Source organism: Vibrio cyclitrophicus (assembly GCF_024347435.1).
GTDB classification, from domain to species: Bacteria; Pseudomonadota; Gammaproteobacteria; order Enterobacterales; family Vibrionaceae; genus Vibrio; species Vibrio cyclitrophicus.
This window is the reverse complement of record NZ_AP025480.1, coordinates 1,611,515-1,842,200: the sequence shown is the minus strand read 5'-3', so window position 1 is coordinate 1,842,200 and position 230,686 is coordinate 1,611,515. Positions and strand designations below refer to the sequence as shown.

The following is a 230,686-nucleotide window of genomic DNA, read 5'->3' as shown; positions in this document are numbered from 1 at the left end:
AAGGAGTTATCGAACAGGTTATTTTATTACCTAAAAATATCCATTACTCGACTTCAATTCCGACAGTGCTTCTTGTTCTCAATTCAGGGTTAGAAAATCGTAACAACAGAAGCGTCAAGTTTGTCGATGCTTCGTTGTTTTATGAACCGGCTCGAGGCCGAAATGTTCTCTCAGCCGACAATATAAATGCGATTGTTGAGGCTTGTGACAATGACGGCCGATTTAGTGTTAGCTTGCCCCCTCGGCAGATAGCAGAAAGACAATTTAACCTAGACCCTTCTCTTTACGTACGAAAAGACCTCAAAGTTAGCGAAGTCACTGTCAGCAACTTTAGGGGATACACGGATTTTAAAGTGCCAATGCATTCTTCTCTGAACGTATTGGTTGGAGAAAATGGTGCAGGGAAAACTTCAATTTTAGAAGCGGTGGCCTGCGGACTTGGGCCTTTTCTTACAGCTATGCCTGATGCAAAGGGAAAACTGATAAAAAAGTCGGATATACATGTTAGTTCTAACGGGGTTGCACGTTACGCACGTATAGCGATTGAAACAACATCAAGCTTAAGTTGGGATCTTGTAGCAAAAGGGGCGGGAACATCAGAACCTCCTAAGATCGGTACGGCAGCGTTAACTGGCTATGCCAGTCAACTGGTTGATAGTCAGTCTGAGTTTCCATTAATTGCCTACTATGGAACAAGCCGCGCACTCACTCCAACAAGTTCTAAGGTAGCAATAAACCCATTCGAAAAAGAAATACGTGGTGAAGGTTACGACTCCGCTCTAGATGCTAAGGTGAACTACGGCATTATAAAAAACTGGTTTTCGAAAATTGAAGTAGATGAACTTCGAAAGCGTGATGAACTAAAAGACCACAAATTTATCCATCCGGCTAAGAGGCTTGTTTCTGAAGCTGTCTATCAGATAGTGGATCGAGCAACTAGCCTAGAGTTTGATAAAAATAGCAATGATGTTGTGGTGTATTGGAAAAACGAAAAGAATGAGTGCGTAAAACTTACCTTGGAGCAACTTAGTGAAGGGTATAGGAATATGGTGGCGCTAACAATTGACTTAGTACGCCGTGCCTATTTGCTTAATCCTACTAGCAATAACCCACTGACAGTGAATGGGATCGTTCTAATCGATGAAATTGAGCTTCACCTGCATCCGAGATGGCAGCAGAGAGTTCTAAGCGATCTTATAAGTTTATTTGAGAACGTCCAATTTATTGTTACGACGCATAGCCCCCAAATACTAACAACCGTTAATGTTGATTCTATTCGCATAGTGGCCGCAGACGCCCTAAAAGCAAAGCTATTAACAGGTACTAGCACTTATGGTTCTGAAAGTTCACGAATGTTAGAAGATGTGTAGGGCGGAACAGCTCGACCTCAGCATCTTGAAATTGTCCAGAAGCTAAATCGCTATACCGAATTAGTGGAATCTGACCAATGGGACATTGAAGAAGCGTTAAAGCTAAAAGAGGTGCTATATAAATGGGGCGGACAAACAGAAGCAGAGCTTCAAAAATTGGAAACAGATATTCGTATTCGTGAGTTCGAGCGAGATAATGAAAACAATCAATAAAGGAGCAGTGCCAAACCGACTAGGTGTATTCAGATCTGCAAACCCCGATGCTTTATGGGAAAAGGATAAGAAAAATAAAGAAATAATTGGAGAAACTTTCCGTTGTTGTGGTGCAAGATATCAGGAGACACAGCAACAATTACGGACAGATCAAGGCAATGTATGCGCATATTGTGAACAGGATTTATTGTCTGGAACAAATGGAGCATTGGATGACTGTCGCATTGAGCATTTTCACCCAAAATCTAAACGCGAACTGGGGGAGCCAAATTGGGGATTGGAATGGTCTAACTTACTAGCAGTTTGCTGTGGTGGAAATCAAAGTAAAGTGGTTGAACCTGAACATAGATTTAATACTGAAAAAAAAGCTATTCTTGTGATGTACCAAAAGATGACAAAATCCTTGATGCGATTATCTTCAATCCACTAGATTTACCTTACCCTAACATTTGGAGGTTTTATCGCTCTACAGGCCAAATGGATGTAAGTACAAATGTCTGTGAAACTCAGGGAGTAGACATCGAAATGGCACGTCAAACTATTGAAGAGTTAAATCTGAACTCTCCACGACTAATGCGAGCTCGAAAAATGATTCTTGAAGACATCAATAGTCGAATCACAGAAAGGGTGGGACGTGGGCTAACGATAGAGCAAGCTCGTAGTTCGTTAGCCGCATCTGTACTTAGGAAAAATAGATCAGGGGACTGGCCATCGTTTTTTAGTGCGACTCGATTTTACTTAGGGCAGCAGGCTGAGGCTGTTTTAGTCCAACCTCTTTAAACAACCTTCAACTGCTTTGCCCCAGCAACATGAAACCCGTCTGTTTTGTTACATCGGCTTTAAATTCAATGGATTTCTCTAAGTAAAACCCACAATAATACCTTATCGAACTTGATGTGTTTAACTGTTTAAGCTTGATGTCTCACTCGTACCATGTTTAAGCTCAATGAAATATCAGGTATCTCGAACTGGAAAATCATAGGGTAAGTGTGTAGTGGTCAACTTGATGGCAGGAGTAACTTAGGTTAGTTTTTCTGAAGTAACACCAGAGGTAACACCCTTAAATTCTACTTTTATAATGAATATTATAATCAATTAGATAGTGTCGATAGTAGAGTCCAGTAGCGACACGAAAGAGCCCACCTAGCGTGGGCTTTTTTGTGCCTGTCGTATTTAGCTAGAACTAGCCGTCATAGCTAAATACCTAGAGGGATTTAGCCTCGAATGATCATTTGCTCGCGCTCAGGACCTACCGATACCATCACGATTGGTACGCCCATCAACTCTTCGATGCGAGTTACGTAATCTTGTGCCGCTTGAGGAAGGCTTTCAAACGTGCGGCAGCCAGTGATGTCTTCATCCCAGCCTGCCATGTCTTCATACACGGGCTTTAGCTCAGCTGTCTGTGGCCAAATTGGATTCTCAGTGTGCTCACCTGAGTAAGCAGTACAGATCTTAAGTTCGGATAAACCAGATAGGCAATCAATCTTAGTTAGTGCGATTTCAGTCGCGGCTTGTAGGTCAACACCGTTGCGAGTAGCTACTGCATCAAAGTACCCCATATCACGTGGGCGACCCGTAGTTGCACCATATTCGTTGGAGCTTTCGCGGAAGCTGTCTTGCTCTTCCATTGCAGTTACTAGCGTACCAGTACCAACAGACGAGCTGAACGATTTAGCAACAGCAATAACACGCTCAGGGCGAAGGGCAGGTAAGCCACTACCGATACCCGCGTAAGCTGCGGTTACATTAGAAGACGTCGTCCAAGGGTATTCACCGTAGACAAGGTCACGGCCTGCACCAAGTTGAGCTTCAAAAAGTAGGTTTGCGTCTTGTGATTGCAGTGCTTTAAGAGGCTCAGTCACGTTGCAGATGAATGGGCGCCAAGCCTTAGTCACTTCAAGTAGCCATTCTGTCATTTCAGAAGCTGTCTGAGTGAAATCACATTGAGGGTATAGCGCTTTAAGTTGAGGCATCTTCCAATCAAGCAGGAATTGAATGCGTTGCTCTAAAATCTCAGGTTGATTCAACCAGCCCACAAGAATGCCTTTTTTCATTACACGATCGCCGTACGCTGGTGCAATACCTTGACGTGTTGAACCGTAAGCGCCGTCGCCCAAACGCTCTTCTTCAAGCGTATCTTCAAGGGCGTGTAAAGGCAGGCACAGTGTCGCACGATCTGAGATCGCCATTTTCACTTTGATGCCAGCCTCTTGAACTTCTGCAATCTCTTGAGTCAGCGCAGCAGGGCTGATCACCATGCCTGGGCCAAGAACCGCTGTACAATCAGGATTAAAAATACCACTAGGTAGTTGGTGCAGTTTGAATGTACCGAAGTCATTTACCACAGTATGACCTGCATTGTTTCCGCCTTGAAAACGAATGCTAGCAGAAGCTTGGTCTGCTAAAAAATCGACGATGCGGCCTTTGCCTTCATCACCCCAGTTTGCGCCCACAACAACGATAGATGGCATAATTTTTCTCCTAACTGATTGAGAAATCATGTTAGGCCTACAAAGTGGATAAGAGAAATTAATTATCTTTATTATCTTGATAAGGATTTCATATATCCTTAAAGTCTTAAGCTACAAACGAGATTCCCTATCACGTTCGTTCCTCACTGTAGGGAATGACGATACTTAGTAGAGAAACTTCAAAATAACCGTCATTCCTGAATCGAGGAACGAGGTATCAGGAATCTCAAACCACAAGCGAGATTTCCTATTGCGTTCGTCTCTCATTATAGGGGGTGATGTAAGGAATACAGGACAGGTATAATGCTCGATATTAATTTGTTAAAGACGTTTGTAACGCTTGCGGAGTACAAGCATTTTGGGAAAGCAGCCAATGCACTACACATGACACAACCCAATGTGAGTTTGCACCTAAAACAACTAGAACAACAAACACGCATAAAGTTGATAGACAGAAGCCCATTTCAATTGACTCAAGCGGGTGAACGGCTATTGGAAACGAGCCAAAGAACGTTACTCGAACTACAGATTTGCCAGGCAGATCTCAATGCTATTAACGATCTCAAAATTGGCACTTTGACTATTGCTGTCAGCGACATCATTTCTCGATTCTTGTTGATTCGTCCTTTCCAGAAGTTCAAAGCGCAGTATCCGGGTATAGACCTAACATTGTTGAATACCACATCATCTCAAGCATCGAGCCTAATCAAAAACGCTCAAGCGGATCTTGGTTTTGTTATCGCTAAAGAACAACACAATGAGTCGTTATATTTCACTAAGCTGCAGGATCTTTCTTGGTGTGCGCTAGGCGATGGGTTTGATATTCAAGGGGCTGAAAGAAATATAGAGAATGAGGTTAAAGGCGCAGAAGAAGATTCTGAGCTCACCTTAATTCTACTTGGCCACGATACGAGAACGCGTGATTTCATTGATGAAGGTTTACCAAACCTGAATCTACCAAATTACAGGGTGATGGAAGTAGGGAGTGTCGATGCTCAAATCGATTGGGCGGAATCGGGGTTTGGTGTGGCGATTGTTCCAGAATTCGCGGTATCCACCAAGCAGCATCTGCATTCGAAAGTGACACCATTAACGAACTTTTCTAGTACGAGCCTTGGCTATATTGTTCGCCAGAACCAAGTATTGTCGAAAGCGACCAAGCAATTGTTAGGTTGGGTGAATGATGAGATTAGTCTGCTGCAAAACAAATAAGCGCCATCATTGACTTTGACTTACCTAAGCCTGCCTAGTGTGGGCTTTTTTGTGTTTAACAAGCGCAGTTCTTTTGCAACCAATGGGCTATAGGGCTAATTGGAGCGCACATCAATTATTACTTTCGCAAACCAGAGCTTTGAAATTCGTCGTTGACAAAGTTTGGCAATCAAACTAAATTTCAATCAATTGATTTGATAATCAAATTACTTGTGAGTCAAAGGGAATTTGTCAGCACCATGCCCTAATGACAGATAGCCCTAACCACAATACCAACTAAGGACGCTATTTTGAGTTTTCCAACACGTCACCAACACAACTTTTCTTCACATAACAGCCAAGGTGAGAAACGCACATTCTATGTCTTGTTATTGACCGTCGTTACTATGATTGTCGAAATTATTGCGGGTACCATTTACGGCTCTATGGCATTACTCGCCGATGGTTGGCACATGGGGACGCATGCTGCAGCGTTTGGCATCACCTTATTTGCATACCGTTATGCGAAGAAACATGCCGAGAGCGAACGTTTCTCTTTTGGTACAGGTAAAGTTAGCGTGTTAGGGGGCTACACCAGTGCGATTGCATTGGGGATAGTGGCACTATTGATGCTGGTGGAATCGGTGCATCGTTTGTTTAACCCACAAGTAATTCAGTTCAATGAAGCGATCATCGTTGCCTGTATTGGCTTAACCGTGAATGTGGTGAGTATGTTTTTACTCGGCGATCACCATCATGACCACGGACACGAGCATGGCCACAATCATAGTAAGAATCATGATCATTCACATAGCCATGATCACGACAGCGACCATAGTCATAAGCATGGTGAGCACCATCATGACCATAACCTACGCGCAGCCTACATGCATGTGTTGGCGGATACTCTGACGTCTCTGCTTGCGATTGTTGCACTGTTATTTGGTAAGTTCTACGGTTGGAACTGGTTGGATGCCGCAATGGGTATGATTGGCGCACTAGTAATTGCAAAGTGGACGATGAACCTGATGAAGCAGACCAGTCCAATCCTACTGGATGAGAATATTGGTGACGACTACCGTCAAAGCATCACTGAAGCTTTGGCTTCTTACGCCATTGTAACAGATTTGCACATGTGGAAGGTGAGCGGGCATCACTACTCAGCGGCGATTACTCTTGAATCAAACAGTGATAAAACCATCTCTGAATATAAACAAATGCTCGCCAAGTTTGATAAGATTAACCATCTTACTCTTGAAGTGCACTCAAACGGCCATGCGAAATATAGAACAGCTTAATCAAATACTAACCGAGTTCTACGATAAAATGTCTTCGTGGGAGCAATCTGTTGTCAAAAAAACGGGTTACTCCTTAGCGCAAGTTCATACCATCGAAGTGCTTGGTATGCATGGCGCGTTGAGAATGAAAGAACTCGCAGAAAAGCTCGGCATCACTACAGGCACACTCACTGTTCAAATCGAAAAGCTAGTGAAAGCCGAATTGATAGAGCGCCATGAACACCCAACCGACCGACGTGCGATAGTCGTAGCGTTGACCGATGAAGGGCAGAAGATCCACCTTCATCACAATCAGCTTCACTTGAATTTGGTCAATGAACTCACACAAGAATTCGAAGAAGACGAAAAAGTCGTATTGCTGAAATGTCTGACAAAAATGGTAAAAGCATTTTAGTTCGAGTGAGTATAAAGCTGAGAACGAATAGCGACAACTAACCGCTAGCAAGAACATAGATAAGTGGATCGTACCCGAGTAGGGGCGGTCCACTTTTTTATGAATCGAAGAAATTGAGCATAATTTTGGTTCCTCTGATGAGCCCAAATAATGTCATTATAGCAACCGAGGTCAATGCAGTATGAAAGTTATTTGATTCAAAGCCTTACGTAGCCTGCTGTTTAAGCCTTGTTCGACCCGTCAAATAGCTGCCTCCCAAATCTATAATTCAACTAATGTACATGTTAGAAATTTGTGTTATTGATATTTCTAACTTTAGGTGCGCTCTCATTGGTAGCTCAAATCCAATTGAGAACAGTACGAGTTAATCACTATATAAATAACCTAGGTTATGCAAACGACTAGAGCTAGATAGATAATTGAAGCTAGATAAACATAAAAATAAGATAACAAAAGTTACACAAAAACTTAGATACCTATTATTAGATTAGTAAAGACGAGTCACATACATGAACATAAAGAACAAGCTCTATTCATTGGGAATATTTTCCATTTTCGGCATGATTGCATTGTTGTTTACCACTTCACAATTTGCAGATACCACGGCTCAAATGAGCCAAGCTAAACAAATCACCAAGGAACTTGAAGTACGATTGCTTAACCTTCGCCGCAACGAAAAAGATTTTTTGTTACGTAGCGATTTAAAATATCTCGATAAATTCGATGTTAACTACAACCAATTTTTAGAATCTGAATCTCAGCTCAATACGGTACTTAGCGATTTGGGTTTGGCCAACAGAGCACGGTTACGTGATGACATTGAAGCCTACCAGGTAAGCTTCGTTGAATTGGCGAAAGCTTATGAAGTCTACGGATTAGCACGAGATAAAGGCTTACTCGGTCGATTTCATGAAGAACTAGACAGCATCGGTGCAACAGTCAAAGCAGAGCAACAAGTCGAACTGTACTTGTTTAATGATCTGATTGAAAAGGGCATATTCGATCCAAGTGGTCTTTCAGTTAGTTCAAGCAAGTTGTTAGATACCGCTAAACAAGTGGTCGCACAGAAGCAAGTCATTGGCTTGAAGCACAACGAAGGTCTGTTAGGACAAGCACGCTCCGGTTCTCATGCTATAGAAACTCAGTTTAAAGAGTTCTCAGCGGTGTTAGAGCAACAAACGCAACAAGAGATGGACAAGCTATCGCTGATTAACAATATCCTTTGCGTCACATTGCTTGTGTCGATCATTCTGTTCAGCTGGTTAATTGTCCGCTCTATCATCGGTAAAATTGAATCTCTACTTTCGGTGATTCGTAACATTGTCGATTCTAACGATGTGTCCATTCGTTCACACATTGATGGCAAAGATGAACTCAGCACGCTAGGCCAATATTTCAATCAATTGCTTGATCAGTTGGAAGGCTTAATCGCGGCATCTCAATCTAAGTCACTGCAACTGACGCAAAGCACGTCGAACATGCATGATGAGCTTGAATCGGTCATCAAACAGTTTGAAGTGCAAGCTGACCATACTTCAACCATGACCACTTCAGTGCAAGAAATGGTGCTCACCATCGGTGAAATCTCAGAAAGTACATCTGTGGCTGCGGAGGGTGTCCAGCAAGCCAAAGTGAATGCTGATAAAGGTCGTGAAGTGGTTGTAGACACTATAAACAATATTACCCAGCTGTCTGAACGTCTTTCAAGCAGCCAAGACTCGATCAGTTCATTGAACCATCATGTTGATCAAATTGGCGACGCGGTCAATATCATTCAAGGGATTGCAGAGCAAACCAATCTGCTAGCATTGAATGCAGCCATTGAAGCCGCGCGAGCAGGTGAACAAGGCCGTGGCTTCGCTGTGGTTGCGGATGAAGTACGAGCGCTGGCGAGTAGAACGCACCAGTCAACCACTGAAATCACCAGTGTAGTCACCGCAATCCAAAGTCAAATGAACGCTTCGATGACCGAGATTGGCGAATGTAATCAACAAGGGCAACTAACACTCAAAGATTCAGAAGAACTGGATGCAAGTTTGCAGCTTATCTTGAGCGACATGGAAAGTATTCAAGGCAACTCTGAACGTATTGCATCTGCGATTGAAGAGCAGGGCGCAGTGATGGCGCAAGTGAGTGATTCAATCACGGAGCTTAACACCATTTCGAACGACAACAACGCATCGGCTCAACACTGCTTAATGGAGGTAGATAAAGTGGCAGAACAAGCTCATGATATGGATAGAGCGGTAGCGCAGTTTAAAACGTCATAGTGGGTTTGATTTCATTCGGTAGGTAAGAAAAAATCGCCGCGAGGTATTAATCAGACTTAGTAATCTGAGGGCGCAGTTAATCTGCGCTTTTTTGTTTGCCCAGCGAAGCTGGCAAACCCGTCAGGTTGAAAGAAACCTGAATCATCCCGACTGAGGGGAAGATAATCCGAATCGCAAGGGCGTTGTTGGCTAACGGCAGGGTCTGAAGGAAGCGATAGGAAGTTAGCAGTACACAACGCAAGTAAACCTGCTTCGGCAGTATAGGTGGGTAAGCGTCCGAAATAGCGCGAAGCCCTATACTCAGTCAGACCTATGCTGTGCTTGAGGGTGGCATTGTTAACAGGGAGCCAGTGCAGTAACTGGGGAAGCCTGACACCACATCCAGACAGTCTGGAAGCACAAACTCGAAGCGAAAGCTAAGAGGTGTGTTGGTGCGAGGTGGCAGATGAATCCGTAGTAGTGAGTAAGGCTAAGCCAGAGAAGCCCAGTAATGGTGTGGAGGAGAAAACTTAGCTGACCAGCAGCATCAAGTCTGATGGAGCACTGAAATGCCAAAAGCACTCAGTGTTGCGAAGGGAGGAAGTACACTTTAAGTCTGTGATGAACAGATGTTTTTTTTTTCAGTGATACCCAAACCGAATCGCTATCGGGGTATTCCTAGTTTGGTTGATTGTGGAAGCAAGATACTGCGCTAAGAAACCGTATAGGGGAGTAACTCTGACTCACTTCAGTAAATTGCCACTGAGCTAGAAGGCTGAACAGCAGAGAGAAATAACACCCACGCTGAAGATGAAACACCTGTCCCCACACAGCACACAATCCAAGGAGAGAAAGTGCGAGTTTATTACAGCTTATATGGTCATCTACTCAACAAAGAGAGGCTGTATAAAGGGTTTAAAAAGGTAAAGAAAGCGAAAGGCGCGGCTGGAATAGATGAGCAGAGCCTGAGCAACTACGCCGAAAATCTGAGTGATAACCTCGATCAACTCCTCTCTGAACTTAAAACCAAGCAATACAAACCTCAGCCAGTCAAACGGGTAGAGATACCCAAAGAAGACGGAGGGGTGCGATTGCTCGGGATCCCAACAGTTAGGGATAGAGTTGTCCAACAAGCGCTCAACGATATCCTCACCCCCATCTTCGAAGAGCAATTTCACCCATCAAGTTTTGGGTATAGGCCGAATCGAAGCTGTCACGATGCAATCAACAAATCCACGATGTTCATCCGGCGTTACGGGTTACAACACGTTGTAGATATGGACTTGTCGAAGTGCTTTGACAAACTCGACCACGAGTTGATTATCAAAAGCATCAGAAAACGAGTCACAGATAGCAGTGTATTAGAGCTGATAAAACAGTTTCTAAAAAGTGGGGTGATGATAGACGGTAGTTGGCAGGAGACAGAGCTAGGAAGTCCACAAGGTGGTGTTATCAGTCCTTTGATAGCCAATATCTACCTTGATGCGTTCGATCAGGAAATGCGAAAGCGCGGCCATAGGATCGTTCGTTATGCGGATGACATACTCATCTTCTGTCGTAGCAAGGCAGGGGCAGAGAATGCCCTTGCACAAGCGACGAAGATCTTAGAAGGAGAGCTTAAACTCACAGTGAACCAGACGAAATCACATATAGCGCACAGCAGTGATGGCGTGAAGTTTTTAGGTGTAGAAATCGGGAGTCAATTTACCCGCATTCAAACTAAAAAACTGAAAGTGTTCAAAAGCAAGTTAAAGCGAATGACGAAGCGAGGGTGCGGTAAGCCACTTGAGCAAGTCATAAAAGATCTAAACCCAGTGTTAAGAGGGTTCAGCCAATACTTCAGGATCACCAATAGCAGCAGGGAGTTCTCAAGACTAGCAGGATGGCTACGAAGAAGACTGCGTAGTATCCAGTTGAAACTTTGGAAGAAGCCTCAACGCTTACATCGAAAGTTAAAACAGTTAGGGTATAAGCCGCCGTTCCAGCATATCTCAATGACAAGTTGGGTCAGTGCAGCGAGTCCACTATCAAGCTATGCGATGCCAAATCAATGGTTTAATGACCAAGGATTGGTAAATCTTGGGACAATAAGGACAGGGTATGTGTTCAGCCAATATGCTGAATGGAAGTGTGCATGAGCCGTATACGAGGTCCGTACGTACGGTTCTGTGAGAGGGATGAGGCGGTAACGCCTCACCCTACTCGATGTGTCTGAAATAATTAGATAATTACAAACAAATTAAAGCGAAAAATGAATGGAAAGGGAAGAACGTTGTTAGATAAGAAAAAAACGACCCTATAGGGGGGGAGGAGCAGGGTCGTTTAATCGTAGTAATTGATTGATTGAAGCGGGAAGTCGTGGGGTTACTTATTTCGACCTTCTAGCACGTCTAGTGCTAGTTCAACCGCCTTATCAATGTTGTCGCATCCCGCTAATTTACCTGAGCTAATTGGCCCAAGTACGTTAGCGTATAACGAGAGCTGCTTGTTAAATGGCAGGCTCAACTGCTCATATAAACGCTGGCGAATCTCGGCGTGCTGCTCAGGAGCGTGAGCAGCAAGGCTTTTCAAAGTGTCATAAACAAGAGTGGTTGTAGTGTTCATTCGTCTCTATATCGTCAAGTGGGAGGCGCTTATTTTATAATCTTTTGACCCTAGCTTGCTGTGATATATGTCCTACAATAGTGCAAATGATATTTGCTTTTGGAAAATCTAATGTTTGTAGATGTATCTCTTGAACCTGATGAGAATAAGGCATTCCAAAATAGACTTAACTATCTGTGAAATAAACCTAAAATGATGACAGACTGTAAAAGGCAGCTACATTATCGATTTTATTAGCTTATTTGACTGACGTTTAGAGCTTAAAGGAAGAGGAACAAAATGCACTACGACGTATTTAATGGAGACGCAGACGGCATCATCGCGTTGTTACAACTTCGCCTAAGTCAGCCTAAAGAGAGTGTACTCGTTACTGGTGTGAAGCGCGATATCAAGTTGGTATCTCAAGTCGTTAATCAGATGATGGGGCAAGGTAAACAAGGTGATAGTTCATCTGTTACGGTCTTAGATGTATCTATGGAGAAAAATCTATCCGCACTCCATTCACTACTAGACGCAAGTATCGACGTTTTCTATTGCGATCACCATCGTACGGGAGAAGTGCCGAAATCTAGATATCTTGAAACTTTGATTGATACTGCACCTGAATGCTGCACTAGTTTGTTGATAAATCGAAAGTTAAAGGGTGAGCATGTGGCATGGGCAATTGCTGCCGCCTTTGGTGATAACCTAAAAGCTGTCGCTGTTCAGTTAGCTGTTGAGAATGGATTGGATCAAGCTGAAATTGATTTCTTAGAGGAGTTAGGGACTTTAGTTAACTACAACGGATATGGCAGTTCGTTGAGTGATTTACATTTCACGCCAATTGAACTTTACCAAGCTCTTTACCAGTACCCCAACCCATTTGATCTTCTAGCAGATCAAGATTCTGTGTTTTACCAATTACGCAATGCTTATAAAAATGACCACCAAAAACTCATGAGCATTACACCTGTCCATGAGAGTGAATTTGCTCGAGTGTTTGAGCTACCCGGTGAGACTTGGGCGCGTCGCATTAGTGGTGTCTTTGGCAATGAAATCGTGAATCAAGATCCAAGTCGAGCACAAGCCGTTTTAACGAAGAATCAAGATGATAAATCTTACACCGTAAGCTTACGTGCTCCATTATCAAATCGAACAGGTGCAGATGAAATTTGCGCGAGCTTTGATACGGGGGGTGGTAGAAAAGCAGCTGCGGGAATAAATCAACTGCCAGAAACGGATAAGCAACGTTTTATCAACACTCTAACCAGTTACTATTCAAATAAACCCTAGTGGTGAAATAAATTAGGGCTTTATAACGCCCAGTTTATTTCCATTTCATACCGAAGGGGTAAAACTTTTAACGCGTGCTGTGTGACGAATGGAACTTTAATTGAGCTTCTATGTTGGCATATGAGAACGATCTATATTTAACAGCTCGGTTACGGTAAGGCCAAACAGTAATTGGATAATTTCGAGTGGGTCTTCGGTCGGGAACCTATCTGAGATATATTTTGCTAGGCCAAGTACCCCTAATCGACCTGAACCTTCAGAACCTTTTTTGTGAGCCTGCATTACAAACATGCGCATGATCATTTTAAATTGATTAACTTTCATGGCTTTCTTCCAAGACTCAAGAAGGAGGGTCTTTGACGTGAAATCAAGGTGCTGCAAAATAATAGGGAATACCTTTCCTTTGATTGCAACTTCGAAATCGGCATTACTTGGGTAGTAGCCTTGCAAGGTACTTTTTCTAAGGCCGGTTTCTTTGCTTAGTCGGTCATAAGTGACGTGATCCCAACCCTCGTTGAGGAAAATATCGAGAATAAGAGCGTTGTAAGAAGCGAAATTGTCCTCGCGTTGGTTTTTGGTGATTCGTCCCATACATATCTCCAGAAATTTGAGACGAAAGGTTAACACAACAGTTATTAAAACTGATGGATAGGTATGATGGTTAACTAATGTTTGACAGAGACTTGTCATTGGCCATTTGGAAGCCTTAACAACGGCATGTTTAAAAGTCTATATGCAACTTTGAATTGACCCATGATTCTAACTTTTGAATAATTATCGATGTGAATTAAGTCCATTTAACCATTTCTTCTATCAATATTAAATGCATGAAATTCAGCATTTTAGCGTTATATTTCCAATGAAAAGTCAAAATCAAATTGATTTTGTTATTCAATCTGTGACTTAAAATCACAAGTTAAATCAAAGCCTCAATTTTTATAAAAATTCCATTACTGATCCATAAATATTCATGACTAAAATGAATTGGTTTGGTTGTGATTGGCACAACTGTTGGTTAGGAAGTGGGATAAATGTTGAAACGTAAAGCTCTGCAATTAGCAGTATCGGTCGGCATGGCCGCAATGTCTGGCGCTGTTTATGCGAATGGATCGGACATGACAAATCCAGATTCGGGCGTTGTGGTTGGTTACTGGCACAATTGGTGTGATGGTGCGGGTTACCAAGGTGGTAATGCGCCTTGCGTAACATTGGATGAAGTGAACCCAATGTACAACATTGTGAATGTGTCATTCATGAAAGTGTACGATGTGGCTGATGGTCGAATTCCTACTTTCAAACTGGACCCAATTATTGGGGTTTCAGAACAACAATTTATCGATCAAATTTCTGAACTTAACAAACAAGGCCGCTCTGTACTGTTAGCTCTGGGTGGTGCGGATGCACACATAGAATTAAAAACAGGTGATGAAAGAGCGTTTGCTGACGAGATTATTCGTCTAACTGAACACTACGGTTTTGATGGCCTAGACATCGACTTAGAACAAGCGGCAGTGACGGCAGCCAACAACCAAACCGTGATTCCAGACGCGCTTAAGCTTGTGAAAGACCACTACCGCACTGAAGATAAAAACTTCCTAATTACGATGGCTCCAGAGTTTCCCTATTTAACGTCAGGTGGCAAATATGTCCCTTACATCGATAATCTAGAAGGTTACTACGACTGGATTAACCCGCAGTTTTACAATCAAGGTGGCGATGGTATCTGGGTTGAAGGTGTAGGTTGGATTGCTCAGAACAACGATGCGTTAAAAGAAGAGTTTATCTACTACATATCTGACTCTCTTATCAACGGAACACGCGGTTTCGACAAGATTCCACACGACAAACTTGTGTTTGGTATTCCTTCAAGCATTGACGCAGCAGCGACGGGTTTTGTAAAAGACCCTCAAGATTTATACGCCGCGTTCGAAACCTTAACAGCTCAAGGTCAACCTTTGCGAGGCGTGATGACCTGGTCTATCAACTGGGACATGGGCACCAACAAGAACGGTCACGAGTATAGCGAACAGTTTATTAAAGATTATGGCCCGTTTGTTCATGGTCAAGTGACGCCACCACCCGTTGAAGGCGAACCAGTACTGAAAGGTATCGAGAATGCACGAGTTCTGCACGGTGTTGTCTTTGAACCAATGGAAGGTGTGACTGCAACAGATAAAGAAGACGGTGATCTAACGCCATCAATCGACGTAGAGGGCTATGTTGAAACAGCAGTTATTGGCACTTATGTTCTGACTTACCGTGTAAAAGACAGCGACAATAACGAAACGGCTAATGCAAGAATGGTTGAAGTGTACAGCCAAAAGCCTACGTTTGGCGGCGTATCTGATACCACGGTCATGCTAGGCGTATCGTTTGATGCTATGGCAGGAGTGACGGCGAATGATGCTGAAGATGGCGATCTAACAAGTACCATCTCACATTCTGGCAGTGTCGATGTGAATGAAATAGGCAGCTACTCGCTTGTATATAGTGTGACAGACAGTGCTCACCAAACCGTCACTGCTGAACGTAAAGTGTCTGTGACTGATGGGTCTAACTGTGCTACGGCATGGGATACTGACACCGTTTATGTTGAAGGTGACCAAGTTTCGCATGACGGCTCAACGTGGGCTGCGGGTTGGTATACTCGTGGCGAAGAGCCAGGGACGACAGGTGAGTGGGGCGTTTGGAAAAAGGTTTCAGAAAGTTCATGTGGTGGTGAAAATCCAGATCCAGGCGGTGACTTAGAACTTCAAGTAGCGGGCCTACAATCTGAATACGCACCGGACAACGGCCATGTACATTTAGAGGTGACACTGACTTCAAGCGAAGCACTTGATGTTACAACAATGGTGATAAATAGCGCAGGTACTGTTGTTGAACAGGAGAAAGTGAACATGGTTGATAGCCGTACTATTACAATGGATCTCTATGATGTAGCCGAGGGCCAATACTCATTTGAAGCGGTTGGTAAGGCAGCCGACGGTGAAATAGTGATGGTAAACAATTTATTCTCTGTAAAGGCAAACGGCGGCACAACACCACCTCCAGGCAATTATCCTCCATATGTTGCGGGTACAAGTTACGCAGCGGGTGACATTGTAATGGGTAGCGACAATGCCTTATACGAATGTAAGCCTTGGCCATACACTGCATGGTGTGCAAGCCCAGCTTACGCCCCTGCAGTCAGCCAATACTGGCAAGATGCTTGGACAAAGCTGTAAGCTCGTTAGAAGTTAGTGATAAGATAACAAACAACGATAGAAGAGAGGCATTTTGCCTCTCTTTTTTTATCTGTAGTTCTTAATACAGTTGGTAGATGTGGAAGGCCGAAAGTTAATGAGACTAGACATTGCTAAAGTCGTTTTTAAGCTCAAATCAAGTAAATCATGTTTGCTTTAGATCAAAATAAGAGTGATTATCAATTGTATTATTTATTGAGAAAATGCACTATGCGTACACTGAATTTTATTTGATCTAATTATTTAAAAAATGAATCTTGCACAAGTCGACCTCAATTTATTAGTCATCCTCAAACACCTGTTAGAAGAGAAGCATGTTTCTAACACGGCATTAGCTCTTGATATGAGCCAACCAACAGTGAGTCGTTCACTGCAAAAACTGCGAACGGTATTTAACGATGACTTGTTGGTGAGAGCGGCATATGGCTATGAATTGACGCCAAAAGCAGAAGCGATTAAGCAAGATTTGAATTCGGTACTGACTCGGTTAGAAAAGTTGGTGCATGGCGATGTGTTCGAACCTCACAACAGTGACACAACGGTTCGATTTTTCGGCCTTGTTCCTCAAGTGGCACACTTGCTTCCTAAAGTGGTCGCGGAGATACGTAAGCAAGCACCGAACATGATTGTCGATATTGATTCTATTCCTAAAAGACACTTCGACCCTTTGTTGTCTGGGGATGCACACTTTGTATTGTCGACTCATGAACCATTGAGTTCAGAACAGAACCTGTATCGAATGTTCGTGATCAGTCGCGATTACCGCTTATTGATGAATAAAGACCATCCCTTGGCTGATAAAGAAATTACGGTCGATGATTTGCTCAACAGTCATCTTGGTCAAATTTCTTTGCAAGGAGACAAGAAGCTCTCAATTGAGAGTCGATTTAAAGATCTCGGTTTGATTGATAAGCAACGTCAGCTCTCGATTCCCATCCAGTTGTCGAATTTTAACGTAGCGCCTGACATGGCGGAAGCGACCGACATCATCTTCCACTTGCCTACGCCTTTTGCACTGCAAGCTGCAAAGCAGAGGAACCTCATTTGTAAACGCGTTCCTAAAGCACTTCGCCACCCATCTGAAGATGTGTATTTATACTGGCATAAACGTTTTCACAACGACCCAATGTGTCGCTGGGTAAGGGACCTCTTTAAAGAGGTTTATGCTTAGCGAGCGGCTTTCAGCGCAAGTTATTAACCTTACTATGGCTTTAAATCTGATATTAATAGGTATGTAAAATGTGAGCTTGGTTATTGAAAGATATTGAATATGCTTATTTTTATGTATGTGAATATTGAATAGCGAAAATCAATTTTTGGTATGAAACTTTCATTGATAACAATGGTAAGTGAATGTCTAATGCAAACCATTATCATTACCAATCACATATAAGAATGCATATCATGTCTGAGAGATCTCTTTTAACTCGCACACCTTTATCGATCGCAATTGCTGTTCTTTGTTCGTCACTTTCGGCTAACGTGTTAGCGGAAGCAAAAGTGACTGACACGGATGAACAGATGGTTGTTACGGCGACTCGTACTGAAATGGCTTTGAAAAAAGCACCAGCCTCAATGTCGGTTATCACTGCCCAAGACATAGAAGACAGCCCCGGTATTACTTTGGCTGACATCGTTGCTGAGTCAACCAGTGTGGAGTCTGATTTTGACAGCACTCGTGCTGGTCGTCAGATGATCTCGATTCGTGGTATGGATTCTGATTATACGCTTATCATGGTTAATGGCCGTCGTCTAAGTTCAGCAAGCGCGATTATCCGCGGTAACGATTTTGACTTATCTACTATTCCAGCTGACTCAATTGAACGTGTTGAGATTATTCGTGGCCCAATGTCGGCGCTTTACGGCTCTGATGGTATGGGCGGTACAATCAACATCATTACTAAAGCACCAGAAAATGACTGGAGCTCTACAGTAAGCATGGATAACTCATCCCCTATAGATGGCAACGGGGGACAAGAATACTCAGTTGGCTTAACCACTTCAGGTGCGCTGATTGAAGATGAGTTATTTGCTCGAGTGTCTGTTAACCAAACGAGCCGTAATGCATGGCAACCATACTCAGGTACGCATAATTCAGGTTACGATCGTGAAGATGTAACAGCATTAGAAGGCCGAGATACGCTGAGCATGTTAGCAAGCCTGACATGGCATGCAACAGACAACCAAACTCTCGATTTCGACTTTGGTTACAGTGATGACGAGCGTGAATCTGCCGCTGAAAGTTCTAGCTCAGTGATTGAGTCCAATACTCACGTGGTTCGTCATAGCCAAGCTATTACACACAGCGGTTACTGGAGTTGGGGCGATACTCAAGTACGTTATTCTCGCGAGAACGTAACGGATAACAATGCAGCCGATTTAGGAAACAACTTCAGCAGCGATATCGAAGAACTGACTCAAATTGTTGAAGCGTCTGCAACGACTTATCTTGGCGATAGTCACACACTAACGTTTGGTATGGATTACCAACTGAGTGAGTTGACCAATAAAGAAAACCTAGTGAGCGGCACGTCCGAAGCGTATCAAGGTGCATTATTTATTCAAGACCAATGGCTAATGACAGAGCAACTGACAGCAACGATCGGTGGTCGCTTAGATAAACATGAACTTTACGGCGAAGAGTTTAGCCCGCGTGTGTACCTTGTTCACCAAACTACCAATGACTTAATCATTAAGGGTGGTGTCGGTAAAGCGTTTAAAGCACCATCATTGACTCAAAACCAACCTGATTATCAAGTATCAAGTTGCAAGGGAGGCTGTGCTCTGGTTGGTAATGAAGATCTAAAACCTGAGACAAGTTTGAACTACGAGTTGGCAGCCGTGTACACGCAACCACGTTGGAATGTAGAAGCTGCGTTATTCCGTAACGAAATCAATGATCTGATCGACAGAACAGAAGGTTATTGCCCACAAGGTGGTGATTGGAACGAAAGCGCTCGTCAGTGTGAAAATCCTGATGGTTCATCAACGGGTGAACTCGGCGCAAAAACATACGAGAACGTAGCCGAAGCGATCATTCAAGGTGTTGAAATTGCGGGTCAGTACCAAATTTCAGACGAGTGGGGCGTATCGGGTAACTACACATATCTAGATACGGAAGATAAATCTACGGGTGATGAACTTCTTGAGCGTTACAAGCATTCAGGTTTAGTTAAATTGAGCTGGAATCCTACGTATGACCTCAACACATTCGTGAGTGCGCGGTACCGTGGCGAGCGCCAAATCGAAGCCGATCTAATTCAAGATGCTTACACGACGCTAAATATTGGTACCGTTTATAATGTGAACGATTCAGTACGTCTGCGTGCGGGTATCTCGAATTTAACTGACGAATCAGTATCAAACGAACTAGAATACTTAGGTTATGTTGAACAGCCACGTACTTACTATGTTGGTATGACCGCTGATTTCTAATCCGTCTGTTTGTAACTCGATAAATAGAGCCTGATAAAATAACGAACCCACACGACTTAACATCGTGTGGGTTCTTTAGATCTAATGCTCATACATTACTTAGTTAAATAATGTCGGTAATGTAAGCTAATAAGCTATATAGCTAGGAATCCATTAGGCTTTGACACAAGTTATCAGCGCGTTGCCTGAAATTAGATCCCAAGGCAAAAGTTTGTCGTAATCGTGTTCGAAAGTATGAACCTCAAAATAGGGCTTCAATATTTCGAACAGCGCTTTGAAGTTGAACGCCACCATTGGGTGTTCATCATTCCATATTTGCGTTTCACCTGCGGTCGTTTTTTCAATGCTGAGTTTCAGCGCTTGCTTATCACCTTCGCCAGAGTAATACCAACCTGAACGGAACGTAAAATCGTCTTGCGCTTGGTTTGTGGTATGTCGAACAAACAGATCGTTGCTGATCTTATCTTTATCTACCACGTTAAAGCAGAATACACCGCCAGGTTTAAGCGCTTTATGAACGCTTGTAATGCACGCTTTCAAATTCTCGATGCCATCGTTGTAATGGATGGAGTATAAGAAACAAGTGATCAGATCTAGTGGCTCAGATACTTCAAAATTACTCATGTTCTGCACTGAAAAGCTGGCTTCTGGGCAGCGAGCTTGAGCGATGTCTAACATTGGTTTGTTCAGATCAAGCCCACTACTTTGGTAGCCATAGTTAATGAAGTGACGAACGTGTGGGCCGGTGCCACAACCAAGGTCTAGGTGAGTTTTTCCATCATTTCCGAAAATTTGATGTAGCCTACGAACGCAGTTACTTTGCGCTTGGTAGTCAATATCGACACACATTAAATCATAATAACCCGATAGGTCGGTGTAGAGTGCGTTGGCGGACATAGTGGCCTACAGCATTTGCTGAAATAATTGGGGTGGCGCATAGTAAACTAGAACCTAAAAATAACAAGCAAATCTTCGATAAATTCATGTGCATTCAGTACTGTTCTTGATGACTAGCCAAGCACTTAATGACCATGCCACCAACAGTGTGAGCATCGGTATCGTTAGTCAACTTAAAAATCGTCAATATCTAACATTTACTAGTTGGGATGTCAGTGTACAACTTTCCTTTTGTAAGCCTACCCTGATAGCGTCTAGATAACGCTTTTTACTCGGTCTTGGTAACCGAAGATATGAGCGTTCTGATTGTCGACATCGATTCTTCGGTGATTTTGAAGTGTCATACGCCCTTGTGAAGAATCGAAATTCCGACAAGGTATTACGGCGGTTAAATCTAGTTAGATACCCATATCGACCTGACTGCTTATTTTTCATTGAAAACAGGTGCTTTAAGCAAAAGCTAATGTCGTGCTCGTGCTAAGACTTGTCTTGTTGTCATGTATGTGTCAAAAAGGGTACACGAGAAATACAGCGACACTCCATCGTTACAGTGTGTTATTCGCTAGGTATTAGGATAGAGTAATTTTACGGTATCGAAAGTTGATTAATAATTTATTAAGGAAAATGAATCAGTTATGGAAATAAAAATTGACGACTTGTCGGGTGGAGAAGTGATTGCATTGCTTGAAGAGCATTTGGCGGATATGTATGCGACATCTCCACCAGAAAGTGTACACGCACTGGATATTAAGGGTTTAAAGTCGCCAGATGTTACCTTTTTCAGTGCTTGGAAAGAGAACCAGTTACTTGGTTGTGTGGCAATCAAAGAACTTGATACCCAACACGCCGAACTTAAATCGATGAGAACGAGTCAGTTTGCAAGGAAATCCGGTGTCGCAAGCAAACTATTGCAACACGTTTTGGAAACCGCAACGGCCCGCCAGTATCAACGTATTAGCCTAGAAACCGGTTCAGAAGTGTACTTTCAACCTGCTCGTAGTTTGTATGAGAAGTTTGGCTTTGATTACTGCCAACCCTTTTCGGATTATTCGCTTGATCCTCACAGCCAATTTATGACTATTGAGCTCAATTAATGCCAACTGATCTTTCAAGACAACAATTAGTGCTAAAACCGTTGTTACTTTCAACTCATTCAAACTTAAAGATTTAGTTTAATGTCGACTTACTTTGCTGGTTTCACTCTCGGGCTTTCGTTGATCCTCGCGATCGGCTCTCAAAATGCTTTTGTTCTTAAACAAGGTCTGAAGAATCAACATGTGTTTGCCATTTGTTTGGTCTGCGCTATTTCAGATGCCCTTTTGATTAGCTTCGGTGTGACAGGCTTCGGCGCGATTGTGAAGCAGTTTCCACAAATCGAGCAATTTGCTCGTTACGGTGGGGCAGTATTTTTAGGCGTGTATGCGTTCTTGAGTTTACGTTCGTCTTTCACCGAGACTCATGCGCTTGAGGGAGTTGGAGATACCAAGGAATCACTAATAAAGGCGATGGCGATGTGTTTAGCGTTTACATGGCTGAACCCGCACGTTTATTTGGATACTGTAGTCTTGCTAGGGTCGATCTCTACACAATATCAACCTAACCACATGCTATTTGGTGCGGGCGCGATCACCGGATCATTTGTGTTCTTTTTCTCTCTTGGCTATGGCGCTCGCTTTTTAGCTCCGCTGTTTAAGAATCCAAGAGCGTGGAAAGTGTTGGAGTTTGTGATTGGTATGATCATGGCGTCGATTGCGGTTTCTTTAGTTATTTAGTTCTTGCGTATCGAACTGTGAGGCCGTTTAGTTTACGGCCTTCTAATTTTTGTTGTCTAACTTTCTGTCTTTAAACATCCCGTCTTCTAACTTTCTGTTCCACATGACATTTCATGCCTGTTTAACTTATTTCTAATTTGTTTATTTTTGCCTTTTTCGAGTGTTATTTGAACAGTGACGCTCTGAATATTAACCATGGTGAGGGCGAAGTCTCACTTTTGAGACTGATAAAATATGGCTACAGGTTCGCTTGATAGCACTAAAATGTTGTGCTAGTTTCCCATTCGCTTTATAAATGAACACTGTTTTATTATTCATGGGAGGCTTTATTTTTCATTTTTTTAAACAGTAGCGCAACAGTTGGATTGGTGTCGGAATACATCCAAAGACAGTGACAGCGCTATTGTAGGACAGACTAAAAAGGGTATTTACATGCTTAAATCAACATTTCTATTAGGCCTAGTTGGCTTGGTTTCACTTCCTACTTACGCTGCTGGTATCGAAGGCGGTCCATACATTGGTGCAGGCCTTGGTGTCTACCAAGATTCAGACACTGACGGGGCTGGTAGTTTAGATGCTGAAAGCATGGGTTATAACCTTTACGGCGGTTACCAATTTAACCGTATTGTAGGTATCGAACTTGGTTACACGGATTACGCTGACTACGAAAAATTTGGTACTAAAGTGTTGTCGCCGACCTCTTTTTCTGTTGCTGCAAATGTAGGTTACACATTTGATAACTCAATCCGACCTTTCGTGTTGGCTGGCCTGAGCTATGTTGACCTAAACGCTCATGGTTCGAGCTACATTGATGACGATTCTGGTGCTGGTTTTCACTTCGGTGTTGGTGTTGAATATACCCCGGTTGAGAACCTTACACTGCGTCTAATTTCACAGGCAGATGCCGTAAACATCGAACTCTTTAATAACAATGGCAATAGAATCGCGAGCAGAGATGTGGCGTTCAGCAGCGTTACTTTAGGTGCTTCGTACAACTTCTAACAGCTTCATATTTTGGGTCATAAAATAGCTTAAATTTTAGTCGTCAGTTGATTCAATCATCAGATAATTTAATGATTAGTTAAGTGAATTGAATGAGTGACTAACTAATTGGTTTACAAAGTGACCCGTTAGTTTTGAGCCCACGTTATCAAGCGATACCGTGGGCTTTTTTGTAGCTCAGTAGATTCATAAAGAAGGTATAATGTGTAGAATCTTATCTTTGACAAAACCGAGAATGCTAGATGTCTGAACTAATCCAACAACAAATTGGAAATATCGCACTAGTCGTCGAAAACTATGACGATGCAATCGAATTTTATACTAAGAAACTTCAGTTTACTTTGGTTGAAGACACTGATTTAGGTGGTGGTAAGCGTTGGGTTCAGGTGTCGCCACCCAACTCGAACGGTACTAACTTGCTAATAGCTCAGGCGAGCAATGAGGAACAGAAAAAAGCGATCGGCAACCAAACTGGCGGCCGTGTATTCTTGTTTTTGCAGACCAATGATTTTTGGCGTGATTATGAGCTAATGAAAGCGAAAGGTGTTGTGTTTAATGAAGAGCCACGAGAAGAAGCGTACGGAACGGTCGTGGTTTTCCAAGATCTGTATGGTACTAAGTGGGACTTGCTACAGTTGAATCGTCCCAACCATTAAGTTCTAAGTTAACTCGATTTACACATCAAAACCGCTCTAACTTTGAGCGGTTTTTTCATATGAAAAGTATCGATTGATGGTACGTTGAAAACAAAGCCTATAAAGCCTGAATTTTATTGTTTTTCACAAGCTTATAAAAGGAAAATAATGCTAACCCATTTGGTAGTTGATCGGTATTTTGATAAATTAAAGCTATTATAGACATCCAGTGAGCCGCAATGAAAATTCTTCACACGTCAGATTGGCATCTTGGCCAAAACTTCTACAATAAAAGCCGCAAAAACGAACATGAACGGTTTTTACAATGGTTGCTAGAGCAAGTTACTGATCACGATATCGACGCAATTATCGTGGCTGGTGACATCTTCGATACCAGCACACCGCCAAGTTATGCCCGTGAGATGTACAACAAGTTTGTTGTCGACTCGAATAAAATTGGTTGCCAGTTAGTGCTATTGGGCGGTAACCATGATTCTGTGTCGGTACTTAAAGAAACACAGCAATTGTTGAAGTATATGGGCGCGGACGTGATTCCAAATACCAATGAAGATCATGCGACTCAGGTTGTCGAGCTGAAAGGTAAGGGCGGCGAGGTTGAAGCGCTAGTTTGTGCGATCCCTTTCATCCGCCCTCGTGATGTTTTAACCAGCCAAGCAGGCGTGTCGGGTGTTGAGCGTCAGAAACAGTTGGGCGACGCGATTAAGCAGCATTATAAAGATGTCTACGATGCAGCAGTCGAAAAACGCGATACTTTTGCTAACCGCGACACAATGCCGATCATTGCGACAGGGCACTTAACCGCAATGGGTGTGAAGCAATCTGACTCGGTGCGTGATATATACGTTGGTAATTTGGATGGTTTTGCTGCCGACGGTTTTCCAAATGCCGATTACATCGCGCTTGGACATATTCACCGACCTCAAGTTGTTGCTAAGCGAGAACACATTCGTTACTGCGGCTCACCAATCCCGCTCAGTTTTGATGAATTGAAATCTCAAAAGCAAGTGTGTGTGGTTGAGTTTGTTGAAGGCGAACGCACCATTTCTCAATTGTCTGTCCCGACATTCCAACTGTTGGCCGAAATCAAAGGTGATTTGAGCGAGATTGAATCTCAACTGAATCAATATATTGGTTTGGAAGAAGGCCAAAGCGTGTGGTTGTCGATTGAAGTTCGAGCACAAGACTATCTATCGGATTTACAAGAACGCATGCGTGCCTTAACCGAAGACTTAAACGTTGAAGTACTTCAGTTAAGAAGAGCAAGAGAGCGCCGAAACCAATCGTTAGAGCAAGAATCAGCAGAGACATTAGCGGAACTCACGCCAATAGATGTGTTTGAGAAACGTATCGCACTCGAGGAGTTTGAAAGCGATACAGAGAAAGCGCGCTTAGAAAGAATGACGGTGAAGTTCAAGCAAGTAATTGTCGAAGTGTCTCATGGAACTGATGATTTAAACGGTACAGAAGAGTAATCAAGAATGAAAATCTTAAGCTTAGAATTTGAAAACTTAAACTCTTTGAAAGGGCGTTGGAAGCTCGATTTCACACAGTCGCCTTTTGCCGAAAACGGCTTGTTTGCGATCACCGGCCCTACCGGGGCCGGTAAGACGACGATTCTTGATGCGATTTGTTTGGCATTGTTTCATCGTACACCACGGTTAAGAAGTATCGCCAAAGGCACTAATGAGCTGATGACGCGCGGCACTGGCGAATGTTTTGCTGAGATTGAATTTGAAGTAAAAGGAAAAACTTACCGTTCGAACTTTCATCATAAAAGAGCTCGTGGTAAGCACGATGGCGCGCTGCAAACGCCAACTTGTGAGTTTGCAGATGCAGACAGCGATGTGGTTTTAGAAACGCAGCTGACTAAGAAAATTAAGATGGTTGAAACCGTAACGGGTTTGGACTTTTCTCGCTTCACTAAATCGATCATGCTTTCACAAGGTGAGTTTGCAGCGTTCCTAAATGCCAATGCAAATGATCGAGCAGAACTCCTTGAAGAGCTGACTGGTACAGAAGTCTACAGCCTGATTTCAGAGCGTATTTATGATCACTTCAAATCGAGCGAAGAGTCACTTAATCACCTTAAAGCGAAAGCAGAAGGCGTGAGTTTACTGTCTGAAGAGCAAATCCAAGAACTGACTGGCGAGCGAGAGGCTCTCGAAGCTGAACAGAAGCGTTTAGCCGATCAGCTGAAAGAGTGGCAAGCACATCTCAGTTGGTGGAAAGAAGTGACCAAAGCTGAGCAAACTATCACGACCAGTGAGCACGATCTTAAAACGGCTCAAGATGAACTAGATCGCAACCAAACATCATTAGTTCGTTTAGCAAACAGTGAACCTGCTGAAAAACTGCGTCCAATGCACAAAGATCTAAAGCGTTGCGAGCAAGAGGTCAACACCACTCAAGCTAACTTAGGCAATAGTACCAAGTTACTTGCTGTCCGTGATGCAGAAAAACAAGACGCACAGACTAAACTGACTCAAAGCAGTGTGATTGTCGAACAAGTCAAATCCGAGCAGCAAGATCAGGAGAAGATCATTGAGCAAGTTCGCCCACTCGATAACCAAATTGCAGTGCTCAAAGATAAACAGACAGTGGCCGTTAACGCAGCGAACACGCTAAACGACCAACAAATGCAACAGCGTAATCAACAGCTCGTTTTAGTTCAAAAAACTGATGAGCTGAAACAACAAGAGCAACTCAGCACTGATTACCTAAATACTCATCAAGCTGACCAACATCTAGAAAAATACTTAGGTCAGTGGCAAGCCAAAGTAGAGCAAGTTCGCACCCTTGAGCGTCAGCATTCAGAGCAGTTGAACTTAGCGAAGCAAGCCTTGTCTGCGGTTGATGCTCAGCAATCAGTGATCAAGTCAGCTCAAGAAGAAAAAGCATCGCAAGACAAAGCATTAGCTGAACTGGTTGTAAAGGAAAGCAATGCAGAGCAACAATGGGAAGCATTGCAAGGCAACACCAGTGAACAAGTGTTGAATGCACAAAAAAACCTGTTGGAGTTTTGGAATCGCAATACGCACTCATTGCTTGAGGTTAATCGTGGCTTCTTAAATGCCCAGCAACAGCTGCACGCTAAAACTCAGGGTCATCGAACTAACACTCAGTTGGTCGACAAGCTTTCGAAAGAGCGTGCAGTGCTGGTGGAGCGATACAAAGAAAAAGAGACTTCACTTGAGCGATTAACGCGCTTGATTGATCAAGAAGGCGAACTGGCAAAATATCGTGCAGCATTAGAATCTGGATCTGAATGCCCACTGTGTGGTTCAACAGACCATTATATTGAGCAGTCACAAGATATTGCCAACTTAGTTGCTCAACAAGAACGTGAAAAGCATGAGCTAGCGGTTATTAAAAAGGACGGCCAAGAGCACCGTCAACAGTTAGATTCTCTAGCACCAATGATTACGGGGCTTAACGATGACATTCAACGTGCGCAAGAGGATATTCAGCAAGCTCAACTTAACTGGCAAGGCATTGTTGGTAAGCTTCAGCAGAGCTTATCGGATTTCGTTGGCACGGCTCCAGAATTAGCATTGTTGACGGTAAGCGATTTAGGCAATGAAGCTTCAGTTGCGACTTTCGCTCAGCAGTGTGAACTTCTACTAAGTCAGATCTCGCAGCAACTCAAAGAGCTAGGTGATGCTAAAGCTCACTATGCCGAAGCTGAGAAACAACGCTTATCTGTAAGTGTTATGGCTGACAAGGCGCAATCTAACCTTGAGTTGGCCGAGCAACGCTTAGCTGACTTGAATAAGCAAAACCACAGCACAATTAAACAAGTGGCTCAGATCGCTCAAACGAAAGAGCAGCAATGGAACTCTTTGAAAGAGAGTATTGTTCAAACTTCTATTGAAGCACCTGAACTTGAGCATATTGATGATTGGTTTACTGCAAAATCGCAAGCATCAAACACATGGCAGCAAACTAAACAGCAACAGGCCGATATTGAGAAGCAGCTACTCACTCAAAATGCTGAATTGAAAACGCTAGATGACAAGTTGAGCAGCCTTGAGAAAGAGCTTGCGACATTGACGCAAGAGAGTGAGTCTTTAGTGTCAGAGCTCACTCGTGTAACTGCTGAAAGGACAGAGTTATTTGGTGATAAAGACATTCAAACCACCAGCAATGCGATGAAGCAAAAAGTCACTGAAGCGGTGAGTACATTTGATGCCGCTCAGTTGGTGCTTAACCGTTGCGAACTTGAACATCGAACCGAACAAACCAAACACACAAGCTTCTCTGAAGAGTTGATGAGCAAGCAATCAGCTCATACGCAAGCGCAGCGTGCTTGGTTAGAAGCAATGAAAGCTAGCCCATTTGAAAGTGAGGCTGATTTTGAAGCTGCGTTGCTAGACGAAGAGGTTAGAACTCAACTTCAAAGCTTGAAGAAGACACTTGAAGAAGCAATCGTAAGCGCACAGGCGAGATTGAACAGTGCTAAAGCGAATAGAGTTGAACTGCAAGCTCACGAGAAAGCCGAAACATGGAGCGCCTTACCGCAAAATGAAGTAGAGCTAGCGACGGCTCAATGTCAAAATGAACAGCAACAACATGCTACTCAAATAGGTGCAATTTCTGCGAATCTAGAGACCGACCGTCAGAATCGCAGCAACCAACAAGACTTGTTCAAACAGATAGAAGAACAGCAATTGGAGTTTGATGACATATCACGTTTGAATTCTTTGATTGGCTCAAGAAATGGTGACAAGTTCCGTAAGTTCGCTCAGGGCTTAACACTTGAGAACTTGGTGTACTTAGCCAATAAACAGCTACAACGTTTGCATGGGCGCTATGAATTGAAACGTAAGGTTGATGATGCTTTAGAGTTGCAAGTGCTAGATACTTGGCAGGGCGATGTGATGCGAGATACCAAAACGCTCTCGGGTGGTGAAAGCTTCTTGGTGAGTTTGGCACTAGCGTTAGCGCTATCTGATCTTGTAAGCCACAAAACCAGTATTGATTCGTTGTTCCTCGATGAGGGTTTCGGAACGCTAGACAGTGATACCTTGGATATAGCGCTTAACGCATTAGATAACTTGAACGCTTCAGGCAAGATGATTGGTGTGATAAGCCACGTAGAAGCATTGAAAGAGCGCGTGCCTGTGCAGCTCAAGGTGACCAAACACTCAGGCCTTGGCTTCAGTGAAATGGAAGAACAATACAAGGTTGTTGTTTAGTTAAACTTTTCTCTGTGTGTACAAATACATGCAGGCATAGATAAAGATAAAACAGCTCATCGGCTCTGTCGCTCTCCCTTCTGGAGGTTGACGGCGTTGGGCTGTTATCTTTCACCGCCGTCATTCATCGAAGCGAGGGGCGAGCGTAATGGGGAATCTCTAGTAAACGAAGAAAGTTCATTCAGCGATAAGGAAGCATCAATGCACAAGAAACCATATCTACCCACGAAGATATGTCCGGTTTGCCAAAAACCATTTGCATGGCGCAAGAAGTGGGAGCGTTGCTGGGAAAATGTCATCTATTGTTCAGAACGCTGTCGTCGCAACAAATCCTAATTTAGATCGATATGATCCAACCAGTGACACTTAAAGTGTTAGACTTAAAAGCCTACCGATCTACAAACACAGCCATTACTCCAATCAAGTGACATCAACACCAAATCGCTGTTTAAAAAAACAATCACCCCAATTCTTAATGGTTTTAAGAACCAATTGATAATCACTTCTTCATTTCTTAAGTTAATATTTCTATCTGTAAGATAACTGCTGTATAAAGGCGGCATGAAGATACCAAAAAGAATACAGCCTTTAGTTGACGATGGTTTAGTCGACGAGGTAACAAGCCAACTGATGAGTGGCAAAGAAGCGTCAGTGTATATAGTACGCTGCGGCGATACGATCCGTTGTGCCAAGGTTTATAAAGAAATAAGCCAACGTAGCTTCAAGAAAGCGACAGCATATCGAGAAGGGCGCAAAGTCCGTAATAGCCGTCGAGCTAGAGCCATGGAAAAGGGCTCGGGTTTCGGTCGTGAGCAACAAGAAAAAGTATGGCAAAGCGCTGAAGTTGATGCTTTATATAAATTGGCAGAGGCAGGCGTTCGTGTACCCATTCCTTATGGCTGTTTCGACGGCGTGCTTCTTATGGAGCTAGTCACTGATGATGACGGTTATGTCGCGCCAAGACTAAACGATGTCGTGATGCCAGCTGAACAAGCGATTGAAGATCACCAAGTTATGATGACCTACGTGGTCAAAATGCTGTGTGTTGGTTTGATTCATGGCGACTTGTCTGAGTTCAACGTGCTTGTGGATGAATATGGTCCAGTGATCATTGATTTACCACAAGCGGTTGATGCATCTGCCAATAATAATGCAGAGTGGATGTTGACTCGCGACGTAAATAATATTCGTGATTATTACGCTCAGTTTGCACCAGAGTTATCAACGACAGAGTATGCTAAGGAAATATGGGCTCTGTACGAGAAGGGCGACCTTAAGCCAGATACTAAGCTAACCGGTGAGTTTACAGAAACCGATGAATTAGCGGATATCGAAGCTATCATGCAAGAGATAGATGCGGCAAGAGTTGAAGAACAACACCGTCGTGAACGTGTTAAAGAAGAAAAAGAAGGTGTCGACGACAGCAAATTTAATTGGTCTGAGTCTTAGTAAAGACCAATTAAATCAAAGCTGAACCTAAGCTATGCCTCTTTTGATAAGACAACGTTAACTGTAACGAACTGCTTCTTCCAGACGACTAAACCCAATAGAGCCAAAACTCTGTTGGGTTTTCTGTTTTTATACCAATCACAGTAAGTGATTTAACAACGATAGCTTAGAAACGGTAGAGAACGAAGCCGTGTTTTTCGATAAGTAATGATTCTAGAATCAAAAGTTCAGACGAGGTTATCGGATTTTTTAACGATCTATGGTCAGAATTATTTACCACGATCGGTAGTCCTTATCACCAAGTCAATTGCTCACCATCATACGCGTAAAAGTTGCCACTGTTTTCCGGTATTGCACTGCTGATTATGTCGACCAGTTGGTGGGCGACGTAGCTCGATTCAAACAGCTTTCCTTCAGGCACATTCGCTTGAAATGGCTTTGACAACGCGGTATCGGTTGTACCTGGATGCAGTACTAACACGGTTCCTTTCTTAACCGTTCGTTGCCATTCAATCGACATGGTTTTGATAAACATGTTTAACGCTGCTTTTGATGAGCGATAGCTGTACCAACCGCCTAATCTGTTATCTGAAATACTGCCTACCTTAGCTGAGACGACCGCGAATTTTGGATTGTCACTGAATCTTAGAACAGGTGTGAAATGTTTAGCCAACAGTAAGCTTGGTAGTGTATTAACAGAGATGTTTTTCAGAAAAAATTCAGGGTCGATAGACGATAAGTTCTTTTCCGGCCCAAGGTTTGGTGTGTGAAGCATCCCTACGCAGTTGATTAACCAATCAAGTTTATTGAACCTCGCGCTTAGTTGTGCGACTTCTGTTTCGTTGGTTGCATCGAGTTGATGCCAGTGAAGTCGCGTGTCTTCAAGAGTGGGGCATTGCGAGTGGTAAGTTGCATCAACCTGAACATCGAGAAAATCAAAATGAGACAGCTCAGACAGTAGGTGTTGAACCACTGCGAAACCAATTCCGCCGCTGCCACCAATGACTAATATTTGTAATCTGAGTTGTTCCACCATTATAAGTTCTCCAAGTTAGTCAGTCGTTGTTCTGCAGTATCGAGAATTGCTTGTTGGTCTTGCTGATCCATATTGTCCCAAGATCGATATAACATGCCCATGCGCGGGTTACGGTTTAACGCATCGCGATGTTGATTCATGAAGCGCCAGTACAAGCTATTGAATGGGCAAGAGGATTCACCGCTGCGCTCTTTTATCTGATAGTGGCATCCTTTACAGTAATCACTCATACGGTTGATGTACGAACCGCTGGCAGAGTATGGTTTGGTTCCTACGATGCCGCCATCCGCAAACAGTGCCATACCTCGCGTATTTGGCATTTCGACCCATTCAATCGCATCTACGTAAATGCCAAGGTACCAACTGTCGACTTGGTCAGGTGCTATGGCAGTTATCAAGCAGAAGTTGCCAGTGATCATCAGCCTCTGAATGTGATGTGCATAAGCAAACTCAAGGGATTGACCAATCGCGTGCTTCATGCAATTCATTTTGGTTTGACCATCCCAAAAGTAATGAGGTAATTGTCGGTCGGCTGAATAATAGTTTTTATTGGCATAAGCGGGCATGTTGGCCCAATACACGCCTCGAATGTACTCACGCCAACCAAGTATTTGGCGTACGAAACCTTCGACCTGAGCGATATCGATGCTTGGTTTATCTTGAGCCTTTGACGCTTCAAAAGCCGAGAGTGCCGCATCAATGACTTCGCGAGGGCTAAGCAACTTGCTGTTCAAAGAAAAAGAGAGACGACAATGATACAAGCTCCACTTTGAATCGTGTTCTGTAGTCATTGCATCTTGAAATTGACCAAACAGTGGCAAGCAAACTTGGCAAAAATGAGCGAGTAGAGACAAGCTTTGAGCTCGGTTTACTGGCCATAAGAGTTGCTCACCAACTTCGCCAATGGTTTGTACATGATGACGCTCGATGCGCTTCAAAAGGTCCGAGATATCGTTAGAGAACATCAAAGGCTGCGGTAAGTTGGCGATGTCTTGCTTCTTAAGCTTTTTACGATTGTTGGCATCGTAGTTCCACTTACCACCAACCGGTTTGTCATCCTCCAACAAAATGTCGAAACGTTTTCTCATCCGACGATAGAAGTGTTCCATCATAATGTGTTTGTCTTTCGGAAACTGCGTTTCAATTTCCTCAAACGGAAATAAGAAGTGCTCAGTATCACAACATCCTTTGGTAACATTGGTTAGTTTGAGTTTTGCCATTTGCTGAAGTAAGCGATATTCATCCGGTCTTTGGTATTCAAATTTTTCGGCGTCGAACTCGCTTACATAATGTTGAAGCAGGGCATCCAGGTTTTCGAATTGCGCTGTGTCATCCAATGTTAAATGCAGTACCTGATGACCTTGTTGAGTGAGTTCGTTGGCGAAATAGGACATGGCAGAGAAAAATGCAGCGACTTTCTGAATGTGAGACGCGACATAATCCGTTTCTTGTTTGAGCTCAGCGATCATATAAATCACACTGTCGTCGACTTGCTGAAACCAAGAGTGTTCAATGTTGAGTTGATCACCAAAAATAAGGCGTACAGTTTTGAATTTCATAGCTTGTCCTGCTTAGAGGCGGAGGTTGTATGCTGGCCCGTCTCTTTCCATTGATTAATAAAGACGTGGTCTGGATCGTACATCTCTGTCTGTTTTGCTAGATCAAAGTGGCGTGATTTAGGCTGTGATTGGTTTATACTTTGATCCTTGTGGATTGATTGGTTGTTATGGATTGATTGGTTGTTATGGATTGATTGGTTGTTATGGCTTGATTGAGTGTTGTGGACTGGTTGATTAAGATCCCCAGCGATATACGCCCAATTTCCCCAGTTCGATGCCACGTCATAGTCAACGAGTTGGCTTTCGAAATAAGCGGCGCCGTTTCGCCAATCCACTCCTAATTCATAAATCAAACAACTTGCGGCCAATTGTCGGCCACGATTAGACACGTACCCCGTAGTATTAAGTTGGCGCATGCAGGCGTCGACAATCGGATAGCCCGTATTGCCGCATTTCCAATTAGCGAAGTTTTGTTGAGTCGTGTTGGTTGCCAGGACCGAATCGATGCTTGGGTTGTCTGTGCCGTTTTGAAACAGGGATGACCCTAAAGATAAGCACTTCCAATAAAAATACTCACGCCAAAGTAGCTCAAAGAAAATCCAATAGGTTGAATCGTTTGAGCCATGTTTCGCTTCAAATTGGACAAGGTTGCGGTAGATCGTCTTTGGTGAGACACAGCCGAGCGCTAACCATGGTGAGAACTTGGTTGAATTTTCTTTGCCATCGAACGCGTTTCTGGTCTGTTTATATTGGTGAGCATAGGGATGTGAAAAATAGTCGTGCAAATGCGCTAGGCCGGCTTGCTCTCCGCCAAAGAAGCTGCTGTTGTGTAAACCGTTTACGTTTGTGTTGCTGATGTTTAGGCAGTGTTCATCGAACTTTGAATTAGAGGCCTGTTTCGAGTGACAGTGTGACAAAGCTTTAGGCATTGGTGGTAGTGTGGTGATGCTTAGGCTTTGTGTATCAATAGGTAAGTGCTCGACTAATTTTCTAAACTTGGTGAACGAGCGAGGTAACTTAGATAACTCAAAGGGAAGCTGCTCCAGCTCTAACAGAGTTGAATGATGCTGCTGCATTAAAATTAATTTTGGAAAGTTAAACTGTATCGATTGCACAAGATGTCGCTCGTCAAAGCCACAATGATGACTCACAAACAAGTGTGTGGCTTGCTGTGATTTGATAATTTCACTCAGTGCGAAGTCTCTACTCATTTCCTCATCAGTTAATGTTGAAGATCGCAGAACGATGAGCTCTTGCCCTAGGTTAGCTAGGCGGCTTTCTAAATCAGTAATAGACTGAGAAATGAATTTTGCTCGCTCTGCCCCATATTGTTGCTCTTTCGCAAACTTGCGAGAGAATACGGACAAATTCGGCTCGATCACTACACATATCAGTTCATCAACGAGCCGAGACGCTTTACCAAGCAACTCGTTATCGTCGGCTCTTAAATCGTTGGTGAAAAGATAGAGGCCAATCTTCTTCATTGTTTACACTCTGTTTTGTTAATTATTAGACGCTTACGAGTTGATCGGGCGCTAAGATCACAAATGAATGCTGGACGTCGATGATAGTAGTGGGCGATTTAAAGTGGACACGAGAACGAGGTTAAAGAGTACATAACCGAAAGAAGATAGAAGCGAAAGAGCGCACAAGCCAACCAATAACACGGAGAGAGGTTGGCTAATCGTGTTTGGCTTCAACGTCCTTTCTCTTAGGCATCGTATATTTTAAAATCAGCCTACTCCATTGGGACGACTAAGATATCGACTGGAGAGGTGTCGATAATTTGTTTCGAATGGGAGATGATCTTATGCCAAAAATCATGGTGGTGACCACATAGCAACAGGTCGACTTTGTTTGCCTCGATGGTATTTTTGAGCTTGTTGTTCAAATCACCAGTACCCACAAAGATATGGTTGATTGGATGTTTGGCGTAAGTCTCGAACTCTTTCAATTTTGCTAAGGTATCTTCATTGAAAGGTAGATCACTGCTATTTCCCTGAATATCAACGAGTTCTGGATAAATTTCTCCGTGTGTACCATCGATATAAACAAACGAAATACTAGCCTCTAGTTTGTTCGCAAAGAAGGTCGCTCTATCAATGAGAATTTTAGTGTCTTCAGACAGTTCAAGTGCGACCAGAATATGTCGGTATTCCATAATTAAAGCCTCTTATTGTGATTTCTTTTACAAGCATAGTTTTTGTTGGCGTAAATTATATCGAAGAGGTCCCATATTGCGCAAAAACGTCATTCAAAGATCTTCTAAGCATTGTGATATTTATATCGCTTTGATTGATAAGAAATTTACAAAAGGTTGTTATAGTGAAGCGCGCTCGATGTTCTACGCGATTCAACAAACTAATGCGCTAATAACTAAGAGGCACTAATGACAGCATTACTTACCATTCCTACTCGAACATTAGGCTTTGATTATGACATTGAAATCAGTGACTGGTCTCAAAAGCTGGCCGGCTTTCATGTGTTTGAAGGTGGTAGGCGGCCACTTGATGGTGGCATTGGTTTAAGCTTAAATCTTGTCGAGCAATTTGATGTTGACGGTCGTTGGTTAAACTCATTGCCGGTTCGCTATCGTGAGATCACAGACGATTTCCCAGAGTACCAATATCAAATGCTGTGGTTGGCTGCGAATACCTATGAGGCTGGGCAATTATTGGAGTTGCGTCCGGTCATCTTGGCGTTGATTTGCATGAAATACAGCGTTGATAACCAAAAGGCGTTGGCGCTTAGCCGTTTAGGGCAAAAGAAGATCCTTGAGAAATTGGGCTTAGATAGCAGTAAGGCCACCCTCAAATTCATCGATAAATTAGAGCTTCACTACAATGTGGGTGATGAGCTTGACCATATAATGCGTATTCTTGAACCTCTGCAAAGACGCGTATTGAAGTTTAAGCATTATTCCAAAGTAGGCTACACAGCGTTGCGTTTGGATCAGGTTCATCCGTTTTTAACTGGCAGCCGATTAGGTATTGCTATGGTTAAAGAAGGCAGACTTAATGCACCATCGAAAATGGCGATGTTCCAAGATGCGATATTGCTAGGGCAAGATTTGGAGATAGGAGATCCGCTTCGTGCCATTACCAGTCAGAACTCTTTTGCGATGTTTGAACAACTTCACGACCGTTGGACGGAACAGCGTCAATTACGTCGCTTAGAAGGTAACCGACCAATGGATAAAGACATTCCTTATCCCGTTCCTTTGCTAGGGAACGACAATATTCATCCCCTCACTGATTATTACGATTTGGAACGCGAAGGCATTGAGCAGAAGCACTGTATTGGTGTCTATCACAACCGAATCATGAGCGATCGTTATGTGGTATTCCGCATGCTTAAACCCCAAAGACTAACTATAGGTTTGCGCCGTGTTCCGAGCAAAGCATTTCCGTTTGAAATTGACCAAATCTGCGGAAAAAGAAATGTACAACCATCGAAATCCGCACGGCAAGTGATTCACGACTGGTTAGAAGAAAGTAAACACAAGTACATGAAGTAAAGGGACCGCTTATATGTATCAACAAGGCGATCTATGCCCACATTGTGGTTTGATTATTGTGATGCCTACGGATCTACAAGGCGAATGCCTAGGGTGTGGGGAAGAGATAAATCAAGACCCAGCAGACGAATACGACGAAGAAGAGTAGCTTTACCTACACTTAGATTAAACAAGGCTAGGATGGCCAAATTACTCCCTTTCAAAGGACGGAAAAAATGCAGAAAGTAATATTTAGAAATTGTGATGAAAGCTCACCTTATTGGAGTGTGTTAGAAGGCTTATTTCAAAGTGAATGGTCTGATTTTAATTTTAAAGACACCTATAAAGAAAACATACAACTCCCTCCTGTTATAACAGCACTTCGCGATAATGTGGTCATTGGTGGCTTGGCGTACTCCCACTTTCAGGAACCTCATCAAGTGAATGATGTGGTTTGGATTAATGCGGTTTATGTTGATGAGAAATGGCGTGGTCAAGGTATTGCCAGTGAATTGATTAAGCGAGCACTCGCACAAATGCCAGACTATTATCAATCTCAACCCGAGACTGACTCAACTTCTAAGTTGTACGCCTACACTAATACTGCACCGTTATATCTTTCACTCGACTGGTCAATTGTTGATATAGAATCCGACCCCGCGCACCATGTAGTAAGCGTCTTATTTTAGAATCTTTATAGCACAGCAGCTACTTGTCATGTGAGTAGTAGCAAAAGGTTAAAAAGGCTTTGTGCGATTCTAAGTACCAGTATTCGCAGCTTATTTCCTTCAATGCGCTATTTCTCAGATTAACGCTTTCACTTATCCCAAACTCCATTGCATTTTGGGTTATTTGCTTCAATTTCGCATCTTTAAAATTCAAATCTCGCGTAGAGAACTTAACGAGTGCTTTGTATATCGACTCTTTAGCTGAAAAGAGCAGTGTGATGGCTTGCTCTTTGGTTAACCCTGCACTCATTGCTAAATCGACTTCTTGTCCCTCTACAATCATGCTTCCAATTTCGTTGCAAACATCACTCGAAATGATCTTTTGCACATCGATACCAAGATTCTCTCGATCTGAATGATAGGAGGGGGTAACTGCAACGCATGCCAAGCTTTCGCAGTGCGAAATGGATCCAATAGTGCCAACAGGGAATTGAGGGCTACGGTCGATGTTCGGCTCAAGAGTGCAATGTTCGAAGCCTAATTCCTCTAGCTTGCTCGCCACTAAATAGCGACCAACAAAATACTCAGCTTTTCTCTTGTTAATGGAGCGGATGATAGCTTCAGGGCAATAAATATTGGTTTGTTCAAACATACTGTCGCAAAAGCGCGTGTAGTCGAACTGTGTTAGCTGGATGTCGACACCGTCGCTTCGCGCCGTTGTATTGTTCACCCCTGTGTTGGCGTATCCAAAAGGCCATAGCGCTGTTTCAGTATCAAGGGCTAGTTCATTGCTCATAAAGCCAAAATTTCCAGGAAGCGGACGAAAGGGGTTGTTCATCATTGAGTTTACCATTTTGCAACACGGTGAATAATTGACTCTAAGCTTTATATTCTAAAGCTAAGCTTCTAACCCTTTAAATTATAGGGGAAAAGCTAGTATGGTATATAGTTTAATCTAAATGAAAATCGTTTGCATTTGAATTTTTGCAAGTGTATAAAAGCGTGTCTGTTAATGATTTTATGAATATGTTCATATTTCATTAATTTTTTAGTGAATGGTGTGTTTTAAGGTTGAAGATATGCTCGAAGCAAAAGGGCTCGGTTTTAGCGTCGGGGATAAACAGCTACTCAAGGCGTTCAATGTATCGTTTGAGCAAGGAAAAATTTACGCTTTGGTTGGGCACAATGGTTCGGGGAAATCGACGTTATTGAAGTTGTTGGCAAAGCAACAGAACGCCACATCTGGCGACATCATTCTAAAAGACAAATCGATCGCTAAGTGGTCGGATAAAGATTTCGCCAAGCAGATCGCATACTTACCACAACATTTACCAGCCACTGACAGCTTGTCTGGACAAGACTTAGTCAGCTTTGGTCGTTATCCATGGCATGGCTTATTAGGGCGCCTTTCGAGTAAAGACAAACAGTACGTTCAAGAGGCGATGCAACTAACTGATACGGCTAAGTACGCCGATCGTTTGGTTGACACTTTATCTGGTGGTGAACGCCAGCGTGTTTGGCTAGCTATGTTGTTAGCACAGCGAACCAAGTATCTATTACTTGATGAGCCATTGTCTGCACTCGATATCGGCCACCAGATTGAGATGCTGACCTTGATTAAACGCCTGAGTAGCACTTTGAATATTGGCGTGATCATCGTAATACACGACATCAACATGGCAGCACGTTTCTGCAACCATATCATTGCCTTACATAGTGGGGAGTTACTGATTGAAGGTGAGGTTGACGAGGTATTTAGAGAGCCGGTATTACAAGATATCTACGGCGTTCCGATGCACATTACCCAGCATGCAGCAGGCTACCCTGTCGCGATGCCAGGTGATTTGGAGCCAGCATGATGTGTCCGTTTAGCTCTCGTACATTCAACAATCACTGCTTATTAAGTTACGTCGGTCTGCGGAGATCAAGCCGCATTAAGACGGTGACACTTTTATCTATCTTGATGACGTTATCTCCCTTTTCAATGGCCGAGCAAGAATCGCTTAATGCCAATAATCACCATGCACCGCGGATGGTTTCGATTGATTGGACCCATACTGAAACGCTATTAGCGCTTGGTGTTACGCCTGTTGCTGTCGCGCAAATTCCAGACTATAACTCTTGGGTTAAATCGCCAGAAATCCCTCATGCTGTTGCTGATGTTGGGCTAAGAACCCAACCAAATCTTGAGCGTATTCATGAGCTCAAGCCAGACAAAATATTACTCTCTCCGATGTTTTCAACATTGGAGCCCCAACTAAGCAAAATCGCACCTGTTACCACTATTGGTTTGTACCGAAGTGGAGATGTGGATTGGTCAGCGCTAGAGCGAGTGACTCGTCTATTGGCCCAGGTCACTGAGGTCAGTCAACAAGCTGAGATCCTAATCGAAAAAGCCAATCGCGAAATGGACCGCTTGGCTTCCTCATTGCCACAAGACGTACCTGCGTTATTAATGGTTCAGTTCATGGATACCAACCACGTTCGCGTTTTTGGTGACAACAGTTTGTATAAAGCGTCGATAAATAAGATTGGCCTTCAAGCGGCTTGGAAAGGGCAGACTAATGGGTGGGGCTATAGCTTAGTTGGTGTCGATCAACTGATTGGTGTTGAAGGGCAGATTGTAATTATTTCTCCTATGCCAGCGGGCACAAAAGCGCACCTTAAAAAGAATCAGTTTTGGCAATATATAGTGAAAGAGTCGGGTTATCCGGCACTGCAGATTCCTGCGGTATGGAGCTTTGGGTCTATCCCTTCAGCCACTCGCTTTGCAAGGTTCATTGTTTCTGAGCTGAATGACGGGAAGGTGTTATGAGAGTTCTCTCGTTCGGAGTCTTGACTCTGTTGATGGTTTCTACATTGATGCTCATTGGGTTGCATTTATCCGTACCTCAGTTCGGGTTAGATCGAATATCGAGCCTGTGGGTGGCCGATTTTGCTTCACCTGAGTCGGTTAAGCTGCATTTGGCTTGGTGGCCTAGGTTATTTACCACTTTATTGTCAGGAGCAGCTCTGGCAGTTGCTGGTGTGTTGATGCAACAAGTGCTCAGAAACCCATTAGCTTCGCCATCGACCTTAGGTGTTGCAAGCGGTTCAAGCTTTGCGTTGATGCTCGCAACACTTTATGCCCCTTGGCTTTTAGAGTGGTCATACTCCTTCGTGGCACTTATCGGTGGCGTTGCGACCATTGGCTTGGTGTTTGCGCTATCGTGGCGACGTGCCTTGTCTCCAACTGTGGTGATTGTTTCTGGTTTAGTTGTAAATCTCTATTTTGGCGCAGTAAGCACAGTCCTTCTGATGATCAACCAGGACAAACTCAATGGTTTGATGATCTGGGGCGCAGGTTCCTTGGTCCAAACTGGGTGGGAGGATGTTCAATATCTTGCACCGCGTTTGGTTATCGCAACACTTATAGCGTTTCTGTTCGTAAAGCCTTTAAGTTTGCTCCAGTTATCAGAGCAGGGTGCTAAAAGCTTAGGTGTGTCACTGGCGAAGTTGAGAGTCGTCTGCTTAGGGCTGGCAGTATTGCTGACTGCTTGGGTTGTGAGCGCAGTTGGTGTGATTGGTTTTGTTGGCTTGGCGGCTCCGGCTTTGACACGTTTAATGGGCATTCACCGCTTAGTACCTAAGTTGCTGGTGTCGATGATGTTAGGCGGTTTGCTATTGAGCCTAACCGATCTCCTGATTCAACAACTGCCAGGCATTATGTCGATGTTTATTCCGACAGGGGCAGCGACAGCGGCTTTGGGCGCGCCGCTTCTGTTGTGGTTACTGCCGAAACTGTCGATGAAAAGCCAGTCACAAACACAAACAGTATTGACGCGTCATAATGAAATTGCTTCTCGCCTGAATAAAAGCTCTGTGTTGTTGGCGACAGTGTTGATTGTTCTTTCGCTCATCGTGTTCAGTCTGTTTTCAGTCCAGAGTGAAGGTTGGCGTTGGTTGTTTCAAACGCGCGATTGGGCATTGCTTGAGTGGCGTTTACCTCGATTAATGGCGGGTGCACTAGCTGGAGGAATGTTAGCGGTCGCAGGAACTATTGTTCAGCGTTTGAGTGGCAACCCAATGGCGAGCCCAGAAGTGATTGGTATAAGCTCTGGTACAGCTCTTGGTTTGATCATTGCCATTTTTTCCGGTCTAGGAAGTAGCGTTGTTGGTCTTTACACCGGTGGTTTTATTGGTGCGGCCTGTACGTTAGGCATCATAGTTGTACTCAATCAAAAGTCGGGCTTTCAACCTGAAAGAGTGTTGCTTACCGGCGTCGCGATAACGGCTCTGATGAATGCAGTACAAAGCTTCGTGTTGGCAGGGGGCGATCCGAGAAGCTATCAAGTGTTGGCGTGGTTAGCTGGCTCTACTTATTACGTGACTGAAGTAACGTTAATGCCATTGCTTTTGTCTTCGGTTGTATTTATTTCGCTCGGTTTTGTGTGCGCTCGTTGGTTAGATGTTTTACCACTAGGGCAGGCTAGTGCGCAGTCACTTGGCGTGAACGTGTCTCGATCTCGAATCCTATTGTTGGTGCTGGTGGCATGTTTAACCGTGAGTGCGACATTGGTGGTTGGCCCGTTGAGCTTCGTTGGTTTAATGGCACCGCACATGGCGAGATTGTTTGGTTATAGCCGTGCTAAAGAGCACCTCATTTGTTCATCGTTGATCGGTATGGCACTGATGTTGTTTTCTGATTGGCTCGGTAGACAATGGCTTTATCCGCAAGAAATCCCAGTAGGGCTGGTGGCTTCTATCATCGGTGGCATGTACCTGATGTGGGGCTTAAGAAGGCTTTAGCAGCGCCATTAGAGCCGTGTCGCAATAGGCTCTATGGTTCAGTGTTTGCATGATTCAACGTAAACGAGGTTATCTTTCAATGTTGTTGATAATGATAATCACAATAATAATTAATTAACTGGTGTGTATGAAATGGGATTGATCCTACTGCTAGCGGAAAAACAGAAAAAATCACTGTGTCTGGTGATCTTGTTGAGTATCGCGAGTGCATTTCTGAGCGTGGGCGTTATCGCGTTTATCCAACACAAACTACTGGAAAACAGTGGTGTGCTTTCTGATACCTTGATTCAGTTTTCGTTGTTGCTGATTGGCCTTTTAGTTACGGCGACCGTCGCACAAGTGGCACTCCATAAGCTTGGACACCAATTCGTGTACAACAAGCGGTGTGAGTTGGTTTCTCAACTGTTAAATACCGATATTGAGCAAGTGGAGAAGGTAGGGAGTGCCGGCGTCCTAGCTTCGCTTAACACCGATATTCGAAATATCACGATCGCATTTGTCCATTTGCCTGAATTGATTTATGGCTTGGTGCTTACCTTTGTTGCTCTAGCTTATTTAGCTTTCTTATCTATGCCCTTGTTTGGTATCAGCGTTTTAATGCTCTCTTTAACCGGTGTCATAGGTTACATGCTCGTTACGCGTATCACCAAACACGTTAAACAGGTCCGTGAGTACGACGATAACTTGTATCACGACTATCAGTCTTTGATTGATGGTCGAAAAGAGCTGTCGTTGAACCCGTTCAGAGCCAAACGTTATTTCGACGAAACCTTTTCGATTAATGCTGAAGGCTATCGAAAGGAAGTGACGCAGGCCGATATCTTAAATGGTTTTGCGGCAAACATGGCGAACACGGTAGTGCTAGCTTTGATTGGCTTAAATTTTTACCTCGCAATTGGGCTAGGTTGGGCGACAGTCGAAGTCGCGTCGACCTTCGCTTTAGTCGTGCTGTTTATGAGAACTCCATTAATGTCGGCGGTCGGTTCAATTCCAACGCTAATCACCGCAAATATTTCAATGCGAAAGCTGTCGTCTTTGGATTTGAGTCCTAATCGAACGCTCAATCCTAAATCTGCACAAACGAAAGTCTTTAAGTCGTTGTCGTTGGTCGAAGCGAGCTATCGATACCGTTCAGATTCAGATGGTGACTCATTCGGAGTCGGTCCAATTAACTTCAAAATCGAACGTGGCGAACACATCTTCGTTATTGGTGGCAATGGTAGTGGTAAATCAACTTTTGCTCGCTTGCTGACCGGTCTTTACCGACCCCATGCCGGGCAAGTGTATGTTGATGGCAATGAGGTAACACAGCAGCATTGGCAGGATTACAGACAGCAATTCTCTGCTGTGTTCAGTGATTTTCATCTGTTTCATCAAATTGTCGATGGAGAAGGTCAAGACATTGATAGCAAGGACATAGACGAGTGGATGGTTAGGTTAGAAATGGCTCATAAAGTCGACCACAAGCAGGGCACCTTGAGTGATGTTCGTTACTCACAAGGGCAACGAAAGCGCCTAGCACTCATGATGTCTGTTCTAGAGAAACGCGGCTGTATTTTGCTTGATGAGTGGGCCGCTGATCAGGACCCACGTTTTAGAAAGCTCTTTTATCGCCAGTTGCTGCCTCTATTAAAAGAACGTGGCGTAACGGTTATCGCCATTACTCATGATGATGCTTATTTTGATGCCGCAGACCGTATTTTCAAAATGGATAGCGGCATTCTTATTGAGTTGAGTAAAGGGAATTTGGCTCAAGCACACCAAGCACTAGAAAGTGTTGTGGCTTGAGTATTTAAGAACCGGTTTAGGTTCAGAAAACACAATAAATAAAGTTAGTTGAGGAAAACATGAGTATTGATAGCCCAAATACAGAATTCACCGTTGTTATTAACGCGCAAGAACAATACAGCATTTGGCCGACGTACCACTTAGTACCAAATGGTTGGACTGAAGTAGGCGTAAAGGGCAATAAAGAACACTGCCTTGAACATATCCGCGAAGTCTGGACCGATATGCGTCCGAAAAGTCTGCGTGACGCGATAGATGCTCTAGAAAACTAAACCCGTTTAACCTTTAGTCAGTACCTGTACTTTTCGCCTGTAGCGAGCGAATTGTGGATTTCTGCAACCAAATTTCATGTTTAGGTAATAAAATGTCAGTGGATGATGAACAAATTTTGGACTCCGTAAGCCCTTGGAGCCCGCTCTCATACTCTCAACAACGTTTGTGGTTATTTCAACAATTGCAACCAATGAGTTTGGCTTACAACCTGGGGGGCTTACTTTGGTTTGAAGGTGAAGAGGTTACCCTCGATAAGCTTCAGCACTCACTTAACGAAATGGTATCGGCGTTTCCTTCATTACGCAGCCAGTTTGCAGAAGTCGAAGGTAAGGCCGTTCAGCGTGTCCTGCCGCTTCGTCGTATTGAATTTGATACAGTCGATCTGCGCAATGACACCAACTCGATTAATATCATCAATCAAGATGCTCGTAGACGTTGGCAGCAGCCTTTCAATTTAATGGAAGGTCAGTTAGCACGATGCTGTATTTATCAAGTCACTGAACATCGTTTTGGCGTGCTACTTTCGACTCACCATATTGTGACTGATGCTTGGTCATTCCAGCTCACGATTAAGATGCTAGTTAACTCGGTGGCAGGCAAAGCGTATCAAACTAGAGAGGCTCAAAGTTACGTCGATTATGCCACAGAGCAAGTCAGTGAAGAAAAGTCAGAACGCTATTCAAAACAAAAGTCATTCTGGCAACAGCTTCAGTTCCTTAATGAAGAATCCGTTTCGATATCAAACCTAAACGCGCAATCGCAAGATACCTATGGGGCTAGACATGAGCTTGTTGAATTGCCAAGTGACATAGACGAATCAATAAAGCAGTTAGGTAAAGAATTAGGTGTAACCAAGTTTGAGATCTTTGCGTCTGCGATGATGCTCACGTTGCGCCAGTACTCGTCTAATGTGCATCCATCGATTTGTGTCCCTGCGTTAAACCGTAATGCAAAAAACCGTAGAACTGTCGGGTTTTATGTGAATAGTACGGTGATGGGTTATCGAATTGATGCAGAAATGACGCTGTCTCAGTTAGTCAGCCAAACACGTGACTCAATGAAAGCATCTCTCGCGTTTGAAAGTACACCGTTAGAAGCGCTCGTCGGCGATTTACCGTTACCCACAACGGCTCTGAATTTTAGAAACCACGGTGACAAACTATCAATTAACACCAATGGAGTGTCTGCACAATTTGAAGAGTTTCCAGTATTGGAAACCCCGTTTGAGTTAGTGTTGGATGTGATCAACAAGAGCAGTGCGCCACTTAGGTTTGTTTACGGGAAAGAGAAGTTCACTCGCCCTTTTATTACTAAATTTATCGAGAGCTTTAAGGTGAATCTTGAGGCTATCGTGCAGTCACCATATACAGCTGTGGCGTCAGTGAATGCGATTTCTAGCAAGGATATGCGTTTAATCGACCAGTATGGTTCGGGCGAGCATGAATGGCATTACCGACCGTTTACAGATTTGGTTACTGAACAGGCGAAGAGTAGTCCAGACAGCATCGCGTTGAAACACCAAGACGAATCGATGAGCTATTTAGAGTTGGAAACTCGCTCTAATCAGTTGGCTCACTCCATTTTGTCTAAGCGCGTAACGTCACAATCACCTATTGGTGTGATGATGGAACGTGGTGTCGATATGATCGTGTCGATGATTGCCGTGCTCAAATCAGGTTCGCCATTCTTACCACTAGACCCTGATTATCCAACAGAAAGATTGAGCTTCATGCTTGAAGATAGTGGGGCTGAACTGTTATTAACGCATCCTAAATCTCAAGACCGATGTTCTGACATTCTTGAATCTAGTGACGGTGTCACTCCGTTCTGTGTTGAGAGGGCAGCGCTTGCAGACTTTCCATCTGATAACTCTTTTACACAACCGTTGGCTGAAGAACTGGCCTACATAATCTATACCTCTGGTTCAACGGGAAAACCCAAAGGGGTCACCATTTCGCATGAAGGTTTGAGTATGCATGTTCAAACCATTGGCCAGCGATATGGAATGACGGCACAAGATATTGAATTACATTTCGCTTCAATCAGCTTTGATGGTGCCGTTGAGCGCTGGGCTGTTCCATTGGCATTCGGTTCACGCTTAGTTATTCGCGACCAAGAGTTGTGGACCGCAGAACAGACATGCGAAGCGTTACAGAAAGAAAAAATCACCATTGCTTGTTTTCCACCTAGCTACATTGGCCCATTGCTTGATTGGGTCGAACAAACCAAACCATCACTCTCTCTACGTTCTATCACCTTAGGCGGTGAAGCCTTTACTCGCGAGACTTTTGACCGTATTCAGGCAGTGTTGGCCCCCCCTAGAATCATTAATGGTTACGGGCCAACAGAAACGGTGATTACACCGATGATCTGGGAAGCGTATACCAATGACACTATGAATAGTGCTTATGCACCAATTGGAACTCGAGTTGGTGATAGGAAATTGTACGTATTGGATTCTGAGTTAAGTCCAGTACCTCTGGGTAGCAGCGGTGAGTTATATATAGGTTCTGAAGTCGGTTTAGCGCAAGGCTATTTGAGACAACCTAATCTAACCGCAGAGCGTTTTCTGCCTGATCCATTCTTAGCTAACGGCGAAAGAATGTACCGAACGGGTGACTTAGTTCGGTGGCGTGATGATGGCGTTATGGAGTATCTAGGTCGTGTCGATCAACAGGTTAAGATCCGTGGTTTCCGCGTTGAGCTAGGAGAAATTGAATCTCAGTTACAAACCCTGTCCGGCGCTGAATTCTGTTCTGTGGTCGCTCACGAATCGCAAACAGGTAAAAAACTTGTTGGTTATGTGCAGTTAAGGGACACATCATCACTCGATAATAAAAATATTCAAGAAACGCGTTGGCTAGATGAGTTAGCAAAGGCGCTTCCAGATTACATGGTACCTGTTTGCATTATTGTGCAAGATGAAATGCCACTGACGCCAGCCGGGAAAGTAGATAGAAAGCAGTTGCTTGCCCCTGACTGGTCAGAAAATCTGAGTAACCAAGGAACGCTTGAAACCAAACGTCAGCAAATACTTGCCACGGTATGGTGTGAATTGTTGAAGTTAGAGGGCGTTGGGGCTGATAGTCACTTTTTCGCTCTAGGTGGCGATTCGATTATGGCTCTTCAACTTGTAGGGAAGCTTCGCCAACAAGGTTTCATGCTATCGCCTAAACAAGTTTTCGATTTTCCAAAGCTTCAAGACATGGCGGAGCTCTTAGAAGAGAGTCAACGGGTTCTAGCCGATCAAAGTAAGCTACAAGGTCGTGTTGCATTGTTACCTATCCAGCAACGGTTTATTGAACAATTTGAGTTGAGTCGATGTAATCAATATATTCAGTTTACATGGCGTCACGCTCTTAATATTGAGCGTTTAAGTCATGCGTTAAACCAACTTGCTGATCATCATGATGCGCTTAGACTTAATTTCTCAAACTCGTTGAGCCATAACGCTTCGTTTGGAGTCACTGCTGAGTATCAAGAAGAGGCTCGGTTTGCGATTCACCCATTCGATGACGAAATAAACATCGAGCAGGTGCAATCAAGCATCGACCTTGAAAAGGCTATTACCGGCGCGGTTGGTATACGCAATTTGAAAGGCTCAACAGAAGGCAGTGAAGTTCTTATAGCGATTCATCACTTGGTGGTTGATGCGTTGTCATGGCCAATGATTATTGAAGACCTTAGTAAGCTTTATGAAGCGTTACCAGAAAACGATGAAGCTACCAATACGCTTTCACCAAAGACCCACAATCAAGGGAATTGGGTAAATAACTTAAATACTCTGCTAATAACCGAGCAACGACAAGCTTATTGGCTCGATCAAATGCAAGCACCTATCTATTCTACAGAGCGTGCTCTGCCGATCTCGACACAGTGGTTGACGCCACTGTCTAAAATAGAGTCGTTGACCAAAGCTGGGCAGAGCTTTGCCCGACTCACACAAGAACAAGTGGTCTTTATTGTCTGTGCGTTAACAGTCAGCACGCAGAACCAAGGTCAGGCGCTAACCATTCATCGTGAGTCTCATGGTCGTTTTACTGACAATATGGGCTTAGATCTAAGTCGTACCATCGGTTGGTACACCTCTCTTTATCCACAAGCTATACCAGAACTCGGAACGTTAATGGAGTGGGTCAAGTCTCTAAAAGATAGCTTCGATAGCGACCACGTAGGCGGTATCACTTTCCACGCGGGAGTGGCGCAAAACTTATGGCCAAATGTTGGCAATATGGATGTATTGTTCAACTACCTTGGCAATGCTACACAGCAAACAAATGGAAAAGTCGATATAACGGGCTCGGGGCTATGGCGAGATAAATCCAACGTTGCAGACGCTGCTGTTGTTATCAATGCTTCCGTTGTTAATGATCATTTGCAGTGGGATGTCGAGTTCGACAGTGGTTGCTTCAATGAAACTGAAATTGAGGTGTTACACGCGGCACTTAACAACTCTATTGAACGCTTACACGATCTGTTTATTGAAGTGGATCCTATCTTAACGAAAACCGATGCGCCTTTGGTGGAATTGACCCAATCTCAGTTGAATCAATTGTGTCAAGGGATAAAGCAACCAGAGTCGCTACCAAATACGATCCTACCATTATCTACCTTGCAGCAGGGGCTGTATTTCCACGCAAAACTCTCAGATAGTGACAGTACCTATGTAAACCAAATTACGTTGCCGTTAAATCACGTTGAACTGCCGAGAATGATTGAAGCTTGGCAAGGTGTAATGCAACGACATCAAATGTTGCGTTCGACATTGTTCTCGTTGGATGGCAACGCGTATTTAGCTGAATGGCAACAACTGGATCTGAGTTACGCTGTGTTAGATGTGCGTCTACGCAGCCAATTCGATATGGCTGAATATAAACAACAAATCATTGAACAAGGCTTCCAGCTTGAGCAGCGTTTAGAACGCTCGCAGGTCAACCCCTTATGGCGTGTTGACTTCGTGCAAACGGAAGATCATCAAATTCAATGCGTATTTACGATTCATCATATCTTAATGGATGGATGGAGCACTGGGGTGCTGCTCAGTGACCTGTTTGCTATTTATCAAAGACGCACGATTACACCGGTTAAAGGTCAGTTTTCAGATTACCTCGCTTGGGCGTGTCAACAAGATCACCAGCAGTCGAACGCATACTGGCAACGTTACTTGCAAAATATGGAATCTCCAACGCGTTTGGTGGAGTCTTTCGGCAGTTCGGATTCTCTGGAGTCTAAATATAATCGATTCAATGATGATTACTCACAAGAGACTGTCGGTGAATGGTTGCCAAAACTCAGCGCAGCGGGTGTGACGTTGAATACCTTGACGCAAGCGGCGTGGTTGCTGACATTACACCGATTCACGGGGCAACAGACACCTGTGTTTGGTAATACCGTAGCGGGGCGACCAACGGATCTAGCACACAGTGATTCTATGGTTGGTCTATTTATTAATACGCTGCCAATCGCACACCAAGTCGACCTTTCCAAATCAGTTTCGCAATGGCTGTTGGATATTCAAAACTCATCAAGTGAACAGCGTGAGTTCAGCTATTCATCTCTGTCTGATATCCAAGCGCAAACAGGTTGGACTGGCGATAACTTATTTGACACCTTGGTCGTATTTGAAAATTACCCACTGGACGAGGCGCTTCTTAAAAGTAATCGCGAAGGGGAACTGAGCATCGGGGAACCTGAAAGCTACGAGTTTACCCACTACCCACTGACGTTGGCGATTCTGCCGAGCGAATCACTTCGTATCGTTTTTGCCTACGATGAAAGCAAATTCTCTCAACAGCAAATTGAAACGCTGTGTGCGACAAATCGACATTACTTAAATAAGTTGGTTGAGCACCTATCGAAAGAGTTAGGTTCTATCCCTGTGTTAGCGAAAGGTCAGCTTAATGAATTGGCGAAGTTCGACCGTGTATCAGAACCTTGGACGTTTGAACCTTTTACCGATTTAGTTTCTAAGCAGATGTTATTGCGTCCTGATAATGTGGCATTGGTTTCTAATGTTGAGCATGAACTTGGTGTTCATAAAGCGTCGCTAACGTTTAAGCAGTTGGTTGAACAAAGTGATGCCGTCGCTGCTCGATTGATTAGCGAAGGTATAACACGTGACGATATCGTCGGCGTGTTATTTGAACGTGATTGCAACATGTTGGTTACGATGATGGGGGTAATGAAAGCAGGAGGGGCATTCTTACCTTTGGATCCGGCTTATCCGCAAGAGCGTCTTGAGTTCATGGTTAAAGATAGTCGAGCACGGATACTGGTGCACGATGCACTTAGCGGGGTCCTAGCAAATGAGATTTGTAATCAAGCCAAGGCTGTAAGCTTCAACGCGTTGGATCTCAACGCCAAGTTAATCGATAAGCCTGCGATTTTATCTGATCAGCTGGCGTATATGATTTACACATCTGGTTCTACAGGTAAGCCCAAAGGCGTGTGTGTATCACAGCAAGGTTTGAGCATGCATGTTCAGACTATTGGTCAACGTTACGGAATGACGCCTGACGACGTCGAGCTTCATTTTGCTTCGATCAGCTTTGATGGTGCGATAGAGCGCTGGACTGTGCCGTTGGCATTTGGTTCTCGCCTCGTGATTCGAGACCAATCGCTATGGAGTGCTCAACAAACGTGTGATGTATTGGCACGGGAGCGAGTGACCATCGCATGTTTCCCTCCGAGTTACGTGCTCCCATTGCTAGAGTGGATTGAAGGAACTCAACCAGAGTTATCGGTTCGTTCATGGACATTAGGAGGTGAAGCCTTTACTCGAGATACTTATTTCAAACTGCAACAAGTATTGAAACCGCAAAGAATAATCAATGGTTACGGCCCGACCGAAACCGTTGTAACGCCAATGATTTGGGAAGCGTATCTCGATACCGGCTTAGACAGTGCGTATGCCCCGATAGGTAAAACTGTCGGCTGTAGAACCTTGTATGTATTGGATAGCGCGCTGAATAGGTTACCAGCAGGCGTTGCGGGTGAACTCTATGTTGGCGAAGAGGTAGGGTTAGCGAGAGGTTACTTTGAGCGACCTGACCTAACTTCAGAGCGTTTCTTACCAGATCCATTCGCGAGTAACGGGGAGCGAATGTATCGAACTGGCGATGTTGTGAAATGGCGCTCAGATGGTGTGATGGAGTACCTCGGGCGTAGTGATGAACAAGTTAAGATTCGTGGCTTCCGTGTAGAGCTTGGTGAAATTGAATCTAGACTTCAGAAGTTAACTAACTCAGAACTGTGTGCGGTTGTCGCTTGTGATAGCCCGAGTGGCAAACAGCTTGTCGCGTATCTACAGAGTGATAGTTCACTATCAATGTCAGATATGCGAAGTGATCTAGCAAAAGATCTTCCAGAATACATGGTCCCAAGCCAATTCATAAAGTTAGATAAAATACCACTTACGCCTGCGAGTAAAGTTGATAAGAAACGTTTACCCGCTCCGGATTGGTTAGCAACTAATAAAAGTGACTACATCGAACCAGTTGGCAAGATAGAGCAAGCGTTAGCTAAGCAATGGTGTGCGCTGTTTGAAAAAGACCAAATAGGCAGAGAGGACGATTTCTTTGCTTTAGGTGGTCAATCACTATTAGCGACTCAGTTAGTTGGCAGATTAAAGCAGCAAGACAGCATCAGGTTATCGCTACAAGCGGTGTTCGATACGCCTGTACTCAAAGATCTTGCGTCTCAATGTATCTCTGAACTTTCTTCGTCGTCGGCTCATGGAACGCAAGACCTCGCTGTTTTCGCTCGAGCTCCTCGATTACCGAATATGCCTACGTCAGCGGTACAGCAGCGGCTATGGTTTGTTCAACAACTACTACCAACCAGTGCTGCTTATCACATGCCACTGGGCTTGAAGTTTACTGGGCGTGTTAACGTTGCGGTACTTAAACAAGCTATTAATACCTTGGTTTCTCGCCACGAAATATTGAGAACCAATTTTGCGCAGGTCGACGGAGAATTGATGCAACAGGTGCGTCCTGAGCGTTACATTGAACTTGGCATCCATGAAGCTGCTGTTAATGATCAAGATCGCTTGTCTCATTACAAAGATTTAATAGCCAAACCGTTCAACTTCGCTGATGGGGCGCTTATTCGATTTGATTGGATGCCGCAAACTTCTGACCTCGATGAGTTTTGTAAGCTAGGCGAGCAAGACGAGAAGGCTGAATTGCTTATTGTAGTGCACCATATTATCTCTGATGGTATCTCTATGCAGTTGCTCCTAAAGGAGTTGTCGGGCTGTTATCAATCGCTAGTTGATCCAACTTATAAAGGAAGCGAAACGCCAAGCGAGCTCCAATATATCGATTACGCACAGTGGCAAAAACAGTGGCTTGAATCAGAAGATGCAAGTAGGCAAAAAGGCTGGTGGTTAGATGCGTTGAAATACGATATTGAACCATTAGTGCTACACAGCGATGTACCAAGAGAGCAAACCGAAACGAGCGGCAACCGTCTTCATTTTGAACTGTCTTGCGAGCAGATTGCGAGTATCAGCCAACTGGCAAAATCGCACAGCACTACGCCATTCAATGTGATGCTGACATTGTGGCATTTGTTGATGCACAAGTATTCTGGCCAAGAGCAAATACGCGTCGGTGTGCCAGTCGCAGGGCGGACTCAAGCAGAAACACAAGTGATGCAGGGTTGTTTTATCAATAGCTTGGTGATCCCCGCACAATTTAGCGAATCACAAACGTTTTCTGATTTGCTAATGCAAGTGAAGTCCTTCAGCGAAAAAGCATTGGAAAGACAAGACTTCCCATTTGAAATGTTGGTCGAGTCATTGGGTATCAAAGGTAATTTACAGTATCACCCCGTGTTCCAAACCAGTTTCAACTTCCAACGTTTTGATGAGAACGCGATTTTCGATTGGAATGATATTGATGTCGAGCCCTTTGACCCCGGCGTAGTGAATGCTCAGCTCGAAATTGGGTTAGATATTCAGCAAATGTCGGAACATAAATGGCTTGGATTCATAAGCTATGCCTCACCTATATTTACCACAGACTTTGCTCAGGCACTTCTTGATCATTGGCAACTTCTTCTCGAGAAGGTTTCGCGAGATAATCGTTGCTCAATCAACCAGCTTCACTTAACAGACAACACCGCGAAGCAACAATGCATTGCGTTTAACAACACTGAACTTGAGTGGGGCAGTTTAGTGACGCCGTCACAAAGAATTCAACAACAAGCTCAGACTGCACCTGACTCGATAGCGCTATCAATGCAAGATCAGGCCCTGACTTATCAAGAGTTTGACCTGCGTGTAAATCAAATGGCGAATTGGCTACGTGGAAAAGGAGTGAACTCTGAAACACGTGTCGGTTTAGGTCTTGAACGTTCATTCGATTTAGTGATTGGATTGCATGCTATCACTCGTGCTGGTGGCGCATACGTGCCATTAGATCCGAGTTATCCAGAGGATCGACTGCAGTATATTTTGCGATCAGCTAATATCGACTTGTTATTGACTGACTCCAATTCAATGCACTTGTGGCCAGAGACTGAGGGTTGTGAGTATATTGATTTGACTAAGCTTGATGTGTCCAACCAACCATTCCAAGCACCTCACGTCGATTGGCAGCCTGATCAGGCGTTGTATGTGATATTTACTTCTGGATCTACAGGTTTGCCGAAAGGCGTGGTGAATACTCAAGTTGCGTTGCAAAACCGTTTGAATTGGATGCAACAAGAATATGCGCTGAACGAGTCCGATTGTGTACTCCAGAAAACGCCTTTTAGTTTTGATGTCTCGGTATGGGAGTTCTTCTGGCCATTAATGACAGGAGCTCGCCTTGCTATTGCTCCTCCTGAAGCACACCGCCAGCCTCGTCTACTTTCTGAGGTTCTCCAAAAAGAGAAAGTGACAACCATTCACTTTGTTCCTTCGATGCTGAATGCCTTTTCAATAGAAACGACGATATCTGAATGTACTTCGCTAAGACGCATTATCTGTAGTGGTGAGGCGCTTCCTGCGGATCTTGTAGAACAAGTACTGAGTCATGCGCCTGTTGAGCTACATAACCTTTACGGGCCAACAGAGGCTGCGATCGACGTAACGTACTGGCCTTGTGAATTACCTGTATCGAAGCGAATCCCTATCGGCTATGCAATCAGCAATACGCAACTACATGTTCTGGATGATAACTGGAACCCAGTGCCTGTTGGTGTGCCTGGCGAGTTGTATTTAGCTGGTGTCGGTTTAGCGCGTGAGTATTTGTCACGACCTGACCTGACTGCAGACCGTTTCGTGCCTAACCCGTTCGGAGGTCCGGGCTCTCGCATGTATCGGACGGGCGACCAAGTCGTTCAATATGCAGACGGACGTTTAGAGTATCTCGGTCGCTTGGATAACCAAGTGAAAATCCGTGGCTTGAGGATTGAACTAGAAGAAATTGAGAATGTGATTAACCAGCTCGATTGGGTTGAAGAGTCGGCGGTTGTTGCGTTTAAACATCAAATGGGTGACCAACTCATTGGTTATGTCGTCGACCCTATGTGGAATGAGCTCAAGCAAGACAACGAACTCAAGTTAGAAATAGTAAAACAACATCTGTCGGAACAACTGCCCGATTATATGGTGCCAACTATATTGCTAGGTTTGAGTGAAATGCCGCTTTCTCCAAACGGTAAACGAGACAGAAAGGCACTGCCTGCGCCTGAGTGGCAATCAATTGAGTATCGCGCTCCGGAAACGGAGTTGGAACGTTGGTTCGCTGCAAATTGGGCCGAAGTTTTAGAAATATCCCAAGTAGGCTTGGACGACAACTTCTTTGCCTTAGGTGGCCACTCTTTATTGGCGACTCGCGTAGTCGCAAAAGCGCACCAAGAGTTGGGGCTAGAAGTGGCTCTAAAAGATTTTTTCGAAGCCAAGAGCCTACAAGCTTTATCAGACAGCTTACAAGCTCAATATCAAACACAAAACCAACATGAACAAGACGAATTCGATGCCATGGCAGCATTGATGGACGAATTGGAGCTGCTATGAGTGATTTAAACGAGTTAAACCAACCAACATCTGCAGTCCAAGCAGAGGCGACTGCGAAATCGAATGTTGTTAGCAAGAAGAACGATACCGAGAAACAAAGTGCGAACAGTGCAGGAAAAATTGATAAGCATGCGTTAGCAAAACGGTTTCTTCAATTAGGTAAGCCGGAGCAGGTCAAGTTCATCGAGCTACTGAGTAATAAAGGATTAGATTTTGAAAAGCTACCGATTGTGTCCGTCGGTGCTGAACAGAAAGTGGGGCTCTCTCCAGCGCAGCAGCGACTGTGGGATATTTATTGTTTAGATAAAGGAAACAGTGCCTACCATATGTCAGGTACGTTCGATGTTAAAGGCAAGTTAGACACAACACAGCTAGGTAACCTAGTAAATAAAGTATTGGATCGGCATGAGGTATTAAGAACGCGTTTTGTTCATGAGTCCGACAGTGCCGTAGTTCAGTTTGTCGACCGATCGGCAGTCATGTTTCCGGTGATTGTAGATGCTCAAGGTTGGAGTCAACAGCAAATTCAAGATACACAGCGAGATTTTATAGGAAACGCATTTGATCTCGAAACTGAACTGCCGATTCGGATGCTATGCTTGAAGCTCAACAATGGTTCATGGAAGTTGCAGCTCGTAATGCATCATATCGTATCAGATGGATGGTCGATTGGCGTGTTCGTGAGTGAGCTTGTTTCACTCTATCAGCAAGGTGATTTGCCGAAATTACCGATTCAGTATCGTGATTACTCCCAGTGGCAAACGGCTTTGCTTGACGCTGGTAAAGGTGCTCACCACATTGATTATTGGAAGCGAGAACTAAAAGATTCTAACTCGGAGCTATTATTCCCTTGGTGTTGCGAAATCGCACCAAATCAAAGGCGTGCTGCCGATTCGATCAGCTATGAGCTGAGTAAAACTCAATCTAACAAGATCAACCAAGTGGCTCGCCAATTATCGGTAACGAATTCGAGTTTGTGGTTAGGCGTTTGGCAAGCGGCTTTAGCCACGGTGACACATCGCTCTGACATATCAGTCGGCGTCCCTATGGCAAATAGAACCCGACACGAAGTGTCGAACCTGATTGGCTTCTTTGTTAATACCATGGTGATTCAACAAACTATTTCACCTAAATGTTCGATCGCGAAAGCAATTGCAGGTGCTCATGACAAAGTACTCGAAGCACAAGAACATCAACTGCTGCCATTTGATCAGCTTGTCACGGCATTGTCCGATGAGCATAAGTTGATAGAAAGAAAGGCTGGGCAGACGCCGTTGTTTCAAGTGTTGTTTAATCATCAAAACACTTTGTCTGGGGATATCCACTTAGATAACGAACTGATTTTGTCTGCTCAAGACCAAAAGGGAGAGTTCGCACTATTCGACGTTGCATTAGATGTACGTGAAAGCCAGAGCAAAACACGTGTCGTATTAACTTATTCGAAAGACCGAATAGACGAAGACAAGATGGCCGAATTGAATGCAGTTCTTGAAAACCTAATACGAGACTTAGACGTTAATTTAGGTTGTAGCCTGGCTCAGATGAAGCATTTATCACCGCATGATGAAGCTGTCCTTGAAAATCTATCGCAACCAGAAGGCAATTGGCATTTTCAGTCAATTATCGAGTTACTGGAAAATCAAGCACGAGTAAGGCCCGATGCGATTGCCTTAAAGCATCATGATCAACAGCTTACTTTTGCAGGGTTAGCGCATTCATCATCCGATCTTGCATCCAAACTCAAAGCTCAAGGTGTAAGACGTGACCAAGCGGTTGGTGTGCTCTTTGAGAGAGGGGTACAGATGATCGTCGCAATGGTAGCGGTCATGAAAGCGGGTGGGGCGTTCTTGCCGTTAGATCCTGATTATCCAACCGAGCGCTTGGCTTACATGATACAGGACTCTCAAGCTCGCTTTGTGGTTACACAGCATAGGTTGGGATCTCGTTGGCATAGCATTCAATCAACATTTAAGGCTTCATTATCACAACCGAATCCTCTGTTTTATGGGGTAGGGGAGAGTGTTGATGAGTGTGAGCTACGATCTTCAAACGGAGAGTTGTTGCTTGTGAGATCAAAAAAGCAACAACGTGAAGAGGAACAAACAACAGCAGCAAAACTTCATCCTGAACAATTGGCCTATATTATCTATACATCGGGTTCGACAGGGAAACCAAAAGGAGTCGCGGTTAATCATGTTGGATTATCGATGCATGTTCAAACCATTGGTCATCAGTATGGCATGACGCCAGAGGACATAGAGCTGCATTTCGCTTCGATTAGCTTTGATGGCGCCGTTGAACGTTGGGCGGTACCTTTGGCATTTGGCAGTAAGTTGGTTATTCGAGATCAGGAATTATGGAGCGCTGAACAAACTTGCGATGTGCTCAGCAAAGAAAAAGTCACGATTGCGTGCTTCCCGCCGAGCTATGTTGGCCCATTATTGGATTGGATTGATTATCAAAAGCCTCCCCTCAGTGTCAGATCTTGGACACTAGGAGGTGAAGCATTTACCGCAGAAACCTATCAGCGTTTGCAAAAGTTTGTTAACCCGCCACGCATAATTAATGGTTATGGACCGACAGAAACCGTTGTTACCCCAATGATTTGGCGAGCATATCCACAAGATAAATTAACCAGTGCGTACGCTCCGATTGGGCAACCTGTCGGTGAGCGTCGCTTGTACGTCTTAGATGCTCAATTGAATAAAGTCGCGTTTGGCAAAGTCGGCGAATTGTACATTGGCGCCGAGGTCGGGTTGGCTAGAGGCTATCTCGATCAACCAGACCTAACGTCCGAACGTTTTCTACCAGACCCGTTTCGCGAACATGTAGGTGAGCGAATGTATCGTACAGGGGACTTGGTGCGGTGGAACGATGATGGAGTGATGGAATACATAGGTCGGGTAGATCAGCAGATCAAGATTCGAGGCTTTCGTGTCGAGTTGGGAGAAATAGAAAGTCGACTTCAATCTATATCAAAAGTTGAACACTGTGTCGTCGCCCTTCAAGAGGTTGGGGCACAGAAGCAATTGTTTGGTTACCTCCAAAGCAGTGAGCCTGAACGATTCGATCTTGATGACATTCTCGACCAATTATCCACAGTGCTGCCAGATTACATGGTACCAAGCCAATTATTAGTATTGGAAAAGCTTCCGCTCACCCCTGCAGGAAAAGTTGATAGAGCGTCTCTCCCTTTTCTTGGAAGTAAATTCGAATCTGAAGCAACGTTTGTTACACCTGAAACGGAACAAGAAGCCTTGTTGGTGGACACATGGCAGCAACTTCTTGGTGCTGAGCAGGTGAGTTGCTCCGATAACTTTTTCGCATTGGGCGGTGATTCCATCCTTTGTTTGCAAATGGTCAGCAAAGTCCGTGTTACGGGTTACAACTTAACACCACAACAAGTGTTTGAAGCCAAGACATTACGTGATTTGGCGAGTGTGCTTAGCATTCATAAAACAGCCAAAGAGCGTGAGCTTAGTGATTTACCTTTTGAATTAATGCCGATACAGGCGCATTTCTTTGCCCAAGAGTTTCCAGAGCCAAATCATTGGAACCAACATATTTGCGTTGAGCTTAAACAAGATATGGAAATTGGTTACTTAGAGTCGGCTATTCAAGCCTTGGTGAAACAGCATCCAAGCCTCAGGCTGTCATTCAGCCAGGAATCAGGTAAATGGAAGCAGCAATTTCAACTTTACCAAAAACGTCAATATCTTTGGGTCAGTAACGTCGATTCTGAACAGGCTTTTTCAGCGTTCACGCAAGAAATCCAACAAAGCATGGATATTAGTTCTGGACGCTTGATTCAAGCGGGCATTGCCAAATTTTCCGACGCGCCTAACCGCTTGATGATCGCAATCCACCACCTGGCTGTAGATGGTGTGTCTTGGAGAATTCTATTAGATGATCTATGGAAAGCTTATCAGCAGTTAGTCGCGGGCCAAGATATAGATTTGATGCCGAACTCAAGTTCGTTAGATGAAGCGGTCAATGCTGTTGAGAGGTGGTCATCGAGCGAAAAAGGTAAATTGATGCGGGAGGCTTGGCATTTTTTGTCGGAAATAACCGACGACTTGGGGAGTACTGAACTAGGCCTCAAGTTGCCTCTTTACCGAGATAAGCAAAGTCAAAAAACCGAGTTATCTAATGATCTCACTCAAGCATTATTGCGAATCTCAGGCTCGGAGTTGGGTGCTAATATCCAAAGCGCTTTGATAACTGCGCTTGTATCAGCCTTAGCAAGTGAAGAGCATCCGAATGTACCTATCTATCTTGAGGGGCATGGACGCGAACCATCTGTTTTTGCAAATACCGACCTATCGCGAATGGTTGGGTGGACGACTAGCTTGTATCCAATTATTGGGCAATATCATCCAGACATTATTAGTATGGTTGATAAAACACATGATGCTCTCGAACGTATTAAGGAAGATGGTGGTATTGGTTACGGACTGAGGTACCTAGAACAACGAGAACAAGGAACACTGGAGGAGCAAAGCATGGTCGCTACCTTTAACTATCTTGGTCAGTATTCTAGTCACGGATTCGCGCAGTGGTGTTCACCGATAGAAGAAGGTAGCTCACCTCAATCCGAATTAAACCAGATGTTGACCCCACTTGTTGTCAACGCCCAAATTGTATCAGGCAAGTTGAGCCTTGCGTGGGAGTATGCGACTACGCATTACTCGCACCAAAAGATAGAAGAAATCGCTACACGATATGTAGAGTGTTTAACTGAGTTTGTGTCTGTGATGCGAATCGTTAAAGAGAAACCAACGGTCAAGCCGGACAAACGACTTATCGAAAAACTTAACACTACATCTAATGAGCATGAGCCCGTTTTTTGTATTCATCCGGTTACTGGGCGTGTTACTGGTTATCAACGCTTGGCGCAATCATTGGAAGGGAAGCGATCAGTTTATGGGATAAAGTCGAAGAGCTTTGTTTTAGATAATGCTTTTGATACCTCACTAACCGATATGGCAGACACCTATTTTCAAACAATCAAGCAGTTACAACCACGTGGTCCATATCGCTTAGTTGGTTGGTCACTCGGTGGTGCACTTACTCAAGAAATCGCGAGCCGCCTCGAGAAAAATGGAGACGAAATTAGGTTTGCCGGCTTGCTAGATTGTTATGTCCCAGGTACAGAAATAGCGAGTGATCAGTGGGATTCCTCATCATCAAAAGCGAAATTATTAGAGCATATTTCCTTGTTGCTAGGGACGGTTACCGTACAGCAAGGGGCACGATGTATAGACTTACTCGATTCAGTATCTCCACCAATGTGGCCAGAGGTATTTAATACATGGCTAGCGGAAAATCACTTTGATCCACATATGGCAGATAACGCGAAACAAATGCTCTACAGCTGGTCTGTAGAACAACATATGCGTTCTTTATGCCGTGGATATCAATTACCAAGCATAAAAACCAAGTTGCATTGTTGGTGGGCAGGGCAACCAAATGGTCGCTCCGACCTGTTATCCAAAGGGTTGAATAAGCTCAACGCGCAGAGATATTCCGTCACTGTGGACACGGATCATTTAGGTATTGTTCAGAACAACACAGTAATCAAAGACTTATACAGACATTTGTATTGTGAATAATTTTATAAATATCCATTACTAAGATGTTTTATTTTGAAAATTACGTGGTACACTTCGCCTTATAATTAATCGCAATGATAACTATTATCGTTATTGTTTGTGTTTTTATTGCAATTGGTTCATAGCCGTATTGAAGGAGAAATATATGAATCGGCACTTTATGCGCACCCCAACAGCACTTGCGGTCGCTTTAGTTATATCGTCAGGAATGGTTCAGGCCAACGAAGATGAAACCGTTGTTGTTCTTGGGCAGCAGCTTGAAGACAGCTCAGTAGGTCCAGATTTTAGCTACGTAGGATTAAGTAGTCGCACGGCAACAAAAACCGACGTTGCGATAGGTGAAACACCTCGTGCTATTTCCATTGTGACGCGTGAGCAAATGGACGACAGAGCGTCGATCAGTATTGCCGATGCATTGCAATACACACCGAGTATCCAAGCAAATTACTTCGGTGAAGATAACAAGCAAGATTGGTTTGTGATTCGTGGCTTTAAGCAAGCAAACAGCGGCTTGTATCAAGACGGAACGCGTTTGTACTCATCAGGCTTTTACAGCTGGCAAATCGACCCATTTGGGTTGGAGCGAGTAGAAATTTTACGTGGTCCTGGTTCTGCATTGTACGGCCAAACTCCTCCAGGTGGCGTCATAAATGTCGTGAGCAAGCGCCCTCAATTTGACGGTGGTTCTGGTCAGTTTGCTATTGAATACGGCACTGACGATCGTAAGCAAATTAGCTTAGATGTGAACTCTGAAGTTAACGAAAAAATGGCATTCCGCCTACAAGCGCTTGGTCGCAAAAATGGCAGCCGTGTTGATGGAGTAGAAGCTGAACGTATTTTCATCGCCCCTTCTCTGGCTTATAAATTCACAGACGACACCAAATTAACATTGTTAACCAGTTACCAAAAAGATGATTCCGACCCGTATCTGCAATTTTTGCCAATGGAAGGAACGTTAACATCGAATCCAAACGGGAAAATCAGTGATAGCACTGCGGTAGGCAATACCGATTGGGAAACGTTCGAGCGTGAACAACTGTCAGTAGGCTATGAATTTGAACATCATTTCAATGACAGTACTTACTTCATGCAGAATACGCGTTACAGCAAGATGGACATTAACCTCCGTCAAATGTATTCGCTTGGCTATGCGACAGATTATGGTTTAGGTGTTTATGACCCAACAAACAGCAAGGTTCTACGCGGGGCTTCCACAGAGGAAGGCACGTCTGACGCGTTTAATATAGACAACCGCGTTGTACACACCTTTAAAACTGGCGTTGTAGAACATACTTTGCTAGCTGGTATCGATTATCAAAGTATCGATATTGACAGTAAAGATTATGCTTCAGACCCATTTGTTGCCGATGGTAATAGCTCGATTATTGTTCCAGCTGGAGGGACTTTCGTTTCGATCGCAAACCCATTGTTTGATGTTTTCAACCCGTCCTATAGTAACAATGTCACTTTGCTGGATTCTAACTTTAGTGTTGTTGATGAATCTGACCGCCAAACCACTAAAACTAAAAACAATCAACTAGGCCTGTATTTACAAGACCAAATGATGATTGCGGACAAGTGGGCAGTGCAAATAGGTGTTCGTTACGACGATTCCCAAAATAAGACACATAACACGACAACGGGCGCAAAAACTAAGGTCGACAACGAAGAGTGGACAACTAACTTCGGTGTTGCTTATTTGATGGATAGCGGCTTTACACCTTATGCGAGCTACGCTCAGTCGTTTGACCCAATAATTCAACTTGACGCCAATGGTGACCCTGCGAAGCCAGAACGTGGCGAACAGTACGAACTTGGCTTGAAATACCAACCGCGTAGCTTTGACGGTTACTTCAACATTGCTGCGTTTGAAGTATCGAAAGAAAACTTAGCGCGTCAGGTCGCTGGCCAACTAACGCAAATTGGTGAGGTTCGTAACCGTGGTTTAGAGCTAGAAGCTGTTGCAAACGTGACTGAAGCATTAACCTTGATTGGTAACGTTTCATTCATTGATTCTGAAATAATAGCAGATTCGACAAGCAGTAATGTAGGCAACACGCCATCACAAATTGCTGACCAACTCGCTTCAGCTTGGGCAAATTACCGCTTCCTAAATGGTCCATTAGATGGCTTAACGATTGGTGCGGGTGCTCGTTACGTTGGTGATTCATATGCCGATAATACCGAAACAAACGTTGTTCCTTCATATACATTGTTTGACGCTACGTTAAGCTACCGTATTGAAGATTATAAGTTCCAAGTTGCAGCGAAAAACCTAGCAGATAAAGAGTACGTTGCTACATGTGATTACTACTGTTTCTACGGTGACCGTCGTAACGTGATTGCGAGCGTAACCTATGACTGGTAGCCACCAGCCTGCGAACACTCTGCCCGATGGGCAGAGTGTTTCTTTAACTGAAGGGCTAGATAGATATAGTGTTGAAGTGAGTAGCGGTTCTCTCGAAGTAGTACGAGAAACGGATCATTTTTGGCGACTTACAGAGATGACGGCTACCGAACAAGAAGCTCTCTCAGCGTTTGCGCTTTTGTTTTCCGCTAACTCAGATATTCGAACTATTGAACTCGGACAATTTAAAAGCGAAGTGTTGGATTCTTTGTCCTTTGAAACTGCCGAAGGCTTAAAAGTGCTATGGCGTGAAGCCGTTATGCAAACTCCGGAGTTATGGCTTAAGAATCGAAATCACGCCCTTTACCCACATAAGCAAGTTCTTGACGCTGCAGGGTATCATCCGGCAAGGCCAAAGCCTTTGTATGGGGAGCTATATCGTCGCTACATTCCAGAGCTAAACGCTGTACTTACATTAGAAGGGTTAGACGTTGATAAACATCTAACGTTGTTCAATAAATGGCAGAACACAAAGCGTGTTGCCAATTTCTGGGAACAGACTGGTTCGTTAGAAGAGCACAAGTTTTATTTAGAAGAATCCTGCAAAAACCATAAAAATCAACTGCTAATTGTATGTTTAGACAACCAGCCTTTTGCTTATATCGAAGTGTATTGGACAAAAGAAGATCGTATCGCGCCTTACTATGCAGCTGGCGACTACGATCGTGGGATACATATGTTGGTAGGCGAAGAGTCTCACCGCGGAGCACATAAAGTTGCTGCTTGGTTGCCTTCTGTTTGTCACTTCATCTATCTATCGGATCCTCGCACAGAAAAGATTGTTAGCGAGCCAAGAGCCGATAACAACAAAATGATTGGGTATCTACAAAAATACGGCTTTGCCAAAGTTAAAGAATTTGAATTTCCGCATAAGCGTGCGGCTTTAATGTGTCAGTTAAAAGACAGCTTTTTCAGTAACGAGTTCTAATCGAGAGCAGTTTGTACTGAAACAAGGAGTCGGAATAGGGCGCTTGTTTGCGCCTGCAAAATTTTCATGAGGTTATACATGACGAAACAAATTAAGGAATATGATGTTCTCGGAGTGGGCTTTGGTCCTGCTAATTTATCGATAGCTATTGCTTTGGAAGAGCAAGCTAAAGATAAAGGCTTAAGTTATTGCTTCTTGGAGCAAAAGCCTCATTTTGAATGGCACGGTGGTATGTTGTTAGATGGAACAAGAATGCAAATATCTTGTTTGAAAGATCTGGTGACACTACGAAATCCAACCAGTCCTTATTCATTCGTTAATTATTTGCACACCAAAGATAGGCTTAATGCGTTTATTAACTTAGGTAGTATGAACCCTTCTCGTGTTGAGTTTAACGACTATCTGACTTGGGTTGCTAATCAATTTTCAGAACGTGTAAATTACGGCCAGCGAGTCATTGATATTGAAGCGATTGATGAAAATGGTCAAAGCTCAAAAGTAAAAGTTACCTCTACCGATATACACGGCAACCAGACGGTTCGAATCGCTAAGAACCTTATTGTCGGTATGGGCGGGATGCCGAAACTTCCAAAACTGTTTGAAGGCCATGATAACGAACAAATCATCCACTCCTCGAAGTACAAAGCGTGGCGTGAAACCTTTAAGCCAAACTCAGAGCCAAAAATCGCGATCGTGGGTGCTGGGCAAAGTGCTGCTGAAATATTCGTTGATCTCACCAATCGTTATGCTGATGGTGAAGTTCACATGGTTAACCGCCGCTTTGCATTGCACCCGGCTGATGACAGTCCGTTTGTAAACGAGGTGTTTGATCCTGAGTTTACCGATCACATGTATGAAAGCACGCAAGAGCAGCGTGACCACATCCTTTCTCGATTTAGCGCGACTAACTATTCAGTTGTGGATACAGAAGAACTTAACGCCATTTACGAGCTGCTTTATTTGCAAAAAGTAACTGGTGAGGGTAACCATCAACATCTACGTTGTCATGACATCCAAGAAGTTGCTATGAAAGATGACAAAGTAGCGTTGCGTCTGAATGACACGATAAACAAAACACAGTTATGGAAGGAATACGATGCGATCATTCTTGCTACGGGCTATCGTTACGATGAGTTCAACCAAATGCTCAGCTCGATTGAACCCTTGATTGATAGTAAATCGGTAGCGCGTTCATACCAATTAGACATGAAGCCAAGTTGTGAAGTTAAGATCTTCCTGCAGGGGTGTTGTGAATCTTCTCATGGCCTGAGTGATACGCTTCTTTCTGTGTTGGCTGTTCGTTCTCAAGAGATCGTAGATGCGCTTCTCGAAAACTCACAGAACGAGCTAGAAAAAGCTTAGATTCTGTATGTGAACAATGTTGTGGTATTTGTTCGCAGCATATTTGTTTATCACGTGTTTCGAAGCACATATAGCCAAAACGCAAACGCCAATATTATATTGGCGTTTTTGTTCTTAAATATTAATTCAATCCATAGAGTCGCCAGTTGTGTGCTATCCCATTTATCGGCCTAGCTGCCTAGGTTAGAGAATTATGGCTTGCCGCAAATTTGTTAATGTATCGATGAAATTTGTGTTGATATCGCCTTTAAATCAAACAACTAGCTGTTGATTAAAACGATCACTACGATTTATTGCAGCAGTTGTTGAGCACAAAGCCTATATTGACTAGAATGACGCACTTTTTTTATTTACGTACATACAGGTAATGAACATGAGCGATACTAATTCAAGACCAGCTTTACCAGATCATCTTGCAGGTAACCCACGCAGCCCACACCACGTTGCTGAGTGTTTCGAATACCCAATCGGCATTCGTCTAAATGGTAAAGAGCGTACTGATGTTGAAGAATACTGCATCAGCGAAGGTTGGGTTAAGATCCCTTCACCTAAAGCGCTAGATCGCTTTGGTCAACCAATGCTTATTACTCTAAAAGGCACTGTAGAAGCTTTTTACATCGAAGAATAATTGTTGGAGTAACTCGCTAATCCTTGGTGTCACTTGCCAATACTGAGTTACCAAGCGTTATTACTAGAAAAGGCCTAGAAAAATCTAGGCCTTTTTTGTTTTTCTGTGTTGACCATTATTCCAAAAACTTCGCTTACCATGCGATACCTGCACCAATTGAAAACTCCAAGTCTTCACCTTCTGCTTTGTCGAAACCGGCCGTTACCACAAAACCACTGTCCATAATGTAGGTTGCATCTAAGCCGCCAACTTGTTTGGTTGAACTGTCTGAGAACTTGTTCCTATCAAATGTGACATCAGTATGGGTGCGTTTAATGCCGTAGCCCGGTGTTATGTAAAGGTTTTCGGTTATACCAATAGGGACGTGAAACTGGTATTCATTGTCGCGTTGTTTGTATTCATAAGAAGAGGTGTCATCATTGTATGCAGAGCGTGTAAATTCAAAGCCATACCCCAGAGAACCAACACCACGGTATTTGATGTAAGAAGCAGACCAATCACGCCAACCACGTTCAGCAGATAGACCAAATGTAATCGCGGTTTCATCTTGATTTTGCTCATAAGCGTGAACATTGGTAATAGATAACAACAATAAAGCGGTTAGAGCCAATAGAGGAAGGTTTTTGATGGTCATTTGATCACTCGCTTATGTTTACAGAATATTGGCGATCTCGGTATAAACCTAGACAACCATTAAATTGGTCACGTAATTCGAATCATCCTTGAAAGATTGAAGCATTTTACTGAAAGAGCTACGTAGAAATATTGGTAGGAAAAGAAGGGCACCAAACGTACTGTTTGAATGCCCGGCAGTTCTGTTTTATTAAGAATGATTACTTCAGCGTACGAAGCTTGTTTGCCTGTATCTTTGCTCGAACTTTGGTAACGGCTGCTTGCGAAGGTAAGTTATCTTTTACCTTGCTCTTTATCTCTGCTACTGGGATGAAGTTCCATTGGCCGTTGTGATACTTCACCACAAATGTTTCTCTGCTCATCTCCTCACGGAATACCCAAACACCGTCATCGAGACGTTTAAAGTCACCAACTACATTTCCACTTGTATCTCGCACAGTCCAGAAGGTGTAATCATTGTCGGCATAAGTGATGGAATCTTTTCTGCCTGAGATCATCTTGTCTCCAGAGCTAATCGTGACATAGTTATCACGAATGATGATTTCACCAACACGCTTGTCATCCACATAGATGCTATAGAGGGTTTCTTCTTCACTAGAGCGCTCTTTTACTGCCCCGATGTGCGCTTCATCAGTATCCTTATTAAAAAATGGAAGATCACCCAACTCAGGGATATGTACGAAACCCAAATCAGCTTGTGCAATCTTGTCTTTTAGACCGGGTGCATCAACACCATATTCAGGGTCTACGTTCTCATAACCGCCATCGTTATCGATATCATCTTGCCCGAAACCGGGATCGATATTTTCAAAACCGTAGTCACCATCAAATTCAGGTTGTGTCGGTTCAGATGTACCACCTGATGAACAGCCAGCTAAAACAGTAGCAAGTACAAGAGCGATAAGTGATTTGTTCATGATATTTCCTATCGTTTAATTAATTAGTAAGAAGCTGATGACTGCACACCATACCCAAAATATTGGGCGAACAAATAAAGTTGTTTTGGGCATTGCTGCATCACTTGAGGTTGTACGATACGCAATCACCAGCGTTCAATAAATAAACGGAAGCATAGGTTTGACATCACGATTGGTTATGTATTTAAGATTCAAAAGAAAGTCATAGAATATAAGTGCGATTGTAGGTTGGTGGGTTGGTGGGTTGGTGGAGTTTCTACACCTTGATTTGTTTTTAATGAATAACCTGTTCGATATTTGCTCATTCGAACAAAATGTACCCACTTAATGTTTCCTGAAGTTAGATATACAAAAACGAAAATATGAAGCGCAGTCTAATTAAATGAAACTAATATGCTGTATTTAAAGTTATTTATTGTTAATAGATAGCTATATCACAGAAAATAATCCTGAAGCACATACAATTCCCTTGATTTCGAATGAGCGTTTAATTTTTTCGTTCGAGCATTTTAAATTTCTATCGCCCAATAATTATGAGGTTCCTATGTTTGGAATATTCAAACCTATGGCGCATATCGATCGTTTATCGTCAGATAAGATTGATAGCACCTACACACGTTTACGATGGCAGCTTTTTCTCGGCATCTTTGTTGGTTATGCAGGGTACTACTTAGTACGCAAAAACTTCAGTTTGGCGATGCCATACCTTATTGAACAAGGGTATAGCCGAGGCGAACTAGGGGTTGCTTTAGCCGCAGTATCCATCGCTTACGGTTTATCTAAGTTTTTAATGGGGAGCGTGTCGGACCGCTCTAACCCTCGTTATTTCCTCAGTGGCGGCTTGTTGATGTCGGCATTGGTGATGTTCTGCTTTGGTTTTATGCCATGGGCGACAGGTAGTATTACTGCGATGTTTATCCTGTTGTTTCTAAATGGTTGGTTTCAAGGTATGGGTTGGCCGGCCTGTGGGCGAACCATGGTTCACTGGTGGTCACGAAAAGAACGCGGCGAGATAGTCTCCGTATGGAACGTGGCACACAATGTCGGTGGCGGCTTGATCGGCCCAATGTTCCTATTGGGGCTTTGGGCTTTTAATGACGACTGGCGAACCGCTTTTTATGTTCCTGCATTTTTTGCCACTCTCGTTGCTATTTTTGTTTGGTTCACTGTAAGAGATACACCTCAGTCTTGTGGCTTACCACCAATTGAAGAACACAAAGACGATTACCCAGACGACTACGATAAATCCCATGAGAAAGAAATGACGGCGAAAGAGATTTTCTTTAAGTACGTTTTCTCTAACAAGTTGTTGTGGTCAATCGCGATTGCTAATGCGTTTGTTTACCTTATTCGTTATGGTGTACTTGATTGGGCTCCGGTCTACTTGAAAGAAGCAAAAGACTTCTCAGTAGATAAATCTTCTTGGGCTTACTTCTTGTATGAGTGGGCGGGTATACCTGGCACGCTACTGTGTGGTTGGATTTCAGATAAATTGTTTAAAGGCCGACGCGCACCTGCAGGTATCTTGTTCATGGTTTTGGTTACTATCGCTGTATTAGTTTATTGGCTAAACCCAGCAGGTAACCCAACAATTGACATGTTGGCGCTGATTGCAATTGGTTTCCTTATCTATGGTCCGGTAATGCTCATCGGCTTATACGCACTAGAGCTTGCTCCTAAAAAAGCTGCAGGTACAGCGGCAGGCTTAACAGGTCTGTTTGGTTACTTAGGTGGTGCGGTTGCTGCAAACGCAGTGCTTGGGTTTATGGTTGACCACTACGGTTGGGATGGTGGTTTCATTATTTTGGTGGGCGCTTGTATTGCATCATTAATTTGTTTGCTTTATGCCTTCATGGGTGAGCGAGCACATCATAAACAAAAAAATCTTGAAAAAGAGAAAGAAGCGTTAGCTTAACGGCTCTTTAACCTAATAAAACAACGTCAATAAATCAAAGAGGCAGGATATTCCTGCCTCTTTTCTATCAAAGGAATGGAAATAATGAAAACAACGTCAATGTGTATGACTCTTTTGGCATTGAGCTTATCAGCAAACGCATTTGCTGAACCTTTAGTGATTGCGCATCGCGGTGCATCAGGTTATTTACCTGAACATACGTTGCCTGCCAAAGCACTTGCCTATGCAATGAAACCTGACTATATCGAACAAGACGTGGTGATGACCAAAGACGATCAATTGGTGGTGTTACATGATCACTATTTAGATAGAGTCACCGATGTTGCTGACCGCTTTCCAACACGAGCACGCGCTGATGGCCGCTACTATGCCATTGATTTTACGCTTGCCGAGATCAAATCATTAAAAGTGACTGAAGGCTTTAACCTCGATGAACAAGGCAACAGAGTGGCAGGGTACCCAACACGTTTCCCTATGTGGCAGTCTGATTTCCGGGTCGCTACTTTTGCAGAAGAAATCGAGCTGATCCAAGGCCTAAACAAGACCTTAGGTTATGACGTAGGTATCTATCCTGAGATTAAAGCACCTTGGTTCCATCGTCACGAAGGCAAAGATATTTCTAAAGCAGTGCTTGCGACTTTACATCAATATGGTTACCTATCGAAAGGCGACAAAGTGTATTTACAGTGTTTTGATGCCAATGAACTTCAGCGTATCAATGATGAACTTATGCCGGCCATGGAAATGGATCTCAAGCTCGTTCAGTTGATGGCTTATACCGATTGGAACGAAACCATGACTTATAAAGGTGAGAAAGCGACGCCGTACAGCTACGACTGGATGTTTGAGAAAGGCGGCATGGCAAAAGTCGCTAGCTATGCTGACGGCATTGGTCCTTGGAAACCTATGTTGGTAGACGATGCATCGACCGAAGATAACATCATTATTAAACCATTGATGAAGTCAGCAAAAGACGCGGGCTTAGACGTTCACCCGTATACGTTCCGTGCCGATCCAGGAAGAATCCCAGCCTATGCTGATAACTTTGATGGTATGTTGGATGTCTTTTACAACCAAGTTAAAGTCGATGGCGTGTTTACCGACTTCCCAGACAAAGCGGTAGAGTTCCTTAACCGTTAATTCCCTTCCAGTTACGAAGCACTAATAACGAGATACGAAGAGCTAAAAGTAAAACTTAAAAATGCTTTTAGTTCTTCCTTGTGAGCCTCGTTCTCACTGTAATTACCATTTTGAAATTCCTAGGTTTACACCAATCTCTCCCCTTGATAGCTTACCAACATTACAGTCTGTTATTTCTCACTACAGTCTGTTATTTCTCACTGACTGAACCTTATATTCAAACTGGAAAAATCATGGAAGAAAGAAGCAAAGATTATCTCGATAGTTACCTCAATACGTTGCCAACCGAAGTGGCTTCTCAATATACGTCTTTTAGTTCCGACTATTACTGCGCTGATGAATACAACGCCAATCTCTGCGCTCAGTTGATTCTCAAAGGCGAAAAACAGGCGTCTTGCAGCCTTGAATATTGGTACAGCCATGAAGGGGAAGCGATGCCTGTCGTAGGGCATTTGCAAGTCGTCACTGATTGGGATGGCAAGCCAGTTTGTATTGTAGAGATTACTTCAGTCTCACAGTGCAAATACAACGAAGTCACTGCTGAATTTGCTGCCGCGGAAGGTGAGGGTGATAAAACACTCGAATGGTGGAAAGAAGCGCACTGGAACTTCTTCTCGCGTGAATGTGAAGAGCTCAAAATATCGCCAGCTGAAGACATGTTACTCGTATTAGAGCGCTTCAAAGTGGTTTATCAATAAAGGGTATTTTGTTGATTCACAATACGTGAAATTTTGTGTTTAGGAGATCGTGCTCAATAAACAGCAACAAGGTTGACCACAATGAGCCTAACTGTTCGAGAAGTTCTTATAAGCTCGCTTGAGGGCTAGATAATTCATCGCATGCAGGAGGCAAGATGAACAATATTACAAAGCAAATCGATCTAACAAAAATCGTGTTATTCGACTGGGGCAATACGCTGATGGTCGATTTCCCAGATGCACAAGGGAAGATGTGTGACTGGGAGAGAGTTAAAGTGGTCGAGTGTGCTCGGGAAATACTTTGTGAACTATCTAAAACCCACCAGCTTTATGTTGCGACTAACGCATTAGACTCAAGCGAGCAAGACATCATCAAAGCTTTTGAACGAGTAGGGCTCACTCGGTATTTATCGGGTTATTTTTGCAAAGCTACCCTTGGCTTATCTAAATACGACTCGGATTTTTATCCCGCCATCATTTCTAAGCTTGGTGTTGAGCCTCAAGATATCACCATGGTAGGTGATACATTAGAGAAAGACATTTACCCAGCACTTGAAGCGGGTTTGCAAGCGGTGTGGTTGAACACTAGTCGAGTTGATTTTAAGTCAGAGCCCCCCCGTATCGTGCAAATTAAAAACTTAAGCGAACTGTTGGAGAAGCGCGATTAACTCTCTGAAATTCAGCCTAGATAAAGCACTTGTCTGTTTTGACGTCAATCTCCCATCTCTTTGTTGTTTAATCCTTTAAGCTAACTCTAGTTTCCACTATGAGGGCTAGATTATGAGTATCGAACGTCACGGAATATCGGTTGGAATTGAACGTGTTAACGGTGAAACCATTGTTGTGTTTAAAGCGAAAGGAAAACTCACACACAATGATTACCAAGCAATGATACCAATTCTAAATACAACATTAGAAGAACTCGATTCATCTGAACTTAAGATGCTGGTCGATATATCATCTTTAACAGGTTGGGAGTTGCGGGCTGCTTGGGACGATTTCAAATTGGGATTAGAGCTCAATTCGAAGATAGACAAAATTGCTATTTACGGCGATAAAAGTTGGCAAGAAATGGCATCAAAAGTCGGCAGTTGGTTTGTGTCGGGTGAGATTAAGTCATTTGAAGATCACGACTCTGCACTTAAGTGGCTAGTCGATTGATCCTATTCGCAGACAGTTATAGATCAATCTGTAAACAACACTAATGACAGTTGACGCTCATTGTCTCGAAAGCTGTCATTTTTCATTTTGGCTATGATAATTCCTATTCGACTCCATAGAGTATATTCATTCCAGCGTGTAACATACCCAGGCTTTGTTTGGTCGAGAGTAATAGTGTGACCAGATTCAGTAAAACGATAACTAAAACAAAAATAAGGTCTAACGACATGCATAAGGTAATTGATAAGCTGGCTTGGATATTCATCAAAGACGGCAAGTTGTTGATGGTGAGATCAAAAGGCAAAGAACTATTCTATCTACCGGGTGGTAAGCGTGAAGCTGGCGAAAGTGATGAGCAAGCACTAGTTCGCGAAATCAAAGAAGAGATCTCTGTCGATTTAGTGTCAGACTCCATTAAATACGTTGAGACCTTTACAGGCCAAGCTGATGGCAAAGCGGAAGGCGTATCGGTGCAATTGACTTGTTATCTTGCTGATTATACTGGCGAACTGTCTCCAGATGCTGAAATCGAAGAGCTTAAGTTTGTTGATGGTAACGACAGAGCGGTATGCTCATTGGCAGCACTGGTTGCGCTTGATTGGTTAGAAGCTAACCAGTATTTGGCTTAAGGTTTTAGCATCTATCAGCTGTATTAGTGCATATTAGCTAATGTTGCAGACTGATCTTTAAAAGATCATCACTTAAGAATAGCTTGAAGGGCGGCTGTCTTTCATCAATAGATCGAGTTTCCTTTGAGCTTTCTTCGTGTCTTGTAAATCCACTACCTCAATCATTTCACACTCATCTCGCACCATCTCATTAATCAGGCTTGGATAATGTCTGCAATCTTCTGGTCGGTCTAAATAGATGCTACAGGTGTACTTGGCTTGAGCCTTGGTATCTTTCGTCGGAACCAGTTCCAGAAAAGGGCAACGGCTTAAACGTTCACCAGATTCAGGGTCGAACCAGATCTCGCTTCCACGAACATATTCAAAGATGTCTGGATTGAACAACTCCCACAAATCAATCTCTTCTTGCGTTGCGGCAAGGTCGCCATCTCCGTATTTGATACAGCATTTCCCGCATTGATTACAATTTTTCATTAGTGACTTCATTGGTTGGTGAGCTTTTGTCATTTTACCACTGATAGGCGTGGCACGTTGCCTTAGTTGTTCATGCTTATACCGTTAAGGGGCGCGAACTTGGAATAGCGACACTTAAAATTAATTTATCTATGCACGACCACTCCAATCAAAGCTGTAAACAGTGATACAATTTGTGCCTCTCACGTTATTCAAGCAAAGGCATCAAAATGAGAACGGTATACACTACCGAAGGCAACATCAACGCAAAGAAACAAAAAGACGCTTACCCAAAGCTCGCTTTATGTGACAAGTGCATAGGTGATTATGTGGTTATCGAGCAAGGTGAACGAACTTATAAGCCTTGTGCTAAATGTGGTGCCGACGATTAATGCGCCTTGATAAATACCTATGTAAAAGCACTGACCTAACCAAGCCTGAAGCGATTGAACGCATCCGTAATAGCGAGGTGAATGTAAACAGTGAGACTGTCACCGATGAATCGACTCAGGTTCACGAAAGCAACACCATCTTGTTAAACAGCACGCCGCTTCATTTACGTGAATTTCGTTACCTCTTAATGCACAAGCCTGCGGGTACTATTTGCTCCAATATCGACGAAGTCTATCCCTCGCTGTTCAACTACATCGAGATAGGCAAAGTATCAGAATTGCACATAGCAGGGCGCTTAGATGCTGACACCACAGGCTTAGTTTTGATTACCGATGATGGGCGATGGTCATTCAATATTACGCTGCCAACCAAGTCATGTAAGAAGGTATACCGCGTGACATTGTCACGAGATATCAAAGGTGATGTCGCTGATAAGTTCAAAGCGGGCATTAAATTGCAGGGCGAACAAAAACCGACGCGTCCGGCAGAGCTTGAAGTGATTACCAGTAAAGAAGTGCTGTTGACTATTACAGAAGGTAAGTTTCATCAAGTAAAACGAATGTTTTCTGCGGTAGGGAATCGAGTTGTTGGTCTTCACCGTGAACAGATTGGTGATGTTCGTTTAGATGTTGAAGTCGGTCAGTGGCGTTATCTAACCAAAGCCGAAGTCGGCTCATTTCAGCAGGGCTCGGAATAAATGTTTTAATCTCTTAAAGCGAGTTAGCATCAGAATATCAATACTATAAGGATGTAGGATGTAGGATGTAGGATGTAGGATGTAGGATGGAAAACCTCAAAGTCTCAGAAATTAAGTCTTTCGTACCCGTGAAAGACTTCAATTTATCTAAGCGTTTTTACCAGTCAATCGGCTTTTAAGTTATGTCTGAATTTCACGATATTTCATATCTACGACACGGCAGTTGTGCCTTCCTTCTGCAAAACTTTTATGAACCTGCGCATTGTCACAATTACATGATGCACTTGCTGGTTGAAGACGTAAAAAGTTGGTCTCAACACATCCAAAACTCTAATGTAGTGTCGGAATTTGAAGTTACCGTTTCCGAGGTTGTTGAGCAGCCTTGGGGAATGCTTGAGTTTTGTATCACTGACCCAAGTAGTGTCCCATTTATTTGTTTATAACGACAGTATCAACGCTCAACAGTTTTACGAAAAGCTGGGCTGGTTTCCACGTGACTAAGTTCGAATGTATTCATTTAATAGTTCTAGTAACAGCAACGTTTAACATTATGAATATATTTAACTGATTCAATATGCGTGGCATTTTTGGCCCAATTCAGTGTTCGTTCATGGCCTAATGAGTTAGGCTAGGTCACAACGTTACCCATATATTACACGGGTGAATTAGGGACTTTCAGTTAAGGAGATCAAATGTACCAGGGAAGTTGTTTGTGCGGTTCAATACCGTTGTCATTAAAAGGCGTCCTGGTTTATTGGTTTCAAGGTAAGGATTATTTATGCAGAAAATGGAGTTTGTAAGAGTCCTACTGGTAGAAAAGGGCGTGAAACCTCAATTAACGAATCCATACTTTTACCTATGGTGGAAGTTACTTCGTATTGAAGCGAAGCCTCGGGTATTTGAAAGCCCGTTTAAGTTGTTTTTTCTTCAAGCTATATTTGGCTCTGTTTTTTGGGGTGGATTTATGTGGTTGTTATTTTGGCAGTTTGAAGGTTTCACAACATTCCAAGTGTATTGCTCTTTGTTCTTCGGTTTATTTACCGGGTTATGCTCTGCTCTTGAGGTGGCTAGAGCACGACGGAAGTTTGGGCTCAGCATACTAGAACGGTGGCTTGAACAGAATAAACTCACAGAGAACTAACAATACACTGAGGTATAAAATTTTGAAGAAGTTAATAGCGTTTATTGCCTGTTCCAATCTAGTCACGTTTGGATCGATTTATGTGCTTGAGTGGCAGTTTGGTTATCTCTCTATTCACTTTTTAAGTGACTACGCATTTTATACGATGCTGGTTCTCCTTGGGTTAGGAACGTTGTTTTCATTTACTGGACATACCGTTGGATATAGTGATCCAAGTAATGTGGCAGGAGTGACTGCGAGTAGTCTGATCGATAATGATTCAGCCAAAACGACGGTGGTGAATAAGTTGGAAAACACGAACTTAGGAAGCCGTTTCTTGATCGCCAGCTTAGTACCTCTGGTTTTTTGTGTGTTTGCATAACTTTATTGTTCCGCTGCCTATTAACGGGAGTTGAGCTAATAATATCGCTAGGCTCATTCTGTATTTTTTAAATGAATCCAATTGACATGTTACTTCCAATATATGAAAGTGGCTGTATGAAAACTAGTCAAAAGCACGTTAATTACCGAATTATCATCATTCCATAGAATGGTGGGATTCGATACGCTCTAGACCAATCAACCCACCCGTAAAGGTGGGTTTTGTGTATCTATCTTTCGGGGAAATAGACTCTTGGAGAAGTTTACATGAAAAAAGTAGCCGTTTTTGGTAAGCCAGGCAGTGGAAAATCGACAGTAAGCAAAGCACTTGCTTCTGCTACCAATTTGCCACTTCATCAATTAGATTCCTTGGTATACAAACCAAGTGGTGAATTAGTCGATAAAGAAGTATTTAAAGACATTCACGATAAGATAATCAATTCAGAAACTTGGATCATGGATGGGTTAGGGCCGATCAGTTTGTTCTATCAACGTTTAGAAGAAGCCGACACGCTTGTGTATATCGACCTTCCGTATTCAGTCAGTTATTGGTTCGTCGCCAAGCGTTTGCTAAAAGGGTTATTCGTCAAACCAGAAGGTTGGCCTGATGGAAGCTCTATTTTTAAAGGCACATTACAAAGCTACAAAATACTAAAATTGTGTCCAAAATTTTGGAACGATGACTTTATGTTAAAGCTACTTGAAAAGTCGCCTGAGAAAGAAGTTCATGTAATCAAAACTGTTGCGGAGTTAAATGATTTTGTATTGAAGTGCATGATTAAGGAACATCGATGAGAGTGCCGTTTCAAGTATCTAATGAACCTCGGCCATCGAATGAGCATACAGAACTTCGTTGGTTCTGCTACCAAGAGGTTTGCCAGCTCTTAGAGTATGATTCTAATCGCATCGCCTTATGGGAAGCTTATGAAAGGATTAAAAACGAGGTCAACTAAGTAATTATCGGTTTTGAGTCCGAATTAGCACATTTTTGCTATGCATCACTATTCGTTCTTAATTATTTATAAGATGTTAGGGGTAGGATTCATAAGTTGATAATATAAAATCTACACTATATTGTTGATTGACTTATATAAATGCTTGATAACAAATACATTAAACACTCGTACAACTGCGAGAAGTGCAACGCTTTGACGCCTCACTTCCCAATAACCAAACCTGACGATTCTGCATCAGAAATGAAGCAATTTAAGTTTGGTATGTTGATCGAGTTCTTGATGACGACACTGTTTAAATCAGACTCTCATTCTAGCAGTTTCTTTGTTGAAGAAGAGCAACAATACGAATGTGAAAATTGCAACACAACATCGTGGCATTAATGTGTCGATGAGGCTTGTGGTTTTTATGATTGAAGGGTTTAGACGGGGCTGAGTGATGAACAAGAAAGGTGAGCCTCTGGGCAAATTGAGTATTGAAACGTGTCTATACTGGTATTGGTTGTGCTACTTACCTTAAAGTGGCGTTAGAAATGATGTGTTTAACTAGGCTAACTCTCAGAGGTAACAATGAAAAAATTACTATCACTAGGCGCCGTTTTACTTGCGGCATCATTTTCAGTCGCCGCTTCTGACGGTTTGATTAAGTACCAAAGTAATTACTCGGTAAAAGAAACCGCTGACCGTTTTGAAAGTATCGCTAAAAGCAAAGGCTTAACGTTGTTCGCAAGAATCGACCATCAGAAAAACGCGAGCAGTGTTGATCTTGAATTGAGACCAACCGAAGTTATTATTTTTGGAAACCCTAAGGTTGGTACGCCATTGATGCAGTGCCAGCAAGATGTGGCGATTGATTTACCACAGAAAGTGCTTGTAACCGAAGATTCGAATAAGAAAGTCTGGTTGTCTTACAACGATCCTAATTACTTGATGGAACGTCATGCTATTAACGGCTGTGATGAGGTGATTAAGAAAATATCAGGTGTGCTGAGTAAATTATCGGAAGCGACAATCGCTAAGTAATGATGATTTCGAGCCTGAAACCTTGTTTAACGCCATTCAGTTAAACTGCTTAGACAAGAAGTGAACGATGAAGCCCACCCAATATGGTGGGTTTCTTATAGAGTGTAGGTTTTACTTTGCACGTCATCAGGAATAACGAAATAGGGACATCATGACATTACGAGTAGTACCTGAACTTTATTGTTTAGATATAGAGGTGAGTAAGTCATTCTTTGTGGAAGTGTTGGGTTTTTCGGTTAAATACGAACGTCCAGAAGAAGCCTTTGCTTATCTGACTCTGGATGGTGTCGATGTCATGCTCGAAGGGCTTAATGGCGATAGTCGTAAGTGGATTACAGATAAGCTAGAAGTACCGTTTGGGCGAGGGGTAAACTTTCAATGGGATGTGTCGGACATCGATACCTTGTATCAACAAGTTAGTGACCAGTCTAAAGCGTCTATTTACTTAACATTAGAGTCTAAATCGTACTCATGCGATGACCGTGTCGCGATTCAAAAGCAATTCATTGTTCAAACGCCAGATGGCTACTTATTTCGATTTTGTCAGGACCGCCATTGAATTGATGCCTTTGGCATAGATCTTCGGCCAACATTCACAATGCGATTAAAACAACATAAGTAAACGATTAAAGGAATACTCCGACATGTACGGGAGTGAAGAAACCAGAGCATTTTGCTGTAATTGCAAAGTACTGACTCGTCATAAATACACCATGTTTAGTAACCAAGTTCAAAAAGCACCTCAAGAAGCAAAGAAACCTGGATTGCTTGGACTGATTTTATCGTCGTTAGCCTCAAGTGGTGGAACTGGTGACTACAAATGCACAAAGTGTGGTACTAATTTACGTACTCCCGATAACCTTGATTAACGTCTTTTGATGGCTAGTTTCTTGGTTACTCAGTTTAGAGTTCTAGACAAATGTTGTGCCAAAGTCGAACAATAAACAAAGTGTTTATTATAAAAAGGACATAAAAAAACAGGCAGATCTTGTGATCTACCCGTCTTTTAATCGCTAATCTCAATCATAGTCTTGGTTATTGAAATTCAGAACGCTTAAGCACAGCACTTCTTGTATTTCTTGCCGCTACCACATGAACATGGATCGTTACGATTAGGTGTTTTTTCAAACGTCATCGTTTTTGGCTTGTTTAATAGCGTATCTAGTTCAAGCGTGTTTTCTTCTTTGTTTGCATCTACTGTAATGTTTACAAAGATAGCGCTGTTTGCTGCAAGAGCTTCAACTTCTGCTTTACGAGCTTCAGTTTGAACCATTACTGCGATTGGTGACTCTTCAGTACCCGCTTTAACATCGCGGTTTACGTTGTAGCCAGCAAGAACGTGATTTTGTCTTGTCTCGATACGGCCTTTGAAAAATAGTTTCGACATTGGGTACTCATTACAAATTGGGATGACGCTATTCCAACGGGAGAGCGTTATAGAGCGGGGGATTATACTGATATATTGAAATTGATAAAGCAGTGATGTGAATGTTCTTTTAGCGGTCAGAGCGGAAGTGCGTGTAATCATCATATTGAGATACTTCGCTACATTGAGCTAATTAAGGAAGAGCAATGAAACCAAAGCAAGTGGTACTTGGTTTTTGGGACGCAATGAGGACCAATGATTTTGCAAAGGCGAGTGAATGGTTGGCAGACGATTTTCAAGGACATTGGCCTCAGTCGTCTGAGTTGACGACTGGTCGAAGCAACTTTACAGCAATCAATTCTGAATACCCAGCTAACGGAGTTTGGGAGTTCGAGCTCAACTCGATTGTCTGTGAAGGTGATACGGTGGTGACGGATGTCTCGGTCACTGACAGCGTATTGAAAGATCGCGTGATTACTTTTCACACGGTTGTCGATGGCTTGATTCAAAAGCAAACGGAGTTTTGGCCAGATCCATTTGAAGCGCCAGCGTGGCGATCACAGTGGGTTCAGATTGTGACGAACAATCAGGCTATATCGAACAATCAGCTTGCATCGAATAATAAAGTTGCGTTGAATAATAAAGGCGCGTCGAATAAGTAAGCATTAGGAGATTTCATTGAACAAGGTAGTAATAGTAACGGGCGGGAGCCGAGGCATTGGCGCAGCGACGTCGAAACTGTTGGCCAGTAAAGGCTATGCGGTATGTGTTAACTTTATTCACAACGAAACAAGAGCCGAAGATCTGGTTAATGAAATTCGTGAACAGGGTGGAACTGCTATCAGCGTACGTGCGGATGTGTCTGTTGAATCAGACGTCAAATCCTTGTTTGAGATCGCTCGTAATAAACTAGGCCCTGTAACTCATTTGGTTAATAACGCCGGGATTTTATTTACCCAATCAGCATTGGTTGATATCGAATTAGACCGCTTTGAAAAGGTCATGAAGTCGAATGTATCGAGCTGCTTTTTATGTAGTAAAGCCTTTATCAAACAAGCTGGAGACGCAGGTTCGATTGTGAATGTATCCTCTGCAGCATCTCGAACCGGTGCACCATTTGAATATGTCGATTATGCTGCTTCGAAAGGTGCGATGGATTCATTGACCAAAGGTCTGTCGCTTGAGCTAGCGTCCCGTAATATCCGAGTTAATGGTGTAAGGCCGGGGTGTATTTATACCGAAATGCATGCAGACGGTGGAGAACCTGATCGCGTTGACCGATTAGCGGCACAATTGCCATTACAACGTGGTGGTACGCCAGAAGAAGTTGCGAACTCAATAGCGTGGTTATTATCAGACGAAGCTTCCTATGTGACAGGTTCGTTTATAGATATTGCAGGTGGGCGATAGAGGCCAGCGTCCATAACATTCAGAGAACTCAGTTAACCATCAATAGGCCATTAAAAGTACCAAACTAAAAGAATGAAACTAAGAGTACAAACATGAAAAACTATTTTGAAAGTCCGTTTGTTGGTAAATCACTGAAAGAGCAAGTGACCAACCCGAATATCATCGTCGGTGAGCACAGTTACTATTCAGGCTATTACCATAATCACAGTTTTGATGACTGTGCACGTTACTTGTTGCCTGATAGAACTGATATCGACAAGCTAATTATTGGTCGTTACTGTTCAATTGGCTCTGGTGCTGTATTTATGATGGCGGGCAACCAAGGCCACCAAAATCAATGGGTGAGTACCTTCCCATTCTTCTATCAAGACGATGAAAAGTTCGAACGTGCGGTTGATGGTTTTGAACGTTCTGGCGACACCGTGATAGGTAATGACGTTTGGATTGGCACAGAAGCTATGATCATGAGTGGCATTAAAGTCGGTGACGGTGCCATTATCGCAAGTAGAGCTGTTGTTACGAAAGACGTCGCACCTTATTCCATTGTCGGTTCAAACCCAGCACGTCATATTCGCTATCGTTTCAATGAGACTGAAATGGCTCAGTTGTTAGAAATGAAATGGTGGGAATGGAGCGAAGAACAAATCAAAGGCGCAATGTCGCTAATGTGTTCTTCAGACATTGGTGGTTTGTACCATTATTGGAAAGGATTCTTGAAGCCTTAAATTGTCGTTCACAGATGAAATGTGAATGGTGAGAACGAGATTAAATTTAACAAATTACTCAATAATCTGATGATGGCAATGCGATTGTGATACGAGTAACTTATTGATTGTAAAGATATTGAATAGTATGGCATGTCGCATTAGCGTGGTGGATGAATTGGAAGGGTATTATGATTAGTTGCAACGATTACGATTATATTGAGATTGTGTGTATGCACCGATACCCAATCAAATTAACGCTGAAATCTGGCGAGCAGATTGAATGTGTCGGATTAGATACTCAACGCAATGATAGCCGTGAAGAGTGCATTAAGGTCAGTATTCAAGGTGTAGAACAACTTGTCATACTCACAGACCTTTCCACACTAGAAGTTTGTGTCGACAACCCTCATTTTCAGCAGATTTCATTCAAAACGTCATAGGCTTTCAAATGAATAACACCATAGAACAATGCTATTGCACCGCATGCCGAGAAGATACACAGCACGTTGTGGTGTTGGTCAGAAAGACGAGTGCGTTTGCAGAGAAACCTAACCAAAAGCGAAGCGAGTTTTGGGCAGGCATGATAAAAGGTTGGTTTCTTGGCCCATTTATCGCATCTATGGACGAATTTTCTCGTCATATAGTGTGTGAGAAGTGTGGTCACAAAGAGATTGAAGATTAGGTATCGATTCAATATGCTCAAACCATCGTTGGCTTAGGAATAAAACGAATGAAAGTAGAAACGATTGAAGCCGTAAAGGCGTATGGGTTTTCAGTAAGAACCACTAATCAGGATGAGGTTGACCCAACTAAAGCGAAGATAGGTCAATTGTGGCAGGACTTTTTTGATCAGGCTTTTCCCAAACTGACGCCGGATTCAAAAGTATACGGTGTCTACACTAATTACGAGTCTGATTTTACGGGTGAGTTTGATGTTATCGCGTGTGCTAATGCGTTAACGGATCAAGACTTAAATAATCTTATTGAAACCAAGATTGAAGCAGGCAAATATCTGACGTTTTCTGCTGAAGGTGAACTTCCTCAAGCGGTCATCGATCTATGGGGAGAAGTGTGGACGTATTTCAATTCACCTGATTGTTCACATGTTCGAACTTACACGACAGATTTTGAATGTTACAAAGGCGAAACTGAAGTCGAGATTTCGATAGCGATTCAGTGATCAGTTTAAAATAAACAAAAGGCTTAACTTAGACTCTAACATCCGGTTAAAGGACTGCAGTATCCAGTTAAGAGACAGTAGTTACCGGTAAAGAGACAGCTAAGCCTTTGAATATCTGTTCATTACAAAGAAGGTACAGTGTCACGTAATTATCTTAATACTTACGCTTTATCTAACCCTGAATTCCCCTAGAGCACCCCAAATCCCCTTAAGTCACCCAAAAACACAATCTTGCTTGGTTTCATTCCACAAAGGGTATTGCTTCATGACTTGGGTGTAGAGCTTACTTTCCAAGTGCGCTCTTAACCAACGTCCTACGTTTTTGTATTCAGATTGTACAAACCACTTCTTTTCGACCCGCACAAACTGGCTGACAAAAGGCATTACCGCAAAATCGGCCAAGCTTGGGGTTACTCCAAAAAAGTAGGGCCGATCGGTAAGTAGCACTTCTAATTGATTAATGAACGCTTCGCAGGCTTGTCGACGTTGTTCAACATCGATGTTTCGATAACGAACCGACGCGCGATACTTTTCTAAGTGGCCAATAAAATCTTCATCGTTGGTTTTGATGAGCTGGTGGACTTGTTCGCTCAGTGTTGGATTACTTGAACGAAGAAGATCTTGAGGATCGTTTTGTTGAAGAGCCCAGTTCATGACATCTATGCTTTGTTCAATGATGTGTCCATTTGGCAACACCAAGACCGGAACGGTACCTTTTGGCGAACTGGTTAATAGTTCGCTAGGCTTGTCTTTGGTAATGATTTCCCTGAGTAACACTTTTTGCTGTGATAGTGCGATGCCCATTCGTCCGCGCATTGCGTAAGGGCAGCGACGTAAAGAATAAAGGATAGGTAAATCGGATTCGTTTGGCATTATTGAGGTCATTTAGTTTGAAAAGTGTTGTTAGGTGGTAAAGAGATCGTGATGTAGGTAGAATACGCGGCTTAAAAATTATAAGTAAGTGAGCGACTTCAAAAATGAGCAGAAAGATTGAGTTATTAGCCCCTGGTGGCGATGTAGAGGCGATTAAAGCAGCTATCGTGGCCGGTGCCAATGCAGTTTATTGCGGTTTAGACACCTTCAACGCTCGTAACAGAGCCTCTAACCTGTCGTTAGATGAGTTGAATGGTGTGATTCGCCTTGCTCATGAATATGGCTGTGAAGTGTTTCTGACTCTTAACGTTGTGCTGCTGGAACATGAAATTAAGAGCATCACTAAACTGCTAAATCAATTAGTGAACACCAAACTAGACGGCATCATCGTTCAAGATCTTGGTTTGTTCGATTTGGTGAAAAAGCATTTCCCATCATTAGATGTTCACGCGTCGACTCAGTTAACAACGCACAACGAAGGCCAGATTAAGTTCTTGTCTAAAATTGGCGCAACACGCGTTAACTTGTCTCGAGAGTTGAACCTACCTGAAATCAAGATGCTGACAGAAGTAGCACATGATCACGATGTACTAACCGAAGTGTTCGTACACGGTGCTTTGTGTATCGCATTCTCTGGTCAATGTTACTCAAGCTCTGTAAGTGTGGGTAACTCAGGTAACCGTGGCCGTTGTAGCCAAGCGTGTCGTGATGAATACGAAATCACCAATGCGGGCAACAAGTTCCCACTTAACTTGAAAGATAACTCCGCTTACTACGACCTACCTGAACTGGTTGACGCAAAAGTTGACTCGTTGAAAGTAGAAGGCCGTATTAAAGGCGCACACTACGTATACACAGTAGTAGATACGTGGCGCAAACAGATTGATAGCTTTGTAGAAAGTGGTTTGTTGATCGAAGATGATTCGAACCTGCACAAAGTATTCAACCGTGATTTCACCAACTCTTTCCTTAAGGGGAACCTAACGAAAGACATGTTCATCGATAACCCGCGTGACAACAGCATGAACTACGCCGTTGATAAAGCGACGAAAGAGAACAATGAAATCTCTGTTGTGCAAATTCAAGAAGTGACCAGCGATCTTTACGAAGCTAAGAATGCGCTAGGCAGCGAAATGCGCGACAAGATCGAGTTCCTTGATATTCGTAAAACACCCGTGTCATTGTCGTTTAGCGCGAAGCTTGGTCAACCATTCACGGTGACAGTGAACACATCAAAAGAGAACTTTACGGTTCAATCTAAATCGTTATTGATAGCGGCAAGTGAGAAGGCGATCGATCAAGAGCTACTTGAGAAGCGTTTTAAAACTGTGAAGAGTGCGGTTCATACACTAGAAAGCTACAACTTCGATAACCTTGATGCTGGCCTGATTGTTCCTTTGAAAGAAGTGTCCAATCTTAAAGATGAAATCGACTTTATTCTGAACGGTTCTGTAGAAGTAATTAAGCACGTTGAAGTGCCAGCACTGCCTCAGCACCCTAAAGTGAATGAGAAGCCGACTATGTCGATGCTTATCGCGGATGTGGAAGACTTGCACCTATGTGATGTGACTGACGCAGATGTTTACTTCAAACTGCCGGAAAGCTTCAAGAAGCGTTGCAACAAGTACATCGATATCTTGGCCGAAAACCCACGTTTGATCCCTTGGTTCCCTGCAGTATTGATCGGTAAAGACTACGACGAAGCTGTTCGTATTCTTGAAGAGATCAAGCCAGCTCGCATCGTGACCAACAACACGGGTATTGCTTACAAAGCTTACGAGATGGGTATTGAGTGGGTTGCCGGCCCGTTCATGAACACAACCAACTCTCACGCACTGGTTACTCTGAAAGAAGAGCTTAACTGTGCAGGCGCATTCATTTCGAACGAGATCAACAAAGGTCAGATTCGTCATATTCGCCGCCCAGAGAACTTCAAACTGTTCTACAGCATCTACCACCCAATCTTGATGATGACTAGCCGTCAGTGTTTCTTCCAAAGAACCGTCGGTTGTAACAAGCCAAGCATCGAAGCGGGTTGCATGTTGAAATGTGAGAAAGCGACCACGATTACTAACGTTAAAGGCATCTCTTTCGCGGTTGATAAGCAGAAGGGTGGCTACCCAAGCATTTACAACCACGAGCAGTTCTTAAACCATGACGCTGTAACGGATTTCTCGGGCCTGTTCGACGAGTTCTTCATCGACCTAACCAACATCGGTGCAGGTTCTAAAGAAGTACAAGACAAAGTAGAGCTGATTAAACACTTCCAAGGTTTGATTGATGGCGTTGATGGTTCACAACAGAACCTAGAGCAGCTAGTCGAAATTCGTACTAACGCTCAATACATTCAAGGTCTATAGCGTTCAAGGTCTATACGGTCGAAGGTCTATACGGTCGAAGGTCTATATGGTTAAAGGTCTATAAGCTCCAACGTTTATAGCTAAAAGCTTATAAGTCCAGAAGACCAAACAAAAAGTCACTCAATCGAGTGGCTTTTTTGTATCTGAGTATTCTTAATCGGCGAATGCGTTATTCCGTCACCGTTTCCTGTTTAAAGCATGGACTCTTTAATGTGTTCATCTTCTCGATTTCATTGGTTAAGCGCAACGAGAGCAGGGCTTTTTGGTTTGAAGCAAAATCAAACATCACGATGGTCGCAGTACCAACTGTCGTCAGTTTCTGTTGAGCCTTACTGACAATCGCGTATTCCATGGTGAATCGGTCGTCTTGAATGTCTGTAACACGAGAACCAATCATCAGCGTGTCTGGATAAGTGACCGGGCGGAAATATTTACAATAAGTGTCGCCAAGAACAGGGCCAACTTTGGTAATCGCCATCTCTTCCATCAGCTCGACGTGCTTGAAAAAGTCTAAGCGAGCGGTTTCGAAATAGCGAAAGTATACGGCGTTATTAACGTGATTGAGTGCGTCCATTTCTCCCCAAGCGACAGGGATTTCTGTTACTACCGGGTAGTCAGATAATAGTGCTTCCATGCGAACTCTCTTATTGTTATTTACTTACCCTTCATCGGGGTAAGTTGTTATTGGAATAAAAACCCTACCGTTAAATTAACAAAACTGCAACACGTGTGATTTAAGTTTTTGAAGCTTGAAACCACATAATGTCAGGGACTTAGTCTTCCATGACTTAATGACTAGCCCCTAGTTTACTTAATGATTTAAGCGTCTTTGATCTATAACTTATCGACTAAGGTGTTTGAATTGCAGCTCAACCAAGCGTTGGTACAATTCGCAGCTATTGATGAGCGACTGGTGGTCGCCGATGTCTACTAGCTGTCCTTTATCGAGTACTGCAATTTGGTCGGCGTGTTTAATTGTTGATAAACGGTGCGCGATAATGATGGTCGTTCTGCCACGCATTAATTCTTCCAAAGCTTGTTGAACATGATGTTCACTTTCGCTGTCTAGCGCACTGGTTGCTTCATCCAATAATAGAATATTCGGATCTTTTAAGATGGCTCGTGCGATGGCAATACGCTGACGCTGACCGCCAGACAATCTCACGCCACGTTCACCAAGAAAGCTGTGATAGCCTTCAGGTAAGTTCTGAATGAACTCGTGCGCATGCGCTTTTTTCGCCGCCTCGATAACTTGCTCGTCCGTTGCTTCTGGGTTTCCGTATCGGATGTTATGGAACACATCGTTACTGAACAGGGCGGGTTGCTGAGGAACTAACGCCATCTGCTTTCTTAATTCGTTCGGATCAAACTGATTCAGTTCAATACCGCCTAACGTCACTTTACCTACTTGTGGGTCGTAGAAACGTTGCAACAGTTCGAATAGGGTGGTTTTACCTGCGCCAGACGGGCCAACCAATGCCAATACTCTGCCTTCATGGGCAGTAAGCGTGAGGTTGCTTGTTGCGGGCTGGTCCGGCCTTGATGGGTAACAGAAGGTCACATCATCAAAAGCGACTTCTGGTGTCACGTTATCCAGTGACGTTGGGTTTTCTACAGGCGCAACAATGTGGCTTTCAACTTGTAGAATCTCGATCAAACGCTCTGTTGCGCCTGCCGCACGTTGCAATTCACCCATCACTTCAGAAATCGTACCTAGCGATGAAGCAACCATGATCGCATAGAAGACAAATGCAGCCAGATCACCCGCCGACATAGTGCCGTTGATAACGTCACTGCCGCCAACCCAAAGCATGCCTGCAATCGCACTGAACACGATAACAATCACACCAGAGATAAGAATCGCACGCTGCTTTACGCGTTGGCGACCAATTTCGTAAGCCTTTTCTACTTCAATTGCGAATGATGCTTTCTCCTGTGCTTCTCGGCTGTAGCTTTGCACTGTTTTGATGTGTTCAATCGCTTCGCCAGCATAAGAGCCTACATCAGACATCGAATCCTGGCTTTGGCGAGAGAGAGCTCTCACACGTCGTCCGTATACCAAAATCGGGATCAAGATAAACGGAACAGAGGCCAACACGATCAGCGTTAGCTTAATGTTGGTCGCAAACAACATGATGATTGCGCCAATACACATTAGCGCGCTTCGCATCGCCATAGAAAATGACGAACCAATGATGCTTTGAAGCAGAGTTGTGTCGGTTGTGATACGCGACATGATGTCGCCACTGCCATTGGTTTCGAAGTAACTCGGGTGCAGCGTCACAACGTGGTTGAAAACCGATAGGCGAATATCCGCACTCACACGCTCCCCAACAGAAGAGACCAAATAAAAGCGGAAAAAGGTACCAATCGAGATTAATACCACGACCACCATGATGAATTGAATCGCACTGCCTAAATCTTCTAATGAACGTTGGCTAAACCCCTGATCGATAAGCAGACGAATACCGTGGCCAACAGACAGCGTTAAGCTTGCCGTAAAGATCAACGCGAGCAGAGCGGTGATCACTCTCCCTTTATAGGGTTGAATGAACTTACTTAGCTCAAACAAAATGCTGAGGCTTTTCTTCTCAGGTTTGGGTTCTGGTGCTTGTTGAGTCGATCGCTGAGTCTGTTGTTGGTTTGAGTCGAACGTAGAAGAGACATCGTTTTGCATATGACGGCCTTAGTGTGTTGTCGCTTTAAGAATGATGACTTGTCGCTGGTGCTTATCTGTTGCTAACAAATACTCGTTATTCGTTAGTACTTGTTCTGGGCAAATATCTTTTGTAGATAACGATTCGTTGTTGGTAAGTACGAGCCATTAAAGCATTTATTGCCGCGTGACGCTCCCTAGGAAACTCAATTTCCAATATTTCATATACGTGAAGTGAATAGGAGCGAGGAAACTAAAAGAAAAATTAAGCATTACCTAGTACTTAGGTTAGGCATCCCAACTGGTTATTTATCCCTGATTTTTATGCAGGCAAATTGACGCGAATACAAGAGTGTATTCATAGAGTTGATACTGAACTGTGATTTATAGAACATGAGTAAAACGTTTGCTATTTGTCCCGTTCTTCACCTTAATCAACGAGTTGCGATTTATAGATGTATGACCAGTCATTGAGACTGTTTTTTGCGCAATATTTGTTACATAAATTCAACAAAGTAGTTTTTTATACATTTATCTTGCATAAAACTTCAGTTTGAATAGAATAACCAACAAATGACAATTAATGCAGTATTGTGGCATGAGTATTCAAGTAAAGAGCATCAACAAATCATACGGTGATACCCAAGTTCTTCACGACATCAGTTTTAACTGTGAAAGCGGCGAAACCTTGGTACTGCTTGGCCCAAGTGGTGCAGGCAAGAGTTCATTACTGCGTGTTTTGAACCTACTGGAAATCGCGGACAACGGCGAATTAGACATTGCGAACGAGCAATTCGATTTTGCAGGTCAGATCCAAGAAAAACAGGGTCTAAAATTACGTCGTAAAGTCGGCATGGTGTTCCAGCAATACAACTTATGGCCACACATGACGGTAATGGAGAACTTAATTGAAGCCCCGACCAAGGTTGCAGGCTTAGACAAACAAGAAGCCATTAAACAAGCGAAAACGGTATTAACCACGTTACAGCTTGCAGACAAAGCAGACGCTTGGCCACTTCAACTCTCTGGCGGCCAACAACAGCGTGTCGCGATTGCACGTGCATTGATGATGAAGCCAGACGTGCTGCTGTTTGATGAACCAACGGCAGCGCTTGATCCTGAGATTACTAACCAAGTCGTGAGCATTATTAAAGAATTGAGTGGAACGGGCATTACCCAAGTTGTCGTGACGCATGAAGTCGATTTCGCGAAGAAGATTGCTAGCCACGTTCTGTACCTAGAGAAAGGGTACATCGTCGAACACGGCACCAGCGATTCATTCGTTAATCCGCAGACACCTGAGTTTGCCGAGTATTTAACTCATTAGATTCAGCTAAAACAAGATGATTTCGTTCAAAAATAACATTTAGAAAAAACAATCAAATTATAAGAATGGCCACAGGCCACTATCTAACAGTATTCGGAGTAACAAAATGAAAAAGATTCTACTAGCTTCACTTATCGGCCTTGCTTCTTTCAACGCAGCGGCGCAAGAAGAAATCAAATTCGCAATGGAAGCAACTTACGCACCATTCGAGTACATGGATGAGAACAACCAAATTCAAGGTTTTGACGTAGACCTAGCAAACGCACTTTGTGAAGAATTGAAAGCAACCTGTACTTTCCACAACCAAGCATTCGATAGCTTGATCCCGGCTCTTAAGTTCAAACGTTACGATGCAGCTATCTCAGCAATGGACATCACTGAAGCGCGTCTTCAACAAGTGAACTTCTCTGATGCGTACTACGACAACTCTGCAGCGTTCATCTCTATCGAAGGCAAAGTAGCAGACCAAGCGGCATTAGAAGGTAAGCGTGTTGGTGTTCAAAACGGTTCTACTCACCAGAGCTTCCTACTTGAGCAAATGACGGGTGTAACAGCGGTACCTTACTCAAGCTACCAAGATGCATTCATCGACATGAAAAATGGTCGTATCGATTCTGTATTCGGTGACACAGCCGTTGTAGCAGAATGGTTCAAGAAGCAAGACAACCTAACGTACGTTGGCGACCAAGTAACAAACCAAGAGTACTTCGGTAACGGCTTTGGTATCGCAGTAAACAAGAGCAATCAAGAACTTGTAGACCAGCTGAACACAGCACTTGCAGCCGTGAAAGCGAACGGCGAATACGACAAGATCTTCAACAAGTACTTCGGTAAGTAATATGCAGTTAACGGGTTACTCTTTAGGGCTCGTCGAAGCAAGCTGGATGACAGTTCAGCTTGCGTTCGTAAGTCTATTGGTCGGATTAGTTTTAGCGGTACTGTTTGCTGGCGGTGAAATGTCTCGTCGTATTGCAATCAAATGGCCGACAACCGCGTTCGTGACTATCGTACGTGGTCTACCAGAAATTTTGGTGGTTCTGTTTATCTACTTTGGCTCAACACAAGTGCTTTTTATGATCACTGGTGACTTTGTTGAAGTTAGCCCGTTCTTATCTGGAGTTGTTGCACTGTCACTTATCTTCGCTTCTTACGCTTCACAAACCATTCGTGGTGCATTGAAAGCAGTAAGTAAAGGGCAGAGAGAAGCGGCGAGTGCATTGGGTATTCCTCAATCTCGCGCCTTCTTCAGAGTTGTATTGCCACAAGCAGTAAGACACGCACTACCAGGTTTAACGAACCAATGGTTGGTTCTATTAAAAGACACCGCATTGGTTTCACTGATTGGCGTAACCGATCTATTGAAACAAGCACAATTAACATCTGCAGCAACGCACGAAGCATTCACTTGGTACGCGACAGCAGCAGCAATCTACTTGGTCATCACTTTAATCACACAAAGATTAGTAAAAGTGATTGATGGTAAGTTCTCTATTCAAGGTTTGGGTAGCAAAGGGGCAATGGCATGAATCAACAATACCTCTCTCAAATGCTTGAAGGCTTGGCGACCAGTCTTCAACTGACAGGTGCTTCATTGCTTGTTGGTTGTATTTTGTCATTGCTGATGACAGTAACGTTAATCTTAAGAATACCTGCGATTCACTGGTTAACTCGTGGCATCATTACGCTGTTCACCGGCACACCATTATTGGTTCAAATCTTCTTGGTGTATTACGGCCCGGGTCAATTCGATTGGATTCGTGAAAGCTTCCTGTGGACATGGTTAAGCCAACCTTGGTTCTGCGCGATGTTAGCATTAGCTTTGAACACCGCAGCGTACAGCACGCTACTATTCAGAGGCGCATTCAACGCGATTCCTGCTGGGCAATGGGAAGCATGTCGTGCGCTAGGTATGGACAAAATCGCAACGCTTAAAGTGTTACTGCCATACGCACTGCGCCGCGCGGTTCCTGCTTATTCAAACGAAGTGATTTTAGTCTTCAAAGGCACCTCACTGGCAAGCACCATCACCATCATGGATTTGATGGGCTACGCTCAGCGTATCAACGGCCAAACCTACGACACGCTCACCGTGTTCGGTATTGCTGGCGCATTCTACTTAGCCGTGAACGGTGTATTAACGCTGATCTTTCGCCAAGTAGAGAAGAAAGCCCTCGCATTCGAAGCGGTATAAGCTAACTACTCACAAGCTTAACTAACGTATAAAGCCTGCCATTTATGTTCACATAGATGGCAGGCTTTTTTGTGTTTGGGGTAGGTGTAGGGGTACTGCGATTATATACAGTTTAGTGCGGTTTTCGCTAAAATCATACTATATAGAAATATTCTGCATTTTATCATTCAATGAGTTTATCTATGTTTTAAGTCACTGAAATGCGGTGATTAATCATGGTAGAGTTCTGACCATATGAAACTAGATAGAATGAATCTGTATTTAAGTGCAGAATTTTTCTGTCTAATAGCTGTTATAGCTTTGGGGAAATATGAAGACAATAATTGATACATTTCAAAATAAAATAAACAATAATTTTTCTGAATTTACTCTTGCTACATCATGTGCTGAAGCTGGCTTAAATTTGATTTCTCAAAGTAGGAGTGACTCGACGGTAAGTTTGTATCTCGGTGATGATCTCCACACTGAACCTGTTCAGTTTACGGAATTACTCGATATTTCCACTGATTTTATATCAAATACAGTCTCTCTATACCAAAACATGATGGTAGCAGCTTGGAGTGACTTACTAGATGATTTATTTAATTATTATCTGGAGTTGTATTTTAGTGGGAATTTTTCTTTTTCAGCTTTAAAAAAACAAAATGTAAAAATAGACTTTGCATCGGAGGTTAGTTTGGATTCTCAAATTAAGGATGCACTTAAGCGAGATTTTGCATTCAAAAATTATAATGAAAAAATCAAACTTATCGTGGAAATTTTAGGGAAAAAGTCTAGCAATACAGGCGAGTTAAATATAATAAGAAAGCATGTGCTCATACGAAATGCAGTTCAGCACCATAGCGGTGTTGCATATTCTGATATGTTTAAGCTGTTAGGTTCATCTTCAATGGAGATTATGGATCGTCATGGTAAAGCTCAAACAGTATCATCTGGCGAAAAAATCTTAATTTCAGTTCCTGAATTTGATTTACTAAAAAGATCTTTGCAGTTAGTCACTCAAACTTGGAGAAGTTCTAATGCCTAAAATTCAACTTTCAATTATACCTGAACCTAAAACTAATACAGCGTCGGTATTAATAAGACAGCCAAATTACGCCGAAATGGAGCCGTACTTGGTGATTTCTGGAGGTGGAGATACAGATTATTTGTGTGGTGGGTGCAGAGTAGTGCTAGCCTCTCAGATTTCACAAGGTCAGGTTAAGTCATTAGTCTTTAAGTGTGGCAAATGTCATTCTTACAATGCGGTGCGTGGAACAAAGCTATAACAAGTAATTCAAGCTGACAGCCAACGCGCGGCATTTTCAGTTCCAATTGATTTGGGTGTAATCGGTGCGTTACTTTAGGTTCAGGTTTGCGTTGGTCTGCAACTTAATTGGGCTACATGGACTCCCTCTTTTGTCAACAATAACTCCCGCTGACAACAGTGGATCGGACAGCAGCTCTACATTCGGTGTTTAATCGGATTCGTTCCGTCACCTTGATGATATTCGCTTGATGCCTGCCTCATTCGTTAAACAGTATTTATTACTTCCCAATTAAACAGGTTTAGGCATCTCGGTCTGGTCGTATTGTCATCATTTGCTATTGCTTTGACTCGGTGAGTGTTAACCGTTTACATAGTTAATCTTGTACTCTTTTCCTGTTGTTAATAATGCCCATATTATACGAGCGTTTTTTGCTGCTAGGGCGACAGCTGCTCGTTTATAACCTCGTCGTTCAACGAGTTGATTTAACCAAATACTGTTGCGATCGGTTTTCTCTTTACATCGTGCAATAACGGCTCTTGCGCCATGAATAAGTAGAGTGCGAATATGTTTTTCGCCTCTTTTGCTGATGCGACCAAGATGAACATGACCACCTGTTGAGTATTGTCTTGGCACCAACCCTATCCAAGCGGCAAATTGGCGGCTAGAGCCAAATTGTTTTGCGTCATTGACGGTCGCGACAATGGCACTTGCACTGTGTTCACCGACACCTGGAATATCCATGAGGGCTTTGGCTGAAGCCATCTCACGAACTAAAGCAGAGACTCTGCGATCATAGTGCAATACTTCTAGGTTAAGGTTTTGAATCTTGTTCGATAGATCTTGAAGTAGCTCTCGAGCGAGTATAGGCAAACCATTTTCTGCATCTTCAAGAACGCTACCAATGGTGTTTTGAGCCGAGTAGCGACCCTGCGGCATCACAATGCCAAATTCGGAAAGCAAACCTCTGAGTTGGTTAATGGTCGCTGTTCTTGTTTTAATTAGCCCCTGCCGAATACGATGCAGGCAAAGCATAGCTTGTTGCTCTTCACTTTTGATAGAGACAAATCGTGTTTTGGGTCTAGATACCGCTTCACAGATAGCCTCTGCGTCATTGGCATCATTCTTCTCATTTTGTCTATATGGAATAACGAATTTGGACGCCATAATTTTTGGGTTATGACCGAGTTTCAGTAGCTCTCTCGCCCAGTGGTGTGCGCCAGAGCACGCCTCCATACCGATGAGGCAGGGCGGTAACTTCGCGAATGTTTCTAAGAGTTTGTTTCTTTTGACAGTTTTGCGTAGGACGCACTTGCCATATGCATCAACGCCGTGAATACTGAACACATTCTTGGCGAGGTCAACGCCAATAGTTTGAATGGTGGACATAGTAACCTCCAGTTCTTCAGTGTGTACTTAGTAAGTATGGCACGCAGAGTGTCAGGTAGAGGGAGTCCATATCATTCGTTATACGCTCAGGAGAGTTATGCCAAATCCACCAACATTTGAGGTTCAATCATCTACTCAATTCTTCGATTTGATCGTTAAGCCTCAATATGAAGACTTTATTGAAAATAACTTCCCTCAGTACGTCGAACATATATCGCTGCATTATACAAAAACCTAGTCCTATCAAGTACTCACCTTTGTCACACAAACAGCTAACATCCCATACATCGGATTTGGAAATCTCATGGTTGAGTTCAGAAAGTGAAGTGTCGATGGGCTTTAACACCTCTGCGACATAAGAAAATTCTACATCTGCAAACTCTACCTCATTTCCTTTTTTAGAAACTACGAACATCGATGCCCCTTAAAATGTATAACGCCCGCTTAAGCGGAACCTAACCAACTGTTGTTGTCCGTTTAAAGCGCTTGTTGAACGAAGCCGCTGCGCGGCAGAGTAAAGTGAGCGCAAGCCATACTCTTGTAACACCATCACCCTGATGGTCATTCACAGGAGTTACCCCATGAAACCCGCCGACTTAAAACGCTACAACGCCCTTTATGAACAACACCTTACCAATCTAAAGCTGCAAGGTAAACGACCCGCGACCATTGATGCCTATTCTCGTGCTGTTCGTCGGATCACTGCCCATTTTGATCGAGTTCCTGATACGTTAACCACCAATGACCTTAAACAGTTTTTCGCCTCTCTCATCCAAACCCACTCGTGGAGCACCATTAAACTCGATCGTAATGGCTTGCAATTTTTCTACCGATACACGCTGGGTAAACAATGGGAATGGCTCAATATTGTCAAACCGCCACAAGTCAAACGACTGCCTGACATACTCACACCGCAGCAAGTCAGTTCGCTCATCACTCACACACGACAAGCCCGCTACCAAGTCTTCTTCTTAACACTTTATAGTATGGGGTTGCGCCTTGGTGAAGGGCTGAATCTTATGGTTCACGATATCGACAGCCAAACGATGCGCGTTCATATACGGGAAGGAAAAGGCGGGAAAGACCGAATGGTGCCGCTTCCAATGCGAACACTCAGTGCCCTTCGCGCACATTGGCTCACTCATAAGCACCCTCAATTACTGTTCCCTGGCCTTGGGCAAGGTTGCGATGCGCCCATGGATAGAGGCGGTATTCAAAAAACCATGAAGCTTGTGCTCAAAGAGTGTGGCATCCAAAAGCACGCGAGCCCTCATTCACTGAGACACTGCTTTGCAACGCATTTACTTGAGCAAGGGCTCGACCTGCGCTCACTGCAAACGCTATTGGGTCACGCAAGCCTGAATACCACGGCGCGTTACACCCGAATGACTCAGATAAAGCAACGTGATGCGGCAATTGCCATCAACCAATTGACCAATGCATTGGATTTAAAGTGGAACATAAAATGAGCACTTTTATTGAACTGCTCCGCCAAAACCATCATGCACTTAAACGTCACCATCATGCGCAGATGAATGGCGATATGCACCGTGCCATTGGAGCTATGCTGCGCTGTAAAACGGAGCAACAAGGTCGGTCACAATGGTTTTGTCACCACTGCCATCATGATGACCGATTGCCCCTTTCTTGTGGTCATCGTCATTGCCCTCAATGCCAACAACGCACCACCACTGATTGGCTTCAGCGTCAGCAACAAAAACGGTTACCTGTTCACTACTTCATGGTGACGTTCACGTTACCGTATCAATTAAGAGTGTTAGCGAGACATCAACCGAAAGCGATATATAACGGTATGTTTAAGGTGGCATCGGGGGTTTTAAAGGATTTTGCCAACAGGCAGCAGCAAGGTGACATTGGGTTCACTGCCGTGCTTCATACTCATAGTCGACAACGAAACTTGCACCCACATCTGCACATTATTGTGGCGGCAGGCCAATACGATGCCTCAAGGCAAGAGTGGCATAAAGGTAACAAGCATTACCTTTTTAACGCGTTTGCTTTAGCCAAAGTATGGCGGGCAAGAATGCTAGAAACCATCAAGCAACACCCGAGGTTGTGGCTGCCCAATGGCATACCCAAGCAATGGGTGGTCGATTGCAGACAAGTAGGATACGGCCAGTCTGCCCTGAGCTATTTGTCGCGTTATCTCTATCGCGGTGTACTGCCTGATGAAGATATCATCAAAGTCACCGATGACACGGTCACCTTCCGCTATAAAGAGAGCAAGACCAACGCATGGCGAATGCGCACCTTACCCACCCTCAAGTTCTTGCTGCTCATTTTGCAGCACGTGCTGCCCAAAGGGTTACAACGAGTACGAGACTACGGTTTTCTACGTGGTCAGGCACACGCCTTACGGGTTCGCATTCAGTTGCTGCTATTGAACTTACTCTATCTCATGCCGCCGTTAACAGCGCCAATAAGGACTAAAGCAATACGAGTATGCCCTTGCTGTCAGCATCAGATGGCGTGTGTTGGAGTGAGCCGACCCACGTAGCCGAAAGGCATTTGATAATAAGGATAATGGCAAAAGTAAATAAGAGGAGGAGTAACGGCAGACACCATAAAAATAGCTAACTGGTTGATAAGGTTGCTATCGCAACCTTATCTTGACCTCGCTCGCCTTGAGAAAAGTATCAAGGCGATGTGCCCTTCAAATCCAATCGTACAATTTACTTAATAAAGAGACTTCGGGCTTGTTCAACACTCGGGATTTAACGTTGGCTGCGCAACGCTTAATCCTTATTAGTTATACGCGCGCTACAACGCATTATTCTCTTTTTGTTTTTGCCAGAAATCAATTAGTGGTCTCAAGAATCTGTCTGCAGAAACACTAACACCATTGTCATATGTAATATTCAATGGCCTTGCAAAACCATCACTAAATGCAGAAGAAAATCCACTTTGTGTGGAGGTTGTAATACTCCTAGTTAAGCAATGCTTGGTTCCATTTGTAATGTGCCTAGCCACATCAAACTCACTGGCTAACTCAACATAATCAGGGTATTTAGCCTTAAACTTGCTCTCAGTAAATTTTTCTCTGTGTACCCATTCGTATAAATGATACGCAGAAATTATTGTGAGTAGAGCATGTCTACTAGAAGAGTTGCTCTTAAACCCGTTGAAGCTCGAAAGTTAGGACCTTGCAGTTCTTTTGGTGAACCTGTTGCGGAGTTAATTCATACAGCAGCGAACTACTGGAAACATGAACCGGAGTGGCATATTTGGTTAGAAAAGCTGAGTAAACAATCGCAAGAAACTGTTGATAAGGTTTTACATCATAGGGACTCAGCCCAGTATCCGCTCTCTGATTTGCTGGCAGATTTGAATGGTAGCTCAGATTTAACCCTCATTGGTTGTTTACCATATCTAATTGACTGGCGAAAAGCTCTGTTTGAGCACACCAAAAGAAATGTATAACAAGGCGCTTAAGATGGACTATTGTAGTGGTCAACTAAAATTGGCCACGGTTTTAGAGTTTTCCCAATATAATCGTTCTGATTCATTGGGAGTTAGACCACCGTTATACTGATGTGGTCTGAGTTGGCAGTAGTATCCGATAATGTAACGGGTAATCTCTTGTTGAGCCTCAGCGAAGCTACGATAACCCACAGTTGGCACACATTCCGTTTTCAGACTTCTAAAGAAACGCTCCATCGGCGCATTATCCCAACAATTTCCTCGGCGAGATAAACTCTGTTTTATTTGAAAACGCCACAGCAATTGACGGTATTTACGGCTAGTATAATGACTGCCTTGATCGCTATGGAACATAACACCTTTAGGCTTACCACGTGACTCATAAGCCATCGAAAGAGCTTTGCCTGTTAGTCTAGAATCAGGTGATAGAGACATCGACCAACCAATCACTTTTCGGGCAAAAAGATCGATAACAACGGCTAAATACATCCACCGATTACCTGTCCAAATATACGTCACATCACCAGCCCATACCTCATTTGGGGCGGTAACCGCAAACTGACGACCTAAGTGATTTGGAACGTCAATATGTTCTTGTGAAGCCTTTCGGTAACGATGTTTTGGCACTTGGCAACTCACTAAACCAAGCGTTCTCATAAGTTTTGTTGCTCGGTATCGGCTCAGCTTTCCCCCCTGATTTGTGACTATATCTGCAATGGTTCTCGCTCCCGCAGAGCCATTGCTTGCAGCGTGAGCCTCACTGACCAAGCTGCGCAATTTTACTGTTTCAGCGTTAATTACCGTTGGGCGTTTAAGCCAATAGTGATAACTACTTCGATGAACATTGAAGACTTCGCATAATGTTTTTACGCTGTAGCTCTGCTTGAGTTTCTTGATTATCAAGAATTGTTCAGTGAGTCCGACATCAACAGAGCCGTGGCTTTTTTTAATATTTCATTATGCTCTTCAAGGCGAGCCAACTTCTTTTTTAATTCCCGAATTTCTATTTGTTCAGGGGTCATCGGTGAAGCTTTCGGTGTTTTTCCTTGGCGCTCTTCTCTAAGCTGGCGAACCCACTTATCCATCGTGGACTTGCCCACATTCATGGCTTGGGCTGCTTCAGTCACTGAGTAATTTTGGTCTAGGACTAACTGAGCTGCTTCTAACTTAAATTCTGCGCTAAATAGTCGTCTTGTACGTTTTGTCATAGTGTCACCTGTTAACTTATGAGGTGATGATATCACCTCTAACTAAGTGACCAAATTCACCGTACCACTACATATGTAGTTGACCCGATCTAATGGACACCTTCAATTGTAATTGGAGGTGATTATGCCAGCTTATAAATCAGGTAAAAAAACTCAACAATATCTTACGGAATTTAAGGTAACTGCTGTCCGACTTTCGCTTCGAGAAGGAGCTACAGTTAAAAGCGTGGCGCTATCATTAGATATCCACCCTTATATGCTTTCTAAATGGCGAAAGGACTATAGAGAAGGGGTTATTATGGAAGATAAACGTAAGAAAAGGACTCAGATCCCGAGCCAGAAAACTGAGTCTAGTCGGATTGCAGAGCTCGAACGTCAGAACGAACAACTTAAGCTCGAGAATGACTTGCTAAAAAAGTGGCAACGATTCGTTGCCCAAGAAAATCGACAAAATTCCGATTCATAGCCCATTACAAAACGCGTTATTCCATTGTATTGATGTGCCGTTTTCTATCTGTTTCGAAGTCGGGTTACTACGCATGGCTTGATAGAGAACCAAGCCGCTACGATCAAGAAGAGCAGGCTTTGAAGAAGCGTATAATTAAAGTGTTTACCCAGAGTCGAGAGACCTACGGTAGCCCACGAGTTCATGCAGAACTGAGGCGCCAAGGAGTTTTGGTTAGCCGCAAGCGTGTGGCTCGGATCATGAGAGAGCAAGGGCTAAGAGCACGAAGTTATCGCATTTACATGAAAATGGCCAAGCTACATCGGTTCTATCAATCGATTAAGAATATTAAAAAAGACACACCAAAACCAACGGCAGTTAATCAACAGTGGTCTGGAGATCTAACGTATATCAGGCAAGGCAAACGTTGGATGTATCTAGCGGTCGTTATTGATCTTTACTCGCGTAAAGTCGTCGGTTGGTCGCTTGGTAGTAAGAAGAGTACACAACTAACGATGAGTTCGCTGAGAATGGCCATTAGAAATCGAAAGCCACAAGAGCGCCTGTTATTTCATACTGACAGAGGCTCTGAATATCGAGCCCATGAAGTTCAAGCTTTACTATCAAAAAATGGAATTGTCCCAAGCATGAATCGCCCAGGTCATTGTACTGATAATGCAGAGGTGGAGTCGTTCTTCCATACGCTCAAAGGCGACATAATTAGGAAAAATAGCTTTAAAAGTGAGAAGCAGCTTAGAGATAAACTTGTCGGTTATATCCAGCATTTTTATAACCGTTATAGACTGCACTCAAGTCTTGGATATCGAAGCCCGCATGAATATGAAGTCATGACGGGTTAAAGAAGATAGGGTGTCCATTTTATCGGGTGAAGATCACTAACAAGCGTTTGGCATTTTCAGTTCGGTTTAGTTGCGTGTTTAAGGTGTTAAATTGGGTGAAGTGACTGGTTTGTTAGCCATTTAGCTAGTCGTTAGGGCTCACGGAGAGTGTAATGAGGAAAGGTTACAAGGTTCAAGCAATTAGAGGTTTGACCGAAAAGGGTATATTCAATAAGCATGAGTGGCTGAAGGAAGCCCAAAAACACATGTATTCGTCCAGTGTCCTTAATGAGCATGCTCAGAAAGTTAGGCAGGAACTACAAGCAATAACAGCGGAAGCTAATGCTTCTGGGAACCGATGCCAATCGAGCAAGGTAGTTGAGTCAATCACTCAGTTCGATGCAAGTTCAAAGTCAAGTTTATTGTTACTGAGCTATTCAGTCGAGGTGTTAATTAAATCTGCTTTAGTTTGCTTACATCAATACACTGCAAGGCAAGATTTCAATCGGCTACTTAAATCAAAATACCGTCATAACTTATCTGAATCCGCTCAACTCTTATCCATTCCGTTGACAAAGTGTGAGTTCAAAGTCTTAGAAAGAATGAAAGCTATGATGCTAGATGAAGCCCGTTATCCAGTAACCCCAATAGATACAGAGTCGTACTATCAACAGGCAAATAAAATCAACAAAGAAGTGTGGTCTGAGACTCTATATTTAAAATGGTCCAAGGTTGCGAATAAAATTCAAGATTATGTAAAAAAAATTGATTCGGACTCATCAAACAGCTCAAGTGTTACTCATTATACGTTTGGTGAGGGAGGGTACTGTGTTTTTCGGTTTGGGGGTAATCTTCCGCCATTCTTAATTGTGAACTTTACGAATGAGCAGATGGAAAACAAGGAAAACAACAAAAAAGATTTACTCGATTTGCTCGAAAATCATGCACCAGACTCTGGAGCCAAACGATATATGCTAAAGATAAAGTCTTCGCTTATATATCTTGACTTGCGGGAAAGTAAGCCCTAACAAATTGCTTAAGAGTGATTCGTAACGCGTGGTATTTTTACTTTGCGGTGGCTTATGTGATTAAGGCGCTGTGCGGTAGCTTTTGTATTGCGTTACTCACACCTTAGCAAGGCGTTATAAGCCCTAGGAGTACTATGGAAATCACAGAGTTACAAGTAATCGATACAGCCATCAAAATTGGGTTAGGCAGTCTCATTACATTAGTTGGTACGTTTTTAGTTACATGGTTAAATCACCGAAATGAACGCAAAAAAGAAAGTCGAAAAAGATTCTATGATTCACTGGAATCAGTGAGCTCGAATATTGAAGAAGTCACGCACGTTTCACTACGATATTGGGCATTGATAATTGAATGGGTTCGAAATAATGCTCAAGACATGGATTTAACTGAAAAGCGCTATGAAGAGTTAGAGCGCACCAAGTCGGAACTTTTCGATCAGTTTAAGAACTTAACCGTAGCGGAATCTAAGTTAATGCTATTGGGGTTAACCAACATTTCTTCGCAAGTTCGTGACTATGGCGAATTCTTAAAAGAGTTGCGTAGAAAATACTATGACGGTAAGCAGTCTCTTAAAGAGAGTGACATGGACGACGTGAGAGAAGAGTTGTTAAACAAGAGAAAGGTAATTTTCGAAGAGTTAGCCAAGTCATATAAAAAGGGCTTATAACAAGAGACTATGGCGTCAATAGCTAATTTTTGGCGCTATTGTTATCCCACATAACACCGTCTCTTAGCATCGAATTTAGTATTACAACCATCTTTCTCATACAGGCAACTATCGCTACTTTTTTTGGTTTTCCTGCCGCAAGTAATCGTTCATAAGTGGCCTTAAATACTGGGTTGCATTGTATGGCGGACATCATTGCCATGTATAAGACTGTGCGAACTTGGGCACGTCCCCCCTGGATCATCCGCTTACCTTTGAGGCGTCCACTTTCTCTTGTTATTGGGGCGACACCGATAAGAGAAGACGCTTGCTTATTGGTGATGAAACCGAGTTCAGGAACATTACTGATGATAGAAGCTGATGCTATTTTTCCTATTCCTGGCATGCTTTGTAGTATCTCATTTTTAGCTTGGTATTCAGGGCAGGTATCAATGAGTTTTGATATCTTTTCTTCTACCTTGACGATCTGATTTTTCAGAGCAGTTAAGATCGGTTTGATTGAGGATGCTAAGCTCTGAGGTAAAATTTGTTGTCGGTTTTTTTCCATTGTTTGCATGGACAGTAACTGGTTACGCCTTGTGACTAAGTCACTCATTAGCCTTATGTTTTCGCTCTTTAGCTTGGTCAATTTAGGTTGGATAGCTTCCCCAAAGTGAGCAATAAGAGCTGCATCTAGGCGGTCATTTTTAGCTCTTCGTCCAATGGCTCCAGCAAATTTTTTTACGTGCAAAGGGTTAGCAATGACGTATGGAAGTTTTGCTTTGTCGCAGGCAAATATGAAAGGCATTTCCAATCGACCAGTCGCTTCGATAACCACGCGGCTAGGGCGGTGCTTAGCGATAGTTTTTACCGCTTCGTTGATGCCTTTTTCATTGTTGGGGACAGTGAAGTAAATATTGAGAGGACGGATGTAAATGTCTAATTGTGATTTGCCGGTATCAACGCCGACATTAATGTTTTGAAGTGTGTTTGTATTCATAATAAGCTAACTCTTGCTTGCAAATGCGGGCTCGAGACCCAGAAGACTATTCGAGTGTGGTGCTTGGAGCTCTATCTGGCGTTCGTACTTGTTATCGGTCTCTCGATAGAGGAACCAGCATTTAATCGAACTACCAGATAGAAGAACTTTAGTTGCAGCTAAAGTCTGGGTCTCACCTTACCCGATTGGAGCGCTTATTATCCATACAAAGTATTTAAGAGTGATTCGCAACGCTTGGCAGTTTCGCTTCGCTCAAGTATAGCCAAGCGCCGCTCACACCTTAATGCGGCTACATGGATTCCCCCGGTTGTCAAACATCCGCTAAACTTATGTTGATGGGTTTTGGACTGCCGCTCTACATTCGGCCTACTTATCGACGATTCGCATACGTCGTGGCCCTGATGACTTTACGCGACTGCGGTGCCTTATTCGTTAGATGACATCTAGTGTGTCCGCCGCATTAACAGGCTCTCCGCAAGTGGTCTTAACCTATCTCCATCATTAGCGTCTGCAATGACCCGGTGGGTTTAACTCTTTATGCTGCTTCGATTTTTACTTAAGCAGCATAGTTTTCATATTCTGTTTGATTGTGTAAAAGTGACCATATAATTCGTGCGTTCTTCGCGGCCAGTGCCACTATTGCTCGGTTCATTCCTCTTCGTTCTAGAACGCCGCGACACCACTGACTTAATTTATCTTGCTTGTCGCCAAGGTTGGCAATCACGGTCCTTGCGCCATGAACTAATAGTGTTCGTAAGTATTTATCACCGTGTTTGGTTATTCGGCCTAAGCGAGGTTTTCCTCCTGTGGAATATTGCTTTGGTACGAGTCCTAGCCAAGCAGAGAAATCACGGCTTTTATCAAATTGAGAGCCATTGCCTATCGAAGCGAGTATCGCAGTAGCGGTTTGAGGACCAATGCCTCGAACCTTCATCACTCGTTGAACATTAGTGCTGACCTTAGCAAAAGAATCAAAGACTTGTTCAGTATCGGCGATACGTTGATTCAATTCACCAAGGTGGTGATAAGCATCGGCTATTACTGTTCTAGCGAGATGTGGCCGTTCATTTTCTGCATCTTCGAGCATTAAGGGAATCTGTTTCATCAATGAAGAGCGACCAACGGGAATGATCAACCCGAACTCAGAAAGTAGGGCGCGCATGCGATTCATAAGCGCGGTGCGTTCACGAACCCAATGCTCTCTCATTCTATGTACCGATAGGATGGCTTGTTGCTCTGGTGATTTTACGGGCACAAAGCGAGTGGATGGTCGCTGAACAGCTTCGCAGATAGCTACTGCATCATTAAGGTCGTTCTTCCCTTTAGTTCGATAAGGAACCACGTATTTAACGGCCATAATGCGGGCGTCATGACCCAGTTTATTGAGTGTTCTTGCCCAATAATGTGCACCACCACACGCTTCAACGCCTATACGCATGAGTGGCATATTTGCTATTGTAGTCAGTAGTTTAGAGCGGGTTACTGACTTATGAAATATGACCTTACCATTTTGGTCTACGGCATGAAGACTAAAGTGGTTTTTGGCTAGGTCGATACCGCAGAAATAAGAATAATCAGACATGGTGCCTCCGATGCATTTAAGTACCACATAAGTGTGGCAGATCCACTCCTGTAGGGCGAATCCATGTCATTCGTTATGTGAATGGAGGTTAAAATGTCTTCTGTACCAAGAAATAAGGATGAATTAGAGCTAACTATAAACTCGATATTTTCTAAACTCATGGCTGATTATCGTTCAACTCCAGAAAGGAAAGTTCGTACATTTGGAGTAGAGGGGAACGTCAAAGGTACAACCATTAGCGTTAGTGATACAGTGGCTTACTTGATTGGTTGGGGTAAGCTCGTTCTTAAATGGCATCACCAAAGATCTCAGCATCAACAGGTAGATTTCCCGGAAACTGGTTACAAATGGAACCAATTAGGCCCACTCGCCGAAAGCTTCCACGAGGAGTATCGTGATTGGAAATACGATGATTTACTCATTGAACTTGAGTCGACGGTTAACGAGATACTTTTACTCATTTCAAGCTTAAGTGACCATGATTTGTATGGTGTTGCGTGGTATGAACAATGGACTTTGGGGCGCATGATTCAGTTTAATACGTCATCACCTATGAAAAACATACGTACTAAAGTTCGGCGTTTCAACCGAGAATTCACATAACAAGTAGTAAAGCAGAACGTCAATGCTTGGTATTTTACGATACGTTGGGTTTTGTGTTTACAATGGTAGGTTTAGGAGTATTGAAAATGTTTTTTTCTAGTTCATATCAACCCTTAGTTAATGGCACTCATTTGTGTGAAGAGTTGGCTAGGTTTTTATCCAAAAACAAAAGTAACTTTGAACAGAAACTAGTTCCAGATCTGTCTCACATAGATCATATGGCTCACAATGTTAATGGTATTGAAGTTGTAAAGATTTCTTACGTGAGTTCCAATCAATATCAACTCGACTATTCATACGATTGGGAAGTCTATCGTGGTTGCTCTGACATGAATGACGCTGGTATCGAGCATGGAAGGGTACTGTTTGTCCTCAATGATAACGGTTCCATTGAAATTGATTTCCCTGAATATGAAGAGCGTGCTACATGTGATGAATTTTAGTACTGACAAACGGTTTATAAGCACTTGTTAACATCGGAGTTTAGATGGAAAGTGAAAGATTAAAATTGGAACCTCCTTCCTTAAATTATATCGATGCTATGTATGAAGTCATTGAGGAATGTAAGCAAGATCTCTCCCAGTTTTTGCCTTGGGTTTCAGGCTTATTATCTAAACAAACTTTAGAAGATAACACTAAAGGAGCAATGGTGAATTTTGCCAGCTGTACTGGTGAATTTTGGTTTAATATCATTGAAAAGAAAACAGGGTTGTTTATCGGCGTTGTAGGTTTTATTGTCAGAGATAAATCCGTACCATATTTTGAAATTGGCTATTGGTTACAAACTTCAAAAACTGGTTTTGGCTACATAACTGAAGCTGTTGGTTTGGTTGAACAATACGCTTTTCATGACTTATTAGCACTACGATTAGAAATTAGAATGGCAGCGTCAAACCTTAAGAGTCAGGCTGTTGCAAAGCGTTGTGGTTATGAGGCTGAAGCAACACTAATTAACTCTAGGCGACTGCCGTCAGGTGAGATCGATAGCACGATGATTTATGCTAAAACGCGATGCTAACAAGCCATTTGATCAATCCAAGCAGACAGCCAACACGTGGTATTTTAAATTCCAAATTTGTTCAGAACTCACATTGAATTTCAAAACAAGGCGTTATATCGTTTTCTAAGTTCATCGTTTTAAAGGATTAGACATGATTAAGCTCAGACCAATGACCTCAAGTGAATATCCAGCTTATTGTGATTATTTTATTGATGATTACAGTCGTGAAATTGTTGAAAACTATGGTCATTCATTGGATAGGGCGATTGAATTGGCTAATCAGGATCTTCTTCGTAGTTTTCCAAATGGTTTAGAAACTAACGATCATGCGTTGTTGTGCGTTGAATCGGGTTCAGAATTGGTTGGTTATTTGTGGCATTCAATTAATGCAGCTGACAAATCCACGTTTATTTATGACTTCTTTATTTTTCCAAACTTCCGTAATAATGGTTACGGAAAATTGGCAATCTCTGTTCTTGAATCGCAATTGAAATCGGTTGGTATTGAACAGATAAAGCTGAGAGTCGCTTACCAAAATCAGAGAGCGTTAAAGCTGTATCAAAAAATTGGCTTTGCTATTTCTGGCTACAATATGTCAAAGAAAATAGTCACTTAACATTCTCGAGATAGCACACCCACCCAATTTGCGACCTTCGCCACTCTAGGCTACTTTTGGTTTACCGCGTTGAGTGGTAAGTTTGGACTTAATCGCATAGCAGAGAACGTGTTATGCAGCTATTAGGCTTACGGAGTAGGAATGGATATTTCCCTCAGACAGGCAAGTGAAAAAGATATTCCTTTTTTACTTTCACTGCGCGATAAAACGATGAACCAATATTTGGAAGATGTTGGTATATCAACAACTAACGAAGAGCATGAAAAGCGAATACGCTATGAATTTGCGCATGCGAAAATCGTTGAGTTGGACAATGAACCCATTGGATTATTCAAGGCTACCTACAATAAAGATCTTAACTACTGGCATTTGGTGCAAATTCAAATTGATCCCGAATACCAAGGTTTAAAGATTGGTAGGACGTTGATTAATGGATTGATCGAGAAAGCTGCAATAACGAGCTCTAAAATAGGCTTAAGTGTCATTAAAACCAATCCAGCTCAACAGTTGTATTTGCAGATGGGTTTTGTGATTGTGAAAAAAGCGGATGATGAATACTTGATGGAGCTGCAAGCGTAACAAACACTTAAGTAGAACTGTCTCTTGAATAAGCATAGAGCCATTGATGCACCAGGTCTAAGTACAACAGTTGAACGATGGTCACGACAAAGAAACCAAGGGATCAACATGAAACAACGAATATTCAGAAATATGCAGTTAGCTGTAAGTATTGGATCTGGTTTTGCGATCTATCAGTACTTTTTTATGACAGACGGTGCGTTTGATTTTTATGGGCCAATTGTGGTGTCTGCTTTTACGTTTGTAGTTAGCAGTATTGGTACCGTTCTAAAAGAAATAATCATGCGCAAAAAGGAGACTGCGTGAGAATAGTGGAAGCAAGTCGGTCTGATCTAGAGTATTTCTTCGAGTATATAGGAGCGCTGCTTCTTGAAAATGTGGTTTGGGTTCAACAGGACACTTAGCAGCTATATAGCCAAGCATCGTTTGAGTTAGCAGCGCCTTTATATCGCAACAAGTGAATCGGAGGTTCAATGGACAAAGCAATCAAAACACATTTCGACGAGTATCCTGATGATGTTCGGGGCCGGCTTGAAGAGTTACGTTCATTAATCTTTGAGCTTTCCTCTGATTTGGGTTTAGGTGACGTCGAAGAGTCTCTGAAATGGGGTGAGCCGAGTTACAGCGTTAAGACAGGCAGCCCAATTCGAATCGACTGGAAATTGAAATCGCCAAACAACTATTTCTTGTTTTTTAACTGTCAAACAAAGCTAGTCGACACATTCAGAGAGTTACACGATGGTACGTTGGCATTTCAAGGTAATCGGTCAATCATCTTGAACCTAACTGAACCACTTCCAAAGGCGCCTATTAAGCAGTGCTTAGAGCTCGCCTTAACTTATCAGCAACGTAAACATCTACCGCTTCTTGGCGCATAATTCTCACGCGCTGTCATGTGCTTAACTGAATGTGATTCGAATTTGAAAAGTACGCTTGCAACTGATTTACAAGGCTTGGCACTTCTCGTTTAATGCTAGGTTAGTGTTTAACGTCTTATGGTTTAGGTTAGTGGCGTTGCTCGGACCGTAAAGTGGTATATGAACAAGGACAGTTTATGAGTCAACAAGAAATCTTTATAGGGTTTATTGCTTATGGGCTTATCAGTAGCGTTATTGGATTTTTTACATTTTTTGTCATCAAAAACGCTAAGTTCAAACAAGCGTTGTGGACTTTCCAGAATGTTACTTTTGGTATTTTCTTAATTGGATATATTTATTTATCGGGCGGTGGAGGAGCAAAATTGTTGGTCTGGGTTCCATTGGTCACTTTAGTTTCTATTTACAATGTCCACTCTGTAAAATTTTGTAGTTCATGTGGAAAAGCTAACACAAGAAAAAGCGGATTCTCGGCCACAAAATCATGTGGCGATTGTGGTAATACTTTATAGTGAAGCATCGACATAACAAGACGTTAGTGTCATCTTGAGTTTCAGCTTAAAAAGGAAGTGGTATGAATTTAGATAAAGCGAAGAAACGGATCGCTAAACAGGTTAAGAAAGGCGACAACGGCTACCCTAAAATTACGTTAGCGTACTTTGGCCCAACAAAAGAGGTTGCAACTCAAGTAGCCGTCCAATTTGTAATGGGCGAGGGAGACAGTGTTCAAGAAGAGCGTTTTTCTTGTGAAACTGAAATTAGAGATAATGAGCTCATTCAAACAACCTTACTCAAGGTAATCGAACGCGCTAATGTTAACTCAGTGATTGAAGTTGAAGGCGTAACTGTTCTCTAGCTTTCAATATCTAGTTTTTATTTTGAGCCTCGATCCTAAGGTGGCTCTATATTTCTGCTAGCTTGATTGGTTAGCCGATAAGGTATTTTGTGATTGAATTTAAAACAGTAGGTCTTTTTGTATTAACTGCGATAGCGGAAATCGTCGGCTGTTATTTACCTTACCTTTGGCTTAGGCAAGATAAGAGTATTCTGCTTTTAATTCCGGCTGCAATTAGTCTTGCTGCGTTTGCTTGGTTACTCACTCTACATCCGACAGCGACAGGTCGGGTTTATGCGGCATATGGCGGTGTGTATATCTCGGTTGCATTGATATGGCTGTGGTTGGTTGATGGTGAAAAACCGACAACGTGGGATATGGTAGGTGGTTCAATCGCTCTACTTGGTATGGCGATTATCATGTTTGGTCCTCGAAACGCGTGATTCATGTATTGAGCGAATAGAAGAGGTTAAAGCCATGGAAAAGGTTGATTGGCATAAGAATAAAATTGACGACAGTACCGTTATTACAGATAGCTACAAAACGACTCAGAATGTTCGCCGATATTTCAAATCCCAATTTGGTGAGCAGTTTAAATTCAACCGTGATTTTATACTTTGGATGAAAAGTGCGACTGGGTTGACAATGGGTGATGCCTTGAAAGAATGGGCTAAGCGACATCCAGACAGTTGAGTTTTATATAATGACAAAAATACCGCTGATCGAGTCAGCGGTATTTTTTATTGAGAGCATTGGTTTGAAGAGTCGCGTATAGCTTCTCTAGTTTGCAGAAGCTAATTCGACACTTTGTATTTCACTAGCAACTTGCCAATCTCCACCTAACGCTTTATATACCGCAATCGTGGTGTTGATTATTTGAAGCTTTTCGGCCACTTGGCGCTCTCGTATCACTTTTGTTGCTTTGTGCGTCGAACAAAGGCAAATAATCGACTAGGCCCGCTTTATATAATGACTTCGCTTTGCTTACGGCGTTATCCACGGCGTCTGTTGCTTCATCTATGCGTTTGGGTTTCTAGATTAGTCACGGTCAAACGCAGTGAATGCGTAGTCTTGCTGTAGGTTTGCTTGATATTTACCACTTTCGATTTGTTCAACTGATACATTTGATTCACCTAGGTGTACGTTACGTACAAAGTGATGTTGATTCGTTGGTAACGTTGCTTTTAGCTCTTGATGGCTCATTGTATTTAGTGAAGAAGCAAACTCTTCAGCAGCGTTTTGTGCCTGTTTCTGAGTGGCAAAAACACCCACATTTAGATCGGCTTCACGATCAATTTGAACCCAAGAAGATGAAGCGAAAGAAGCTGAAGTAAATGCAATAGTTGCTGCAAGAGTAATAATGCGTTTCATAATGTAATCCTCAAATAATTTTATTTTCTTGAGGCGCTTTGCCTCGGTACAACGCTATTATTATGCAGAATTTAAGTGTGATAAATATCACATTCTTCTTTTCACTGATGTCAAAAATGCACGAATAAAGGCTTGGTTTTCCATTTTTGACCCAGGTGTGGTGACATTTTTAACGTTGGAGGTGTTTTTATACAGTTTGTGAAGCTTATAGAAACTATTAAATGAAGAGATCATCTAGTGACAATGCTGCTAAAGGTATAGCTACGTAATAATTTTATATTTTCGATTTTTTCTTTGAGAGGTTTATGTTTTTATTGAACGTGAACGTGAACGTGAACGTGAACGTGAAAGTGGCGGGTGTTTGATAGGTAAAAAAAGCAGCAATAAATTGCTGCTAGAATATTTCGTAGTTAATAAGTAACTTTCAAAGGCAGTGGGGAAAGTCAACGAGGTAAATAATATTTTAAATATAGTGATTTGTCTCGATAATAAATAACCATACATTGTGGTAATACTTGCATCAAGCTATCTTTAGATATAAAAAAAGCCCACTATAAGTTAACACTGATCATTTAAGCATTTTCCTGATCAGTTGAACGATCCTGCAGATGGTTGACAATACCCTTAAGCACTTCTGTTTAAGGGTATTTTTTATGCTGTCACACTGGTTAATCGATGTTGACGATTTTGCTAATCCAGAATCTCTTTCTTTGTTCCAAAAAGACCTTCCGCTAGATTGGATAAACCAAGCTTTATCTGAAACGAACAAAGCGAGTATGCGTCGTAGAAAGTTACCTGCCGAACTTGTTGTATGGTTAGTCGTTGGTATTGGTCTCTATCGAGATAGACCGATTACCGATGTACTCGATAAACTCGACCTCAAATTGTCTAACTCATTGGGTGAGTCTATTGCACCTAGTGCGATTCCCCAGGCGAGAAAGCGCCTCACCGCTAAACCTTTAGAGTCATTATTCTCAATCACAGCAAAGCACTGGACACAGTCGGAAGATGCGGGTGATAAATGGAATGGTTTGAGCCTATTTTCAATTGATGGCACACAGTTTAGAACGCACGATAACCCAAGCTTAGCTGAGCATTATCAATATGTTTACTACCGAAAAGACAGGCACACTGAATATCCAATCGTTCGAATGTGCGCACTCACATCCCTACGGAGTCGACTTATTCATGATGTGGCTTTTGGGGAAAGTTCTAAAGGTGAAATTAGCTATGCAAAAGATTTAATTTCATCAGCTGTCCCGAATTCATTGACCATTTTTGACCGTTGCTACCTGAGCGCAGAGCTTATGCTTAACTGGCAACGAGAGCATGGGACAAGTCACTGGATGACGCCCATAAAGTCGAATGTGAAGTATGAAACCATCGAGCAACTCGATGATGATGGGCGAGATCTGATTGTAGAGATGAAAGTCTCTCCACAAGCTAGAAAGCAAGACCCGAGCCTCCCGGAAACGTGGAAAGCGAGGCTGGCTCTATACCCCGATGATGGTGAACAACAACCCAATCATATACAAGGGCTGCTGACTTCTCTAACAGATAGAAAATACAGTTTAAAATCATTATTAGACGTGTACTTCGAAAGGTGGGAAATCGAGAAGAGTTATGGCGAGATTAAGCATGACATGCTTGAAGATGAAATTCTGCTCCGCAGTCAATCTGTAGAGGGTGTAAAGCAAGAGGTATGGGGTATCCTTATCGCGTATAACTTAATCCGTCTGGAGATTAGCCGAATAGCAAAAGAGGCAGAAGTCTCACCACTTAGGATAAGCTTTACGATGGCACTTCGAGATATTCAAGATGAGCTAATGTGGTGTGCTATCGCTTCTCCAGGTTCTATTCCCAAAAAGCTGCGAGCTATGAGAGAGCGAGTGAAACGTTATATTTTGCCCGAAAAACAAAAACGGCCCAAAGGTAGGACCGTTCGTTTTAGTAAGACTCGCTACACTGTGCGATCTAAACACCTTAAATGATAGGTGTTGCACTATAAGTGGGCTTATTCTTGACTAATATTAGAACGAGTAGCGAAGTGCTAACGCTAAAATATCATCTTCACCGTCTACGTCGGTGATCTTGTATTCAGCAAGTGTTTTGAAGTTAGGAGTTAGGTTGTATTCACCACCTAGTGAGTAGTAATCAACTGTATCTACACCGTCTTTCTCTAGGTTGTTATAACCGATTAGAGCGTTAAGCTCTTTAGTTACCTGGTAAGTAACGACTGCTTCAATACCTTCGTAGTCAATATCGTTATCCGTACCATCTTTTTCCCAGTTCTCGCCATCGCTGAACACTACTGCAGCGTACAGATCTTCGTAGGTGTATGAAACTGCTGCCGTTAGAAGTTCAGAATCTGCGCCAGCAGCTGCACCTTCACCTTCGTTGTAACCTAGTGCTACTTTCATGCCAAACGGCAGTGCATAGTCTGCTGCAATGCCGTATGAAGAGGCATCTGTTGAAACTTGGTCATTCTCGCCTTGGTAGCTTACGTGTACATTAAGAGCATCGTAAGAACCCGTTGCTTTGAATACAGAATCTGAACGGCCAGTACCAAATAGATCAGCACTTACACCTGCAGCTTCGTTACCAAACTCTGGGAAGATATCTGTGTAATCAGACACTAGTGTTACTGCACCAAATTGGCGACCGTAGCTAACCGTCCAAAGCTCAGAACCCACACCTACGTAACCTTTACGTACGTCAAATTCGTCTTCGTTTTCGTTGCCGCTATTAGATTTAAATTGCAGCTCGTACAAACCGAATGCATATAAATCATCATTAATTTGAGATTTTCCGTCTAAGCCAACACGGATGTAGCTTTGGTCTCCATCGATATTTTTATCACTAGAAAAATAGTAAGCACCTTGAGCTCTACCGTGAATATTCAGTTCAGTTTCTGAATCAGAGTAAACTTGTGCTGCATTAACTGCAGAGCCAAAGATTGCGGCACCAATTGCCAGCGAAATGATTTTCTTGTCCATATTTTAATTACCACTACATTGTGTTTTAAGTCGAAGTAATTATCTATACACATGGATTATTTAAAAGTGAGTAATTATCAATTAACTATGGTAAATAATAAGCACAAGTATTTGGTATAAAATATTCTATCTTATTGTTTTTCGATCTTTTATCAAAAATGATAGGAACTTGGTTATCTTTTTTCTCTTATTAAGATAATTCCAGAGAGAAGGAAAGAGTAACCGAAGAATTCTAGTCCTTCTTCAACTAGTGTTTTTATATCTCTGTTGTAGCCATCACCTAAAAAATCCATCCAGAAGCCTTTGTAGCCGGCAATGCGAGAAAATATAAAGAACATAAAGAAACCGATGACCCAGATAAGAAAACTATCTGTAGTGAAAAATCGGTTTGCTCCAGCAATGATGCTTTTTTGATTGGAGAGCAGTTTATAGAAGAAGATTATTGCTGATATGACACTAGCGGGGACCTTCCAAAAGCCATGAAAAAAGAACAACTCAAACACTTGGTCAAGTTCTCTCGAAACGAGCAGTAACATGATCAGAGAATGAATTTTTAATATCGATGAAAAGGCATGACTCTCTCGCGCTTTGAAGTAACTGATTAGTGCAGTGCCTAGAAGGATAACAACCTGGCTGATCTCAAGTACAGAGCTCTCTTTGGTATGAGAGTCAAAGTGAATACTAATGTAAGCAATGACTAATGTGAGTACGAAGCTATGTAAAATAATGAACGTATCAAAAATGCGGTTGCCGCGTCATTCGTCATAAATTGGGCTGATATATTGCATTATATGAATCCAGAAAGTGGTAAAACGATAGAGTAAAACGGGAGCCTTGTTACAAGTAGGTTTCCCAAATCGGCGTTGTACCAATTTCATTCTGTATTGAGTCGATAAACAGCTTGGCGAGAGGTTGTTGATTACGGTGTGAGTACATAGCAAATATATCGCTGTGAGTTGATAGTTGGTATTCAGGTAGAAGTTGTACAAGTCCTTGTTTTTCTAGTTCTTCCTGTAGCATGAATTGCCCAATAACAGCATAGCCAAGGCCGTCTTTCACTGCGTCCATGATGAGATCAGTTTCGTTTACCTTGTACTTGGCATTCATATTGAAGGTTTTGATTTCACCAGCTTGTTCGTCATCGACAATTCTAATCTTGTCCGATATGAAAGATTCACTTGAGTAAACCACCGCTGGTAGCTCTATCAACTTTTCCAGTGTTTGCGGATTACCGTGTCTTGCTAAGAAACCTTCTGAAGCAATGATGGCTAATTTATTGGTCGCAAGTTTGCGCACAATCATGTTCGACTCGCGAATTGGGCCGATGCGAAATACAACGTCGTAACCTTCACTGATCACGTCAACTTTATGATCAGAGAGTAAAACTTCTACCGTAATGTAGGGGTACTTGTGCATGAAGCTTTTGACGGCTTTTTTAAGGTATGTACGACCAAAGAACGACGAACTCGAGATCTTTAAATGACCCCGCGGCTCAGCGTGAAAAGTGTCTGCAAGCTTTTTGGTCTCAGTCAGCAGCTCACGTATTTTCTTCGCCTGTTGGACCATCTCTTCGCCAGCATTGGTGAGTGATAGCGATCGGGTCGAGCGGTTGAGCAGTCTTAGCCCTAGGCTGTCTTCTAATTTTTTTATCTGTTTAGACAGTGCGGAACGGTCAATGTGGTTCCTATCGGCCGCCTTTGCAAAGGTGCCGTATTCAGATACGTCGAGCAGTAGTTCCAGTTGAGTAGCTAAGTCCATACTCAAACTCCTAGTAATATTTTTGCAATTAGATGTGATGAAGTGCGCATTCTACAAAACCTATTCGCAAAAATTATGGTTTTATTTGCACTTTACTAGTGTGTTTTGTGCACCAATATCGAGATACTTCGATAACTCTTCCGTTAGGCCATGAAAGTGTACAAAGAGTATGCAAATGTCCTCTAGTTAGACGTAATGGTTATTTTGTAGATGAAAATACAATAACGGTAATAGCTTGCTGGTAAAGAGGCTGAAAAGTGCGTTGAACCCGTGATAACACGGGTTCAACGATCAAGTCGGGTTTTCAATCGTGCAAATTAGGCATTACTAAATGTTTGAATTGGGGGCTTTTCTGCATCACCGCACCTTCTTAGAATAGCCGCCGCAAATAGGTGAGGTTATTTATGTATAAAAAAATGATTGCTGCTAGCGTGTTGTTAGCAGTGCTTAATGGGTGCAGTGGCGAAGAGGCAAAGGCCTTAGCACCATCGAAGGTTCTTCCTGAACTCGATATTGCACAAGTGGCGCAAGAGCCAGTACAACAGTGGTTTACTTACACCACACGCATAGAAGCGCCTAAAGAAGTGTCTTTAATGCCCCGAGTGTCGGGAATGATCGAGACGATTGAGTTTCAGGATGGACAACGAGTGGAAAAAGGCGATCTGTTAGTGACACTAGATGCTCGTCCATTTGCTGCTCGTGTTGAACAGCTTAAGGCTCAGAAGTCGAGTGCACTAGCCGCACTTTCTCAAGCCAAGAGTGAACTTAAGCGTGCGGACGAGTTGATTAAACGCAAAGCTATATCTGCAGAGCAGGCTGAAACGCGTTCTACAGCGGTGAAGCAACGTGCGGCGGAGCTGTCAGCGATTGTGGCTCAATTGAAATTAGCTCAACTAGACTTGGATTTTACACGTATCTATGCGCCCATCAGTGGCACAATTTCTCATGCTTTTATCACTGAAGGTAACAACGTTAATCCCAACCAGAGTGTGCTTACAGACATCGTCTCTAATGGAAAGGTATATGCGTACTTTAATGTGGATGAACGTACTTGGAACCGATACTTTTCTAGAACGACTGTAGAGTCTGAATTACCAGCTCGTCTTACTCTGTCTGGGCTATCTGATACATCGGTCACGGGGAGAGTTGACTTCGTTGATAACGCCATTGACATTAATACGGGTACGTTGACTGTGCGCGCCGTTTTCGATTCAAACAAACATCCTTTGTTGGTAGGTTCGTTTGGCCGTGTGCAAATCACAACCAGTGATGAGCAAGATGTTTTATTGGTTCCAGAGCGAGCAATAGGTACAGACCTAGAAAACCGTTTTGTTTTAACGATGAATGAAGCAAATGTCTTAGAATACCGACCTATAGAGCTGGGCGAGCGCTACGGTAAGTATCGAGCTGTTATTAGTGGCCTAGAGAGCAGTGATTACATTGCGGTAAATGGTCCAGCAAAGGTTGGGCCAAATACTGAGATTATTCCACGTCCTGTGGATCTTGATCTTTCAAGTACGCGATTGACATTGGCGAAGCTAGAAACGCAAGAGCAAAGTGTCTCTTCGATGCAAGGTCAATAGGAGTAGAGAATTATGAAATTTGCGCACTTCTTTATTCAGAGACCCATTTTCGCATCTATGCTTTCACTACTCATTCTTATTGCCGGTGGTATTTCTCTGTTTCAATTGCCGGTCAGTGAGTATCCTGAAGTAGTTCCTCCAACCGTAGTGGTGACAGCCAATTATCCAGGTGCCAACCCGAAAGTGATTGCTGAAACGGTTGCTACACCATTAGAGCAGGAGATCACCGGCACCGAGAATATGCTGTACATGTTTTCTCAAGCGACGAGTGACGGTCGTATGACACTAACGGTTACTTTTGCTCTAGGGACTGATCTGGATAAGGCTCAAGTACAGGTACAAAACCGTGTGAATAGTGCGCTTCCGCGTCTACCGCAAGCGGTTCAACGCCTAGGTGTTATCGCAGAGAAAGCGTCACCCGACTTAACGATGGTGGTTCATATCTACTCGCCAGATGAGAGTCGAGAAATCAGTTACCTGTCTAACTACACAAATCTCTACATCAAGGATGAAGTCGCAAGATTAGGTGGTGTGGGTGACGTGCGGCTATTCGGCGGCGGTGAATACTCGATGCGCCTCTGGCTTAACCCAGATGAACTCGCTTCTCGTAACCTAACCGCGATGGATGTGGTTAATGCTGTACGTGCCCAAAACCAGCAAGTTGCAGCAGGCTCGTTGGGTGCGCAACCTGCTAGTATCGATAACCAATTTCAGATTCTGTTAAATGTAAAAGGCCGTTTGGCAGACCTTGATGAATTTCGAGATATCGTAGTCAAAGTTGGCAAAAACGGTGGAATAACACGTCTTCGCGATGTCGCTGAGGTCGAGTTAGGTCAGAATACATATGCGTTGAGAGCAATGCTGAATGGCAAACCTGCAGTGGCGATGCCGATTTTCCAGCGACCGGGTTCTAATGCAATTCAATTGTCTGATGATGTACGTTCTGTTATGGCGAATTTATCTGAGAAGTTTCCACAAGGTGTCTCTTATGAGATCGCGTATGACCCTACCGTCTTCGTACGAGAGTCTATTGATGCAGTCATTCACACGTTGTTGGAAGCGATCATTCTCGTTGTGATTGTGGTGATATTGTTTCTGCAAACATGGCGAGCATCAATCATACCGATTATTGCAGTCCCAGTGTCTTTGGTCGGGACATTTGCAGTCATGCAGTGGTTAGGCGTGTCTATTAATACCTTGTCTCTTTTTGGTTTAGTGCTCGCAATAGGCATTGTTGTCGATGATGCGATTGTGGTGGTTGAGAATGTTGAGCGGAATATTCATAACGGTCTCTCTCCATTGGATGCGACAAAACAGGCAATGTCGGAAGTTACAGGGCCAATCATCGCGATCGCTTTGGTCTTGTGTGCGGTATTTGTACCAACGACCTTTATTACTGGTTTATCTGGCCAGTTCTACAAACAGTTCGCATTGACGATTACGATCTCGACCATCATCTCTGCGTTCAACTCTTTGACGCTGTCGCCTGCGCTTTCTGCTCTTCTGCTTAAAGAGAAGGACGCCAAGCCAGATTGGTTGACACGTGTATTGGATACCATCTTTGGGCGTTTTTTATTTGCACCGTTCAATAGACTGTTTGATGCAAGCTCAAATCAATACCAAAGCTTGGTTAAAAAGCTCATTCGAATGAGTGCGATTGTTGTCGTGATCTACTTTGGTTTACTCGGTAGCACAGCGACCTTGTTTAACGCAGTGCCAGGAGGCTTCATCCCGCAGCAAGATAAACAATACTTGGTTGCAATAGCTCAATTACCTGATGCAGCGAGCTTAGACAGAACCGATGCAGTAATCCGTGAAATGGAGCAAATGGCGCTCGAAATTCCGGGGGTGGCGCAGACAATCTCTTTCCCTGGGCTTTCAGTGAATGGTTTCACTAACAGCCCAAATAGCGGCATTGTTTTTGTTAGTTTGGAGTCTTTTGATAAGCGTACGACGCCGGATCTCTATGCTAATGCTATTGTGGCTGAGCTCAATAAGCGTTTTTCTGCTATTGATGAAGCGTTTGTTGGGATTTTCCCACCCCCTCCAATTCAAGGCCTGGGCTCTACAGGTGGATTTAAATTGCAGATTGAAGACCGTTCGAATAAAGGATTCGAAGAGCTATTCAATCAGTTAAACCAAGTGATTCTGGAAGCGCGCTCTCGCCCTGAGCTCATAGGTTTGTATTCGACCTTTAGGGTTCAAGTTCCGCAAATGGAGATCAACATTGACCGCGAGCAGGCTATGTTACAAGGCATTCCGCTTGAGCAAGTGTTTGATGCATTACAGGTTTACCTTGGCTCTTTATATGTCAATGATTTCAATTTGTTTGGTCGCACTTATCAAGTGAACGCACAAGCGGACGCGAATTTTAGGGTCGATCCGAAACAGATTTTGAAATATGAAGTGAGAAACGCTCGCGGTGACATGGTGCCTTTAGGAGCTGTGCTGGAAGTCGTTCCATCAATTGGTCCAGACCGAGTGATGCACTACAACGGATACCCAAGTGCAGAGCTTAACGGTAGCCCAGCATTTGGTTACAGCTCTGACCAGGCTCAAAGTGCTATTGAAGAGGTACTGGCGCAAACCCTATCTGAAGGTATGGCTTATGAATGGACGGAGGTGACATACCAACAGATCATTGCGGGTAATACCATGGTCTATATCTTCCCATTGGTCGTGCTACTGGTGTTTATGGTTCTGGCGTCTCAGTATGAGAGTTTAACTTTGCCATTCTCTATTATTTTGATTGTGCCTATGACCATCTTATCGGCGTTGGCTGGGGTTTGGTATGTTGGGGGAGATAACAACATTTTCACTCAAATCGCCTTGATTGTGTTGGTAGCCTTGGCAAGTAAGAACGCGATCTTAATGGTTGAGTTTGCAAAAGAGCTAAAAGATCAGGGACAAAGCCCACTAGATGCTATTGTGGACGCGTGTCGGTTGCGTTTACGTCCAATCTTAATGACTTCCATTGCTTTCACTGCGGGTGTTATTCCGTTAATGCTTGCCACTGGTGCTGGTGCAGAAATGCGTCAAGCGATGGGAACCGCGGTTTTCTATGGCATGCTTGGCGTAACCGTATTTGGGTTATTGTTAACGCCAGTCTTTTATATGTTGGTGAATAGAAAGCGGAATTGAATCTAATTCTAATTGAAGATTAGGCCTAAATTGAAAAGCCCTCTAACGTTTGTCGTAAGGGGCTTTGTTTTTGATATCTGTTGTCTGTCGAATAAAGGGGTTACCTTTCTCGGGAAAGCATACCATTAATAGTTTTCTGCGTTAGCTCACTGACTTGATTGATGTTTTTCTGTTTATATCTTTCTAATTTTGCTTGTTGGTGATCTTTTTAGTTGTCTTGTGTGGGGTTAGCAGACTGTATTGCTTTTTCCTTGCGTATGAACTCATTTTGTTGTGGTACATGAAAAACGACCGATCGCCTCATGGCTTGGGCTTGAAGATTAACTACATAGTACTTATTACTGTATTAGGCGCTGTCTAATAATTTTATAAATTTAAGTGACACTTCATGTGCAGTAATATCTTGTACAAAGTGTCAAAGTTGGACGAAACAATGGACTTAGCAACACGATTAGAACTGCTTCTTGAAGTTTCCAAAGCAGGATCTTTTGCCAAAGCTGCAGATAGGCTGAACGTTGATCGCTCTGTTTTATCAAAGCAGGTAAAACAACTAGAGGAGCACTTGGGTGTAAGGTTGATCAATCGCACAACCCGCTCACTTTCGTTCACTCATGTAGGAAAACAGATCGTAGAGCAAGCAGTGAAGGTGAGTGAGTTGCTTGAAGATACGGAAAATATAGCCGCGTGTTTCTATAAAGAACCTATCGGCAATCTCCGTATATCGAGCACGACTCTGTTCGGTCGTCGGTTTCTGCAAAAAGCAGTTGAGGAGTTTCTAACTCGTTACCCAAGAGCGTCGATTGAATTGATACTAGATGATAGCCGTGTTGATTTGGTGGGCGAGGGGTTTGATATTGTCTTTCGTATTGGCCCAATGAGAGATTCGTCGATGATTGCCAAGAAGCTTGCCGACAACAAAACGGTCATAGTTGCCTCAGAAGCATTTATTGATAAGCACGGTATGCCACGTAGCCCAGAAGAGCTGACGATGTTACCAAGCATTATCTACTCACATGCAGGTTTTGTTGCGGACAAAGTTCAGTTCTATCTAGAGAGTAACACTGGGGAGCTTGAAACTTACGCCCTAAAAGGCAACTACCGAGTGAACGAGCCTGAGTTAATTGTCGAAAGTATAAAAGCCTCGCTCGGTTTTGGTCAGATAGGCCAATTCATGCTGAATGAAGGTTTGGCTGAGCAAGGTTTGGTGCAATTGTTGCCAGAGCGCGAAATTCCGTCTTTTGGTGATATCTATGCTATGTACACTCATCGAAAGCAGTCGCCGCTGGTGTTGGCCTTTATTGAAATCGTTCAAGAGATCATTGGTACACCACCAAGCTGGGAGAAGCACTTCGCTTAAAGAGAAAGATATATCAATCAGCTACTTGGTAGGCCTAGTTATTAATTATGCATTCAGTACAGCATGGTTTTTTTGTACGGATTGGTGTTGCCTGAGGTTACAGGCCCGTTGACATCCGGAATTACGGATAGTTTTCAGAGATTGAAACCTGCATCTTCATGTTGAGCAGGTAAAGATAGTTGAGTTTTATATAATGACAAAAATACCGCTGATCGAGTCAGCGGTATTTTTATTGAGATCATTGGTTTGAAGGGGTGTGTATAGATTTCCTAGTTTGCAGAAGCTAATTCGACACTTTGTGTTTCACTAGCAACTTTCCAATCTCCACCTAACGCTTTATATACCGCAATCGTGGTGTTGGCCGTTTGAAGCTTGGCGGCTACTTGACGATCTTGCATCGCTTTTTTTTGTCTTTGTGCGTCGAGTACCGACAAGTAATCAACTAGACCCGCTTTGTATAATGACTTCGCTTTGCTTACGGCGTTGTCCACGGCGGCTGTTGCTTCATCTATCCGCTTTTGGTTTTCTTGGCTTCTGCCATAAGCGAACAATGTTGAGTCTACTTCTGCAAACGCGCTGTCTACCGAGTGTTGGTAGTTAAGCGCAGCAGAACGGAATCTAGCTTCGTTCATTTCCACCATGGCTTCACCCCTGCCACCATCGAATACATTCCAACTGATGCCTGCAGATGCAGCCCAACCGAACGAGTCGCTACTGAACAGATCATCAAAGCTACCTGCGGTGATACCTGGTGTGCCCGTTAGGAAGAACTTCGGATAGCGATTAGCAATGCTGGCGCCGAGTTCTTCGTTAATCGCCGCCATTTCACGTTCTGCGATTCGGATGTCCGGGCGTTGTTCCAACAAGTCAGAAGGTAACCCCGTAGGGATAATGTCTGTCATTCTTGGCAAGGTAAATTCGACAGCTAAACGCTGATTCACGCTTATGAGTGATTGACCTAACAATACTGCCATACGCTGCTTGTGAACTTGCTCTGCTATCTCCAGTTGCGGCACGATAGACTCTGTTCCGGCAAGCATTGCTTTGGCTTGAGCAAGGTCTAGTTCAGAACCATAACCACTTCTTACAACCTTGGTGACCAGTTCCAGTGTTTGCTTTTGATCTTGAATGTTCTCAAGGGCAATCGCTTTACGTTCTTGAGCGCCACGGTATTGCAGATAGTTGTGAATCACATCTGCGGTGATCAGTGTGTTCAAACCTGATTGGAATATTTCAGCTTGTTCAATACGAATCGTTGCGGCGTTGGATTGTTTGTCAATTCGACCAAACAAGTCCATTTCCCATGCGATGCTCGCACCTAAGAAACTACCATCGTGTTGCGCTTCCAATAACGACATGCCTGTTGCAGATTCAACTGCGTCTGACGCCCCAAAGACTGGGCCGAGTAGGGAGTCGTTCTCACTCAGTTGATAGTTGTAGTAACCGCCGCCAACGTTCACTGTGGGTACTTTGAACGATTCAACGACACTCTTGTACGAGTTAGCGATCTTGATGCGTTCTGCCGCCAATTTAAGAGGGATGTTTTGGTTTTGAACGTCGGTCACTAATTGGTTTAGCGTAGGATCATTAAATTGCGTCCACCAGTGACGGTGTTGTTGGTTTGTCTCGCTGTGGTTCTCGCTATTCTGGCTGTAGAGAAAAGTTTCAGCCATTGTTGTTTGTGGTTCTTCGTAATCAGGTCCAACCGCACAACCTGTAAGCAGTAGTGCTAGGGCAATAGGAGCCACTTTAAACTGAGGTAATAGATACATGTTTATGCTCCTTATTTGTTAATGTTTGGTTGGTTATCATTTGGAGTTCCACTGACTGTACAATTGGGTGTTGCTTCAAGGGTGACAATTGCATCTTGAATGGCTTCGTTGACCGTAGTCGCACTCTCTTCTGAACGATAGAAGAGCTTATATAACGCAGGCATTACGAATAGTGACAATACGGTTGCAGCGGCAAGACCACCGATAATGGTTGCGGCCATTTGATCAAATAGCAGGTCGGTTAACAGTGGAATCATGCCAAGAGCAGTGGTTAACGCCCCCATTGAAATTGCCATGGTTCGGTTTACGGTAGCTTCTTTAATCGCGTCTGATAATGAACGACCATTGGTACGCTCAAGCTCAATTTGATCCATCAACACGATGCCGTTTTTGATGATCATCCCCGTGAGTGTTACTGCACCAATCAATGCCATAAATCCGAACGGTTTATCTAACAGCAATAAGCTGAACGTTGCGCCAGTTGCAGCTAATGGCAAGGTAGTGAATATGATAACGGGCTGTTTGAAACCATTGAACATCGCGACCAAGATAATCACCATCAACAAGATTGCTTTTGGAAGTTGCTTGAGAATATCGCTTACGGCTTTGTGTTCGTCATAATATTCGCCACCCCATTCAAGGCTGTAACCATGAGGTAGGTGAATCGCTTCGATTTGATCTTTGATGGAGTTTCTGACTGCCGCTGGCGTGGTGTAACGACCCACACCTGCTTGTGCTGTGATAGTTTTCACACGGTCACGACGCCAAATCATAGTTTCTTCACTGGTGAGTTCGAACCCATCAATAACTTGACCTAGAGGCACGCTGTGCACACCAAATAGTGAACGCACAGGCAGTGTTTCTAGTGATTCAATTGAGCTTTCAGTTCCACGTAGTTGGATCGTCACCAACTCATCGTTTAGGTTCATGCGGCCAAGAGGCATGCCTTCAGACGCACGCTTCATTGCAAAGGCGATATCTGCTCTATTAATACCCGCTAGGCGGATTTTGTCTTGGTTGATGATAGGTTCAAGCACTTTACTTTTCTGGCGCCAGTCATCACGAACGTACTTGGTATCGGGGTGCTCCGCTAGAATCGCTTGAGCTTGTTCAGATAGGTTGTGTAGAACGTTAACATCAGGGCCTGAGAAACGAGCTTCAACGCTGAATTTATCTGAGGTTGCGAGTTTTAAGCTTCTAAAGCGTGGGTCGGCGTTTGGAAATTCCTCAGTTAACCATTTGTCACCACGAGCAATTAATGGACTCAATGAAGGGAAGTCAGTCGCGTTGATTAAAATTTGGCCGTACGCAGGGTCAAACGGTTCTGGTTCAATGGTTACGGAGAAACGTGGGGCACCGGCACCGACATAGGTTGAAATGCTGGTCACTTCCGGTTGTTCTAATAACCAAGCTTCGATACGCTTCATGTCTTCCGATGTTTGCTCCACCTTTGCGCCATTCGGTAGCCAATAATCCAAAAACAGGATAGGTCGGTCGGCTTGTGGAATAAAGTTAACAGCAATACTTGGAATTGCGAGCGCCGTTACTAATATCAATGGAACCAGAGCGCTCAATGCTTTTAGCGGGTTATCTACGGTCCAATTAACACTCTTACGGTATAAGCTGATTTTAGTATTTTCTTTTTGCTTCGTTGGCTTGATGAAGATCCAACACATCAGTGCAGTGAAGGTCATCGCGACAAACCAAGATAACAACAGAGATGAAGCGATGATTAGGAATACTGAGCTAGAAAACTCGGCGGCATCTGTTTTTGAGAAGATAACTGGGCTTGCACCCATGATAGCGATGACGGTTGCACCAAACAGCGGTGTAGCCGTTTCTTTTACTGAATCTATTGCCGCTTTAGTACGGTCAATCCCTTTGTTGATTTTAACAATCATCATATCGGTTATAACAATCGCGTTATCGACCAACATACCTAACGCCAAGATGAACGTGCCTAACGAAACCCTATGCAAATCAATAGAAGTTAAGTTCATGTAGATTAGGGTCAGTAGGATAGTCAGGATCAAGCTAGTACCAACGATCGTGGCACTCTTTAGTCCCATGAAAACGGCAAGTACGATAAATACAATCGCGACACTTTCAACTAAGTTGTTGACGAAATTATCAATCGATTTTTGCACTTCATCTGGTTGATTGGCAACGGTTGCGATATCAACACCGAGTGGAAGAGTCGCTTGGAAATCATTCACGATACGGTTGATGTCATCGCCTAACGAAACAACGTTAACGCCAGTAACAGGGCTCATCGCTAAGGTCACCGCGGGTGAGCCGTTATAGCGATTTTCAGTCATCATTGGTTCTTGGTAACCCATGGTGACTTCAGCAATATCACCCAGGCGAATTAGGCCTGTGCCAAATTCACTTACACCGCCTTTAAGCATTAAGTTTTTGATGTCTTCCAGAGACGAAAACTCACTGGATTGTTGAACCCGGATTCTTTCGCTACCCGCGGAAAACTTACCCGCTTCAAATGTTGTGTTTTGCGTGTTCAGTTGACTCCAAACTTGTGCCATCGATAGACCGTATTGAGCCAGCCGTTCGTCTGGGATATCAATATGCACGACGCGAGGTTGAACGCTGTGTAGCTCGACTTTTTTAATGCCATCAACGGTTTTGATGCGTCGTTGTAATTCTTCTGCGTAACGGCGCAATTCGACAGGTGATGCATCTTCACTGTGTATTGAGAAAAGCATGCCATACACTTCAGAGAATTCGTCTTGTACAACGCTGATTTGGGCGGTACTGGGCAGAAGTATCTTCATATCAGACACTTTACGACGCAATAGATCCCACTCTTGTGGTAATTGGTCTGATTGTAGTGACTCCCTCAAGTCTACAAATACCATCGACATACCAGGGCGAGACAGCGAACGAAGTCGGTTTAATGTCGCCATTTCTTGAAGCTTAGTTTCGACGGTGTCAGTGACTTGTTGTTCAACTTCTTCAGCTGAAGCGCCAGGGTATAGAGTGACGACCACAGCGGTTTTGATGGTGAAGCTTGGATCTTCAAGCTTGCCTAAATCGAAATAAGAGAATAGGCCTGCGATCACACTCAATGCAGTGAAAAACAGGATGAAGGTGCGTTGTTTGATCGCAAAATCAGCTAGATTCATCATGGTCTACCTACAGGCTCTTGACTTGGATATTTGAGAAATGCTGACCTTCGATCACGTACTGAGAGCCGCTAACGATCACGTAGTCGCCATCTTTCAATGTCGATTCAACACATGCTGAGTCTTTGTTAAGCGATACAACATTAACCATTACACCTTGTGCTTGTTCGTTTTCGATCGTGAACACTTGCTCGATACCCGATTGATTCACGATGGCTGAATAAGGTAGACAGAAGTTGTTAGAGATTTCACCTAGCTGAGTCGACAAGGTTACTGCTTTGCCCGGTAAGAGTTGTCCAGATACTTGTTCATCAGTGAGTAACGCTAAACGGTAAGTCACTGAGTAGGTTTGCTTGATTGGATGTGGCTGAGTCGAGATCTCACTGGCGTAAGCCGTTAGTTGATGTTTTGACCCATACCAACTGATTTGCGATTGTTGATCTGAGCTGAATTTATGAATGAGATTTTCAGGGACATCAATTTTAACTTCAAGTTGGTCCGGGTTGTGAATCGTAAACACAGAGATGCCCGGTAGAACTTGCTCGTACTGATCGAAGTTGGAAGAAGCAACGATTCCATCGAAAGGCGCGAGCAGTTGAGTATAACGAATGGTGTCTTTGGCACGGCGAATGTTTTGCTCAACGACTTTAACGGCTGCTTCGCTACGCTCGTAACCACTAATTGCTCTGTCTAGGTTAACGTTAGCAATGGCGTTGTCATCAATCGCTTGTTTTACGCGTGCGAGTTCTGCCTTGGCAAGTTTGTGTGCTGATTTCGCCTCTAATGCGCGAGCTTGTAACTCCTCTAACGCAACTTGGTAGTCGTGCGGGTCAAGTTCTGCTAAAGGTTGACCTTTAACTACGGTATCACCGGTCGACACTAGGAACTTTTGGATGGTGCCGGGAACACGAAATGCCACGCCTGCGGTTTCAGAAGATTGCAGTTTACCTGTAAACGATTTGTGAGTTTGATTTGCTAGTGGTTCTAGCTGAACGACTTGAATCGGGCGATCTTGTTTTTTCTTCTGACCCATGCCAGATGGTGTGGTTACAACGGATTGGTTACAACCGATAAGAGACAGAAGAGTCGCTGCAAGTAGGGAATAGCGATAGATTGGCATCATGAATTGCTCCTAAATATTGATAGAGCAATTGTATCTAGATGTAAGTCAGAGATAATCAGTGTTAACGGTATAACACTGTCATGCTAATCATGACAATAACTAAAGATTTGGCAGTTCTTGTAACAAGAAATCAATCAATAATTGGCTAGCATGACTCAATGCCTTGCGTTGTGGATACAACAACCAAGCCTCATCTTTTCGCATAGTATCGGTCGGGAAAAGGTTAATCAGTGAACCGTCTTTGAGCTCTTGCCTCACCATGAGTTCTGGTAATAGAGCGATACCTCGATGACGTGTTGATGCGCCTTTTACGAAACCGATACTGTCGCTGACGATAGAAGGTTCGACCTTAACTACTTGGCCTGATATCTCCCATTCTTTGTCTATATCGCCGCTTGGCCAGCGAAAACAAACACACGGAAAACGAGAGAGTTCTTCAATCGTTGAGGGTTTGCCATATTTCTCAATGTATTCTGGACTAGCAACAAAAATACGTTGTAAATCCATCACCTTACGCGCCACCACGTTGGAGTCACTTAAGCGGCCACCATGCATGGCGAGATCTAGTCCTTGGCGGTACATGTCAAGAAAGCCGTTACTGATACTTCTTATATCGAGCTCAACCTCAGGGTATAAATCTTGGAATTTAAAGAGCGTAGATTGAACGATATCGCCTGTCTCTGGAAGCAAACCAATTTTCACACGACCGTGTGGAACTTCTAAAAGGTTAGATGCCATGTGGTTGGCTTTTTCAAGTGCACTTAATGCTTTCAATAACTCGTTATAATAAAGCTCACCTGACTTAGTGACCGATAAACTTCGAGTGGTACGAAAGAACAATTGGATATTGAGTGTTTTCTCTAAATCGTTGATCCGTCGACTGACATTCGCACGTGGTAGATCTAATGCGTTAGCTGCAGCGGTAAAGCTACCAAGTTCAACAACGGTCGTGAATAGTTTAAGGTCTTCGATTTTCATAATGATGGACGTGTTCGAATGCTGACTTGGGATAATTGGTTGGTATCGTATATCAAATGGTATATAAAATCGAAAAAACCGATGAGTAATTATGTACTCATCGGTTTTAGTTAAATTAGAATCGAGCAATGGTAAGCAACAAAATCCAAAGTTTAGCGACCGCGTCCGTCCAACATAACAACAATTGTTTTAGTAATGATGCTTAGATCTGCTGCAATCCAAGATTTAACAGAGCATAGACTCAGAGCGTAACTGTGATCAAAACCGACTTTACGACGAACATCATCTATGCACGTGTCATAACCTTGATTAACTTGAGCTAGCCCCGTGATACCAGGCATTACGCCGTATGTGCGGTCAGCGAAGTATGGAATTTCATTTTCCAATTTGTTGTAAAAGGTTGGACGCTCAGGGCGAGGGCCGATCAGCGACATCTCACCTTTTAATACATTAAATAGTTGTGGAAGTTCATCAAGACGCGTCTTTCTCAGAAACCGCCCAACAGGGGTGATGCGAGGATCGTTCTGAGTCGCCCAAACCGCACCAGAACGTGTTTCTGCATCTTCGTACATGCTGCGAAACTTCATGATTTCAAATATTTCCATCTTCTCAGGTGTTGATTTACCAACGCGCAATTGACGATAGAAGATCGGCCCGCGTGAGGTTAGCACAATAGCCAGTGCTATAAATGGGAACACCGGAGATAAGATAACTAACGCGAATAAAGAGCTTACAAAATCAAAAGTACGTTTCGCGCGAGCAATTTTATTTTGGTATAAGTTTTGGTTAGATAGTTGGTCAATGTTCATCATGGTCAGTCCTTAACGATTAGCTCGAGTCCAAGCGGCGTTTTCGAGTCCTAGTAGGTAACGTATGCCACCAATGAAGTTGGCATAATGACCAACGATTAAATATGAAATTAAAGAAATCGGTTTATTAGTGAGATTCTTAGGCATGATGTAACCCAGTACACCGATGCTATAAACAGCAATTTGCGCCCAAAGCATGACTTCGAATACTAAATAATCTCTAAGAAGAACTGAGCACACTAAGCAAACAATCATTAAATAGGGTGTTAACAGTCTTAATCCTTTTCCGGAGAAGAACGCAAACGCGATACCTTTAAATTTGGGGTTGAATAGGCCAACTAATCGAATTGCTTGCTGCATATTGCCTGCAGAAATCCTTAATCGACGTTTAAAGTCAGTTCTCAAGTTGGATGCTTCAAGCTCTAATGCCACCATCTGTGCTTCGTATACCGCGATGAAGCCTTGTTTTACGATTTGCATAGGTAAAATGAAGTCATCATTGATGGTATTTAGAGGCAGTGGCTCAAACAAGCTCGTTCTAATTAAATAGAAAGCACCGTGAGAACCTAAACTAGAGCCCATCGACGCTTCGCACTCTTTAACAACGGTTTGATACTTCCAGTAAGTGTTTTCACCTTCGTTTCCAGTAGGGCATAGTTGATAAGTCGCATTAACAACACCAACCTTGTCACTTTCAAAATGCGCACTTGCGATTAACAGTGCATCCAATGATATCAACGCTGAAACGTCACTCAATGCTGTGATGTCACTTGTTATGCTCGTCACTTCTTCGTTGATAACAGAAACTTTTCCTCTGTTTTGTACATGGTCATGTATTTCAAAGTAAATATCGCTGCACATCGCTTCTTGAATGGTCATCTGCGCGATTTCGACCGTGTTGTCAGTACATCCGTCGCAGGCAATAATCACTTGCAATTTCTTTTTAGGGTAATCAAGAGCGGATAGGTTACGAATCTTGTCTGCTATCCATTGTTCTTCATTAAATGCAGGCACAAGGATAGTGATAGTTGGAAGTGTGCAGTCTTGCTCTACATCTTTATAGCAACGAGAGTTTTCGCTTACAGTACGAGCTGGATGGTGTCGTGCATACCAACGTAACAGTATTGGATATGCTGCGTGGTGATAAACAATCAAAGCGCTAGAAAACAAAAATAAGCCAGCGAGTATCCAATCGTTCATGCGAAAGCTCCTTCAGAAATGTCGTTGTAAGAGGCGACCATTTTTACAATGTCGAAATGTTCAAGTACGTAACTCCGTGGGGATAAAAAGCATTCATTTTGGTTTTCTAACAATGCGTTGGCGAGCCCAGTAATGCTGCCACTTTTAACAAGTGTGCCACTCACTGGGCATAAAGTTTCATCAACTGCTCCAACGTTCATTGCGACCGTCGGGATGTTGCAGGCTTGAGCTTCAAGCGTTGAAAGCGGTAAACCTTCATATCGGGATGGAAGGCAGAATACGTTTAATGCACCATAGAAGGTTGCCATGTCTTCAACTAAACCAAGAAATATTACGCGCTCATTTAATTGCAGTTTGTTGGTTAATGCTGCCAATTGTTCACGCTTAGAACCGACTCCAGCAAATGCCACTATGGTATTGGCTGGTAGTAGGGCAAGCGCTTTGATGAGTTGGTCTTGGCCCTTAACTTGTTCTAGTCGACCTGCGCAACCAATAATATGTTTGTCGAGTGGCAGATTGAGTTTCGCTCTGGCCTCTGTTATTAGCTGCGGTCTAAATTTGTCACAATCGACGCCATTTTTAATAGTAATGATGTTTTTGTAAGAGAAGGCGCGGCAAAGTTGTTTGTAAACACGAGTAGCATCAGCAACGAGAGTGGGCTGAGCGGCTTTCAATGCAAGAGCTTGCAGGCGACGACGTTTAGTGTTGTTTAGGTGCCATGCGTCGTGCTCGGTGTGAATTCGTGTTGGCACTCCTGTTATGCGTGCAGCATAGCCGGCGTACAGCAATGGGCCAATGTGATGAGTGTGAACCACATCTGGGCGGATAGCTTTGAACGCTTTAATTAGCTTGAGAATGACATTGAATTGAACGCCTGGCTCTTTGTCTAGAAATACGATTTGGTTGTGGTAAGACTCTAGTTTCGGCCAATTATCGATAGATTCTTGCTTTGTTCCCTCTAAGCTTACAATCAGCACCTGGTCATACGGTTTAGCAAAGCGAAGCAAATCTAAGGTAAGTGTCTCTAGACCTCCGGGTGCAAGGTGCTGAACAACATGTATTACCTTCTTTCCATGTGTAGCGAGTTGGTTTCCCATAATTTTCTCCCTGCAATAAAATGGTCTAAGTTTGTTCGATTTTATTCTCTCATTAGACAATTGCACGAGTTATGCCAACTTATTAATCCTTATTTATCATGGCCTTATGTTTTTACTTATGTTGTTGCTTTGTCATTCTCAATATAGGAATCAAAACACAATGATGGAATGAGTGAGTGAAAGCGAAGGTAAAGTACATGCTTAAACTGGCAGATGCTCAAAGATCAGGAATAAATAATAGTCGAAGAGTGAATACGTTTAGAAAGAGAAACACCAGCACTGAGCTGGTGTCTTGGTTAAAAATTAAATCGGCGTAGCTGGTTTTTGAACTAGCTCATTCTCGGAATAACAGTGATCACTGGCACACCTAAAATGTCTTCGATTTCTTCCTTACGTTTAATGGAAGAGTCGAACAATTCGAATAACACTGCCAAACCTATACCTAAACCAATTCCAGCTACTAGTCCTGCTAGGACAAACACGAAGGTTGGCATGTTTGACTTTACGCTCGGAGTGAACGGTAAATCGATGATTTTAACTCGTTTGTTCTGTTCGAATACACCTAACGACCCGGTTAGCTGCGCCATTTCATAACGTTCCGTCAACTCATCGTACAGTTGACGTTTGATATTCACATCACGTTGAAGTCGATACATCTCTTTGGCGTTTTCACCGAAATTGTTAGCCTTGTTTTCTAACTCAAAGATCATTGTTTTCAGGCTCTTGGTCTCTTCGGTTAATGATTCAAATTGAGCTCGAACTAATTGCAAGCTGTGTAATTGGGTCACAAGAAGTGGTTGAGTATCTGATAACTTGTTCAATGTGGTGCTACTGGCAATGTCCCATAACTGATCACTGTTCATACTCGGTTGTTTTAGATCGAGTAGCATTTTTCTTTCGTTCTCAAGGCGCTCTAATTCACGAACTTTTGCTTGCACGGCACTGTGTCTGTCGGTGTATTTGGCTTGTAGCAAAGTGAGTTCACTACGAATATCAATAATCTGATCTTCTAAGCGCCCAATCACGGGGTTGGTTTTTGATAATTGTTGATCAATCGAACCTAAACTTTTTTTAACACCAGATAATTCCGCTTCTTTTTCTGCAAGTGTTTGTTTGAGTGAAGCTAAACGATTCAAGCTCTGACTTTGCACTTCTGGTGTTGAGTGTACGTTTTCATTCACATAGAGCGCTAATGCTTCTTCTGCATCAGCGAGTTCGGCACTGCGTTCATCAATATGAATTTTCAAAAAGTCACTAGAATCTTGAATGGATGAACGTTCCGGGGCTAACAACTGCTCAATAAAGTGTTCGCTGACAGACTGAAGGGTCGCTTCCATACCAATCGATGTGTTTGAGCTTAGGCTGATTTTGAGAAAATCTTTGCCTAGCTGAGTCACGGATAAACGTTTAGACAAATCAGATATAATTTCCTCACGGTCCAAACTCGACATCTCTGGAGTAATCAGTTCAGGCTCTTCTGCTACCGAATAGAGGACATGACGGCTATGAAGCAGTGTTCTAAGTGCACTGATGCGATCTTTAAGCATAGTTGAAACGGCAATGTCCTCTAAAAAAGGGTTCATCTTCGCCGTTTCTTGAATCAACATACTGGTATGAGCATCATATTTTGTCGGCGCTAGCTTACTCACGCCGAAACCAACGAAAGGAAGGATAAGAATCGGTACCATAATTACGTAACGCTGGCGCCACGCCGCGTTCAAAAGAACTAATAGTCGCAATTTAAGATTATTCATAATAGCTCCAACATCCAATGTACGAAGTTACCACGGTTCTGCCAGCTGTCTTTTTCAACGATTGATATCGGTGAATTTGAAAGTTGGCGAGCTCTATCGAGTGCCTTTATCATTTGTTGTGCGTTGTTAACGGTTGTAACGTGTTCTTGATAAGGCAAGAGAGCAGGGAATGGCGTTGTAACAATAGGCGTTCCTGCTGCTAGGTATTCCATGAGTTTTAATGGACTACATGCGCGAATTTGTTCGTTATCAACGAAAGGCAGCAGACTCACATCCCAGTGCTGGGAATAACTTGGTAACGTATGATGTGGTCGTGGTCCAAGGTAATGCACGTTATTAAGTGTCGGCAGCGCTAAGTTATCTAATTCGTTTGGGCCAATAAAGACGAAATCCCATTCCGGCATTGCGCTAGCAACATGTCCAATCATTTCATAATCTAACCACTTAGATAAGCTGCCATAAAAGCCCGCGATTGGTCGATGATTACTCGGCAAATCGTCCGCTCTAACGGTTGGTGTTGAGAAGAGACCAACATCGACTCCGTGTGGCAATAGTTGAGATTTATCTTCAGGAAATTTAGTCATGAGCTTCTTGCTTGCTGCAAAGATTAGATCTGACTTTTCGATGAGTTCAGATTCATGCTCAGTAATGGTTTGATGGTCAACACCGGCTAAGGCGCTGAAATCGTCTCCACAATAATAAACCACTGCAGATTCGCCAAGGTGACCACACAGGTCAACAGCCGTGGGAAGTGATGTCCAAAGAATTGGAGCGTAAAGGTTGAGCTCTGCAATAATCGGCTTAAGTTGTTTCAACATCATTCGTTGCGCCAGCTTTCTTGATAATTTAGACGCTGGTGCCGGTATCGTCTTTAAATTGACGACTGTAATGTTGCTTTGCCCATTTGAGTCGAGCATATTCTGTGTTACTGCGTTTGTCTTACCCAATAGTTTGTTGAACGCACGAGAGACATCTTTTACTGAAAGTTTAGGCTGTCTCAAACCAATTGAATTTACCCAAAGCACTTTGTGTGTTTTAGCAAGATGACGAACAAGATGTTGAGTCGACGACGGAAGATCGCCAAAGTCTTCACCGAATACGATTAAATCACGCATGATCACCTCCACGAGTTTCAAATGAATCAAATGCATCAGATTTCGTCACTTCTTCGGACTTAATTTGACCAACGACTCGAGCAGGATTACCTGCGGCGATTGAAAACGAAGGGATGTTTTTCGTAACCACACTACCAGCTGCAACAACAGCGCCTTCGCCAATGGTCACGCCACCTTTTATAGTGACGTTAGTACCTAACCACACGTCTTGCTCAAGAACAATGTCGCCGATTTGTTGAGGGTCGTCACCTTCACCTGCAGCTCGACGTTTTGCATCAAGCGGGTGGCCAGAGTACCCAAACAAGAATGCACCGCCAGCGATGCGAACATTGTCTGAAATGATGACTTTACCTCCCACGGCAATCGTTGACTGCCAACCAATATCGACATTACTACCAATGGAAAGAAGAGGGTGCTCTAAGCCCTCTAATGGCTGAGTACAGCCTGAAAATGTACTGTGGCCAGAGATACGACAGTTATCGCCAATTGAAATCTGTAGTGGACCGCTCACAAATGGCAAGCCACCGTATAGATACAAATGCTTTCCACATTGAGCGATTCTGCCTTTGAATGTGGGCGTCCAGTAGAAGAATCGGGTAAAGCCAGAAACCATATTTGCAACCAACTTGTGTGCTTGGTATAGGCAGCGATTAAGTATTTGTGGGGTAGGTAGCTCGGCGCTTCTTAGGTCTTTCAAAATGAAAAATACATTTCTAATTCGAGAATTAGGATGAAATTTAAGCCAATGTTTGAATTGATGTATGGATGCTGACGTCATAATGAAGTTCCTTCTATGTTGTTATATAGATGTACTTTCACATTACGTGCCACTAAATTTATTTATTTATTTCAGTCAGTTAGAGTTTTTCTTTTAGGTTTTCTCATTTTGACAAGCAGTATGAGACACGTTTGATACGCAAACTGTGAGTGCAGCTAGAATGTAAATTGGCCAGTTGAAGCCTTGTGTGAGGAAGGTGCCAGATACTATGGTACCGACTAAACCGGCATACACGGCATAAGCGACGGCATTAAGTTCGGGTGCGACAGACGTACCGGCTTGAGATAACCGTGCTAGCGTGGCTCTTGAGGTTCTGATTAACGAGATAATCAAAGTGACAAAAATGACTAAGCCAATAAAGCCTGTTTCTGCCAGAACGCCAAACCATGTGCTGTGAACTGCGTGATTCAAGCCGTCCCAATAGGAGCTATAGAAGAAGTAGTTTGAGTAGAAGTTATTTAAACCAACACCTGTCAATGGATTTTCTACGGCCATTTTAAAGGCCGCCTCCCAAGCGTAAATTCTCCCCATGGCAGATTCATCAATACCTTGTTCCGCTGCCCCTCCAGATGATCTATCGCCTATACCTGCGACAAAATAGAGTACTATCGCGCCGACCGCCCCCAATGATATTAATAGCACTTTTGAACGAATGAGTTTCAGAGCAAAGATACCAACAACCGCAATCGAGCCAAGTAATCCACCTCGGCTTTGAGTAGCGATAATCGCAACTAACAATAAGACACAAACTAATGCACTAATTATCCGCTTGAAATTGGAAATACCGGGTGTAATGGTTTGGCTAATGGCGAATGCGAGCGGGAAAAGCAACACCAAGGCGAGATCGTTCGGGTCACCGAGCATCGAGCCTAAATCTCGTCCAATAGTCACCCTAGAACCTTCGACAATACCAATACCGTTTACTGAATTATAAACAGCGATGATACTCACCAAAGCCCCTGCATAGATAATAGTCATCGCTGTCTTTGTGAGGTTTTCCGTCGTATTAACCAACCAAGTAATGGCGAGCGTCATGACGATGATCTTCCAATAAATGCTTTTAAATTCTGCAAATGCGATTGAACGGCTAGATGCGAACACAAGGCCAACAATGGTCAGCAACCAAAAGATGGCCAGCCAGCTCAGTGAATGGTGCCAGAATATCTTAAGCTCTCTACTGATTAACGAATGCCATAGCAGTGCCGATAATGCTCCCAAAGATAACAGTAGAGGTATCTTTAATGGGTAAAGTTGAGGTAGTGCCTCATGAATTCTGAAGAATGAAAATACGACGAACAAAAGCACAAACCAAAACGCTTTATTGATAACGAATAAAGCGCCCAGCGGTATAAAGGCAAGCACGATAACCACCGCAGGATGAGGAACTAAATACCAAGCAGCACCAATTATTAGACTCATGGTTGAAAGCCCAATAATGAGTGGTGTTCTGTTGGCTTGGTAGTTCATCGCATCTCCTTGCGGCTTGCACATCAACGGATTCAGGTAGTCGAACTTTCTGAAAACTATCATGATTAAAATTTACGAAATATCGGCTTCTAAACTCAATAGAAAAATTTTGCGCGTATTAATAGATAGCAAGGTGAGTGCCACATGTGAATTGTAATTAAATCATTGAATTTAATGATTATTTACCTGGCAAGTTTCGATGGGTTTTGAGGTTGTTTCAAATTGAGAATCAGATTGAATAGAAGCGTTACAGAGATCGAATTGGTTAACTAGACAGAATCTATCAACGAAAAGCGTTGATTCGATGAAAATTAGCAATCATAGCAATCCAATATTTGGGGAATAACCGCTTGTGGAGAGTACCTTTCGACGATCGTGTTTCTTGCTTTATGACTCATCGCTGTTTTTCCTTTAAGTGAAAGTCGCAACCAATTTTCTAAGCAAGTGTTGAGTTCAGTTTCATTTTTGGCAATGTAACCACTGGTTTGATGTTCAATCAATTGTGGTAAATTACCAACCGCAGCCGCGATTACTGGAATACCACGTACCATTGCTTCGAGTGCCGCCATCGGTAATCCTTCATATCGAGAAGGTATCACCAACACATCGATGATTTGCCAAGCATAATCCATACATGATTGGTGTCCATGGAAAGTAAGATTGGTAGGCGGGTTGTTCTCTAATATTTGCCTTTCTGGGCCATCTCCGAAAATATGAAATCGATGACTTGGGTGTGAGTTGGCCAGCGTCACGAACCTATCGGCTGCTTTTTCGTGACTCAAACGCCCAACAAAACCTATATCATAGATAGTTGTCGTATCTTCTTTAACATCTTTAACGAAACCAGAAGCAAAAAGGGACGATGGGCTTTCTGGAATTGAAATGAAATTATTGAGCAGTGTCGTTTGAGAGGGGATCTTATCCTTTATTTTGTCGCTCACTACTAAAGAGTGATTTGAGATAAAACCACTGTATCGATCTAAAAAATCGTACAACCACACTTTTCCTGTTGGCGTTTCACCGGCATGGTAAGTGGATACCTGATACAACTTGTTGGGCTTGACCAAGGATAACTTTGTCACCTTACTCATGATACTCGCTTTATAGCCGTGAGCATGAATGAGACATGGTCTATGTTGGTCAACAGCTTGTCTGATCTGCGACAACACATTCGAACCATTCGGTGCAAGATCGCAAAGGTTACAAAAGGGGATTTGTAATTGAGTTAAGCGTTGAATGATTGGAGGTTCTTGGGTGAACTTGGTGAGAAGGACGACTCTTACTTGTTTTTGGTGCTCAATTAAACCGAGGGCTAATTCAATAACATGAGTTTCGATTCCTCCAAAGGTTTGGCTGTCGATCAACAACCAAATCTCGTTTGACTTAATTTTATTTGGATCAAGAGCCAATTGTTCTTGATCCGATGTAAGGTGTGTTAGGACCGTATGACTAGGCTTGATTGTACTCATCTTCCGATTCCCAAGCCTGTTTCTTACGATAAACAGTAGAAGGGCTTAGCTCTAGCAATACTGCTGCATTTAGTACATTACCATCACAATGATTAATCGCGTGTTGAATGGCTTCGCGTTCAATTTGCCACATCGGACGAATTGCACCGTCGGTGGTCATTAATGGCGGTGTCATTGGTGCCTGTTGCGCTGGTATTTGATGATGTTGAGTTGCAGAGTTGAGTTCGAGTTCCTCTGGTGTCAAGGGTGGTAACTTGGTTTCAGGGGTCGCTGAATGTTGGGGGACTGCTACTGGCGACATATTTCGTATCGGATTGACACTTTTGGACGTTCTGATGTCCGTTTTATTAATTGGTGGCGGCACCATATCTTTAGTCACACTGGTTTCATTGTTCAACACCACGATATTTCTAATGACATTCTGCAATTGACGAACATTGCCTGGCCAAGGATAACGCTTCAACAACGCTTGCGTCTCTTTGTCTATCGATCTGAATTTTTTCTTATCTTGCTTGGCATATAACTTCAAGAAGTGGTTCGCCAAGGTGACAATGTCACTCCCGCGTTCTCTTAGTGGTGGCATCTCGATAGGCACAACGTGCACACGGTAGTATAGATCTTCACGGAACCGGCCTTCTTCCACTTCAACCAGTGGATCGCGGTTGGTTGCGCAGATGATTCGAACGTCGACTTTAATCTCGCGGTTACCACCGAGTGGTGTGAAAGTACCTGTTTGTAAGAACCTGAGGAGTTTTTTCTGCATCTCCAGTTCCATTTCACAAAGCTCATCGAGAAATAAGGTGCCGCCATGAGCTTGCATGGCTGAACCTTTTCGATCGGTTGTCGCACCAGTAAAAGCACCTTTGATATGACCGAAGATTTCACTTTCCATTAGGTCTCGAGGTATAGCGCCACAGTTAATCGCAACGAACGGTTTATCGCTACGTTGACTTTCTTGGTGTATCGCTTCCGCACAGACTTCTTTACCTGTACCACTCTCACCATTGATAAAAACACTGGCTGTAGTTGGCGCAACTGAGTCAATGATTTTGTAAACGGCTTGCATCGGTAGGCAAGAGCCTATGAAATTATGGAATCGGTCACGATCGAATTTGGTTTGAATATCGTCGACCAAGTTTTCGAGCTTCGCTCTGCGCAAGTGAAGATTAACCGATGTTTTTAAGCGATCTGCTTGAATGGGTTTTTCCAAGAAATCTTCTGCACCTCGTTGAATGAGGTCAACGGCGATATTCACAGAGCCGTGCGCTGTTGCAATGATAACCGCAGTCGGAACCTCGTTCTCACTGATCCAATCTAAGACCTCTTCGCCTGGCATATCCGGTAGTTTTAAATCGAGGATGACGAGCTGTGGTGCATGTCTCTTTATAAATGTTTTGGCTTCAGCGCCAGTTTCGACATGAAATATGTCGTATGGCTCATCTTTAACGTACTGTTTATAAAGTACGGCAAGGGAGGTGGAGTCTTCAACCAACAATACTTTAGGGCGCATTGTATAATTCCTTTTGAAACTTTATCCTAACCAATCAATAACATAGTGATATGTGACCATCAATACGAAACTAGTGTAATTGTTACCTACCGCATGCAATATTCTAATAAACAATTGGCTTTAGCGATCGCTGACACTGACTATGCTTAAGCTTGTCTTTACAAGAGTGATGTTATAGCGGCAACTAGCCAACATTGATATTCAAATAGGTTTAACCAAAGCCTTGGTCTTTTCTTTTTAGTAGGGCTTTAATCGAACGTTCTGCAAGCTCTAACAGTTCATCAACTCTAAGAAATACTTCATCATGCTTTTGTTCTAAACATTGTTTTTCTAACGTTCGAGCGAGCACAGACAGAGGGCGGTTACCTAACGCGAGTGCAGTGCTGCCGACGGTATGAACTTCAAACTCTAGAGCTTGAATATCGTTATTTTTGGCTGCTTGTCTTACTGCGGCCAAACGGATTTGTGATTCTTCTACGTAATGATCGATTAAAATTGGAATAATCTCTGCACTCGTATCACGAATCATTTGTTCTAAGATACTTTCATCTACAAGCTCTGTATCGGCCAGTTGTGCATTCGCTTGTTCATTCAAACCAGCAGATGTCTCTGAAGCTAAAGTCGAATTATTCACACTAAATCCTTTCATTGTGTGTTGAGGAAATACGTTAGCTTGAGGCTAATATCCATGAGTATTATTAAGTTTTAGTCATTTTCTAGAATAATTTCAACTGCTTGGCTTAAAAACCATGGCATGAATCAGTTAATATGGAAGTGTGTATCTAGTAAAGTTATAGAAGTAATACTCTGATTTTTCTAATATTTACTCAAGAAATATGAACTTAGATGATTAGTAAACGAATTTGCATTAGATTGAGTCAGAATGACAAGCAAAGAGACGCACGCTGAAAGCTAAGAAAAGAAAAAGGCCACTGGATTTATTCATACAGTGGCCTAGGCTATTGCAGTTAGTTAAGTGCCAACTAACATAAACTCCGAAGCTTAAAAGCTTAAGAGCTTAAGAGCGAACAAATTAAGCTAAGAAGCCTTATCAATATCAATCTTTGGTTTCGGCTTTGGCGCTGGCTCTACTTCTTCCTCGCTATTCTCAGTGAATATTTCAGCAACAGCACTTCGTTCTAGTTCGCCTTTAAGATTACCATCTTCATCAACAACAGGTAGGGAGTAATCACATGACATTGTATCAGGCAATATTTCTTCGATAACAGCATCAGGAAGTACCGCTGGTACTTCCTCATATATCTCTTCACTGAAGTCGTGTACTGACACATCTTCCACGGCGTCTTGCAGGCTTTCTTGAGTGACTAAGCCTTGATAGCCCTCATCTGTTACGTGGTAAGCGTAATCGTTTTTCAGCATCTTCATTTGAGCAAGCGCACCTTCAATCGTTTCTGAAGTGATGCGGTAAAGAGGAGGCTGCATCACCGTCTCAACCGTTAATGCACGCGCGCGGTTCACGTCTTTTACAAATGCTTCAACATAATCATCCGCAGGGTTAAGCAGAATTTCGTGAGGCGTACCTTGTTGGACCAACTCACCATCTTTCAAAATTGCAATTCGGTCACCTAAACGTAGTGCCTCGTCGAGATCGTGGGTGATGAAGATAATCGTTTTATGAAGTTTCTCTTGTAGCTCGATCAGTTGATCTTGCATTTCACTTCGAATCAACGGATCGAGCGCCGAGAAGGCTTCATCCATCAGTAGAATTTCAGCGTCAGTACATAAAGCACGCGATAAGCCGACACGTTGTTGTTGACCGCCAGAGAGTTGAGCAGGGTATTGTTGCTCATAACCCTTAAGCCCAACGGTTTCAAGCCACTCAGTCGCCTTTGCTAGCCGCTGCTGTTTCTTGATCCCTTGGACTTCGAGACCGTACGCAACGTTTTCAATGACCGTTCGATGGGGCATTAAACCAAAACGTTGAAAAACCATCGACATTTTATGGCGTCGAAACTCTTCTAGTTCTTTGGTATTAAGGTTCATGACATCAATACCTTCGACAGTGATCTTACCTTGAGTCGGGTCAATTAGGCGGTTGAAGTGACGAATTAGTGTCGATTTACCAGAACCAGAAAGCCCCATGATAACGAATATCTCGCCACGGTTAATTTCTAGGTTAATCTCTTTTAAACCAACAGTGTGACCAGTGTCTGCCAATATGGCATCTTTGTGCTCACCGTTGGTAACTCGGTTCATCACTGACATTGGTTTTGGTCCAAACACTTTGTATAGACCACTAATTTCAATCAATGGTTTAGTCATGTTTGAATCCTCCTAGGTGTGCGTTGGTTCTACGTGCATAAGCTTGTGAAGCTCGGTCAAATAAGATAGCCAAAGCCACAATCGCGAAACCATTCATTAGGCCTAAAGTGAAATATTGGTTAGTGATTGATTTAAGAACCGGTTGCCCTAAGCCTTTAACGCCAATCATTGAGGCGATAACAACCATAGACAGTGCCATCATGATGGTTTGGTTGATACCGGCCATAATCGTTGGCATCGCAAGCGGTAACTGAACACCCCACAAACGTTGTTTCTTACTTGCCCCAAATGCTGTCGCGGCTTCTAACACTTCTTTATCTACTAAGCGTATACCAAGGTTAGTAAGACGAATTACTGGTGGGATAGCGTAAATCACAACGGCGATTAAACCTGGGATTTTACCAATACCCAAAAGCATCACTACTGGGATTAGGTAAACGAACGCAGGCATGGTCTGCATGATGTCGAGGAGTGGTGTCACGATTGATTGCACGCGATTAGAACGAGCCATCGCGATACCAATTGGGATCCCTAAGAAAATGGAGACTAAAGTACATACTGTTATAATACTGAGTGTCCGCATCGTATCTTCCCACATACCAAAGTAACCGATGAGAAGCAGGGAGCAGACACAACCCAAAGCCAATTTCCAAGAACGACTCGCGGCGTAAACTAGAGCGGTACAAACGCCAAGTACGATAAGCCAAGGGGTCGAAATAAGGAGTTTTTCAAACCAAACAAGGAAGGAAAGAAGGGGATCAAATAGTGATTCGATCATTTCTCCGTATTCACGGGAAAATTCACGGTATGCGCCATCTAGCGCCTTTTTTATTGCTCGCAAATCAGAGCGTTCCATCTCAGGAAAGCTTGATAACCAATTGCTGTCAGCCATTTTTATATCCTTATAGTCCGGAGCCACTTGTTCGCTAAGCTAACCCCATTTTTATAAGTTAGGGGTAATTAAAGTAGTGTTAGCGAACAAGGCTCCGAATCATGAATAACATCAAGTATAGCGACGTTATTTCCATTTTATTGAGCGTAATGATTGTTGAACTGCAGTTATCGTTGACTCCTAGCTATCAGTGAATCTAGCGATGTTCAAAAATAACGGCGATCAAACTTAGTAAGTTTGGCTATTGCCAAACGTAGTATCACAGCTCAGCTTCAACTTTCTTAGCCACTTCTTCCGAAACCCATGGGTGCCACACTTCTGGGAACTCGCTCAAGAAATGGATACTCGCTTCTTCACCATCTGCTTGGTTATCTTCCATCCAAGCAAGAAGTGAGTTCATTTTGTCGTTAGTGAAACCACGCTTAGTAAAGTAGTCGTACGCTTCGGGTGCGCGTGACGCAAAACTTTCTGTCGTAATAGTATGGACTGGCGAAGGCGGGTACATGGTAGCTTTCGGTGAGTCACAGTCTTCTTTAGTTGTACAGTTAAGGAACTCTTGTTCGTCAACGCCACTTCCAAAGTCAACTTTCACCATGTCGTATTTACCAAGAACGGCAGTCGGTGCCCAGTAATAACCAAACCAAGCTTCTTCGCGTTCGTAAGCTTTTGCGATCGACCCAGATAAACCGGCACTCGATCCTGGGTCAACAATAGTGAAGCCGCTATCTTCTAACTTAAGCGCTTCAAACAAGTTTCCGGCACTAATTTGGCAGTTCCAACCAGCTGGACAACTGTAGAATGCAGATGTATCTGGGTCCTCAGGGTGTTTAAACATGCTTGCGTTTTTACGTACACCTTCGATGGTCGCCATCTCCGGGTACTGTTTAACTAAGTAAGCTGGAACCCAAAAGCCTTCTTCACCACCGTTTACTAGTGCTTTTCCTGCATAGCGGAGGCGTTTCTCGTTCACACCTTTATCAAGTGCGTCTTTAAGGCTGTTACTCCAAAGTTCTGGTGCGACATCGGGTTGGCCTTTTTCAATCATAGAAGTGCCAGTTGGCATGGTGTCACCAGGGATAAGTTCAGCGTCACAACCATAACCATGTTCTAAGATGAATTGGTCGATATTGGCGATCAGTGTTGCAGAGTTCCAGTTCATATCTGCGATTGTTACGCTGCCACATTCTCCAGCGTTAGCATTACCGCTGGCTGCTGCTACTAACAAAAATACGGAGCTTAACTTGTATTTCATATTGAGTTTCCTTTCTCTTTAATAATACAACCAAGCTAATCAAGGTCACTTGACTAACTAAATTGCTCGATGGTGATCCTTTCCGTGTATTGAACCATTTGAGCAGAAGGAGGGATGGGATAAAACAGAGTAGATAAGCGCGCAAAGCAGATAAGTGTGATTCGCTTGATTCATCCACTGTGTTTCACAGCCATCGGATAACTTTGTCAAACTATTACAAATTCGTCAAAAACCACCTCTATTTATAATCTTAGGGAATAATCGTACAAATTCCATCTTTGATGCGATCTACGTGGCACTTTAACAGTCTGGGTCACATTCCAGCGAAATTAGGCACAGAGGTGTTGATTTTAGAGTGGATTTGAAGGTGCTAAGACCATGATTGGCGAGTGTGAAATGCGTTGAATGTGCTTTAAAATCTGATTTTAACAGTTAATTTCGGCAAAAATTATCAATTTTGATTTGAGTGAAAAGTAAAGGGAAACGACTAAACAGGTCTCTGTCACTTTAGAATGGCAGCGAGTAAATGCTATTTAAATCTTATTATCTGACGAGCTCAAAGTATTTGATACAAATGGTACCGAAACCTAATTCTGTTGAAGAATTAGGCCATCACATTGGTAAATTCAAGAATTCATTGCGATGAAGTCTATTCGCCAAGTTGTCGCGAACTTTTTGAGGGATAAACTTCATCCGATTCACCTGTCTAACAAGCTCTTGAGCAAAACTAGGGTGTTGTTTCATGTTCATCACACAACCCATCATAGAAATACTCTTCGCTTCGAGTAATTTCTTCGCTTGAGCAAGGTGATGGATTGATGTTTCTCCGTAAGCAACAACCAGCAGCGCACCATCACAAGCACTCGCAACCGATTGAGCTGGAATATTTCCTTTATTAATATTGAGTAAAGGTGAGGTGTCAACGATCACACGGTCATACTTTTCTAACCATTGAGTCACTGCTTTTTGAAGCGTTGCTGGGTCTTTATATGCCAATTGAGTCGATACCACGTCCGGAGCTGGGACACCTATGAACATGCGCTGTGATTCGATGTGTTCAATAAGTTGCCCCGATTGATCTTCTTCAAGCACGTTCACATTCTTAAAAGCGGGATTAAACAAGTTAAGATCAACATATAGAGTCGAATGACCCGCCAATAAGAAACGCTCTGCAAGTGCAGTAGCAACAGATGTTACGCCGTCACCAGAGTGGCAAGCAGTGACACAAATTGAACGTTGATCGTTAAGTTCTGAAGCTAGGTACAATTGTTCAACTTCGGCATGTGTTGCTGAAATAGTCATTATAAAGCTCCTATTAGGACGATAGTGGTCGTGATGCGTAAGATGTCGTCTAAACCTACACGTGCTTTTTCAATAAAGCTTTCACGGCGGTCAGGGATGTAAATCGTGTCTCCTGCGCGCAGCACCGGTAGGTTGTAAATATTGGCAGTTTTACTAAATTCAACAAGGTCAAAGGTGCGAGCTTGCCCTTGGCAGCAAGACATGTTCACAATGGTAATTTTTTCTACGTAAGCACTGTCTGTAGGGCCTGCGGCTTCGGCCAAGATATCAAGAATGGTCATGTTGTCATTAAACACATATCGACCAGGGTTGTTAATGGCACCAAGGACACGAACCGTCTCTTCTTTTGGTGTATCTAACCAGTTTTTGCCTTTTTCTGGGATGTAGATTGTATCCCCAGTAGTTACGTTTGGCAGTAACGATTCATCACCTGTTTCAAAATACAGCGACAGGTTCAGTTTACTGACCTTAGAATAAGTTTTATCGCGGTGTGTAACACGAACATTATGTATGTCAGCGTCCTTAGTTGGACCATCAGCTGCTGACAAGATATCTAAGAAGTGCATGTCTTTTGTAAAGCGGTAACGACCTGGCGCATTCACTTGTCCAAAAATGTAGATTGAAGCGTCTGAGCTTTGACGTACCCATTGTGATTTATTGTCGGATGGGTCTTGTGGTAAGTCGTGCACTCTTACGATAGAACCTGATCGTATATAAGGCATTTGATCACGCGGTGCGCCATTTTTAATGAACTCATCAAGATTAAACACAACTAACTTTCTACCTGTCACAACTTCAATCTTTGAGGTGTCTGCACGTAGTGTTGGACCGCCAACGTGTGCTAACAAGCCCATGAAGTTCATTTCATCTGACCATTCGATACGGCCAGGTCGGTTCACTTCACCAATCACGTTAACGGCTCTGTCTGGTGTGATTTTTAACCATGATTTTTCGTTCATGTCTGTTTTCTCAGGAACAAAAATCGCATCACCCGCTTGAATTGAAGGGGGAGCTGAATTTGCAAGACCTTCTGTATAAGCGGCTAGATCGAACTTAAGTACGCGACCGTTGGATTTGATCACACGGATTTGTCTCGATTCAGCAAAGCGAGTAGGGCCTCCTGCGTTAGCCAATATATCCATAAAGGTCGCGCCTTTTTTTCCTTCAAAAGCACCAGGCGCAGCAACTTCACCCATGACATAAACCGTGTTCGCACCAGATTTAATCTCTTCTTCCTGTTTAGGGACAAAAACCGTTGAACCCGGACGGAGAATTGGAAGCATGCTTTCATCGCCAGAATCTAGATAGCGCTTTAAGTTGAACAGAGTCGGTGTGTTGTTCGAGATAACACGGATTTGCTCGACACTTGCGTAACGCGTTACGCCACCAGATCGCATCAATACGTCGACTAAGTCTGAGTTTTCTTTATAGGTAAAAGAGCCTGGAGCATTTACTTCACCAAAAACCTTGATAGAGTTACGAGAATCAGCGCTATCACCTGAGTTAGCAAGCTTCGCGGCATCAAACTCTTGTTCAATGTTGCCCACTAAAGGAGACGCTGGAACAAACAACGAATCGAGCGATTGAAGGGTTGGAAGAGTTGATTCGTCCCCTGAATCTAAGAAACGTTTGTAGTTAAATTCTGTGTTATCGGAGCCACGCTTTAGGATGAGTTTGTCTAATTGTGCACCGGGACGTAAACCACCCGCAGCATACAATGCCATCTGAATGCTAGAACCCAGTGACAATGTGTACTCACCAGGTTGCTCAACGTAACCTTGGACAGAGATAATAATTTGCTGTTCTTTCACATAAACGGAAGCGTTTGATAGATCTTTGTAAGCGGTTGCCAGTGCCTCTAACACTACTTTATTTAATTGGTCATTATCGTAACCCGCAACAAACACAGTGCCGACTTCAGGAAGGGTAATTCGGCCGCGCTTGTCGACTTGGAAGCCTGTGTTCAAAGTGCTTTCACCGGGTACATTAACTTGAATAAGATCGCCCACTTGTACTGCACCTGTAAACTCATCTTCAGCAGTGGTCAGTGTAGAAAAACAAAGCGAGATACTGAAAATCAGCGTCATTATAATTTTCATAGCGCACCTCCCATTTTCTCAGCATTTTCAGGCGAAATAATTTCAATACTTACTCGGCGATTGGTCAGGTGTGTCCCGTCTGTTTCACCTTCGAAAAGTGGTACGGTTTCACCAACAGAAACAGCTTTAATTCTAAGAGCATCTAACCCAAATATAGTTAGATAACGTTCTACTTGTTTAGCACGTCCAAGTGCCAGTTTGTCGTTGTATTCTTCAGGACCTGAAGCATCGGCATGACCAGTGACAACTAAGTCCAGCGATTTGTGTTCTTTCAATAGGTTGGTCGCTTCAGCAAGTCGTCCCATGTATTTTGGGTTAACTTCAGTTGAGTTTTCAGCGAATTGGTTGTCGACGTTGAGTAAATCGTACAGTTGCTGGATGACAGAAAGTTGCATACGGAATTGGTTTTCGTTTTTAGGTGGCTCGCAACGCGCTTGAGAAGTCACGTAATCAAGTTGAACTTCCAGTTCATTCAAGCGCTTTCTTTGGATAACCAAATCGTTAGCTGCATCTAACAGCAATCCGCCTTGCAGTTCACGAGCGATACGGTTTTGTTTTTCGATAGCTTGAACGACAGCTGCAGGGAAGCACCAACGTGCCCCTTCCTGTATTAGGGCATCTAGATGGAGTTTTGCTAGTTGCCAATCGAAACGCAGGCCGTGTTCTGGGCCTAGAGGTTCGTCTGGCATAACAGGCGAGAAATCTGAATTTAGATAGTTTGTGGAATCGTAACTTTCAGCTAATCCTCCGGTGCCATGTTCTGGGTAGCTTGTGCAACCCAGAAGTAGAGCAGACAGAGAAAGGGCTATGTAGTTTTTCAGTATTTTCATGCCAACGTCCTTGTTTTTTCTTTTTATTATTATTTTTTGTTACTTCTAGCTTAGTGGATCTTCATGAATTAGTAGGATTTTTTGAGTTAACTGGGATCGCGTGACCGATGCGTAATAAATTCATGATTTCAAGTGGTTGGCCTGATACATTTTCTAAGCGCATGTTCCTTTCTCGCTCAGTAAGACGTTTGAACATGTATACAATAGCCCCCACGCCTGATGAATCAAGAAACTGAACTTGGCTGAAATCAACTTCGATTTCTTGGTGACCATCGTTTGAAATAACATCATCAATGTCGGTTTGAGCATCTCGGCTACCCGCTGCGTCTAGGTCACCAAAAATTGAAAGAGTCAATGTGGTTGTGTTTAAGTCAATCTTACGTAATTCCATAGCGTTATCTCCTTGAATGTATGAGTTAACAAGAGCACGTAATATGCCAACTTTTATATTGTTTATTTTCAATAGCTTAAATTGGTGTTTGTATTGGTTATCATATTGAGAAAGTTGAATTCTCATTCTGAGAACTAAAAATGAGTGGCTTTTTGAGAGTTATAACCAATTAGTTTTGCGAATGAAACGCTAGTCCGAATAAGGTTGATGGTTGAGTCGCATCTTTAATTAAATACCACGTACTGAAGCTAAGGACCATTTAGGATATAGCGTACTTGGGATAAAAAGAGAGTAAACAATGAGATTAACGAAATTGGCGATTGCGACCCTTTGGGCTTGTTCATTCACATCTCATTCTTCTTACTTACCACCAGAACACTTGGTTTTAGCGAACAACTACCAGCAAGGCATCGATGTTTCTCAATACTGGACCAGTGAAAAGCTAGATGGTATTCGAGCCTTGTGGGATGGCGAACATCTTTATACTCGCAATGGCAACCGAATTTATGCACCTAATTGGTTTATAGAAAAACTGCCAAAAGTTCAGTTAGAAGGAGAGTTGTGGGCTGGAAGAGGTAATTTTCATATCGTTCAACAAACTGTTTTGGATCATATACCCAGTGATACCGCATGGAGAAAGATTGATCTTATGTTGTTTGATATGCCTGGCGCAGCAGGTGATTATCAGAAACGCTATTACAATATTATTCATTGGGTCAGTGTGATTAATGAGTCCCACGTTGGTTATGTCGAGCATTATCCAATTCATAACGAAGAGACCTTGTTTCACCAATTAGACAATGTGGATGAACGTAATGGTGAAGGTTTGATGCTGCGTAAAATCACCAGCCGCTATCAAGCAGGTCGAAGTAATGATTTGTTGAAATTGAAAAGGCACCACGATGCCGAAGCAACGGTGATTGGCTATAAAGGTGGGACGGGTAAATACAAAGGAATGATGGGTTCGATACTGGTTCATACCGAAGAGGGTGTTGAGTTTTACATAGGAAGCGGGTTTAGCGATAAATTGAGATTGGCGCCGCCAGAGATTGGTAGTCGAATTACCTTTCGATACAACGGATTCACTCAAAATGGCAAGCCCAAATTTGCGCGTTTTGTCAGAGAGAAAAGTGAATATTAAGACATACTCGATATAGTGACCCGACAAATGCTATATCGACTTAAAAATAAATGCCTGTCTACACTTACCTTATAAAAAGAGCCCTGAAGATCAGAGCTCTTTTTATATGCGGTATCGATTCTTGCTGTTTGTTGAGAGCTAAATTAACGAGAACTAAACTCGAGCTGCACGTCATCATCCTGTTTATGCATCCAATGAAGACGCATGCCTAGCATAATAGCGGCTGATGTTAGACCGATAATGAAACCAATCCAAAAGCCGTGAGCGCCCATTGGTTCAACAATCCAATCTGTCATACCTAAAATGTAACCGATCGGTAGGCCAAGTAACCAGTATGCGACGAAAGTAATGTTAAAAATCGATCGCATGTCTTTGTATCCACGAAGAGCGCCCGCAGCTATCACTTGAATTGCATCAGTACATTGATAAACCGCAGCGAAAATAAGCAGCTGCATTGCAATGGTGATTACTGCTGTGTTTTCTGTGTAAAGCAATGATACTTGCTCTCTGAACAACACTGTCAGGGCCGCTGTCATCAATGCAGTCACCAAACCAACGATTATGCCAACATGTGTAGCAATCTTTGCGCCTTCGGTATTGTTTTCACCTAACTTATGACCAACACGAATACTGACAGCAGCGCCTATACTCATTGGAATCATGAATATCAAAGACGAGAAGTTGATCGCAACTTGGTGCGCAGCAACAATCAATGAACCTAATGGAGCGACCAGAAGCGCAACAACAGCAAACAAGGTCACTTCAAAGAACAGAGCAGCAGCAACAGGAAAGCCGAGTTTGAACAGTCGAATTTGTGCCTTTAACTCTGGTTTATGGAATTGACCAAAGATGTTGATCTTCGCTAGTCGTTTTGAAGTCAGCACATACGCAAACAACAGAGCAAACATTATCCAGTATACGATAGCGGTTGCGACGCCACAGCCAACACCACCAAGAGCCGGTGCGCCAAGCTTACCGTATACAAACATCCAGTTGAGCGGGATATTCAATAACAAACCGATAAAACCAATGACCATCGCGGGTTTCGTTAAAGACATGCCGTCAGTAAAACTTCTCAAAGTTTGAAAAAGTAAGAAGGCTGGTACCGCAAACATGACTGCATACATGTAGCCAATGGTTTTTTTCGCCATTAAGACTTCTATATCCATCAGCTCAAGTATTGCTTGAGTTTGGAACAGTACACCGATGATTGGTAATGAGATAATTAACGCAAGCACTATGCCTTGTTGAATTTCGTATGGAATCTTTGCTTGTCTACCAGAACCGTTAAGTTGAGCAACAACAGGGACCAATGCCATCAGCAAGCCGACACCGAACAAAATCGAAGGCAACCAAATACTCGCAGCAATAGATACTGCGGCCATATCAATCGCACTTACGCCACCTGCCATCACAGTATCGACAAAACCCATTCCGGTTTGTGCCACAGATGCGACCAACACTGGGGTCGCAAGTTTGATTAGATTCAAGGCTTCTTCTTTGTAACGATGCACAAATTACTCCAGATTAGAGGTTAAATTAGATTGAAAATGTGGGAATGGACACTCTGAAGAAATCAAAGACGCTGATCATTAAGCTTCCACTGGACGAATCATAAAGAAATGTCACAATAACTGCTATGAAAAACTGTTACTAAAATGCTAAATAGGAATCTTATGTTTACAGGTATCGTTCAAGGCATGGCAACACTGGTTGCGATAAACAAAAAAGAGTCGTTTCAAACCCATACCATTGAGTTGACAGACAAAATGGTAGAGGGCTTAGCGATTGGTGCTTCAGTAGCTCATAATGGCTGTTGTTTAACGGTAACTGAAATTTCAGGAAACCGTGTTGCGTTTGATTTAATGCAAGCAACGTTAAGATTAACTAATCTCGGTCAGTTGAATATTGGGGACGAAGTAAACGTAGAGCGTGCAGCTAAGTTCGGTGATGAAATTGGTGGCCACAGCATGTCCGGACACATTACGCTAATGGCAAAACTAGTTGAAGTCATCAAAACGGAAAACAACCGTACACTATGGTTTGAAATGCCAGAAGCGTCGATGAAGTACGTGCTAAGTAAAGGCTACATTGGTGTTGATGGATGTTCACTGACTATTGGTGAAGTCGAAGACAACCGTTTCTCTGTGCATCTCATTCCAGAAACATTGAATCGAACTTTGTTTGGAGGACGTGAAGTCGGAGATGAGGTCAATATTGAATTCGACCCTCAAACACAAGCGATCGTCGATACCGTTGAACGTGTTATGGCGAACAAAAAGTAGCCTGAACCGTTAGCTTTAGGCTGGCTTGCACGTTTAACTATGATGGTTAAACGAATAAAAGTTGAAGCTGGCGGCTGAATAACTAGTGAAAATCACAAGCTGTATCATTCGATTGCTTAAACAATAAAAAGAGCACTTGATGTGCTCTTTTTAGCTTTGTTGTTTCTAGTATGACTTTAGGTATGTGGCAACAGTCATACTTGTTAGCAAACCTTTTTTAGAAAACCTGTTCGTCATCGGCATCAATCGATAGGTTTATCCTATCTCTAACTTCGTCGACCTGCATGTCCAAGTGAATGGCGTTGCAGCAAGCGGGGCAGTCATCGTAAAAATCCTGACTGCCATTGGAGGCGTCGAGCGTTATGCTGATTGCATGCCCGCAATGAGGGCAGGACACGTGTTTTTCTGTGTATTTATGCATGGCAAGTTCTCCTCACTGTAACTGATACTAACCTAAGTCGCTTATATCGATCGTGATAGCTTGAATCGTTTTGGCCAACCACCATGATTGGTACTAAACGGCTTGAATCTTCTGAATACATGCTTCGGTTTGCGCTAAATATTCGCCGCCAAATTGATTGCAGTGATTGAGAAGATGGTACAAGTTATAAATGTCTTTTCGATCAGTATAGCCAACGTCCAAAGGCATGACGCTTTGATAGCCTTCATAAAACTCTTGAGGGAACCCATGAAACAATTCTGTTAATGCAATATCACATTCATGGTCACCCCAATAACATGCAGGGTCGTAACAGATAGGGCCAAACGCTGAATTAGCCACGTTACCATTCCAAAGATCGCCATGAAGTAGTGAAGGGGGGTGGGTTACGGCTCGCTAGTCGCATATTCACCACGTCGACTATATCGTCAATGTCGCCAAATTCGATGCCTTTTTCTTTCAACAGCTGAAGTTGGAAACCAATACGTTGTTCAGAGAAAAAACGTCCCCATTTTTTATGCCACGGATTAGGTTGAAGAGTAATGCCTATGTAATTGTCTTGATCGCAACCGAACTCTTTTTGCTCTCCCCATTGATGAAGTCGGGCAAGCTGTACACCAAAATCAAAGCTGTTATTGCCAGTTTCAAGCGGCTTAGTTGGCAAGTAATTCAGGATAATGAACGAGCACTCCTTAGTCTTACCAATAAGCACAAGCTCAGGTACATTAACGGTGGAGGTATCTCTTAATAAGCGCAGGTTCTCAGCTTCTATTTCAAATTTAGGTAGAAACTCTCGTTGATTTACCTTAACAAAATAACGCTCATTGCCGTCGCTAATCATATAGCAATCGTTAATGTCACCACCAGAAACCTTAGTACGTTCAGTGATCTGAAAGTTGAATAAAAGTGTATCTGAAAGCTGTTGAGAAATGGCCTGCCACATAGGAAATCCTCAAAGAACGGTTGGTTAGAAATACGGTTTGTTGATTAACAATAGTTTAGGATAAAACTGAGCGATTTATAGACGCACTAGTCAATGTTCTTAATTCTAAGCCTTCTTATGATGAATGAATTGGCTAATCTGTGAACTCAAGCTAATTCAATACCATTGATAACTCGATAAAAAATGACAAATGGTAGCCACATGCACTTTGGAATAAACCTCACAGTTGACGTTCAATGTTAGGCTACTAACTAGAAAAGTGCGCATGGGTTGTTATTGTTTACGCTTAAATTTTAGTAGGTACTCATGCTAGGGTAAGTCATGGATAGCAAAACTTATGTTCTTGCGTATTTAAAAATGTTGAAAGCTATTGCTAAGTCGAACTTTCTGGCTTTATTTGTACATTGATTCAATTTTGAGCTTAAATGCTAACAGGGATCATTTAAATACGACTTTTGATAATAAAATGATGACAAATGACTTCATTTACATAGTATTAGCTTAATACGTATTAATCTGCTCTAGAGCTTAAAACGGAGATTTATTGTGGTTGTAGAAACCGATGGCTATTTGGCTTTAATCGAGCACTTATCGTTCAATTTGGATGTATTTACCAACAGTAATGGTGATACAGGAAATGAAAGTGTAGAAGACATTGTTACTGACATGATTTCAACCAACATCATGGCTATCTTTGAACAAAATCCTGAACTGCACTCTAGCGTGCGCTTTCAATTGTTGAAAGAAGCAGATGCCGTAGTCGCTGATTTAGGTGAAGTGCTTGCGGGCGTTTGGGCAAAGAAAGCAACTAACGAGCAGATTGTGTTCCTAGACGAATACATCGCCTTAGTTAAAAACTTATTTGATACTGCTGTCGCTAAATACGATTAACCGTCAGAGCTTATTTCTTTAAGCATTAGAAGTTTTAAGCACCAGTATTTTGAACGACTCTATTTGAAGCACTAATATTTTAAGCGTTAGTGCTTCTTAAGTACATCTATTCACCGGGTCGTAAGCGTTATCAAAGAGGCGAAAGACTGACGCGTTATATGCGCCTAAAGTGCCAAAACTTCGAAGCCCAATAAGGGTTATCCAACCTTGAGATAATCACACCTTTAGATGTCGACGCATGTAAGAACTGTTTGTTTCCCAGATAAACACCTACATGTCGTACTTTTGGTGAGGTTTTGAAAAATACTAAGTCACCACTTATTGCTTGCTCATACGCAATTTCTACACCTTGTTTACTCTGATCTTTGGTCGTGCGCGGCAAAGCCTGTTGCGTTGCATTCTGAACAGCGATTTGAACGAAAGCCGAACAATCTATTCCTCGAAATGAAGTGCCGCCAAAATGATAAGGGACACCTTTCCATTGCTCGTACACGCTCAAATACGCATTTGCGGTAGCTTGCTCTGATTTCGATAAGGGTTTTGACGGTACTTTATTGTAACTAAAAGGCGGTGGCGTAGAGCTACAAGCAGTCAATGTTACTAAAGTTATTGTAACTGCAAGCATTTTTCTGATTTTCATATGTAACTCTTCTGACAAAAAACTGAAATAAAAACGTCATCAACGACTTCTAGTATACGGAACAACTTAAGGATATCTCTTTTCGTAGTCAAACTGGATTTCACATGCCCGACACAAATTTATCAATAAAACCTTCACGTTATACATTCTCGCTCATTCAAACCGTCACTGCTGTATTTATTTCGATTCTTTTGCTCGTCACCTTTTTATCGATGGTCAGTATTCGAGGTGTAGAGCGGGTTGGAGGGCATTTTGATACGTTGTCTGAACAAGCATTGCCCCTAGCACTAAACAACGCTCAGTTGACGCAGAGCGTATTAGAACAAGTAAAACTCCTTACCTACAGCACGCAATCAACCGATTTAGACACACTCAACACAACACGATCAGCAATTGAGCAATTAGCTGCAGAGAGCAATCAAACGCTAGACGAACTTCTTTTTATTTCTCAATCCTTCCCCGATGCGATTTCTCTAGAGCAAAAGCAAAGCCTGATTGATGATATGGCTCAGCTACAACATATGACCAACAGCGTGTTATTGGCTCAGATTGATATTCAAGGTAAACAAAACCTCATTGATAGCCAAATAGGAGGGTTTCGCTACGGTGTTAGTTCTATTGGGCCTGAAATGAATCGTATTAGCTCTTTTTTAGTTCAGAATAACCCCGAAGCACATGATGCCGCTAACCGATTCACGGCAAGTGCTTCGGCAATGGCGAACACATTCTTAATGCTGTTGATGCAATCTGACTTAGACAAAGCGGAAGATGAATTTCGAGAGTTAAGAAATCGCATTGCAGGAATAAACTTAGCGTACGACGATTTTTCAGAATGGCATCCAGATATTGTTGAGTTTGCCAGCCTGACTGCACCTTATGACATGGTGAAAGAAGGATTCACAGAAGAAGGGGTGATCAAACAGATCCTCTGGAAATTAGAGTTAGCTGAAAAACAAAAACAGAATTTAGCTGAAGTCATTACCTTAGCGAACAAGGTTATCGGCACACTGAATCAATTATCATCGACGGCTTCACACTTGATTGATGCAAGTGAGTTGGTTGTAAACCAAACCATCACTAACATTGACAGGGTGTTATTCACTAGCGGTTTAGTGATCGCTGTGATCATTATTATTTCGTGGCTTGTGCTACGTCATTGGGTCAACAAAGGCTTAAAAAATATTACCCAGCAGCTGAATTTACTCGCCGAACATGACTTTTCTAAACAAAGCGAATTAGTAGGGCCATTAGAGCTGCAGGTTATCGCATCACAGTTAAATACCGTCGTAGATTCCACCGCCGACTCAGTTCGCTTGGTCACTCGAAACTGTGAAACACTTTATCAAACAGCAGAAGTTAGTCACGATGCTGCAGAGCAGACGAATTCAAGCTTAAACGAGCAGAATGAATCTCTGCAAAACATGATCACAACGATTACTCAACTTGAAGCTTCTATAGGCGAAATTGCACGTATCTCGAATGCATCGAACGATGACGCTCAATTAGCGGAAGATGAATCGGTCACCGGAAGTCAGGTGGTTGGCTTGAATCAACAGCGTCTTCAGGCATTAGAGCACTCGTTAAGCTTGAACGAAGAATCGATGGCAGATCTAGACGGGCGAGTAAAACAAATTCGTGAAATGGTTGATATGATCAGTGGCATTGCTGAAAACACCAACCTATTAGCCCTTAATGCTGCGATTGAAGCTGCACGTGCCGGAGAACAGGGCCGTGGCTTTGCAGTGGTTGCAGATGAAGTAAGAAAACTGGCGAGCGGTACATCCCAGCAAACCACCAATATTCGCAGCATGATGAATGAGCTGGTGGCTGCAGCTGATCGATCTCGTATGTCAGTCAGCGAGTCTCGAAGCGAAATGGCTAATGCATTGAAAACCAGTGGTGATGTAAAACAAGCTTTTGAGAAAATCGACGTAGCAGTCAGCCAGATAAAAGGTAGAGTTGAGCAAATCATGGTCGCAACCGAACAGCAAGCTCGCGCTACTGTTGATGTAACCCATTCCATTACACGCGTGTCAGAGCAGGGCGAAAACACTAAGCTACAGCTAGAGTCTATGATTGAAAGCTCAGAGCAAGTTGCTGACATTGCAGGGCATCAACAAGCGATGCTTCATAAGTACGTATTAAGTAGATAACCAGTTAGAAAAGATTTCTCTGAATAACAAGCCAGCGTCTCGATACCAAGAGCAAGGCGCTTAAACTCATTATTAGCGCGGAATGACTAATAAATGGTTTGAGCGCCTGCTTTTTTTGGGCCTTATATTGAAAGATGGCATGTAGAAAACAAACCGCTACTTTGATTTTCTTGAATGTGGGTAATGGACAAATGGTTGACGCAGCATGAAATCCAATCTCTGTTCTTTGCCATCTTGTATCTCAGGCACGCCAATGTGGACGTGATCGTGTCCAAGCATAGGCTGGGCACGATAAGTCTTAAACCAGATATCCCAAACCGATAAAAAGAAGCCAAAATTAGAATGGGTTTCTTTCACAATGACCGAGTGATGAACACGATGCATGTCTGGTGTCACAATCACTTTTCTCAATCGCTTATCAATCCAAAGTGGTAGACGTGCATTACTGTGGTTAAACATCGCGCTCGCGTTAAGCACAATTTCAAATATCACCACGGCAATCACTGGAACCCCAAGGGTGATCACTAAACTCACTTTGATAAGCATAGAAAGCATCATCTCAATTGGATGAAATCGTGTACCTGTTGTGACATCAATATCTAGGTCGGCATGATGCACTCGATGTAATCTCCAAAGCCAAGACACACGATGAAACACCAAGTGTTGCAGGTAAATGGCGCAATCCAACAGCAATACACAGATCAGTACAACGAGTTCTTTAGGAAGTGACAGGGTATTAAATAAACCCCATTGATTGTCTTGTGCAATGACAGCCGCTTGGAATGCAGCAATAGGAATAAGTGTGGCTAGCAGAAAACTGTTGAGTGCAACCAACGCAAAGTTGTTCCCCCAACGGAACCACTTATTTTGAGTTAGCGTTTTGCGTGGAAAACGGTACTCCCAAATCGCACATAATCCAAAAACGACAATAAAACAAACAAGGCGAAGCAGTGATGGGTCTTGCATGGGAATTCCTTCTATCATTCTACGGTCACTGTAAGTACAATCGTGCAACTTTTCTAGATCTATCGTTATTATCCATGAGAATCCACGCTTTTCACCGTTTATATCAACACCGCTTGTCTATTGCTACTAAGCCGTTTAACGCGCGCGGGTGCAAAGTCGTGCGATGCGAATACTGCAAAATAAAACAAGACAGCTGCATCTGCGAGCATCAACCGAATATAGATACGAATGTCGCTACGATGTTGATCTTGTCAGACAACGAAATCTTGAAGCCAAGCAATACAGGCCGATTGATTGTTGATACGGTCAAAGACAGCTATGCCTACCTTTGGCACCGTACTGAGCCGAATCAAGAGATGCTTGATGTTCTAAAGGATGATAAATATCAACCCATTGTTGTATTCCCTGAAGGCTACACCGATGACAAAACGCGAGTGGTTCAAGATTTACCACAAATGCGCGATCCTAATAAAACACTTCTTCTTATCTTCATCGATGGTAGTTGGCGTGAAGCGAGACGCATCTTCCGCCGTTCAGAGTATCTGCAAGATTTACCTGTGTTGTCGATTGAGCCTGAATCGGTTTCTCAATACATGATGAGAAAGTCAGATAACGAACAACACCTCTCAACGGCAGAAGTCGCCAGCTTAGTTTTAAAGCAAGCTGGAGAAGAAGAGGGCGCGAAGACTTTACAACTTTGGTTTGAAGTATTTCGTGAAAGCTACATGTTAAGTAAGACGCGTTATAAGTCAGATCCGACTAAACCTAGCTTGAATGCTTTCATAGAACACAGCAAAAATGAGAAGTCACTCTAACCTTTAACCGCTATGTGCTGACTTGTTGTTCAAACAGACTCGAACACAAGATAAGTTTGTTATCTATCACGGTTTGTAGGGGGAGTGTTATGGATAATGCTCCTTAGTTGTTTATTTACAAAATTTTATTTGCCCGAATTTAGGGAAGAATTGGAGAGATTTCATGTATTACGGCTTCGATGTTGGCGGCACAAAAATTGAGTTTGGTGCATTCAACGAGAAACTTGAGCGAGTGGCAACAGAGCGTGTACCGACGCCAACCGATAACTATCAATTATTACTTGATACGATTGCTGGTTTAGTAAAAAAGTACGATAACGAACTGTCTTGCGAAGGCAAAATTGGCCTTGGCCTTCCTGGCATGGAAAACGCAGACGATGGCACTATGCTTGTTGTTAACGTACCTGCATCAACAGGTAAGCCGCTACGTACAGATCTAGAAGCGCTTATCGGTCGTAGTGTGAAAATCGAAAATGATGCGAACTGTTTTGCGCTTTCAGAAGCATGGGATGACGAACTTAAAGATGAACCTTCAGTTGCCGGCCTGATTCTTGGTACTGGTTTCGGTGGCGGTTTAGTCTTCGACGGTAAGGTATTCTCCGGTCGTAACCACGTGGCAGGTGAGCTAGGCCATATGCGCTTACCTCTTGATGCTTGGCTTCACCTTGGCGATAACGCACCGTTACTTGGTTGTGGTTGCGGCAAAAAGGGCTGTTTAGACAGTTACTTGTCAGGTCGTGGCTTTGAGCTGATTTATGATCACTATTTTGGTGAGAAGAAAAAAGCAGTTGAAATCATTCAAGCTTACAACGAAGGTGAAGCAAAAGCTGTTGAGCACGTAGATCGTTTCATGGAGTTATTGGCTATCTGTTTTGCAAACCTATTCACAGCGCTTGACCCGCATGTTGTTGCGCTTGGTGGTGGCTTGTCTAACTTTGAGCTTATCTACGAAGAGATGCCAAAACGTATTCCTAAATACTTGTTGTCTGTGGCGAAATGTCCGAAAATCATCAAAGCAAAACACGGTGATTCAGGTGGCGTTCGTGGTGCTGCATTCCTTAACATTAAGTAATCTCAACTTAACGTTAAGCGATTAAAAACTATAAATAAAAATGCCGCAATCTCGAAAGAGGTTGCGGCATTTTTTATGATTTAGTGTTTTTGTTGCTAGAAGCTAGAAGCAGCAAAGAAACAAGCTCCAAGAGGACTTACTTCTTCTTTTTGCCAACACCAAGGTTATCTTTTTGCTTCAACGTAAGCTTGGTAAAGCCAAGCTTACGGAAATAGTTATCTTGGTAGTTACGAACAGCTTTAGTATCAGAAATAAACTCAAGCTGTTGCTCAGTTTTTAGATACTCAGTGATGTCGATACCTTCAGCTGCCGCTACAGCTTCTTGAATCGTGCGGTGTTCTTGTTTAGAAAACAGTAACTCTTTGTCTTCGTCTTTATAAGTGTACAGAATGGTACGAGCCATGATGCTCTCCAATAGAATTATTACTTTGCGCGCACTCTACATAAAAACCGTACGTGGCTCAAGGCAATGGTAAGAAATCTTAAGATTATCGCTTATCGCGATCTAAGCTTTTTGTCTGTCAGGAAACGAACAGGTTGTCTTTCACGAAACGAATAAACAGAAAGCCCCTTAGTATCGAACGATCAATATAGGGGCTTCGTCTATCTTTTAGTAAAGTCTGCTAATTCAAATTTAAGCTAATGAGCTTTAAATTAAACACGACCCTGCAGTGGAATAATCGTGACTGTCTCACCAACTTTCACTGTATCAACCGCTGGCGAGATTTCGATTAAGCAGTTCGCTTCGCTCATAGAGCGCAGAATGCCTGAACCTTGTTTGCCAGTAGTTTTCACTTCAAGCACACCAAATTCACTCATCGAGAACACACCACGGCTGAACTCAGTACGACCTTGGCGTGAACGTAATTGCTCAGTCGCTACCGCGTTTGCTTTCACTGGTGTCCAGTTGATTTGTCCTTGCAGTTTACGGATTGCAGGTTCAACGAAATTAATAAACGACACCATTACCGCAACAGGGTTGCCAGGTAAACCGAAGAATGGTTTGTTTTCAATCTTACCGTAAGCAAGAGGGCGACCTGGACGCATATTGATACGCCAGAAGTTAATTTCACCTAGTTTGTCTAGCGCGAGTTTAATGTAGTCGGCATCACCAACTGAAACACCCCCAGACGTTAGTACCATATCAGTTTCCAACGACGCAGCATGAAGCACATCCATCATCTTTTGTTCGTCATCTTCGATGATGCCGTAATCGACAATGTCACAGCCAAGCTTTTGAAGCATGCCGATAATAGTAAAACGGTTTGAATCGTAGATAGAGTTTGGTTTTTGCTCGCTACCGGGCGCTTGAACTTCATCACCCGTCGAGAACACGCCCACTTTTACTTTACGTAGAACAGGACATGTACCAAAACCTAACGACGCCATCATGCCCATTTCTGGTGCTTCGATGCGTGTGCCACGTGTAAAGACGGGTTGGCCGATTTCTAAATCTTCACCCGCCATACGGACATTTTGTCCAACCGAGATTTTAGCACCAGGGAAGCTAACTTTGTTGTCATCTTGAACGGCTTGCTCACGCATAACAACCACATCAACGCCTTCTGGCATTGGTGCGCCCGTCATGATCTTAACAGCTTCACCCTGTTTAACGGTTTTGTCGTAGCTATGGCCAGCCATAACTTCAGCAACCAGTTGGTAGCTATCCAATTCTAAGTCTTCACTGCGAATCGCGTAGCCGTCCATTGCAGAGTTGATGTTTTGAGGCACATTGATTGGTGAAATAACATCTTCAGCCAATACGCGACCGTAGCCTTGTAGTAATTCAACACTCTCTGTGAGTTCGAGCGCGTCAATACTATCGACGATCTTTTGTTGGCCTTGCGTAACGCTTAGGCCAGCAGGAGAGAATGAGTCACAGCACACAACAGGTGTATCGTCTTTTGAAGATAAACACGACGCTGTTTTGCTTGTTGTCGATGAAGAATCAAATGACTGAGCATATTCGATGATGAAATCACGAATCGCGTCTAAGTCGCTGATCGCCATTTGTGGCAGTTCGGATTCCACTTGCCTGTCTGCAGCAATGGCAATAATGTTGTCATCATTCGGATATAACCATGGTTTACCTACTTCATCTCGGTGCAATTCAATTTTAGGAAAAGCGATGTTCTTACAGCCTTCAACCAAAATCAGATCAAGTGTGTTGGTATCAAAGCGAGTCAGCAGGTAATCAAAGTCAGCTTCGGCTTCTGGCGTTTCTGTCATCATCACGTGACGGTTACGCGAAGCGATCAGCATTTGATTGGCTCCAGCCTTACGTAAGCGGTAACTGTCTTTACCCGGCTTATCGACATCAAAATCGTGGTGAGCATGTTTTAACACACCAACTTTTAAACCCGATTCAGTCAATAACGGAAGCAGAGCTTCAAGTACCGTTGTTTTTCCTGTACCGCTATAAGCAGCAAAGCCCAATAAAGGAAGGTTAGGGCGTTGTGTTGAATCTTTCATTATTGAAGCGTTCCGAATTGGGTGAGTTCTTCTGGCGTGTTCAGATTAACAAAGCAGTTAGGTGAATCGCTAAAATCGACATATTCCGTGACACACTCTTTGTATAGCAAGATGATCTTACGATCACCACGTTCCAAAAACGCTTCTAGCCTTGGCAGAACACGTTTGTGGAATAGGGTGAATACAGGTTGCTTAAATTCGCCATCATGCGCGACAAGAATGTCACTGTCTTCTTTAACTGCAGAACAAAAACGCTCAACAAGGTCGTCACTGATTTGTGGGCTGTCACAAGGGACAAAGCCGACCCAATCTGTGGTCGCGTTTTGAAGGCCAGCATGAATGCCACCTAAAGGTCCTGGATAGTCAGGAAATGAATCGCAAACAACCGGAGCAAATGCCTGGTAACTGTCTAGGTTGCGATTGGCATTGATAGTAATACTGACATCTTGCTGTGACAGTTTGTTAATTACGTATTGAATAAGCGGAGACCCGTTGAGCTCAACGAGTCCTTTATCTTTCCCGCCCATGCGACTGGCCTGTCCGCCAGCCAAAATAACCCAACTAGTTTGCGTGGGAAGCAGCATAAATATTCTCTTGTGCTCTGTTTTTTTGAATAATTTGCAGAAGCGGTGATTCAGTCAAAGTGTTGTCTTTAATCCACCATTGCTTCTTACATAAATCGGTTAACGCGTTGGTTTGATGGCTAGTAATAACCAAACTTGCGCCTCTCTGAAGAAGATCTTCAGCCATAATCACCAATCTTTCAATAGATTCTTTATCTAAAGAGGCACTTGGTTCATCCATAAGCAAGATTGAGGGCTTTAGAATCCAAGCGCGCGCCATGGCAACGCGTTGACGTTCACCACCAGACAGCACAGAGATGTGCTCGTCTGCTAAGGTTTCCAAACCTACCATTCTCAGCGCGTTAATTATTTGAGCTCGCTTATCTTTTTGGCTCTCTTTATTAAAGCGAATACCATAAGCGACATTTTGGTACACCGAACCATCAAAAAGATAAGGGGTTTGGTGTAAATAGATGATGTCCTTGAACTTCAGTCTCGGGAATAAAATCTGCTGCCAACTTTGGGTAGGAGATTGAATGCGTCCAGAGCTAGGTTGGATAAGTCCTGACAAGATTTTAAGTAGGGTCGTTTTACCAACGCCATTATCACCTTTAAGATAAATGGCATCATTAGGGCCAATCGACAATTCGGGAATATGGAACAAAACACGCTCTTTGTAGCGCATTGAGATTTGCTGCGTTGTTATTTTTATACTCATGACAGCGTTCCTAAGTTCTTAAATAGCCTTTTCCTCTCACACTAGAGAGAAAAAAGTTAAGGGCTAATGCCAGTGCAAGTAAAACCATACCCAGCGCGACACCTTGTGCGAAAGCGCCTTTATGACTCTCCATGGCAATAGCCGTTGGGATATTTCTTGTCATCCCCATAATGTTGCCACCAACCATCATCGAACAGCCCACTTCAGTGACGATGCGAGAAAATGCAGCGATGGTGGCAGCCATTAAAGGAAAGCGAGTTTCCCAAATTAAAGTACATGCCACTCGAGTGGTTGATACTCCCAGGGTACGTGCAGTTTCAACCGCGCGACGGTCACTGGCTTGCAGCGCACCATGCATCATTGCGACAAGGATCGGGAAACAGATCAGCATCTGACCTAAGATCATCGCCTGTTGCGTGAACAGCAGTTGCCAATCGCCCAAAGGGCCAGAGCGCGATAGCATCATGTACATCAGCAAGCCGATTACGACAGTCGGAATAGCTTGTAAGGTGTTAATCACGGAAAGCAGCGCCCACTTCCCCGGAAACTCTGTGTACGCTAATAAAAAAGCCATGATGATTGCAGGTACGATCACCAGTGAAATGGCGGACAAAGACACGCTGAAAGATACCGCGACGATTTTCCACAATTCGTGGTCAAAGCTCACTAGTAAATTTAATGCATCAAGCGTTGTTTGCCATAAGGTCATGATGTATCTCGTTTCGATCGACAATAAGTCTTAGTAGGTATGACTGATTTAATCATAGCTGACTGAATTTGCTTGAGGCTTAATTGGTCAGCTATCGTATCTTAAAGTGGTCTTTTGCAAGAGTCGTTGTTAACAAAAGCTAACAGCTTTTACCAAGTAACTTTCATGAACATTATTTCTTCATTAATGTCACTTGGTAAAGGATAGTGCTTTGTTGACTACTCTGCGCTAGCAACAAACAACTGCTTACCGTGAAGCTTAAAGTCGTTGATTAGCTTTTGACCTTTCGGGTTCACCAACCAATCACTGAAAACTTTCGCTGCTTGGTAGTTGATGCTTGGGTAACGTTCTGGGTTCACCAAAATAACTTGGTAAGGGTTGAAAAGGTTTTTGTCGCCTTGGAACAACACTTTAAGATCAAGTTTGTTTTGATAAGCCAACCAAGTTCCGCGGTCTGTCATGGTATAGCCTTGCATCTCTGATGCCATGTTTAGGGTAGGCCCCATACCTTGACCAACGCTGCGATAACCACCGAAGTTGGGTTCCATTTTAGTTTGAGCCCAAATACCCATCTCTTTTTTGTGAGTACCTGAATCGTCGCCACGAGAAACAAAAGTAACGTTGTTTTCTGCAATGGCTTCGAATACTTCAGCGACGTTTTCTTGAGACGCAACCTTAGCAGGATCCGTTTGAGGGCCAACGATAACAAAATCGTTGTACATCAGCTTGCGAGGTAGAACACCGTAGCCTTTTTCAACGAAGTTCGCTTCGGCCTTAGGAGCGTGCGTCATCACAAGATCAACATCACCATTTTCGCCCATGCGAAGTGATTTGCCTGTACCTGCAGCGAGTACGTCGACTTTGATACCAGAATCCTTTTCAAATTCAGGTAATAAGTAATCGAGCAAACCAGAATGATAAGTACTTGTCGTGGTTGCAAGTTTGATATGAGTGGTGTCTTCTGCGCTGCTAGCCGTGTAACTGACGATAGATAGAGCTGCAAGGGTTAAGGGAATTGCTTTCATTATTATTATGTCCATTCTGTTATAAATGAATGACATGCCTTCAGTATAAAGGGCTCAAAGAAGGTCATGTACATAAGATGCTAATTGTTGTAATTAGAAATCATCACCTTACAAGCAAGCTTGATGCCAATAAATCATGCATCAGATTTCATTAAATTACTGTTATTTCGGACTAAGTTGCGCCATTTGACGCGAAAAATTGAACCAAAACATGAGCTAGGACAAAATGTCGCATATTGCCCCTGTAGCACAAAAGGTTAATTGGTACACTCTGTCCCAACTTTCACTGTGGGCTTATCAATATGTCTTTACCTAGTTCAACTGCATCTAATCTCAACCCAAACACATTGACTCAATATCAAGCATTTTCTGTCTTGGTGGTCGACGATGAAATTGGCATGCAGGCCATTTTGAAAAAAGCACTAGGTAAGTTCTTTGGTAAGGTCTCAAGTGCGGGTTCTGTAGAAGAGGCTGAGGTCCTCCGTTGCAATGAGCATTTTGATCTGATCGTTCTCGATATTAATCTTCCAGGTCGTTCTGGTATTGAGTGGGAAGAAGCCTTTAATGATGCAGATAAGCGTGCAGATGTCATTTTCATGACTGGTTACGCCGATCTAGAGATGACCATATCAGCGCTTAAGCTTGGCGCTTCTGATTTCATTCTAAAGCCGTTCAATTTGGAGCAGATGATACAAGCCGTACTTCGCTGCATGGATAAGCGCTTAGACCAACGAATGCAATATGCGCTAAAGCGAGATGTTAGCCGTCATATTAAAACCGAATTGATCGGTAATTCAGACAAAACCAAACAGCTTAAACAACTTATTAGTCAGTTTGCGCCATCAAGAGCCTCAGTGCTTATCGAAGGTGAATCCGGAACAGGTAAGGAACTGGTCGCGCGTGGTGTACATGAAGCCAGCAAACGTACGGGGCCATTTGTACCGATTAACTGCGGCGCGATTGCACCAGAGCTTTTAGAAAGTGAGTTGTTTGGTCATACATCAGGTGCATTTACTGGCGCGAAAAAAAATAGAGAGGGTCTCTTTAGAGTCGCAAGTGGTGGCACACTGTTCCTTGACGAAATAGGTGAGATGCCATTACCAATGCAAGCAGCTTTATTACGAGTTTTAGAGCAACGTACGATTCGTCCTGTCGGCAGCGAGAAAGAGATCGCCGTCGACGTTCGAGTTGTCGCTGCGACCAACCGAAACTTACAGGATGAGGTCGACAAAGGACATTTTCGCCGTGATCTCTTCTATCGACTCAATGTACTTAAGATAGATGTTGTTCCTCTTAGAGAACGTCCATCTGATTTGATTGAGCTTGTTCCGTACTTTACACGTTTATTATCAAGTGAACTTGGTATGCCTGTCCCTAATTGGGCGCATGAAGATATCTTGGCAATGAACGCGTACGAATGGCCGGGGAATATCCGTGAGCTTAAAAACTTAGTCGAACGATGCATTCTATTAGACAAGCCACCAGCTCACTATTGGCGTGAGATTAACGGTGATCCAGCACCAACGAGTATATCAGTGACGGTGTCACATGGGTCTGAAGTGCCTAACTTGGAAAACTATGACGCGGCAGAAGGGTATCCAAACAGTTGGACACTCAAAGAAGTGGAAAAAGCACATATTGAGCAACTAGTGAGTTTTCACGATGGCAACAAATCTGCTGCAGCGAGAGATCTCGGTGTTGCACGAAAAACGTTAGAACGTAAGTACAAAGATTGGAACACAGAAGGTTCTGAATATGCCGATTAGACGTCTTTGGTGGTCTAAGTGGACGTTCCGTTTCAAAACAATGGTACGTTATCGCTTATTGTTCCTGACATCCGCTCCGATTATCTTAACGCTCTGCGCATTGGTTGCCATTACCTTGTATTGGTCGGTTCATTATACGTGGCAGGGCGCGTTAATTGATGTCGATGAGCGTTTGGATGTCGCAGACAACAGTATTCATTTGATTCAAAGCCAACAAGCTTATAATGTTCAAGCGTTTGCTGAATCTTACAATTTCCGAGTAAAGCTCACCAGTAATGGTTCGAAAGAAGACTTCACTCGCTGGGTGTCAGAGAACAAGAAACGCTATAAGCTCGATTTTCTACGCTGGCGCAGTGTTGAGCAAATGGACAAAAAGCTTGAATACCTTGATCTTACGCACAAAGAGTCCTTTTTTAATGTGCTTACTCAAGATGAACTGAATGAACTCGATCGCAATCTAGCGAAACAAGCCGAAGTACCAATGCTCAACGGGCACGATGTCGAAACTCGAGGTTTGGTCAGTCGCACTGTTGTGTCAATTAGAGACAAACATGACCATGTAATTGGTTTTCTTGATGGCGGTATTTTACTCAATAATAGTACCCAATTAGTTGATCAGATCAGCAATCTGATATACCCACAACGCGATGGTTTTAATCGACGTATTGGTACCGTTACTGTATTTCTAGATGATCTTCGCGTTAGCACGAACGTTCCGCTAAGTAGCGAGGACAGTGCAGGACGCGCTATTGGTACTCGCGTCTCCAACGAAGTTCACACAAAAGTGCTCAATGAAGGCAAAGAGTGGCTTGACCGTGCATATGTTTACGATGCGTGGTACATCACCGCTTACCAGCCGATCCATGACCAATTCGACAACGTCATTGGCATGCTTTACACCGGTTATCTAATTTGGCCTCTCATACAAACTTATTTAACTAATCTTGGTGAAATAAGCATTACCATTGTATTGCTATTGCTAGCTTCGGGTTTGATCGTCCATCGTGGCGCGCGTGATCTTTTCAACCCAATTGAACGCATTCATAAAGTCGTCAAGCTTGTCCAAATGGGGCAAGACAAGCGAATTGGTACGCTAGGATTGGATGATCAACACGAACTGACACTGCTCGCTAAACAGTTTGACAAGATGTTGGATCTTCTACACGAGCGTAATCAAGAGATTCAACAAGCGGCGTCAGAATTGGAATGCAAAGTTCATTCTCGTACCGCGAGTTTGAAAGAGAAAACTGAAGAGCTTGAGCTTCACATTCAACTACTCAACCAAGCGAGAGATAAGCTGGTGGTCAATGAAAAGTTGGCAGCACTAGGCGAGTTAACCGCAGGAATTGCGCACGAGATTAATAACCCAACAGCCGTGATTTTAGGCAACGTAGAGTTGATGAAGTTTGAACTAGGAGATGACATTGGTCGAGTCAACGAAGAAGTCCAAGCTATCATGGAACAAATCGATCGAATTCGAAACATCACACGAAGCCTGCTTCAATACAGCCGACATGGCGGTGTTCAAGACGAAGTCACATGGCAACATATCAACCCGATAGTAGATGAGAGCATCACATTAGTGAAAACGGGCGCTAAGAAGAAAGGTATTGTTTATGTCTCTAACCTTAGTGCAAAAACATCTGTTGAAGTTAATCGAAATCAACTGCTACAGATCCTCGTGAACTTACAAATGAACGCGATTCATGCCATGGATGGGCAAGGTACATTGACGATTTCAAGTGAAGATTGGGTTGAAAATGGTGTGTCTCATGGCGCTATCGTTCATGTTAAAGATGAAGGCTGTGGTATTAAAGAAGAACAACTAAAACGTATTTTCTCGCCTTTTTATACCACCAAACGCGACGGTACAGGCTTAGGCTTATCAGTCTCTCAAAGTATCTTGAGTCAGACTGGTGGTGAAATCCGAGTTGAATCTGAGGTAGGCAAGGGAAGTTGCTTTAGTATCTACCTTCAACAAAAAGCAAAACCGCAATTGCTGGTGTCCAACCTCTAAACTAAATACCTGATCGAACCGTTACTTACGCTTAGATTCGATCCTCCGTTAGAGGTTACCTAATTAGACCTCTAACGTTCCTGGGCTTCTCTCTTTTTTCTGCCCAGGCACGCAAATCACGTCCTACTAATCTATCACAAGCCAAATCTCAACCTCTGCCTGTTTGACGAGCGCCTCTTTTTGATTATGTAACACAGTGTATATTCTTCAGTCTTGATGCATATCATCTGAACTGTATGAAATTTTGATACCTTGATCGAAAATTCATAATCAAAACAAATAATAAAGTCAGTCAGCTATGAAATTAAGTAACCTTTCTATCAAATCAAAACTCGTATCCATTGTCATCTTATCGGTTGTTCTCTTGGTAATGACGTCTACTTTTAATCTAATACAGCAGCGCGCGAGCTCCATGGAGGAACGGCAAAATAAGCTAAGTGCTCAAGTTGAAACTGCAGTCAGTTTGGCGAGCTACTATTACAGCCAACGTAACGTGCTTGGCGAAGCAGTCGCAAAAGAACAGGCTCTACGCGCAATCGAGACACTTCGCTATGACAGCACCAACTATTTCTGGATCTTAAATCAGCAGCTCAACATTATTAGCCACCCATTAAAGCCCGAACTGAACGATACGAATGCGGGCAACTTAAAAGATGGTGCGGGTAAACATCACTGGCGCGAAATGGTCACCATTTCTCGTTCTCCTGCGGAAAAAGGCTTTCTCGATTATCAATGGATGAGCCCTCAAGGTGAACTCAAAGACAAGATTTCATATGTACAATTATTTCCTGAATGGAACTGGGTGGTTGGCTCTGGAATATTAGTCGCAGACATACAAGAGGCATTTTACGCATTAGCAATCAAAGAAGGGCTGGTTGCCGTGGTGTTCTCAGTCCTTTTGTTTGCGATGGGTTATGCGATTTCCAATAATATTCTTGTACCACTCGACAAGCTTATCGGTAACACTCATAAAATTGCCGATGGCGATCTTCGTGTCCGCATGAACATGATGCGAAAAGATGAACTCGGCGATATGAGCCATCAGATCGATACCATGTTAGATAAACTTCAAAGTACGTTGCGAACCGCGAATGAGTCTGCCGACTTATCCAGCAATATGGCGAGCCACATAGCTCAAGCGAGTGAAGAAGCCGCAACCAGTGTTAACTCTCAACATGCACAACTTGAGTTATTGTCTACCGCGATGACAGAAATGAGTGCGACCATTTCTGATGTTGCCGTAAATGCCGAAAACACAGCAGAGAGCACCAATAAAGTGGTGGATCATGCGAATCAAAACGACCAAAACATGCAGGTGACCTCCAAAACGATATCTCAAGTTTCAGAAAACATTTCGACAGCGAATGACCTTGTGAGAGACCTACAATCCGGTGTGACTGAGATAAGCCAAGTGGTGAGTGTGATACGTGATGTATCCGAACAAACCAACTTATTGGCGCTAAATGCTGCGATTGAAGCGGCACGTGCTGGTGAACAAGGAAGAGGGTTTGCAGTGGTTGCAGATGAAGTTCGTAACCTTGCGAGTCGTACTCAAAATTCAACCAACGAAGTCCAACACACAATAGAGAAACTCACTCAGCAAGCAGAACGAACCTACAAAGCGATGCAAAGCAGTAATGAGAAGGTCGATCATAGTGTCGTCGCTTCCAATGACACGCGCCAACAACTTGATGTGATTGTTACTGAATTACATAACGCGAACGACATGGTGGCACAGATTGCTGCAGCCTCGGAGCAGCAGAGTGCGGTAGCAACAGAAATGAGTGAAAGTGTCACTGGCATTCATTTAGCCGCGAATGAAGTTCTACAAGCATCACAATCACTGGCAGAAGACAGTCAGAAAATGGCTAACACCACAGAGTACCTAACAGAACAGTTGAAATACTTTAAGGTATAAACCCAACAACTCTTACTCTTAGTCTTTCCGCACATAGAAACCTCATAAAAAAACACCTCCGCACTTGAGATAAGTTAGGAGGTGTTTTTGTTTATCGATAACGAGAAGGTTAATTCACTCTCCAAGCGTTAAACCGACTTCGATTAATGCGCAGCCACTGAAATTTTCGGAGGGTTGATATTGTGCTTTCTGAACTCCTTCATTACACGCAAAGTAATGTCGGTTTCAAACAACTTCTCATATGCGGTGTCCACTACGTAAGCTTTACAAGTTAGTTGTATCGCTAAGTAGTTATCCGTAATCGTCTGTTTTACTAAAACCGTGACCGGCTTAGGTAAATGAATATAGCGACTTGAAGAAGCCGCTTCTTGGATTAAGTCACGGGCTAGAGTGATGTCTTCATTCATTCCGACGTAAAACGGAATCACCACCTGCATATCCAACGCACCATAGTTACCACTGGTAGTGACTTCATTTAAGAACTTGTTGTTTGGAATTGTGATGATGTCATCATTCAAAGTTCTCATGCGCACAGAACGCAAACCAATCGTAATTATGTCGCCGTAATTACCTTCAAACGTGACGCGATCACCAACTTGAAAGGGTCTATCGATCATCACCGTGATACCCGCGATAAATGATGCTGCCAAGTCTTTAAGCGCAAAGCCTACTGAAACAGCAAGAGTACCCCCAATCAAAGCCAGTATTTGGTCGTTAATTCTAAAACTCATCATGAACACGATAAGACCCGTGCTTACGTAGATAAAGAACTGAGTAAACGACTGCAGTTTTTGTAGCAACATTCTATATTGCACAAACTGGCTACCAAAGCTGGTCACCAACGAATTGATGAACTTAAGCAACAGCCACATTGCTGCAATAACGATCATGGAGAAGAACACACCGCTCCATCGTACCAAGCTTGCAATCTTAGAGATGTTCTCTACGTTGGCTAACTCTTCCGTTGCATAGGTCGGAAAACTCACGGTAGTCGCTAAGCCAACAAGTAATAGGACAAATAACTTCTTCATTTCACTTCACCAATAAATGTTGACGGTCGAGAACGTTAGTAATGTGACGGAACCAGTGATCCGATATCTTAGCCTTGTCTTCATTCCAACCAATGTAACCGCGACTTTCGAAATAACGCAGAATCCCGGTAATCTCAGCAATACTCAACTGAGTACATTCAGACAGCACTTCTGGCGACGCGATTTCCAACTGCACGATAGAACGAAGCACAGCCAGCATAGGTTTAGGCATGTTTTCTAGCTCTTGAGCTTCTGGTACGTGGAACAAGCGTACCACGGCTTGATCTGTCTCTTTATTTCGATTCAGAGATAAACGGAAGAAGCGCAGGGCAACGGTAGGGTTACCATCGGAGTAATGCCATAGAATTCGATAAAACCCTTTACGAGCGCGTTCCTCTTCTGTCATGTCATCTTGATCCCACTGCTTAGGAACCACCAAGCCATCAAATGACAACGGCTTTTCTAACTCGTTGTTGATGCGACTCGTTAAAAGCTCACTCACTTGTTTTTCTGTCCAACGAGGAAGGAAGCAAACCAGGTCAAACAACAAGCGCTCACCACGAGCTCGATCAACAAAGCGCCAGCTTGATTTGGCAATCGACATGACTACACGGTGATTTTTTTTAGAACGACGAAGCAAGTTTGTTAGGCGGATAAGATCAGATAATCCGCCCACCATAGGCTTGACTAAGCGCTGTGCATTATCAATCGCAATAAGATAAGTGGTTTCGCTTTTACGTAGATGCGCCAAAATCTGAATCTCGGTGGCTTCCTCATCCAAACCAATACTCACTGCTAGATGGGCTAGGAACTCTTGGTACCCCGCATATGGGCAGCTTACGTAGACTGGCTCGGCATTTGACACCTTGTGCAGCAGGGTATAAAGCAGAGTCGTTGAGCCAACACCACGCTCGCCAGACACGATACAAATTGCAGGGCTATCTGACATGAGGTAGCGAGAAAGCTGTTTCACCTCGTCGCCGGCATAATCAATAAGCGTGCTGTCTATTGAACCCGGTAAAATGTATTCAAAGGTTTGGTCGCCTTTTATCCTCACTAAATTCTGTTGGTTCTTATCAAGGTCAGACTGTTTCGCCACTTCAATTCGAAACAAATAAGCTAAGGCTTGACTAAACAGAGTGTAGTTAGAAAGTAGAGCCATGATTCGATGCTGAAAGTTATAAACACTCAACCAAGCGATCCCCAGCGCTGTTGCAACAATATTAAGGAGAAAAGTGTCCTTACGGTTTACCGCCCAATTGACCCATACTGGTCGATCGGAGATGTGTTGTAATGTATCGAATACTTTTGCTCGCCATAATCGAAGAACTGAGATAGTAACCAACACAAACCAGAAAAACAGAACGCTGTATATCCAACTGTAGATCGTGCCTTTGCCCAGGGTTATGCTCGATATTTGCAGAATCACACCCGCAATAATGAAGCTCCACACATAACGGCGAATTGTTGATAGACGCAGAGCAATCACTTCTTGATTAGATGTGCGGCCTAAACGGTAAGCAAATTCGAGGATAAAGCTAATCGCAATCGAGCCACCAAGAATCCACCATGTGAAGATCTCAAGGAAAATCAGGTGTTGCAGGCTAGAGATGCTAGAAAGTACTCTCAATGAAAGTGTAATGGCAATTAGCCAAGCAATCGCTCGATCAGCGCGGCTGATATACCAAATCACGCGAACTAGGAAAGGAGGGTTCGTTTTCGCTTCAAGAAAGTTAATTCGAAACAACTCAATCAAGCGAGTGCTGTTGGCAAGCCACCACACTAAACCGAAGTAGATGAACAACACTTTTAACGACGCGCCAATCACAGGTACGGGCGAAATAAAGATATCGTTAACTAACGCCTTGAAGCTACGGATCTGAAAATAGACCAGATATTCAACGTTGAGCTTAGTCAGATCCCACTCTTGTTTAAACTGAGTTACCCCATAAGGGCCAAAACCTGTCAGGCGTTCTTTGTTTGCAGTGGTCGTCTGTTCAAGCAGGTGCTGCTTACTGACGTTCAAACTATTCAATGTCACGTAGCTTGACTCAACCGCAAACCACAAATCGACATTGTTGTTTTCTTTGTAGGCTAACAACTGCTGGTCAAATGTCGTGATTTGCTGATTTTGAACTCGAAGCACTTCAGCCAATAGAGTGTTGACTTTGCGTTTATCCAATTCATCCATAAACAAAGGATCGGGTAGGGCATTGATACGGTTGTCCAGAGCTTTGACTGCGTTCGATACCTGAGGTTGTGATTGTAAGTCATATTCCAAGTTGGCATGACTGGGCCAAGAGAGCATGGCTAATAAAAGCAATAAGAAGCGCGATAGTGAACGCATAAAAATCTCTTAGAATTATGAGGTTAGGATTACTATAGTTAGTTAATCTTGCTTTGTGAAATCTAACCACTTTTCGGGGGAGAGTACTTTATTCCTGTTTCTTTCATCATTGTCATGAAATTGTCAGGGGTTGGGCTAGTATTTGAGCAGTTAGCTATGTCGCTGGTTGCTAGTCTGAAAGCAGGTTCAACTGTAACAATGCGCCATGCGATATATTCAATTATCAGCATTACATCAGTCGTAATATAAAACCCAATAACGACTGGTGTTCGCTACTTTGTTTCTCTTGAAGAAAGACGTTTTTTCTCTGCAAAATAGAAAATCAAAAGTGTGAGTCAGCTCAAACTATGATTTGGCAAGGTTATCACTCACTTAATGGTCAGTAATTGCAATCAATACTTGCAGTTAAAGCCCTGAACAAGTAACGTTGCGGCGTTTTTCACATTAAAAAGGTAACGGCATTGATCTCCACAGCAAATATCACCCAACAATTCGGCGCTAAGCCACTTTTCGAAAATATTTCAGTTAAGTTCGGCGAAGGCAACCGCTACGGTCTAATCGGCGCGAATGGCTGTGGTAAATCGACATTCATGAAGATCCTATCAGGTGAACTTGAGCCGACTGCCGGTAACGTAAGCTACGATCCAAACGAGCGCGTTGCAAAACTAAACCAAGACCAATTCGCTTACGAAGAATTCACGGTAATCGACACGGTTATCATGGGTCACAAAGAGCTTTGGGCTATTAAACAAGAGCGTGACCGCATTTACTCTTTGCCAGAAATGAGCGAAGAAGACGGCATGAAAGTGGCTGACCTTGAAGTTCAGTTCGCTGAAATGGACGGCTATATGGCAGAAGCGAAAGCGGGTGAGCTTCTTCTTGCGGTAGGTATTGAAGAATCAATGCACTTCGGCCTGATGAGCGAAGTAGCACCGGGTTGGAAACTTCGTGTTCTATTGTCTCAAGTACTGTTTGCAGACCCGCATATCATGCTTCTTGACGAACCAACGAACAACTTGGACATGGACACGATCAAGTGGTTGGAAGATACGCTAAACCAACGTAACTGCACAATGATCATCATTTCGCACGACCGTCACTTCCTAAACTCTGTTTGTACACACATGGCTGACCTTGATTACGGCGAACTTCGTCTATTCCCAGGTAACTACGATGAGTACATGACGGCTGCGACTCAGGCTCGTGAGCGTCTACTGTCAGACAATGCTAAGAAGAAAGCACAAATCGCTGAACTTCAAACGTTCGTTTCTCGTTTCTCTGCTAACGCATCTAAAGCGAAACAAGCGACGTCTCGTGCTAAACAAATCGATAAAATTCAACTAGACGAAGTTAAAGCGTCTAGCCGTCAAAACCCATTTATCCGTTTCGAACAGTCAAAAGAGCTATTCCGTAACGCGCTTGTGGTTGAAAACCTATCCCAAGGTTTTGAAGAAGACCTATACAGCAAGTTCGATGCAATTTTCGAAGTTGGTGAGCGTGTTGCTATCATCGGTGAAAACGGTGTAGGTAAAACAACACTACTTAACACACTAGCTGGCGCTCTTGAGCCTCGCACTGGTGAGTACAAGTGGTCTGAAAACTCAAACATCGGTTACTACGCTCAAGATCATGCTCATGATTTCGAAGAAGACATGAACCTGTTTGATTGGATGAGTCAATGGCGCCAAGAAGGTGAAGACGAGCAGGTTGTTCGTGGTTTCCTAGGTCGTATGTTGTTTGGTCAAGATGACATTAAGAAATCTGTAAAGGTTATTTCTGGTGGTGAGCAAGGTCGTATGCTTCTTGGTAAGATTATGATGCATAAGCCAAACATCCTACTAATGGATGAACCAACAAACCACATGGATATGGAGTCTATCGAAGCGCTTAACTTGGCTCTTGAGAACTACAAAGGCACATTGTTCTTCGTATCTCACGACCGTGTATTTGTAGACTCGCTAGCGACCCGTGTTCTTGAAATCAAAGATGGCAAGATCAACGACTTCCGCGGTACATACGCTGAATTCTTGAAAGCTCGTGGCTAAGCATTAAGCTGACCTTAGTTTCCTACTCAGCAGGTGGGAAACTGAAGCTTTAACTAAGAAAACGCCGTCATACTGAAAAGCATGACGGCGTTTTTGTATCTATATATTGTGAGCCACTAACTCTTCACATCAGAATTTCACATTAAAAGCAGTTAGTGAATCACCAAGTCAAACTCACGCTTTTTGTCCGGGTGCTGATTGTTCACCTTTCACATCAAAATCGATCTTGTCTGCACCCGTGAACACTTGGAAACGCAGGCCTTTAGCGCGAGCAATCGTTGTGATGCCGAACTTTTGAGCCAAATCTAAGCCCATTTGCGTTACGCCAGAGCGTGATAGCAGAACAGGAATACCCATCTGCGCTACTTTGATGACCATTTCAGAGGTTAAACGACCTGTGGTATAGAAGATCTTGTCTTCACCTGACTCTTTGTTAAGCCACATCTCACCAGCTAAGGTATCAACGGCATTGTGTCGGCCAACATCTTCAACAAACGATAGAACCTTGTCATCTTTGCAAACCGCACAACCGTGCACCGCACCGGCTTTCTTGTAGGTATCGTTGTAATGAGTCAATGCTTCAAGCGCTGTATAGATTTCAGATTGCTTAATCTTGTTTTGAGGCACCTGGTAATCTTCCAACTGCTTCATTACGTTGCCATACATGGTGCCTTGACCACAGCCAGAGGTCACTGTTTTCTTCTTAAGCGCTTGCTCAAGTTGGCTCGTATCTTCTTTGGTAATAACCGCAGCAGAGCTGGTTTCCCAATCGATGATGATAGATTCAACCGCTTCGGGATCGGAAAGGAAGCTCTGGTTTTTCAAATAACCTAATACTAATGACTCAGGACGAGAGCCGAGTGTCATCAGGGTTACGATCTCTTTCCAGTTCAACATCACGGTAAGAGGGCGTTCGCAAGCGATCTGTTTAGTTAGTTTCTCACCATATTCGTCGAACACTTCAACTTCGATTGTCTGAAGTGGGTTTTCGCTGGTTTTTATTATGTTTGGTTTTACCACAATCACTTCCTACTTAATGAGATAGGTTTGTAACAAGGAGGTCTAGCACCGCTCTGTTAATTGATTCTTTAGTTCATACTTAAGCAAATCTCATTCCAAAATAACGGGGATTGATGGAAACATGAAGCATTAGATTAAAATAGCGCAAAATATGAGAGTTCATCGTGTGGAGTTGTATGAAACAACCGCTATCAACTAACGTTATAGTGACAACTTGATGGCGGACGCTATAGATACGCTCTCGCAATTAATCCATATTGGCGTGTTTATTGCTTTATGGGGTGTATATGATTGCGCACAGTACAAAATGTCCAAAGTGCATTCAGACCAAAGAAAATCAATTGGGTGAAGTATGTCTGAGACAAAAGAATTCAAAGAACAATATGAAAAAACTGAAGCAGCTTGGCCAATCGGTGTCCAAAGAATAGAGAAAGAGATCAAAACAGGTATCTGGGTAACCACGCAATGGGAATTGACGGGATTTGAACTGTCGCCAGAATACGATACCCAAGACGTTTGTTTGCTTCAATTACATAAAGACGAGCGTACAGACTACCGTTTCAACCTAAGCTCTCAGCAACCTAAGCTATTCTTAGTGATGGATAACGTCGATTCTGGTGTTAAGCCTGTGATTCAGTTACTTACGGCATCACAAACCGTTGCAGGGCAATACATGGACGGTGACAACCAAGTACTTTCATACGACATTCCGTTGCCTGTACAAGCTTGGATGGAAGCGTTTATCGGTCGTCATGGCGAGTTATTAGAAGCAAGACGTAAAAAACGCAAAGGCGCGGGTCGATCAAATGGCAACTAACTTTTTTAGTCGTTGGTCTCAACGAAAGCTTGATGAATCTACTGACGAGTCTCAGGAAACAGAACAAACGCTTGAGATAACTGAATCTTCTTCTGAGATTTCGTCAGGTCAGTCAAATGCATCCTCTGAGATCGAACAAGTCGATACTGAAGCTTCTACTGAAACGACGTTGTCATCAGCAGGCGCTGAAGAGGCGACTGATGTTCAAGGTTTAGCGCCAGAAGAAGACGTTTCTGTTGCTCAATTATTGGTTTCAGAAGCATCAGAAAGCGTAAAAAAAGCGGCGTTGCGTAAATTATTCCTCTCAGAAGAGTTCAACGTTCGTGATGGTTTAGATGATTACGACGATGATTACAGTAATTTGAAGTCTCTTTCTGAAGGGGTTGCAGAAACCTTGCGTGATTGGGTTAAAGATAAAACAGAAGAAGAAACTACGCTAGAAGAAGAGCAAGTCATTGATAATAAAGATGAGGGTGACGTTTTAGAAGGTACTGAAAGCGATCTTGAGGTCTCTGACAATGAACTTGAAACGTCAGAAAGTGCCGAAATAGCCGAAGAAGAAAAAGAACTGTATAAAAACACAGTTCCCGATATTGGCGCTGCAATATCAGACGAAGCTGACCTGAAAAAAATGGGACAAAATATACCACACAAAGAATAGGTACATTTTGACTAAACACTCAATGAACCGCTTGCGACAAAATGTCCCAAGCGGTTTTTTTATTCTTAATTCAAATGATAATTACGCAAGAATTCACTCTAACCTATTGAAATAAAATGGATATTAAATTGGCATGGCATTTGCTAAATAACGTTTATTATCAACTTTTTTGTAGATAGCCTGAGTAAGATTGACTTGTTGAGCAATCTCAAACGGTTAAGCGATTACTCAGCAAGTTCTCGAACGCTAACTACAATGAAGGTTGAACAGATTATCCATGTCCAAAGATGGAGCTGAGCAATGCTTAAACAATTATTAGAACAAGCAACTTCAAATAACGCTAAAGCAAGACTGTATGCCTTTGAAAATACAGTTGAGTTAACAAATCTGATTCCACCTACTGTTAGCTACGAAAGCGGCGGTAACACTCTTATTATTGGTCCAACTGCGATCATTGAAAGTGCTGCGGCTCAATTACCTCAATTAACGAGCCTAACCTTATTGTCAACAGACGGCGAAAAGGGCACAAACCCTGAACTGTATTTCGCGAATTCGGTTCAAGTATCCGGTTTCCTTGGCACGTTTGAAGTTGTGATCGAAAGTAAAGGCACATCGAGCAACCTAGCGAAAGTGGCCATTAATCACGATTGTTTCGATGTGGTTTTAGACCTTTGCCTGAATAGTTGCATGACAGAAGAAGTACCTGTACCGGGTTATTACCCAGTAGGGCGCGGTTATCCAAAACTGGCTGAAGCACTGGAAGAGATTCCAACGCTAATGGGCACATTTGATAAGCCTAAGTTCTTCCGTTTGGACACAGACCTATGTGCGCACAGTTCTCGTGGCGTAAAAGGCTGTGAGCGTTGTGTAGATGCTTGTCCTGCTGGCGCACTATCAAGTGAGGGCTCGGATAAGACGGGTCATAAGATCGAGATTAACCCTTACCTATGCCAAGGCGTGGGGACTTGTGCAACAAGCTGTCCGACAGAAGCAATCTCTTACGCATTGCCTAATCCCGACGATACTCAAAAATTCATTGAACGTACACTAGCTAACTACGAGCAAGCGGGCGGTCTGGATCCAATCGTGCTTATTTGTAGCTCACGTCATGAAACTTACAACGTGATGGCTCTTAAAGCGCTACCAGATAATGTGATTCCGATTGTTGTCGAAGAACTGCCTTCTATTGGTATCGATACTTGGTTTGCAGCTCTAGTAAATGGCGCGACTCAGGTTCTGTTTGCAGCTTCTCGTTTTATGCCAGAAACCATCATTCGCGTTCTTAATAACGAAGTAGGGATCGCTCAAGAGCTTCTTGACCAGATTGGTATTCCGAAAGAAACCATCGATATCCTTTACCTAGAATCGCTTCGCGAAGGTCCTCCGACACTATGTGTTGATTCATTCGACCTTGCACTTGGCGATCTTCAAGGCAATAAGCGTCAACGTTTGTTCACAGCACTTGATGCTATGTCTACGTCTCGTATTCCAGTTGAGAACATTGTTGAGCTTCCTTCGAATGCACCATACGGCACGGTTTCGTGTGAAAGCAAAGATTGTACTTTGTGTATGAGTTGTGTGGCTGTGTGTCCGACACGTGCTCTGCATACCGATGGCGCATCTCCATCGCTTAAGTTTGTCGAACAAGACTGTATTCAATGTGGTCTGTGTGAAAAAGCATGTCCTGAGAATGTTCTGACGCTAACGCCTCGTATGAATTGGGTGAAAGAAGAACGTCAGAAAGCGGTTGTGATTCATGAAGAGAAAGCAGCGGAATGTGTGCGTTGCCATAAACCATTCGCACCTCAATCTATGATTGACATGTTACAGAACAAGTTACGCGGTCACTCTCACTTTTCAGATGAAGCAGCGATTAATCGTATTGCGATGTGTGAAGACTGTCGTGTGGTGGATATGTTCGATTCAATGGCTCAAGACCCATTGAAACAATTGAAATACTAGGAGTTAGCCTTGGAAACGAATTTAGATCAGGCACAAGAACAGACACTAAGAACCGAGATCTATTTAGTTCTATCTGCACTGTTTCGTAGCGCACCTTCTGAAGAGGTGATCGACTTTCTAAAAACACTAGATATTGAAGCGTCTGAAAGCGCTATGCAAAAGGCTTGGATTACCATTCAACAAGCGGCAACAGAATCAAACCGTGAAGCTCTTGAAGACGAATATCAAGACTTGTTCATTGGCATTGGTCGTGGGGAGATTGTTCCATTTGGGTCTTGGCATAGAACAGGATCGATGATGGAGAAACCATTAGCTGAGATCCGTCACGATCTTGAATTGCTTGGCATTGAGCGTGATGAGCAGGTTAAAGAGCCTGAAGATCATATCGCGGCTCTTTGTGAAGTAATGGCGATGCTAACCGATGAAGAAGACGCGTTACAACAAGCCGTTTTCAATAAACATATCGGTCCTTGGTTTAACTCATTTACACGTCAGCTTGAAGCAGCAGAGAGTGCCAACTTCTACAAATCTGCAGCTCAGCTATGTGAAGCATTCTTAACGTTGGAGCAGGTTCGTTTCAGCGTGAATACAAAAAGTAGTAAACACAAATTAAAGATTGATGTGAAAAACGTCACTGATTACGAGTAATCGAGCAGTACGCGATTATATCGATAGAGGGGCATGAAGCCTCCAAAAAGATCTACCGCAAGGTAAGGAAGCAATGATGAAAGATAATAAAGAAATAGATACAAGCCGTAGAGACTTACTCAAAGGTTTAACGACTGCAGCCGTTGCTGGTGCCGTTGTCGCTGGTACAACCAAAGTGGCAACCGCTTCAGAAACGGTTGAAATACCTGAAAAAGACGTGAAGAAGACGGGCTATCGTGAAACGCAACATATTCGCGATTACTACGACACACTTTAGGAGATAACGGATGAAACTTGTCAAACGCTCCGATAGTGTGAGCAAAGAAACGAATCAGCTAGGTGTGTCTCGTCGCGCCTTCATGAAAAACACTTCACTTGCTGCTGGTGGCGCGGTTGTAGGCGCAAGTCTATTCGCACCGGGCATGATGAAGAAAGCACAGGCTAAATCAGTCGACCCAGAAGCGAAAACAGAAGTAAAACGTACTATCTGTTCTCACTGCTCCGTAGGTTGTGGTATCTACGCTGAAGTTCAAAATGGTGTATGGACGGGTCAAGAGCCTGCTTTCGATCACCCATTTAACGCTGGTGGACACTGTGCGAAAGGTGCAGCACTACGTGAGCACGGCCACGGTGAACGTCGTCTTAAGTACCCAATGAAATTGGAAGGCGGTAAGTGGAAGAAGCTTTCCTGGGAACAAGCGATTGAAGAAATCGGCAACAAGGCGCTAGAACTGCGTAAGGAATCTGGCCCTGATTCGGTTTACTTCCTCGGCAGTGCAAAACACAGTAACGAGCAAGCTTACGCATTCCGTAAGATGGCGTCTTTGTGGGGAACAAACAACGTTGACCATCAAGCTCGTATTTGTCACTCAACCACAGTAGCCGGTGTTGCGAACACTTGGGGTTACGGTGCGATGACAAACTCGTTCAATGACATGCACAACTGTAAATCAATGCTATTCATTGGCTCGAACCCTGCAGAAGCTCACCCGGTTGCGATGCAACACATCCTGATCGCGAAAGAGAAGAACAACTGTAAAATCGTAGTTGCGGATCCTCGCCGTACGCGTACTGCTGCGAAATCTGATCACTATGTTTCTCTTCGCCCGGGTTCAGATGTTGCCTTCATTTGGGGCATCTTATGGCATGTATTTGGAAACCAATGGGAAGACAAAGAGTTCATTCGCCAACGTGTATTCGGTATGGAAGAAATCCGTGAAGAAGTGGCGAAATGGAACCCAGCAGAAGTTGAACGTGTGACAGGCGTAAGCGAAGAAGACGTTTACCAAACTGCGAAACTACTTTCTGAAAACCGCCCGGGGTGTATTGTTTGGTGTATGGGTGGTACTCAACATACTACTGGTAACAACAACACACGTGCTTACTGTGTCCTTGAGCTTGCGCTAGGTAACATCGGTAAATCAGGCGGCGGTGCAAACATTTTCCGTGGACACGATAACGTACAAGGCGCAACTGACCTTGGCGTACTGTCTGACACACTTCCAGGCTACTACGGCTTGTCTGAAGGTTCTTGGCGTCACTGGTCTAAAGTCTGGGAAGTTGACTTTGACTGGATCAAAGGACGCTTTGACGACAACGCATACGGCGGTCAAAAACCAATGAACAGTGCAGGTATTCCTGTATCTCGTTGGGTTGATGGTGTGCTTGAAGACAAAGACAAGATTCGCCAACGCGAAAACATCCGCGCCATGTTCTACTGGGGTCACGCGGTGAACTCTCAGACTCGTGGTCCAGAGATGAAGAAGGCGATGCAGAAGCTGGATATGATGGTTATTGTTGACCCATACCCAACAGTCGCGGCAGTAATGAACGATCGCTCCGACGGCGTTTACTTGCTTCCAGCAACCACTCAATTTGAAACCTACGGCAGTGTAACGGCGTCAAACCGTTCTCTACAGTGGCGTGACAAGGTTGTTGATCCTCTGTTCGAATCTAAACCTGACCACGAAATTATGTACCTTCTTTCTAAGAAGCTTGGTTTCTCTGATCAGTTGTTCAAAAACATCCGTGTTGAGAACAACCAACCACTGATTGAAGACATCACTCGTGAATTCAACAAGGGTATGTGGACAATCGGCTACACAGGTCAAAGCCCAGAACGTTTGAAAGAGCACCAACAAAACTGGCACACGTTCCACAAAACCACGCTTGCAGCAGAAGGCGGTCCAGCAAATGGCGAGACTTACGGTCTTCCGTGGCCATGTTGGGGCAACCCAGAAATGAAACACCCAGGTACGCACATCCTTTACGATACGTCTAAACCGGTAGCAGAGGGCGGCGGTAACTTCCGTACTCGTTTCGGTGTGGAGTTCGAAGGTCAAAGTATCTTGGCGGAAGACAGCTACTCGAAAGGCAGCGAAATCAAAGACGGTTACCCAGAATTCAGTGACAAACTTCTGAAGCAACTGGGTTGGTGGGACGATCTAACCGCAGAAGAGAAAGCTTCAGCGGAAGGTAAGAACTGGAAGACCGACGTTTCTGGTGGCATCCAACGTGTGGCTATCAAGCATGGTTGTATCCCGTTTGGTAATGCGAAAGCACGTGCAATTGTTTGGACATTCCCAGATCGCGTACCTCTACACCGTGAGCCACTTTACACACCACGTCGTGACCTTGTTGCTGATTACCCAACTTGGGATGACAAAGAAGCGATTTTCCGTGTTCCTACGTTGTACAAGTCAATTCAAGACCAAGACAAGTCTGGTGAATACCCAATCATTCTGACTTCTGGTCGTCTGGTTGAGTACGAAGGTGGTGGTGAAGAAACACGTTCTAACCCTTGGCTAGCAGAACTTCAACAAGAGATGTTTGTTGAAGTGAACCCGAAAGACGCAAACGACATTGGCTTCAAAGATGGCGATGATGTTTGGGTTGAAGGTGCAGAGAAAGGCCGTATCAAGGTCAAAGCGATGGTGACTCGTCGTGTTAAACCGGGTTTAGCGTTCTTGCCGTTCCACTTCGGTGGTAAGTTCGAAGGCGAAGATTTGCGTTCTAAGTACCCTGAAGGCACTGATCCTTACGTTATTGGTGAATCAGCCAATACCGCAACCACATATGGTTACGACCCTGTCACGTTGATGCAGGAAACGAAAGTAACCCTTTGTAATATTCGTAAAGCGTAAGGAGTCTTAAAATGGCTAGAATGAAATTTCTTTGTGACACCAAACGTTGTATTGAATGTAACGGTTGTGTCACTGCATGTAAGAATGAAAATGATGATGCTCTGGAATGGGGTATTCAACGTCGCCGCGTTGTAACACTGAACGACGGTGAACCGGGTGAAAACTCTATCTCAGTAGCATGTATGCACTGTACTGATGCACCTTGTATGGCTGTGTGCCCAGCAGACTGTTTTGAACATACAGAAGACGGCATCGTACTTCACAATAAAGATCTGTGTATCGGTTGTGGTTACTGTTTGTTTGCTTGTCCGTTTGGCGCACCTCAATTCCCTAAACAGGAAGCATTTGGTGAGCGCGGTAAGATGGACAAATGTACCTTCTGTGCTGGCGGCCCAGAAACAGAGCCTGGTTCTGTGGAAGAGCGTCAGAAGTACGGTGCGAACCGTATTGCTGAAGGCAAACTGCCAATGTGTGCTTCGCTTTGTTCGACAAAAGCGCTGCTTGCCGGTGATGCTGAGCAAGTCTCTGATATCTTCCGTCAGCGTGTTGTAGAACGCGGTGCGAAAGGTGCTGGCTGGACAGACGGCAACGACCTTTCTTACGATGCGATGAAGAGCTAGTTAGGAGAGACATATGCTTACAATGTTTAAGCGTCTCTTCCTTGTTGTGCTGCCGATGTTGGCAGCACTAACAATGCTGTCTCCTTTGAGTCATGCATCTGAGACGAACTCATCACAAACTCAATCGAGCTCTGCTGAAAGAGAAATCACACAACTTGCTGGCGCTGATTTTTGGCGACAAGTAAGAAACGGTGAGGAAGGTTACACCACCTCTCAATCTGCTGAGCACGGTGTGTTGATCAGTACTCCAGGTCAAACGTGGTACATATTGAAAGAGAAGTGGATGTCGCCAGCCGGTGCTGTTGCTATATTTGGCAGTATTGCTTTCGTTACTTTAATGTACGTTGTGATTGGCCCATTAATGCTAAGTGCGCCAAGAACGGGTCGTAAGATCAAACGTTGGTCTCGACTGGATCGTGCGTTGCACTGGAGCATGGCGTTTACTTTCTTAACGCTCGCGTTCAGTGGTTTGATGTTGGTTTACGGCAAGCACTTTTTGAAACCCTACATTCCGACTGACCTTTGGGGCTTTATCGTTCTATTGGCGAAGCAATACCACAACTACATCGGCCCGATTTTCTATGTGCTGTTGATGGCTGTTCTTATCAAGTGGTGGCGCAAGTCGATATTTAAGATGGTGGATGTCCAGTGGTTCATCAAACTGGGTGGTATGGTCGGGAAACATAAAGGTTCTCATCCATCGGCAGAATTCTCGAACGCGGGTGAAAAAGCGCTGTTTTGGCTGTTAATTGTGATGGGCAGTGTGGCGGCAATCAGTGGTTTGGTGTTGGATTTCCCAATATTCGGTCAAACACGCCGCCATATGGAACTTTCAAACCTTGTTCATATGATCGCCGCTCTTATCCTTATTTGTGGCTTTGTGTTCCACATTTATATCGGTTTGTTCGGTATGGAAGGCGCATTAGAAGGTATGGTAACAGGCGAAGTTGATGAAACCTGGGCTAAAGAGCACCATGACCTTTGGTACAAAGAAGTGATGGAACAAGAGAAAAACGGCGTTGAACAAAGCGCTAACGTAGCAACAGAGAAAACGGAAGGGGTGAATAAGAATGAACAAACCTCATAAGGGTATTTGGGTTGCTTACATCCTAAGCTGCTTTACACCATTTACTTGTCTTCTCTCTGGTGTGATTGCCATTATCTACGCGGGCTATCGTTTAGATAAAGGCGAAGACGGCGAAGTCGTGGATACCCATTACTACGGCTTGATTCGCTCGTTCTTCTTGAACTTGACGTTTTTTGTTGTGCTTATCGTCACGGTAGCGACCTCTAACGGCGTATTGATCGGTGTGAACGATTACTGGTATCAAAACCATATTATCGATGACATCGCTTACTACATTCCATATGTAGGCATGTTATTTGGTGGTGTGGCGATTGTGGTTTGGTTTATTCGTATGTATCAAGGCATGCAGCGTTTAAGTCAAAACCTACCGCAAAACCCGACAACAGGTCCAAACCTTTAAGCGTTTATATGTAAGTCGTTTGGGTTACCAAACTCGATAATAACTCCTTTGTCGATGAGTTAACTCTAATCAGCGAAAGACATTAAAAGCCCAGTGATTCATTTCTCTGGGCTTTTTGTCATTTGGTCGCTAGGTAACTGATCTAATGCCCTACAATGACCGCATCAATATGGTGCAAATCCCTCAATTGGTGCAATCAGTTATCAAATATTTTCTCTACCTGAGAACCAATAAAGTGCACTTTAGAAATTAACCACGAAAAATCAATAACTTAAAATCAAACTCTGTTGCACGTTTTTTGCGTAACCAAGTTGGAACGCATCTTGCGTTTACTGTTGAGTCTTTAATTAATTGCAGCATCAATTCGCACGAATCTAGTGCAATTGAGACAAAAGCTAAGGGAGAAAGCTTTAATGAGTCAAACGGTTACCCAAGTTAATAGCGCAGTAGAAAGCTTGACGCAGAGTTCAGACACTCTATTTCTATTATTAGGCGCGATCATGGTCTTCTTAATGCACGCAGGCTTTGCATTTTTGGAAGTTGGTACAGTAAGAAAGAAAAACCAAGTTAATGCATTAGTTAAAATCCTCTCTGATTTTGGCGTCTCTGCTATAGCTTATTTCTTTATCGGTTATTGGGTCGCTTACGGCGCGCATTTCTTTGCTGACGCAGAGACGTTATCGCAAGGCAATGGGTATGAGTTGGTTAAGTTCTTTTTCTTAATGACGTTTGCAGCCGCCATTCCTGCCATTGTTTCTGGTGGTATTGCAGAGCGTGCTCGTTTCTATCCAATCCTTATCGCAACTTTGTTTACCGTTGGTTTCGTTTACCCATTCTTCGAAGGCATCATCTGGAACGGCAATTTTGGTTTCCAAGCTTGGCTAGAAAATCAGTTTGGTCATGGATTCCATGACTTCGCAGGCTCTGTTGTGGTTCACGGTGTTGGCGGTTGGATTGCATTGGTCGCAGTTTACTTCCTTGGCATGCGCAGAGGTCGAATCCGTGCAGGTAAGCACACCAACTTCGCGCCATCGAACATTCCATTCTTAGCGTTAGGTTCTTGGATTTTATGCGTAGGTTGGTTTGGCTTTAACGTGATGTCTGCTCAAGCTATTAATGGGATCAGTGGCCTAGTAGCGATGAACTCATTAATGGCAATGGTTGGCGGTATTCTTGCGGCTCTAGTCGCAGGTAAAAATGACCCAGGCTTCATCCATAATGGACCTTTGGCTGGCTTAGTCGCTATTTGTGCCGGTTCTGACTTAATGCACCCACTTGGCGCTTTAGTGACTGGCGGCGTGGCAGGCGCGCTGTTTGTTTACTTATTTACTTACATGCAAAACAAAACTCAGATTGATGATGTACTGGGTGTTTGGCCTCTACACGGCGTATGTGGCGCTTGGGGTGGCATTGCGGCAGGTATCTTCGGTCAGCAAGCATTCTGGGGGCTAGGGGGTGTGAGTTTCGCGTCTCAGGTTGTTGGTACATTAGCGGGTATCGCTGTTGCTCTGATTGGCGCTTTGATTGTTTATGGCGTACTTAGCAAAGTGACAGGTCTACGCTTGAGTGAAGAAGATGAATTCAACGGTGCTGACCTTTCAATTCATAAGATCTCATCGATCAACGAAGACTAACGTTGGTCACTTCGAAGATTCATAGACTCTTCGAATCAATATCAGTGAAAAAACTAAGCGGCTTCGGTCGCTTTTTTTGTGTCTGGTGAAAACAACTAAGAGTTTTAATAACAGAGCCAAATGATAGACAAGCGAGTTCTGTCACAAATAACTAATGAATTCAGTTGGCTAAGACTATGGTCTAATCCCTAAAACTATTGTTGGAATTTGAACAGTGCTAAGCTGTTACAAAGTGACATATTGAAAAGGACGTTATATGCATTTCCCATATCGAAATATCGTAATTCTTACTGGCGCCGGCATCTCTGCGGAATCAGGAATACAAACATTCCGAGCACAAGACGGATTATGGGAAAACCATAAAATCGAAGACGTTGCGACACCTGAAGGGTTCGAGAAAGATCCGGATTTGGTACAAGCGTTCTATAACAAGCGTCGTCACGGCCTGCAAAGCGAAAACATCCAACCAAATTCGGCCCATAAGGCGCTAGGCGAGCTTGAAGACAAACTTGATGGAAAAGTAACAATCATCACACAGAATATCGACAATCTGCACGAGAGAGGCGGTAGCAACAACATTATTCACATGCACGGTGAACTGCTTAAAGCGCGCTGCAGTGAGTCGAATCAGGTTATCGACCATAAAGACAACATCGAGACAGGCGAGCTTTGTCACTGCTGTCAGATTCCCGCACAGATGCGTCCACATATTGTTTGGTTTGGTGAAATGCCATTAAGAATGGGGGATATCTACTCGGCATTAGAAGAAGCAGACCTTTTTATCTCGATTGGTACATCTGGCGTCGTCTACCCAGCGGCAGGATTTGTACATGATGCGAAAATGCATGGTGCACATACAATAGAAATCAACCTTGAACCAAGTGCAGTAGAGAGTGAGTTTGAAGAGAAGCGTTACGGTAAGGCAAGCATTGAAGTGCCTAAACTGGTGGGTGAGTTATTATGTACAGAGAAGGGTTCTTTAACGGCCTAGGCCTTGTCTTTAATAAAGCACATCAGTTTCTTAATCTGAAAAAATAAAGCGGCTTACGCCGCTTTATTTACTTAACTGATTACCTAACAAAAACTTAGTTATTCACTTTAAGTTTTTGGAAATACTCGTCGTAGATAACGCTCGCTTCACCAACTTCATCTTGCCATACACCGTTATCCATTATTGACTGTGGTGGAAAAACGTTCTTATCTTCAGAAAATTCTTTCGGAAGAAGAGGGTAAGCTGTTTTAACTGGCGTTGGGTAGCCGATCTCTAGAGCAATCTTCGCTGCATTCTCAGGGCGAAGAAGAAAGTCGATCATCTTATGTGCCGATTCGATGTTCTTAGCGCCTGACGGAATCGCCAGGCTGTCCATCCAGAAGATAGCGCCTTTTTCTGGCCAGATAATGTCAATCGTTGCGCCTTCTTGGCGTGCCATGTAAGCAGAGCCATTCCAAAGCATACCAAGAGACACTTCACCAGCTAGGTAAGGGTTCGCTGGGAAATCTGAGTTAAATACCAATACGTTTGGCATTAGCTTACGAAGTTCTTCGTAGGCTTCTTTGATTTCTTCAGGGTTAGTCGTGTTTGGAGAGTAGCCCAGTTTAGATAGAGCGATATGGAAAACCTCACGAGAGTCATCCATCATCATCAATTGACCTTCCCACTGCGTATCCCACAGATCGCCCCAGTTTTTAACTGAAGACTTGTCTAGCATATCTGAGTTGATACCAATACCCGTTGCGCCCCAGATGTATGGGATCGAGTAGTTGTTGTTTGGGTCAAATGGCTTATCTAAGTAATTTGGATCCAAATCAGCAAAGTGGCTTAGCTTAGTTTTATCAAGCTCTTGAAGCATGCCTTCTTTACGCATCTTAGAAACGAAGTAAGTAGAAGGAACCACTAAGTCGTAACCCGTACCTTGAGTTTTTAACTTAGCGTACATGCTTTCGTTAGACTCATAAGTTGAGTAATAGACTTTGATGCCAGTCTCTTCTGTGAAGTCTTCTAAAACTTCATTTGGAATATATTCAGACCAGTTGTAAAAATACAGTTCTTGGTCAGCTGCGAAAGAGGGTGTAGAAAGTAAAGTAGCAGCACACAATGCGCCGGTATACAGTGTTTTTTTCATTACTGTTCCGTTCATTTGTTTGATTTGGAGCTGGGTAGTGAACCCAAAGTAAAAGGATTTCTAAAAATCGCGCTATATTATAGCAGTGATATAACAAAATAGGCAGCCTAAGCTGCCTGTTCATTGTTATTCTTCTTTTTAACTTATTAATTATCTAGGTTGGGTTGTTATGTAAACCAGTGGCTTACAACCAATTGGATAACGGCCAAACGAGTTAATTTACTGACCGGCTTTAAGCTTCATGAAGTAATCTTCGTACTTCACAGTCTTGTCGCCAACCGCAGCTTGCCATTCAACGCGGTCAAGGTCTTCTTGCGATGGGAACAGAGCCGGGCTGTCTTTGAACTTCTCATTAGACGCTTTAACGGCTGTTAGGTAGCCTGTATCACGAGAGATTTGCTCAGCAATTTCAGGGCGAAGTAGGAAGTCAATCATCTTATGAGCTGCTTCTACGTTTACCGCGCCAGAACTGATGGCAAAGTTATCAACCCAACCGATGCCACCTTCTTTAGGGAAAACCAATTGAATTGGTAGACCTTCGTTTTGCGCAGCAGCAGCAGAACCGTTCCACAGCATACCAAGACCCACTTCACCAGACATGTAAGGCGAGCCTGGGTTGTCTGAGTTAAATACTAGAACGTTTGGCATTAGCTTTTTTAGCTCAGCGTAGGCTTCGTCGATCTCTTTCTCGTTTGTTGTGTTACCAGAGTAACCTAACTTACGTAGCGCAATGTGGAACACTTCACGAGTGTCGTCCATCATCATCAGTTGACCTTCAAGCTCAGGCTTCCATAAATCAGCCCAGCTTTGGAAATCTTCTGGATCGTACATATCAGTGTTAACAGCTAGGCCCGTAATAGCGACAACATGTGGAATAGAGTAGTCGTTGTTCGGGTCATATGGCTTATCTAAGTAATTTGTATCTAGGTTCGCAAAATTGTTTAGCTTGGTTTTGTCGATCTTTTGAAGCATGCCTTCGTCGCGCATTTTAGACACGAAGTAAGTTGAAGGAACCACAAGGTCGTAACCTTTATTGTGCGTTTTCAATTTTGCGTACAAAGTTTCATTCGATTCGTAAGTCGAGTAAATCACTTTGATGCCAGTTTCATCAGTGAACTGTTCTAAGATCTCACTGTTGATGTAAGGTCCCCAGTTCATGAATACCAACTCTTTGTTATCTTTTGCAAACGATGGTGCAGATAACATTGAAAGCGCACATGCACTACCAGCTAATAGAGTAGCCCATTTTTTCATTGACGTTAGCTCCAAACTAAACGTTGCCCGAAGGCAGTAGATAGAAAAACAGAATGGCAATTTACCATTCTGTTTATGAATAACACTTTTGTTAAACTTCAAGTATCTTAACTTCTTATCAAGTCAGCCTTTGTATAGAGTAGGAGACTTACTTGATTTTCTCTCTTGCTAACAACTGGGAAATAATCACCAGTACTAACGACACCACTAACATCACTGTTGCTAGGGCGTTGACCTCAGGAGAGATACCCACTTTAACCATTGAGTAAATCTTCAGTGGTAATATTTCATAGGTTGGGCCAGTTACGAAAGAGCTTATGATCACATCGTCCAAAGACAGAGTGAAGCTCAATAACCAACCCGCAGCAACCGCTGGCTTAGCAAGTGGAAGGATGATCTGTTTTAGAATCGTCCACTCGCTTGCCCCTAAGTCTTTTGCGGCTTCTAGCATCTTCACATCAAAGCCATTCAAGCGACTGTAGACCGTTACAACAACAAACGGCAGACAGAAAGTAATATGTGCTGCAAGCAGGGTAAAGAACCCAAGTTGTGCACCCATTACCAAGAATAGCGCAAGAAGCGAAATCGCCATTACGATATCTGGTGACATCATCACGATGAACAACATGCCATTGACGATGCCTTTACCTTTAAACTGGTAACGGAATAGGGCAACCGCAGTTAGGCTCCCTACAATTGTGGCAGCTGTTGCTGAGAATACCGCTACGTTGATCGAGTGCCATGCTGCCTGCATTAGGCTGTCGTTGTTAATAAGCGCGTCATACCATTTAGTCGTGAAACCACCCCATTTCATACCAAACTTATTGGCATTAAACGAGTTAGCAATCAATACGACAATAGGTAGGTATAGAAAGGCGTATACCAGCGCCATAAAGCTGAACTTAACTGTGCGACCCATTAGTCTAGCTCCACTTTCTTGTTCAATAGCTTACCTGCTCGGTAGTAGGCATACAGCATCACAGCCATTGCCATGGTCAGTGCGATACTCGTCGCTGCGCCAAACGGCCAGTCTCGAGCGTTGAGCACCTGGCTCTTAATCACATTACCAATCAATAGGTTTTTAGCTCCGCCTAATAGGTCAGAGATGTAGAACATGCCTAACGCAGGAAGAAGTACTAATAAACAACCACCGATGATGCCTGGCATTGTCAAAGGAAGTACCACTTTCAATAGCGTTTGCAGTTTGTTCGCGCCTAAATCTTTCGCGGCTTCTAAATACGTATCATCCAGTTTTTCAATCGCTGAATACAACGGCAGAATCATAAACGGAAGTAGGATATACACCAAACCGATCATTACTGCTGTTTCTGAGTACATGATACGTAGCGGCTTATCGATAATGTCTAACGCTAACAAGCCTTTGTTTAAGACACCTTGCGTACCCAGTACAATCTTCAATCCGTATGTACGAATCAAAGAGTTAGTCCAGAATGGCACTATCACTAGGAACAACATGATCGGACGCCACTTCACAGGCATTTTTGCCACGATGTAAGCGAACGGGTAACCAACAATTAAACAAAGTAGGGTTGCGACAATTGCCATATAGAAAGAGTGCATTAACACTTTAAAATACAGCGGGTCAGCCAAACGCAAGTAGTTATCGAGAGTGAAAGTCATCTCGATCAAGTTTGCTTCATCACGAGTTAAAAAGCTCGTCCCGATGATCATGATGTTTGGAATCATCACGAACAAAACCAGCCACCCTGTAATTAAAGCAACAATCGCGCTTTGTAAATTAAACTTCTTGCTCATCTTCTAGTACCACTTCCCAGCTCTCAACCCAAGTTACTGCAACTTTTTGGCCCAGTGAGTGATCAACATCAGGGTCATCTTCGTTGAAGAATTCGCTAACCATGACACGCATACCAGATTCAAGTTCTACCACTGAATCTAGTGTCATTCCTTTATAGGTTCGCTCGACAATGTGGCCAACAATACCGCGTTGCTCCGACTCTTTGATTTCTTCGATACGAAGATCTTCAGGGCGAAGCAATACTTGCAGTTTTTGGCCCGGTGTTACGTCTTTATCGTGATAGATAATGGATTCTTCACCTTCGATTGTCGCAACAATGCGTTTTTCATCTTGACGAGATTTCGCTGTCGCTTCGAATACGTTAATTTCACCAATGAAACGAGCAACAAATAAGTTCTTAGGCTCTTCGTAAATTTCTCTTGGTGTTCCATCTTGTTCAATCACACCATCACGCATAACTATAATACGGTCTGACATGGACAACGCTTCTTCTTGGTCATGTGTTACAAAAATAAACGTGATACCAAGTTGGCGTTGCAGTTGCTTAAGTTCGATCTGCATTTGTTTACGAAGTTTGTAATCAAGAGCAGAAAGAGATTCGTCCAGTAAAAGAACTTTAGGCTTATTAACGACAGCACGAGCGATTGCGATACGTTGCTGTTGACCACCAGATAACTGGTGTGGCTTTCGTTGTGCCATTTGTTCTAAGCGCACCATTTTCAAAGCGTCCATTACGCGAGGTTCAATCTCGGTACTTGGAACTTTCTGCATGCGTAAGCCAAACGCCACATTGTCGAAAACGGTCATATGTGGGAATAGGGCATAGCTTTGGAATACAGTGTTAACATGCCTTTGTTCAGCAGGAACTTGTGTTACATTCTGATCAGCTAATAGTATTTGACCACTATCTGCCGTTTCAAAACCCGCAATCATTCTTAGTACGGTTGTTTTACCACAACCTGATGGGCCTAAGATCGTGAGAAACTCACCATGATTTACATTTAGATCAAGATTGCCGATGACTTCTTTGCCATCGAAACTTTTACTAATGCCAGTAAGCTGTACGACTGGCTTTCCTACTGATTTTTTAGCGTTCAACGTCTGTTTTTCTCCACCTTGGTTCTTTTTGAGACCTGTTGCTATACACTTTTAAGGCGCGCATCATAATCACCAAAAACGTGAATTCAAAGCCTTTTTTGTTATTAGAAGACAAAAAATTTCGCAGGTAAAAGTAAACATCCTTTACCATACTGTAATTTACAAGGTTTACATCCCAATAAGTGTCTAATTATTAACCATTAAGGCATAAAAGCAAGGCTTGTTACAGATTCATATTTTAGTTTGTATTCGACATATGAGTATAATGAAGCCAATTTTTTATCAATAAGTTAGGTAGCTTCGATAAAGTAAGCACACCTAGGTATCATTATGAACAACGACATCGAAAAAGATTTTAATTTAGGCGGTAATATCAACCGTGCTCTTTCAGGGGATTATGAGCTTAAAGCAACAGCTGTATTCCAAGAAGCTTGGAAGCATACCGTTAGTCACTTTCTTTCGTTTTCTCCTGCGATTGTTGCTCTTATGTTCGTGCAACTGGCTATTTTCTATATAGCATTGAAATTACAACTGGGTGATCCTGCCATCATCCTAGATGCCGTTATCGACCCAGAAGCGTTTACACCACAGATTGTTGAATCTATTTTCATTGCTAACTTTAGCTATGAAGTAGTGAGTGCACCTATTTACGCAGGCATCAGCCTAATGGCAATGAGCCATGCGGCAGGCTTGCGAACCAAAACGCGTCATATTGGTAAAGGTTTGCAATTTACTGTGCCTGTCATCTTAGTGACCTTGTTCAGCCTAATGTTGCAAGGTATCGCAGGTATGCTATTACCGTTTCTTTCTATCTACTTCTCATTAGCTTTCAGCCATTCAATTCTGTTGATTTGTGATAAGAAAGTGCCTCCTATGCAATCTTTATTGCTTTCTCTACGAGCAGTAAATAAGAAAATCTTCACCGTTGCGTCTATTTATTTAATGGTGATGTTGATGTTTATTGTTGCAGCGATGATGTACGGCATTGGTTTGATCTTCGTACTTCCATTCTTTTTCCACGTGAAAGGTATTCTTTATCGTGAAATGTTTGGCATCAAGTTGAAGCTTATTGCGTCAGATCGTCCAAGTAACGATGACGACAGTAACAATGATGGCAACAACAGTAACAGCGACGATAACAACAAAAATCCACAGGTGTTCGATGCGTAATAATGCTCAAGCAGGCGTTGGAAAATCTCTGGCGTTGAAAGTAACCGCACTGGCGATCGTTGGTTCTATCTCATTAGTTGGCCCATACATTTACCAAGAAGAAGAGCGTCGACGCACAACAGAGCAAAGTTCTAATTCAATCAATCAATTTGGTGACTTGTCGGTTTCTTCAAGCGCACCTGATTTTGCTGCTATCGAAGATGTAAACGAGAAAAAAGACACTTTCTTTTCGTTCTTACGTCCAAGCATCAATATTGAAAATAAACGTATTACGAAAGAGCGTGTATTTTTGACCAAGATTTCAGAGTCAGGTTTGAGCAATATTGACGCTGAAGGTACGTCGTATGCAAAAAGGCTAGGGAAATTGTACAGTTTACCAGTGCCATCTTCAGGTTTAGATCAATCTTGGCTAACTGAAATGCTGAACCGCGTAAACGTACTGCCAGAAGCGCTTGTGCTCACACAGGCTGCTAATGAATCGGCTTGGGGAACATCGCGTTTTGCCACCAAAGCAAACAACTATTTCGGACACTGGTGTTATACCAAGGGTTGTGGCCTTGTTCCGCTACAACGTAGCGAAGGTAGCTCGCATGAAGTCGCCACATTCTCTTCAAGCCAAGAATCCGTGCACCGTTACTTCATGAACCTTAATCGCAATCGTGCTTACGCAGCTCTAAGAGCGATTCGTGCAAAACTTGCTGCGCAAGGTGATGATATTTTAACAACCGAGACAGCGACAGAGCTCACCAATGGCTTGTTAAAATATTCTGAGCGAGGTTCAGACTATGTGACTGATTTACAAGCTATGATCCGTCATAACGCGGTATACTGGAAAAAGTAACTCGATTTGATATCAGTTGGTTGCCTTTCATAGTAGGTTATGACCAATCGGCATTACATAAAGAGCAGCTTATGGCTGCTCTTTCTATTTATAAACGCTCAACTTTAACAAGATTATAATAATGAAAAAGACAGCACTCGCTTTATTAGCCTCATTAAGCCTTGGGGTCTCTTTACCCGCTGCAGCGCAAGAGTACATGTTCACGTATTCTAAGCTCTACACACAACTTAAGAACAATACCAAAGAAGGGCACGATGACGTCAAAGTTGCGGTCTTCTTTGTTGATCAACAAGCTCAAACAATTTGCCACATCAGCAAAGCGTGGATGGAAAAAGAAGAGCACTACGAAGAGCTAAAAGTATCTCCAACACATGAATTACTTTTACCTGTAGATCAAAACCTTCGTTCAGCAAACCCGCTTATCTTTGTTCAAACTCAAGAGCAAGAGTGTGCGTATTCTTTGGTTGTAATGACTCAAGAACCTTTGGCTGGAACAGTTGAGGTTGCACTACTGGAAAGCCTGTTACCACAGATGCAAGCGATGTTAGAAGACGTCAGCGGCATGTTCTCTAGTTGGTTCACGCCAGATGTTGAAGGGTTAACCTTGGAATTTGATAACAAGCTTGAAGGCAACATCGCGCTGTCTAACGGTAAGCAAATCCCAATCACACAAGGGCGTGCTAAATTCACTTTAGAAGAGCTGAACGGTAGTGACAGAATCACGTTGCCAGAGCCAACGGTTCGCGTATTGCCGTACATTCCCGCGCAATAATTTTAAACGGAATCTTTGTTAATGGGGTAAGCGTTAGCAGAATCCTTCCCCTAAGCTTTCATGACATACCCTTAAGCAGCCCCGTCGAATTAGAGCAGGCTGCTTTTCTTTATCAGCAATACAAACCTAAATCTGGCCTAGACGCGTTTCTCTAGCCGTTTAGGGAGCTTATCGAATAATAAAAGCAGAAACTTTCTATTACTCAGCTTGTTTATCCTACCGTTACTATTTCAACATGAAATAAAAATCCGTATAATCCACGCCCTAAAACAGTCCCACTAGCAATCTACAGTCGGTAATACGACGGTGTGAGAGTCGCAATGAACCAAAACGATAATAGAAAAGAAACACTTGAATTCAACAAACTTCAGAAACGTCTGAGAAGAAATGTTGGAAATGCCATCATCGACTACAACATGATCGAAGAGAATGACGTGGTAATGGCATGTATTAGTGGTGGTAAAGATTCATTTGCGATGCTAGACATTTTGCTACGTTTACGTGAAGCAGCACCTATCAAATTTGATGTTGTGGCAGTAAACCTAGATCAAAAACAACCTGGGTTCCCTGAACACATTCTTCCTGAGTACTTTGAAACGCTGAACATTCCTTACTACATCGTAGATAAAGATACGTATTCAGTGGTTAAAGAGAAAGTGCCAGAAGGCAAAACAACGTGTGGCCTATGTTCTCGTCTTCGTCGTGGTACTTTGTACTCGTTCGCAGAAAAGATTGGCGCAACTAAGATCGCACTAGGTCACCACCTGGACGACATCGTTGAGACCATGTTCCTGAATATGTTCCACGGTGCACGCTTAAAGGCTATGCCACCAAAGCTTCGTTCAGATGATGGACGTAACGTTGTTATTCGTCCACTGACTTACTGCCGTGAAACGGACCTAATCCAATACGCTGAGCACAAAGAGTTTCCGATTATTCCTTGTAACCTGTGTGGCTCTCAAGAGAACCTACAGCGTCAGAATATTAAAGCAATGCTAATTGATTGGGATACTAAAACGCCAGGTCGTGTTGAGAAGATCTTCAAGTCAATTCAAAACGTAAGCCCAAGCCAACTAGCTGACCGCGAGTTGTTTGACTTCGTGAATCTTCCACTAGACCGTAGTGAAGACCGTAAAGCGTACGAATTCGAAGAAGCTGAAATTTCATCTTCAAACATTGATGAGTCTATGTTCATCGACGTAACAAATGTTTAGCCATTTGAGTCGATAAAGACGATGTTAACCATTCGTATTTGGAATGGCACAGCTCTAGATAAACAAAAACGCCTCAAGCAATGCTTGAGGCGTTTTTTATAAGTTAAATTTGCCGCTGACTTAACCTTTCGAAAGGTTAGGGTCTAGTGGGCTCACGTAACCTGACGGTTTAAGAGCCAACACGTCACAGTTAATCTTGTCGATAACATGTTCCGCGGTGTTACCGATAAACACAGCAGACAAGCCAGTACGGCCAGTTGTACCAAGAATAACCATCGCAGCGCTGTTTTCAGACGCAACACGTGGGATAACATCTTCAGGCAAGCCTTGCTCAACCACGGTTTGCTCTTCACACATACCGTGTTTCTGGCGTAGTGCTTTCATCGCGGTTAAGTGATGGCCACGAACTGCATCAGTATAAGAGGTTGGGTCAAACTCGGGCAATTCGATTGTGATATTCGCTGGTGTGACCGGGTAGGCGTTAACCAAGAACGGTTCAGCATCCAAACGACCAGTGATCTCAAGTAATCGGTCGACCATTGTATCATTAAGCTCTAAGTGAGCTTCAGTTTCAGAACCTACGTGAACGGAAGCAAAAATCTTCGCATGCTCTGGCCAGAACTCATTCTTAACCAGTAGCACTGGGCTAGGGCATTTTCGCAATAGATGCCAATCCGTTGGAGTGAAGATCACGGATTCTAAGGTATCGTGCTTACGCGTGCCTTTGATCAAAATATCGTGCTCACCACTGTAGATTTCTGCAATGATGGCCTCATAAGGGCGATTATGCCAGACCACTTGAACGTTGAATTCGATAGCATCATCAAGGTAAGGTTCTGCGACTTTATTCATCCAGATTTCACGCTGATGAATGACACCTTTGCGCATTGCGTCTCTTTCGTCGACAGAAAGCATCGATGTCATCTCATATGAGAAATCATAGATAGACAAAAAGAAAGTGATACGACTCGTTGAAGTGCTTTTCTTGGCGAGTTGGATAGCACGAACCAGAGCAGGTTGCTCATCGTGATTAATGTCTGCGACAACTAGAATTTTGTTATAGATACTCATAACTAAGCCTACTTTTTAGACCGAACATATAAATAATGTAGCGTAGTTATGGGGAGATTAAGAGAAATATAAGAGGTTTTAAGAGAGAAACATGATGTAGCTCATTATTGAACTACATCATTGATATCTAGACTATTCTTTTGAAACGCCAGCAAGTTCCATCAGCGCATCGTGATCTTCGATAGTGATGTATTTGCCTTTAACGCTCAAGATGTCTGCTTTTTGGAAACGACCTAAAAGACGGCTAATTGTCTCGACAGTTAGACCTAAGTAGTTACCAATGTCGCCACGAGTCATCGTTAAGCGGAACTCTCTAGGGCTGAAACCACGTTGAGAGAAGCGTGTAGAAAGGTTGTAAAGGAATGCTGCAAGACGTTCTTCCGCGTTCTTCTTAGAAAGAAGCAGAATCATTTCTTGGTCACCTTTAATTTCATTACTCATCAAGCGCATAATTTGCTGACGCAATTTAGGCATTTTCCCTGACAAGTCATCAAGAATCTCATATGGAATTTCACATACCATAGAAGTTTCTAGTGCTTGAGCGAAACTAGGGTGTACATCACCCGTAATCGCGTCAAAGCCAACAAGATCGCCCGCTAGGTGGAATGCAGTAATCTGCTCATCACCTTGTTCGGTAATCGTGTAGCTCTTGATCGTTCCAGAGCGAATAGCGTATAGAGATTTAAGCTCGTCGCCGGCTTTAAATAGCTCTTGGCCTTTTTGAATAGGTTTCTTTCTCTCAATGATCTGATCAAGTTGATCGAGTTCAGATTCATTCAAAGTAAATGGGATACAGAGCTGGCTAATACTACAATCCTGGCAGTGGATTGCACAGCCACCAGACTGAACTCGTTTCGTCACAGGCTTTTCAGAAATCATAACAATCTTTCACTATTTGATATACGTCAATATTTTAGCATTCCTTCACCCGGTTGGGTAGTAAAAAAACTGGATTAAAGGAAGCTCTATACGGTATAAATAATGAGCTGTAGCGCCATATATCCGCTATAGATGCCATAAATGAGGATTAAAATTGCGCCTAGTTGGCGAAATAAGTCAGCTTGTTGCAGTTTCTTGAGAAAACTAGCGCCCATTCCCACCGTTAACATGGCAGGAAGAGTGCCTAAGCCAAATGCGAGCATAAGTCCCGCTCCGTTATACCAACTTCCTGATACCGCAGCCCACGTAAGCATTGAGTAAACAAGGCCACATGGTAACCAACCCCAAATGAAGCCAAACGGCAACGCATGACTAGGGTGTTTTAGCGGCAAAAATGATTTCCCAAGAGGAGATATATAGCGCCATAGTTTTTGCCCAACTTTTTCAAAGAACAGCAAACCAAACCACCACTTACCAATATATAGTCCCAAGATGATCATGAACACCGCAGCAAACAGGCGAAGCCAAGCTAACAAGGTATTGAAATCGCTCAACTGTCCAATAGAAGAAATGGCACCACCAATCAGACCGCCAATAACGGCATAACTTGATAAACGGCCGAGGTTGTAAAGTAGGGGAATGAAAGGAGAAGGTTTAGCGTTGCCAATCGATAGAAGCGAAGCAATACCACCACACATTCCCATGCAATGGCCTGCACCGATCAACCCAACAAGAAAGGCTCCGATCCAATCAGGCGTCATCATTCTTTTTTTCTAAGTCTGTTTGGATTTCTAAGTCAACGTGATTTTCCTCAGAGGTAAGAGTAATCACTTCGGCTTTTCTTTTCACAACAGGTTTGCTGTCGGAGTTATTGTGAGCATGGCTGTCTTCATCAAAAAGAATATTGTGGCCTTGGCGTTCAAGGTCTTCAAACTGCTCACTTTTAACGGCCCATAGAAAGATTCCGACAGCGATACAAACAAGCACGATCGCGATTGGAATGAGGATATATAAACTTTCCATTATTTACCTTGCTCTTTTAAAAGCCTTAACGAGTTAGACACAACAATAATAGAGCTAGCAGACATGCCAACAACGGCAATGTATGGAGCAACCAAACCTGCGACAGCCAGTGGAAGGATAAGTAAGTTGTATCCCAATGACCACGCTAAGTTTTCACGGATTATCTTACGCGTTTTTAGTGCCAATGTACGCGACTTAAGTAATCTATCGAGTTTATCACCTAAGAGCACCATGTCAGCCGAGGCTTTCGCTACATCCGTACCGCCACCCATCGCAACGGATAGGTGGGCGCCAGCAAGGATAGGCGCATCATTAATGCCATCGCCAACCATCATTGTGATGTCGCTTGCGTCTCTAGAGTTGAGGTAAGCAAGCTTATCTTCTGGTTTCGCGTTAGCAACAATATCGGCAATACCAATTTCTTCCGCAACAGGTTTCGCGTTAATCAAAGAATCCCCAGTAAGCAACGTAGTTTTGATACCTGCTTCTTTGAACTTTTTTATAAACTCAATACTTTCTTTACGAATTGGGTCTTCATAAGTAAACGTTGCGATATGACGACCTGTCATCGACAAATAAATACCATTGCTTTTAGATGGTTGAGATTCACCTAGAATAAACTCGCTACTGCCAATCGCAACTTTTTGTCCGTTCCATTCACCAGTGATGCCTGAGCCAATCACGTTGTTAACAGATTCAACTTCAACATCATCTGCAATGAAGGCTTTGAACGCTTTGGCAATAGGGTGGTTAGCGTGTTGTTCGAGACTAGCTGCTATTTGTAAACAAGTGTCTTTATCGAGATTTGCAAAAGTTTCAACTTGGCTGATACGAATATCACCTTCAGTTAAGGTTCCCGTCTTATCAATGATCAAGTGATTCACTTTGCAAAGCGTTTCAAATACGTGGCCTTTGCGCAGCAAAATACCGAAGTTACCCATGCGGGAAGTTGAACACGTAATCGCTGTAGGTGTCGCAAGAGAGAGAGCACAAGGGCACGTCGCTACTAAAACTGAAAGCATGATCCAGAAAGCATCTTCTGGACGTGTTTGGTGCCAGTAAAACCAGGTACCGAATGAGATAATTAAAATTACCGCCACAAAGTATCTAGCCACTACATCGGCAATTTCAGCAATTCTAGGTTTAGAAAGTTGAGCTTCATCTTGAAGGCGAACTATATTGGAAATCACTGAGTCCGCTTTTGACGTCATCACTTCCAATTCAAACGATTCATCGCCATTCAATGTACCAGCGAAGACCGTATCACCCTCATTCTTAAACACATGGATAGATTCGCCTGTCAGCATGGATTCATCGATATGAATTCTGCCAGACAATACTTTGCCATCTGCGGGAATATGTTCACCCGGTAGAACGCGAATTTGATCGCCAACCTTCAAAGTTTTAACCGGAACTTGTTCACCGTCTAGCGTTGTCGCCATAGCAGGAACTAGCTTTAGTAGGTTTCCGCTCGCAGCCGCAGCTTTTCGGCGTGCTCGCATTTCAAGGAAACGGCCAAGCAATAAAAAGAAGGTGAACATCGAAATCGATTCGAAGAATACTTCACCTTGCTCGGTTACCGTTGCCACTAAACTCGCGATGTAGGCAAATAGCAAAGCGATCGACACCGGAACATCCATACCCAGTGTTCGGCCTTTAATACTGCGCCAAGCATTGACATAGAAAGGTAACGCAGAATAGAGCAGTACAGGCGTTGCAAAGATCAAACTAACCCAGCGGAAGTAACTTTTGAATTCAGGTTCCAAGCTACCAAACACTTCAAGATAAAGTGCCACAGCCAGCATCATGACTTGCATGGTCGCCAAACCAGCAACACCAAGACGATAGAGATAGTTTTTCATCGAGCGATGATAGGCGGCTTCTTGTTGATCGGCTTCAAAAGGTGCAGCTTTGTAACCTAGTGTATGTATTGCCGATAACAACTCGCTAAGTTTCACTTGCGTATTATCCCAGCTAAGCAAAGCACGATTAGTGGTTGTATTTACACGAATACTGCCAACACCATGTTTTGAGGATACTTGCTTCTCAATCAGCCATGCACAGGCAGCACAAGACACACCATCAAGTGACAGTGTCACTTCTGAGGTGTTTTCTGAGTTACGAACGAACTCTAATTGAACATCTTCATTATCATAATGACTGAGTGCTAGAAGTTGCTCTGGCACGAGATCAGCTTTCTCAGCTGGAGCGGTGCGGTATTGATAATAAGAAACCAAACCGCTATCAACGATGGTCTGAGCTACGGTCTCGCAGCCCGGACAACACATCTTACGAGCCGATCCTAGAATCTCAACTTCAAAATCCGTTTCCGCTGGTACATCATCACCGCAGTGATAACAGGATTCACACATAAGCTTTAATTCGTTAGTTGAGTAGGTGTATCAATAGGAAAGTTCATGCGGCCTTGCACCAACCATTCAGAGTCATGCGGAGATAGTTCAATAAACCATGGACCTTGCATTTCGTGGTCTAGAGTCAGCGTATAGTTACCCTTCGCATCAGCAGTAAGAAGCTGCGTGAAATCGCGGTCAGGCAATGTTCTGTGCACGAACATAGCGTTAATAGCAGGGAAGTGGTCAAGCTTACCTTTGTCGAGAGTAATGACAACTGAGTTACCTTTCTCGTTAACGGTAGCTGATAGGCCGAGTTCCTTTGCAATATTTACTTTTGAAATATCGACGTTAATGCCTTTTCCTTTTTTATAGTAATCCTCAGTCACTAAATCGACAGAGTTTTGAGTGAACACAATCACCGTCATAATCGTCCAAATCACAACTGTCGCCGGCAACGCGATTAAGAACCACGGCCAAAACTGTTTATACCAAGGCTTTACCATAAAAAATATCTCAAAAAAGAATAAAAAGAAGGGGTTATAAAATAAAGGAAAGACAGCCCCTTAGAAAGAGGCTGTTATTGAAATGTTACTTATTATCCGAGTTGCTTAAGCTCCAAACGTACGATGCAACAAGCTGAACTTTGTCTTCGCCTAGAATATCTTTCCAAGCGGGCATTACGCCAGAACGTCCGTTCATTACTGTTTCAGTTACATCAGCACGAGAATCGCCGAACAACCAATCGCGGTCTGTTAGGTCAGGTGCACCTACTGCAGGGTTACCCTTACCATCAGTACCGTGACATGCAGCACACACGACGAAACGTGCTTTACCTGCTTCAGCTTCACGTACATTAACACTACGACCAGAAAGGCTAAGAGTATAGCTAACTACTTCTTTAACACCTTGCTCGCCTAGAGCGTCTTTCCACGCTGGCATTTGACCAACACGACCGTGCATGATCGTCGTAACGATAGCTTGTGGTTCACCACCATATAGCCATGCGTCATCAGTTAGGTTAGGAAAACCTTTCTGACCACGAGCATCAGAGCCGTGACACTGAGAACAGTTTTGCAAGAATAAACGTTGGCCTACTTTGATTGCGTCAGAGTCTGATGCAATGTCAGGGACAGAACGTAAACCATTTTCGTCGTGAGCTAGCTTTTTGAACGCTTCACCAAAGTAGGTGTTAGCATCATCAAGCTCTTTCGCGTACTCGTCTAATTGTTTGTTTGCTTGAGCCGCAGCGATTGAAGAGCGAGACTCTTCGATACTGCGAACTTCTTGGTTTGAACTTGTCCAACCGAGTAGGCCTTTAAAGTTGCCAAGGCCAGGGTATAGAGCAAGGTAAACCGCTGCAAACACAATTGTACTGATGAAAAGGTATGTCCACCATTTTGGTAGTGGGTTATTAAGCTCGCGAATACCATCGTATTCGTGGCCCATATCATGACCTTCTTCTACGCCTGTTCTATCTTTAAAACACCAACGAAGTAAGACCGCACAACCAATTAGGGTACCAATCGTAATCGCACTAACCCAGATACTCCAGAATGTACTCATTACTTTGTCACTCCTTGATTTTTAGAACTTGTTGCCGGCTCGTCGTCTGCGAACACAAGGTTCGCGTCTTCGTCGAAACGTGATTTACGATTCTTGCCATATGCCCACCAAACGATGCCAATGAAACAAGCAAAAACAGTAACAGTCCAAACACTTTGAAATGTAATAATATCCATAATTATTCCTTATTTCATTGCGTGGCCAAGCGATTGAAGGTAAGCGATGATTGCATCCATCTCTGTTTTTCCTTCAACATCTTGTTTAGCGTTAGCAATTTGTTCGTCTGTGTAAGGAACACCAAATTGATTACGGAAGAGTTCAAGCTTCTGTTTAGTCAATTTGCCATCAAGTACGTTCTCAGCAAGCCATGGGAAACCAGGCATGTTTGATTCAGGAACAAGTTCTCGAGGGTCTAGAAGGTGAACACGGTGCCACTCATCAGAGTAACGATCACCAACACGCGCCAGATCAGGACCTGTACGCTTAGAACCCCATAAGAATGGGTGTTCCCAAACGCTTTCGCCAGCTACAGAGTAGTGACCATAACGTTCAGTTTCAGAGCGGAAAGGGCGAATCATTTGACTGTGACATACGTTACAACCTTCGCGGATATAGATATCACGACCTTCCATTTCCAGAGCAGAGTAAACGCGTAGGTTTTCTACAGGTTCTGTTGTCTGCTTTTGGAAAATAAGAGGGGTGATTTCTACTAAAGCACCAAAGCTGATAGCAATAACGATCAAGATCGCTAGTAAGCCAACGTTTTTCTCGACCAACTCATGGCGATTATTTGAATTTGAGCTCATTCTAAATCTCCTTAAGCCGGTTGAGGGATAGCTTTAAGGCTATCTTTAGGTGCTGAAACAGTTTTGTACGTGTTGTATGCCAATAAGAACATACCAGATAGGAAGATGAAACCACCTAAGAAACGTACAAAGTAGAACGGGTAAGAGGCTTCTACAGACTCTACAAAGCTGTAAGTCAATGTACCGTCAGAGTTAACTGCACGCCACATCAGACCTTGCATCACACCAGAAATCCACATTGCAACAATGTAGAAAACCGTACCAATCGTTGCTAACCAGAAGTGAACATTAATTAGAGATACAGAGTACATACGCTCTTGACCAAATAGTTTAGGAACTAAGTGGTAAACCGAACCGATAGAAACCATAGCAACCCAACCTAACGCACCAGAGTGAACGTGACCGATAGTCCAGTCCGTGTAGTGAGATAGTGCGTTAACCGTTTTAATTGCCATCATAGGGCCTTCGAAAGTCGACATGCCGTAGAATGATAGAGAAACGATTAGGAAACGTAGGATCGGATCGTAACGTAGCTTATGCCACGCACCAGATAGAGTCATGATACCGTTGATCATGCCACCCCAAGATGGAGCAAACAGTACCAAAGACATAACCATACCTAGAGATTGAGTCCAGTCTGGAAGTGCAGTGTAGTGTAGGTGGTGAGGACCAGCCCAGATATACAATGACACAAGAGCCCAGAAGTGAACAATCGACAAACGGTAAGAGTAAACAGGGCGACCAGCTTGTTTAGGGACGAAGTAATACATCATACCTAGGAAACCAGCTGTCAATAGGAAGCCTACCGCATTGTGTCCGTACCACCATTGCACCATTGCATCGATCGCACCGGAGTAAATCGAGTACGATTTAAACGCAGATACAGGAACTGCCAGGCTGTTAACGATGTGCAACACGGCAACCGTGATGATGAAGGCTCCGAAGAACCAGTTAGCTACATAAATGTGCGATGTCTTACGCTTAATCATGGTTCCGAAGAACACGACCGCATAAGCTACCCACACAAGAGTAATAGCAATATCGATTGGCCATTCAAGTTCTGCGTATTCTTTACCAGAGGTTAAACCTAACGGTAAAGTAATTGCAGCGGACAGGATAATCGCTTGCCAACCCCAAAAGGTAAAGGCTACGAGAGGACCACCAAAGAGACGCGTCTGACAGGTACGTTGTACAACATAATATGATGTTGCAAACAGCGCACTTGTACCGAACGCAAAAATAACCGCATTAGTATGCAGGGGACGTAAACGACTGTACGTCAGCCACGGCGTATCAAAGTTTAGCTGTGGCCAAACTAATTGAGCGGCAATCAAAACACCAACGCCCATACCGACAATACCCCACAAAATTGTAACGAGGGTAAATTGACGGACGACCGTATAGTTGTAGTTTTGTTCAAGCTGCTTTTCTTGGCTCATTTGCATGCTTCCAATTTCTTATTTACTACACTTTACTTCCAACACGACTCACGTCGTAATGCCACCCAAATTAGAAAAGGAAATTCAGCCTATTCAGGGCTTTATTTCCACTTGCTGATTTTAAAAAAAAGTGGCATTTTCAACGCGACACTATACTTGAATTAACAAATCAATGACAGAGTAGTAACCTTACGCTTGGTCTGGAATTGGATTTTTATTTAAAAACTTTGAACTTTGTAACAAGGAGTAAAGATTATAATGGCGGCACAAAAGCTAACAAAGGGCAGGCTTGTTCAAATTATCGTCATGTTGGTTATTTTAATAGCTGCATTTACTTGGAGAACAGTAACATACAACAACGACAAGACGGTGAACTGTATAATTTCAAAACCTTGTGAATTTGGTATTGATAAACATAATGTTTTGATTTCGGGTGATAGCCTAGGGTATTCAATTGAAACATCTGAAACTGGCAAATTTATCATTAGTAATAATGGAAGCGAAATTTTAGAAGAAAAAAGCCCAACCAATTGGCTTTTACAAACTAGTGCTAAGACCTCCTCAATAACAGTTACATTTCCACAACAGGTAAGTACGTTTTCTGTAAACCTTTCAAAAGAGTAATAAGGCCAAAACTGAGTTACTCCTCGGTTCTTTTGATAGAAATATGTACCAAATCAGTGAAACACAATGCATTTAAGTGTTATAAAGAGTGCATTAATAAAGTTTCCAGAAATCTATGAAATTTCTATCAAAAGTCTCTTATGCCTTAAGTGAAAATATCGCGATAGATGAGTTGCTCAGCGGGGTCGAAAACGCCGAGGAAATTGCTTGTCTTATTTGCTACTGCACAGAAGAGTACTCGACGCTCGCTGTACAGCGCTATTTAGTAGATGCTCTTCCAAACAGTCCGATACACGGATGTACCACCTGCCACGGTATCATGACCGAAACTGGGTTCCATTCTGGACCTGTGATTGGTGTACTTATCATCTATGACTCAGGGATCAACGCTTATGGTACTGGTATTGAGCACTTTGGTGAAACCATAGAGCACAGTACCTTCAACGCCATCGATAAAGCACTACAGAACGCCAATCGAGAAGGTGAAATACCCGACCTCATCTTGCTTCACTCGACGCCTGGCAATGAAGAAAAAGTGATGACAGCGATCGATAAGAAATTCGGTACTGAGGTGCCTATTATTGGTGGAAGCGCTGCCGACAACCAGGTTTCTGGAAATTGGAGCATATTTACTGAAGAATCGATCTCTATCAATGGCTTGTCACTAACCGTCATTTTTGCCTCTCAGTCTATCTACTCATCCTTCAGTGCTGGTCATACTCCCACTGGTTATTCAGGTATAGTGACCAAAGTAAGAAACAGAATTTTGCTGGAAATAGACCACCGGCCGGCCACAACCGTTTACAACGAATGGACAAACTTCCATTTAGGCGGTAGCGATGATGGATATATTTTCGAAAAATCCTCTGTCTATCCACTGGGCAGAAAAGTCGGCTCTTCATACGATTATCCATATTTCAAATTATCACATTCAATTAGAGAAACAGAATGCAATGGAATCGAGCTGTTCACTGACATCAATAAGGGCGATACTATTTATTTGATGCAAGGTTCTAAGCAACAGTTAATCAGCCGAGCTGCAAACATAATCCATTCTTCTTACTATAATGATATGGATCTCGAGGAAAAATTAGGCGCTATCAACATATTTTGTGCAGGACCTATGCTACATCTGAAACAAGACATGGACGAGGTTTGCGATCAAATAAATCAAGCACTTAATGGGCTGCCATACATATGCCCATTTACTTTTGGCGAGCAAGGAAGACTCTCTGGTGGCGAAAATGCACACGGAAATTTAATGGTGTCATCTGCAACTTTCTATAGGTTAAAAAAGTAATGAGTTCTGAAGGTCAAGAAGCACTGCAAGAAGCTCGTATTGAACTGCAAAAGCTAAAATCCCGTGAGCGTAAACTGGCTGAAGAGAATAGAGTGATCTTGTCTACTATCTCTGCGATCAGCAAGGCAAGTAACATATCAGAGATATTCTCAAGCTTGGAATATGTACTCAAAAAATACATTAAGTTTGATGACTTTATTGTGGTATCAAGGGTAGGGAAGGAAGGTGATTTCAAAACCCTGCTGACCAATAACAAAGTCTTCGAACAGATGTTGTGGACTGATTGTGGCAAGCTATCGCGTGTCATCAACGGAGAATGTGCCATCCTTTTTGAACCCAAATCATTGGGTGAATTCAACTCTTTGCATCCCATCGTTCTCGACCAAATTAATTCAGTTCTCATTACAGGTATTGATAGTGGGCTGACACAATCTGTTATTATTTTCGTCCATTCCAACACCAAGCACTTTAGTATTGAGACCAAAGCAACCCTAAACCGTTTTCGACCACTGATAGAGCGTGCTGTTTTCGATATTGAGAACAAAGAAAAGCTTGAAGCCACTGTTCGAGAACGTACTGCAGAGCTTGTTACAGCAAGAAAAGACGCGGAACGAGCGAACAAGGCAAAGTCTGAATTCTTAGCTATGATGAGCCATGAACTGAGAACGCCTTTAAACGCTATTATAGGATTGATTGACGCATTAAAATCCACACAGTTAAATGAAGAACAACAATCTATACTGCTTAATATGAGCACATCATCTGAGCTTCTATTAGCGATCATTAGTGACGTATTGGACTTTTCCAAAATAGAATCGGGATGTTTCTCACTTGCACCTCAATGGACCAATGTTAGAGACACTGTAACTTTTGTTTTATCTGAACAAATAAAAGCAGCAGACGAAAAAGGGCTTCAACTCACCGTGACCAGCGATATCCCTGAAGGTGAACTTCATTATATTGACCCGAGCCGCTTGGCACAGATTCTCTTTAACCTAATTGGCAATGCGATTAAGTTCACTAACCGCGGACATGTTCATGTTTCTATTGAATACCGACAGAGTTCATTCTACATAACAGTTGAAGACACCGGGATTGGTATCAGTTCACAGAAACTTTCTTCATTATTTAGTCCGTTCATTCAGGCCGATAGCACAATAACTCGTAGATTTGGCGGCACCGGTTTGGGTTTGGCCATCACGAAACGACTTGTTGAACTCATGCGTGGGCGTATATCTGTAGAAAGTGAACCGGACAAAGGCTCGAAATTTGAAGTACAGTTGCCGATACTTACCAGAGTAATTAACGATCTCGTAAACGACGAACAGAATGAATGTGCACAAGAACTAAGAAGCCGTTATTCAGTATTAGTTGTCGAAGACAACCCAACGAATCAGATGGTAATCAAACTGATCCTAACGCGACAAGGTCACGAAGTATTTATTGCAAGCAACGGTGAGGAAGCGATTGGCTTTGTTGAAAGAGGCAATGATTCGATAGACATTATTTTAATGGATGTTTCTATGCCAGTAATGGATGGCTTGACCACAACCAAATGTATGAGAGACGCAAACATTCAAACGCCAATCGTCGCGCTAACAGCACACACATCAATAGAAGATAAATATTCCTGCTTAGATGCTGGTATGAATGATTTCGTTACCAAACCAGTGAGAACCAAAGAAATCACCGAGGCAATTGATAGACTGATGCTTGAGATCTAATAAACGTATTCTTAATCGAAGATTAGGAAATATGTTTATTAGGTATTTTATGGTAAATAGCCTCACTGTTAAATAGACTCCTAATTTGAAGCCTAATGGAATGATGGGGCGTTATAGAAAGAGACTAATACTATGCTTGTTAAACTCAATTTAACATAATATACATAATACGCACTGAGCTTGTAAGCGCAAAGTTAAAATGTCCCTTTAGATCATCACCACTAGGCTTAATTGATATTGGTAAACGCTATGGACATAACACATGCTGCTGACTATGAGTGATTCAGAGATCAATCGTTTTAAAGTAATTGAAGATGTGTGTCAGCGACGGATACGTCGGGCCGATGCTGCCGAGATCCTCAGCTTGAATGTCCTTCACATCCAACGCCTGATGAACCGACTTCGTAAATACGGTGCGAGCGGATTGGCTCATCGCGCTCGCAGTAAGCCTAGCAATCATCGTTATTCAAGTGGTTATCGAAACTCGGTGCTAAGCCTTGTCCGTGAAAACTACAGCGACTTCTCACCAACACTCACTCAAGAAAAGTTATCTGAGCTGCACAACTTGCCCATATCAAACGAAACTTTACGTCAATGGATGATCGCCGACGGACTGTGGCTTCCACATTCACAACGCAAACCTCGGGTCTATCAGCCTCGTTACCGTCGTGATTGCTTGGGTGAACTTATCCAAATTGGCGGATCCCATCATGACTGGTTTGAAGGCCGCTGTGACAAATGCTGCCTATTGGTGTTCATTGATGATGCGACTGGCCGTCTGATGAACCTAAGATTCAGCGAGACAGAATCCGCGTTTGACTACATGATGACCACGCATGAATACCTTAATGAGCACGGTAAACCCATCGCATTTTACAGTGACAAGCACTCTATTTTTCGAGTGAACCAGGAGAAACACAAACAAGTTGGCCAAACTCAATACGGCCGTGTGTTGAAAAAACTGGCCATAGAACTCATCTGTGCCAAGAGCTCTCAAGCTAAAGGCCGCGTTGAGCGAGCCAACCTCACGCTGCAAGACCGACTGGTTAAAGAGATGCGCTTACAAAGTATCGACACCATCGAACAAGCCAACGCCTGGCTTCCCTACTTCATCGACGATTTTATCCATCGCTTTGCTAAGCCCGCTCAATACCTGAAAAACATGCATCGTCAGGTTCGAGAGTCAAAGTAAGAACTCGACGATATTTGCTAAATGACCATCCGACAATAAGTTACATCGTAACATAATTAAATTGCCTGATCTCACCCGTTAAAAAACTACGGTATTGATGTTTTTATTAATGATAAGCATTAAAAATCAGATAGTTAACGGGCATTCTCATTGATTTAAAAAGCTTGTATTTGATAACATATTCCCCAGATAAATAACTCATTATATTAAAGGCTTAATATGAAAATCCGCATGGTCGCTCTATCCTTCTTCACCGCTTTTGGTATCAGCTCTCAGGCTCTTGCTAATGACAATGAAAAACCTTCTAAAGATCTTGGTAGCTTTTATACTGGAGTTGATATCGGTTTTTATAATGAAACTGAATTAGAATATCGCGGGAGTGCAATTGAAGATTCATCTGACCTATCCGACCTTAGTTATAATTTAGTTGGAGGTTATGAATTCAATACCCACGATGTTGTAAAACTAGGAGTAGAAGCTGAATACCGAAAAATAGGTAAAGTGAACTTTAGTGATGTAATGGATATTGAAGGACAAGCTTTCTTCTTAAACGTAAAACCAAAATTCATTGTTAAAGGTGATGTATTAGATTTATACGTATCCCTTCTAGCTGGTATAGGCTCTATGGACATGGAAGCGCGTGCCTTTGGAACCTCCGACTCTAAATCAGAAGTTGGTTACCAAGTTGGTGGTGAGTTTGGCGCCATAGTTACAGACAATATTGACATTCATGTTGGCTATCGCTTTGCACAGGTCGAAATTGAATCTATAGATGTCTCACCTCAAACTGCTTACCTTGGCGCAAGGTACCACTTTTAAACCACCTTCAATATGAAGAACTATACAAATTAAGCCGAACTCATTTAGTTCGGCTTTGAGTTAATCGTTAAATTGAGTTTATCCATGCTTTTTAACCCTACCTGTGCACTCTATTCCGTTACGTTGTATCTTTCTCCACAATACATCAACGCTAACGATAAACAATGCAAAAAAAACTACTAACAACAGAAGCTATTTTGTGTTTAAACTTTGATCTATCAATCAGTTATAAGAACAAACAAGGCACTTAAGCAATCAAATGCAATGCATTCGCACTTACATTGTAATTTAAAATGTTAACATCAGGCAATTTTGTAAAATAGGTGTTTGATATGTTACCCAAGCTTTATAAGTTCAGATCCCTTAATGATAGAAATATACAATCGATATCTGAATGCTCGCTGTGGTTTGATTACGCGAAAACCTTTAATAACCCTTTTGAATCTAACCATGCGTTCAACGAAAACCTTCAAAACGATTTCAAAGTCATGTGCTTTTCTCAGTCCAGTGACCACCCTATATTGTGGTCACAATATGGCGATAATTTTAAAGGTATGTGTATCGAATATGATCTTAATTTTTATCGTGGCAAAGCTAAACTCAACTGCTTTGAAGTCCAGTATGAAGATGACCCAACCATTTTTAATTCGTCTCCTATCATCGACTTCAAGACTCATTTGAAAACAGCTAAACTGGGAGCCTAACTGTTTAAGATTAAGCATGCAAATTGGCGTTACGAACAAGAATATCGATGGGTACTGCCTAATGAAGAGATTGTCGGGCATAAATTGTATCTGAATAGAGAATGCTTGAGATCTGTGATTCTTTCGGAACACGCTCCTGTTGATAGGAAACTGAAAGTTCTGATGACATGCCAAAGCCTCGGCATTCCAGTCAAGCATGCTATTGCTCAGCAGAATTCATTTACTTTCCAAGCAATGAACTAAGCTCTACTGTCACGGAATATGGCATTATGAAAAGTTACACCGCAACAATAATCGCCACATAAATTGTGGCTCTTTTGGTTTTCTACACCTACATATGAGTCGTTAACTTGCCTGGAACTTTGCTTTGTACCTGGCTAATCGTCGCCGCTGCCATTTGCACTGTAGAGAACCAATACGGGCGATGTTTAGCGTTGAACAAATCACTATTATCCAACGCCTCATATATAGAAAACTTCCTTCCTTGAGCCAGTGCTGCGCCATAAACCGTTCGTTCAAGAGCAGGAATATCATTAACTTCCTCAAGAAGCGCACGCTTTATAAATTGGTTACTTGGGCTCCAGTCAATGAAATCAACAAGATTTTTAAATAATTTGAGTTCCAATTGCTCTACCATAGCCTCAAGAAACTGTGTGTTTGGTAGTACTTCAGTGCAAGCGTAATATTCATCATGCTTGTCACTTGCATCTCGGTAACCCAACATAGTTTTCACTAGTGCATCTTCAAACGTTGAAGAAAAGTGGTTACAAATTAAGAACAAAGGCAGCACTCTCAACACACCAAGAAGGATACCAACATTAGGCTCTTTTACTGAGGTTTCTTGAAGTCGAAGTCGCGTCACGTTTGACGTTACTACTAGATGTTGCCAGACCTTAGGGACGATATGTTTAATATTGCCATCATTCCACTTGATAAGCTGCTGGCTCATCAGTAAAGGAAACAATAAACGGCAATTTTCAATTCCTATCTGTCGTGCTGCAACTTTGGGGTCAAGAATGACCTTTGCTTTCTTACCGTACTTGTCTGTGAATTCACGGTTAGAAACAAACTCTATTAAGCTTGAGCTCAATGACCTACTTTTGGCCGATATCTCATGGAGCTTAGAAAAATTTAAGGATGGCGAATAAGCAGTACTAGCGAATTGATTGTAATCTGGTAGATCAGAAAACAAAGAACTTATTAAGGTGCTTTGAAGCTTTTCCAGCATCAGAGCTGAGGCGACATTGCTCACATCATCGATAACGTATCGCAATGTTTGTTGCTTCGCGACGACTTTCTCTCGATGTGCATTAACTCTGTCCTGCTCACAACGCAGCAAAACACGTTGATTGTGAGATATTCGGTCACACTCATCGAATATGACGCTATCACAGTATCGATTTTCTAAACTCAGTAATGTGTCTACTGTGGCTTGCTCAAGCTTATACTCTGGAGAGATTAACCATCGATTAAAGCGAGCCTCAATATTAATTGAGACCTTTCTAGAAATCTCAATGACTTCCGGAGTGTAATTTTTATTTGCTAACAACAACCGTGACTTTCCTTTGCCCTAAGTGTTTTTCGTCTGCATATTCTGCCTTTATAATAAAACTAATATTAATGGAAATCAGAGATTGGTTCACGAAATTGTTTCAATTAAATTAAGGTTATCTAGTTATAGTGCGTTATAGCTATCATTCTGTGATATGTAACCGGATAAACTTCTCAGGAAAGCTGTATTTGTACTTTTTCTTTTTTGGTAAATGCTTTTTGGCCTGTTTACAGATTTGAGGATCGCCCGATGTTCTTACTCTTTTGATTCTTGTATAGCCTTTGAAATGCTTCATCTCAATCATCAGGTCGCAATAGCCCACTACGTCAACATTGCTCTTGCTGACTCCTTTGATGACAGTCGCTTTAATCTTCTTTGCTACTGGATTAGTCAATGCATCATCGCTGAGTACGTGTAAGGATAAGAAATAAAAAAAGAATATTAGGTATTTCATACTGGTCTCAATTATTAAGTTGGAGAACAGTATGCAAGTAATTGAGATAAATTGAGGACTAACTAAGTATGGCTATTCACCAACCGAGGCTTAATTTTCGACAATTACGCTTTCTTTGAACCTCTAGACTTGAAGCCGTTGTGCGGAAACACGTTACGAATACGTTGTTGAACATTTTTAGGTACCTCTTTAGTGAACTTAAGATTATAGCCAGAGCGTTTTGCGTACACTTTTAGTTCACCTTTAAAGGCGTTGTTATTACCAATTTCTTGAAGGTTATGCTTAAAACTCGGAGGAAAATGACCTTTAACCTGTTCAATAACGCCGTCGTTGAATTTGATTTTCAATACGGGTCTATCTATTGCCACTAACCAAAAAACCAAGACTGCACCGATTAAGATTACATACATCATAATGTCACCACTTATTGATGATTACTTGTCGTCAGAAAGAAGTTTACTCAAGTCTTCTTTAAGGCTTGTTACTGTCTTACTAGCCTGCTCACTACGAGAGGCTTCGCTCACAAGGTATTCAATGGCATCCGATAACGTGCAGCCCAATTCGTTCGCGCGTTGAGATAACTTTTCCCAGACGCGGTAATCAAGGTCGATTGATTTCTTTTTTGTGTGAACTTGTTCAGCATTGAAATGGCGTTTTCGCTTCGCTCTGATCGCTTGTTTAAGCTTGTTATCGAGCTCAGGAGACATGTTGTTAGAGATCCATTCGAGAACGCCTGTAGGTTGGTGTTCAAGCTTCAATAAGGCTTGTACAGCAACGTCAGCTTCGCTTGAATCAATATGGCAAGTGATCGATTCGCCTTCTTTCCATTTCTTGACCAAATAGTTCCATTTCCAACCACATTCCAAGTTTTCAAGTTGCTGATATTTCATGTCTAATCTCGAGTGTAAAACCTAGTGACAGCGTAACCCAAAGCGGGCTAATTAACAATTATTGTCTTGAAAGAATAGACCAAGATCATACTTATATTAGCTTAGTGATTAGTAACTACAACATAGAGCTACAAGCGAGATCGGTTTTTCTATATACTCCGTATCTTATTACCATAATCAGAAACCTAAATGACTCAAGTAGATTGGCGACATGTAACGCCTCAGTATGACGAATATAGTGCTCAATTAGAGCAATTCCCTGACATCTCGCCTTTCCCATTTTCAGACATTCAACATCGATTTAACGATGCGCTAACCCGCTTTGTCCGCTTGTCCAACCTTTCGCGTGTTTTACTTGTAAACGCCCAGGACAACTCAATCTATCGTCAAATGATTGTTGAATCTTTAGTCACTGCATTAGATGATCACACTCTGCCGGTTATAAAAACCGAATCTTTAAATGCTGTTTCTTTGTTTGATCAAGTTCAATCAAAAGACGGTAAAGTCATCGTGACAAAACCCGGCTTACTCGCAAGAGCAAACAACGGCTATTTGATCGTTTCAGCTAACTTGATCTTAGCGAATCCTGGAAGCTGGTTGTTGCTAAAATCAGCCCTGCTTGGTGAAGCTGTAGAGCCGGTCAGTAGTAATCCTGAACACTTAAATCAATCACCTACTTTACCCCTTGCCTACAACATTAAACTCATTGTTGTTGGAGACAGAGCCCAATTAGGTGACCTTGATTATCTCGACAGTGATATTCAAACAGGGTTTTGCCTGTTCAGTGAAATTGAGCAAGACATCAAGCTTTCACAAGACACTTTGACGCAATATCTTGGATATCTAAAGTGGCTTCAGCAACGCTATGAATTACCTAACATCACACAGCAAGCGTTGACGGGGATTCTTACCGCCGGAGCAAGAGAAACTGAAGATCAAAGTTATATCCCGCTGTGCCCAATTTGGCACAATGCGCTATTGAACGAAGCACTCGTGGAAGCGAGCAACGGTGAGATTGATATTCACCATATCCAACAAGCATTACAACACAAATATAACCGAGAGTCGTATCTACCTGAACGCGCTCTTGATGATATTCGAGATGGACAGGTCATTATCGAAACTGAAGGTGAACAAGTTGGTCAAGTAAATGGATTAACTGTTATCGATGTGCCTGGACACCCTGTCTCTTATGGGGAACCCGCTCGTATTTCTTGTGTTATTCACTTCGGTGATGGCGACATTGCTGACGTTGAACGTAAAGCTGAGCTTGGTGGTAACCTGCACGCTAAAGGGATGATGATCATGCAAGCTTTTGTTAGCAGTGCACTCAACCTTGAAGATCCCCTACCGTACGCAGCTTCTGTGGTGTTTGAACAGTCGTATTGTGAAGTTGATGGCGATAGCGCTTCTCTTGCTGAACTGTGCTCTCTAGTGAGTGCGCTTTCTGAGTACCCTATCAATCAGCATATTGCGGTAACAGGGGCTGTCGATCAGTTTGGTCGTGTACAAGCGGTTGGTGGGTTAAACGAGAAAATCGAAGGATTCTATCATGTGTGTAAGCACAATGGCTTAACCGGCGAGCAAGGCGTGATCCTTCCAAAATCTAACTTAAGGCATCTGGCTCTTAAACCTGACCTTATTGAAAGCATCAAAAATGAAGAATTCCATATTTGGTCTGTTTCTAATGTAGATGAAGCGATTCCTCTGATTATGAACAAACCATTTAGAGACGATGGACAAGAAAGCGTTCTGAGTAAAATCGCGGAACGTATTGAAAACTTTGAAAGACATGAGCACCCTATTGGAATTGTTGGACGCATCAAAAACTGGTTTGTCTAGTACTGATCGGACTTGTTTAGCGTACACCTGTTCACTAATATGCACCTATCAAAAATCGGAGTAATTGATAATGCAAAACAAACGTGATTCTTACACTCGCGAAGATCTTCTAGCATCAAGCCAAGGCGAACTATGGCCAGAAGGTCCTCAACTACCAGCACCGAACATGTTGATGATGGATCGCATCACTAAAATGTCTGAAACTGAAGGTGATTTCGGTAAAGGTTTGATTCTTGCTGAACTGGATATTACTCCTGACCTATGGTTCTTCGACTGTCACTTCCCTGGTGATCCAGTAATGCCTGGTTGTCTAGGCCTTGACGCAATGTGGCAGCTTGTTGGCTTCTACCTTGGTTGGGTTGGCGGCAAAGGTAAAGGCCGAGCTTTAGGTGTAGGCGAAGTGAAATTCACAGGTCAAATTCTACCTACAGCGAAAAAAGTAACTTACGAGATCCACATGAAGCGTGTTGTTAACCGTCGCCTAGTTATGGGCCTTGCTGATGGTCGCGTACTTGTTGATGGTAAAGAGATCTATGTTGCTAAAGACTTGAAAGTTGGCCTTTTCCAAGATACGTCAGCGTTCTAATCGGCTTGATGTATTTTAATAAAGCAGCCAAAGGCTGCTTTATTTTTGCTCCAATAAAATCAGTTATAGTGCATCAGGGTACCTAGACCTAAATATGAAATAAGTTAAATCCACCAGAAAAACGCTCTTGTGATAACGAAACTATAATACTTTATAGCTCTGGGGAGCTTAGCACTCGTCTGAAACTAACAAGGCTCCAATGTTTCAATCAACAATGGAGCCTTGACCTTGAATTCTTTGCGCCCTATCTATTTATAGAGTCCTGCATTTCTATCATCTTTGGCATCACGCCAACCACCTAACCAATAAGACCGAGAATCCATTTGGCTGTATGGGCAAGCTTCTTGCGACCTACCATTTAAACCAGCTTTGTAGCCTTGAGATTGTGCTCGTTCTAGTCGATCACGCTTTTGTCTCTTCATAGTGCAGTCCTCATACGGGTGTTGATTTACTAACATACAATGATTACAACTTAGCGGAGTTTTTGTGACTCCAACTTTAAGAATCGAACAATTTTTTACTTTTCTCAAGGCGAAAAAAAGCCCGAATTCAGAAATGTGAACTCGGGCTCAAGAGATAAAATTATTTAAATTTTCTACGGAACCCTAACAGACCAAGCACAGTCAAAGTTAACCAACCTAGCCCGGCACCTTGACGATCGACCTTCTCGGTGTCAGTACTACGGGTTTGAATATCCTTTTCAGTAGCCCCGCTAATAGGAACCAACTTAACCGCGACGACTTCTTCAACCGCGTTAGACGCAGCGCCACCGCAATATGAGTTATGAGATGTAGTGTCGTACGGTTGTGCCACGCCGCCTACAGTACACTTAATGGCTGTCCCCGAAATAACACCTGCATCATTAATATCTGTTGCATCAATGATACGGAAATAGTTATTAGCGTCAGAGTAATTTTTCCCATCTGCGTTTGCACCGTTTGTTAGATCATCTATCCACCAAGCTTTGCTCTCAAACAGCGCAATTCTTGATGCATCAGTGCCGGCGGCTTGATACGGGTAAATAAAACCACGATGTCTACGCTGGCTACCATCAACCTCACGAATCGTTTCAGCGTCAACCTGGCCAACAAATTCGTTGAAATTGTTGACGGCCTTTGCTTCACCGCCTGCGCCAGTAAAGAAAATACCACCAGATAAGTACGTTGCAGTTGGAGTTACTGCAGATGCATCAGTCACAACAAAAATCTTGTTGCCTGCACTACCGCTCTCTGGCACATAGCCATTACGTTTAGAATAACCTACAGCAAACAAGTTATCGTTTATATCCGTTGCAACAGAGTTACTGTATCTAGCATCATCATTAGATGAGCCAGAATTAACCTGTGCGCCGTTAACCTGCTTAGTCGTCCATGTTGCGCTAGTAAGATCTAATGAATCACTAACAAAAACACTTGCGTTCATGTCTTGAAGATTACTATTACCATCTACTGTGTTGTAACCTACGCCATAAAAAATTGAGTTTGTCTCATCAATTGTGATTGATCGCATGCTACCTTGGGCAAAATAATCACCTTGCTGAGCATTGCCACCTCTAACCCAATCGATTTGCTTTGTATTCGTTTCGTCCCAAATTGCTGCTTTTGAGCTAAATGTTGTGTCCGAAGTGTCAGTAGCAGGGCCTTTCGTAGATACACTACCTACATTATATACAGTACCGTTGCTTGCCGTAATCGCTTTCCATGCACGAGTTTCAGAAGTACCAACAGGCCCAACAGCCGTCGTAAACAGCGCATTATTACGTATACTTCCTTCAGATTTAACACCTAGTGGTTTAGCGTCATTATCTAGAGAGTTAATAACCGTATTGCGGCTCTCAAATGTTACAAACGTTTGCTCTCCGTCTACTATGTCATGTTCAACAAAGGCTTTCGCATTGACATAAGTAAGATCGTTTCTTTCCTTATTCCAAGTGTCGTACCAGCGATTATCTGCCCAACTTTCACATGTAGAATATCTCAGCTCTCGATAACAATAGTTTTCGAAATCATCACGCTCTTGAATGTACTGAAATGGTGCATCCATTGCGAATGGTACTTCTTCACGATAACTTACCGCTTCAAGCGTATCGCGAGTCTCACCAGCAAGTTTAAATGCACTATCGGTACAGTTAGTCGCAGCTGAATCGAAGCAACCTAACGCAAGCTCATTCTTCCCGTCTGTCGCAACACCAGGTTGAATCGCCACACCATAGATTTCAGAGGCACCTGTAATTGAAGGAGTGACTTCAACGACCTTGTAAAGCGCTGCGTTAGCATGAGTTGCCGCCAAAACTAGGGCTGCAACTGTAGTTAATTTAAATTTAGTACAAGTCATTATTACTTCTTAACTTTCCTGTTGTAGTGCCTCGAGCTCTTCCCAGCGCTCAAAAGCAACTTCAAGCTCCTGCTCTGCTGCAGATAGCTTATCTAAAACTGGTTGTGTCTGCTCTACAGATTTTGAAAAGAAGCTGGGATCGTTGACTTCTTCCTGAAGAGTTTCAATTTGAGTTTCCAATTCTTCTAAACGCATTGGTAGCGCTTCTAGTTCTCGTTGTAGCTTATACGATAACTTCTTAGGTTTAGCCTTAACTGACGCAGTTTTGGGAGTTTCCTCAACTACTTTCTCGGGCTTTGATGGCTTTTCAACCTGTCGGTACTCTAATGCCTGCTTTCTTTGCTGCTGGGCATCATGGTAACCACCAACAAATTCTTCAATAACGCCATTACCTTCAAAGATCCAACTTGTCATCACCGTATTATCAACAAACTGACGATCGTGGCTCACTAAAAGAAGTGTACCCTGATAGTTGGCAAGCAAATCTTCTAAAAGTTCCAAAGTTTCTATATCTAGATCGTTGGTCGGCTCATCGAGAATCAATAAGTTGTTCGACTTAAGGAAGATACGAGCTAATAACAGACGGTTTTTCTCACCACCAGATAGTGCCTTTACAGGAGTACGAGCACGTTTAGGAGAGAATAAGAAATCTTGCAGGTAACTCAGTGCATGGCGCTCACGGCCGCCTACTGTCACTTCTTGCTTACCATCCGCTAGATTATCAATTACAGACTTCTCAGGGTCTAGGATTTCACGATATTGGTCGAAGTAAGCCACTTCCAGCTTAGTACCACAATGCAGGCGACCTGAATCTGGCTTAAGTTGATCAAGAAGTAGTTTAAGCACCGTACTCTTACCACAGCCATTAGGACCGATCAGAGCAATACGATCACCACGCATGATGTTGAAGCTAAAGTCTTTAACAATCTCTTTGCCTTCAAAACCAAAGTTAAGATTTTCTGCTTCGAATACAATCTTGCCTGAGCGTTGACCATCATCAATCTGGATAACCGCTTTACCCTGCACTTCACGACGATTGATACGTTCTTCACGCAGCTTCTTGAGAGCACGCACACGGCCTTCGTTACGAGTTCGACGAGCTTTGATCCCCTGACGAATCCAAACTTCTTCTTGAGCAAGCTTTTTATCAAATTCAGCGTTCTGCATTTCCTCAACACGCAACGCTTCTTCTTTCTCTAATAGGTAGTTTTCGTAATCCCCCGGGAAAGAGCTCAGTTTGCCGCGATCAAGATCAACGATACGTGTTGCCATCGATTTAATGAACGCACGGTCATGCGAGATAAAGATGATTGAACCACGGAAGTCTTTCAGGAAGCCTTCTAACCATTCAATAGTTGCAACATCCAAGTGGTTAGTCGGTTCGTCTAGAAGTAGAACGTCTGGATCACACACTAATGCACGCGCAAGCGCAGCTTTGCGTTGCCAACCACCAGACAAATCGGTCAGTTTGGTTTCAGCAGTCAGCTTAAGCGCCGCCATTACGTTACTTACACGATCTTCGAAACGCCATGCGTTTGCGTGATCTAACTGCTCTTGAACACGAGTAAGACGGTTTAGGTTCTTTTCACTTGGGTCAGTACCAATGAGATCCAAAAGATCATGATAGATCTTCAGTTGCTCGCCAATTTCAGCTAAGCCACCAGCAACGTAGTCATAGACGGTACCTTGCTCATTACGCGGGGGATCTTGCTCTAAGCGAGATACAACTACATCTTGTGTGATTTGCATCTTACCGTCGTCCATGATGATATTCCCTGACAGGATCTTCATCAACGTAGACTTACCCGCGCCATTGCGCCCTACTAAACACACACGTTCATTTTCTTGCAGTGCAAAGTCCGCACGATCTAATAACGGGTGATCGCCAAACGCTAATTGCCCGTTATGAATTGTAAGTAATGCCATTCTTTTTTAACCAATCATTAAGTTCTAACAAGCCAAATGGCCAGTTAAGCTCTGAGCTTTGAGAAAAGTCAGAGCTTTCAAATTTGAGCACCGGAATAGTGACCCCGTAACGGGAAAAGAGCTCATCATCAAATGCAATGTCGACAACGTTGACGTGATGGCTAATGTTTAACTGTTCCGTGAGTTTGAATGCCATCTCACATAGATGGCACCCTTCTGTACTGTAGAGAGTCAGCACTCTATATCCTTATACAATCTCTTTGATTATTTGTGTGTAATCAACCAGCAGTTATGAATATGCTTATTACGAGAGAAATCTAATGGAAGCGTCTTAGCTGAGATATTCTGAGCTTTAAGACCTAACGCTTCTAGACCTTCTAGATCCATCTTAAAGTGACGCTTGTTGTTGGAAAACACAATCGTACCTTCTTCACGAAGAAGACGCTTAAGGTTTTCCATCAACTGAATGTGATCACGTTGAACATCGAAAGATTGATCCATACGCTTAGAGTTTGAGAACGTAGGTGGATCAATAAAAATCAGATCGTAAGAACCCTGCTCTTTAACCAACCATTGTAAGCAGTCAGCTTGCACAAACTGATGTTGACGACCAACACGACCATTAAGCTCCATGTTCTGCTTTGCCCACTCAAGGTAGGTATTCGACATGTCAACCGTTGTTGTAGAGCGTGCGCCACCTACTGCAGCATGAACAGATGCACTGCCAGTGTAAGCAAACAGGTTTAGGAAATCTTTACCTGCAGCCATCTCACCGATACGACGACGAGTGATCTTATGGTCTAAGAACAAGCCTGTATCTAAGTAATCATGAAGATTAACAATGAGTTTAACGCCGTACTCGTTCACTTCTAGGTTAGATGAATCTTGAGCCATTTTTTGATATTGAGAACGGCCTTTCTGCTTCTGACGAACCTTAAGAACCACGTTGTTTGCTTCAACGCCCGTTACTTGAATAGAAGCACGGATAATGTCGGTTAGACGGCGCTTTGCTTTATCTTCTGGTACATCTTTAGGCGCTGCGTATTCTTGAATCACAAGGTGGCCTGGGTATACATCAATCGCTACATTGTATTCTGGTAAGTCAGCATCATAGATACGGTAGCAATCTAATTGCTCTTTCTTAGCCCACTTGCCAATTTTACCGATGTTCTTTTTAAGACGGTTTGCGAAATCAGGCGCAATCAGCTGTTCTTGCTCGCCCGTTGAACGTTCTGACATCGGACGATCTGAAATTGAATAGTTTTTTTGGTGACACGGTAACGCACCGTTGTTCAATTTGAACTGTTTTTCTGCACGCATGCGTAAACAGCTAAGTAGTTCGTCTGAACTAGAAAAGATAGACGCGTTACAACCACCAAATTCAGCTTTAAGCTGCGCGCCGAATGCTGTGTAAAGAGCAATAAGACCCGGCTCGGTACCAAGACGTTCACCGTAAGGCGGGTTAGAAACAATCACACCATCAGTAAACTCTGTAGGACGCTTAAGCTTTGCAGCATCGCCTACTTCGAATTCAATCAACTCTTCAACACCGGCACGACGAGCATTGTCACGCGCAGTTTTGATCATACGTTCATCATTGTCGTAGCCATAGAACTTACATTCCACTTTCTTAACACCACGACGACCTTGAACGTTCGCTTCAGCTTTCACTTCAGCCCATAGCTCTGGTTCGAAATCTTCTAGTGATTCAAAACACCACTTCTGACGTTTAACACCTGGAGCCATGTTTGCAGCCATCATCGCCGCTTCAATCACTAACGTACCTGAACCACACATTGGATCTAGGAAAGGCTTAGTTGCGTCCCAACCACTACGAAGAAGAATCGCGGCAGCAAGAGTTTCACGTAGTGGTGCTCGACCTGATTCAGGACGGTAACCACGTTGGTGAAGACCGCTACCTACCATATCAACACCAAGAATCGCTTTATCACGGTGTAAACGAACGTGGATACGAATGTCTGGGTTCTCTTTGCTAATAGAAGGACGAGGTAAAGACTTCTTCTCAAAGCAATCAACAACGGCATCTTTTACTTTCATCGCACCGTATTGGCTATTACGGATTTCGTTGTTCGTACCATTGAAGTCAACAACAAAACGCTTAGAGCTATGGAATTGATTTACCCAGTTAACCGCTGTGGTTGATAGGTACAAATCCATGTCGTCCATACAAGTGAATTCAGAAAGGACACGTACAAATCGAGAAGCCAAACGGCTCCACAAACAACAACGATAAATTTGCTCATTGGTGGCTTTGAATTTAACACCTGCTTGAACAGGTTTTGCGTTTGTAATCCCTAGTTGGGTTAGTTCTTCAACTAATAAATTCTCAAGGCCATTTGAGGTAACCGCTAGATATTGATTCATAGTGTTCTTTTATTGATAAAAATGAGCTCGATTATACCTGAATTTATTACCAGAGCATCACACTAAACTCGTCTTTTCATTGAATCTTTCGACTAACTGGCTAGCAAGTGCACAGTGTCGAAGCGATCGCTTACCCACATTCCCTTAGGACATAAGACTTACTAAACCAACATGATTTGTGACCTAACATCGCCCAAAGTGGTGATTTGAATTTATATTCACATCAAAATTGGTATATACCAGATTAAATTTATGAGTGAAAGTTAGCTACAAATGACAATAAACAAGGAATAAATTCGAGTTATTTACACTTTTGGTGATAAAAACAGGCAGGAATTAAGGCGAAAAAATAGTCGAGTGTTCACTATTTAAATGGATAACAGGTGATGTATTTATCAGAATGAGGTTTTTTAGGCACAAAAAAATCGGCTATTAAGCCGATTCTGAGGAAGGTTTTGTGAATTGTGCGCTGTAATATGTGCTAGAAATAATGCTCTAGATTGGAGCTTAACCGACCATCGCTATGTGGCCGTGATGAAGAATAGCGTTCGCGTTTACCATTCTGTCATGCATCACCTTAATAGAGTCACCAAATCGAAGTCCTTTTGAAGGGGTAAGTAAGAACTCTTCTAGGTCTACAAAAGCACATAGGCTCGCACACTCTCCCACTTCTAGTACGATGAAGTAACCTAAGCTATGCTCGTTACTCATTTGTACTATGTCCCCTTCTTGAGGGTGTTCATGGCCTGTACCTTGTGAGTCGAAAAACCAACTCTTAGGCTGCACAGGCTTGTGGAAGCGCTTTGCTGCCACACAATAAAGTGCAAGTTCAGCTTGACGAGGCTCAGACAGTTCTAAGCCAGAAATTTGTTCTTTGAAGGTTTGGTATGAGGATGCGTCATCAACGGTGAATTCATTATCTCTAAACGCGCAGTCCACCAGCTTATTGCGGACCAGATTCGTTTTGAAAATCATATCCTCTCCGAGGCTTAGCATTAATGAACATTGCTGCTCATCGTAATACCAATTCCATGTATCGCTAGGTTTAAGCATCATTTCGTCTCACACTGTTGAACCATTCCATTAGGTAAAACGCAAAATTACCTTCAATTACAGTAATTTTACTGAGCAATAGGCAAAAAAAAAGAGGAAATAAATTCCTCTTTCTTATCGCTTTTCTCTACAACTCATTGAGTTACAGTGTCTCTTTTAGTAAGACGATACCGGATTATAGCCTTTGACTACGATCGATTTTACGAACTATAGATTTTTGACAATATCGCCTACAAGACCTGGGCCTTTATAGATAAAGCCAGAATAAACTTGGACAAGTTTAGCACCTGCCATCATTTTCTCTTTTGCTGCGACATAAGAGTCAATGCCACCTACCCCAATGATCGGCAGTTTGTCACCAAGTTCTTCGTGAAGTTTACGAACCACTTCTGTACTACGAGATTGAACTGGACGCCCACTAAGGCCACCCGCTTCATCGCAATGCTTCATGCCTTCAACAATTGAACGATCCAACGTCGTGTTGGTTGCGATCACACCATCAATCTCATTTTTGACCAATGATTCACAAATTTGTTTAATCTCGTCGTCGCTTAGATCCGGAGCAATCTTAAGAGCAAGAGGAACATACTTGCCATGCTTCTCCTCCAGTTCAGATTGTTTCGCTTTAAGTTCAGACAACAGATCGTCTAGAGCTTCACCGTATTGCAGAGAACGAAGTCCAGGAGTATTTGGTGAAGAGATATTCACAGCAATGTAACCCGCGTATTGATATACCTTCTCCATACAAATCAGGTAATCTTCTGCGCCCTTTTCAATTGGTGTGTCTTTGTTCTTGCCGATATTGATACCTAAGATACCGTCGTAGTTTGACTTCTTAACGTTCTCAATCAGATTGTCGACGCCTAGGTTATTGAAGCCCATGCGGTTGATGATACCTTCAGCCTCAACAAGACGGAATAAACGAGGTTTGTCGTTACCCGCTTGTGGACGAGGAGTAACAGTCCCGACTTCAACGAAACCAAAACCCATTGCACCAAATGCATCAATACATTCGCCGTTTTTATCTAGGCCAGCAGCAAGGCCAACTGGGTTTTTAAAAGTAAGACCCATGCATTCTACAGGTCGGTGAGGTAACTGTTGGCGATACAAAAGATCAATAGGTGTGCCTGTGAAGCGTTTGAAATTTTGAATTGCAAGATCATGTGCCTTTTCGGCATCAAGTTGGAAAAAGCCAGTTCTGGCTAGACGGTAAAGCATTGTGCCTCCGATAGAAAAAAGCCCCGTGTAAACGGGGCGATATTATTTACTTATTTACTCAACTATTCAATCTATTACTGTCTGTAGGGGTAAGATAATCGAGTTTGTTAGCGAATGAGGTTCTTTATTAAGCAAACGATACCGTTTCTATAAACACTCGCTGAGTTTGAGTATCCTTCACCCTACTACTTCACTTTGTTCCCCTTAACCTAAGCATAATCACTCAATCAAATGAGTAGTTCGACTTTTCCAAACAAAAAAGGCAGACCTTATGGCCTGCCTTTGTATTATTGTCTTTATCTAATCGCTAATCTTTAGACATACAATTAAGATTTAACAGCATCAATTCACGCAATGCCACTGAGAACTTAGCAAACTCGTGAACCGAACCTACTTTGAATTCGTTCAAGATACTTTCCCAGCGATGTAGAGAAACAGAGTTATTTTCCATCCAATCATCAAGCGCTTTAATCACATCGATGTCCGAAGCACAACCACAGTTGAGTACTTGGCCAGTTAACTGACGTTGTTGCCAATCCAGATCTTCTCTGAATGCTGCACGCGCCAGTGCTTGCCAATTGTTGTCTACAGCTTGGCCATTGATTTGCTTCAAGAACCAGTGCAATGACAAACGGTCGCCAAGGTTGAAGTAAAGCTTAGACGCTTGTTGTACTGTTTTACCGGTTTCACGAGCTACTGTGGATATATCCAGCGCTGAGTATAAGCTAGACAAACGTGCGACTGAATTAGCCAGTTCTGCATTCACGCCCTGGTCAATCCACACTTGAGCCATTGCTTGATGCTCTTCTACTTCTAAAGCCACAAGATTTTCATCCAGATTCTCAGTTATCGTAACTACATCACCTTGGTATAACTCAATCAATGCATTCACCGATTGCTTACCTGTACGATTTCTTAGCAACCAACGAGCGAGTCGACGAAGAGTACGGCGTACATGATAAAGCAACTCGTATTGAGCTTCAGAGCTTGAGATGTTATCGAGTTCACGAATACTCTTAAGCACCTGACCTAAACCGTAGATTTCGCGAGATGCTGCGTAAGCATTAGCGATATCTACAATATTTGCGCCCGTCTCTTCTTGCAAGCGAGTCACAAAATTGCATCCCATTTCGTTAACCATTTGGTTAGCGAGTGCAGTCGCAATGATTTCTGCACGCAATGGATGGTTATCCATATGCTGAGAGTAGTTACGACGTAACGCAGTTGGAAAGTATTGCATCAACTGTCGAGCATGGAACTCATCATTCGCAATATCATCACTCACAAGATCTTCTTTAAGTACCATTTTACCGTAAGCAACAAGTACAGAAAGCTCTGGTCTTGTTAGGCCTTGACCCTGCTTTTCGCGCTCAAGCAATGTTTCGTCATCTGGGATATATTCCAAACCACGATCCAAGTACCCTGCTTTTTCCATTGTGTGAATAAAGCGGATTTGCTCTTTGACTAAGCCAACACCTTGGTGCTCAGTAACCGAAATAGA

201 protein-coding genes and 6 pseudogenes (2 of these 207 cut by a window edge) are annotated in these 230,686 nt (G+C 43.0%); 120 read left to right on the top strand and 87 right to left on the bottom strand.

The window, feature by feature from the left end; genetic code table 11:
- From OCW38_RS07980 to OCW38_RS07965, 4 genes are all read left to right on the top strand, one after another.
- Positions 1-1,370 carry the 3' portion of an N-6 DNA methylase gene (locus OCW38_RS07980; protein WP_261893628.1) on the top strand. The gene continues 955 nt to the left of window position 1, outside the view, so 1,370 of the gene's 2,325 nt are visible here — the last part of the coding sequence; its start codon lies off the left edge, out of view; its stop codon occupies positions 1,368-1,370.
- Between the two features lie 63 nt (positions 1,371-1,433).
- On the top strand, positions 1,434-1,583 hold the full coding sequence (locus OCW38_RS07975; RefSeq protein WP_261893626.1) for a hypothetical protein: 150 nt from the start codon (positions 1,434-1,436) through the stop codon (positions 1,581-1,583).
- Positions 1,567-2,013, top strand: coding sequence for a retron system putative HNH endonuclease (locus OCW38_RS07970; protein WP_261893624.1), 447 nt, complete (start codon positions 1,567-1,569; stop codon positions 2,011-2,013). Before OCW38_RS07975 ends, OCW38_RS07970 begins: the two co-directional genes overlap by 17 nt.
- Positions 2,014-2,108: 95 nt before the next feature.
- Entirely contained in the window at positions 2,109-2,363 is a 255-nt protein-coding gene (locus OCW38_RS07965; RefSeq protein ID WP_261893622.1) for a hypothetical protein, read from the top strand.
- 434 nt (positions 2,364-2,797) lie between these two features.
- Here OCW38_RS07965 and OCW38_RS07960 read toward each other — a convergent pair whose 3' ends face one another.
- Complete coding sequence (locus tag OCW38_RS07960; RefSeq protein ID WP_010441165.1) at positions 2,798-4,057, bottom strand: adenylosuccinate synthase; 1,260 nt, start codon at positions 4,055-4,057, stop codon at positions 2,798-2,800.
- A gap of 303 nt (positions 4,058-4,360) precedes the next feature.
- Between OCW38_RS07960 and OCW38_RS07955 the strand changes: the two genes are divergently transcribed.
- The 5 genes from OCW38_RS07955 to ltrA all read left to right on the top strand — a co-directional run bounded on the left by OCW38_RS07955 (position 4,361) and on the right by ltrA (position 11,327).
- A complete protein-coding gene (locus OCW38_RS07955) occupies positions 4,361-5,269 on the top strand; it encodes a LysR family transcriptional regulator (RefSeq protein WP_261893619.1) in 909 nt (302 codons plus the stop codon).
- A 290-nt stretch (positions 5,270-5,559) separates the two neighbouring features.
- Positions 5,560-6,546, top strand: a complete 987-nt coding sequence (dmeF, locus tag OCW38_RS07950) for a CDF family Co(II)/Ni(II) efflux transporter DmeF (protein ID WP_171342067.1) — start codon at positions 5,560-5,562, stop codon at positions 6,544-6,546.
- Complete coding sequence (locus tag OCW38_RS07945) at positions 6,524-6,940, top strand: MarR family winged helix-turn-helix transcriptional regulator (protein WP_261893617.1); 417 nt, start codon at positions 6,524-6,526, stop codon at positions 6,938-6,940. The genes dmeF and OCW38_RS07945 overlap by 23 nt, the downstream gene beginning before the upstream one ends.
- Positions 6,941-7,500: 560 nt before the next feature.
- A complete protein-coding gene (locus tag OCW38_RS07940; RefSeq protein ID WP_261895653.1) occupies positions 7,501-9,210 on the top strand; it encodes a methyl-accepting chemotaxis protein in 1,710 nt (569 codons plus the stop codon).
- 833 nt (positions 9,211-10,043) lie between these two features.
- Positions 10,044-11,327: a group II intron reverse transcriptase/maturase gene (gene ltrA / locus OCW38_RS07935; protein WP_140150525.1), complete on the top strand. Its 1,284-nt coding sequence runs from the start codon at positions 10,044-10,046 to the stop codon at positions 11,325-11,327.
- A 226-nt stretch (positions 11,328-11,553) separates the two neighbouring features.
- Here ltrA and OCW38_RS07930 read toward each other — a convergent pair whose 3' ends face one another.
- Entirely contained in the window at positions 11,554-11,793 is a 240-nt protein-coding gene (locus OCW38_RS07930; RefSeq protein WP_004733935.1) for a PAS factor family protein, read from the bottom strand.
- Positions 11,794-12,072: 279 nt separating this feature from the next.
- On the opposite strand from OCW38_RS07930, the gene OCW38_RS07925 reads away from it, so the two are divergent.
- A complete protein-coding gene (locus tag OCW38_RS07925; protein ID WP_010441154.1) occupies positions 12,073-13,065 on the top strand; it encodes a hypothetical protein in 993 nt (330 codons plus the stop codon).
- A gap of 108 nt (positions 13,066-13,173) precedes the next feature.
- Here OCW38_RS07925 and OCW38_RS07920 read toward each other — a convergent pair whose 3' ends face one another.
- Complete coding sequence (locus OCW38_RS07920; RefSeq protein ID WP_065100358.1) at positions 13,174-13,656, bottom strand: hypothetical protein; 483 nt, start codon at positions 13,654-13,656, stop codon at positions 13,174-13,176.
- Between the two features lie 440 nt (positions 13,657-14,096).
- Between OCW38_RS07920 and OCW38_RS07915 the strand changes: the two genes are divergently transcribed.
- From OCW38_RS07915 to OCW38_RS07905, 3 genes are all read left to right on the top strand, one after another.
- Positions 14,097-16,289, top strand: coding sequence for an immunoglobulin-like domain-containing protein (locus OCW38_RS07915; protein ID WP_261893612.1), 2,193 nt, complete (start codon positions 14,097-14,099; stop codon positions 16,287-16,289).
- Between the two features lie 268 nt (positions 16,290-16,557).
- Positions 16,558-17,478, top strand: coding sequence for a LysR family transcriptional regulator (locus OCW38_RS07910; protein ID WP_016795747.1), 921 nt, complete (start codon positions 16,558-16,560; stop codon positions 17,476-17,478).
- A 233-nt stretch (positions 17,479-17,711) separates the two neighbouring features.
- Complete coding sequence (locus tag OCW38_RS07905) at positions 17,712-19,742, top strand: TonB-dependent receptor domain-containing protein (RefSeq protein WP_261893609.1); 2,031 nt, start codon at positions 17,712-17,714, stop codon at positions 19,740-19,742.
- A gap of 153 nt (positions 19,743-19,895) precedes the next feature.
- Here the strand turns inward: OCW38_RS07905 and OCW38_RS07900 are convergent, their stop codons facing one another.
- Positions 19,896-20,639 (bottom strand): class I SAM-dependent DNA methyltransferase, encoded by a 744-nt coding sequence (locus tag OCW38_RS07900; protein ID WP_010441145.1) that lies wholly within the window; start codon positions 20,637-20,639, stop codon positions 19,896-19,898.
- Positions 20,640-21,274: 635 nt separating this feature from the next.
- Here OCW38_RS07900 and OCW38_RS07895 point away from each other — a divergent pair.
- The 8 genes from OCW38_RS07895 (at position 21,275) to OCW38_RS07860 (ending at position 30,713) form a co-directional block, all read left to right on the top strand.
- Positions 21,275-21,733: a GNAT family N-acetyltransferase gene (locus OCW38_RS07895; RefSeq protein ID WP_010441144.1), complete on the top strand. Its 459-nt coding sequence runs from the start codon at positions 21,275-21,277 to the stop codon at positions 21,731-21,733.
- Between the two features lie 81 nt (positions 21,734-21,814).
- The gene (locus OCW38_RS07890) at positions 21,815-22,411 is read left to right on the top strand and encodes a LysE/ArgO family amino acid transporter (protein WP_016769228.1); all 597 of its coding nucleotides are present in this window, start codon (positions 21,815-21,817) and stop codon (positions 22,409-22,411) included.
- A gap of 432 nt (positions 22,412-22,843) precedes the next feature.
- On the top strand, positions 22,844-23,413 hold the full coding sequence (locus OCW38_RS07885; protein WP_010441142.1) for a porin family protein: 570 nt from the start codon (positions 22,844-22,846) through the stop codon (positions 23,411-23,413).
- A gap of 242 nt (positions 23,414-23,655) precedes the next feature.
- On the top strand, positions 23,656-24,069 hold the full coding sequence (locus OCW38_RS07880; protein ID WP_016769230.1) for a VOC family protein: 414 nt from the start codon (positions 23,656-23,658) through the stop codon (positions 24,067-24,069).
- 218 nt (positions 24,070-24,287) lie between these two features.
- Positions 24,288-25,541 carry an exonuclease subunit SbcD gene (gene sbcD / locus OCW38_RS07875; protein WP_016769231.1) on the top strand — a complete coding sequence of 418 codons (1,254 nt, stop codon included), beginning with the start codon at positions 24,288-24,290 and terminating at the stop codon, positions 25,539-25,541.
- Positions 25,542-25,547: 6 nt separating this feature from the next.
- The gene (locus OCW38_RS07870; protein ID WP_261893605.1) at positions 25,548-29,264 is read left to right on the top strand and encodes an AAA family ATPase; all 3,717 of its coding nucleotides are present in this window, start codon (positions 25,548-25,550) and stop codon (positions 29,262-29,264) included.
- Between the two features lie 201 nt (positions 29,265-29,465).
- Positions 29,466-29,600: a DUF2256 domain-containing protein gene (locus OCW38_RS07865; protein WP_010441138.1), complete on the top strand. Its 135-nt coding sequence runs from the start codon at positions 29,466-29,468 to the stop codon at positions 29,598-29,600.
- A 225-nt stretch (positions 29,601-29,825) separates the two neighbouring features.
- A complete protein-coding gene (locus tag OCW38_RS07860) occupies positions 29,826-30,713 on the top strand; it encodes a PA4780 family RIO1-like protein kinase (RefSeq protein WP_010441137.1) in 888 nt (295 codons plus the stop codon).
- A gap of 295 nt (positions 30,714-31,008) precedes the next feature.
- Here OCW38_RS07860 and OCW38_RS07855 read toward each other — a convergent pair whose 3' ends face one another.
- The 4 genes from OCW38_RS07855 to OCW38_RS07840 form a co-directional block, all read right to left on the bottom strand.
- On the bottom strand, positions 31,009-31,749 hold the full coding sequence (locus OCW38_RS07855; RefSeq protein WP_010441136.1) for an SDR family oxidoreductase: 741 nt from the start codon (positions 31,747-31,749) through the stop codon (positions 31,009-31,011).
- Complete coding sequence (locus OCW38_RS07850; RefSeq protein ID WP_261893602.1) at positions 31,749-33,308, bottom strand: cryptochrome/photolyase family protein; 1,560 nt, start codon at positions 33,306-33,308, stop codon at positions 31,749-31,751. Before OCW38_RS07850 ends, OCW38_RS07855 begins: the two co-directional genes overlap by 1 nt.
- Positions 33,305-34,792, bottom strand: a complete 1,488-nt coding sequence (locus tag OCW38_RS07845; RefSeq protein ID WP_261893600.1) for a DASH family cryptochrome — start codon at positions 34,790-34,792, stop codon at positions 33,305-33,307. The genes OCW38_RS07850 and OCW38_RS07845 overlap by 4 nt, the downstream gene beginning before the upstream one ends.
- Before the next feature lie 254 nt (positions 34,793-35,046).
- The gene (locus OCW38_RS07840; RefSeq protein WP_010441133.1) at positions 35,047-35,469 is read right to left on the bottom strand and encodes a universal stress protein; all 423 of its coding nucleotides are present in this window, start codon (positions 35,467-35,469) and stop codon (positions 35,047-35,049) included.
- A 228-nt stretch (positions 35,470-35,697) separates the two neighbouring features.
- Between OCW38_RS07840 and OCW38_RS07835 the strand changes: the two genes are divergently transcribed.
- From OCW38_RS07835 to OCW38_RS07825, 3 genes are all read left to right on the top strand, one after another.
- A complete protein-coding gene (locus OCW38_RS07835) occupies positions 35,698-36,825 on the top strand; it encodes a PcfJ domain-containing protein (protein WP_010441132.1) in 1,128 nt (375 codons plus the stop codon).
- Between the two features lie 13 nt (positions 36,826-36,838).
- A complete protein-coding gene (locus OCW38_RS07830; protein ID WP_016784477.1) occupies positions 36,839-36,973 on the top strand; it encodes a hypothetical protein in 135 nt (44 codons plus the stop codon).
- 67 nt (positions 36,974-37,040) lie between these two features.
- On the top strand, positions 37,041-37,493 hold the full coding sequence (locus OCW38_RS07825; RefSeq protein WP_016769236.1) for a GNAT family N-acetyltransferase: 453 nt from the start codon (positions 37,041-37,043) through the stop codon (positions 37,491-37,493).
- Positions 37,494-37,512: 19 nt separating this feature from the next.
- On the opposite strand, the gene OCW38_RS07820 is transcribed toward OCW38_RS07825, so the two are convergent.
- Positions 37,513-38,313, bottom strand: a complete 801-nt coding sequence (locus tag OCW38_RS07820) for a 4'-phosphopantetheinyl transferase family protein (RefSeq protein WP_102370773.1) — start codon at positions 38,311-38,313, stop codon at positions 37,513-37,515.
- A gap of 238 nt (positions 38,314-38,551) precedes the next feature.
- Between OCW38_RS07820 and OCW38_RS07815 the strand changes: the two genes are divergently transcribed.
- The 11 genes from OCW38_RS07815 to OCW38_RS07765 all read left to right on the top strand — a co-directional run bounded on the left by OCW38_RS07815 (position 38,552) and on the right by OCW38_RS07765 (position 66,266).
- Positions 38,552-39,331, top strand: coding sequence for an ABC transporter ATP-binding protein (locus OCW38_RS07815; protein ID WP_065101247.1), 780 nt, complete (start codon positions 38,552-38,554; stop codon positions 39,329-39,331).
- The gene (locus OCW38_RS07810; RefSeq protein WP_016769239.1) at positions 39,328-40,287 is read left to right on the top strand and encodes an ABC transporter substrate-binding protein; all 960 of its coding nucleotides are present in this window, start codon (positions 39,328-39,330) and stop codon (positions 40,285-40,287) included. Before OCW38_RS07815 ends, OCW38_RS07810 begins: the two co-directional genes overlap by 4 nt.
- Entirely contained in the window at positions 40,284-42,260 is a 1,977-nt protein-coding gene (gene fhuB, locus OCW38_RS07805; RefSeq protein ID WP_261893595.1) for a Fe(3+)-hydroxamate ABC transporter permease FhuB, read from the top strand. Before OCW38_RS07810 ends, fhuB begins: the two co-directional genes overlap by 4 nt.
- A gap of 132 nt (positions 42,261-42,392) precedes the next feature.
- Positions 42,393-44,048, top strand: coding sequence for a multidrug ABC transporter permease/ATP-binding protein (locus OCW38_RS07800; RefSeq protein ID WP_261893593.1), 1,656 nt, complete (start codon positions 42,393-42,395; stop codon positions 44,046-44,048).
- Between the two features lie 59 nt (positions 44,049-44,107).
- Entirely contained in the window at positions 44,108-44,320 is a 213-nt protein-coding gene (locus tag OCW38_RS07795) for an MbtH family protein (protein WP_010441117.1), read from the top strand.
- Between the two features lie 92 nt (positions 44,321-44,412).
- A complete protein-coding gene (locus OCW38_RS07790) occupies positions 44,413-55,329 on the top strand; it encodes a non-ribosomal peptide synthetase (protein ID WP_261893591.1) in 10,917 nt (3,638 codons plus the stop codon).
- Positions 55,326-60,941 carry a non-ribosomal peptide synthetase gene (locus OCW38_RS07785; protein WP_261893589.1) on the top strand — a complete coding sequence of 1,872 codons (5,616 nt, stop codon included), beginning with the start codon at positions 55,326-55,328 and terminating at the stop codon, positions 60,939-60,941. Before OCW38_RS07790 ends, OCW38_RS07785 begins: the two co-directional genes overlap by 4 nt.
- A gap of 160 nt (positions 60,942-61,101) precedes the next feature.
- On the top strand, positions 61,102-63,309 hold the full coding sequence (locus OCW38_RS07780) for a TonB-dependent siderophore receptor (protein ID WP_261895650.1): 2,208 nt from the start codon (positions 61,102-61,104) through the stop codon (positions 63,307-63,309).
- A complete protein-coding gene (locus tag OCW38_RS07775) occupies positions 63,299-64,276 on the top strand; it encodes a GNAT family N-acetyltransferase (protein WP_010441109.1) in 978 nt (325 codons plus the stop codon). The genes OCW38_RS07780 and OCW38_RS07775 overlap by 11 nt, the downstream gene beginning before the upstream one ends.
- 78 nt (positions 64,277-64,354) lie before the next feature.
- Positions 64,355-65,638 carry a lysine N(6)-hydroxylase/L-ornithine N(5)-oxygenase family protein gene (locus OCW38_RS07770; RefSeq protein WP_016769245.1) on the top strand — a complete coding sequence of 428 codons (1,284 nt, stop codon included), beginning with the start codon at positions 64,355-64,357 and terminating at the stop codon, positions 65,636-65,638.
- Positions 65,639-66,011: 373 nt separating this feature from the next.
- Complete coding sequence (locus OCW38_RS07765) at positions 66,012-66,266, top strand: DUF3297 family protein (protein WP_010441105.1); 255 nt, start codon at positions 66,012-66,014, stop codon at positions 66,264-66,266.
- A gap of 133 nt (positions 66,267-66,399) precedes the next feature.
- On the opposite strand, the gene OCW38_RS07760 is transcribed toward OCW38_RS07765, so the two are convergent.
- Together OCW38_RS07760 and OCW38_RS07755 are read right to left on the bottom strand one after the other, a co-directional pair.
- Complete coding sequence (locus OCW38_RS07760; protein WP_016784466.1) at positions 66,400-66,900, bottom strand: hypothetical protein; 501 nt, start codon at positions 66,898-66,900, stop codon at positions 66,400-66,402.
- Between the two features lie 199 nt (positions 66,901-67,099).
- Positions 67,100-67,816, bottom strand: a complete 717-nt coding sequence (locus tag OCW38_RS07755; protein WP_010441102.1) for a lipoprotein — start codon at positions 67,814-67,816, stop codon at positions 67,100-67,102.
- Positions 67,817-68,360: 544 nt separating this feature from the next.
- Between OCW38_RS07755 and glpT the strand changes: the two genes are divergently transcribed.
- From glpT to OCW38_RS07725, 6 genes are all read left to right on the top strand, one after another.
- Positions 68,361-69,731 carry a glycerol-3-phosphate transporter gene (gene glpT / locus OCW38_RS07750; RefSeq protein ID WP_016769248.1) on the top strand — a complete coding sequence of 457 codons (1,371 nt, stop codon included), beginning with the start codon at positions 68,361-68,363 and terminating at the stop codon, positions 69,729-69,731.
- An 84-nt stretch (positions 69,732-69,815) separates the two neighbouring features.
- Entirely contained in the window at positions 69,816-70,871 is a 1,056-nt protein-coding gene (glpQ, locus tag OCW38_RS07745) for a glycerophosphodiester phosphodiesterase (protein WP_016784463.1), read from the top strand.
- A 233-nt stretch (positions 70,872-71,104) separates the two neighbouring features.
- Positions 71,105-71,569, top strand: coding sequence for an ASCH domain-containing protein (locus OCW38_RS07740; protein ID WP_016788702.1), 465 nt, complete (start codon positions 71,105-71,107; stop codon positions 71,567-71,569).
- Between the two features lie 155 nt (positions 71,570-71,724).
- The gene (locus OCW38_RS07735) at positions 71,725-72,237 is read left to right on the top strand and encodes an HAD family hydrolase (protein ID WP_016793525.1); all 513 of its coding nucleotides are present in this window, start codon (positions 71,725-71,727) and stop codon (positions 72,235-72,237) included.
- Between the two features lie 112 nt (positions 72,238-72,349).
- Positions 72,350-72,730: a SpoIIAA family protein gene (locus OCW38_RS07730; RefSeq protein WP_010441092.1), complete on the top strand. Its 381-nt coding sequence runs from the start codon at positions 72,350-72,352 to the stop codon at positions 72,728-72,730.
- 227 nt (positions 72,731-72,957) lie between these two features.
- A complete protein-coding gene (locus OCW38_RS07725; RefSeq protein WP_010441089.1) occupies positions 72,958-73,359 on the top strand; it encodes an NUDIX hydrolase in 402 nt (133 codons plus the stop codon).
- A gap of 72 nt (positions 73,360-73,431) precedes the next feature.
- Here the strand turns inward: OCW38_RS07725 and OCW38_RS07720 are convergent, their stop codons facing one another.
- Positions 73,432-73,833 carry a YkgJ family cysteine cluster protein gene (locus tag OCW38_RS07720; RefSeq protein ID WP_010441085.1) on the bottom strand — a complete coding sequence of 134 codons (402 nt, stop codon included), beginning with the start codon at positions 73,831-73,833 and terminating at the stop codon, positions 73,432-73,434.
- A 209-nt stretch (positions 73,834-74,042) separates the two neighbouring features.
- Between OCW38_RS07720 and OCW38_RS07715 the strand changes: the two genes are divergently transcribed.
- From OCW38_RS07715 to OCW38_RS07670, 12 genes and pseudogenes are all read left to right on the top strand, one after another.
- Positions 74,043-74,204, top strand: coding sequence for a hypothetical protein (locus OCW38_RS07715; protein WP_010441083.1), 162 nt, complete (start codon positions 74,043-74,045; stop codon positions 74,202-74,204).
- Positions 74,204-74,902, top strand: coding sequence for a pseudouridine synthase (locus tag OCW38_RS07710; RefSeq protein ID WP_261893584.1), 699 nt, complete (start codon positions 74,204-74,206; stop codon positions 74,900-74,902). Before OCW38_RS07715 ends, OCW38_RS07710 begins: the two co-directional genes overlap by 1 nt.
- Positions 74,903-74,988: 86 nt before the next feature.
- A pseudogene (locus OCW38_RS07705) lies at positions 74,989-75,345 on the top strand (glyoxalase).
- Positions 75,326-75,403 (top strand): annotated as a pseudogene (locus tag OCW38_RS23050) (GNAT family N-acetyltransferase); the annotation flags it as partial. The pseudogenes OCW38_RS07705 and OCW38_RS23050, both read left to right, overlap by 20 nt.
- Positions 75,404-75,680: 277 nt before the next feature.
- The gene (locus tag OCW38_RS07700; RefSeq protein ID WP_261893582.1) at positions 75,681-76,043 is read left to right on the top strand and encodes a DUF6404 family protein; all 363 of its coding nucleotides are present in this window, start codon (positions 75,681-75,683) and stop codon (positions 76,041-76,043) included.
- An 82-nt stretch (positions 76,044-76,125) separates the two neighbouring features.
- A complete protein-coding gene (locus OCW38_RS07695; RefSeq protein ID WP_016769253.1) occupies positions 76,126-76,404 on the top strand; it encodes a hypothetical protein in 279 nt (92 codons plus the stop codon).
- A gap of 266 nt (positions 76,405-76,670) precedes the next feature.
- The gene (locus tag OCW38_RS07690; protein ID WP_016788696.1) at positions 76,671-77,198 is read left to right on the top strand and encodes a P-loop NTPase family protein; all 528 of its coding nucleotides are present in this window, start codon (positions 76,671-76,673) and stop codon (positions 77,196-77,198) included.
- The gene (locus OCW38_RS22970; RefSeq protein ID WP_315974520.1) at positions 77,195-77,356 is read left to right on the top strand and encodes an NUDIX hydrolase; all 162 of its coding nucleotides are present in this window, start codon (positions 77,195-77,197) and stop codon (positions 77,354-77,356) included. The genes OCW38_RS07690 and OCW38_RS22970 overlap by 4 nt, the downstream gene beginning before the upstream one ends.
- Before the next feature lie 141 nt (positions 77,357-77,497).
- Positions 77,498-77,740: a hypothetical protein gene (locus OCW38_RS07685; RefSeq protein ID WP_102385445.1), complete on the top strand. Its 243-nt coding sequence runs from the start codon at positions 77,498-77,500 to the stop codon at positions 77,738-77,740.
- 186 nt (positions 77,741-77,926) lie between these two features.
- Entirely contained in the window at positions 77,927-78,379 is a 453-nt protein-coding gene (locus OCW38_RS07680; protein ID WP_010441067.1) for a DUF302 domain-containing protein, read from the top strand.
- Between the two features lie 151 nt (positions 78,380-78,530).
- Positions 78,531-78,938 (top strand): bleomycin resistance protein, encoded by a 408-nt coding sequence (locus OCW38_RS07675; RefSeq protein ID WP_016793989.1) that lies wholly within the window; start codon positions 78,531-78,533, stop codon positions 78,936-78,938.
- An 85-nt stretch (positions 78,939-79,023) separates the two neighbouring features.
- Complete coding sequence (locus tag OCW38_RS07670; protein ID WP_016769256.1) at positions 79,024-79,248, top strand: hypothetical protein; 225 nt, start codon at positions 79,024-79,026, stop codon at positions 79,246-79,248.
- Between the two features lie 185 nt (positions 79,249-79,433).
- Here OCW38_RS07670 and OCW38_RS07665 read toward each other — a convergent pair whose 3' ends face one another.
- Positions 79,434-79,766 (bottom strand): PBPRA1643 family SWIM/SEC-C metal-binding motif protein, encoded by a 333-nt coding sequence (locus tag OCW38_RS07665; protein ID WP_010441062.1) that lies wholly within the window; start codon positions 79,764-79,766, stop codon positions 79,434-79,436.
- 185 nt (positions 79,767-79,951) lie between these two features.
- On the opposite strand from OCW38_RS07665, the gene OCW38_RS07660 reads away from it, so the two are divergent.
- The 6 genes from OCW38_RS07660 to OCW38_RS07635 all read left to right on the top strand — a co-directional run bounded on the left by OCW38_RS07660 (position 79,952) and on the right by OCW38_RS07635 (position 83,042).
- Positions 79,952-80,407 carry a nuclear transport factor 2 family protein gene (locus OCW38_RS07660; RefSeq protein WP_016793988.1) on the top strand — a complete coding sequence of 152 codons (456 nt, stop codon included), beginning with the start codon at positions 79,952-79,954 and terminating at the stop codon, positions 80,405-80,407.
- A gap of 16 nt (positions 80,408-80,423) precedes the next feature.
- The gene (locus OCW38_RS07655; RefSeq protein WP_016769258.1) at positions 80,424-81,155 is read left to right on the top strand and encodes an SDR family oxidoreductase; all 732 of its coding nucleotides are present in this window, start codon (positions 80,424-80,426) and stop codon (positions 81,153-81,155) included.
- 92 nt (positions 81,156-81,247) lie between these two features.
- Complete coding sequence (gene catB / locus OCW38_RS07650; protein WP_010441055.1) at positions 81,248-81,880, top strand: type B chloramphenicol O-acetyltransferase; 633 nt, start codon at positions 81,248-81,250, stop codon at positions 81,878-81,880.
- Positions 81,881-82,050: 170 nt separating this feature from the next.
- Positions 82,051-82,302 (top strand): Rho-binding antiterminator, encoded by a 252-nt coding sequence (locus OCW38_RS07645; RefSeq protein ID WP_016788695.1) that lies wholly within the window; start codon positions 82,051-82,053, stop codon positions 82,300-82,302.
- A gap of 8 nt (positions 82,303-82,310) precedes the next feature.
- A complete protein-coding gene (locus tag OCW38_RS07640) occupies positions 82,311-82,544 on the top strand; it encodes a hypothetical protein (RefSeq protein ID WP_010441052.1) in 234 nt (77 codons plus the stop codon).
- A gap of 48 nt (positions 82,545-82,592) precedes the next feature.
- The gene (locus OCW38_RS07635) at positions 82,593-83,042 is read left to right on the top strand and encodes a GyrI-like domain-containing protein (RefSeq protein ID WP_261893575.1); all 450 of its coding nucleotides are present in this window, start codon (positions 82,593-82,595) and stop codon (positions 83,040-83,042) included.
- A 213-nt stretch (positions 83,043-83,255) separates the two neighbouring features.
- Here the strand turns inward: OCW38_RS07635 and OCW38_RS07630 are convergent, their stop codons facing one another.
- Positions 83,256-83,846 carry a glutathione S-transferase gene (locus OCW38_RS07630; RefSeq protein WP_016769260.1) on the bottom strand — a complete coding sequence of 197 codons (591 nt, stop codon included), beginning with the start codon at positions 83,844-83,846 and terminating at the stop codon, positions 83,256-83,258.
- A gap of 173 nt (positions 83,847-84,019) precedes the next feature.
- Between OCW38_RS07630 and OCW38_RS07625 the strand changes: the two genes are divergently transcribed.
- Entirely contained in the window at positions 84,020-86,275 is a 2,256-nt protein-coding gene (locus OCW38_RS07625; protein ID WP_016793517.1) for a peptidase U32 family protein, read from the top strand.
- A 169-nt stretch (positions 86,276-86,444) separates the two neighbouring features.
- On the opposite strand, the gene OCW38_RS07620 is transcribed toward OCW38_RS07625, so the two are convergent.
- On the bottom strand, positions 86,445-86,909 hold the full coding sequence (locus OCW38_RS07620; protein ID WP_261893573.1) for an acyl-CoA thioesterase: 465 nt from the start codon (positions 86,907-86,909) through the stop codon (positions 86,445-86,447).
- A gap of 207 nt (positions 86,910-87,116) precedes the next feature.
- On the bottom strand, positions 87,117-88,952 hold the full coding sequence (locus OCW38_RS07615) for an ABC transporter ATP-binding protein/permease (RefSeq protein ID WP_016793516.1): 1,836 nt from the start codon (positions 88,950-88,952) through the stop codon (positions 87,117-87,119).
- 577 nt (positions 88,953-89,529) lie between these two features.
- Between OCW38_RS07615 and artP the strand changes: the two genes are divergently transcribed.
- The 5 genes from artP to OCW38_RS07590 all read left to right on the top strand — a co-directional run bounded on the left by artP (position 89,530) and on the right by OCW38_RS07590 (position 93,476).
- Positions 89,530-90,258, top strand: coding sequence for an arginine ABC transporter ATP-binding protein ArtP (gene artP / locus OCW38_RS07610; protein WP_010441040.1), 729 nt, complete (start codon positions 89,530-89,532; stop codon positions 90,256-90,258).
- A gap of 106 nt (positions 90,259-90,364) precedes the next feature.
- Entirely contained in the window at positions 90,365-91,096 is a 732-nt protein-coding gene (locus tag OCW38_RS07605) for a lysine/arginine/ornithine ABC transporter substrate-binding protein (protein ID WP_016769264.1), read from the top strand.
- 1 nt (position 91,097) lies between these two features.
- The gene (artQ, locus tag OCW38_RS07600) at positions 91,098-91,784 is read left to right on the top strand and encodes an arginine ABC transporter permease ArtQ (RefSeq protein ID WP_010441036.1); all 687 of its coding nucleotides are present in this window, start codon (positions 91,098-91,100) and stop codon (positions 91,782-91,784) included.
- Complete coding sequence (gene artM / locus OCW38_RS07595) at positions 91,781-92,449, top strand: arginine ABC transporter permease ArtM (RefSeq protein WP_016769265.1); 669 nt, start codon at positions 91,781-91,783, stop codon at positions 92,447-92,449. Before artQ ends, artM begins: the two co-directional genes overlap by 4 nt.
- Positions 92,450-92,759: 310 nt before the next feature.
- Complete coding sequence (locus OCW38_RS07590) at positions 92,760-93,476, top strand: hypothetical protein (RefSeq protein ID WP_261893570.1); 717 nt, start codon at positions 92,760-92,762, stop codon at positions 93,474-93,476.
- 580 nt (positions 93,477-94,056) lie between these two features.
- Here the strand turns inward: OCW38_RS07590 and OCW38_RS07585 are convergent.
- Positions 94,057-95,085, bottom strand: coding sequence for an IS110 family RNA-guided transposase (locus OCW38_RS07585; RefSeq protein ID WP_261893568.1), 1,029 nt, complete (start codon positions 95,083-95,085; stop codon positions 94,057-94,059).
- A gap of 97 nt (positions 95,086-95,182) precedes the next feature.
- On the opposite strand from OCW38_RS07585, the gene OCW38_RS07580 reads away from it, so the two are divergent.
- From OCW38_RS07580 to OCW38_RS07565, 4 genes are all read left to right on the top strand, one after another.
- Positions 95,183-95,323, top strand: a complete 141-nt coding sequence (locus OCW38_RS07580; RefSeq protein WP_261893567.1) for a hypothetical protein — start codon at positions 95,183-95,185, stop codon at positions 95,321-95,323.
- Between the two features lie 343 nt (positions 95,324-95,666).
- Positions 95,667-96,554, top strand: coding sequence for a site-specific integrase (locus OCW38_RS07575; protein WP_261893566.1), 888 nt, complete (start codon positions 95,667-95,669; stop codon positions 96,552-96,554).
- On the top strand, positions 96,551-97,603 hold the full coding sequence (locus OCW38_RS07570; protein ID WP_261893564.1) for an IS91 family transposase: 1,053 nt from the start codon (positions 96,551-96,553) through the stop codon (positions 97,601-97,603). The genes OCW38_RS07575 and OCW38_RS07570 overlap by 4 nt, the downstream gene beginning before the upstream one ends.
- 593 nt (positions 97,604-98,196) lie before the next feature.
- Positions 98,197-98,526 (top strand): hypothetical protein, encoded by a 330-nt coding sequence (locus tag OCW38_RS07565; protein ID WP_261893562.1) that lies wholly within the window; start codon positions 98,197-98,199, stop codon positions 98,524-98,526.
- Between the two features lie 30 nt (positions 98,527-98,556).
- Here the strand turns inward: OCW38_RS07565 and OCW38_RS07560 are convergent.
- Positions 98,557-99,734, bottom strand: a protein-coding gene (locus tag OCW38_RS07560) for an IS3 family transposase (RefSeq protein ID WP_261893560.1) whose coding sequence is annotated in 2 segments (ribosomal slippage) — positions 98,557-99,476 and positions 99,476-99,734 — 1,179 coding nt in all. Because the reading frame shifts where the segments join, the coding sequence is not laid out codon by codon here.
- 124 nt (positions 99,735-99,858) lie between these two features.
- Between OCW38_RS07560 and OCW38_RS07555 the strand changes: the two genes are divergently transcribed.
- The 3 genes from OCW38_RS07555 (at position 99,859) to OCW38_RS07540 (ending at position 102,714) form a co-directional block, all read left to right on the top strand.
- Positions 99,859-101,039 (top strand): IS3-like element ISVisp1 family transposase gene (locus OCW38_RS07555; protein WP_102351272.1). Its coding sequence is split into 2 segments (ribosomal slippage): positions 99,859-100,144 and positions 100,144-101,039, totalling 1,182 coding nucleotides; the frame shifts between segments, so codons are not numbered across the junction.
- A gap of 152 nt (positions 101,040-101,191) precedes the next feature.
- Entirely contained in the window at positions 101,192-102,046 is an 855-nt protein-coding gene (locus OCW38_RS07550) for a hypothetical protein (protein ID WP_261893558.1), read from the top strand.
- Positions 102,047-102,180: 134 nt separating this feature from the next.
- Entirely contained in the window at positions 102,181-102,714 is a 534-nt protein-coding gene (locus tag OCW38_RS07540) for a hypothetical protein (protein ID WP_065612427.1), read from the top strand.
- A 22-nt stretch (positions 102,715-102,736) separates the two neighbouring features.
- Here the strand turns inward: OCW38_RS07540 and OCW38_RS07535 are convergent, their stop codons facing one another.
- Together OCW38_RS07535 and OCW38_RS07530 are read right to left on the bottom strand one after the other, a co-directional pair.
- Positions 102,737-103,693, bottom strand: a complete 957-nt coding sequence (locus OCW38_RS07535) for an IS110 family RNA-guided transposase (RefSeq protein WP_102418508.1) — start codon at positions 103,691-103,693, stop codon at positions 102,737-102,739.
- Positions 103,694-104,249: 556 nt separating this feature from the next.
- Positions 104,250-105,275 (bottom strand): IS110 family RNA-guided transposase, encoded by a 1,026-nt coding sequence (locus OCW38_RS07530; RefSeq protein WP_261893554.1) that lies wholly within the window; start codon positions 105,273-105,275, stop codon positions 104,250-104,252.
- A gap of 93 nt (positions 105,276-105,368) precedes the next feature.
- Here OCW38_RS07530 and OCW38_RS07525 point away from each other — a divergent pair, with 93 nt between their 5' ends.
- From OCW38_RS07525 to OCW38_RS07475, 11 genes are all read left to right on the top strand, one after another.
- On the top strand, positions 105,369-105,878 hold the full coding sequence (locus OCW38_RS07525; RefSeq protein ID WP_016789331.1) for a ClbS/DfsB family four-helix bundle protein: 510 nt from the start codon (positions 105,369-105,371) through the stop codon (positions 105,876-105,878).
- Between the two features lie 86 nt (positions 105,879-105,964).
- The gene (locus tag OCW38_RS07520; protein WP_261893551.1) at positions 105,965-106,321 is read left to right on the top strand and encodes a hypothetical protein; all 357 of its coding nucleotides are present in this window, start codon (positions 105,965-105,967) and stop codon (positions 106,319-106,321) included.
- A 44-nt stretch (positions 106,322-106,365) separates the two neighbouring features.
- Entirely contained in the window at positions 106,366-106,896 is a 531-nt protein-coding gene (locus OCW38_RS07515; protein WP_261893549.1) for a GNAT family N-acetyltransferase, read from the top strand.
- Between the two features lie 133 nt (positions 106,897-107,029).
- Positions 107,030-107,494, top strand: coding sequence for a GNAT family N-acetyltransferase (locus OCW38_RS07510; protein ID WP_261893547.1), 465 nt, complete (start codon positions 107,030-107,032; stop codon positions 107,492-107,494).
- A 141-nt stretch (positions 107,495-107,635) separates the two neighbouring features.
- Positions 107,636-108,073 carry a GNAT family N-acetyltransferase gene (locus tag OCW38_RS07505; protein ID WP_010440993.1) on the top strand — a complete coding sequence of 146 codons (438 nt, stop codon included), beginning with the start codon at positions 107,636-107,638 and terminating at the stop codon, positions 108,071-108,073.
- A 108-nt stretch (positions 108,074-108,181) separates the two neighbouring features.
- Positions 108,182-108,379, top strand: a complete 198-nt coding sequence (locus OCW38_RS07500; RefSeq protein ID WP_016768471.1) for a hypothetical protein — start codon at positions 108,182-108,184, stop codon at positions 108,377-108,379.
- Positions 108,380-108,546: 167 nt separating this feature from the next.
- A complete protein-coding gene (locus OCW38_RS07495; protein ID WP_010440988.1) occupies positions 108,547-108,951 on the top strand; it encodes a DUF1801 domain-containing protein in 405 nt (134 codons plus the stop codon).
- A 176-nt stretch (positions 108,952-109,127) separates the two neighbouring features.
- The gene (locus OCW38_RS07490) at positions 109,128-109,460 is read left to right on the top strand and encodes a hypothetical protein (protein WP_016786437.1); all 333 of its coding nucleotides are present in this window, start codon (positions 109,128-109,130) and stop codon (positions 109,458-109,460) included.
- Positions 109,461-109,522: 62 nt separating this feature from the next.
- Positions 109,523-109,804 (top strand): hypothetical protein, encoded by a 282-nt coding sequence (locus OCW38_RS07485; RefSeq protein WP_010440984.1) that lies wholly within the window; start codon positions 109,523-109,525, stop codon positions 109,802-109,804.
- A gap of 89 nt (positions 109,805-109,893) precedes the next feature.
- Entirely contained in the window at positions 109,894-110,226 is a 333-nt protein-coding gene (locus OCW38_RS07480) for a YnfA family protein (protein WP_016788684.1), read from the top strand.
- A gap of 34 nt (positions 110,227-110,260) precedes the next feature.
- Positions 110,261-110,476 carry a DUF6434 domain-containing protein gene (locus tag OCW38_RS07475; RefSeq protein WP_102387637.1) on the top strand — a complete coding sequence of 72 codons (216 nt, stop codon included), beginning with the start codon at positions 110,261-110,263 and terminating at the stop codon, positions 110,474-110,476.
- Between the two features lie 87 nt (positions 110,477-110,563).
- Here the strand turns inward: OCW38_RS07475 and OCW38_RS23045 are convergent.
- Positions 110,564-110,810: pseudogene (locus tag OCW38_RS23045) on the bottom strand (efflux transporter outer membrane subunit); the annotation flags it as partial.
- Positions 110,811-110,821: 11 nt separating this feature from the next.
- On the bottom strand, positions 110,822-111,154 hold the full coding sequence (locus tag OCW38_RS07465; RefSeq protein ID WP_016799000.1) for a DUF3316 domain-containing protein: 333 nt from the start codon (positions 111,152-111,154) through the stop codon (positions 110,822-110,824).
- A gap of 653 nt (positions 111,155-111,807) precedes the next feature.
- Between OCW38_RS07465 and OCW38_RS07460 the strand changes: the two genes are divergently transcribed.
- Positions 111,808-113,145: an IS4 family transposase gene (locus tag OCW38_RS07460; RefSeq protein ID WP_261893540.1), complete on the top strand. Its 1,338-nt coding sequence runs from the start codon at positions 111,808-111,810 to the stop codon at positions 113,143-113,145.
- A 39-nt stretch (positions 113,146-113,184) separates the two neighbouring features.
- Here OCW38_RS07460 and OCW38_RS07455 read toward each other — a convergent pair whose 3' ends face one another.
- The 3 genes from OCW38_RS07455 to OCW38_RS07445 form a co-directional block, all read right to left on the bottom strand.
- Complete coding sequence (locus tag OCW38_RS07455) at positions 113,185-114,150, bottom strand: porin (protein ID WP_016788682.1); 966 nt, start codon at positions 114,148-114,150, stop codon at positions 113,185-113,187.
- Between the two features lie 173 nt (positions 114,151-114,323).
- Positions 114,324-114,893: a hypothetical protein gene (locus tag OCW38_RS07450; protein WP_261895646.1), complete on the bottom strand. Its 570-nt coding sequence runs from the start codon at positions 114,891-114,893 to the stop codon at positions 114,324-114,326.
- 94 nt (positions 114,894-114,987) lie between these two features.
- Positions 114,988-115,908, bottom strand: coding sequence for a LysR family transcriptional regulator (locus OCW38_RS07445; RefSeq protein WP_016766855.1), 921 nt, complete (start codon positions 115,906-115,908; stop codon positions 114,988-114,990).
- A gap of 404 nt (positions 115,909-116,312) precedes the next feature.
- Between OCW38_RS07445 and OCW38_RS07440 the strand changes: the two genes are divergently transcribed.
- The 3 genes from OCW38_RS07440 to OCW38_RS07430 all read left to right on the top strand — a co-directional run bounded on the left by OCW38_RS07440 (position 116,313) and on the right by OCW38_RS07430 (position 121,989).
- Positions 116,313-117,491, top strand: a complete 1,179-nt coding sequence (locus OCW38_RS07440) for an efflux RND transporter periplasmic adaptor subunit (RefSeq protein ID WP_010440967.1) — start codon at positions 116,313-116,315, stop codon at positions 117,489-117,491.
- Positions 117,492-117,503: 12 nt separating this feature from the next.
- On the top strand, positions 117,504-120,632 hold the full coding sequence (locus tag OCW38_RS07435) for an efflux RND transporter permease subunit (protein WP_261893537.1): 3,129 nt from the start codon (positions 117,504-117,506) through the stop codon (positions 120,630-120,632).
- 433 nt (positions 120,633-121,065) lie between these two features.
- On the top strand, positions 121,066-121,989 hold the full coding sequence (locus OCW38_RS07430; RefSeq protein ID WP_010440963.1) for a LysR family transcriptional regulator: 924 nt from the start codon (positions 121,066-121,068) through the stop codon (positions 121,987-121,989).
- Between the two features lie 269 nt (positions 121,990-122,258).
- Here OCW38_RS07430 and OCW38_RS07425 read toward each other — a convergent pair whose 3' ends face one another.
- The 21 genes from OCW38_RS07425 to OCW38_RS07325 all read right to left on the bottom strand — a co-directional run bounded on the left by OCW38_RS07425 (position 122,259) and on the right by OCW38_RS07325 (position 149,250).
- The gene (locus OCW38_RS07425; RefSeq protein WP_261893535.1) at positions 122,259-123,761 is read right to left on the bottom strand and encodes an efflux transporter outer membrane subunit; all 1,503 of its coding nucleotides are present in this window, start codon (positions 123,759-123,761) and stop codon (positions 122,259-122,261) included.
- A gap of 11 nt (positions 123,762-123,772) precedes the next feature.
- The gene (locus tag OCW38_RS07420; RefSeq protein WP_261895644.1) at positions 123,773-126,901 is read right to left on the bottom strand and encodes an efflux RND transporter permease subunit; all 3,129 of its coding nucleotides are present in this window, start codon (positions 126,899-126,901) and stop codon (positions 123,773-123,775) included.
- 10 nt (positions 126,902-126,911) lie between these two features.
- Complete coding sequence (locus tag OCW38_RS07415; protein ID WP_261893533.1) at positions 126,912-128,024, bottom strand: efflux RND transporter periplasmic adaptor subunit; 1,113 nt, start codon at positions 128,022-128,024, stop codon at positions 126,912-126,914.
- A 99-nt stretch (positions 128,025-128,123) separates the two neighbouring features.
- A complete protein-coding gene (locus OCW38_RS07410) occupies positions 128,124-129,002 on the bottom strand; it encodes a LysR family transcriptional regulator (protein ID WP_010440956.1) in 879 nt (292 codons plus the stop codon).
- A gap of 152 nt (positions 129,003-129,154) precedes the next feature.
- Complete coding sequence (locus OCW38_RS07405; protein ID WP_065612507.1) at positions 129,155-129,814, bottom strand: sugar transferase; 660 nt, start codon at positions 129,812-129,814, stop codon at positions 129,155-129,157.
- A gap of 9 nt (positions 129,815-129,823) precedes the next feature.
- Positions 129,824-131,011, bottom strand: a complete 1,188-nt coding sequence (locus OCW38_RS07400; RefSeq protein ID WP_016793292.1) for a glycosyltransferase family 2 protein — start codon at positions 131,009-131,011, stop codon at positions 129,824-129,826.
- The gene (locus tag OCW38_RS07395; RefSeq protein ID WP_016800163.1) at positions 131,008-132,108 is read right to left on the bottom strand and encodes a glycosyltransferase; all 1,101 of its coding nucleotides are present in this window, start codon (positions 132,106-132,108) and stop codon (positions 131,008-131,010) included. The genes OCW38_RS07400 and OCW38_RS07395 overlap by 4 nt, the downstream gene beginning before the upstream one ends.
- A gap of 329 nt (positions 132,109-132,437) precedes the next feature.
- The gene (locus OCW38_RS07390; protein WP_261893525.1) at positions 132,438-133,862 is read right to left on the bottom strand and encodes a GumC family protein; all 1,425 of its coding nucleotides are present in this window, start codon (positions 133,860-133,862) and stop codon (positions 132,438-132,440) included.
- A complete protein-coding gene (locus OCW38_RS07385) occupies positions 133,859-134,977 on the bottom strand; it encodes a glycosyltransferase (protein WP_261895623.1) in 1,119 nt (372 codons plus the stop codon). The genes OCW38_RS07390 and OCW38_RS07385 overlap by 4 nt, the downstream gene beginning before the upstream one ends.
- Positions 134,970-135,755 (bottom strand): acyltransferase, encoded by a 786-nt coding sequence (locus tag OCW38_RS07380; RefSeq protein WP_016800161.1) that lies wholly within the window; start codon positions 135,753-135,755, stop codon positions 134,970-134,972. The genes OCW38_RS07385 and OCW38_RS07380 overlap by 8 nt, the downstream gene beginning before the upstream one ends.
- Positions 135,756-135,848: 93 nt before the next feature.
- Positions 135,849-137,222 carry an O-antigen ligase family protein gene (locus tag OCW38_RS07375; RefSeq protein WP_016788673.1) on the bottom strand — a complete coding sequence of 458 codons (1,374 nt, stop codon included), beginning with the start codon at positions 137,220-137,222 and terminating at the stop codon, positions 135,849-135,851.
- A 311-nt stretch (positions 137,223-137,533) separates the two neighbouring features.
- A complete protein-coding gene (locus OCW38_RS07370; protein WP_010440941.1) occupies positions 137,534-138,691 on the bottom strand; it encodes a glycosyltransferase family 4 protein in 1,158 nt (385 codons plus the stop codon).
- Entirely contained in the window at positions 138,672-140,201 is a 1,530-nt protein-coding gene (locus OCW38_RS07365; protein WP_016792523.1) for a sigma-54-dependent transcriptional regulator, read from the bottom strand. The genes OCW38_RS07370 and OCW38_RS07365 overlap by 20 nt, the downstream gene beginning before the upstream one ends.
- Before the next feature lie 211 nt (positions 140,202-140,412).
- The gene (locus OCW38_RS07360; protein ID WP_010440937.1) at positions 140,413-140,835 is read right to left on the bottom strand and encodes an Hpt domain-containing protein; all 423 of its coding nucleotides are present in this window, start codon (positions 140,833-140,835) and stop codon (positions 140,413-140,415) included.
- 404 nt (positions 140,836-141,239) lie between these two features.
- Positions 141,240-142,484, bottom strand: a complete 1,245-nt coding sequence (locus OCW38_RS07355) for a quaternary amine ABC transporter ATP-binding protein (protein WP_010440936.1) — start codon at positions 142,482-142,484, stop codon at positions 141,240-141,242.
- Positions 142,477-143,376 carry an ABC transporter permease gene (locus tag OCW38_RS07350; protein ID WP_010440933.1) on the bottom strand — a complete coding sequence of 300 codons (900 nt, stop codon included), beginning with the start codon at positions 143,374-143,376 and terminating at the stop codon, positions 142,477-142,479. The genes OCW38_RS07355 and OCW38_RS07350 overlap by 8 nt, the downstream gene beginning before the upstream one ends.
- A 259-nt stretch (positions 143,377-143,635) precedes the next feature.
- Entirely contained in the window at positions 143,636-144,628 is a 993-nt protein-coding gene (locus tag OCW38_RS07345) for an ABC transporter substrate-binding protein (RefSeq protein WP_010440931.1), read from the bottom strand.
- Between the two features lie 612 nt (positions 144,629-145,240).
- Positions 145,241-145,930 carry a P-loop NTPase family protein gene (locus OCW38_RS07340; RefSeq protein ID WP_010440929.1) on the bottom strand — a complete coding sequence of 230 codons (690 nt, stop codon included), beginning with the start codon at positions 145,928-145,930 and terminating at the stop codon, positions 145,241-145,243.
- The gene (locus tag OCW38_RS07335) at positions 145,930-148,029 is read right to left on the bottom strand and encodes an SLBB domain-containing protein (RefSeq protein WP_010440926.1); all 2,100 of its coding nucleotides are present in this window, start codon (positions 148,027-148,029) and stop codon (positions 145,930-145,932) included. The genes OCW38_RS07340 and OCW38_RS07335 overlap by 1 nt, the downstream gene beginning before the upstream one ends.
- A complete protein-coding gene (locus OCW38_RS07330; RefSeq protein WP_016788671.1) occupies positions 148,026-148,859 on the bottom strand; it encodes an OmpA family protein in 834 nt (277 codons plus the stop codon). Before OCW38_RS07330 ends, OCW38_RS07335 begins: the two co-directional genes overlap by 4 nt.
- Before the next feature lie 61 nt (positions 148,860-148,920).
- Positions 148,921-149,250, bottom strand: coding sequence for an STAS domain-containing protein (locus OCW38_RS07325; protein WP_016797676.1), 330 nt, complete (start codon positions 149,248-149,250; stop codon positions 148,921-148,923).
- Positions 149,251-149,548: 298 nt separating this feature from the next.
- Here OCW38_RS07325 and OCW38_RS07320 point away from each other — a divergent pair, with 298 nt between their 5' ends.
- Positions 149,549-150,391: a DNA ligase gene (locus OCW38_RS07320; RefSeq protein ID WP_010440920.1), complete on the top strand. Its 843-nt coding sequence runs from the start codon at positions 149,549-149,551 to the stop codon at positions 150,389-150,391.
- A gap of 143 nt (positions 150,392-150,534) precedes the next feature.
- Here OCW38_RS07320 and OCW38_RS07315 read toward each other — a convergent pair whose 3' ends face one another.
- Positions 150,535-151,905: an MATE family efflux transporter gene (locus OCW38_RS07315; RefSeq protein ID WP_261895617.1), complete on the bottom strand. Its 1,371-nt coding sequence runs from the start codon at positions 151,903-151,905 to the stop codon at positions 150,535-150,537.
- A gap of 162 nt (positions 151,906-152,067) precedes the next feature.
- On the opposite strand from OCW38_RS07315, the gene OCW38_RS07310 reads away from it, so the two are divergent.
- A complete protein-coding gene (locus OCW38_RS07310; protein ID WP_016768086.1) occupies positions 152,068-152,676 on the top strand; it encodes a riboflavin synthase in 609 nt (202 codons plus the stop codon).
- Positions 152,677-152,893: 217 nt separating this feature from the next.
- Here the strand turns inward: OCW38_RS07310 and OCW38_RS07305 are convergent, their stop codons facing one another.
- On the bottom strand, positions 152,894-153,097 hold the full coding sequence (locus tag OCW38_RS07305; RefSeq protein WP_004733789.1) for a CPXCG motif-containing cysteine-rich protein: 204 nt from the start codon (positions 153,095-153,097) through the stop codon (positions 152,894-152,896).
- A 93-nt stretch (positions 153,098-153,190) separates the two neighbouring features.
- Positions 153,191-154,058 (bottom strand): annotated as a pseudogene (locus tag OCW38_RS07300) (fructosamine kinase family protein).
- 546 nt (positions 154,059-154,604) lie between these two features.
- Here OCW38_RS07300 and OCW38_RS07295 point away from each other — a divergent pair.
- Entirely contained in the window at positions 154,605-154,949 is a 345-nt protein-coding gene (locus OCW38_RS07295) for a DUF3802 family protein (RefSeq protein WP_010440912.1), read from the top strand.
- 154 nt (positions 154,950-155,103) lie between these two features.
- Here OCW38_RS07295 and OCW38_RS07290 read toward each other — a convergent pair whose 3' ends face one another.
- Positions 155,104-155,589: a C40 family peptidase gene (locus OCW38_RS07290; protein WP_016768083.1), complete on the bottom strand. Its 486-nt coding sequence runs from the start codon at positions 155,587-155,589 to the stop codon at positions 155,104-155,106.
- A 104-nt stretch (positions 155,590-155,693) separates the two neighbouring features.
- Between OCW38_RS07290 and OCW38_RS07285 the strand changes: the two genes are divergently transcribed.
- Positions 155,694-157,742 (top strand): methyl-accepting chemotaxis protein, encoded by a 2,049-nt coding sequence (locus OCW38_RS07285; RefSeq protein WP_016768082.1) that lies wholly within the window; start codon positions 155,694-155,696, stop codon positions 157,740-157,742.
- Positions 157,743-157,898: 156 nt separating this feature from the next.
- On the opposite strand, the gene OCW38_RS07280 is transcribed toward OCW38_RS07285, so the two are convergent.
- Positions 157,899-158,708, bottom strand: coding sequence for a sterol desaturase family protein (locus OCW38_RS07280; RefSeq protein WP_016784874.1), 810 nt, complete (start codon positions 158,706-158,708; stop codon positions 157,899-157,901).
- A gap of 74 nt (positions 158,709-158,782) precedes the next feature.
- Here OCW38_RS07280 and OCW38_RS07275 point away from each other — a divergent pair, with 74 nt between their 5' ends.
- Complete coding sequence (locus OCW38_RS07275) at positions 158,783-159,523, top strand: tRNA-uridine aminocarboxypropyltransferase (RefSeq protein WP_171343986.1); 741 nt, start codon at positions 158,783-158,785, stop codon at positions 159,521-159,523.
- A 163-nt stretch (positions 159,524-159,686) separates the two neighbouring features.
- Entirely contained in the window at positions 159,687-160,595 is a 909-nt protein-coding gene (gene nagK, locus OCW38_RS07270; protein WP_016768079.1) for an N-acetylglucosamine kinase, read from the top strand.
- 136 nt (positions 160,596-160,731) lie between these two features.
- Here nagK and OCW38_RS07265 read toward each other — a convergent pair whose 3' ends face one another.
- The 6 genes from OCW38_RS07265 to OCW38_RS07240 form a co-directional block, all read right to left on the bottom strand.
- A complete protein-coding gene (locus tag OCW38_RS07265; protein WP_004733780.1) occupies positions 160,732-160,998 on the bottom strand; it encodes a DUF2960 family protein in 267 nt (88 codons plus the stop codon).
- Between the two features lie 251 nt (positions 160,999-161,249).
- The gene (locus tag OCW38_RS07260; RefSeq protein WP_102286229.1) at positions 161,250-163,067 is read right to left on the bottom strand and encodes a bifunctional molybdopterin-guanine dinucleotide biosynthesis adaptor protein MobB/molybdopterin molybdotransferase MoeA; all 1,818 of its coding nucleotides are present in this window, start codon (positions 163,065-163,067) and stop codon (positions 161,250-161,252) included.
- Positions 163,067-163,651, bottom strand: a complete 585-nt coding sequence (gene mobA / locus OCW38_RS07255) for a molybdenum cofactor guanylyltransferase MobA (protein ID WP_261895612.1) — start codon at positions 163,649-163,651, stop codon at positions 163,067-163,069. The genes OCW38_RS07260 and mobA overlap by 1 nt, the downstream gene beginning before the upstream one ends.
- A complete protein-coding gene (locus OCW38_RS07250) occupies positions 163,629-164,348 on the bottom strand; it encodes an energy-coupling factor ABC transporter ATP-binding protein (RefSeq protein WP_010440897.1) in 720 nt (239 codons plus the stop codon). The genes mobA and OCW38_RS07250 overlap by 23 nt, the downstream gene beginning before the upstream one ends.
- 10 nt (positions 164,349-164,358) lie before the next feature.
- Positions 164,359-165,057, bottom strand: coding sequence for an ABC transporter permease (locus OCW38_RS07245; protein ID WP_010440896.1), 699 nt, complete (start codon positions 165,055-165,057; stop codon positions 164,359-164,361).
- A gap of 218 nt (positions 165,058-165,275) precedes the next feature.
- Complete coding sequence (locus OCW38_RS07240; protein WP_010440894.1) at positions 165,276-166,082, bottom strand: substrate-binding domain-containing protein; 807 nt, start codon at positions 166,080-166,082, stop codon at positions 165,276-165,278.
- A gap of 302 nt (positions 166,083-166,384) precedes the next feature.
- On the opposite strand from OCW38_RS07240, the gene OCW38_RS07235 reads away from it, so the two are divergent.
- The 3 genes from OCW38_RS07235 (at position 166,385) to OCW38_RS07225 (ending at position 171,783) form a co-directional block, all read left to right on the top strand.
- A complete protein-coding gene (locus OCW38_RS07235) occupies positions 166,385-167,848 on the top strand; it encodes a sigma-54-dependent transcriptional regulator (RefSeq protein WP_261895609.1) in 1,464 nt (487 codons plus the stop codon).
- Entirely contained in the window at positions 167,838-169,865 is a 2,028-nt protein-coding gene (locus OCW38_RS07230; RefSeq protein WP_016784880.1) for a sensor histidine kinase, read from the top strand. Before OCW38_RS07235 ends, OCW38_RS07230 begins: the two co-directional genes overlap by 11 nt.
- A gap of 298 nt (positions 169,866-170,163) precedes the next feature.
- On the top strand, positions 170,164-171,783 hold the full coding sequence (locus tag OCW38_RS07225; RefSeq protein WP_261895606.1) for a methyl-accepting chemotaxis protein: 1,620 nt from the start codon (positions 170,164-170,166) through the stop codon (positions 171,781-171,783).
- A gap of 143 nt (positions 171,784-171,926) precedes the next feature.
- Here the strand turns inward: OCW38_RS07225 and OCW38_RS07220 are convergent, their stop codons facing one another.
- Both OCW38_RS07220 and OCW38_RS07215 read right to left on the bottom strand, forming a co-directional pair.
- Entirely contained in the window at positions 171,927-172,814 is an 888-nt protein-coding gene (locus OCW38_RS07220; protein WP_010440875.1) for a mechanosensitive ion channel family protein, read from the bottom strand.
- 1 nt (position 172,815) lies between these two features.
- Entirely contained in the window at positions 172,816-175,161 is a 2,346-nt protein-coding gene (locus OCW38_RS07215; RefSeq protein ID WP_102282680.1) for an ATP-binding protein, read from the bottom strand.
- Between the two features lie 461 nt (positions 175,162-175,622).
- Between OCW38_RS07215 and OCW38_RS07210 the strand changes: the two genes are divergently transcribed.
- Complete coding sequence (locus tag OCW38_RS07210; protein WP_010440871.1) at positions 175,623-177,206, top strand: ABC-F family ATPase; 1,584 nt, start codon at positions 175,623-175,625, stop codon at positions 177,204-177,206.
- 174 nt (positions 177,207-177,380) lie between these two features.
- Here the strand turns inward: OCW38_RS07210 and fdhD are convergent, their stop codons facing one another.
- Entirely contained in the window at positions 177,381-178,226 is an 846-nt protein-coding gene (gene fdhD / locus OCW38_RS07205; RefSeq protein WP_010440869.1) for a formate dehydrogenase accessory sulfurtransferase FdhD, read from the bottom strand.
- A 352-nt stretch (positions 178,227-178,578) separates the two neighbouring features.
- Between fdhD and OCW38_RS07200 the strand changes: the two genes are divergently transcribed.
- From OCW38_RS07200 to cobB, 11 genes are all read left to right on the top strand, one after another.
- Entirely contained in the window at positions 178,579-179,043 is a 465-nt protein-coding gene (locus OCW38_RS07200; protein WP_010440867.1) for a DUF3305 domain-containing protein, read from the top strand.
- Positions 179,033-179,704 (top strand): DUF3306 domain-containing protein, encoded by a 672-nt coding sequence (locus OCW38_RS07195; RefSeq protein WP_010440866.1) that lies wholly within the window; start codon positions 179,033-179,035, stop codon positions 179,702-179,704. The genes OCW38_RS07200 and OCW38_RS07195 overlap by 11 nt, the downstream gene beginning before the upstream one ends.
- Positions 179,705-180,004: 300 nt before the next feature.
- The gene (locus OCW38_RS07190) at positions 180,005-181,666 is read left to right on the top strand and encodes a 4Fe-4S dicluster domain-containing protein (RefSeq protein ID WP_261895601.1); all 1,662 of its coding nucleotides are present in this window, start codon (positions 180,005-180,007) and stop codon (positions 181,664-181,666) included.
- Positions 181,667-181,675: 9 nt separating this feature from the next.
- A complete protein-coding gene (locus tag OCW38_RS07185) occupies positions 181,676-182,314 on the top strand; it encodes a TorD/DmsD family molecular chaperone (protein ID WP_261895599.1) in 639 nt (212 codons plus the stop codon).
- 76 nt (positions 182,315-182,390) lie between these two features.
- Positions 182,391-182,591: a twin-arginine translocation signal domain-containing protein gene (locus tag OCW38_RS07180; RefSeq protein ID WP_016768068.1), complete on the top strand. Its 201-nt coding sequence runs from the start codon at positions 182,391-182,393 to the stop codon at positions 182,589-182,591.
- A 10-nt stretch (positions 182,592-182,601) separates the two neighbouring features.
- The gene (locus OCW38_RS07175) at positions 182,602-185,457 is read left to right on the top strand and encodes a formate dehydrogenase subunit alpha (protein ID WP_010440856.1); all 2,856 of its coding nucleotides are present in this window, start codon (positions 182,602-182,604) and stop codon (positions 185,455-185,457) included.
- Positions 185,458-185,468: 11 nt separating this feature from the next.
- Positions 185,469-186,077, top strand: coding sequence for a formate dehydrogenase FDH3 subunit beta (gene fdh3B / locus OCW38_RS07170; protein ID WP_010440854.1), 609 nt, complete (start codon positions 185,469-185,471; stop codon positions 186,075-186,077).
- Between the two features lie 13 nt (positions 186,078-186,090).
- Positions 186,091-187,164 carry a formate dehydrogenase subunit gamma gene (locus OCW38_RS07165; RefSeq protein WP_016768065.1) on the top strand — a complete coding sequence of 358 codons (1,074 nt, stop codon included), beginning with the start codon at positions 186,091-186,093 and terminating at the stop codon, positions 187,162-187,164.
- Entirely contained in the window at positions 187,148-187,564 is a 417-nt protein-coding gene (locus tag OCW38_RS07160) for a hypothetical protein (protein ID WP_010440849.1), read from the top strand. The genes OCW38_RS07165 and OCW38_RS07160 overlap by 17 nt, the downstream gene beginning before the upstream one ends.
- A gap of 413 nt (positions 187,565-187,977) precedes the next feature.
- On the top strand, positions 187,978-189,198 hold the full coding sequence (locus OCW38_RS07155; protein WP_016791188.1) for an ammonium transporter: 1,221 nt from the start codon (positions 187,978-187,980) through the stop codon (positions 189,196-189,198).
- Between the two features lie 256 nt (positions 189,199-189,454).
- On the top strand, positions 189,455-190,189 hold the full coding sequence (gene cobB, locus OCW38_RS07150) for a Sir2 family NAD+-dependent deacetylase (protein ID WP_010440846.1): 735 nt from the start codon (positions 189,455-189,457) through the stop codon (positions 190,187-190,189).
- A gap of 94 nt (positions 190,190-190,283) precedes the next feature.
- Here the strand turns inward: cobB and OCW38_RS07145 are convergent, their stop codons facing one another.
- The 5 genes from OCW38_RS07145 to potA form a co-directional block, all read right to left on the bottom strand.
- Complete coding sequence (locus OCW38_RS07145) at positions 190,284-191,321, bottom strand: extracellular solute-binding protein (protein ID WP_261895595.1); 1,038 nt, start codon at positions 191,319-191,321, stop codon at positions 190,284-190,286.
- 219 nt (positions 191,322-191,540) lie between these two features.
- The gene (locus OCW38_RS07140; RefSeq protein WP_010440842.1) at positions 191,541-192,575 is read right to left on the bottom strand and encodes an extracellular solute-binding protein; all 1,035 of its coding nucleotides are present in this window, start codon (positions 192,573-192,575) and stop codon (positions 191,541-191,543) included.
- A gap of 148 nt (positions 192,576-192,723) precedes the next feature.
- Positions 192,724-193,494 (bottom strand): spermidine/putrescine ABC transporter permease PotC, encoded by a 771-nt coding sequence (gene potC / locus OCW38_RS07135; protein ID WP_016767211.1) that lies wholly within the window; start codon positions 193,492-193,494, stop codon positions 192,724-192,726.
- Positions 193,494-194,351 carry a spermidine/putrescine ABC transporter permease PotB gene (potB, locus tag OCW38_RS07130; protein ID WP_016767210.1) on the bottom strand — a complete coding sequence of 286 codons (858 nt, stop codon included), beginning with the start codon at positions 194,349-194,351 and terminating at the stop codon, positions 193,494-193,496. Before potB ends, potC begins: the two co-directional genes overlap by 1 nt.
- Positions 194,335-195,450, bottom strand: coding sequence for a spermidine/putrescine ABC transporter ATP-binding protein PotA (gene potA, locus OCW38_RS07125; protein WP_010440836.1), 1,116 nt, complete (start codon positions 195,448-195,450; stop codon positions 194,335-194,337). The genes potB and potA overlap by 17 nt, the downstream gene beginning before the upstream one ends.
- 330 nt (positions 195,451-195,780) lie before the next feature.
- Here potA and OCW38_RS07120 point away from each other — a divergent pair, with 330 nt between their 5' ends.
- From OCW38_RS07120 to ttcA, 4 genes are all read left to right on the top strand, one after another.
- Entirely contained in the window at positions 195,781-196,620 is an 840-nt protein-coding gene (locus tag OCW38_RS07120; RefSeq protein WP_010440834.1) for a DUF2189 domain-containing protein, read from the top strand.
- Positions 196,613-197,461 (top strand): glucosaminidase domain-containing protein, encoded by an 849-nt coding sequence (locus OCW38_RS07115; protein WP_261895592.1) that lies wholly within the window; start codon positions 196,613-196,615, stop codon positions 197,459-197,461. The genes OCW38_RS07120 and OCW38_RS07115 overlap by 8 nt, the downstream gene beginning before the upstream one ends.
- Before the next feature lie 121 nt (positions 197,462-197,582).
- Positions 197,583-198,233, top strand: a complete 651-nt coding sequence (locus OCW38_RS07110) for a DUF2987 domain-containing protein (RefSeq protein ID WP_261895591.1) — start codon at positions 197,583-197,585, stop codon at positions 198,231-198,233.
- A 320-nt stretch (positions 198,234-198,553) separates the two neighbouring features.
- On the top strand, positions 198,554-199,447 hold the full coding sequence (ttcA, locus tag OCW38_RS07105) for a tRNA 2-thiocytidine(32) synthetase TtcA (protein ID WP_010440828.1): 894 nt from the start codon (positions 198,554-198,556) through the stop codon (positions 199,445-199,447).
- Between the two features lie 120 nt (positions 199,448-199,567).
- Here the strand turns inward: ttcA and uspE are convergent, their stop codons facing one another.
- The 10 genes from uspE to ccoN all read right to left on the bottom strand — a co-directional run bounded on the left by uspE (position 199,568) and on the right by ccoN (position 208,588).
- On the bottom strand, positions 199,568-200,518 hold the full coding sequence (gene uspE / locus OCW38_RS07100; protein WP_010440827.1) for a universal stress protein UspE: 951 nt from the start codon (positions 200,516-200,518) through the stop codon (positions 199,568-199,570).
- Between the two features lie 132 nt (positions 200,519-200,650).
- Positions 200,651-201,397, bottom strand: coding sequence for an FNR family transcription factor (locus OCW38_RS07095; RefSeq protein ID WP_010440825.1), 747 nt, complete (start codon positions 201,395-201,397; stop codon positions 200,651-200,653).
- 86 nt (positions 201,398-201,483) lie between these two features.
- On the bottom strand, positions 201,484-202,158 hold the full coding sequence (locus tag OCW38_RS07090; RefSeq protein WP_261895642.1) for a sulfite exporter TauE/SafE family protein: 675 nt from the start codon (positions 202,156-202,158) through the stop codon (positions 201,484-201,486).
- Positions 202,148-202,420 carry a cbb3-type cytochrome oxidase assembly protein CcoS gene (ccoS, locus tag OCW38_RS07085; protein ID WP_010440820.1) on the bottom strand — a complete coding sequence of 91 codons (273 nt, stop codon included), beginning with the start codon at positions 202,418-202,420 and terminating at the stop codon, positions 202,148-202,150. Before ccoS ends, OCW38_RS07090 begins: the two co-directional genes overlap by 11 nt.
- Entirely contained in the window at positions 202,420-204,792 is a 2,373-nt protein-coding gene (locus OCW38_RS07080) for a heavy metal translocating P-type ATPase (protein WP_261895587.1), read from the bottom strand. The genes ccoS and OCW38_RS07080 overlap by 1 nt, the downstream gene beginning before the upstream one ends.
- Positions 204,793-204,797: 5 nt before the next feature.
- Positions 204,798-205,277, bottom strand: a complete 480-nt coding sequence (locus tag OCW38_RS07075) for a FixH family protein (RefSeq protein WP_010440816.1) — start codon at positions 205,275-205,277, stop codon at positions 204,798-204,800.
- Between the two features lie 85 nt (positions 205,278-205,362).
- Entirely contained in the window at positions 205,363-206,337 is a 975-nt protein-coding gene (gene ccoP / locus OCW38_RS07070; protein WP_010440814.1) for a cytochrome-c oxidase, cbb3-type subunit III, read from the bottom strand.
- Positions 206,337-206,513, bottom strand: coding sequence for a CcoQ/FixQ family Cbb3-type cytochrome c oxidase assembly chaperone (locus tag OCW38_RS07065; RefSeq protein ID WP_009846708.1), 177 nt, complete (start codon positions 206,511-206,513; stop codon positions 206,337-206,339). Before OCW38_RS07065 ends, ccoP begins: the two co-directional genes overlap by 1 nt.
- Positions 206,514-206,522: 9 nt before the next feature.
- Entirely contained in the window at positions 206,523-207,143 is a 621-nt protein-coding gene (gene ccoO, locus OCW38_RS07060; RefSeq protein WP_016767204.1) for a cytochrome-c oxidase, cbb3-type subunit II, read from the bottom strand.
- Between the two features lie 11 nt (positions 207,144-207,154).
- Positions 207,155-208,588, bottom strand: a complete 1,434-nt coding sequence (gene ccoN / locus OCW38_RS07055) for a cytochrome-c oxidase, cbb3-type subunit I (protein ID WP_008221953.1) — start codon at positions 208,586-208,588, stop codon at positions 207,155-207,157.
- A gap of 252 nt (positions 208,589-208,840) precedes the next feature.
- Here ccoN and OCW38_RS07050 point away from each other — a divergent pair, with 252 nt between their 5' ends.
- From OCW38_RS07050 to OCW38_RS07025, 6 genes and pseudogenes are all read left to right on the top strand, one after another.
- Positions 208,841-209,206, top strand: coding sequence for a hypothetical protein (locus OCW38_RS07050; RefSeq protein WP_016767203.1), 366 nt, complete (start codon positions 208,841-208,843; stop codon positions 209,204-209,206).
- Positions 209,207-209,321: 115 nt separating this feature from the next.
- Positions 209,322-210,506 (top strand): FIST signal transduction protein, encoded by a 1,185-nt coding sequence (locus OCW38_RS07045; RefSeq protein ID WP_261895583.1) that lies wholly within the window; start codon positions 209,322-209,324, stop codon positions 210,504-210,506.
- Complete coding sequence (locus OCW38_RS07040; protein ID WP_261895581.1) at positions 210,506-212,230, top strand: ATP-binding protein; 1,725 nt, start codon at positions 210,506-210,508, stop codon at positions 212,228-212,230. The genes OCW38_RS07045 and OCW38_RS07040 overlap by 1 nt, the downstream gene beginning before the upstream one ends.
- Before the next feature lie 274 nt (positions 212,231-212,504).
- Positions 212,505-213,416: pseudogene (locus tag OCW38_RS07035) on the top strand (ISNCY family transposase); the annotation flags it as partial.
- Between the two features lie 225 nt (positions 213,417-213,641).
- Positions 213,642-214,241 (top strand): porin family protein, encoded by a 600-nt coding sequence (locus tag OCW38_RS07030; protein ID WP_010440796.1) that lies wholly within the window; start codon positions 213,642-213,644, stop codon positions 214,239-214,241.
- Between the two features lie 332 nt (positions 214,242-214,573).
- A pseudogene (locus tag OCW38_RS07025) lies at positions 214,574-215,188 on the top strand (DUF2971 domain-containing protein).
- 88 nt (positions 215,189-215,276) lie between these two features.
- Here the strand turns inward: OCW38_RS07025 and OCW38_RS07020 are convergent.
- The 4 genes from OCW38_RS07020 to matP all read right to left on the bottom strand — a co-directional run bounded on the left by OCW38_RS07020 (position 215,277) and on the right by matP (position 217,841).
- Positions 215,277-216,497 carry a hypothetical protein gene (locus tag OCW38_RS07020; protein WP_261895579.1) on the bottom strand — a complete coding sequence of 407 codons (1,221 nt, stop codon included), beginning with the start codon at positions 216,495-216,497 and terminating at the stop codon, positions 215,277-215,279.
- A gap of 142 nt (positions 216,498-216,639) precedes the next feature.
- Entirely contained in the window at positions 216,640-216,951 is a 312-nt protein-coding gene (locus tag OCW38_RS07015) for a hypothetical protein (protein ID WP_010440791.1), read from the bottom strand.
- 104 nt (positions 216,952-217,055) lie between these two features.
- Positions 217,056-217,364, bottom strand: a complete 309-nt coding sequence (locus OCW38_RS07010; RefSeq protein ID WP_261895577.1) for a DUF3634 family protein — start codon at positions 217,362-217,364, stop codon at positions 217,056-217,058.
- A gap of 21 nt (positions 217,365-217,385) precedes the next feature.
- Complete coding sequence (gene matP, locus OCW38_RS07005; protein WP_010440786.1) at positions 217,386-217,841, bottom strand: macrodomain Ter protein MatP; 456 nt, start codon at positions 217,839-217,841, stop codon at positions 217,386-217,388.
- Between the two features lie 189 nt (positions 217,842-218,030).
- Here matP and OCW38_RS07000 point away from each other — a divergent pair, with 189 nt between their 5' ends.
- On the top strand, positions 218,031-219,683 hold the full coding sequence (locus tag OCW38_RS07000) for a Lon protease family protein (RefSeq protein ID WP_261895574.1): 1,653 nt from the start codon (positions 218,031-218,033) through the stop codon (positions 219,681-219,683).
- A gap of 70 nt (positions 219,684-219,753) precedes the next feature.
- Complete coding sequence (fabA, locus tag OCW38_RS06995; RefSeq protein WP_010440782.1) at positions 219,754-220,269, top strand: bifunctional 3-hydroxydecanoyl-ACP dehydratase/trans-2-decenoyl-ACP isomerase; 516 nt, start codon at positions 219,754-219,756, stop codon at positions 220,267-220,269.
- Positions 220,270-220,517: 248 nt separating this feature from the next.
- On the opposite strand, the gene rmf is transcribed toward fabA, so the two are convergent.
- From rmf to OCW38_RS06955, 8 genes are all read right to left on the bottom strand, one after another.
- Entirely contained in the window at positions 220,518-220,691 is a 174-nt protein-coding gene (gene rmf / locus OCW38_RS06990) for a ribosome modulation factor (protein WP_010440780.1), read from the bottom strand.
- A 160-nt stretch (positions 220,692-220,851) separates the two neighbouring features.
- Positions 220,852-222,603 (bottom strand): DUF3466 family protein, encoded by a 1,752-nt coding sequence (locus OCW38_RS06985; RefSeq protein ID WP_261895572.1) that lies wholly within the window; start codon positions 222,601-222,603, stop codon positions 220,852-220,854.
- Positions 222,604-222,612: 9 nt separating this feature from the next.
- Entirely contained in the window at positions 222,613-224,529 is a 1,917-nt protein-coding gene (locus OCW38_RS06980) for an ABC transporter ATP-binding protein (RefSeq protein ID WP_102385200.1), read from the bottom strand.
- Positions 224,507-224,725 carry a glutaredoxin family protein gene (locus OCW38_RS06975; RefSeq protein WP_009846663.1) on the bottom strand — a complete coding sequence of 73 codons (219 nt, stop codon included), beginning with the start codon at positions 224,723-224,725 and terminating at the stop codon, positions 224,507-224,509. Before OCW38_RS06975 ends, OCW38_RS06980 begins: the two co-directional genes overlap by 23 nt.
- Positions 224,726-224,793: 68 nt before the next feature.
- Positions 224,794-226,914, bottom strand: a complete 2,121-nt coding sequence (gene rlmKL, locus OCW38_RS06970; protein ID WP_261895569.1) for a bifunctional 23S rRNA (guanine(2069)-N(7))-methyltransferase RlmK/23S rRNA (guanine(2445)-N(2))-methyltransferase RlmL — start codon at positions 226,912-226,914, stop codon at positions 224,794-224,796.
- Between the two features lie 507 nt (positions 226,915-227,421).
- A complete protein-coding gene (locus OCW38_RS06965) occupies positions 227,422-227,970 on the bottom strand; it encodes a cell division protein ZapC (protein ID WP_016767709.1) in 549 nt (182 codons plus the stop codon).
- A gap of 204 nt (positions 227,971-228,174) precedes the next feature.
- Positions 228,175-229,185, bottom strand: a complete 1,011-nt coding sequence (pyrD, locus tag OCW38_RS06960; protein WP_010440770.1) for a quinone-dependent dihydroorotate dehydrogenase — start codon at positions 229,183-229,185, stop codon at positions 228,175-228,177.
- A 307-nt stretch (positions 229,186-229,492) separates the two neighbouring features.
- Positions 229,493-230,686 carry the final stretch of an NAD-glutamate dehydrogenase gene (locus OCW38_RS06955; RefSeq protein ID WP_261895566.1) on the bottom strand. 3,648 nt of this gene lie beyond the right edge of the window, so the window shows 1,194 of its 4,842 coding nt (coding positions 3,649-4,842); its start codon lies off the right edge, out of view — the gene reads right to left on this strand; the stop codon is at positions 229,493-229,495.

Excerpts from the sequence above, each read along its gene's own strand:
- OCW38_RS07920 (WP_065100358.1), bottom strand. The coding sequence starts at position 13,656 with ATGGGACGAATCACCAAAAACCAACGCGAGGACAATTTCGCTTCTTAC.
- OCW38_RS07885 (WP_010441142.1), top strand. The coding sequence starts at position 22,844 with ATGCTTAAATCAACATTTCTATTAGGCCTAGTTGGCTTGGTTTCACTT.
- OCW38_RS07080 (WP_261895587.1), bottom strand. The coding sequence starts at position 204,792 with ATGTGTGAATCCTGTTATCACTGCGGTGATGATGTACCAGCGGAAACG.
- OCW38_RS07225 (WP_261895606.1), top strand. The coding sequence starts at position 170,164 with ATGAAATTAAGTAACCTTTCTATCAAATCAAAACTCGTATCCATTGTC.
- OCW38_RS07410 (WP_010440956.1), bottom strand. The coding sequence starts at position 129,002 with ATGAAAATCGAAGACCTTAAACTATTCACGACCGTTGTTGAACTTGGT.
- cobB (WP_010440846.1), top strand. The coding sequence starts at position 189,455 with ATGCATTTCCCATATCGAAATATCGTAATTCTTACTGGCGCCGGCATC.
- OCW38_RS07710 (WP_261893584.1), top strand. The coding sequence starts at position 74,204 with ATGCGCCTTGATAAATACCTATGTAAAAGCACTGACCTAACCAAGCCT.
- OCW38_RS07525 (WP_016789331.1), top strand. The coding sequence starts at position 105,369 with ATGTCTTCTGTACCAAGAAATAAGGATGAATTAGAGCTAACTATAAAC.
- OCW38_RS07415 (WP_261893533.1), bottom strand. The coding sequence starts at position 128,024 with ATGATGCCAATCTATCGCTATTCCCTACTTGCAGCGACTCTTCTGTCT.
- OCW38_RS07010 (WP_261895577.1), bottom strand. The coding sequence starts at position 217,364 with ATGATGTATGTAATCTTAATCGGTGCAGTCTTGGTTTTTTGGTTAGTG.
- artQ (WP_010441036.1), top strand. The coding sequence starts at position 91,098 with ATGCAGTTAACGGGTTACTCTTTAGGGCTCGTCGAAGCAAGCTGGATG.
- OCW38_RS07910 (WP_016795747.1), top strand. The coding sequence starts at position 16,558 with ATGAATCTTGCACAAGTCGACCTCAATTTATTAGTCATCCTCAAACAC.
- OCW38_RS07645 (WP_016788695.1), top strand. The coding sequence starts at position 82,051 with ATGATTAGTTGCAACGATTACGATTATATTGAGATTGTGTGTATGCAC.
- OCW38_RS07740 (WP_016788702.1), top strand. The coding sequence starts at position 71,105 with ATGGAAGAAAGAAGCAAAGATTATCTCGATAGTTACCTCAATACGTTG.
- pyrD (WP_010440770.1), bottom strand. The coding sequence starts at position 229,185 with ATGCTTTACCGTCTAGCCAGAACTGGCTTTTTCCAACTTGATGCCGAA.
- OCW38_RS07505 (WP_010440993.1), top strand. The coding sequence starts at position 107,636 with ATGGATATTTCCCTCAGACAGGCAAGTGAAAAAGATATTCCTTTTTTA.
- OCW38_RS07370 (WP_010440941.1), bottom strand. The coding sequence starts at position 138,691 with ATGAGTACAATCAAGCCTAGTCATACGGTCCTAACACACCTTACATCG.
- OCW38_RS07425 (WP_261893535.1), bottom strand. The coding sequence starts at position 123,761 with ATGTATCTATTACCTCAGTTTAAAGTGGCTCCTATTGCCCTAGCACTA.
- OCW38_RS07535 (WP_102418508.1), bottom strand. The coding sequence starts at position 103,693 with ATGAATACAAACACACTTCAAAACATTAATGTCGGCGTTGATACCGGC.
- OCW38_RS07250 (WP_010440897.1), bottom strand. The coding sequence starts at position 164,348 with ATGAGTATAAAAATAACAACGCAGCAAATCTCAATGCGCTACAAAGAG.
- OCW38_RS07840 (WP_010441133.1), bottom strand. The coding sequence starts at position 35,469 with ATGGAATACCGACATATTCTGGTCGCACTTGAACTGTCTGAAGACACT.
- ccoP (WP_010440814.1), bottom strand. The coding sequence starts at position 206,337 with ATGAGTACATTCTGGAGTATCTGGGTTAGTGCGATTACGATTGGTACC.
- OCW38_RS07770 (WP_016769245.1), top strand. The coding sequence starts at position 64,355 with ATGACGAAACAAATTAAGGAATATGATGTTCTCGGAGTGGGCTTTGGT.
- OCW38_RS07725 (WP_010441089.1), top strand. The coding sequence starts at position 72,958 with ATGCATAAGGTAATTGATAAGCTGGCTTGGATATTCATCAAAGACGGC.
- OCW38_RS07430 (WP_010440963.1), top strand. The coding sequence starts at position 121,066 with ATGGACTTAGCAACACGATTAGAACTGCTTCTTGAAGTTTCCAAAGCA.
- OCW38_RS07095 (WP_010440825.1), bottom strand. The coding sequence starts at position 201,397 with ATGATTTCTGAAAAGCCTGTGACGAAACGAGTTCAGTCTGGTGGCTGT.
- OCW38_RS07825 (WP_016769236.1), top strand. The coding sequence starts at position 37,041 with ATGCAGAAAGTAATATTTAGAAATTGTGATGAAAGCTCACCTTATTGG.
- OCW38_RS07940 (WP_261895653.1), top strand. The coding sequence starts at position 7,501 with ATGATTGCATTGTTGTTTACCACTTCACAATTTGCAGATACCACGGCT.
- potC (WP_016767211.1), bottom strand. The coding sequence starts at position 193,494 with ATGGGTCGCACAGTTAAGTTCAGCTTTATGGCGCTGGTATACGCCTTT.
- OCW38_RS07550 (WP_261893558.1), top strand. The coding sequence starts at position 101,192 with ATGAGGAAAGGTTACAAGGTTCAAGCAATTAGAGGTTTGACCGAAAAG.
- OCW38_RS07490 (WP_016786437.1), top strand. The coding sequence starts at position 109,128 with ATGAGTCAACAAGAAATCTTTATAGGGTTTATTGCTTATGGGCTTATC.
- OCW38_RS07510 (WP_261893547.1), top strand. The coding sequence starts at position 107,030 with ATGATTAAGCTCAGACCAATGACCTCAAGTGAATATCCAGCTTATTGT.
- OCW38_RS07175 (WP_010440856.1), top strand. The coding sequence starts at position 182,602 with ATGAAACTTGTCAAACGCTCCGATAGTGTGAGCAAAGAAACGAATCAG.
- OCW38_RS07590 (WP_261893570.1), top strand. The coding sequence starts at position 92,760 with ATGAAGACAATAATTGATACATTTCAAAATAAAATAAACAATAATTTT.
- OCW38_RS06980 (WP_102385200.1), bottom strand. The coding sequence starts at position 224,529 with ATGGCATTACTTACAATTCATAACGGGCAATTAGCGTTTGGCGATCAC.
- OCW38_RS07720 (WP_010441085.1), bottom strand. The coding sequence starts at position 73,833 with ATGAAAAATTGTAATCAATGCGGGAAATGCTGTATCAAATACGGAGAT.
- OCW38_RS07700 (WP_261893582.1), top strand. The coding sequence starts at position 75,681 with ATGCAGAAAATGGAGTTTGTAAGAGTCCTACTGGTAGAAAAGGGCGTG.
- OCW38_RS07570 (WP_261893564.1), top strand. The coding sequence starts at position 96,551 with ATGAGCACTTTTATTGAACTGCTCCGCCAAAACCATCATGCACTTAAA.
- OCW38_RS07365 (WP_016792523.1), bottom strand. The coding sequence starts at position 140,201 with ATGCGCCCTAAAGTATTGTTGGTTGAAGACTCCACCTCCCTTGCCGTA.
- mobA (WP_261895612.1), bottom strand. The coding sequence starts at position 163,651 with ATGCTGCTTCCCACGCAAACTAGTTGGGTTATTTTGGCTGGCGGACAG.
- OCW38_RS07460 (WP_261893540.1), top strand. The coding sequence starts at position 111,808 with ATGCTGTCACACTGGTTAATCGATGTTGACGATTTTGCTAATCCAGAA.
- OCW38_RS07015 (WP_010440791.1), bottom strand. The coding sequence starts at position 216,951 with ATGAAATACCTAATATTCTTTTTTTATTTCTTATCCTTACACGTACTC.
- OCW38_RS07585 (WP_261893568.1), bottom strand. The coding sequence starts at position 95,085 with ATGTCCACCATTCAAACTATTGGCGTTGACCTCGCCAAGAATGTGTTC.
- OCW38_RS07285 (WP_016768082.1), top strand. The coding sequence starts at position 155,694 with ATGCCCGACACAAATTTATCAATAAAACCTTCACGTTATACATTCTCG.
- OCW38_RS07180 (WP_016768068.1), top strand. The coding sequence starts at position 182,391 with ATGAAAGATAATAAAGAAATAGATACAAGCCGTAGAGACTTACTCAAA.
- OCW38_RS07850 (WP_261893602.1), bottom strand. The coding sequence starts at position 33,308 with ATGAAATTCAAAACTGTACGCCTTATTTTTGGTGATCAACTCAACATT.
- OCW38_RS07140 (WP_010440842.1), bottom strand. The coding sequence starts at position 192,575 with ATGAAAAAATGGGCTACTCTATTAGCTGGTAGTGCATGTGCGCTTTCA.
- OCW38_RS07520 (WP_261893551.1), top strand. The coding sequence starts at position 105,965 with ATGTTTTTTTCTAGTTCATATCAACCCTTAGTTAATGGCACTCATTTG.
- OCW38_RS07830 (WP_016784477.1), top strand. The coding sequence starts at position 36,839 with ATGTATCAACAAGGCGATCTATGCCCACATTGTGGTTTGATTATTGTG.
- OCW38_RS07930 (WP_004733935.1), bottom strand. The coding sequence starts at position 11,793 with ATGAACACTACAACCACTCTTGTTTATGACACTTTGAAAAGCCTTGCT.
- OCW38_RS07800 (WP_261893593.1), top strand. The coding sequence starts at position 42,393 with ATGGGATTGATCCTACTGCTAGCGGAAAAACAGAAAAAATCACTGTGT.
- OCW38_RS07340 (WP_010440929.1), bottom strand. The coding sequence starts at position 145,930 with ATGACTATTTCAGCAACACATGCCGAAGTTGAACAATTGTACCTAGCT.
- OCW38_RS07265 (WP_004733780.1), bottom strand. The coding sequence starts at position 160,998 with ATGGCTCGTACCATTCTGTACACTTATAAAGACGAAGACAAAGAGTTA.
- OCW38_RS07670 (WP_016769256.1), top strand. The coding sequence starts at position 79,024 with ATGTACGGGAGTGAAGAAACCAGAGCATTTTGCTGTAATTGCAAAGTA.
- OCW38_RS07045 (WP_261895583.1), top strand. The coding sequence starts at position 209,322 with ATGAAATTTCTATCAAAAGTCTCTTATGCCTTAAGTGAAAATATCGCG.
- artM (WP_016769265.1), top strand. The coding sequence starts at position 91,781 with ATGAATCAACAATACCTCTCTCAAATGCTTGAAGGCTTGGCGACCAGT.
- OCW38_RS07715 (WP_010441083.1), top strand. The coding sequence starts at position 74,043 with ATGAGAACGGTATACACTACCGAAGGCAACATCAACGCAAAGAAACAA.
- OCW38_RS07355 (WP_010440936.1), bottom strand. The coding sequence starts at position 142,484 with ATGACTAAACCATTGATTGAAATTAGTGGTCTATACAAAGTGTTTGGA.
- OCW38_RS07500 (WP_016768471.1), top strand. The coding sequence starts at position 108,182 with ATGAAACAACGAATATTCAGAAATATGCAGTTAGCTGTAAGTATTGGA.
- OCW38_RS07345 (WP_010440931.1), bottom strand. The coding sequence starts at position 144,628 with ATGAAATACAAGTTAAGCTCCGTATTTTTGTTAGTAGCAGCAGCCAGC.
- OCW38_RS07575 (WP_261893566.1), top strand. The coding sequence starts at position 95,667 with ATGAAACCCGCCGACTTAAAACGCTACAACGCCCTTTATGAACAACAC.
- OCW38_RS07815 (WP_065101247.1), top strand. The coding sequence starts at position 38,552 with ATGCTCGAAGCAAAAGGGCTCGGTTTTAGCGTCGGGGATAAACAGCTA.
- OCW38_RS07155 (WP_016791188.1), top strand. The coding sequence starts at position 187,978 with ATGAGTCAAACGGTTACCCAAGTTAATAGCGCAGTAGAAAGCTTGACG.
- OCW38_RS07030 (WP_010440796.1), top strand. The coding sequence starts at position 213,642 with ATGAAAATCCGCATGGTCGCTCTATCCTTCTTCACCGCTTTTGGTATC.
- OCW38_RS07860 (WP_010441137.1), top strand. The coding sequence starts at position 29,826 with ATGAAGATACCAAAAAGAATACAGCCTTTAGTTGACGATGGTTTAGTC.
- artP (WP_010441040.1), top strand. The coding sequence starts at position 89,530 with ATGAGTATTCAAGTAAAGAGCATCAACAAATCATACGGTGATACCCAA.
- OCW38_RS07320 (WP_010440920.1), top strand. The coding sequence starts at position 149,549 with ATGAGATTAACGAAATTGGCGATTGCGACCCTTTGGGCTTGTTCATTC.
- OCW38_RS07530 (WP_261893554.1), bottom strand. The coding sequence starts at position 105,275 with ATGTCTGATTATTCTTATTTCTGCGGTATCGACCTAGCCAAAAACCAC.
- OCW38_RS07420 (WP_261895644.1), bottom strand. The coding sequence starts at position 126,901 with ATGAATCTAGCTGATTTTGCGATCAAACAACGCACCTTCATCCTGTTT.
- OCW38_RS07110 (WP_261895591.1), top strand. The coding sequence starts at position 197,583 with ATGAAAAAGACAGCACTCGCTTTATTAGCCTCATTAAGCCTTGGGGTC.
- OCW38_RS07245 (WP_010440896.1), bottom strand. The coding sequence starts at position 165,057 with ATGACCTTATGGCAAACAACGCTTGATGCATTAAATTTACTAGTGAGC.
- OCW38_RS07385 (WP_261895623.1), bottom strand. The coding sequence starts at position 134,977 with ATGCGTGATTTAATCGTATTCGGTGAAGACTTTGGCGATCTTCCGTCG.
- OCW38_RS07755 (WP_010441102.1), bottom strand. The coding sequence starts at position 67,816 with ATGAACAAATCACTTATCGCTCTTGTACTTGCTACTGTTTTAGCTGGC.
- OCW38_RS07090 (WP_261895642.1), bottom strand. The coding sequence starts at position 202,158 with ATGACGCCTGATTGGATCGGAGCCTTTCTTGTTGGGTTGATCGGTGCA.
- OCW38_RS07870 (WP_261893605.1), top strand. The coding sequence starts at position 25,548 with ATGAAAATCTTAAGCTTAGAATTTGAAAACTTAAACTCTTTGAAAGGG.
- OCW38_RS07620 (WP_261893573.1), bottom strand. The coding sequence starts at position 86,909 with ATGGAAGCACTATTATCTGACTACCCGGTAGTAACAGAAATCCCTGTC.
- nagK (WP_016768079.1), top strand. The coding sequence starts at position 159,687 with ATGTATTACGGCTTCGATGTTGGCGGCACAAAAATTGAGTTTGGTGCA.
- OCW38_RS07605 (WP_016769264.1), top strand. The coding sequence starts at position 90,365 with ATGAAAAAGATTCTACTAGCTTCACTTATCGGCCTTGCTTCTTTCAAC.
- OCW38_RS07405 (WP_065612507.1), bottom strand. The coding sequence starts at position 129,814 with ATGATGAACATTGACCAACTATCTAACCAAAACTTATACCAAAATAAA.
- OCW38_RS07775 (WP_010441109.1), top strand. The coding sequence starts at position 63,299 with ATGACTGGTAGCCACCAGCCTGCGAACACTCTGCCCGATGGGCAGAGT.
- OCW38_RS07465 (WP_016799000.1), bottom strand. The coding sequence starts at position 111,154 with ATGAAACGCATTATTACTCTTGCAGCAACTATTGCATTTACTTCAGCT.
- ccoN (WP_008221953.1), bottom strand. The coding sequence starts at position 208,588 with ATGCAAATGAGCCAAGAAAAGCAGCTTGAACAAAACTACAACTATACG.
- OCW38_RS07375 (WP_016788673.1), bottom strand. The coding sequence starts at position 137,222 with ATGAACTACCAAGCCAACAGAACACCACTCATTATTGGGCTTTCAACC.
- OCW38_RS07790 (WP_261893591.1), top strand. The coding sequence starts at position 44,413 with ATGTCAGTGGATGATGAACAAATTTTGGACTCCGTAAGCCCTTGGAGC.
- OCW38_RS22970 (WP_315974520.1), top strand. The coding sequence starts at position 77,195 with ATGAGAGTGCCGTTTCAAGTATCTAATGAACCTCGGCCATCGAATGAG.
- OCW38_RS07455 (WP_016788682.1), bottom strand. The coding sequence starts at position 114,150 with ATGGACAAGAAAATCATTTCGCTGGCAATTGGTGCCGCAATCTTTGGC.
- rmf (WP_010440780.1), bottom strand. The coding sequence starts at position 220,691 with ATGAAGAGACAAAAGCGTGATCGACTAGAACGAGCACAATCTCAAGGC.
- matP (WP_010440786.1), bottom strand. The coding sequence starts at position 217,841 with ATGAAATATCAGCAACTTGAAAACTTGGAATGTGGTTGGAAATGGAAC.
- OCW38_RS07050 (WP_016767203.1), top strand. The coding sequence starts at position 208,841 with ATGGCGGCACAAAAGCTAACAAAGGGCAGGCTTGTTCAAATTATCGTC.
- OCW38_RS07835 (WP_010441132.1), top strand. The coding sequence starts at position 35,698 with ATGACAGCATTACTTACCATTCCTACTCGAACATTAGGCTTTGATTAT.
- OCW38_RS07925 (WP_010441154.1), top strand. The coding sequence starts at position 12,073 with ATGCACTACGACGTATTTAATGGAGACGCAGACGGCATCATCGCGTTG.
- catB (WP_010441055.1), top strand. The coding sequence starts at position 81,248 with ATGAAAAACTATTTTGAAAGTCCGTTTGTTGGTAAATCACTGAAAGAG.
- OCW38_RS07820 (WP_102370773.1), bottom strand. The coding sequence starts at position 38,313 with ATGATGAACAACCCCTTTCGTCCGCTTCCTGGAAATTTTGGCTTTATG.
- OCW38_RS07495 (WP_010440988.1), top strand. The coding sequence starts at position 108,547 with ATGGACAAAGCAATCAAAACACATTTCGACGAGTATCCTGATGATGTT.
- OCW38_RS07855 (WP_010441136.1), bottom strand. The coding sequence starts at position 31,749 with ATGGTGGAACAACTCAGATTACAAATATTAGTCATTGGTGGCAGCGGC.
- OCW38_RS07515 (WP_261893549.1), top strand. The coding sequence starts at position 106,366 with ATGGAAAGTGAAAGATTAAAATTGGAACCTCCTTCCTTAAATTATATC.
- OCW38_RS07665 (WP_010441062.1), bottom strand. The coding sequence starts at position 79,766 with ATGTCGAAACTATTTTTCAAAGGCCGTATCGAGACAAGACAAAATCAC.
- OCW38_RS07965 (WP_261893622.1), top strand. The coding sequence starts at position 2,109 with ATGGCACGTCAAACTATTGAAGAGTTAAATCTGAACTCTCCACGACTA.
- OCW38_RS07810 (WP_016769239.1), top strand. The coding sequence starts at position 39,328 with ATGATGTGTCCGTTTAGCTCTCGTACATTCAACAATCACTGCTTATTA.
- OCW38_RS07735 (WP_016793525.1), top strand. The coding sequence starts at position 71,725 with ATGAACAATATTACAAAGCAAATCGATCTAACAAAAATCGTGTTATTC.
- OCW38_RS07960 (WP_010441165.1), bottom strand. The coding sequence starts at position 4,057 with ATGCCATCTATCGTTGTTGTGGGCGCAAACTGGGGTGATGAAGGCAAA.
- glpQ (WP_016784463.1), top strand. The coding sequence starts at position 69,816 with ATGAAAACAACGTCAATGTGTATGACTCTTTTGGCATTGAGCTTATCA.
- OCW38_RS07795 (WP_010441117.1), top strand. The coding sequence starts at position 44,108 with ATGAGTATTGATAGCCCAAATACAGAATTCACCGTTGTTATTAACGCG.
- OCW38_RS07915 (WP_261893612.1), top strand. The coding sequence starts at position 14,097 with ATGTTGAAACGTAAAGCTCTGCAATTAGCAGTATCGGTCGGCATGGCC.
- ttcA (WP_010440828.1), top strand. The coding sequence starts at position 198,554 with ATGAACCAAAACGATAATAGAAAAGAAACACTTGAATTCAACAAACTT.
- glpT (WP_016769248.1), top strand. The coding sequence starts at position 68,361 with ATGTTTGGAATATTCAAACCTATGGCGCATATCGATCGTTTATCGTCA.
- OCW38_RS07945 (WP_261893617.1), top strand. The coding sequence starts at position 6,524 with ATGCGAAATATAGAACAGCTTAATCAAATACTAACCGAGTTCTACGAT.
- OCW38_RS07905 (WP_261893609.1), top strand. The coding sequence starts at position 17,712 with ATGTCTGAGAGATCTCTTTTAACTCGCACACCTTTATCGATCGCAATT.
- OCW38_RS07675 (WP_016793989.1), top strand. The coding sequence starts at position 78,531 with ATGACATTACGAGTAGTACCTGAACTTTATTGTTTAGATATAGAGGTG.
- OCW38_RS07310 (WP_016768086.1), top strand. The coding sequence starts at position 152,068 with ATGTTTACAGGTATCGTTCAAGGCATGGCAACACTGGTTGCGATAAAC.
- rlmKL (WP_261895569.1), bottom strand. The coding sequence starts at position 226,914 with ATGAATCAATATCTAGCGGTTACCTCAAATGGCCTTGAGAATTTATTA.
- OCW38_RS07680 (WP_010441067.1), top strand. The coding sequence starts at position 77,927 with ATGAAAAAATTACTATCACTAGGCGCCGTTTTACTTGCGGCATCATTT.
- OCW38_RS07120 (WP_010440834.1), top strand. The coding sequence starts at position 195,781 with ATGAACAACGACATCGAAAAAGATTTTAATTTAGGCGGTAATATCAAC.
- OCW38_RS07240 (WP_010440894.1), bottom strand. The coding sequence starts at position 166,082 with ATGAAAGCAATTCCCTTAACCCTTGCAGCTCTATCTATCGTCAGTTAC.
- OCW38_RS07685 (WP_102385445.1), top strand. The coding sequence starts at position 77,498 with ATGCTTGATAACAAATACATTAAACACTCGTACAACTGCGAGAAGTGC.
- OCW38_RS07380 (WP_016800161.1), bottom strand. The coding sequence starts at position 135,755 with ATGACGTCAGCATCCATACATCAATTCAAACATTGGCTTAAATTTCAT.
- OCW38_RS07845 (WP_261893600.1), bottom strand. The coding sequence starts at position 34,792 with ATGAAGAAGATTGGCCTCTATCTTTTCACCAACGATTTAAGAGCCGAC.
- OCW38_RS07635 (WP_261893575.1), top strand. The coding sequence starts at position 82,593 with ATGAAAGTAGAAACGATTGAAGCCGTAAAGGCGTATGGGTTTTCAGTA.
- OCW38_RS06975 (WP_009846663.1), bottom strand. The coding sequence starts at position 224,725 with ATGGCATTCAAACTCACGGAACAGTTAAACATTAGCCATCACGTCAAC.
- fabA (WP_010440782.1), top strand. The coding sequence starts at position 219,754 with ATGCAAAACAAACGTGATTCTTACACTCGCGAAGATCTTCTAGCATCA.
- OCW38_RS07350 (WP_010440933.1), bottom strand. The coding sequence starts at position 143,376 with ATGGCTGACAGCAATTGGTTATCAAGCTTTCCTGAGATGGAACGCTCT.
- OCW38_RS07565 (WP_261893562.1), top strand. The coding sequence starts at position 98,197 with ATGTCTACTAGAAGAGTTGCTCTTAAACCCGTTGAAGCTCGAAAGTTA.
- sbcD (WP_016769231.1), top strand. The coding sequence starts at position 24,288 with ATGAAAATTCTTCACACGTCAGATTGGCATCTTGGCCAAAACTTCTAC.
- OCW38_RS07485 (WP_010440984.1), top strand. The coding sequence starts at position 109,523 with ATGAATTTAGATAAAGCGAAGAAACGGATCGCTAAACAGGTTAAGAAA.
- OCW38_RS07390 (WP_261893525.1), bottom strand. The coding sequence starts at position 133,862 with ATGAATAATCTTAAATTGCGACTATTAGTTCTTTTGAACGCGGCGTGG.
- OCW38_RS07445 (WP_016766855.1), bottom strand. The coding sequence starts at position 115,908 with ATGGACTTAGCTACTCAACTGGAACTACTGCTCGACGTATCTGAATAC.
- OCW38_RS07000 (WP_261895574.1), top strand. The coding sequence starts at position 218,031 with ATGACTCAAGTAGATTGGCGACATGTAACGCCTCAGTATGACGAATAT.
- OCW38_RS07880 (WP_016769230.1), top strand. The coding sequence starts at position 23,656 with ATGTCTGAACTAATCCAACAACAAATTGGAAATATCGCACTAGTCGTC.
- OCW38_RS07955 (WP_261893619.1), top strand. The coding sequence starts at position 4,361 with ATGCTCGATATTAATTTGTTAAAGACGTTTGTAACGCTTGCGGAGTAC.
- OCW38_RS07865 (WP_010441138.1), top strand. The coding sequence starts at position 29,466 with ATGCACAAGAAACCATATCTACCCACGAAGATATGTCCGGTTTGCCAA.
- OCW38_RS07890 (WP_016769228.1), top strand. The coding sequence starts at position 21,815 with ATGTCGACTTACTTTGCTGGTTTCACTCTCGGGCTTTCGTTGATCCTC.
- OCW38_RS07040 (WP_261895581.1), top strand. The coding sequence starts at position 210,506 with ATGAGTTCTGAAGGTCAAGAAGCACTGCAAGAAGCTCGTATTGAACTG.
- OCW38_RS07540 (WP_065612427.1), top strand. The coding sequence starts at position 102,181 with ATGGAAATCACAGAGTTACAAGTAATCGATACAGCCATCAAAATTGGG.
- OCW38_RS07400 (WP_016793292.1), bottom strand. The coding sequence starts at position 131,011 with ATGAACGATTGGATACTCGCTGGCTTATTTTTGTTTTCTAGCGCTTTG.
- OCW38_RS07435 (WP_261893537.1), top strand. The coding sequence starts at position 117,504 with ATGAAATTTGCGCACTTCTTTATTCAGAGACCCATTTTCGCATCTATG.
- uspE (WP_010440827.1), bottom strand. The coding sequence starts at position 200,518 with ATGAGTATCTATAACAAAATTCTAGTTGTCGCAGACATTAATCACGAT.
- OCW38_RS07115 (WP_261895592.1), top strand. The coding sequence starts at position 196,613 with ATGCGTAATAATGCTCAAGCAGGCGTTGGAAAATCTCTGGCGTTGAAA.
- OCW38_RS07625 (WP_016793517.1), top strand. The coding sequence starts at position 84,020 with ATGAGCAGAAAGATTGAGTTATTAGCCCCTGGTGGCGATGTAGAGGCG.
- OCW38_RS07190 (WP_261895601.1), top strand. The coding sequence starts at position 180,005 with ATGCTTAAACAATTATTAGAACAAGCAACTTCAAATAACGCTAAAGCA.
- OCW38_RS07220 (WP_010440875.1), bottom strand. The coding sequence starts at position 172,814 with ATGAAGAAGTTATTTGTCCTATTACTTGTTGGCTTAGCGACTACCGTG.
- potB (WP_016767210.1), bottom strand. The coding sequence starts at position 194,351 with ATGAGCAAGAAGTTTAATTTACAAAGCGCGATTGTTGCTTTAATTACA.
- OCW38_RS07290 (WP_016768083.1), bottom strand. The coding sequence starts at position 155,589 with ATGAAAATCAGAAAAATGCTTGCAGTTACAATAACTTTAGTAACATTG.
- OCW38_RS07215 (WP_102282680.1), bottom strand. The coding sequence starts at position 175,161 with ATGCGTTCACTATCGCGCTTCTTATTGCTTTTATTAGCCATGCTCTCT.
- OCW38_RS07235 (WP_261895609.1), top strand. The coding sequence starts at position 166,385 with ATGTCTTTACCTAGTTCAACTGCATCTAATCTCAACCCAAACACATTG.
- OCW38_RS07730 (WP_010441092.1), top strand. The coding sequence starts at position 72,350 with ATGAGTATCGAACGTCACGGAATATCGGTTGGAATTGAACGTGTTAAC.
- OCW38_RS07230 (WP_016784880.1), top strand. The coding sequence starts at position 167,838 with ATGCCGATTAGACGTCTTTGGTGGTCTAAGTGGACGTTCCGTTTCAAA.
- OCW38_RS07165 (WP_016768065.1), top strand. The coding sequence starts at position 186,091 with ATGCTTACAATGTTTAAGCGTCTCTTCCTTGTTGTGCTGCCGATGTTG.
- OCW38_RS07145 (WP_261895595.1), bottom strand. The coding sequence starts at position 191,321 with ATGAAAAAAACACTGTATACCGGCGCATTGTGTGCTGCTACTTTACTT.
- OCW38_RS07690 (WP_016788696.1), top strand. The coding sequence starts at position 76,671 with ATGAAAAAAGTAGCCGTTTTTGGTAAGCCAGGCAGTGGAAAATCGACA.
- OCW38_RS07260 (WP_102286229.1), bottom strand. The coding sequence starts at position 163,067 with ATGAAAGATTCAACACAACGCCCTAACCTTCCTTTATTGGGCTTTGCT.
- OCW38_RS07760 (WP_016784466.1), bottom strand. The coding sequence starts at position 66,900 with ATGACCATCAAAAACCTTCCTCTATTGGCTCTAACCGCTTTATTGTTG.
- OCW38_RS07075 (WP_010440816.1), bottom strand. The coding sequence starts at position 205,277 with ATGGTAAAGCCTTGGTATAAACAGTTTTGGCCGTGGTTCTTAATCGCG.
- OCW38_RS07895 (WP_010441144.1), top strand. The coding sequence starts at position 21,275 with ATGGAAATAAAAATTGACGACTTGTCGGGTGGAGAAGTGATTGCATTG.
- OCW38_RS07335 (WP_010440926.1), bottom strand. The coding sequence starts at position 148,029 with ATGAAAATTATAATGACGCTGATTTTCAGTATCTCGCTTTGTTTTTCT.
- OCW38_RS07785 (WP_261893589.1), top strand. The coding sequence starts at position 55,326 with ATGAGTGATTTAAACGAGTTAAACCAACCAACATCTGCAGTCCAAGCA.
- OCW38_RS07440 (WP_010440967.1), top strand. The coding sequence starts at position 116,313 with ATGTATAAAAAAATGATTGCTGCTAGCGTGTTGTTAGCAGTGCTTAAT.
- OCW38_RS07305 (WP_004733789.1), bottom strand. The coding sequence starts at position 153,097 with ATGCATAAATACACAGAAAAACACGTGTCCTGCCCTCATTGCGGGCAT.
- fdh3B (WP_010440854.1), top strand. The coding sequence starts at position 185,469 with ATGGCTAGAATGAAATTTCTTTGTGACACCAAACGTTGTATTGAATGT.
- OCW38_RS07640 (WP_010441052.1), top strand. The coding sequence starts at position 82,311 with ATGAATAACACCATAGAACAATGCTATTGCACCGCATGCCGAGAAGAT.
- ccoO (WP_016767204.1), bottom strand. The coding sequence starts at position 207,143 with ATGAGCTCAAATTCAAATAATCGCCATGAGTTGGTCGAGAAAAACGTT.
- OCW38_RS07200 (WP_010440867.1), top strand. The coding sequence starts at position 178,579 with ATGTCTGAGACAAAAGAATTCAAAGAACAATATGAAAAAACTGAAGCA.
- OCW38_RS07475 (WP_102387637.1), top strand. The coding sequence starts at position 110,261 with ATGGAAAAGGTTGATTGGCATAAGAATAAAATTGACGACAGTACCGTT.
- OCW38_RS07615 (WP_016793516.1), bottom strand. The coding sequence starts at position 88,952 with ATGCAAAACGATGTCTCTTCTACGTTCGACTCAAACCAACAACAGACT.
- ccoS (WP_010440820.1), bottom strand. The coding sequence starts at position 202,420 with ATGGAAAGTTTATATATCCTCATTCCAATCGCGATCGTGCTTGTTTGT.
- OCW38_RS07325 (WP_016797676.1), bottom strand. The coding sequence starts at position 149,250 with ATGGAATTACGTAAGATTGACTTAAACACAACCACATTGACTCTTTCA.
- OCW38_RS07280 (WP_016784874.1), bottom strand. The coding sequence starts at position 158,708 with ATGCAAGACCCATCACTGCTTCGCCTTGTTTGTTTTATTGTCGTTTTT.
- OCW38_RS07900 (WP_010441145.1), bottom strand. The coding sequence starts at position 20,639 with ATGTCCGCCAACGCACTCTACACCGACCTATCGGGTTATTATGATTTA.
- OCW38_RS07970 (WP_261893624.1), top strand. The coding sequence starts at position 1,567 with ATGAAAACAATCAATAAAGGAGCAGTGCCAAACCGACTAGGTGTATTC.
- OCW38_RS07330 (WP_016788671.1), bottom strand. The coding sequence starts at position 148,859 with ATGAAAATACTGAAAAACTACATAGCCCTTTCTCTGTCTGCTCTACTT.
- OCW38_RS06985 (WP_261895572.1), bottom strand. The coding sequence starts at position 222,603 with ATGACTTGTACTAAATTTAAATTAACTACAGTTGCAGCCCTAGTTTTG.
- OCW38_RS07395 (WP_016800163.1), bottom strand. The coding sequence starts at position 132,108 with ATGGGAAACCAACTCGCTACACATGGAAAGAAGGTAATACATGTTGTT.
- OCW38_RS07160 (WP_010440849.1), top strand. The coding sequence starts at position 187,148 with ATGAACAAACCTCATAAGGGTATTTGGGTTGCTTACATCCTAAGCTGC.
- OCW38_RS07660 (WP_016793988.1), top strand. The coding sequence starts at position 79,952 with ATGAAACCAAAGCAAGTGGTACTTGGTTTTTGGGACGCAATGAGGACC.
- OCW38_RS07765 (WP_010441105.1), top strand. The coding sequence starts at position 66,012 with ATGAGCGATACTAATTCAAGACCAGCTTTACCAGATCATCTTGCAGGT.
- OCW38_RS07780 (WP_261895650.1), top strand. The coding sequence starts at position 61,102 with ATGCGCACCCCAACAGCACTTGCGGTCGCTTTAGTTATATCGTCAGGA.
- OCW38_RS07275 (WP_171343986.1), top strand. The coding sequence starts at position 158,783 with ATGAGAATCCACGCTTTTCACCGTTTATATCAACACCGCTTGTCTATT.
- fhuB (WP_261893595.1), top strand. The coding sequence starts at position 40,284 with ATGAGAGTTCTCTCGTTCGGAGTCTTGACTCTGTTGATGGTTTCTACA.
- OCW38_RS06965 (WP_016767709.1), bottom strand. The coding sequence starts at position 227,970 with ATGATGCTTAAACCTAGCGATACATGGAATTGGTATTACGATGAGCAG.
- OCW38_RS07580 (WP_261893567.1), top strand. The coding sequence starts at position 95,183 with ATGCCAAATCCACCAACATTTGAGGTTCAATCATCTACTCAATTCTTC.
- OCW38_RS07630 (WP_016769260.1), bottom strand. The coding sequence starts at position 83,846 with ATGGGCATCGCACTATCACAGCAAAAAGTGTTACTCAGGGAAATCATT.
- OCW38_RS07065 (WP_009846708.1), bottom strand. The coding sequence starts at position 206,513 with ATGGATATTATTACATTTCAAAGTGTTTGGACTGTTACTGTTTTTGCT.
- OCW38_RS07195 (WP_010440866.1), top strand. The coding sequence starts at position 179,033 with ATGGCAACTAACTTTTTTAGTCGTTGGTCTCAACGAAAGCTTGATGAA.